The 171,691-nt window shown below is 64.9% G+C and carries 141 protein-coding genes, 3 pseudogenes and 1 other annotated feature (1 of these 145 running past the window's edge); of the genes and pseudogenes, 61 read left to right on the top strand and 83 right to left on the bottom strand.

What is annotated here, in order from left to right:
* The coding region (locus FFS23_RS02110) for a hypothetical protein (protein WP_249340483.1) at positions 1-201 on the top strand (201 nt) is incomplete at its 5' end.
* 296 nt (positions 202-497) lie between these two features.
* On the opposite strand, the gene FFS23_RS02105 is transcribed toward FFS23_RS02110, so the two are convergent.
* The 5 genes from FFS23_RS02105 to FFS23_RS02085 form a co-directional block, all read right to left on the bottom strand.
* A complete protein-coding gene (locus FFS23_RS02105; RefSeq protein WP_249340482.1) occupies positions 498-833 on the bottom strand; it encodes an HNH endonuclease family protein in 336 nt (111 codons plus the stop codon).
* Between the two features lie 105 nt (positions 834-938).
* Positions 939-1,592 (bottom strand): outer membrane protein, encoded by a 654-nt coding sequence (locus FFS23_RS02100; RefSeq protein WP_038663583.1) that lies wholly within the window; start codon positions 1,590-1,592, stop codon positions 939-941.
* A 256-nt stretch (positions 1,593-1,848) separates the two neighbouring features.
* Positions 1,849-2,079, bottom strand: a complete 231-nt coding sequence (locus FFS23_RS02095) for a hypothetical protein (protein ID WP_137897245.1) — start codon at positions 2,077-2,079, stop codon at positions 1,849-1,851.
* Between the two features lie 88 nt (positions 2,080-2,167).
* The gene (locus FFS23_RS02090; protein WP_038663589.1) at positions 2,168-2,515 is read right to left on the bottom strand and encodes a hypothetical protein; all 348 of its coding nucleotides are present in this window, start codon (positions 2,513-2,515) and stop codon (positions 2,168-2,170) included.
* Positions 2,516-2,575: 60 nt separating this feature from the next.
* Positions 2,576-3,856, bottom strand: coding sequence for a multidrug effflux MFS transporter (locus FFS23_RS02085; protein ID WP_137897244.1), 1,281 nt, complete (start codon positions 3,854-3,856; stop codon positions 2,576-2,578).
* A gap of 103 nt (positions 3,857-3,959) precedes the next feature.
* Here FFS23_RS02085 and FFS23_RS02080 point away from each other — a divergent pair, with 103 nt between their 5' ends.
* Positions 3,960-4,445 (top strand): hypothetical protein, encoded by a 486-nt coding sequence (locus FFS23_RS02080; protein ID WP_137897243.1) that lies wholly within the window; start codon positions 3,960-3,962, stop codon positions 4,443-4,445.
* Positions 4,446-4,680: 235 nt separating this feature from the next.
* Here FFS23_RS02080 and FFS23_RS02075 read toward each other — a convergent pair whose 3' ends face one another.
* Together FFS23_RS02075 and FFS23_RS02070 are read right to left on the bottom strand one after the other, a co-directional pair.
* A complete protein-coding gene (locus FFS23_RS02075; RefSeq protein ID WP_137897242.1) occupies positions 4,681-5,136 on the bottom strand; it encodes a peroxiredoxin in 456 nt (151 codons plus the stop codon).
* Positions 5,129-7,798 (bottom strand): bifunctional [glutamine synthetase] adenylyltransferase/[glutamine synthetase]-adenylyl-L-tyrosine phosphorylase, encoded by a 2,670-nt coding sequence (locus FFS23_RS02070; protein ID WP_137897241.1) that lies wholly within the window; start codon positions 7,796-7,798, stop codon positions 5,129-5,131. The genes FFS23_RS02075 and FFS23_RS02070 overlap by 8 nt, the downstream gene beginning before the upstream one ends.
* 62 nt (positions 7,799-7,860) lie before the next feature.
* Between FFS23_RS02070 and FFS23_RS19970 the strand changes: the two genes are divergently transcribed.
* Complete coding sequence (locus FFS23_RS19970) at positions 7,861-8,019, top strand: hypothetical protein (protein ID WP_171009311.1); 159 nt, start codon at positions 7,861-7,863, stop codon at positions 8,017-8,019.
* Here FFS23_RS19970 and FFS23_RS02065 read toward each other — a convergent pair.
* The 7 genes from FFS23_RS02065 to FFS23_RS02035 form a co-directional block, all read right to left on the bottom strand.
* Positions 8,009-9,253 carry a chymotrypsin family serine protease gene (locus tag FFS23_RS02065; protein WP_137897240.1) on the bottom strand — a complete coding sequence of 415 codons (1,245 nt, stop codon included), beginning with the start codon at positions 9,251-9,253 and terminating at the stop codon, positions 8,009-8,011. The genes FFS23_RS19970 and FFS23_RS02065 overlap by 11 nt on opposite strands.
* A gap of 75 nt (positions 9,254-9,328) precedes the next feature.
* Positions 9,329-11,308, bottom strand: coding sequence for a TonB-dependent receptor (locus FFS23_RS02060; protein WP_249340481.1), 1,980 nt, complete (start codon positions 11,306-11,308; stop codon positions 9,329-9,331).
* Between the two features lie 192 nt (positions 11,309-11,500).
* Positions 11,501-13,324 (bottom strand): glycoside hydrolase family 15 protein, encoded by a 1,824-nt coding sequence (locus FFS23_RS02055; protein ID WP_137897238.1) that lies wholly within the window; start codon positions 13,322-13,324, stop codon positions 11,501-11,503.
* Positions 13,317-14,117 (bottom strand): glucose 1-dehydrogenase, encoded by an 801-nt coding sequence (locus FFS23_RS02050; RefSeq protein WP_137897237.1) that lies wholly within the window; start codon positions 14,115-14,117, stop codon positions 13,317-13,319. The genes FFS23_RS02055 and FFS23_RS02050 overlap by 8 nt, the downstream gene beginning before the upstream one ends.
* A gap of 60 nt (positions 14,118-14,177) precedes the next feature.
* Entirely contained in the window at positions 14,178-16,340 is a 2,163-nt protein-coding gene (locus FFS23_RS02045; protein WP_137897260.1) for a WD40/YVTN/BNR-like repeat-containing protein, read from the bottom strand.
* A 113-nt stretch (positions 16,341-16,453) separates the two neighbouring features.
* Entirely contained in the window at positions 16,454-18,034 is a 1,581-nt protein-coding gene (locus FFS23_RS02040; protein ID WP_137897236.1) for a GH39 family glycosyl hydrolase, read from the bottom strand.
* Between the two features lie 67 nt (positions 18,035-18,101).
* Positions 18,102-21,212, bottom strand: coding sequence for a TonB-dependent receptor (locus FFS23_RS02035; RefSeq protein ID WP_171009325.1), 3,111 nt, complete (start codon positions 21,210-21,212; stop codon positions 18,102-18,104).
* A 239-nt stretch (positions 21,213-21,451) separates the two neighbouring features.
* Here FFS23_RS02035 and FFS23_RS02030 point away from each other — a divergent pair, with 239 nt between their 5' ends.
* Together FFS23_RS02030 and FFS23_RS02025 are read left to right on the top strand one after the other, a co-directional pair.
* On the top strand, positions 21,452-23,608 hold the full coding sequence (locus tag FFS23_RS02030; RefSeq protein WP_137897234.1) for a TonB-dependent siderophore receptor: 2,157 nt from the start codon (positions 21,452-21,454) through the stop codon (positions 23,606-23,608).
* Between the two features lie 77 nt (positions 23,609-23,685).
* Positions 23,686-23,892: a hypothetical protein gene (locus FFS23_RS02025; protein ID WP_137897233.1), complete on the top strand. Its 207-nt coding sequence runs from the start codon at positions 23,686-23,688 to the stop codon at positions 23,890-23,892.
* 17 nt (positions 23,893-23,909) lie between these two features.
* Here FFS23_RS02025 and nhaA read toward each other — a convergent pair whose 3' ends face one another.
* From nhaA to FFS23_RS02005, 3 genes are all read right to left on the bottom strand, one after another.
* Complete coding sequence (gene nhaA / locus FFS23_RS02020) at positions 23,910-25,073, bottom strand: Na+/H+ antiporter NhaA (protein WP_137897232.1); 1,164 nt, start codon at positions 25,071-25,073, stop codon at positions 23,910-23,912.
* Positions 25,074-25,627: 554 nt separating this feature from the next.
* Positions 25,628-27,301, bottom strand: a complete 1,674-nt coding sequence (locus FFS23_RS02010) for a GmrSD restriction endonuclease domain-containing protein (RefSeq protein WP_137897231.1) — start codon at positions 27,299-27,301, stop codon at positions 25,628-25,630.
* Positions 27,301-28,188 (bottom strand): hypothetical protein, encoded by an 888-nt coding sequence (locus FFS23_RS02005; RefSeq protein ID WP_137897230.1) that lies wholly within the window; start codon positions 28,186-28,188, stop codon positions 27,301-27,303. The genes FFS23_RS02010 and FFS23_RS02005 overlap by 1 nt, the downstream gene beginning before the upstream one ends.
* Before the next feature lie 315 nt (positions 28,189-28,503).
* Here FFS23_RS02005 and FFS23_RS02000 point away from each other — a divergent pair, with 315 nt between their 5' ends.
* The gene (locus tag FFS23_RS02000; RefSeq protein WP_212742894.1) at positions 28,504-29,043 is read left to right on the top strand and encodes a recombinase family protein; all 540 of its coding nucleotides are present in this window, start codon (positions 28,504-28,506) and stop codon (positions 29,041-29,043) included.
* Positions 29,044-29,502: 459 nt separating this feature from the next.
* On the opposite strand, the gene FFS23_RS01990 is transcribed toward FFS23_RS02000, so the two are convergent.
* Positions 29,503-30,153 (bottom strand): outer membrane protein, encoded by a 651-nt coding sequence (locus FFS23_RS01990; protein ID WP_137897228.1) that lies wholly within the window; start codon positions 30,151-30,153, stop codon positions 29,503-29,505.
* Between the two features lie 544 nt (positions 30,154-30,697).
* On the opposite strand from FFS23_RS01990, the gene FFS23_RS01985 reads away from it, so the two are divergent.
* On the top strand, positions 30,698-31,996 hold the full coding sequence (locus FFS23_RS01985; protein WP_137897227.1) for a PKD domain-containing protein: 1,299 nt from the start codon (positions 30,698-30,700) through the stop codon (positions 31,994-31,996).
* Between the two features lie 319 nt (positions 31,997-32,315).
* Here the strand turns inward: FFS23_RS01985 and FFS23_RS01980 are convergent, their stop codons facing one another.
* The gene (locus FFS23_RS01980) at positions 32,316-33,149 is read right to left on the bottom strand and encodes a hypothetical protein (protein WP_137897226.1); all 834 of its coding nucleotides are present in this window, start codon (positions 33,147-33,149) and stop codon (positions 32,316-32,318) included.
* Between the two features lie 1,229 nt (positions 33,150-34,378).
* Here FFS23_RS01980 and FFS23_RS01975 point away from each other — a divergent pair.
* The gene (locus FFS23_RS01975; protein ID WP_137897225.1) at positions 34,379-34,798 is read left to right on the top strand and encodes a hypothetical protein; all 420 of its coding nucleotides are present in this window, start codon (positions 34,379-34,381) and stop codon (positions 34,796-34,798) included.
* A 185-nt stretch (positions 34,799-34,983) separates the two neighbouring features.
* On the opposite strand, the gene FFS23_RS01970 is transcribed toward FFS23_RS01975, so the two are convergent.
* The 4 genes from FFS23_RS01970 to FFS23_RS01950 form a co-directional block, all read right to left on the bottom strand.
* Positions 34,984-36,759: a hypothetical protein gene (locus FFS23_RS01970; RefSeq protein ID WP_137897224.1), complete on the bottom strand. Its 1,776-nt coding sequence runs from the start codon at positions 36,757-36,759 to the stop codon at positions 34,984-34,986.
* Between the two features lie 462 nt (positions 36,760-37,221).
* Positions 37,222-38,250, bottom strand: coding sequence for an integrase (locus tag FFS23_RS01965; RefSeq protein ID WP_137897223.1), 1,029 nt, complete (start codon positions 38,248-38,250; stop codon positions 37,222-37,224).
* A gap of 654 nt (positions 38,251-38,904) precedes the next feature.
* Positions 38,905-39,663, bottom strand: a complete 759-nt coding sequence (locus tag FFS23_RS19965) for a hypothetical protein (RefSeq protein WP_171009324.1) — start codon at positions 39,661-39,663, stop codon at positions 38,905-38,907.
* 228 nt (positions 39,664-39,891) lie between these two features.
* A complete protein-coding gene (locus FFS23_RS01950; RefSeq protein WP_137897221.1) occupies positions 39,892-40,404 on the bottom strand; it encodes a helix-turn-helix domain-containing protein in 513 nt (170 codons plus the stop codon).
* A 270-nt stretch (positions 40,405-40,674) separates the two neighbouring features.
* Here FFS23_RS01950 and FFS23_RS01945 point away from each other — a divergent pair, with 270 nt between their 5' ends.
* The 5 genes from FFS23_RS01945 (at position 40,675) to FFS23_RS01925 (ending at position 46,283) form a co-directional block, all read left to right on the top strand.
* Positions 40,675-41,886 (top strand): hypothetical protein, encoded by a 1,212-nt coding sequence (locus FFS23_RS01945; protein ID WP_249340480.1) that lies wholly within the window; start codon positions 40,675-40,677, stop codon positions 41,884-41,886.
* Positions 41,887-42,006: 120 nt separating this feature from the next.
* A complete protein-coding gene (locus FFS23_RS01940; RefSeq protein ID WP_137897220.1) occupies positions 42,007-42,282 on the top strand; it encodes a CHC2 zinc finger domain-containing protein in 276 nt (91 codons plus the stop codon).
* 499 nt (positions 42,283-42,781) lie between these two features.
* A complete protein-coding gene (locus FFS23_RS01935; RefSeq protein WP_137897219.1) occupies positions 42,782-43,057 on the top strand; it encodes an HU family DNA-binding protein in 276 nt (91 codons plus the stop codon).
* Between the two features lie 603 nt (positions 43,058-43,660).
* Positions 43,661-45,334, top strand: a complete 1,674-nt coding sequence (locus FFS23_RS01930) for a hypothetical protein (RefSeq protein ID WP_137897218.1) — start codon at positions 43,661-43,663, stop codon at positions 45,332-45,334.
* Positions 45,335-45,695: 361 nt separating this feature from the next.
* Positions 45,696-46,283, top strand: coding sequence for a hypothetical protein (locus FFS23_RS01925; protein ID WP_137897217.1), 588 nt, complete (start codon positions 45,696-45,698; stop codon positions 46,281-46,283).
* Between the two features lie 22 nt (positions 46,284-46,305).
* Here the strand turns inward: FFS23_RS01925 and FFS23_RS01920 are convergent, their stop codons facing one another.
* Positions 46,306-46,860: a hypothetical protein gene (locus tag FFS23_RS01920; RefSeq protein WP_137897216.1), complete on the bottom strand. Its 555-nt coding sequence runs from the start codon at positions 46,858-46,860 to the stop codon at positions 46,306-46,308.
* Positions 46,861-46,901: 41 nt separating this feature from the next.
* On the opposite strand from FFS23_RS01920, the gene FFS23_RS01915 reads away from it, so the two are divergent.
* Together FFS23_RS01915 and FFS23_RS01910 are read left to right on the top strand one after the other, a co-directional pair.
* Complete coding sequence (locus tag FFS23_RS01915; protein WP_137897215.1) at positions 46,902-47,633, top strand: 3'-5' exonuclease family protein; 732 nt, start codon at positions 46,902-46,904, stop codon at positions 47,631-47,633.
* Positions 47,634-47,683: 50 nt separating this feature from the next.
* On the top strand, positions 47,684-48,088 hold the full coding sequence (locus FFS23_RS01910; RefSeq protein ID WP_137897214.1) for a hypothetical protein: 405 nt from the start codon (positions 47,684-47,686) through the stop codon (positions 48,086-48,088).
* A gap of 260 nt (positions 48,089-48,348) precedes the next feature.
* On the opposite strand, the gene kce is transcribed toward FFS23_RS01910, so the two are convergent.
* Genes kce through FFS23_RS01890 form a run of 4 tightly spaced genes read right to left on the bottom strand, consistent with a single transcriptional unit; the run spans position 48,349 to position 51,613 of the window.
* Complete coding sequence (gene kce / locus FFS23_RS01905; protein ID WP_137897213.1) at positions 48,349-49,284, bottom strand: 3,5-dioxohexanoate:acetyl-CoA acetone transferase; 936 nt, start codon at positions 49,282-49,284, stop codon at positions 48,349-48,351.
* 20 nt (positions 49,285-49,304) lie between these two features.
* Positions 49,305-50,057 carry an SDR family NAD(P)-dependent oxidoreductase gene (locus FFS23_RS01900; RefSeq protein WP_137897212.1) on the bottom strand — a complete coding sequence of 251 codons (753 nt, stop codon included), beginning with the start codon at positions 50,055-50,057 and terminating at the stop codon, positions 49,305-49,307.
* Complete coding sequence (locus tag FFS23_RS01895; protein WP_137897211.1) at positions 50,054-50,701, bottom strand: 3-hydroxyacyl-CoA dehydrogenase family protein; 648 nt, start codon at positions 50,699-50,701, stop codon at positions 50,054-50,056. Before FFS23_RS01895 ends, FFS23_RS01900 begins: the two co-directional genes overlap by 4 nt.
* An 18-nt stretch (positions 50,702-50,719) precedes the next feature.
* Positions 50,720-51,613: a 3-hydroxyacyl-CoA dehydrogenase family protein gene (locus FFS23_RS01890; RefSeq protein ID WP_137897210.1), complete on the bottom strand. Its 894-nt coding sequence runs from the start codon at positions 51,611-51,613 to the stop codon at positions 50,720-50,722.
* A 237-nt stretch (positions 51,614-51,850) separates the two neighbouring features.
* Between FFS23_RS01890 and FFS23_RS01885 the strand changes: the two genes are divergently transcribed.
* The 4 genes from FFS23_RS01885 to FFS23_RS01870 are packed head-to-tail and all read left to right on the top strand — an operon-like array spanning position 51,851 to position 55,833.
* A complete protein-coding gene (locus FFS23_RS01885; RefSeq protein WP_212742892.1) occupies positions 51,851-53,089 on the top strand; it encodes a CaiB/BaiF CoA transferase family protein in 1,239 nt (412 codons plus the stop codon).
* Positions 53,086-54,264, top strand: coding sequence for an acyl-CoA dehydrogenase family protein (locus FFS23_RS01880; protein ID WP_137897209.1), 1,179 nt, complete (start codon positions 53,086-53,088; stop codon positions 54,262-54,264). The genes FFS23_RS01885 and FFS23_RS01880 overlap by 4 nt, the downstream gene beginning before the upstream one ends.
* Positions 54,264-55,022, top strand: coding sequence for an enoyl-CoA hydratase/isomerase family protein (locus tag FFS23_RS01875; RefSeq protein WP_137897208.1), 759 nt, complete (start codon positions 54,264-54,266; stop codon positions 55,020-55,022). Before FFS23_RS01880 ends, FFS23_RS01875 begins: the two co-directional genes overlap by 1 nt.
* A gap of 31 nt (positions 55,023-55,053) precedes the next feature.
* Entirely contained in the window at positions 55,054-55,833 is a 780-nt protein-coding gene (locus FFS23_RS01870; RefSeq protein ID WP_137897207.1) for an enoyl-CoA hydratase-related protein, read from the top strand.
* A gap of 55 nt (positions 55,834-55,888) precedes the next feature.
* On the opposite strand, the gene FFS23_RS01865 is transcribed toward FFS23_RS01870, so the two are convergent.
* From FFS23_RS01865 to FFS23_RS01855, 3 genes are read right to left on the bottom strand one after another with little or no spacing between them, the layout of a single operon-like run.
* Entirely contained in the window at positions 55,889-56,173 is a 285-nt protein-coding gene (locus FFS23_RS01865) for a hypothetical protein (RefSeq protein WP_137897206.1), read from the bottom strand.
* 32 nt (positions 56,174-56,205) lie between these two features.
* A complete protein-coding gene (locus FFS23_RS01860) occupies positions 56,206-56,700 on the bottom strand; it encodes a flavin reductase family protein (protein ID WP_137897205.1) in 495 nt (164 codons plus the stop codon).
* Positions 56,697-57,983, bottom strand: coding sequence for a 3-hydroxyacyl-CoA dehydrogenase (locus tag FFS23_RS01855; protein WP_137897204.1), 1,287 nt, complete (start codon positions 57,981-57,983; stop codon positions 56,697-56,699). The genes FFS23_RS01860 and FFS23_RS01855 overlap by 4 nt, the downstream gene beginning before the upstream one ends.
* 194 nt (positions 57,984-58,177) lie before the next feature.
* Here FFS23_RS01855 and pcaF (FFS23_RS01850) point away from each other — a divergent pair, with 194 nt between their 5' ends.
* From pcaF (FFS23_RS01850) to ribB, 4 genes are all read left to right on the top strand, one after another.
* On the top strand, positions 58,178-59,380 hold the full coding sequence (gene pcaF / locus FFS23_RS01850; protein ID WP_137897203.1) for a 3-oxoadipyl-CoA thiolase: 1,203 nt from the start codon (positions 58,178-58,180) through the stop codon (positions 59,378-59,380).
* 75 nt (positions 59,381-59,455) lie between these two features.
* Positions 59,456-60,517: an LLM class flavin-dependent oxidoreductase gene (locus tag FFS23_RS01845; protein ID WP_137897202.1), complete on the top strand. Its 1,062-nt coding sequence runs from the start codon at positions 59,456-59,458 to the stop codon at positions 60,515-60,517.
* Positions 60,514-61,434: a VOC family protein gene (locus tag FFS23_RS01840; RefSeq protein ID WP_137897201.1), complete on the top strand. Its 921-nt coding sequence runs from the start codon at positions 60,514-60,516 to the stop codon at positions 61,432-61,434. The genes FFS23_RS01845 and FFS23_RS01840 overlap by 4 nt, the downstream gene beginning before the upstream one ends.
* A gap of 35 nt (positions 61,435-61,469) precedes the next feature.
* Positions 61,470-62,558: a 3,4-dihydroxy-2-butanone-4-phosphate synthase gene (gene ribB, locus FFS23_RS01835; protein WP_349303943.1), complete on the top strand. Its 1,089-nt coding sequence runs from the start codon at positions 61,470-61,472 to the stop codon at positions 62,556-62,558.
* Positions 62,559-62,574: 16 nt separating this feature from the next.
* Here the strand turns inward: ribB and FFS23_RS01830 are convergent, their stop codons facing one another.
* From FFS23_RS01830 to FFS23_RS01810, 5 genes are all read right to left on the bottom strand, one after another.
* Positions 62,575-62,955, bottom strand: a complete 381-nt coding sequence (locus FFS23_RS01830; RefSeq protein WP_137897199.1) for a Rieske (2Fe-2S) protein — start codon at positions 62,953-62,955, stop codon at positions 62,575-62,577.
* Positions 62,956-62,984: 29 nt separating this feature from the next.
* On the bottom strand, positions 62,985-64,451 hold the full coding sequence (locus tag FFS23_RS01825) for an aldehyde dehydrogenase family protein (RefSeq protein ID WP_249340478.1): 1,467 nt from the start codon (positions 64,449-64,451) through the stop codon (positions 62,985-62,987).
* Between the two features lie 12 nt (positions 64,452-64,463).
* Positions 64,464-65,480, bottom strand: coding sequence for a hydroxyquinol 1,2-dioxygenase (locus FFS23_RS01820; RefSeq protein WP_249340477.1), 1,017 nt, complete (start codon positions 65,478-65,480; stop codon positions 64,464-64,466).
* 25 nt (positions 65,481-65,505) lie between these two features.
* Complete coding sequence (locus FFS23_RS01815; RefSeq protein ID WP_137897196.1) at positions 65,506-66,018, bottom strand: cupin domain-containing protein; 513 nt, start codon at positions 66,016-66,018, stop codon at positions 65,506-65,508.
* A gap of 170 nt (positions 66,019-66,188) precedes the next feature.
* The gene (locus FFS23_RS01810; RefSeq protein WP_171009323.1) at positions 66,189-67,403 is read right to left on the bottom strand and encodes an MFS transporter; all 1,215 of its coding nucleotides are present in this window, start codon (positions 67,401-67,403) and stop codon (positions 66,189-66,191) included.
* A 212-nt stretch (positions 67,404-67,615) separates the two neighbouring features.
* Between FFS23_RS01810 and FFS23_RS01805 the strand changes: the two genes are divergently transcribed.
* The 5 genes from FFS23_RS01805 (at position 67,616) to FFS23_RS01785 (ending at position 71,767) form a co-directional block, all read left to right on the top strand.
* A complete protein-coding gene (locus FFS23_RS01805) occupies positions 67,616-68,332 on the top strand; it encodes a CoA transferase subunit A (RefSeq protein ID WP_137897194.1) in 717 nt (238 codons plus the stop codon).
* Positions 68,329-68,964, top strand: a complete 636-nt coding sequence (locus FFS23_RS01800) for a CoA transferase subunit B (protein ID WP_137897193.1) — start codon at positions 68,329-68,331, stop codon at positions 68,962-68,964. Before FFS23_RS01805 ends, FFS23_RS01800 begins: the two co-directional genes overlap by 4 nt.
* A 275-nt stretch (positions 68,965-69,239) precedes the next feature.
* Positions 69,240-70,517 carry an MFS transporter gene (locus tag FFS23_RS01795; RefSeq protein WP_137897192.1) on the top strand — a complete coding sequence of 426 codons (1,278 nt, stop codon included), beginning with the start codon at positions 69,240-69,242 and terminating at the stop codon, positions 70,515-70,517.
* Positions 70,514-71,392, top strand: coding sequence for an intradiol ring-cleavage dioxygenase (locus FFS23_RS01790; RefSeq protein WP_137897191.1), 879 nt, complete (start codon positions 70,514-70,516; stop codon positions 71,390-71,392). The genes FFS23_RS01795 and FFS23_RS01790 overlap by 4 nt, the downstream gene beginning before the upstream one ends.
* 153 nt (positions 71,393-71,545) lie before the next feature.
* Complete coding sequence (locus FFS23_RS01785; RefSeq protein ID WP_137897190.1) at positions 71,546-71,767, top strand: dodecin; 222 nt, start codon at positions 71,546-71,548, stop codon at positions 71,765-71,767.
* Between the two features lie 683 nt (positions 71,768-72,450).
* Here the strand turns inward: FFS23_RS01785 and FFS23_RS01780 are convergent.
* A pseudogene (locus tag FFS23_RS01780) lies at positions 72,451-73,604 on the bottom strand (DDE-type integrase/transposase/recombinase).
* Positions 73,212-73,328, bottom strand: a sequence feature (AL1L pseudoknot). (Overlaps the previous pseudogene by 117 nt.)
* 281 nt (positions 73,605-73,885) lie before the next feature.
* The gene (locus tag FFS23_RS01775) at positions 73,886-74,476 is read right to left on the bottom strand and encodes a hypothetical protein (RefSeq protein WP_137897189.1); all 591 of its coding nucleotides are present in this window, start codon (positions 74,474-74,476) and stop codon (positions 73,886-73,888) included.
* A gap of 340 nt (positions 74,477-74,816) precedes the next feature.
* Here FFS23_RS01775 and FFS23_RS01770 point away from each other — a divergent pair, with 340 nt between their 5' ends.
* Together FFS23_RS01770 and FFS23_RS20355 are read left to right on the top strand one after the other, a co-directional pair.
* Positions 74,817-77,075, top strand: coding sequence for a TonB-dependent receptor (locus FFS23_RS01770; protein ID WP_171009322.1), 2,259 nt, complete (start codon positions 74,817-74,819; stop codon positions 77,073-77,075).
* A 426-nt stretch (positions 77,076-77,501) separates the two neighbouring features.
* A pseudogene (locus tag FFS23_RS20355) lies at positions 77,502-77,721 on the top strand (IS3 family transposase); the annotation flags it as partial.
* Here FFS23_RS20355 and FFS23_RS01760 read toward each other — a convergent pair.
* The 3 genes from FFS23_RS01760 to FFS23_RS01750 are packed head-to-tail and all read right to left on the bottom strand — an operon-like array spanning position 77,716 to position 80,617.
* Positions 77,716-78,759 carry an endonuclease/exonuclease/phosphatase family protein gene (locus FFS23_RS01760; protein ID WP_137897186.1) on the bottom strand — a complete coding sequence of 348 codons (1,044 nt, stop codon included), beginning with the start codon at positions 78,757-78,759 and terminating at the stop codon, positions 77,716-77,718. The pseudogene FFS23_RS20355 and the gene FFS23_RS01760 overlap by 6 nt on opposite strands.
* A gap of 8 nt (positions 78,760-78,767) precedes the next feature.
* Positions 78,768-79,613, bottom strand: a complete 846-nt coding sequence (locus FFS23_RS01755) for an undecaprenyl-diphosphate phosphatase (RefSeq protein ID WP_137897185.1) — start codon at positions 79,611-79,613, stop codon at positions 78,768-78,770.
* Between the two features lie 38 nt (positions 79,614-79,651).
* Positions 79,652-80,617 carry a bile acid:sodium symporter family protein gene (locus FFS23_RS01750; RefSeq protein WP_137897184.1) on the bottom strand — a complete coding sequence of 322 codons (966 nt, stop codon included), beginning with the start codon at positions 80,615-80,617 and terminating at the stop codon, positions 79,652-79,654.
* A 71-nt stretch (positions 80,618-80,688) separates the two neighbouring features.
* Between FFS23_RS01750 and FFS23_RS01745 the strand changes: the two genes are divergently transcribed.
* The gene (locus FFS23_RS01745; RefSeq protein ID WP_137897183.1) at positions 80,689-81,549 is read left to right on the top strand and encodes a LysR substrate-binding domain-containing protein; all 861 of its coding nucleotides are present in this window, start codon (positions 80,689-80,691) and stop codon (positions 81,547-81,549) included.
* A 362-nt stretch (positions 81,550-81,911) separates the two neighbouring features.
* On the opposite strand, the gene FFS23_RS01740 is transcribed toward FFS23_RS01745, so the two are convergent.
* Genes FFS23_RS01740 through FFS23_RS01715 form a run of 6 tightly spaced genes read right to left on the bottom strand, consistent with a single transcriptional unit; the run spans position 81,912 to position 91,927 of the window.
* Positions 81,912-83,537 (bottom strand): family 43 glycosylhydrolase, encoded by a 1,626-nt coding sequence (locus tag FFS23_RS01740; protein ID WP_137897182.1) that lies wholly within the window; start codon positions 83,535-83,537, stop codon positions 81,912-81,914.
* An 18-nt stretch (positions 83,538-83,555) separates the two neighbouring features.
* A complete protein-coding gene (locus FFS23_RS01735) occupies positions 83,556-85,250 on the bottom strand; it encodes a GH35 family beta-galactosidase (RefSeq protein ID WP_212742891.1) in 1,695 nt (564 codons plus the stop codon).
* A complete protein-coding gene (locus FFS23_RS01730) occupies positions 85,247-86,263 on the bottom strand; it encodes a ThuA domain-containing protein (RefSeq protein ID WP_212742890.1) in 1,017 nt (338 codons plus the stop codon). The genes FFS23_RS01735 and FFS23_RS01730 overlap by 4 nt, the downstream gene beginning before the upstream one ends.
* A complete protein-coding gene (gene bglX / locus FFS23_RS01725; RefSeq protein ID WP_137897180.1) occupies positions 86,260-88,557 on the bottom strand; it encodes a beta-glucosidase BglX in 2,298 nt (765 codons plus the stop codon). The genes FFS23_RS01730 and bglX overlap by 4 nt, the downstream gene beginning before the upstream one ends.
* On the bottom strand, positions 88,554-89,636 hold the full coding sequence (locus FFS23_RS01720) for an amidohydrolase family protein (RefSeq protein ID WP_137897179.1): 1,083 nt from the start codon (positions 89,634-89,636) through the stop codon (positions 88,554-88,556). Before FFS23_RS01720 ends, bglX begins: the two co-directional genes overlap by 4 nt.
* 20 nt (positions 89,637-89,656) lie before the next feature.
* Positions 89,657-91,927, bottom strand: a complete 2,271-nt coding sequence (locus tag FFS23_RS01715; RefSeq protein ID WP_171009321.1) for a TonB-dependent receptor — start codon at positions 91,925-91,927, stop codon at positions 89,657-89,659.
* 254 nt (positions 91,928-92,181) lie between these two features.
* Between FFS23_RS01715 and FFS23_RS01710 the strand changes: the two genes are divergently transcribed.
* Positions 92,182-92,847, top strand: coding sequence for a TetR/AcrR family transcriptional regulator (locus tag FFS23_RS01710; RefSeq protein ID WP_249340485.1), 666 nt, complete (start codon positions 92,182-92,184; stop codon positions 92,845-92,847).
* Here FFS23_RS01710 and FFS23_RS01705 read toward each other — a convergent pair.
* The gene (locus tag FFS23_RS01705) at positions 92,844-94,085 is read right to left on the bottom strand and encodes an MFS transporter (RefSeq protein ID WP_137897176.1); all 1,242 of its coding nucleotides are present in this window, start codon (positions 94,083-94,085) and stop codon (positions 92,844-92,846) included. The two genes, FFS23_RS01710 and FFS23_RS01705, sit on opposite strands and share 4 nt — an antisense overlap.
* A 274-nt stretch (positions 94,086-94,359) precedes the next feature.
* On the opposite strand from FFS23_RS01705, the gene FFS23_RS01700 reads away from it, so the two are divergent.
* The 7 genes from FFS23_RS01700 to FFS23_RS01670 are packed head-to-tail and all read left to right on the top strand — an operon-like array spanning position 94,360 to position 102,292.
* The gene (locus tag FFS23_RS01700) at positions 94,360-95,472 is read left to right on the top strand and encodes an LLM class flavin-dependent oxidoreductase (RefSeq protein ID WP_249340475.1); all 1,113 of its coding nucleotides are present in this window, start codon (positions 94,360-94,362) and stop codon (positions 95,470-95,472) included.
* Positions 95,469-96,035: an NADPH-dependent FMN reductase gene (locus FFS23_RS01695; protein WP_249340473.1), complete on the top strand. Its 567-nt coding sequence runs from the start codon at positions 95,469-95,471 to the stop codon at positions 96,033-96,035. The genes FFS23_RS01700 and FFS23_RS01695 overlap by 4 nt, the downstream gene beginning before the upstream one ends.
* Positions 96,032-98,392, top strand: coding sequence for a glycoside hydrolase family 3 C-terminal domain-containing protein (locus FFS23_RS01690; protein WP_137897175.1), 2,361 nt, complete (start codon positions 96,032-96,034; stop codon positions 98,390-98,392). Before FFS23_RS01695 ends, FFS23_RS01690 begins: the two co-directional genes overlap by 4 nt.
* 36 nt (positions 98,393-98,428) lie before the next feature.
* Positions 98,429-99,331 carry a VOC family protein gene (locus FFS23_RS01685; RefSeq protein WP_137897174.1) on the top strand — a complete coding sequence of 301 codons (903 nt, stop codon included), beginning with the start codon at positions 98,429-98,431 and terminating at the stop codon, positions 99,329-99,331.
* A gap of 36 nt (positions 99,332-99,367) precedes the next feature.
* Entirely contained in the window at positions 99,368-100,525 is a 1,158-nt protein-coding gene (locus tag FFS23_RS01680) for an alpha/beta hydrolase family protein (protein ID WP_137897173.1), read from the top strand.
* Complete coding sequence (locus FFS23_RS01675; RefSeq protein WP_137897172.1) at positions 100,522-101,295, top strand: cyclase family protein; 774 nt, start codon at positions 100,522-100,524, stop codon at positions 101,293-101,295. The genes FFS23_RS01680 and FFS23_RS01675 overlap by 4 nt, the downstream gene beginning before the upstream one ends.
* Positions 101,296-101,299: 4 nt before the next feature.
* Positions 101,300-102,292, top strand: coding sequence for a fumarylacetoacetate hydrolase family protein (locus FFS23_RS01670; protein ID WP_137897171.1), 993 nt, complete (start codon positions 101,300-101,302; stop codon positions 102,290-102,292).
* A 271-nt stretch (positions 102,293-102,563) separates the two neighbouring features.
* Here the strand turns inward: FFS23_RS01670 and FFS23_RS01665 are convergent, their stop codons facing one another.
* The 7 genes from FFS23_RS01665 to FFS23_RS01635 all read right to left on the bottom strand — a co-directional run bounded on the left by FFS23_RS01665 (position 102,564) and on the right by FFS23_RS01635 (position 111,307).
* Positions 102,564-103,469: a PDR/VanB family oxidoreductase gene (locus FFS23_RS01665; RefSeq protein ID WP_137897170.1), complete on the bottom strand. Its 906-nt coding sequence runs from the start codon at positions 103,467-103,469 to the stop codon at positions 102,564-102,566.
* Positions 103,466-104,917 (bottom strand): MFS transporter, encoded by a 1,452-nt coding sequence (locus tag FFS23_RS01660; protein ID WP_137897169.1) that lies wholly within the window; start codon positions 104,915-104,917, stop codon positions 103,466-103,468. Before FFS23_RS01660 ends, FFS23_RS01665 begins: the two co-directional genes overlap by 4 nt.
* A complete protein-coding gene (locus FFS23_RS01655) occupies positions 104,914-105,237 on the bottom strand; it encodes a DUF4387 family protein (RefSeq protein ID WP_137897168.1) in 324 nt (107 codons plus the stop codon). Before FFS23_RS01655 ends, FFS23_RS01660 begins: the two co-directional genes overlap by 4 nt.
* A complete protein-coding gene (locus tag FFS23_RS01650) occupies positions 105,234-106,631 on the bottom strand; it encodes an acyclic terpene utilization AtuA family protein (protein ID WP_212742889.1) in 1,398 nt (465 codons plus the stop codon). The genes FFS23_RS01655 and FFS23_RS01650 overlap by 4 nt, the downstream gene beginning before the upstream one ends.
* Positions 106,628-108,910 (bottom strand): TonB-dependent receptor, encoded by a 2,283-nt coding sequence (locus tag FFS23_RS01645; protein WP_137897167.1) that lies wholly within the window; start codon positions 108,908-108,910, stop codon positions 106,628-106,630. The genes FFS23_RS01650 and FFS23_RS01645 overlap by 4 nt, the downstream gene beginning before the upstream one ends.
* A 58-nt stretch (positions 108,911-108,968) precedes the next feature.
* Positions 108,969-109,817: an alpha/beta fold hydrolase gene (locus FFS23_RS01640; protein WP_137897166.1), complete on the bottom strand. Its 849-nt coding sequence runs from the start codon at positions 109,815-109,817 to the stop codon at positions 108,969-108,971.
* 287 nt (positions 109,818-110,104) lie between these two features.
* Positions 110,105-111,307 (bottom strand): citrate/2-methylcitrate synthase, encoded by a 1,203-nt coding sequence (locus tag FFS23_RS01635; RefSeq protein WP_171009319.1) that lies wholly within the window; start codon positions 111,305-111,307, stop codon positions 110,105-110,107.
* Between the two features lie 219 nt (positions 111,308-111,526).
* On the opposite strand from FFS23_RS01635, the gene FFS23_RS01630 reads away from it, so the two are divergent.
* Positions 111,527-112,786: a hypothetical protein gene (locus FFS23_RS01630; RefSeq protein WP_137897164.1), complete on the top strand. Its 1,260-nt coding sequence runs from the start codon at positions 111,527-111,529 to the stop codon at positions 112,784-112,786.
* Here the strand turns inward: FFS23_RS01630 and FFS23_RS01625 are convergent.
* Positions 112,693-113,370, bottom strand: coding sequence for an undecaprenyl-diphosphate phosphatase (locus FFS23_RS01625; protein ID WP_137897163.1), 678 nt, complete (start codon positions 113,368-113,370; stop codon positions 112,693-112,695). The two genes, FFS23_RS01630 and FFS23_RS01625, sit on opposite strands and share 94 nt — an antisense overlap.
* 17 nt (positions 113,371-113,387) lie before the next feature.
* Entirely contained in the window at positions 113,388-114,326 is a 939-nt protein-coding gene (locus FFS23_RS01620) for a lysylphosphatidylglycerol synthase domain-containing protein (protein WP_137897162.1), read from the bottom strand.
* Positions 114,327-114,571: 245 nt separating this feature from the next.
* On the opposite strand from FFS23_RS01620, the gene FFS23_RS01615 reads away from it, so the two are divergent.
* Positions 114,572-114,754 carry a CsbD family protein gene (locus FFS23_RS01615; protein WP_137897161.1) on the top strand — a complete coding sequence of 61 codons (183 nt, stop codon included), beginning with the start codon at positions 114,572-114,574 and terminating at the stop codon, positions 114,752-114,754.
* A gap of 175 nt (positions 114,755-114,929) precedes the next feature.
* The gene (locus tag FFS23_RS01610; protein ID WP_137897160.1) at positions 114,930-115,949 is read left to right on the top strand and encodes a cation diffusion facilitator family transporter; all 1,020 of its coding nucleotides are present in this window, start codon (positions 114,930-114,932) and stop codon (positions 115,947-115,949) included.
* Between the two features lie 276 nt (positions 115,950-116,225).
* On the opposite strand, the gene FFS23_RS01605 is transcribed toward FFS23_RS01610, so the two are convergent.
* The 8 genes from FFS23_RS01605 to FFS23_RS01570 all read right to left on the bottom strand — a co-directional run bounded on the left by FFS23_RS01605 (position 116,226) and on the right by FFS23_RS01570 (position 127,814).
* A complete protein-coding gene (locus tag FFS23_RS01605) occupies positions 116,226-116,942 on the bottom strand; it encodes an IS6 family transposase (protein ID WP_137897159.1) in 717 nt (238 codons plus the stop codon).
* Positions 116,943-117,022: 80 nt separating this feature from the next.
* Entirely contained in the window at positions 117,023-117,709 is a 687-nt protein-coding gene (locus tag FFS23_RS01600) for an HAD-IA family hydrolase (protein ID WP_137897158.1), read from the bottom strand.
* A gap of 339 nt (positions 117,710-118,048) precedes the next feature.
* Entirely contained in the window at positions 118,049-120,769 is a 2,721-nt protein-coding gene (locus tag FFS23_RS01595; protein WP_137897157.1) for a TonB-dependent receptor, read from the bottom strand.
* A gap of 742 nt (positions 120,770-121,511) precedes the next feature.
* Positions 121,512-122,444 (bottom strand): N-acetylglucosamine kinase, encoded by a 933-nt coding sequence (locus FFS23_RS01590; RefSeq protein ID WP_137897156.1) that lies wholly within the window; start codon positions 122,442-122,444, stop codon positions 121,512-121,514.
* Positions 122,441-123,601, bottom strand: coding sequence for an SIS domain-containing protein (locus tag FFS23_RS01585; protein ID WP_249340472.1), 1,161 nt, complete (start codon positions 123,599-123,601; stop codon positions 122,441-122,443). Before FFS23_RS01585 ends, FFS23_RS01590 begins: the two co-directional genes overlap by 4 nt.
* A complete protein-coding gene (locus tag FFS23_RS01580) occupies positions 123,576-124,856 on the bottom strand; it encodes a D-tagatose-bisphosphate aldolase, class II, non-catalytic subunit (RefSeq protein WP_137897155.1) in 1,281 nt (426 codons plus the stop codon). Before FFS23_RS01580 ends, FFS23_RS01585 begins: the two co-directional genes overlap by 26 nt.
* 70 nt (positions 124,857-124,926) lie before the next feature.
* Positions 124,927-125,853 (bottom strand): DMT family transporter, encoded by a 927-nt coding sequence (locus tag FFS23_RS01575; RefSeq protein ID WP_137897154.1) that lies wholly within the window; start codon positions 125,851-125,853, stop codon positions 124,927-124,929.
* Positions 125,850-127,814, bottom strand: a complete 1,965-nt coding sequence (locus FFS23_RS01570; protein WP_249340471.1) for a glycoside hydrolase family 36 protein — start codon at positions 127,812-127,814, stop codon at positions 125,850-125,852. Before FFS23_RS01570 ends, FFS23_RS01575 begins: the two co-directional genes overlap by 4 nt.
* Positions 127,815-128,079: 265 nt before the next feature.
* Between FFS23_RS01570 and FFS23_RS01565 the strand changes: the two genes are divergently transcribed.
* Entirely contained in the window at positions 128,080-129,186 is a 1,107-nt protein-coding gene (locus FFS23_RS01565; protein WP_137897152.1) for an amidohydrolase family protein, read from the top strand.
* 14 nt (positions 129,187-129,200) lie between these two features.
* Here FFS23_RS01565 and agaR read toward each other — a convergent pair whose 3' ends face one another.
* Both agaR and FFS23_RS01555 read right to left on the bottom strand, forming a co-directional pair.
* Positions 129,201-129,974, bottom strand: a complete 774-nt coding sequence (agaR, locus tag FFS23_RS01560) for a transcriptional repressor AgaR (RefSeq protein ID WP_137897151.1) — start codon at positions 129,972-129,974, stop codon at positions 129,201-129,203.
* Between the two features lie 91 nt (positions 129,975-130,065).
* Positions 130,066-131,823 carry an NPCBM/NEW2 domain-containing protein gene (locus FFS23_RS01555; protein WP_171009317.1) on the bottom strand — a complete coding sequence of 586 codons (1,758 nt, stop codon included), beginning with the start codon at positions 131,821-131,823 and terminating at the stop codon, positions 130,066-130,068.
* Positions 131,824-132,217: 394 nt separating this feature from the next.
* Between FFS23_RS01555 and FFS23_RS01550 the strand changes: the two genes are divergently transcribed.
* On the top strand, positions 132,218-135,082 hold the full coding sequence (locus tag FFS23_RS01550; protein ID WP_171009316.1) for a TonB-dependent receptor: 2,865 nt from the start codon (positions 132,218-132,220) through the stop codon (positions 135,080-135,082).
* 292 nt (positions 135,083-135,374) lie between these two features.
* Here FFS23_RS01550 and FFS23_RS01545 read toward each other — a convergent pair whose 3' ends face one another.
* Complete coding sequence (locus FFS23_RS01545; protein WP_137897148.1) at positions 135,375-136,865, bottom strand: recombinase family protein; 1,491 nt, start codon at positions 136,863-136,865, stop codon at positions 135,375-135,377.
* 458 nt (positions 136,866-137,323) lie between these two features.
* Here FFS23_RS01545 and FFS23_RS20685 point away from each other — a divergent pair.
* Positions 137,324-137,422, top strand: a pseudogene (locus FFS23_RS20685) (TraR/DksA C4-type zinc finger protein); the annotation flags it as partial.
* Between the two features lie 171 nt (positions 137,423-137,593).
* Here the strand turns inward: FFS23_RS20685 and FFS23_RS01535 are convergent.
* Positions 137,594-138,055, bottom strand: a complete 462-nt coding sequence (locus FFS23_RS01535; protein WP_137897146.1) for a VOC family protein — start codon at positions 138,053-138,055, stop codon at positions 137,594-137,596.
* A gap of 221 nt (positions 138,056-138,276) precedes the next feature.
* On the opposite strand from FFS23_RS01535, the gene FFS23_RS01530 reads away from it, so the two are divergent.
* The 5 genes from FFS23_RS01530 to FFS23_RS01510 all read left to right on the top strand — a co-directional run bounded on the left by FFS23_RS01530 (position 138,277) and on the right by FFS23_RS01510 (position 142,504).
* Complete coding sequence (locus FFS23_RS01530) at positions 138,277-138,588, top strand: hypothetical protein (protein WP_137897145.1); 312 nt, start codon at positions 138,277-138,279, stop codon at positions 138,586-138,588.
* Between the two features lie 427 nt (positions 138,589-139,015).
* Entirely contained in the window at positions 139,016-139,987 is a 972-nt protein-coding gene (locus FFS23_RS01525; protein WP_137897144.1) for an FRG domain-containing protein, read from the top strand.
* Between the two features lie 4 nt (positions 139,988-139,991).
* Positions 139,992-140,243: a YaaC family protein gene (locus FFS23_RS01520; protein WP_137897143.1), complete on the top strand. Its 252-nt coding sequence runs from the start codon at positions 139,992-139,994 to the stop codon at positions 140,241-140,243.
* A gap of 26 nt (positions 140,244-140,269) precedes the next feature.
* The gene (locus FFS23_RS01515) at positions 140,270-141,631 is read left to right on the top strand and encodes a hypothetical protein (RefSeq protein WP_212742888.1); all 1,362 of its coding nucleotides are present in this window, start codon (positions 140,270-140,272) and stop codon (positions 141,629-141,631) included.
* A 72-nt stretch (positions 141,632-141,703) separates the two neighbouring features.
* The gene (locus tag FFS23_RS01510; RefSeq protein ID WP_137897142.1) at positions 141,704-142,504 is read left to right on the top strand and encodes a hypothetical protein; all 801 of its coding nucleotides are present in this window, start codon (positions 141,704-141,706) and stop codon (positions 142,502-142,504) included.
* Here the strand turns inward: FFS23_RS01510 and FFS23_RS01505 are convergent.
* Positions 142,497-143,213 (bottom strand): IS6 family transposase, encoded by a 717-nt coding sequence (locus FFS23_RS01505; protein WP_137897141.1) that lies wholly within the window; start codon positions 143,211-143,213, stop codon positions 142,497-142,499. The genes FFS23_RS01510 and FFS23_RS01505 overlap by 8 nt on opposite strands.
* Positions 143,214-143,490: 277 nt before the next feature.
* Between FFS23_RS01505 and FFS23_RS01500 the strand changes: the two genes are divergently transcribed.
* The 10 genes from FFS23_RS01500 to FFS23_RS01455 are packed head-to-tail and all read left to right on the top strand — an operon-like array spanning position 143,491 to position 158,112.
* Positions 143,491-145,251, top strand: a complete 1,761-nt coding sequence (locus FFS23_RS01500) for a CocE/NonD family hydrolase (RefSeq protein ID WP_137897140.1) — start codon at positions 143,491-143,493, stop codon at positions 145,249-145,251.
* 37 nt (positions 145,252-145,288) lie between these two features.
* Entirely contained in the window at positions 145,289-148,075 is a 2,787-nt protein-coding gene (locus FFS23_RS01495) for a TonB-dependent receptor domain-containing protein (RefSeq protein WP_137897139.1), read from the top strand.
* Between the two features lie 37 nt (positions 148,076-148,112).
* Complete coding sequence (locus FFS23_RS01490; protein WP_137897138.1) at positions 148,113-148,670, top strand: TRAP transporter small permease; 558 nt, start codon at positions 148,113-148,115, stop codon at positions 148,668-148,670.
* Positions 148,667-149,971 (top strand): TRAP transporter large permease, encoded by a 1,305-nt coding sequence (locus FFS23_RS01485; RefSeq protein WP_249340470.1) that lies wholly within the window; start codon positions 148,667-148,669, stop codon positions 149,969-149,971. The genes FFS23_RS01490 and FFS23_RS01485 overlap by 4 nt, the downstream gene beginning before the upstream one ends.
* Positions 149,968-151,038, top strand: coding sequence for a TRAP transporter substrate-binding protein DctP (gene dctP, locus FFS23_RS01480; RefSeq protein ID WP_137897137.1), 1,071 nt, complete (start codon positions 149,968-149,970; stop codon positions 151,036-151,038). The genes FFS23_RS01485 and dctP overlap by 4 nt, the downstream gene beginning before the upstream one ends.
* The gene (locus FFS23_RS01475; RefSeq protein ID WP_137897136.1) at positions 151,031-152,281 is read left to right on the top strand and encodes a CaiB/BaiF CoA transferase family protein; all 1,251 of its coding nucleotides are present in this window, start codon (positions 151,031-151,033) and stop codon (positions 152,279-152,281) included. Before dctP ends, FFS23_RS01475 begins: the two co-directional genes overlap by 8 nt.
* Positions 152,281-154,626, top strand: a complete 2,346-nt coding sequence (locus FFS23_RS01470) for a 2-hydroxyacyl-CoA dehydratase family protein (protein WP_137897135.1) — start codon at positions 152,281-152,283, stop codon at positions 154,624-154,626. The genes FFS23_RS01475 and FFS23_RS01470 overlap by 1 nt, the downstream gene beginning before the upstream one ends.
* Positions 154,623-155,810, top strand: a complete 1,188-nt coding sequence (locus FFS23_RS01465; protein WP_137897134.1) for a CaiB/BaiF CoA transferase family protein — start codon at positions 154,623-154,625, stop codon at positions 155,808-155,810. Before FFS23_RS01470 ends, FFS23_RS01465 begins: the two co-directional genes overlap by 4 nt.
* Entirely contained in the window at positions 155,807-156,994 is a 1,188-nt protein-coding gene (locus tag FFS23_RS01460; RefSeq protein WP_137897133.1) for a CaiB/BaiF CoA transferase family protein, read from the top strand. The genes FFS23_RS01465 and FFS23_RS01460 overlap by 4 nt, the downstream gene beginning before the upstream one ends.
* Positions 156,991-158,112, top strand: a complete 1,122-nt coding sequence (locus FFS23_RS01455; RefSeq protein WP_137897132.1) for a CapA family protein — start codon at positions 156,991-156,993, stop codon at positions 158,110-158,112. Before FFS23_RS01460 ends, FFS23_RS01455 begins: the two co-directional genes overlap by 4 nt.
* Here the strand turns inward: FFS23_RS01455 and FFS23_RS01450 are convergent.
* The 7 genes from FFS23_RS01450 to FFS23_RS01420 form a co-directional block, all read right to left on the bottom strand.
* The gene (locus FFS23_RS01450; RefSeq protein WP_137897131.1) at positions 158,061-159,134 is read right to left on the bottom strand and encodes an aromatic ring-hydroxylating dioxygenase subunit alpha; all 1,074 of its coding nucleotides are present in this window, start codon (positions 159,132-159,134) and stop codon (positions 158,061-158,063) included. The two genes, FFS23_RS01455 and FFS23_RS01450, sit on opposite strands and share 52 nt — an antisense overlap.
* A 65-nt stretch (positions 159,135-159,199) precedes the next feature.
* Positions 159,200-159,649 carry a MarR family winged helix-turn-helix transcriptional regulator gene (locus FFS23_RS01445; RefSeq protein ID WP_137897130.1) on the bottom strand — a complete coding sequence of 150 codons (450 nt, stop codon included), beginning with the start codon at positions 159,647-159,649 and terminating at the stop codon, positions 159,200-159,202.
* Positions 159,650-159,689: 40 nt separating this feature from the next.
* Positions 159,690-160,952: an MFS transporter gene (locus FFS23_RS01440; protein WP_137897250.1), complete on the bottom strand. Its 1,263-nt coding sequence runs from the start codon at positions 160,950-160,952 to the stop codon at positions 159,690-159,692.
* Positions 160,953-161,026: 74 nt separating this feature from the next.
* Positions 161,027-163,165: an acetate--CoA ligase family protein gene (locus FFS23_RS01435; protein ID WP_137897129.1), complete on the bottom strand. Its 2,139-nt coding sequence runs from the start codon at positions 163,163-163,165 to the stop codon at positions 161,027-161,029.
* An 11-nt stretch (positions 163,166-163,176) separates the two neighbouring features.
* The gene (locus FFS23_RS01430) at positions 163,177-164,016 is read right to left on the bottom strand and encodes a p-hydroxycinnamoyl CoA hydratase/lyase (RefSeq protein ID WP_137897128.1); all 840 of its coding nucleotides are present in this window, start codon (positions 164,014-164,016) and stop codon (positions 163,177-163,179) included.
* A 63-nt stretch (positions 164,017-164,079) separates the two neighbouring features.
* Complete coding sequence (locus FFS23_RS01425) at positions 164,080-165,501, bottom strand: aldehyde dehydrogenase (RefSeq protein ID WP_137897127.1); 1,422 nt, start codon at positions 165,499-165,501, stop codon at positions 164,080-164,082.
* A 72-nt stretch (positions 165,502-165,573) separates the two neighbouring features.
* Positions 165,574-166,044, bottom strand: a complete 471-nt coding sequence (locus FFS23_RS01420; protein ID WP_137897126.1) for a MarR family winged helix-turn-helix transcriptional regulator — start codon at positions 166,042-166,044, stop codon at positions 165,574-165,576.
* A gap of 125 nt (positions 166,045-166,169) precedes the next feature.
* Between FFS23_RS01420 and FFS23_RS01415 the strand changes: the two genes are divergently transcribed.
* A complete protein-coding gene (locus FFS23_RS01415; protein WP_137897125.1) occupies positions 166,170-166,637 on the top strand; it encodes a MarR family winged helix-turn-helix transcriptional regulator in 468 nt (155 codons plus the stop codon).
* Between the two features lie 38 nt (positions 166,638-166,675).
* Here the strand turns inward: FFS23_RS01415 and pcaF (FFS23_RS01410) are convergent, their stop codons facing one another.
* The 6 genes in view from pcaF (FFS23_RS01410) to FFS23_RS01385 are tightly spaced (at most 13 nt apart) and all read right to left on the bottom strand, a layout consistent with a single transcriptional unit that may run on beyond the window.
* Complete coding sequence (pcaF, locus tag FFS23_RS01410) at positions 166,676-167,878, bottom strand: 3-oxoadipyl-CoA thiolase (RefSeq protein WP_137897124.1); 1,203 nt, start codon at positions 167,876-167,878, stop codon at positions 166,676-166,678.
* Entirely contained in the window at positions 167,875-169,047 is a 1,173-nt protein-coding gene (pcaDC, locus tag FFS23_RS01405; RefSeq protein ID WP_249340469.1) for a bifunctional 3-oxoadipate enol-lactonase/4-carboxymuconolactone decarboxylase PcaDC, read from the bottom strand. Before pcaDC ends, pcaF (FFS23_RS01410) begins: the two co-directional genes overlap by 4 nt.
* Before the next feature lie 13 nt (positions 169,048-169,060).
* Positions 169,061-170,200, bottom strand: coding sequence for a lyase family protein (locus FFS23_RS01400; protein WP_249340468.1), 1,140 nt, complete (start codon positions 170,198-170,200; stop codon positions 169,061-169,063).
* Positions 170,197-170,889: a protocatechuate 3,4-dioxygenase subunit alpha gene (gene pcaG, locus FFS23_RS01395; protein ID WP_137897121.1), complete on the bottom strand. Its 693-nt coding sequence runs from the start codon at positions 170,887-170,889 to the stop codon at positions 170,197-170,199. Before pcaG ends, FFS23_RS01400 begins: the two co-directional genes overlap by 4 nt.
* Positions 170,882-171,595 carry a protocatechuate 3,4-dioxygenase subunit beta gene (gene pcaH / locus FFS23_RS01390; RefSeq protein ID WP_137897120.1) on the bottom strand — a complete coding sequence of 238 codons (714 nt, stop codon included), beginning with the start codon at positions 171,593-171,595 and terminating at the stop codon, positions 170,882-170,884. Before pcaH ends, pcaG begins: the two co-directional genes overlap by 8 nt.
* Positions 171,592-171,691, bottom strand: partial view of a 3-oxoacid CoA-transferase subunit B gene (locus FFS23_RS01385; protein WP_137897119.1) — the 3' portion only. The gene runs 548 nt beyond the window's last position; only the last 100 of its 648 coding nucleotides appear in the window; its start codon lies off the right edge, out of view; it ends in the stop codon at positions 171,592-171,594. Before FFS23_RS01385 ends, pcaH begins: the two co-directional genes overlap by 4 nt.

The following is a 171,691-nucleotide window of genomic DNA, read 5'->3' as shown; positions in this document are numbered from 1 at the left end:
CCCCGGATGCTCCCCACCCCGCGCATCTTCCGCAGCCGCTGGGCGGCGCTGCTCTGGGCCGGGGGGATCGTCTGGGCGGCGGTCGATTATGCCGGCTCGGCATCGGACAGCACCGACGGCAACGCCGCGATCACCGACGCGTCGGGAGACCTCGCCAATGCCGCCGACCTCGCCACCGTCGCCAACCTCATCGGCGAGTGAGTCGCGCGCGCCGCCGCGCCACAATAGGATCGCGATCTCCCGGCCTCCGTCCGTAACGCCGCCAAGCCGTTGAACGGACGCCGGTCCTCCCACCGCGCCGATCCGCGCTGTCCTACACGCATCGCCGCCGGCTAGGCTTCCGTCCTCGCCGCTCGTCAACGACGGGCGACGCGACGCTCTTTGCCATGGGTTCAGAAATCGAAACGATGGAAGGCGATCGTTTCCATTAAGGTGTCCATCTTGTCCACGTTCAGCGTCCAACCGCCTGACCGGACACGATATGCCGTCCAACAGCCTCAGCGGCTGCGGCGGGTCGGCGCGTGGAAGTCGGCGGGCTTGTCGGCCACCCAGGCGACGAAGCGCGCGATCCCCGGATGCGCGGCGAGCGCCACCGGATCGGCATAGGTCCGCGCCAGCTCGGCATTGGGGATCAGCGCATGGACGGTGCGGTGACAGATCGGATGGACCGCGGCGGTGACGCGCCCGCCTTCGGATTTGGGGACGAGGTGATGCCATTCCACCTTCACGCCCAGCGCCCGCCCGCAGATCGGGCAGGGCGGCGGCGGCGCCTCGCGCGCGGCCCGCGCCTCGGCCTCCGCCAGCCCCGCCCTGCGCTTCACCCGTCCGACCATGCTGCCGATATAGGCAGCGGCCGAGCGGCAACCACCGGCGCCACAACGAAAAAGGGCGGGCCTGCCGTAGCAGACCCGCCCCGTTCGAACCGTTCGTGTGAACGATTAGAAGTGTGCGACCACACCCGCCATCGGGCGGAAGCTGTGCGCGTCGTCGAAGGTCGAAACCTCCATACGCAGGCGCAGACCCGAATTGCCGGTCAGGCCGCCGAGGCCGATATCCTTCGGGCCGACTTCGGCGCCGATGCCATAGACGGTCGCGTGATAGTCGCGGTTCAGGTCGCCGGCGACGCCCGGAGCGAACTTGTCGAAGTTGTTCCAGCGGTAGCCGACCTTGCCGTAGAACAGGCCGCTGTCGCCGGCGCGGAAGCCGAAGCGGCCATAGGCGCCATACTGCCAGTCGATGTCACCCGACACGCCCTTGGCGACCGCACCCTCGGCGCCGACGAACACCGGGCCGAGCGGCACGTTGAAGCCGACGATGCCTTCGACCAGCGCGCCGTCGAGGTTGTAGCCCTTGGGCTGCGCGGGGATGCCGGCGACGGCCTGGCGGTCGAACTGCTCCCAGCCGCCCATCACGGCGACATACGGCTCGATGCCGAAAGCGCGCGTGCCGTCCGGAGCCTTGGGCGCGGTGTCGACCTGCGCGTCGGTGGCGACGGTGGTGTCGGTCGTGCCGGTGGTCGACATGTCCTGCGCGAAGGCGGGGACGGCGAAGGACGCTGCCGCAACGGCGGCCGCGAGGGCGAGCTTACGCATATGAATGTACCTTGTGTTGCCTCAACTCGGGCGACGACACCGCAGCGTCGTGCAACCCAGGTCCGTCCAAACTGCGATTTTGGACCTTTGTTGCACCGCGACGGCACTTTTGCCCGGAACGTCCGCCGCTGTGGCTTTAGCGCAACACTTCCTGTCACCCGGATGAACGAACCCACGGCAATCCGTGGGTCTGGGTCTGCGCGAGGTCGACGGGGGGCTCGCGCCGATCATATCGCCGGTGCGAAGGCGGGGGCGATCAGGGGGCGCGCGGGGCCAGCTTGCGCAGCGACGCGCTCGGCAGCGGCGACGGCCGTGCCGCGGTCCGCATGGCGCGATGGCCACTGCCGGCGGCGTAATTGGCGATGTCGGACTGCGCCCGCGATGCCGCCGCCTCGACGTTGACGGCGGTGTCCGTCGATTGGCTCGCCGGGCGCGAGCAGGCGGCCAGACTCATCGCCCCCAGCAGGGGCAGCAGCAGGATACGCATAACGGGTCCGATTACACAGGGGCAGCGCAAACGCCGCCCCGTCGGCATCGTTCCCCGGCACGGGCCGGGCGAACGATGCCGACCCGGATCAGGGGCGCAGCGCCACGGCGTCGGCGTCGTCCAGATCGTCGTCCTCGTCCGACGTCGTGCCGGCATCGAAATCGTCTTGGGCGTCGTCCTCGTCGATATCCGCCTCGTCCATGTCGACGGTCGGATCGCTCTCGCCGACCTCTTCCGAATCCATGTCGAGCTCGTCGATCGGCTCGTCTTCCTCGTCGTCGTCGCCGAGGTCGGGGTTGAGGTCGGTCAGCACCAGCCCGTCGCTGGGGCCGTTGCGCGTCGCCTCCAGGATCTCGGCGCGCTGGCTCTCGTCATAGCCCTCTTCGTCATAGCCGTCGTCGCCCGAGCCATGGCCCGTGACCTGATGTCCACCCATCGAAACCTCCTCGTGTTACCCGGTGCGAACGGCGGGGAGGCGGCGGCGGTTCCGCGGCCGTCAGGCGGCGCGGAACAACCGGCCGCGTTCGGTGACCGCCACGACGCCCAGCGCGACGACGCCGCAGATCAGGAAGCCGGCGGCGAGCGGCGCGGTGCTGCCGTCGAACGCCTGGCCGATTACCACGCCGATCACCGCGCCGAAGGTGACGCTGGTGAAGCCCTGGACGCTGGAGGCGGTGCCGGCGATCCCGCCCATATTCTCCATCGCCATCGACGAGAAATTGGAGGTGGCGAGCCCGAAACAGCCCATCGTCAGCGCCTGGAGGATGACGAAGCCGACCAAGGTCTCATAGCCGGCGAGCGCGACGGCGAGGTGGATCGCGCTCAGCACGACCAGCCCGATCACCGCGCTGTGGCTGATCAGCCGCGTGCCGAGCCGCATCACCAGCCGCGCGTTGGTCAGGTTGGCGCCCGCCATCAGCGCCGCGGTGACGGCGAACATCACCGCGAGCAGCTGCGGGTGCCTGAACGTGTCGAACATGATCTGCTGGACGGAATTGAGATAGCCGTACAGCGCGCCCATCAGCGAGGTCGAGGCGAGCGTATAGCCGAGCGACCAGCGATCGCTCAGCGTCTGCTTCCAGCCGCCGGCGACGCGCCGCACCGACAGCGGCTGCTGCGCATCGGCGTGGAGCGTCTCGGGCATGCGCACGAAGAACCACGTCCAGATCACCAGGCTCAGCCCGGCGACGACCCAGAAGATGCCGCGCCAATTGGCGAACAGCAGTACCGTCTGGCCAAAGGCGGGGGCGAGCACGGGGACGATCATGAACACCATGAAGGCGATCGACATCACCCGCGCCATCGGCCGGCCGTGGTAGCAGTCGCGGACCATCGCGACGGTGGCGACGCGGGTCGCGGCGACCATCGCCCCGCCGAACACGCGGGCGGCGAGCAGCAGCACGAAGCTCGCCGACACGGCGCAGGCGATGTTGGCGATGACATAGCCGCCGATCGCCCACAGCAGCACCGTCCGCCGCCCGAACCGGTCGGCGAGCGGCCCGTGCGCGAGTTGCGCGATGCCGAAGCCGAGCACGAAGGCGGTGACGATGAACTGGCGCTGGTTCTCGGTGGCAATGCCCAGCGACCGCCCGATCGCCGGCAGCGCGGGCAGCATCGAATCGATGCCGAGCGCGGCGAGCGACATCAGCGCCGCGACGAGGGCGACGAACTCGACGAAGCCGATCGGCGCGCCCGCCGGCTCGCCGGGGACATGAGGGGCAGGAGCAGGGGCAGCGCCGTCGAGCGCCGGCGCGGAAGTGGGGATGGAACGGGTCACGATGCCGCCTCCCCTACCCGCAAGCGGCGGCCATCGGAACCCTGCTTGATCGCCGCGACGCGACGCCCTACGTGTATTGTCCGATCAACACACGAGGGCTGCCATGACCCGCCTGCTGCTTTGTACCGCCCTGCTCGCGATGCCGCTCGCCGCCTGCGACCGTTCGGGCGAGGGCACGTCGGTGTCGATCAACGCCGACGGCGGCAACGTCCTCGGCGCGGTCGACGCCAAATCGGGTCAGGTCAAGATCGCCGTCCCCGGCTTCTCGGGCCAGATCAAGCTGCCCAGGATCCAGCTCGACGCCGACAATTTCGACCTCAACGGCGTCCACCTCTATCCCGGCTCGACGATCGACAAGCTCGACGTCGCCGGCAAGGACGAGGCGGGCAGCCTGCGCGTCCGCTTCACCAGCCCCGCCCCCGCCGATCAGGTCCGCGGCTGGTTCGAGGACCGGCTCGGCAAGGCCGGCTTCACGCTCAGGCAGAACGGCGCCGGCCTCACCGGCACCACCGACGACCGCCAGCCCTTCCGCCTCGACCTCGCCGACGACGCCGGCAAGGCGAAGGGCACGATCACGGTTGGAAGCTGACGCTTTATTCAATCCATCGCACGGGGATCGGGAGCGCTGAACAGGTCGAACCCTCTGTAAAAGCCACCCCACCGATAAATCGACGCAGTGCTCCTGCGAAAGCAGGAGCCCAGAGCCAAGCAAAACAACGCTCCATGGCGTTCGGGACTCCTGGGCTCCTGCTTTCGCAGGAGCACTCGGTGACTTTCGCAGAGGTCTCGGTGACGATCGTGTTCCGACAGCGTGCCGGCCCGACCTACGCCCCCCGCGCAGCCGCCAGTACCGCCGCGGAATGGCCCGGCACCTTCACCTTGCGCCACGCCTGCGCCAGCCGACCGTCGGCACCGAACAGGAAGGTCGCCCGCTCGATCCCCATATAGGTCTTGCCGTACATCTGCTTCTCGCCCCACACGCCGAACGCGTCGCAGGCGCTGCCGTCCTCGTCGCTCGCCAGACCGACGGTGAGGTCGTATTTGGCGATGAACTTGCCGTGCTTGGCGGGCGGGTCCTTGCTGATCCCGAGCACGCTCACGCCGGCCGCGTCGAAGTCCGCCGACAGCGCCGAAAAGTCCTGCGCCTCCCGCGTGCACCCCGACGTATCGTCCTTGGGATAGAAATAGATCACCGCCGGCAGCGGCAGTTCGGCCAGCCGGATCGGCGAGCCGTCAGGGGCAATCACCGTCACCGCTGGGATCGTCGCGCCGTCATCCATCTGCATCTCCTGTCGTACCCGTCCATGCGGCCGCGACCTCCTGCCGCGTCGCATCGAAGGCGGCAAGCACCGCCGCCCAATCCGCCAACCGCAGCGCCCGCGCGATCAGCTCGCGCGTCGCCGGCGGCGGCGTGGCGGCGTCGGGCGCCACGAGCCGCAGCACGACGAGCAGGCGGGTCAGCAAATCGTTCGCCGCCGCCAGCCCCGCCGGCAACAGCCCCGCGGCCACCAAAGCCTCGATCGCCGACCCGAGATGCGGGTCGAGCCCGGTGCGATGCCGCAGTTGCGTCAAATGGACGGTGAATTCCAGATCGACCAGCCCGCCCGGCAGCAGCTTGGCGTCGAGCGGCCCGGTCGGCGGCTTGTGCCGCGCCATCTCGGCGCGCATCGCCACCGCCTCGCCGGCAAGGTCGCGCGCCGGTCGCGCGCCAGCGAGCACCCCGGCGACCACGGCCGCCGCCGCCGCCCGCCCCGCCGCCGATCCGAACACCGGCCGCGCGCGGGTCAGCGCCATATGCTCCCAGGTCCACGCCTCCTCGCGCTGGTAGCGCGCGAACGAGTCGAGCGAAACCACCAGCGGCCCCTGCGTTCCCGACGGCCGCAGCCGCGTGTCGACCGGATAGAGCGGCCCGGCCGCGGTCGGCACCGACAGCGCCGCGGTCACCCGCTGTGCCAGCCGGTTGTAGTAGAGCGTCGCGCCGAGCGGCTTCGCGCCATCCGATTCCGCACTGAAATCGCCGGTGAACAGATAGACGAGGTCAAGGTCGCTGGCATGCGTCAGCGCGCCGCCACCGAGCCGGCCGAAGGCGAGGATCAGCAATTCGCTGCCCGGCACCCGGCCATGCGCCTGCTCAAATTCGGCGACGGTCGCCTCGGCGAGCACCGCGATCGCCGCCTCGGCGAGCCGCGCATAGCCCGTCGCCGCATCGAGCGGATCGGCCGCCCCCGCCACCACCTGCGATCCCAGCGCGAAGCGTTTCTCGCCGACGATACGCCGGACATGGTCGAGCAGCGCCTGATAGTCGCGCCCCTCGCCGCGCGTCATTTCGGCGGCGAGCGTCGCCACCTCGCCGAGCGGCTCGAACGCGCCGGGATCGATCAGCCAGTCGATCAGCTCGGGTCGCGTCGACAGCGCCTCGGCGAGCGGCGCGGCGTGGCTGAGGATCGTTGCGAGCAGGCTCGCCAGGCCGGGCCGCGCCTCGAGCAAGCGCAGGATGTTGATCGCGCTCGCCAGCCGTTCGAGCAACACGTCGAGCCGCAATAACGCCGCCGCCGGGTCGGGGGCGCCGGCGAGCGCGGGCATCAGCACCGGCAACACCGCTTCCAGCGCCGCGCGCGCCGCCGGGCTGCGCAGTGCCGGATAACGCCCGGCGCGCCAGCCGGCGATCCGCGCCGCCGCCGCCTCGCCATCGGGGAAGCCCGCCTCGTGCAGCCGCTCGGCGAGCGCCTGCGGGTCGTGCGGAAAGCCGGTCTCGCGCCCATCGTCGAGCGCGTCGTAGATGCGCCCCGCCTGCTCCACCGGGCCGCGCAGCAGCTCGATCAGCGCGCCGCCGTCGGCCAGTCCGTGCAACCGCGCCACCCGATCGAGCGCCTCGCCGGTCGGCAGCGTGTGCGTCTGGCGATCGTCGATCATCTGGACGCGATGCTCGATCGTCCGCAGCAAGCTATAGGAGCCGGTCAGCGCCGCAGCTTGGTCCGCGCCGATCCACCCCGCCTCGGCGAGCCGGGCGAGCGCGTCGCGCGTCGCCGGCGCGCGCAACGCCGGGTCGCGGCCACCGTGAATGAGCTGGTGGATCTGCGCGAAGAACTCCGCCTCGCGGATACCGCCGCGCCCGCGCTTGAGGTCGTAGCCGGGGCCGAACGCCTGCCCGCTCGCATAATGATCGCGGATGCGCCGCGACAGGTCGCGAATCTCGCCGATCGCGCCGAAATCGAGCCCGCGCCGCCAGACGAACGGCCGGATCGCGTCGAGAAAGTACCGGCCGAGTTCGAGATCGCCCGCCGCCGCGCGCGACCGGATGAACGCCGCCCGCTCCCAGGTCAGCGCCTGCGATTCGTAATAGCCGATCGCCCCGTCGACCGGCAGCGCGATCGGCGTCGCCTCGGGCGAGGGCCGCAGCCGCAGGTCGACGCGCAGCACATAGCCGTCGCCGTCGCGCGCCTGGAGCAATTCGACGACGCGCTTGGCGATCCGCACCGCCGCCTCTTCCGGCTCCTCGCGCGCCCGGTGCGGCAGCGTGCGCGGATCGAAGATCAGGATCGGATCGATGTCCGACGAATAATTGAGCTCGCGGCTGCCCTGCTTGCCGAGCGCGATCACCGCGAAGCCGCGCGGCTCGGCACCGGGGGTCCGCTCCTCGATCGCCGCGCGGATCGCGCGGTCAAGCGCGCGGTCGGCGAAGTCGCTCAGCGTGTGCGTCACCGCGGTGAGATCCATCACCCCGGCGAGGTCGCCGATCGCGACGGTCAGCGCCAGTGCCCGCCGGTCGAGCCGCAATTGCCGCGCGACCGCCATGTCGGGCGTCGCCGTCGTATAGTCCAGGTCGAACCGCCCCGCGGCGAGCCGTGCAGCCAGCGCCGGCTCGCGATCGAGCAACAGCGACAGGAAGGGCGCATGCGCGCGTGCGCGGTCGATTGCATCGGTGACGGCTGGCATCGGCATATCCTTTACGCGTGTCGCAACGTTTCCGTCGAACGATCGTTCTGACCGTCATGAACACCGCCATGCATACATCGCGAAAGGACCGCAGCGGCGACTACGTCGTCCGCCTTCCGCGGCCGGCGGACCCGCTCGGCCATGCGCTGCGCGGCGTGTTCGGCGAAACGCCGATGCCCGACGACATGCGCGCGTTGCTCGAACGCCTGGAGCGCGTCACCCACTGATCGCGGGCGGGACGCTCGGTCCGACCGTCAAAAGATGCCAGCCCGTCGGCAGATAGTCCGTCGACATATAGAAATAGAAGGCACAGCTGCCGTCAGGCCGATAGCTGCCGCCCTTGAGGATACCATAGGCGGTATCGCCGAGGAACACCGGGCTGCCGCTGTCGCCGCTCTTGCACACCGGCCCCGCCACCGTCGTCCAGGTCGGCAGGCAAGCGCCGCCGCACAGGTCGCCGGCGGGCGCGAAGTCGGTCAGCTCGACCTGCGAGCAGCTGTATCCGGTCCGCTCGCCGCGGTGGCAGACGATGTCGCCCGCGCGCATCCCCGCCCGCCCGCGCGCGCCGGTGACCGGCCGGCTGATCGTCTTGGCGGTATCGGCGAAGAACAGCGGCGCCAGCGGCACGGCGCTGCTGTTGATCTGCACGTCCTGATGCCCCCAGCCCCATTGCCCGACGAACGGCAGCGCTTGCTCGCGCCCGTCGGCATCGCGCCCGCTGAGCTCGTCCGGGCAATGCGCCGCGGTGGCGAGCCCGGTGCGCAAGCCATCGGTGACGACGAAACCGGCGGTGCACAGATAGCGATGCGTATCGCCCGGCACCTGGCCGACCACGCGCGCGCCGCCTTGGATGCCCCCCATGTCGAGCGCCGGCTGATCGACGACGCGCAGCCGCACCGGCACATGCGTCAGCGCCGCGAGCCGCTCGGCGAGCGGCGCCGCGCCCTCGCGCGCCACGTCGCGGCCCGAGACGACCGCGACCAGCTCGCCACTGCGCTGGTCGATGCCGAGCCCCGGCGGCGCGATCAGGCTGGCGCGGATCGTCGCCTGATAGGCGGTGATCGCCTGCACCAGCCCGGTATGGCTGACCGCCGCGCCGGTACGGAAGGTCACGCGCACCGGCGTGCCGTCGAGATCGACGATCTGTTCGGCGACGGGCGGGTCGCCGGTCAGCGTCACGACGATCCCGAAGCCGGGGCGATGCTCGACCGCGATTCCCGTCAACCGATCGGCGAACCGATCGGCGATCGCATCGGTGACCGGCACGCTCGCCTCCTGCAGGCGAAGGTGGCGGATCGCCTCCTCGACCGTCACGCCGAGCCGCTCGGCCACCGCCGCCGCATCCTGCGCCCGCGCCGCCTCGGGCGACTGCACCGCCGCGGCGGCGACGACCGGCGGCGGCGTGACGAGCACCTGCGCCGCCGCGGGAGCGCCCGCCCCCAGCATCCACGCCCACAGCAAGACCTGCCGATATCGCCCCACAGCATCCTTGTAAGGCGACAAACTGGCGCGTCGATGAACGAAGCGTCGATCCCGTCAGAAATTCAGCCGGGCGGTCCCGAGCACCGAACGCGGCGCTCCGGGTAGGTTGAGCAGCGCCGACGTACCATGGCCGGCGACGATATAGCGGGTGTTGGCGAGATTGTAGCCGTTGAACTGGAACCGCACCGGTCCCGCGACTGCCCACGCGACCGCGTCGAGCGTGACGTAATGCGGCAGCACCGTCGTATTGGCGGGGTCCGCCCAGCGATCGCCGACGTAATTGACGCCGCCGCCGAACCCGATGCGCTGTGCGAAGGTTTTGGTCAGGAACCCATTGGCGGCATGGCGCGGCGTGATGGTCGCGCCCTTGCCGGCAAGCTCGGGCCGGGACGAAGCAATGACCTGCGCGTCGAGATAGGCGTAACCGGCGATCGCTTGGAACCCCGACGGCAGCGAGAGCTGGCCCGACAGTTCGATCCCGCGCGTCCGCTGCGTACCCACCGAGACGAGTCTCGTCGGCACGAGCGGATCGGCGCCCTTGATGCCGGTACGGCGCAGAACGAACCCCGCCGCCTGGAGGTTCAGCCGCCCGCCGAGCAAGGAGTATTTGGCGCCGACCTCTTTGTTGGTGGTCTGTTCGGGCGCGATATTGGCATTGTTCGCGGCGAGGGCGAACGTCTCTGCCGACGGCTGGAAGCTGCGACTCCACGAGGCGTAATAGGATTGCATCGCATCGGGCTGGTAGACGAGGCCGGCGCGGGGGCTCCAGTTGCGGTCGGTCCGCGCCAGCCGGGCGACGCCCGGCAAACGCTGATAGGTCTTCTGGACGAACCAGTCGTGCCGCACGCCGACCAGCGCCTTGAAGCCATGGCCGAGGTTGGCGAAATCCTGCACGTACAGCCCGCGCGTGTTGAAGACGCTGACCGTGCTGGTGGTAATCGCCGTAAACCGGCCATTGTCCACCACCGGCAAGACCGGGCGGAACAAAGCCGTGACCGCGACCTTCGCCGAAGCGAAGGTGTCGGCGCCCTTCACTTGCCGTGCGATCTCGAACCCGTAGAGTAGGACGTGATCGATCCCGGCGAAACGGACGTGCTGGGTCAGTTCGGCCTGATTAAACCAGCCTTCCTCGTCGCGGTTGAGCCGCCCGTGCTGGAGCGTCACCGTCCGCGCAACCGCATCGACCGCCGAGGGCAAGGTGCTGTTGCGCAGGAGCGTATAGTCGTAATGGCGGAACCCGTCGCGGAAGCTGAGCGCGTCCGACAGGCGATGCGTCAGGATCGCGGTTTGCGAGTAGACGCGGCTCTCGGCGGTGTCGGCATCGGGAGCATTGGCGGCGCCATAATAGGTCGACGGCGCGACATCGACCGGCCGTCCGCCGATCGCGGGCACGCCGAGGTCCATCAACCTTTTGTCGCGTAGCGCATCGGCCTCGACATAGAGCGTCGTATCGCTGCCCGCACCGAGCAGCAGCGATGGCGCGACCGCGAAGCGGCGCAGGAACTGCTGGTCGCGAAAGCTGTCGTCGTCCTCGATCGCGCCGGTCAGGCGGAAACCGACCCCGGTGCTGGCGTCGAACCGGCCGACGTCCCATTCGCCGCGGCGGGTGGCGAACGATCCTACCGACAGCGTCGCTGCGGTGATGTTGGCATCCGGCCGCTTGAGTACGCGGTTGATCAGCCCGCCGGACGAGCCGCGGCCGTACAGCACCGCCGCCGGTCCCTTGACCACCTCGACCCGCTCGGTGTTCGACAGATCGCGGAAGTAGAGGGCGTCGTCGCGGAAGCCGTTGACGAACTGGTCGGCAATCGCTGTGAACCCGCGGATGTTGACCTGATCGCGCTGCCCGTCGCCTGCCGCGAAGCTGACTCCCGGCACGTTCTTGAGCGCATCCTGCAACGATAGCGCGCGTTGATCGAGCAGCACGGCCGCGGGCACCACGGCGATCGATTGCGGAATGTCGCGCAACGGCACCGGGATCTTGGCCAGCGCGGTGTCGGTGGGCGCATAGCCCTGCCTAACGCCATTGACCACGATATCCCGCTCGTCTTGCGTCGTTTGGGCGTGAACCGGGACGGCGGCGGCGCAAACGATCCCCACGGCAACGCCGATCCGCGAAACGGACGATGAAACAGACAACCACATTCCCCCTTCAGCATCTAATGCTAGTAGTTCGCATTAGATGCTGAAGGACATCTCGTAAAGTATGTCCGTTATGACCTTAGATTACGGCTGCCAGTTCGGCCGATAACCCGGATCGAGGCGGCGGTCGGTGAAATAGGCGGCGCTGATAAAGGCGAGGTGGGTGAGCGCCTGCGGGAAATTGCCGATCGGCTCGCCGCGCAGGTCGAGCTCTTCCGAGAACAGCCCGAGCGGGTTGGCATAGGCGATGCCCTTGGCGAGGATCATCTGCGCCTCGTCGAGCCGGCCGGCGCGCGCCAGGCATTCGGCATACCAGAAGGTGCAGGTGGTGAACGCGCCTTCCGTCCCCTCCAAGCCGTCGGCGTTGCGGTAGCGGTAGACGAGGCCGTCGTCGCGCAAATGCGTGCCGATCGCGTCGAGCGTCTTGAGCCACACCGGATCGGTCGAGGAGACGAACCGCACCAGCGGCATCATCAGCAACGCCGCGTCGAGTTCGGTGCCGCCGCGATCCTGAACGAAATAGCCATGGTCGGGATGGCGGAAATTGCTCCAGATATCCTCGACGATGGCGTCGCGCGCCTCGCTCCACGCGACCAGCGGCGCGGGCAGCGAGCGCTTCTTGGCGAGCCGGATCGCGCGGTCGAGCGCCACCCAGCACATCAGCCGCGAATGAAGGAAGTGGCGCGGTGCCGAGCGCATCTCCCAGATGCCGGCATCGGGCTGGTCCCAATTGGCGATGACATAGTCGATGACGCCGCGGACGTGCTGCCAGCCGGCGTGATCGATCGCCGCACCGTATTTGTTCGAGAGATAGACGCTGTCCATCAGCTCGCCGAAGATATCGAGCTGGCTCTGCGCGTGGGCGCCGTTGCCGATCCGCACCGGGCGACTGTCGGCATAGCCGGCGAGATGCGGCAGCTCCTCCTCGTCCGCCGCTTCCGACCCGTCGATCGCATACATGATGCGGATCGGATGCTGGCGGTCGGCGGCCATCACCCGCTCGCCTGCCCAGCGGCGGAAATGCTCGGCCTCGTCGATGAAGCCCAGTCGCATGAAGGCGTAGACGGTGAACGAGGCGTCGCGGATCCAGGTCGCGCGATAATCCCAGTTGCGTCCCGCCCCCACCGCCTCGGGCAGCGAGAAGGTCGCCGCCGCCGCGATCGAACCGTGGCGGTTCGACGTGAGCAGCTTGAGCGCCAGCGCCGAGCGCATCATCTCCTCGCGCCAGCGGCCGCGATAGCTCGTGCGCGACAGCCAGCCGCGCCAGGCGGCCGTCGTCGCGGCGATCTCGGCGGCGACGGTCGCATCGTCGGGACGCTCCAGAGCCTCCTCGCCGAACACGAACCACGCGCTCTCGCCCTCGCCGAGGGTGAAGTCGGCGTCCGCCATGCCGTCGCCGCAGGTCAGCGGCACCGAGGCATGCAGGCGCAGCGTCAGGTCCCGTCCGACGAAGCACACGCCGCCGTCCGCCGCCGCCACGTTCGGCACCTCGCGCGCATAATCGAACCGCGGCCGGCAGCGCGCCGCGAAGGCGACCGTGCCGCGCGTCACCGTGACGCGGCGGATCAGGCAGCGCGCGCGATGCTCGGGATGCACGCGCGCGTCCGGATGCGGCATCAGGTCGACGATCTCGACGCTGCCGCTCGTCGCCATCCAGCGCGTCGTCAGCACGTTGGTATCGGGTACGTAGATCTGGATCACCCGGGCGGCGTCGAGCGCCGGCCGGATCTCGAAGGCGCCGCCACGCTCGGCATCGAGCAGTTCGGCGAAGACGCTCGGGCTGTCGAGCGACGGCCAGCACAGATAGTCGATCGTCCCGTCCGCGGCGACCAGGGCCGCGGTCTCCATGTCGCCGATGATGCCGTGATCGCCGATGCGCCGGTGTGGCCCGACCCGCGCTTCATCCATTGTCGCGGAATTCGGGATAGAGCGACATGCCGCCATCGACGAACACGGTGGTGCCGGTGACGTAATCCGCCGCGTCCGAGGCGAGCCACACCGCGGCGCGCGCGACGTCCTCGGGCTCGCCGATCCGGCCATAGGGGATCAGCTTCAGCAATTTGGTCAGCGCCGCCTCCGTCTCCCACGCCTCCTTGTTGATCGGCGTGCGGATCGCGCCGGGCGCGATCGCATTGACGCGGATGCCATCGGCCGCGACCTCCTGCGCCAGCGTGCGCGTCAGCATCCGCACCCCGCCCTTCGCCGCGGCGTAATTGACGTGGCCGGCCCAGGGGATCAGCTCGTGCACCGAGCTCATCGCGATGATCGTGCCGGCGCTGCGCGCGGGCCTTCCGTCCCGCGGCTGGGCGCGGAAGCGCCGGACCGCCTCGCGTGCACAGAGGAACTGGCCGGTCAGGTTGATGTCGATGACGGTGTTCCAGTCGGCGAGCGTCAGGTCGGCGACCGGTGCGTCCTTCTGCACGCCCGAATTGGAGACGAGCACGTCGACCCGCCCGAACGCCGCCACCGCCGCGTCGAACAGGCGGGTGACGTCCGGCTCCTGCGATACGTCGGCCTGCACCGCGATCGCCTTGCCGCCGGCCCCGGTGATCCGCTGCGCCAGCGCCTCGGCGCTCTCCTCGTCGGAACGATAGTTGACGACGACCGCGGCGCCGGCGTCGGCGAGCCCCGCCGCGACGGCATGGCCGATCCCGGAGCTGGCGCCGGTAACGATGGCAGTATGACCTGCAAGGACGGACAAGGACGCATCTCCAATGACTTCACGTCGACCTGAACGGTCGAGCGCGTCAGGGGATGCGTGTCAGTCGATCGGGTCGCCGTAGAACAGCCCGCGTCCGTCGGTCCCGACATAGACGCGGCCGACACGGCGCGGATCGCCGGCGACGACGCGATAGCGCCCGCCCCAACGATGCGCCGCATCGTCGATCCGACGCCATGACGCACCGCGGTCGGTCGACCGCCAGATGCCGCGCACGTCATCACGGCTGCCGATCGCGAACACCGCATCCTTGCCGAGCCCGAACAGTTCGATCGCCAGCCCGCCACTCGCCGGAACGAACGACACGCCGGCGTCCTCGCTGCGGAACAGCGCGGTGCCGACCTGCAACCACAGCCGCCCCGCCGCGTCGGGCGCAGCGACGAGCGCGCTTTGCGATTCACGATTGCGCGCCTGCGCTGCGGTGAGGTCGCGCGGCAGGCCGCGCCCCGCCACCGGCGCGAAGCTCGCGCCGGCGTCGCGCGACACCAGCAACCGGCCACCCGTCGCGTCGACCGCGTAGAAGACCGCCGGATCGACCTTGTCGGACACCGCCCGCGTCCGCGGCGGCAGCCCGCGCACCGGCGACCACGTCCGGCCGCGATCGCGCGTCACCTGCGGCACGCGTGCGGCGACGACCATCGTTGCGCCGTCCGCGGAGACGGTGATCGGCGTCTCGCCGTTGAGATCGTCGCGCGCCGGCGGGTTGCCCTGCGGCGGCAGGCGGAGCGGCGTCCAGTGGCGGCCGCCATCCTCCGACCGGGCGAGGCTCGCGTCGCGGGGACGGTCGAGATACAGGCTGCCGCTGCGCACGATCACGGCCGGTGCCTTGCCGGCATAATCGAGCATGTTGGTGTTGGAGAGATACGGGTTGGCGAAGGTCGGCTGCGGCGAACGGTCGAGATCGTCGTGGACGAAGCCGGCGAGATCGCCGAACCCCGATACGACCGGCGCGCCGCCGGTCGGCGAGATCATCGTGATCACCGCGGTCTGTTCGATCCCGCGCACCCACGGCGCCCAATCCACCGTGCCGCGCGTCGGCAGGCGCTGCGCCGCATAGACGGTCGCGCCGGTGGTATAGGCGATATGGCCGGCATCGAACGGGTCGATCGCCAGGCCCGAGATCCAATGGCCGAAATCGGCGCCCTTGCCCTCGTGCAGCAGGAACGGCGTCGCCGACACGTCGCGGCGGCTGCGCGCGCCGACATCGTCCCAATGCAGACCGTCGTCGCGGCTCAGCCACAGCGAATCGCCGGCGCGATAGCGATCGATCGTCGACACCGCGACGGTGCCCGGCGCCGACCGCGCCACCGCGACGCCGAGAAACCCACCCTCGGCCCCTGCCGCACGCCACGCCGGCGGCGTGACGTCGCGGCCATGGCCTTGCGCGTCGTAGCGCCAGACCGCGCCGGTCTTGACGTCGCTCGGACCGATGCCGCTGGCGAAGCCGACCCACAGCACGCCGCGCGCATCGACCACGCCCTTGGCCGCCAACAGCGCCGGTCCCGCCACCGCGGTCCAATGCATGCCGCCATCGTCGGAACGATACAGCGCCGGCCCGCCCGGATCGGCGATCCCGGCCCAGATACGCTGCGACGCTCCCGCCTTGCCACTGGTCGGATCGATCGCGACGAAGGAGACGCCGCCGTGGCTGGTGCGGCGCTCGGGCCGGCCGAGCCCCTTGTGCGGAAAGCCCGCAACCGGCGTCCAGCTCTGCCCCGCATCGTGGCTCTGCCACAGGCCGTCGTGCCGTGATCCGAAGAACAGCCGGCGATGATCGTTGGGGTCGACCGCCAATCGCTCGCCGAGCCCCCGCCCCGGCTCGTTGCCGCCCATGGCGAACGGCACCGGCACCACCCGCCACGTCCGCCCGCGGTCGCCCGAGCGCAGGATCGCCGCGGGCGCGCCGGCGTTCATCCCCGCCGCCATATAGACGACGTCCGCGTCGACGGGATCGGCCGCGATGCTCTCGATCCCCATATAGCTGGAAACGGCATTGCCATCCTGCAGCGGCACCCAGCGCGCCGCCGCCGCGTCCCAGCGATAGCCGCCCCCCATGTCGGTGCGCAGATAGGTCAGGCCGCGCTCGACCAGGCTGAACACGATATTGGGCGCATAGCCCCCCGCCCCGACGGTGACGTTGGTCCAGCGATACGGCACCGCCTGTTGCGCGGGTGATACCGCGGGCGTGGCGAGCACCGCCAGCATCACGAGCAGCGTTCGCCAAGACCCCCGCCGTTTGCCCTGAGCCTGTCGAAGGGCCTGGGTCTCACCGTGCTTCGACACGCCCGGCACGAACGGAGCGGATTGGCGCAACCCGCTCAATTCCGCGACACCACCGGTTCCAGCGTCGCCAGCACCACGTCGTTGCTGCGCATCGGCAGCCGCAGCGTATAACCGCCGTCGCGACCGACCTGAACGACGCGCGCGATCTCCGGCCTGTCGGTGGTCAGCGCCTGCAATTCGGCGATCTGCGCCGGCGTCAGCGTCTTGGGCGAGCCCATCGCCAGATAGCGCGAATGCGCGTCGTTCTTCTGATAGCCGGTCCGGCGCACCGTCACCCGATAGCGCCCCGGCGCGAGATGCGTCAGCCGCAAGTCCGCCGCCGCCGCCGGCGTCGCGGGCAGCATTTTGGTGAAGAACGGGCGGTTGCTCAGCGTCTGCTTGGGCTGCTGCCAGTTCCACACCAGGACGTTGGTCCGCCCGCCCTCGCTCGTCGCCAGCGCCTGCGCGTCGGCGAGCGCGATCTCCGGCCCGCGCAGCGCGTGGAGATATTTGTACGCGAACCACGCCGGCTTGCGGATACCCTCGCGGTTCATCAGCCCGAAGCCGCCGTGGAACGGCGTCGGCGGCGGCCCGGCTTCCTCGAACAGGTCGCTATAGGTCCAGTAGCTCATCCCTTGCGCGATCCCGCGCGTGGCCAGCAATTTGTTCAGGATATAGGGCGCGCTGACATAGGAATCGTGCACCGGATCGCGCGGATTGTAGCTCGCGCTCCATTCGGTGAAGAACAGCGGCAGGCCGGGAAACTTCGACGCCGCGATCTCCGCGCGGACGCGGCGGACGTCGCCGACGATCGCATCGGGATTGGTCGACAGGCGATTGTCGTCTTCGCCGCGCTCGTCGAGGAAACCGCCGTCGACACCATAGGTATGCGTCGACACGAAATCGATCGGCACCTTGCGCGCCGCGGCATAGTCGAGCAGCTCGGGCACCCACGCCGCCCCCGCGGTCGCCGGGCCGCCGACGCGCAGGGCGGGGTCGATCGCCTTGATCGTCCGCGCGCTCGATTCGTAGAGGCTGAGATAGGCCGCCTTGTCGCCCTTCTCCCAGAAGCCGGCGAGATTGGGCTCGTTCCACACCTCGAAATACCAGCTGCGCACCTCCTCGGCGCCGTAACGCTGGCGCAGGTGGCGGACATAGGCGTCGATCAGCCTGGCCCAGCCCTCGGCCTGCGGATGCGAGGTATTGCCCTTCCAGTAGAAGATCGTCTGGTTCGAGGTCTTGAGCGCGTCCGGCGTGAAGCCCAGTTCGACGAACGGCGTGATCTTGCGCGCGAGCAAGGCGTCGTAGAGCTGGTCGATCTTCGTCCAGTCATAGACGACCTTGCCGTCGCGCACCTTCACCGTGCCCAGCGCATCGGTGAACACGTCGTGGAAACGCACGTAGCGGAAGCCCAGCTCGCGCACCGCGGTATCGAGCTGCGCGAGGCTGTCCGGCCGGATCAGCGTGCCAGCGAAGTCCGATCCCACCGACAGATCGAAGGCGCGATCGATCGGTGCGGCCGCACGCGCGACATCGACGTCGATCGCCCGCACCGGCTCGGACGCAGGCGCCGCGGACGCTGCCGCGGCCAGACAGAGCAGCGCACCGGCGCCGAAACGGAACGGGAGCGGAGTCATGGCGGTCCTTCGGTTCGGAAGATGGCAGACGCCCCGCCCGCCGGTTGGCGAGCGGGGCGCTGGGTCACTAGAAAGCGAGGCTGATCCCGGTCGAGATGCGGCGATCGCTCTGGAACCAGCTGCGGCCGTAGAGCTTGCCGCCCGGATAGCCGCCCATCAGCGTGCGCTGCGTCGCGCCGAGGATGTTGGTGAACTGGACACCGAAGGAGAAATTGTCGGTGACCTTGAACCGCGCCCCGCCGTCGACCGTGCCATAGGCATCGCCATAGACCGGCAGCGCGATCTGGATCGCCTGCCCGGTCGGTCCCGGCGTGGCGTAATAGGTGTAGGTCGGGTTGGTACCGTTGCTGTTGGTCGTCTGCAGGTAGCGCGAGCGCCACGAATAAGCGACGCGGAACGACACCGCCTGCTTCTCGTAGAGCAGCGTGACGTTGGCGTTGTGCTTCGACAGGCCGATCAGCGGCGCATCGTTGCGGGTGACGCCGTTGATGTCGCGATACAGATCGCCCGGGTTCTTGCTGTCGATGAACGTATAGTTCGCCTCGAAGCCGAGACCCGACAGCACGCCCGGCAGCATGTCGAGGAACGCACGCCCGCCGACCTCGACGCCCTTCACCGTCGCCGCCTTGGTGGCGTTGATGTAATCGGTCGCCGCCGCATTGACGTTCTCGCTGGTGCCGTCGGTGAAGACCACGGTCACCTGCCGCTGGGTCAGCGAATAGATCGGCAGATCGGTCAGTCGCTTGTAGAACGGCGCGAGGTGGAAGGCGGTGCCCGGCCGCGCATAATATTCGAGCGAAATGTCGAAGTTGTTCGACATCGTCGGCTTCAGCAACGGATTGCCCGTATCCGCGGTGAAGTTGGTGAAGAAGTTGGGCAGACTGCTGCCGCCGTTGACGTTGCCGGGATTGCTCGTCGTCGCGACGCCGATGCTGCCCGACGCACGCAGCGCGTTGAACGTCGGCAGATCCATGGTGATATTGTAACCGCCGCGGATCTTGATCTTCTCGTTCGGCGCATAGTCGACGTTGATCGACGGCAACCAGCGGGTGAACTCCGCCTTGCCGCCACGGGCAAGGAACGTCTGCCCCAGCGTCTGCGTCTGGCCGTTGCGGATGAAGGTATTGGCGTTCTGCTGGATGTAGCCGCTACCCTCGTTCTGGATATTGACGACGCGGACGCCGACGTTGCCCGAGATGCCGCCCTCAGGCCGGCCGAAGCGCGCCAGCGCATAGGCCGCCTTGGTGATCGTCTTGTTGTCGACCTGGTCGCCCGGCAGCACGAAACCGACCGGACGGATGCCCGACGCACCGCCGTAGCCGCTGCCGGCAGGGAGCGGACCCGCGACCGAGCAGTCGAACTGCGCGGCGGCGGGACAGAAGCCCGCCGGCGGCGATGCCACCAGCCCGGTGCGGTTGGCGACATAGCGCTTCGCCAGATCCTCGCTTGCGAACATCAGATTGCCCGGCAGCACCGTTTCGCCGCGGAAAAAGTCCTTGAACGCGTGATAGGTCGTGTCACCCGGTGCCGCATTGGCATAGGTCAGCTGCGGGTCGCCGTTCCAGCCGCGGCCCAGCGCGCTCCAATTGTAGCCGTTGCCGAGGTCGCGCTCGGTCCGCTCCGCCGCGCGCGCGCCGACCTTGATCGCCTTCAGGAAGCTGTCGTCGAACGAATATTCGGCGTCGAGATTGGCCGAGTCGAGCCGGCCCTTGTTGCGCTCGTTATGCGGCATCGACGCCGACCAGAAATAGCTTGCCGGATTGGCGAAGCCCGCCTGCGCGGCGGCGGTCGTGGTGATCTGCGGCAGGTCGCCGGTCAGGTCCATGCCGAAACCGGTGCCGAAGCTGACGTCGCGGAAGATGTCCAGCCGGTCGTAGATCTGACGTGAGTCAACGCGCTGCAACGCGCCCTTCAGCGACAGGTGGCTGTCGGTCGGGGCATAGTTGAACGCCAGCGAATAGTCGCGGGTGCGCGTGTTGCTGTCGACGAAGCCCTTGTTGCCAGAACTGGTGATGTTGCTGGCGCTGGGGAGGAACGTATTATTGTCGCGGTTGAATAGCGAGCTGGTCTTGGTCAGTACGCCGTTGCTGTCGAAGCTGCTGCTCGCGGGATCGACCGCCAGCGTCTGCGAGCTGACCTGCGCGCCGTAGTCGCTCGACTGGCTCTTGTAGCGCGACTGGAAGAAGGTGCCGCTGAACGTCAGATCGTCGGTCGGCGCCCACTGCACCGCGCCGTAGATGCCGTAGCGGCGATACTGGAACGCCTCGTCGCCGTAGGTGAAACCGCCGGGAACGTAATAGTCCTTGCCGCTGATGTTCGTCTTGAAATACGGCTCGGTGCGGATGAACTGCGACAGCGAGCTGAACTGGCTGTACGCCACGTCGGCGAGCACGCCGATCTTGCCGATCGGCGTGTCGAACGTCTTGGTCGCGAGCACCGAGGCGACCGGATCGGCCTTCTGCGCCATGTCGCCCATGCCGAGTTCGCCGGTCGCGGCCATGTGGAACTTGCCGTTGAAGTCGAACGGCATCTTGGTGCGCAGGTCGATCTGCCCGCCGGTGCCGCCCTCGATCAGATCGGCCGTGGACGCCTTGTAGACGTCGACCGCGGCCATCAGCTCGGGGGTGACGTCGCTCCACAGGATCGCGCGGCCGTTGTTGGCGCTGAAGATCTCGCGGCCGTTGAGGCGCGAGGCGACGCCGGTCAGGCCGCGCACCTGCACGCCCGAGCCTTGCACCGAGAAGTGATCGGGATCGCCGAGCGCCGCGAAGCGGACGATCGATACGCCGGAGACGCGCTGCAACACTTCCGTGATGCTATTGTCTGGCAATTTGCCGGCCTCGTCGGCGACCACCGAGTCGATGATCGTCTCGCTGCGGCGCTTGCGCTCGTCGGCGGCCTGGAGCGCGGCACGACGACCGGTGACGACGATCTCGTCGCCCGACGGCTGGTCCGCGGGCACCTGATCGGCGGTGGTCGCGGTGCTGGTGAGGTCGCCCGAGGTGGTCGCCGCCTGGCCCGTCGCCTGTGGGATCGCACTCGTATCCGCCTGCGCCAGCCCTTCGGCGAACGCCGGCGATGCGAGCGCAATCATGCCGAGCGCAAGGCTCGAGACACCCGCGCGCAGCGCAGCGTTGAAAGCCGGACGCTTGGCGTCCGTGGTCACGATCCTGGTCATCCCCATCCTCTCCGGCGCCCCACCCGGCGCAAAACTGAATCTCACGCCTTATGGTAGCGCTAGCATTTTCATTAGTGGATTTCGATCTTAGCGGCAATGTCAGACTTAGAACCGTCACGAAATGGGCCTGTTATGTGACTATGATGTAACACCTTTCACTCGCCCAACCCGGTTATTGCTATTCACTTGCAACAGCAGCGCTGGCCGCTAAGAGGCTGGCAACGATCAGGGAGTAGAGAATGACGGCGTTCATCGCGTTGATGGCGGCAAGCGTGGTAGCGGCACCGGTGAGCGATACGGGCGCTGCCGATCCGCAGCGCAGCAGCGACGACATCATCGTCACCGGCCAGCGCAGCGAAGGCAGCGACGATTACGGCGTCAAGGCCCAGCGTACCGCGACCCGCCTGCCGCTAAGCCAGCGCGAGACGCCGCAATCGGTCAGCGTCGTCACCCGCGCGCAGATCGAGGATTTCCAGCTCAACGACGTCAACGCGTTGCTCGCGACCGTCCCGGGCGTCAACGTCTTCGCCGGCGAGACCGACCGCGTCTATTATTCGGCGCGCGGCTTCGACATCCAGACCTTCCAGATCGACGGGATCGGCCAGCCCTTTTCGTTCGGCATCCAGACCGGGTCGATCGACACCGCGATGTACGACCGGGTCGAGGTGGTGCGCGGCGCGCCGGGGCTGCTGTCGCCGACCGGCAACCCTTCGGCGGTGATCAACTTCATCCGCAAGCGCCCGTATCATGAGCTCAAGGTCTCCGCGAGCGCGCAATATGGCTCGTTCGACAGCAAGCGGATCGACGGCGACGTCAGCGTACCCCTCACCGCCGACGGCAGCATCCGCGCGCGTGCGGTCGGCGCGCTGCTCGACACCGACAGCTATATCGACCGTTACAGCCTGCGCCGCTGGACCGGCTATGGCATCGTCGAGGCCGATCTCGGCGCCAACACCGTGATCAGCGCCGGTTACGGCCATCAGGACCATCAGAGCCGCGGCGCGATGTGGGGCGCGATCCCGCTCTATTACACCGATGGCTCGCGCATCGATTTCGCGCGCTCCGCCAATTATGCGCCACGCTGGTCGGGCTGGAACGTCATCGACCGCCAGATCTTCGGCGACCTCACCCACGATTTCGGCAACGGCTGGACCGGCAAGCTGTCGGTGCTGCGCAAGGCGACCAGCGAGAACGACACGCTCTTCTACGTCTATGGCAATCCGGTCCGCGGTGCGCCGGGCGGCATCGACCGGAGCAACCCCGCCGAGGTCAAGGGTATCCAGAGCTATCCCGGCGCCTTCAAGGGCGAGGCGCGCAACCTGACGCTCGACGCCTATATCGGTGGCCCGGTCTCAGTCGGCGGCCGGCAGCACGACGTCATGGTCGGGGTGATGCGCGGGGCCGAACGCTATCGGCAATATTCAAGCTATGATTACAGCCAGGTCGGCTTGTTCCTGCCGCTCGACACCTTCTTCGACGGCAATTTCCCGAAGACGACCTTCCCCACGCCCTACGACCTCAGCCTCGACCAGCATACGCAGCGCGAGACGGTCTATGGCCTCGTCCGCCTCAACCTCGCCGATCCGTTCAAGGTGATGCTCGGCGGCAATTACACGCATGCGACGAGCCATGGCGTATCCTATCTGGTGCCCACCAACTTCGATGACCGGCGCTTCCTGCCGTTCGTCGGCGCGACCTACGACCTGACGCCGACGATCAGCGCCTATGCGAGCTATGCGACGATCTTCAATCCGCAGACCGAGTTCGATGCGCAGAACCGGCTGCTCGCACCGATCACCGGCGACAATCTGGAGGCGGGGCTGAAGGGCGCGTGGTTCGGTGGCCGCTTTAACGCCAGCGCCGCGGTCTTCCAAGCGCGCCAGAACAACACTGCAGAGGCCGCCGGCTTCGACACCGCGCTCGGCCGCACCATCTACCGCGGCGTCGACGCCAAGTCGCAGGGCATCGAGGTCGAGGTCGGCGGTCAGCCCGCCGCGGGCGTGCAGGTGACCGGCGGCTTCACCGTGATGCGCGTGCGCGGCGAGAATGACGAACCGGTCCGCACCTTCGTGCCGCGCAACACCGGCCGCCTCAACCTGTCCTACACGCCGCAGGGTCTGAAGGCGCTCAAGCTCGGCGCGTCGGTGCAATATCAGGGGCGCTTCTATTTCGAGCCCGGCACGGTGTCGTCGACCACCGGCCAGCCGATCCGCATCACCCAAGGCAACGTCGCGACGGTCGATCTGTTCGGCCGCTACGCGCTCACCGAGAATGTCGCGATCAGCGCCAATCTGCAGAACGTCACCAACGCCAAATATCTCACCGCGCTGACCTTCGACCAGAGCCGCTACGCCGCACCGCGCGCGATCCTCGGCACGATCAGCCTACGCTATTGAGCGACGGGGCGCAGGCGGACGATGGCACCGCCTGCGCCCCCGGACGTTTTCCCCGGCAGAGCCAAAGGAGATGTCCATTGCCCGATGACAATCACGACAAGCCCGTCCTCTACATCCCCGACAGCCCCAATGTCGGCGCCGCCGATCCCGACGGCGACCCCAACGATCCCAAGCGCGCCGCCAAGGACCAGGCACGCGCCGACGATCTCGCCGCCAAGGTGGCGATCGGCGACGAACTGTCCGGCTATGAGAAGGTCGCCGGCCGCGGCATCGCCCGCGACTGACCGTCTGGCGCGGCGCCTCAGCGCCGCGCTACCCGCAGCACGGTATAGCCCGCGATCCCCGACAGCAGCGAACCGAGCAGCACGCCGAGCTTCGCCTCGGTCTGCAGCAGCGGCGCATCGGGAAAGGCAAGCAGCGTGATGAAGATACTCATCGTAAAGCCGATCCCGCACAGCAAGGCGACGCCGAAGAGCTGACGCCGCCCGGCATGCGCGGGCATGTCGGCGAGACCGAGCCGGATCGCCAGCATCGCGCAGCCGAACACGCCGGCGACCTTGCCGATCACCAGCCCGACCATCACCCCGAGCGTCACCGGCGCCGCCAGCGCCCCCGCGGGCAGGTCGAGCAGCGGCACCGCGGCATTGGCCAGCGCGAAAACCGGCACCACCAGAAACGCCACCGGCCGTTGCAGCGCATGTTCGAGCCGGTGCAGCGGGCTGGGATCATCCGCGCCGGACCGTCCCCGGGTGCGCCGCATCGGGATGGTCAGCGCCAGCACCACCCCCGCCAGCGTCGCATGCACGCCCGAGCGCAGCACGAACAGCCAGAGGATCACACCGATCGCCAGATAAACCGACAGCCGCTGCACCCCGCAGCGGTTGCAGCCGACCAGCAGCGCGACCGCCACCGCCGCGCCGGCGAGGTCGGGCCACGACAGGCCGGCGGTATAGAAGATCGCGATGATCAGCACCGCGCCGAGATCGTCGAGGATCGCCAGCGCCGCCAGGAACACGCGCAGCGACGCCGGCACGCGCGCGCCGAGCAGCGCGATGACGCCCAGGGCGAAGGCGATGTCGGTCGCCGCCGGGATCGCCCAGCCCGACGCGGTCGGTCCGCGATTGACCGCGAGGAACAGCAAGGCGGGCACGATCATCCCGCCTGCCGCGGCGACCCCGGGCAGCATGCGGCGCGGCCAAGTCGACAATTGCCCGTCGACCATCTCGCGCTTGATCTCCAGCCCGACGAGCAGGAAAAAGACGGTCATCACCCCGTCGTTGATCCAATGGCCGAGCGACAGCGGGCCGATGCCGGCATGCAGCAGCGCGGCATAGCCCGGCCCGAGCGGCGAATTGGCGATGGCCAGCGCGACGACCGCCGCCGCCATCAGCACCAGCCCGGCGGAGGATTGCGCGGCCAGGAAGGCCCGGATCGCGCTGGTCCGCGCACGGTTGCTGTGGGTCATGCGATCATCGTCCGGATACGGTCGGCAGGCCCGCCCGACGCGAAACCCTGCCCGCTTCTTGCCCGGCGCGCCGCCGGCACCAAGCCGAATGTGACGATGATAAGGTGGAAATTCCGATGCCGCGGCACCGGGAGGCCGAAGTGGCTCTATCCGATCCCTCTGGGGTGGAGGAATGCTGCCGGATAGAGCCAAATCAGGATGGTGGGCGTGGCAAGGATTGAACTTGCGACCCCTGCGATGTCAACACAGTGCCAACACCACATCTAACCCAAAAAGCCCAGAAAAGCGCCACTTAGTCGTTCTAGACGCAACCCTATCAGTTCAATCTGCATCACACAATGTGATTGCTTGTGTTGGATGTGTGTCGGCGCGTGCTGGTCTGCCATCTACCTATCCTGCACCTTTTTGGCCGCACATCACCGCAGTTTCATAGCAAAGCCGTTACGCACCCTGAAACGCTCAAGAGACGAGCTAACCCTGGCGCTCTAACTTGACGTGAAGACGGGCGGGGACCAGACCGCTATTAATCGCGCTTGGAATTTTGAACGCGCATCTTACTTTCCAACCGTTTTCACGTTCCAGCCCCTGTCTGCAGTAGTATCATAGACGATCACGTTCATACCCTCCATGCCTTTAGATCTCATAAACCCAAATAGCCAATTCGAGCGCGCAGCCCTGAACTCGTTCCAACTGGGCAAACCTCCGACAAATTCGATAGGAAGTTGGGGAAAGGTGTATCGCCCATAATCACCGCGACTTGCAAAATCTAAGGTCTCCTGAGCATCAAGCTGCCTAGTCAAACTAGCCAAACGCTTCGGAACAAGTATGGTGTTTAACACGCCTCTCACCTCAACGTCGGAACTCTCAACGAAAGAGGGCCGATCGCCCACTTCAATTTCCGCTTTTGAGTAGAGAAAGGAAGGCTCTAGATCGGCAACAGCATCATCGGGAAGCGGCACCCCAACCGAACCTTCCATCGCCACTATATAGGCGCAATTAGTCGTTGCCCAAAGTGCTTTCCTTGACTTTCTCGAAACTGATGAGAAATCAACTATCCGAAGATCGTCGTCGAGCTCGATTGCACGATCGGCCCCTCGTTGCAGGGCTCGAAAATGCGAAACAAGACGCGTGTTCGCAGCGGCTTCATATGCACCAGAAAAGCCTGCATGCCAAAACCAGTTAGTAAATAATTCAGGAGCATCTCTGAGCCGGCCCCGAGCTGCCAATGCTATAAACGGTGGCAGAAGGTTTAGATAGGGCATGTAATCTCTGCGGATAACCCCGCAGTGCGCTCGAAGAAATGTTACCACCTCGCTGGCAGCCAATGCAACTGCGTCCCATTCCTGCTGTATGTCGTACTTTGTCAGTTCTAAAACAGCTGCCTGCCGGAGATCATTGGATCGAAGCAGAGCAATAGCCTGCAATAATGGTAGTCCATCATCGCCGAAAAATGAATTTAGCTCTAATGACGATTCCCTAGCGCTGATCCACTTCTCTCTGAGGTTCCATGAGGCATCAAATGATTTTGCAACAAGCAAATCAAATGTGTTTAAGGTCAATCCTGTTTTATTTACTTTTTCAAAGATTCGAGCTATCGCGGAAGGCTCAACCTCACGATCTAATTTAACAACCGGAAACTCGTAGTCATGGATTGCACTTAACCGATATGTATAGAGGTTCGTAATCAACTCTTTTAGATTTTTTACTCTTAAGTCGTCCTGTACGGTAGCCAACAGCTCATCCCGCCAGGTAAAGAAGGTGGTGGGCGATTGAAGTGCGGAGATCGGTATAATTCGCTCTTTCAGTTGATGCTGAGTAGACGAGAAATGTCGATCCCACAACCGGCGGCGGATTGACAGAATACCTTCCTCGATATCCTGATCATCGGACAAGTCCCACCGAATTGCGTAAAGAGACTCCCCTACACCATACAGAGCTTGAAAGAGGGAGGTTAAGCGTTGCTGACCATCAAGAACGCCGTATAGAACCTTTTTTAAGGGCGGCGCGCCATCCATAGGGCGCATTGCAAACAGCTCACTTTGCCCTTCTAGAAGCAGAAGGCTCCCCGCGGGCCAGCCAGCAAATACGGTCGCTAGTAGCGATCGAACGTCTGTTTCGTTCCAATCAAAATCACGTTGGAACTCGGGTATGCCAATCCTTCCACCGCCAATACCGTCCACCAGCCGCCCAAGGTGGAACTGCTCAACCGAAGTATTTGAATACCGCATTATACAATCCTGTCGGCAAAGGTAATTGGTAATCCACCCAAACGAGATAATTGCTCACGATACCAGCTCGATGGATAAAAGCCACGATCACCTACATGCATATAAAAGTATTCGGTATCAGCACCAAGTCTTCCTGTAACCGATGATACGACCAGTACCGTTACGTCATCGCACGTAACCAGTGTATATAGCGGCCTATTGTCAAGCAGTCGTACTGCTATACTGCTGTTTTTGGCTAATTGTCCGCTGTCGCGTAGCGCCTTCCAAGTTCGTTCAATTCGTTCAGCTGCCTGCTTAACAGAGGCTGTATAAGCTGCGGTGTCGACGGCGAGAGATGCCGCAACATCAGCGGCGTAGCCTTGATTCACGTCGCAAACGAAAAAAGTAACATCAATTGGACGTGTTTTACCATTCTCGAATAGACTTATAATGTGAGCATCTATCCAGGGCAGCGGGTCGGTCAATAGAAAATACATTTCTGATTTTGAGCGGAAAACGCCACCCCAATCTACCGATCGTAGTTTTCCTGACTGCATTACTTGCTGGGCCGCCAAATTACGGCTCATACCAGATAATTTTAGCATTTCGCGATAAACGTTGCGTCTAAGCGCAATTTCAAATATCAACTGCAACAAAGCTGTTGACACAATTGTCGTCATCAGCGCGACGACGGTACTTTGTATCCATGGCGTCGCTATTTTACTGCTTAGCCCAGTACCAAGAAAACCTAAAACGGCAATAAAGAACGCTAAGAAGAGCGCTTTCCAGTTTGTCGACTCACCAACACTTCCAAGATCGTCTTCACTTGCCATACGCGCGCACGCCCCCCTCCCCGCCGGCTTCATCGGTGAAGCGTTGACGTATTCTAAGCCATAGGACGAACGCATGTCGACCCGGCGCCGCGTAGAAAACAGTTTATGTCGCGGCGGGGACATAAAGCCTTCCGTCCGATGCGGATGTATTGTGAGTGGTGCGCGAAATCGAGGCTGAGCGCTCGGTCGCGTCGCGTCCAAGCTGAGAGACCGCTTATTGATCGCCACCAGTACTTCTTTAACGTTTGCTCAAGCACAAAAGTCGGCCCATTTGGGTATACTCTCGCGGATCGTCAGCAAGAGACACTTTTCGCGTCTAAATAGGGTTGCGCCCGTTCAAAAGAGACGTATGACTCTAATGGTCTAAAGTCTATTGAGACGGAGTCGGTGATGCTGGTGGGCTACGGTCGTGTTTCAAGTTCTTCGCAGGATTTGGATATCCAGCACGACGCCCTTCGTGCCGCCGGTTGCGAAAAGCTTTTCATGGAAAAGGAAAGCGGCACCTCCACCGATAACCGCAAGGCCCTCTCCGATGCCCTCGAATTTATCCGCGAAGGCGATTGCTTCATCGTGACCCGGATTGACCGCCTTGCGAGGTCCGTAAGCGACTTGGAGACGATCGTCGCTAAGGTGAAGGCCAAGGGGGCATTCCTGAAAGCCGTAGACCAGCCTATCGATACGTCATCCCCCGCCGGAGTCGCTTTCCTTCAAATGCTCGGCGTCTTTGCGCAGTTCGAGACAGCAATCCGCAAGGAACGCCAGCTTGAAGGCATTGCCAAGGCGAAAAGCGAGGGGCGCTACAAGGGCCGTAAACCGACCGTCAGCGTCGAACAGGTGAAGGCCATGAAGGCAGAGGGAGTTCGGCCTGTTGATATTGCCAGCAAGCTCGGGATCGCCCGTGCTAGCGTTTACCGCGCCCTTGCTGCTTAAATCGCTATGACCTTTGGCAAGCCTTTTCGTGCCATCCCCATCAAAGAAGGAAGGTTATTTCGCCGCAAGCGTCGCTTCGCGTATTGGAGTTCCTGTAGTCGTGCTTAGTGCCGCCGCCGTTGCCGAGTTTGAGCGCGATCTGCTGATCGAGCCGACACAGGCGGGTCTTAGTCGCGCCAAGGCTGCTGGTAAGGCTCTCGGGCGTCCACAGACGCTGTCTAACGATCAACAGGACGCTGTACGGGTCGCTCGCGCCGCCGGGGTGTCCCTAGGTGTGCTAGCAAAGTTGTATGGCGTATCCCGTGCTGCGATCCAGCGGGTGAACAAACGCGCTATCTAAAAGGGCTGTTTGGTCTGGGTCGTGGTACCGGCGGTTTTCGGTGGCTGGCTCACTAAATCGCAACGCCAACGAAGTTAGCAACGGAGGCAGTCCGAAACTAATGGACCGCCTCCCGCTTCTTAAAACCGAATTCCCATACCATAAACAACCTGATGACGCTTGGGTTCGACGCTTGCCCGAACATCGTCGCTAATTACAGATTTGTCGCCATAGCCGGTATAGACGTACTCAAGGCGTCCGTATACGCGACCGCTCAATGTGCCTTCTATTCCACCGCCTACGTGGAAGCCATTAAAGTTACGACCCTCGTTTTCATCAGCGAGAAGTAGGTCGTTGTCTTTGTAATCGATCGTGGCGCGACCATTGGAATAGCCGCCCTTAGCATACAAGGCGAATTGTTCGCTGACAGGTACGCCTAAGCGCACACCGGCAGTCAGATTGCGGCCCGAACGGAGGCAAAGGCGGTCGTTGCCATAAAGCTCGCCACATTCCTTAGCCGTGGAGTCTTCAATGCCGACGTAGCCGCCGAGAAGCACGTTGTTTAGGGCATAGTCATAGCCGAGTTCGCCGCCATACACGACTCCGCTTTTGCTCGCGCTGCGGCTGATGCTATTTACACCGTCGGATACTGTAGCCTCAATACGCGGACTATCCCATCCGACCCTGGCTTCGATACGCGCGCCGGTGAATAGCGGGTTGATAGCTTGAGCCGAAGCTGACGATGCCATCAACGTGGCAATCGACACAGCCCCCAATACGACGAATTTCATTGATACCTCCCGAACCGGCAACGCTGCCGGCCGGCTCTCTTAAGCATGCAGACAGTTAACGATATTTTACTATAGACGTACCTAACGTCCTTAGAGCATCGACGTGCCATGTTTGAGTACGCTTTGTCACCGACCATCTGCGCCTATTTAATAAAAGTCCAAAGCGGCAAGCATGTTTGAAGCACCACAATATTAGGTCCCATGCGGTCCTTTATACTACTAGCACATCAAAGAACCCACAGGCCTCGCCAATCCCGTTGACACCCCATGAAATCCGTTTTCCTACGTTCTTTCAAAAGCTGGGGGTGATGATGCAGCGATGTGGTTCTCACAGCAATTGTCAAATTCTGACCTTTAAGCATGATATTCGACGTTGCCTCTAAGTGGTTGCAACGTAACATCAAATGGCGCTAACCCCCAAAATTCCTACGGGGGAGTATATAGGTTGAAATTGAACAGAGTTAGTTTGGCCGGCACTATAACATTGGCCGTCCTACTTGCAGGGTGCGGTGGCGACGGAAGTTCTGGCAGCGGGAGTGTGCCCGTGGTTGTCGCGCCGACGCCAACTCCGACACCGGCTGCTACTCCAACGCCGACGAACACGGTTCCGGTCGCTAATCCCGGCCCTAATCAAAACGTATTGACGAAAACTTCTGTCACGCTGGACGCTAGCAGTAGCGTCGATGCCAATGGTGATACGCTGACGTACAAGTGGGCGTTTAAGTCGCGACCTTCGGGTAGCACGGCGGCGCTATCATCTATAACGGATGCAAAGCCGACTTTCATGGCAGATATTGCCGGAATTTATGTGGTGACCCTGATCGTAAACGACGGCAAAGTCGACAGCCCGCCAGTTGATGTTACGATCACGGCTTCTGTTGCCAACGCGGCTCCCGTCGCTAACGCCGGCCCGGATCAGAATGTCAAAAACGGCTCCGTCGTAACTCTTGATGGTAGTGCAAGCAGCGACGCTAACGGCGACGCGCTTACCTATCAGTGGACCATGGACGCCCGTCCTACCGGCAGCACGGCGGCGTTGTCGTCTGCTACCATCGCAAAGCCGGCATTCATTCCAGATGTTGCCGGAAATTATGTCCTCTCGCTTATCGTTAGTGACGGCTCTTTAAAGAGCGTGGCGGATAGCGTGACGATTACGTCGAGCAGGACGAACGCGGCGCCTGTCGCTAATGCGGGGAAGGATCAGAACGTCCCCACACGCTCGACTGTTACGTTGGACGGTCGAGGTAGCAGCGACGCTGATGGCGATGCGTTAAAGTATGATTGGAATTTGACCTCGAAGCCCACTGGCAGCACGGCGTCTCTATCATCAAACGGCCAGCCAATTACTAACTTTACCGCTGATGTTGCGGGGACATATGTAGCCACGTTGGTAGTGAACGATGGAGCCGTTGATAGTTCCCCTACGACGGTGGCAATCAAAGCGGTAGCGCCGTCGTTAATGCTATACAGAGTAGACGAATTTACTGGGCAGCGAGAGCTTCTGACGTTGCCTTACACCACCTCTGCGACAATCCAGAAGTCGCAGACTTGCGTAGGATCGGGTTGCCCGGCGACAGTTACTATCGACAAATTCAGTTTTTCGGCTAGTGGTGGAAGCTTCACCATCCAAGATGTTACCGCGGTCAATCTGACCACCGGCTCCAATGTTGCCGCGTCCTTCGGGAACTTGACCAACGGCACAGTGGTGCAGAACGGGCAAGCGTTCAACTTTAGCCTTGAGTCGGGCTTTACGCGTGGTCAGAGCGTGAATCTGCGTTATGAGTTTACGATAAAGGAAACTGGCGATAAGTTCTCTTATACAGTAGAGCTTAGGACAAACTGATCTAGATCAATGTACAAGAATAAGGCGGGGTGTTTCCCCGCCTTATTTTTTGTCTAGCTAATGCTCATGCAATAGGTAGGCATATAGGAAGTGAATTAACAAGCCACCCTTGGACAAAATAGAACGGGTGAAAGCGCATACAAGAGTCGTATATGACGACGACGCTTCTTTTAGAAACTTTGCCTAGCCATCGTGCTGCTAATACTGCCGTCAAGCATTGTAGAGCGATCTATCGCCTGTTCTACCTTGCAGGAATGCGGAAGGTGGTAGGGGCGACAGGGGCAGCGAACTTTGGATTACACCAGAGTAATAATGCAATTCAAAACGGGGGCGGGATTTCCCTGACGAATCGCGCCACCGTGATTTTGTTGCTGGATAGCACGATACCGGCGCTCCACAAGCCGCCGGCAAACAAGCTGATGGCCTCTAGCTTAGTGCCATCGACGTTTCTTATATCCTTTTGTCTCAAAAGGTCGCTTGGCCAGCTTTCGCTGTAAGCGTTAATTGAACTAATACTCGTTATCGGGAATTGTGCGAGTGCGGTTCGCCCGTTAGTGATTTGAGTAGTTGATGCCTTGGGAAACTTACCACGGTCTGACGGACGCCTCGAAACATAAGCCCGATTTGATCGAGCGTACTCGTCATCAATGCTAAGCTTTGCACCGATGCCACGCTTTTGCTGTAGAGCGGCAAGAAGTCGGATCACCTTGAAGCTACGCCGTGCGGTATCAGCCTCTGCCTCAAAGAAGTCGTAGCTTTTTCCATCGCAGCGTGAAGCGGCGGCATCTTTGATAGCCCAACGATAAAGCTCTTTCGTATAAACCTCCGCGGCCCGCGCTGGTGGAAGAGTGCCGTTCATCCGTGTCACCGGTGATAACTTGACGGTTACCCTTGTCTTCTCACAAAAGTCCGCTTCATCAGAAGGTCGGGCTGCTGTATACAGCCGTATTTCACTTACGATAGGGCTTTCTGGCGGGGGCGGCGGCATTATTCCTATGGGGCCCACACTAGCTTCAACGATTGGCGGATGATTAGGCGCAAGCAGAGCATCACCCAACTCTGCCGGTGTCATAGTCTTAGCTTGCTCTAAGGTTATAGCCGGGCCGTTTTGGCGTACATCGACCGTCGCGATCATCAGCAGCAGCGTCAGCATCTAATTATCGCCCCTTTTGCCAGTGAAGGTAGCATTTAGGATTTACATCTTAGTTCTATGTGCAACATCTACAACCTCGAACTCTTCCGCACAATGCGTTGTCTATCGTGAGGTTCGGCTATCACGAAGTCCTAGAAACGCGCCGACCCTGTCATACCGGCCCATTCACATTTTTAAGCGCATTTTTCCGGCATCCTCACACTAGCTGTGCTTAGAAGGCAAATCGTCCGGTATCTGCCACCGCAGCCATTTACAGCCCCGTACAGCGCCAGTTGCTTATTAGGCTACCTACGTAGCGCTCGCATCCATTTCGGCGTCGGCTGGCGCATTTTCGGCGCCTTAAAGGCGACACTGCTAATCGTTCGGTTCTGCCCGATCATCGAGCAATCTCATTTGTGTTTTGGTTCGGTCAGCTTCATGACCCTGTGTCCAAGGCCGACCATGATGGTGTGCAGATGAGCGACACGGATGATTTGATCGCCCTTATCTATGGCGAGGGCTTTAAGACGGGAGCCAATCCCGATGGAACGCGTCTCGACTGCCCATTTTGCGATGATCGGTTGGAGCTTTGTAGGGCATGGCTTGCGGGCTTTAGCACCGGACGCATAACGCGGAAGGCGAATGGCTGACGTGTCTCGATACGGATGCGTAAACGGGAAGGTTGGAAAAGCGAAGGCATCCGCATGATCGCCATCGGATGCCTATCCTTAGTCATTCTGCCGCTTATTGGGCTTGCCGTAGGGGCTACGTCGGTGGGCCATACCTAGCGATCTGGTTTGCGGTAGCCGGACTCATGCTAGCTGTGCTGGTTTGCGCCGTTTCAGCATTGGCTTTGGCGAAGGCGGGGCGGCGTTAGGCTTCAAGCCCCGTATGAGCCCCGTAGAGCGCCATTAGACGTCAGCCCTAGCCCCCCATCCGCCGCCGCCGCCTTGGCGTCCGATGGTACATTTACGGTCTGTTGCGCGTCGAACGCGACCGGACAACGAAAAAGGTTCAGATACATGGCTGCGGGGGCCTTTGTCTCACCCCCTTTCTCATACACTTTATGCTACTACTTCTACCAAATGAAACGATCAACGATATTAAATAACTTAGTAATATCGTCACTATTAAATAACTTACTATTAATTACTCGATTGTGGGCGGGATGTAATCACACAAAAAGTGAAATTCAAGAATTGTCAGCTGCGGTAGCGCGTGCTTCAACACCCTCCTCAAATCGGAGCACCATGATGATCACAGCCAATAGTATCCCTACTACAAATCTTCTCGAACAATGCTTTCTCATAGTAATCGGTAGAATTGTTCACGTGGAAGGTAGCAATATTGAGGACTCACACCAATCAGGAAGGAACATGATTGATTCTGCGCAAGCGTCATCTCTTCGCCAAATTTATGGTGAAGATTATATAGATTTGGTTCAAATGCCTACTCGGATCGAATCAGCTATATCTGATCGCGGAATCACTGCGCAGCTGAAGGCTTCTATCGAGTGCCACAGCGTCGAGCATTTTGAAGCGGTAAAGGCGCGGATCGTCATGGGCTGGAACGCGCTGAACGGATTGGCAGGTGTACCATACGTGGGGCGCTGCGACTCTGCATCAGAAGCCAGCGCATTCATTAAGCCTGAATGGCGCGGCCTCCTCTGATTAGGGCCTTAGAAGCGCCGGGGCGGCTAAGACCGCCCCGGCGTCCTTGATGAGGAACAATCCGCCACTTGATCACAGGCGCCAACGCGTATTCGGCTTTGGCTCCGGTAAAAGCTAACCGCGGAGGGGAATGCTCCTGCATGCCGGATAGCGGTCAGAGAATGCAGGACACCGGACCTTGGTGTCTATGCTGCTAAGCTCGCTTCCGAACGTCGAAAGTAGTAGCCACGCCCAAAATAGATACCATGCGCTCTTAGTGCCCCTTCAAGCCGCGCGTCTCTATTAATTTTGCTTAAGTAGCTTGCTCCTGATCCACCACAAGCTGCCGTTACATCACCGAAGGAAAGCATGGTTCGCCCCTTCATCATATAGGTGATAACTTCTAGAGCCTTGTCCGCCTTTTTCATTCTCATCTTATTCGCTGGCATCCATCGCTCGATGCTGCAACCCGGAAAGGTACGACGGATAAGATCGCGGCGGTCGTCGCTATCGGGCATGATGAAGTAGGCGTTTGCTACCCCACACTCCCCGCCATCCCGAACGCGCACCCGGCACCTGCAAACCGCCTGATAGACGTTATGCATGAACTCGCTGTCCGCTTGTTCCTTCCGCTTCTCTTCATCTACAACGCCGGTAGCGTTTCCCGTCGCCACGATCGCCAACGCATCGTAAGCCCGATCGCCATAGTGGAGGGGGCCGACGATCACGACATTCTCGAAATCGCGATAGGCGTTCGTCCCGAGGTGGCGCCCCCATGTGATGACGGCTACCATTGAAGGATCGTCAATCATCCCGGCTAGATCGGGTGGCACCGTCGAACGCCCGTCATCATCCGGTGGTGCAAATTCCTTAGCCATGACGATGAGGAAGCGTTCGCTCGGTTTGGAGTTCACCGCCTCTGCAATGGCCTTGTAGATAGATCGCCGCTCATTGGGACTGCGCATCGCGCTTTTTCCGGCCCCACGGTCGTCCCAATGAATCGTCAAGTTGCTATAGCTCAACATCGCAGGATCGAGCTTGACCACGTCGATGCCGTAGGATGACCAATCGTCGTAGCGGTTCGAAAGGCGAGCAGACGCGTCGAGGACGAACAGCGGGCCAATATCGCTAGGCAGGGCTTTACCGATGCCGATGAGGCTTCCTTCCATTCCGGTAGCAGCGCCCATGTACGCCTTCGATCCCGCGAGCTTGGCTATCACTTCTAAAGTCCGCCGTGGAAGAGCCCCGATATTGGCCTTCGATTTTAGTAGCCGATCCGCCGTTTCTCTAAGATCATCAGGGACGGCAATAGAGCCGCCAACAGGAAGCGCGGTGGCGGCTACCGCCATATCGTAGAGTCGCGTCCGATCGCTGTCTTTCATTGACTTCAAAGCAGACGGAAGGGCCATCAAATCATCGACAGCGAACGAAGCAAATTCCGCTGCGGTCAGCGCCTCATCCCACACCCTTAACGCTCTTGGCATAGCTCTGTAGTAGAAGCAGGAGGCATCCGCATACTTGTCAACCTTAGCCAACTCACGACGTGCCTTGGTCTGTGTTACGAACAGGACTGGAACATGGTTTGCCTCATGGATGCCGGCGCCCCGTCCGGCGTAATCACTATTTGATGTATATACCGCGTAATCGTCTTTATCTAATCCGGAACCCGAAACGTAGGCATCAACTTCCTGTAGAGTAGCAAGGAAAATGATAACGCCCCCGCCCCGGAAGCTGCTTGATTTGTAGTCTCTTATCAGCTTCTGGGTGGTAACAGACTTACTGGTTCCACAATCACCGCTCATCACATAGACAGCAGGCTTTAAACGAAGCAACAAAGCCTCTTTCATTTTCGCTTCTAGTATCGAGTAGGATCGATCAATCTTCTCAGCTACAGTAAAAGAGGTTGAAATATGAGTAAGCTGCTTGTCTGGAGACAATCTATCAAGAGCTTCATCTGATAGATTGGTAACGTAGTTTTGCATTTTTTCCTTCAATAATCATATTAGTCCATAATATCTAAATATATGGAAATGGACTAATTCCGATATATACCCTTCCATTTGGGCTGGCGCAGCTAGTGAAAGCTACATTGGTCGATAGTCGACGTGACCTATGATACTGCTTCCGGTATACGGCGAAGCCGCAACCGTAGTCAGCCCTTGACGATCAGCGGCGAACGAGGCGTGGCATAGCCCCGCCCCGTTAACATTCCTACGGCTAGTTAGAGTACGTCTTATCGCCCACCACGCCCAAGTTAATTTAACTATAATCTATGTTTATGGATTATCTTAATGCCGGCGTTTAAACATTACTATTACCGCGTTTATTAACAATTTTTGTCCGCGCTACCCGGGCCTTGTCTCGTCAATAAACATTGATCTATTAGTTAGATCAGCTCTTTGCTCACATTATTTCGGATAGAACGCGAAACTTCACAGAGTATCTTAGCTAACGATATTCCTACCGCCGCCTACTTCCGCATCCCACGACCTACCCGTGAGCTTCTTAGCTAAATCTGCCGGTCTTAAATGGGTGTAACGCATCAGCATCCGTGGGTCCTTATGTCCACTGATGACCGCAAGCTCAGCTGCGGAAAGTCCCATTTCCGCAAATCGGCTAATCGCCTCATGCCGCAGGTCATGAAACCGAAGGTCGGGCATCCCAGCCCTTTCCCTTACCCTGTTCCATGATAGCCGAAGCGCCATGGCGCTCATCGGGAACACCCGCTCTTCGCTGCGGGATAGAGCCTGTAGGATCGCCACGGCTTTATCAGTAAGTGGTATCGTCCGGGCATTTCCGGTCTTCGTGTGCGGAACGTGTGCAGTACGGCTCTGCAAATCGATGTAGTGCCACCTTAGGTCTAGAAGCTCCCCACGGCGCAAAGCCGTTTCGATGGCAAGGTAGATAGCAGGGGCGACCAGCTTATTGCGGTTCGATGATACCGCCAGCCGCAACCGAGCAAGCTCATCCCGTTCTAACCGTCTGTCGCGAGCATTACGAACGGGAGAACGACGTACTTGATCCACGACATTTCGCGGAACGCAAAATCCCCAATCGCGGCGCGCTACCTCGACAATGTTACGTAATAGGCCAAGTTCTCGGGCTATGGTCCCCGGCTTGACGAAGGCCGCCCTGCCGTCTCTGTAAGCGGCGATAGCGACAGCAGACAGGTCCGCAAGGCTTAGCGATGCCATGGAATGCAAGCGCATCTTGCCAAGCCGAAGGCGCTCGCTTTCTTCACTTCTTTTACCGGGAGTGACCTCGACTATGTAACGGTCGATTAGGTCACCAAGCGTCGTACCACGTAACAAAGTTCGGCTGCACGGCTCGTCGCCCCGGTCAATGGCCGCCTCTCGATCCCGAGCCCACCGTTGCGCATCAGCCTTGGTGCGAAACGTCCGGTATTCGGGTTCAAATCCCTTACGACGAATCTGCGCGAACCAACCGGTCGTCCGCTTGCTAATTGAAGCCATGATATGCGCCCTTGTGTCCGTTTTGTGTACGGAGCGTCCAAGTAGCAGCTATAAAGAGCCGAAGTGGCTCTATCCGATCCCTCTGGGGTGGAGGAATGCTGCCGGATAGAGCCAAATCAGGATGGTGGGCGTGGCAAGGATTGAACTTGCGACCCCTGCGATGTCAACGAAGCGCGGTGAGCATAAAACGGCTGAAAACGGTCGATTCTGCGGCTCCAAGATCTGGAACATTCCGAAAACATCGATCCGTTTCGCCACCCTTTACCGCAGTTTTACCGCGGGGTAGACGCTTCGCCCGACGCGGTCGGACGGGTCTCGAGCGACCGCAACGACAACCTCGCAGTCGCGGCGGAACGCATCCTCCCCGGCCTCCACGATCGACGCGGGCGGCAGCGTCGGACCGGGCGACCCAATGCCCCGCAGAGGCGGCGGATGCTCGAGGAACCCCGCCTGCCTCCGGCGTGCCGCTGAGAGAGAACGCCGCGCCGCCGGCGGGGGACCGCGAAGTCGGCGCGCGATGTCGAGCCCCCGCCCGGCCCGCGTCGAAGACGTTGGGCCATCCGCCGGCGAGCCGATCCTCCCGTCAGGCGCCATCGCGCACCGGGGGAACGTCAGGGGGGATCGGCGGCGCGGTCGTCTGATCGCAAGCGGTCGTCAGCGCCATGGCATCTGGATCGGGAGCAGCCCCACCTCGAAGTCGAAGACCGTGTCGCCGCCGCGATGAGTCGCGGCCATCACCACGTAGCCCTGCCCACGTAGAAGCGGATGGTCGACAACATCATCCAGGGACCGTCCCGGACTCGCCGCGACGCAGGTATCCGGCAGCCGCCCGGCCACACTGATGCGCGCGTGATCGGATGCGGTCGAAAGTTCGAAGCCCTCCCCACGCAGGGTGACGTCGAGCGATCGGCCGGCGACCGTCACCTCCAGCCGGTCGTTCAGCTCCCCCGCCGATACGACCGCGCCCCCAAGGCGCATGGGTGGTGCCGGCATGTCCAACCGGAGGGCTGCAGTCGGCCGTCCCGCGCGGCCGAACAACCTGATCCTCGGCATGAGGCGGATCGGCGGCATCCCAGCGGCAGCGAGCCATCCGCGACACGGACGGATCGCCCATAACGCCGCGGAGACGTCCGATCGGGCCGACGCCAGCATCGATGGGGCGAGGACCGACGTCGAGACGATCGCGGCGTTGAGGTACTCCCGGAACGCGGCGAGCCGCATCTCGCCGACGAGCAGATCGACGGCGTGCATCTGCGCCCGGGCGACGCGTCCGGCTTCTTGAAAGGTTTCAAGCGTGGGTTCGAACGACGGCTTCGCCCCGCCGCCGCCTTCCGTCGGGACTCGGCGTTTCGCAGCCGGGGCTGCAAGCCCCTTAGTCTCTCCAATACCGTCTTGGCCTACCGCATCGCTCATGACGCCCCGGGACGAGGTGTGGGGAGATCGCGCCCTCGCGCGCGACAGCATGACGAACAGACGGCCCGCCCGCTTAGAGTTCGACATTCGTCCGGTGTCCTCGAAAGCGAATGTTGAGGTCGACGATCATCAACACTGTATATGCATATATGCATACACTTTCAATCCCGCGCGGCCTGCGCCCGATACACGCCGGGCGTCGAGCGCCGCATCAGGAGGCCACCGGCATCATTGGCCCATGCAGAAGCGCCGATAGTCGATGGCGCTCTCGAACCCCAGAGCGATGGCCAGCGCCTTCTCGCGGATCTCGTCGCCGATCGACGGACCGTCGTGCCCACCGGCCAACGCCCGGCTCGCGACGAGTTCGCGTTCGAAGCGGGAGAGCGTCGCCGCGCTGACGCCGACGGCGGCCGCGACCATGTCCAGCGACAGGCCTAGATCACGTCTCCGCTGACGCGTCCGCGCGCCATAGGTCGGTAGACCGATGGGGCTCCACTCCGGCCATGCCGGCACCAATTCGCCCGGTTCCAAGTTCAACGCGGCCTGCAGTCTGAAGACCGTGTCCGCCGTCGGCGCGCGGCGCCCCCGTTCCAGCCTCACGATCGTCTCGCGTCGCAACCCCGTCATGCGGGCAAGGCGCGCCTGCGACCAGCCCAGCTCAATGCGGCGAGCGGCCAGCAGGCCGCCGAAATCGCGGGGAACCGCGGAGGCAGGGAAATTCATGGAAGAGGAAAATGTCATGTGACTTCCTTGCAGAGCACGTCTCGCGCCCGCCTACAAGAGCGGCGTGAACGAGACACCCAGCACCACCTACGCCAGGGGCCATGGAACAGCGCGTCACGCATCCGGGAGGTGAGACATGTCCAGCCTTTCTGACCTCGACCGCAGGCTCTCGCGCAAGATCGAAGCCGGACGGGGCATCCAGCTCACGTCGGAGGAACTCGACCTCCTGGTCACCTGCGGGGCCTATCAGGTCTTTCGCGACGCGGTGGCCGCCCATCAGAGGGAACTATGCCAGCAACGAAGCGAAAGAAGCCGCTCTACGAGCGAGGAGGGTACAAGCTCGTCCGCCGGGACGGGCGGACGTCCCTCGAGATCATCTGGTACGACGGCGAACGAAAGCGCGAGCGAAGCGCTAGCGCGGGTACGGAGGACGTTGAACAGGGGCGCGAAGCGCTCGACCGCCTCTATCTAGAACGCACGAAGGGCGATGCGTTCTGCCCCACGTGCGGCCAACGCAGGATCGCGAGCGGCGTCTTCGTCACCGCCGCCATCGCCGACCATCTCATCATGTCAGCCGAGAAGCCGTCCATACAGGCGATGACGGCCCGCCTGAAGCACGTGCTGGAGTACGTCGTGGCGACCGATCAGTCGACGATCCTCTGCGACGCGGTCGACGAGACCTGGATCGCCAAGTTCCGCACCTGGTTCGGCAAGCGACCCATCGTGTCTCCGGGAGGAAAGGAGCGGGTTCGATCGCTGTCCACGATCGAGAACAGCGTGCTCCAGCTCGCCGCCGCGATCAACCAGTGCGGAGGAGCGAGCGCCCGGTTCCGCGCGCGGCAGCCGAAGGAGGTGAACCGGACGCCGCAGCACCGGTCGGACGTAGCCCAGCTCGCCGACATGTTCCGCCACTGCCTCCTCCCCGCCCCCGGCAAGCAGCCGCCGGACCGGGCTCGACGTGAACGGGCAGCCCTGCTGGGCTTCCTGCGCATCAGCGTGACCACCCTGGCCCGGCCGGACGCGGCGATGGAGGTGTCGACCGACCCCGAGCGCAAGCAATGGAACTCCAAGGCGCGGATCCTCAATCTCAACCCGGACCGACGCCGCCAGACCCGCAAGTACCGTGCGACCGTTCCCGTGGGGGAACGGATGGCGGGCATTCTTGACGGCACGACAGGATTCGTCGTCCCCGTGCAGAGCGTCCGGTCGGCGTGGGAGACGATGGCGGCGTCGATCGGCCTTCCAGCCGAGGGCGAAGCAGGCACCAAGCTCATCCGCCGGTCTATGGCCGACATCCTGCGCCGGCGGCTTCCGCAGGAGGCATGGGGCGAGATCGAGATCTTCCTCGGCCACGACCGCTTCGACGACGTGTCCGGTCTCTACGCCCCTTTCCGGCCCGACTATCTCCAAAGGGCGCTCGCCGTCATCAACGAGGTGGTCGCAGAGATCGATGCCCTCGTACCGGGCGCCTTCCCGCAGCCACGGTCGAGCACTTGCTGATGCTCGCCAACGACATTCCGGCTGCCGCTCCAGACGGTCTCTACTCAGCGGTCATCGAAACCCCCGAGGGCAGCGAACATCCGGCAGATACAGGTTGACGGCAGCCGCTCCCCGGCGAACATGGAAACCGTGTCGGATCTTGATGAACTAAGAGCGATAGCTCGTGCAAAGGTGCCATTGGCGGCGTTGATCGCCGAAACCGTCGATCTGCGTCCGGCGAAGGCCGATCTCCGCGGCGCCTGCCCCTTCCATCCCGACGTCGACCGCGGCCTCTACGTCAGCCCGACCGGACATTTCCATTGCTACGCATGCAGCATGGCAGGTGACGTCGTGGCTTGGACGATGAGGGTCCAAGGCGTCGACGAAGCCACCGCTATCAGTCTTCTGCTGCGTTGATAGCGACCGCTTCGACACGCGACATCAGGATTGATTCCGCAGAGTGGTGTACGGCGTTTCGGCACGTCCGTGACGGCCTGAGGATCCGTCAGCCGCCCGAGACCTCGACCCTGATCGCAGCTGCGCGGTAAGTGCGCCGCGCCGAGCGTTCTCAAACGTGGGCACCCGTTCGAGCGCTCCACGACGTCTTCGCTTCATAGTCGCCTTCGAGCACCGCCACCGTGACGGATTGCCCTTGCGGCCCGCTCCCGTCCGATAGCCGTGCAGCTTCCGCATCCAGGCCTCGTCGCTTCGGATGAAGATCACCTGCTGCCGCATCAAACCTACATGCTTTCTGGAAAGGACATCAGACGATGGATCGGCCAAGTCGCTTTGAAAGGCCGATGCGTCGCGGTGGGGCGCACGACGAACGGCGAGGCACAAGGGTCCTGAAGAAGCTGCGTCGCCACACCAATCCGAGGCGGCTACAGGAAGGGCTTCTAACCAGGAGAAGACACGCATGAACAACGCCGATCTCGCCGAAACGCTCGTCATTAAGCACAGCATGACCAAGTCGGACGCCCGCAAGGCGGTGGACGACATCATGGCGGCCATCGTCTCCGCCGCATCGAAGGGCGATGAGGTCTCGCTGGCTGGCTTCGGCAAGTTCAAGGTGAAGGACAGTCCCGCCCGGGACGGTCGCAATCCTTCGACGGGCGAGGCGATCAAGATCGCAGCCTCCAAGAAGCTAACGTTCACGCCCGCGAAGGCGGTCAAGGATGCACTCAACGCGTGAGGTGACGGGCCCGCCCTCTGATGGGCGGGCTCACATGGCGTAGGTACGCCAAAGCCGCCTGATCCATCGGCCCAGCTCGACTTGGATCCATGCGGAAGTCCTTGCCTTTCACCGGTGTGTTGCCGCTGATCCGCACGCGAGTCGAGCGGCATGCTGAAGCCGCGGTGCATCCCGAGCACGAGCCGGAGGCCGAGGTCGGCGGCATAAGCCGCGACGGCGCTCTAATATACTGTGTTCCACGAGGCTGACCGGACGGCGCTGCGCCAGCGGCGTGCCGAAGTCACGCCACCCGCCCTTCAATCCATTTCCCGCATGCGATCGGCGGAAGATCCTTGGATCGTTCCGTCGATCACGTCGGACGCCGTTTCGCCACCCGCCCCATCCATGACGCTACGCGGCCGCCGGACGGCATCACCTGCTTCCGGTGCGGAGCCGCCGTATCTGGATACGGTACGACTGCACGGATGCCGGCTTCAGCCGATCAGCGACAGGCGGATCCAGATGATCAACCATTGCAACGGATCGACACCGAGATCACGATGCGTGCGCCAGACGGCGAGTCGTTCCGCGTAGAGTCTCATCGGCTTCCTTGGGGGGAAGAACATGAAGATCGCAGCCCGACCGGCATTCTTGCTTGCCATGACTCTCATCTCCGCGCCCGCCGCCGGTCAATCCTTCGAGGATGCGAACGCAGCCCTGATCCAGGCGCGCGCGGCGCTCAGGGCGGCCGAGGCGGCGTCCCAGGAGGCAAAGGCCAGCGCGGCGGCAGCAGCGCGGGCCGCCGCAGATGCCGACAGGCAGCTGGGAGAGGCCAAGCGCCTCATGGCTGCGCTCACGACGGGTGTTCCAGTCGCGCCGCCGACGTCCGCCCCCCTGCCGCCGGAGGACGCACGGCTCGCGGCGAAATGCCCGGACTCGAGCGCCGGCATCACGACTGTCCAACACTTTAGAGCGGTCGCCGATTGCGAGAAGCGGGCGCTGGCGGGCACCTCGATAAACCCCTTCAAGGCGAAGGTGGGCACCGGATTCGGCACAAGCGTGGTCGCCGGATCCTCCGGCGCGTCGGGGACCTTCACGCTTGAGAGCGTCACGCCCTTCCGCAATGTGTTCGATGGCGTGCCGTTCCCCGGTTCCGCACGTGTGGAGCAACAGCGCGTCGCGCGACGGCGCTTCGCCGTCGGCATCAGGGCCGACGTCGGCAAGGAGGATCCGAAGTTCGCATCCGTGGCGACGTTCGGGGAACTCGACCGTCTGACCTCGAAGGTCGCGCTGTTCGGCCGGTTCGGCTGGGATTACTCCACTTCCGAGGAATTCCGGTTCAGAAAGGGAGCCAAATCTGACTTCGTGGAAAAGCGCGCCGAGGTTCTGGCGGCGACGCTCGCGGCGGATTGCACGAAAACCCCCGGCAGGAGCTGCACGGGCATTGACCTGCTACGCTGGCTCTTCGAAGCAAAGAAGGAGGATGGCGCCGAGAGGCAGTTCGCGCATCCCGACTTCGTCAAGCTCTACAACGACGTGTTCTGGGGTCCACCGCCTGTCGACCCACGCCCCCTGTACGGCTGGTCGATCAAAGGCGAGATCTCGCGTCCCACCTTCGACTACTACCCCTTCGCGCTGGCGAAGCTGCCGGTCCCCTTCAAGCCCGGCGCATACCGAACCGGCGTCGATCCCGCGCAGATTCCACCCGACTTCGCCAATCGGATCGTGAAGGACGAGGCGCGGATCGACTTCTCTCTCAGCGGCCGCGCCTTCTATCATCTCAGCAGGTTCCGGACGGGCAACGCCCTGTCGCGTCGCGCGCCCTCGATGTCCCGTTTTGTCGAACGAACCTCCGGAACGACCTTCGTCGGCTCCCTGAGCTACGTGCGGAAGGACGAGATCGAACGCCAGTTCGCCGGCGTCGAGTTATGCCCGCCATCAGTCGCGGGTCAGGCCTTCGCCAACGACTCGTGCAGGACCTTGAACGTCGCGGCCCCGGTCCGGAGGGACAGCTTCGTCGCGGGCGCCGAGATCCGACAGGGCGTGGATCCCTTCTGGATCGTCCCGCCGATGCTCCTTTCGGCACGATACACCCGCGACTTGGAAACGAAGGAGAACGGGCTCGCAGCCCCGATCTTCTTCGGAACCGACCTCACCGGCACCTTCACCAGCGGCGTGCGCATCGCCCACACCTGGGGTGGGCGCAGCGCCGACGGGAGCAACCGGAAAGCCGAGACGCAGGTCGGCATCGTACTCGGGCTTTCCATCGGATTGGACGGGACCACGGGGATGGATTGAACACAAGCTCCGGCATCGGCCCGTGGCGTGCGCTCATGCTCCTTTGACAATGTGATCATCCGCTTGCGATGATCCTCCAAGAACCTCGGATACCACCGGCCGGCCAGTCCTGCGCCGGCTTCCCCGGTTTCGTCGACCGAGCCCGCCGGACGGGAACGCACTCGGATGAGCTCCTCGAAGCAGGTGGCAAGCGCGCCGTCCACGGTGGCGGCTTTGAGACGATCGTAAGAGATGTCGGGTAGACGGCGGCGGCGCGACCACCGCCGTCCGCCGTGCGACCGCAGAAGATGCACGGGCGCGGACGTCCGCCGACCTTCAACAAGATGCACGAGCCGCAGCGACTACGAAGCAAGGGAACAGCATGTCACTTCCGACCCGTCTAACCACCTGCTTCCACGAGGCGGGACATGCCATCGTGCAGCTGGCGCACGGCTCGCATCCTTGGATCGACTCCATCGCCGTCGAGGGACTTCCCGACGGGATCCTCGGCCTGGTGGACACGCCGTCGATATGGCAGCCCTCGTGTCTCGAGCGAGCGGCCAGCCGCGACATTCACGAGGTTTGGACCAGAGGGGCCTGGCGGGACGTAATCAACTACCTCGCCGGTCCCATCGCCGAACTGCGCTGGCGCAAACACGGCCTGGCCGCCATCTGGTTCGCCGCGGACGAGATGGCACGGCGGTGCCTGACCACGTCGGAGGAATCGTTCACGGATTTCGGCCGCGTCAGGCACAGGCTCGAGTGGGCGATCCCGGGTGACGACCACGCCAACTTCGTGAAGGCCTGGCTCGAAACGGAAGAGGAGGTTCACCGCTGGTGGGGTCCGATCACGAAACTCGCCCGTCTTCTCGCCGAGCGCGGGCGCATCTCGGACGATGAGCTGTACCCCTTCTGGAACGGCCTGCGGGACCATCGGTCGGAACGACGGCGTCCAAGGGATCAGCAGTAGACTAGGGCCTCTCTCTAAGGACCTAAGCTGAGGTGGCGAAGAGTTGAGCGGCGGTCTCGATCTCGTCGGTGGCTAGTCCCTCCAAGGTTCGCATGGCGCGCTTGATCTCCACGATCAGGGCGAACGGATCGAGATGGACTTGGGGGCGGTGCGCCGCCGGCAATTTCGATAAACTCGCCTTCGCCCGCGGCATCAATCTGCTCGCCGGTATCGCCGTACGGTCCTTGGCCGCATCAGAGCGCAAGGCGCAGGGAGTTATTCCGATGAGCGGTGCGGATTTGTCACCCACCGCGGCGGCCGCCAGCGCAGTCACCACCACGCTCCACTCGCGAGTCAGGAGTTGCGCCGCCAGCGCCGATGACATGCCGACGTCGGAGAGCTGGAACGCCAGACAAATCTTCAGGGCCTCCGAAAATCCGTAGGCGCGTCGATGGCCCGTACCGACTTTGCCGCTGTCCGGAAAGCCGAGCGTCTGCAGATGCTTGATGCGCGAAATGGTCGCCTCGTCGGCAGTCGCCGGGATGTCGAAGACCACGCCCACCACGCGAGCCATCTCTCGAGCGTCGATCGGCCGCAATCATCTCTCCCTGGAACCTAAGTGTAAGAGGAAAACCGTATATGCCGACCCACGACTTCCCGGAAGGCTTCGGCCGCATGTGCGTGCTCGACATCGAAACCGCACCCGACCCGCTCGCGCTCGCCATCGCCGGTAAGCGCGGCGGCGCGACCGAGCATTCCGCCGCGCTGCACTACATCTCCGACGCAAGCGTTCTCACCGCCACCGAAGACGCCGACGGAAATTGGCGCAACTTCGAATTGCGCTCCTTCTCCTGCGACCGCCTCGACGAAGTGAACATCCTTCGATCGATCGACGGGATGCTCGCCTCCTTGTGGGCAGGCGGGGGCACACTGGTCACGTATAACGGCGCTGGGCATGACATCGTGATGCTTCAGCGTCGTGCGGCGCGACATCTGATGTTCGACCTCCCCGGCATCGCCGCGGCTCACGCTCAGCGCCAGTTCGACATCATGCTTATGATGAAGTCGCCCCGCGAGCAGCGTTGGTCGAAACTGCGCGAGGTCGCAGCTGGCCTCGGGATCCCGACTTCCCATCAGCATGCCAACCGAGGACTGGATCCCAAGACCGCGGGGATGAAGAAGTCGCAGACCGACGTGTCGATGACGTTTCTCCTGACGCTGTATGAGCTGTCGATGCGGCGTCAGGATGCCGGGGCGGTCATCCGCGGGTGGAGAGCCTTCGGAGAGTACATCGCTCGCATGGGACCCCATGGCGACCATCTGGCCCAGTTCAGACGCCACCCACTCGGAGGGTCGCTTGAGGCCGGCTGAAAACTGACAGTAGCAGATGCGACGCCTCCCACAGAAAGTTCGACCTGCGCATGTCGTCCGCCGACTATCAGCAGCCGTTCGGCGAAGCGTTGATGTACGCCAAGGGCGCCGACGCCTGCATGATGGAATATGCCCGCCTCTACCAGAAGGCGCTCGACGATTGGAGCAAGGGCATTCCGCTGACCGCGGAAGACGACTTCAAGCTTGCCGCGCTGCCGTCGCACGCGTCGCGCCAGGCGTCCAAGGCGGTCGAACTCTGCTTCTATGCCGGCGGTTCGTCGGGTGCGCTCGCGGGCGGCAGGCTCAACCGGTATTTCCGCGACATGGCGATGTTCCGTACCCATCCCATCGCGCAGTTCCACACCGCCGCGATCGGTTTCGCCCAGGCGTATCTCGGCCTGCCCGTGCCGATGCTGGAGGCCGTGGGCGGCAAGCGGACCGCCAAGCCTGCCTGACCGGATCGTCCCTCCCACTCCCGCAGTCGCCGGACCACGGCGGCTGCGGGGTATTTGCGTTCCGCGCGGATCGCGGGGCTCATCAGGCCGGATCGACATTCACGGTTCGATGCGCCGCGCTCAGGCGCCAAGGGCATTGCAAGAAGAGTTAGTTCGCGCAGAGGCGCGGAGGATGCAGAGGGGTTTTGCCTGCTTCGCCGGCAAGCTGCCCGTCTCCGGCGGAAACCAGACCCCTCCGCGCCCTTGCGCGAAAATCCGGGCTAGAAGGCGACGCGGTCGCCGCCCTTCAGACCCAGGATATCGCGCGCTTCCTGCGGGGTCGCGATCTCGAAGCCGAGTTCCTCCAGGATGCGACGCACCTTGCGGACCTGATCGGCGTTGCTCTTGGCGAGCTCGCCGCGCCCCAGGTACAGGCTGTCCTCCAGCCCGACGCGGACGTTGCCGCCGAGCAGCGCGGTGAGCGTCAGGATCGCCAGCTGGTGCTTGCCCGCCCCGAGCGACGAGAATTGATGATCGTCGCCGAACAGGTCCTGGGCGAGGCGGCGCATGTACATGACATGCTCGGGCAAGGCGGCAAGGCCCCCCAGCACGCCGAACACGCCCTGCACGAAGAAGGGCGGCGTCAGTAGGCCCTGGTCGACGAACCAGCGCAGCGTGTGGACATGGCCCATGTCATAGCATTCGAACTCGAAGCGCGTGCCCAGCCCGTGGCCGAGATCGCGGATCACGCGCTCGATCTGGGCGAAGGTGTTGCTCATCATGTTCGTGCGCGTGTTTTCCAGGAACGGCTTTTCCCAGTCGTGCTTGAACGTGCCGATCTTTTCGGCGGCGGGAAACAGGCCGAAGTTCATCGATCCCATGTTGAGCGAGCACAGCTCGGGTTCCGCCCAATAGGCCGCCTCCAGCCGCTCATCCATCGTCATGCCGATGCCGCCGCCGGTGGTGATGTTCACGACCGCGTCGCACTGCTGCTTGATCGCGGGCAGGAACTGCTGGAACACCGATGCCTTGGGCGTCGGCGCGCCGATGTCGGGATCGCGCGCGTGCAGATGCAGGATCGCCGCGCCGGCTTCGGCCGCGGCGACCGATTCCTCGATGATCTGGCGCGGCGTGATCGGCAGGTACGGCGACATGGTCGGCGTGTGGACCGAGCCGGTCACGGCGCAGGAGATGATGATCTTGTTGGATTTGGCCATGCGCCGGGTCCTTGCCTGGGTCAGCTGAGCGAATATGCGTCGTCGATCGGGATCGCGGTGCCGGTGACGCAGCGCGCGCCCTCGCCGTCGACCAGCATCAACAGCACCGCGTCGAGATCCTGGACCTGCGCGGCGCGCCGCCGCGGCAGGCTGGCGACGACCTTCTGCCCCGCCTCGCTGGCGAGGAAGTCGGCGTTGAGCTCCGTTTCGACATAGCCCGGGCAGATCGCGTTGACGCTGATGCCGAACCGCGCCCATTCCACCGCGAGGCAGCGCGTCATGTGGATGACCGCGGCCTTCGACATGCCATAGGCGCTGAGCTGCGGCATCGAGACCATGCCGGCGACCGAGGCAGTGTTGACGATGCGGCCTTCGATCTGCGCGGCGATCATGCGGCGCGCGACCGCCTGCGCGACGAAGAAGGCGCCGCGCACGTTGGTCGCGAAGATCGCGTCGAATTCGTCGACGCCGGTGTCGATCGCGCGGCGCACCGGCGCGATGCCGGCGTTGTTGACCAGCACGTTGATCGGCCCGGCGAGCGCCTCGGCCGCGCCCACCGCCGCGTCGATGCCGGCGGCATCGGCCACGTCGAGACGCAGCGGCAGAATCTGTCCCGGCCCCGCATGCGCGTCCGCCAGCGATTGCAGCGCCTCCAGCCGGCGCGCCGCCGCGATGACGGTCGCACCGCGCGACGCCAGCGTCTGCGCGAAATGCCGGCCGAGACCGGACGAGGCACCGGTCACCAGCACGGTATTGCCGGTCAGCCAGCTCATCGCCCGGCATCCTTGCGCTGACGGGCGACGATCGCCTGCCGCGCCGGCGCGAATTGCGCCAGACCATAGGCTTCGAACAGGGCCGACGAGACGTCGTAATGATCCGCCAGACCGCCCTGCTCGACCGCGGTCATCAGGCCCTGGCGATAGCCGAGGCCGCTGCGGACGCAGGATTCGATCGCATCGCGGGTGGCGAGCCCCGAATCCACCGCCGCATAGGCGAGGTTGAAGTGCGGACGGACCAGCCGGTCGACGATCCGCCCCATCCGGTCTGCGCAGACGCTGACCTGGAACCCGGCGCCCTCCAGCGCGGCGCGTGCCGTGTCGAGCGCGGCGGGGTCGGCCTGCTCTCCCCTGACCAGCTCGACCAGGTTCGTCGGCGCGGCGTCGCCCAGGCGAAAACGCGCGAAGCCGAAGACGTTCGCCGGCGCATCCGGGACGAGCATCGCGAGGCAGGTGCGCCCCACCTCGACCAGCACCGCGGCAAAGCACTGAATATCGTCGGGCAGCACCGGCGCGTCGCCGGCGAGGATGAGCACGCGGGCGCCGCCCCCATCCCCTGCCCCGTCGCCCGCTGCGACGGGCAGGCCATCGGGAAAGGAGCGGCTCGGCCCGCTGGCGCGATAGTCTAGCGAAGCGTTCATGCGATGATCGTCCCCGTCTCAGGCGCCGTAGAGCGCGCTGGTGTCATAGGCGTAGAAGCCGCGTCCCGACTTGCGGCCGAGCAGCCCCGCGGCGACCATGCGGCGCAGCAGCGGCGGCGCGGCGGCGCGCGGGTCGTTGGTCACCGCGTGCATCGCCTCGCTAAGGCGGACCTGGGTATCCAGGCCGATCATGTCGAGCAGCTCGCACGGCCCCATCGCGAAGCCCATCGCCGCCTTCACCGCGCGATCGATGTCGGCGGGTTCGGCGACGTCCGCCTCGATCAGGTGGATGACGTCGTTGTGATAGGGGATGCAGAAATAGTTGAGGATGAAGCCCGGCCGGTCGCGCGTCTCGATCGCCTGCTGGCCGGTGGCAGCGACGAACGCCAGCGTCCGCTGCCACGTCTCATCCGACGTCTGGATCGCGCGCGAACATTCGACCAGCTTCATGACCTGCGCGGGCAGGCAGTAATGCGCGCCCGCCACCCGCTCCGGCCGGCGCGACGCCGCGGCGAGTTCGGTGATCGACAGGGTCGAGGTGTTGCTGAGGAAGATGGTCTGCGCCCCGCACACGTCGTCGAGGCGCTGCCACAGCGACTGTTTCACGCCGAGGTCCTCGAACACCGCCTCGACCACGACGTCGCAATCGGCCAGATCGGCGAGATCGGTGCTGAAACGGATCGCGTCCAGCGCCTGCGCGCCCTGCGCCTCCGTGAGCCGCCCCTTGCGTACCGATCCGGCGAGGAAGTCGGCGATCTGCGCGCGGGCGCGGTCGAGCGCCGCGGCGTCGAGATCGAACAGCGTCGTGGCGATGCCGGCGCGCGCGATCGTGATCGCGATCCCCGTGCCCATCGTCCCCGCTCCGGCAACTGCGCAATGGCGAAACAGCAAACACCCCTCCTTCGCCCGCATCGTCGGGACCGTCGTCTGGTTTCCGCGAGTGCAGGTCGGGGCGGCGCACGGTCAATCGAGCGACCTGATCTGTCCGCCCAGTGGTCGTGCGGCATCGGATCGGAAGCCGTCGGATACACGGCGGGTACACGGCGAGTACACTGGGCGAGCACCGGCGCCGCGGCCGATTGAAGCGGTCACGACCGGCACCTACCCCCTCGCCACAGGCGGGCCCCGGGGCTTCGCGAACCGGGGAGCATGATGACACTTCCAGTCGACGATCTGCGTGCCCCACCGGGCGGAACGCCGGCAAGCCTGCTGGGGGGCGTGCGGGTGCTGGATCTGACCACCTCGATCGCGGGGCCGTATGCGACGCAATTGCTGGCCGATTTCGGTGCCGAGGTCATCAAGGTCGAACGACCCGGCGGCGGCGACGATACGCGTGCCTGGGGTCCGCCGTTCCTGCACGGCCATTCGCTCTGGTATCTCAGCGTCAACCGCAACAAGCAGAGCGTGACGCTCGACTATTCGACGCCGCAGGGCCTCGACGTGCTGCACCGGCTCGTCGCCGAATGCGACGTCGTGGTGGTGAACCTCGTGCCCCGGGTCCAGCGCAAGCTCGGCGTCGACTTTGCGTCGCTGCGCGCGGTGCGGCCCGATCTCGTCTTCTGTTCGATCACCGGCTTCGGCCTCGACGGCGCGCGCGCGGACAAGACGAGCTACGACCTGATCGCCGAGGGCTATAGCGGGATCATGGACGTCACCGGCGAGGCGGATTCGCCGCCGCAGAAGGTCGGCGCGCCCGCGGCCGACATGCTGTCCGGCATGGATGCGGCGATGGCGGTGATGGCGGCGCTGTTCGAACGCCGCGCCAGCGGACAGGGCCACCAGATCGACATCGCGATGGTCGAAAGCATGACGCGCTTCCTCAGCCCGCGGATCATGACCTATCTCGGCAGCGGCGAGGTGCCGCGCCGTACCGGCGGCAAGGACAGTGTCATCGCCGTCTACCAGTCGTTCGACACCGCCGACGAACCGCTGACGCTGGGCCTGGGCAACGACCGGATCTGGCAGCGCTTCTGGCAGGCGGTCGGCGATCCCGATTATGCCGCCGATCCGCGCTTCGCCAGCAATGCCGATCGCCACGCGCTGCGCCCCGAGATCGTCGCGCGCATCCAGACCGTGCTGCTCGACCGGCCGCGCGATGCCTGGCTGCAACTGTTCGAGGCGCACGGCATCCCCTGCGGCCCGATCAACCGCATCGATCAGGTCGCAGGGGATGCGGAACTCGCGCGGCGCGGCCTGTTCTTCGCGATGCCGATGGGCGACGTCGCCGTACCCCAGGTGGGGCTGGGCATCGGCATCGACGGCGCCCCCACGACCCCACGCCTGCCCCCGCCCGCGCTCGGCGCGGACACCGTCGCGATCCTGAGCGGGATCGCCGGCTATTCCGACGCCGAACTGGCGGCCTTGCGCGAAAGATCGATCATCCAATGACCACGGTTCTCGACCGCCTTGCGGCGTCCATCCCCCTCAACGACGACGAGCGCATGGTGCTCGACGCCGTGCGCGACATCGCGGCGGAGGTCATCGCGCCCGCCGCGGCGAAGGTCGACGAGGAAGGCCGCTTCCCGGACGAAGGCATGGCGGCGATCGACGCGCTGGGGCTGAATGCGATGTTCGTCCCCGAAGCCTATGGCGGCGCACCGCTCAGCTACACCGCCTATCTCGCCTGCCTCGAACAGATCAGCGGCGCCTGCGCCTCCACCGGCATCACCTGGGCGACCAATTTCCACGCGATGAAGCCGCTGATCGACTTCGGCACCGAGGAACAGAAGCAGCGCCTGCTGCCGCGCATCGCCAATGGCGGCCTCGCCTCGCTCGCGATCACCGAACCGGACGCGGGATCGGACGCGACCGGCATGCGCACGCGCTTCACCGAAGACGGTGACGACATCATCGTCGATGGCGGCAAGACCTTCATCACCAACGGCGACCGCGCCGATCTGTACCTGCTGTTCGGCAAATGGGCCGGGATCGAGGATCAGCGTCGCGCGATTTCCGTGCTGATCCTGGAAAAGGGCACGCCGGGCCTGCACGTGCTCGGCACCGAGAAGAAGATGGGGCATCGCGGGTCGAGCACCGCGACGCTCGCGTTCGAAGGCTGCCGCGTGTCGCGCGGCAATCTGATCGGCGAGCCCGGCGCCGGCCTGCCGATCCTGTTCGCCTCGCTCAACAAGTCGCGGCCCAGCATCGCGGCGCATTCGCTCGGCATCGCGCGCGCGGCGTTCGATCGCACCATCGACTATATCAACACCCGCAAACAGTCCGGCCGGCGCATCATCGACAATCAGGGCGTCCAGTTCCTGATCGCCGATCTGGCGACCGAGATCGCGATGACCGAAAGTTTCCTGTGGCGTGTCGCCGCCATGGTCGAGGGCGGCGAGCGCGACATCGCCACCGAATCCTCGATGATAAAGGCGCGCGCTTCCGACGTCGCGATGAAGGTGACCGACGCGGCGGTGCAGCTGCACGGCGGCTATGGCTATTGCCGCGAATATATCGTCGAGCGACTGATGCGTGACGCCAAGATCAACCAGATCTGGGAAGGCGCCAACCAGGTCCATGCCCAGCTGATCGGGCGATCGTTCGTCGCCCGGGGGGACCGCTGATGTTCCGTACCGAACAGGCGGGCGCGCGCCTGATCCTGACGCTGGACCGCGCGCCGGTGAACGCGATCAACGATGCCTGGCTCGCCGGTTTCCACGATCTGCTCGACGGTCTGGAGGCGCGCAGCGACGTCGCGCTCCTCCACATCCGGTCGGGCCACAAGGTCTTTTGCGCAGGCATGGATATCGCGCACATCGCCGACCTGTCGCAGCGGGCCGACGGCGCGGACGCGATGGTGCGCGACGTCGGCGAGTTCCAGCGCGCCTTCGCGCGGCTGGAGGCGCTGCCGCAGGTCGTGCTGGCGGAGATCGGCGGCGCGGCGCTGGGCGGCGGCCTCGAACTGGCGCTCGCCTGCGACCTGCGCGTCGCGGCGAACGAGGCGAAGCTGGGGCTGCCCGAGGCCAATCTGGGGCTGATCCCCGGCGCCGGCGGGACGCAGCGCCTGACCTGGCTGTGCGGCAAGGGCGTCGCGGCGCGGTTGATCCTGTCGGGCGAAGTGGTCAACGGCCAGACGGCGCTCGCGTTGGGACTGGTGCAATGGTCCGCGCCCCGCGACACGCTCGGCGAGGTCGCGACCGGGCTTGCCGAACGGATCGCCGGCCTGTCCGCCGGTTCGCTGCGCGAGGCCAAGCGCCTGATCGCCGCCGCGGCGGACGGCGCCCGCGACGGGTTCGCCGAGGAACTGGAGGCCGACCGGCGCCTGTTCGACGATCCCGGTACCCGCGCGCGCATCGCCCGCTTCCTGGCCGGTGGCCGCTGACCTTCCCCTCCCTTCTCTTCAGGAGAAAGCTGTGAGTTACTCCGAAATCCTCTACAAGGAAGAAGGCCCGATCGGCTGGCTTACGCTGAACCGTCCCCACGACGGCAATATGTTTACCGAGACGATGTGCCATGAGATCCGCGACTGCATCAACGCGATCCGTCGGGAAACGCGCACCCGCGTCATCATCCTGACCGGCGCTGGCGACAAATTCTTCTGCATCGGCGGCCGCAAGGACGGCATGGAGGACACCGCGCTTTATGCGGGCGTGCTGCCGACGCTGGAAATGTACGAAAGCATCGACCGGTTGCAGAAGCCGGTGATCGCGATGGTCAACGGCTTCGCGGTCGGCGGCGGCAACGTCCTGCAGGTCGTCTGCGACATGACGATCGCCAAGCAGAGCGCGACCTTCCGCCAGGTGGGGCCGATGGTCGGCAGTTTCGATGCCGGCTACGGCACTTGGTATCTTGAGGATCTGGTCGGCAAGAAGAAGGCCAAGGAAATCTGGATGCGCAATCCGAAGATGACCGCCGACGAAGCGCTGTCGCTCGGCCTCATCAACAAGGTCGTGCCCGATGACGAGCTGGAAAGCGCCACCCGTGCCTTCGCGCTCGAGGTCGCCGAACGCGGCGCCTACGCGCTGGCCGCGATCAAGGGCGCGTTCAACGCGCGGCACGGCGGCGTCAACGGGCTGTCGCGCGTGACGCACGACATGCTGCTGCCGCTGTACCTGAAGACCGGCGAGGCGAAGGAGCTGGCGCAGTCCTTCGGCGAGCGCCGCAAGCCCGACGCGGACAAATTCGGCCACTGATCCAGGACGCCCGCCGGCTCGCTCCCGTGAGCGGCCGGCGGGCCGGCCGATCTCTTTAAATTTCCACGAAGTGGCTGATTGAGGGCGGCACCTCGCACGCCCCCATCACTTCGGTCAGGAACGTGCCGAAACCCGGGATCTCTCCCAGCAACGCCTCTTCCGACTGCTGTTCGTGGAAGAAGACGTGCAGGAAGGACCGCCCGTCGGCGCTGACCGACACCGAATAGCTCGATCGCGGCCTCAGCCGGCTGCGCAGCTCGGGAAGGAAGGCCGCGATATTCGCGACGTTGCGCTCGGCGAAATCCTCTCGCACCCGATATTCCACGCGCGCTACCAACATGCCGTTCTCCCAGGTCCGTTTATGGGTCGCGGTTACGCCGCGATGTCGCGATAGGCGCCGCGCAGGAAGACGAGCGGCTGGTGCAGATCGCTGCCCGACATCGCCTCGACCGCGCCGACCACCAGATAATGGTCGCCGATCTCCTGCACGCGTTCGATCCGGCAATCGATCCAGGCGACCGCCTCGTCGATGATCGGCAGGCCCGACGGGCTTTGCCCGTGGGTCAGGTCGGCGAACTTGTCGTCGATCTTGCTCGCGAAATGCTTGCAGATGTCGATCTGGTGACCGGCGAGCACGTTAACGCAGAAGCGGCCCGACTGTTCGATCAGCGGCCAGCTGCGCGAGCCCTTGCCGGGGAAGAAGCCGACGAGCGGCGGATCGAGCGAGATCGAGGTGAACGACCCCACCACCAGCCCCAGCCGCACACCCTGGAGCGCGGAGGTGATGACCGATACGCCGGTGGGATAGCAGCCCAAAACGTCGCGAAAGGTCCGCGGATCGATGTCGCTCGAGATGATGTCGGTCATAACGCCTTCGCTTCAAGTTGCCGTTCCCCGGCCGCCGGGACCGTCCCGGTCAGCGTCATCAGGGCATCGGATGGGGTGCGGCCGATCGCGGCGAAACGCGCCGCCAGCGCGTCTGCCCCGATCTGCTGCGCATAATGCATCGGGCCGCCAGTGCGGCGTGGCCAGCCATAGCCGTGCAGCCAGACGACATCGATATCGGACGGACGCTGCGCGATGCCTTCGGCCACGATCCGCGCGCCTTCGTCGATCATCGGCAGCAGCATCCGGTCGAGGATCGCCGCGTCCGTCCACGCCTGCGCGGCGATCCCCCGATCCTGCGCATAGTCGTGGATGATCGCCAGCGCTTCGGGGGATGCCGAAGCCTGCCTGGCGTCGTCGTAATCGTAGAAGCCCTTGCCCGTCTTCTGCCCGCGTCGACCGGCCTCGCACAGTCGCTCGCGTACCGTCGCGCCGCGCGAGGTTTCGGGCGACCAGCCGAGGTCGAGCCCGGCGAGGTCCGACGTGCGGAACGGACCCATGCGGAACCCGAACGCCTCGACGATGCGGTCGACCCGGTCGGGCGTCACGCCTTCCAGGATGATCGCCTCGGCCTCATCTCGGCGGACGCGCAGCATCCGGTTGCCGATGAAGCCGAACGCATTGCCCGCGACGACCGGCTTCTTGCCCATCCGTCCCGCGAGATCGATCGCGGTGGCGATCACGTCGGCGCCCGTCGCGTCGGTCCGGACGATCTCGAGTAGCTTCATGATGTGCGCGGGCGAGAAGAAGTGCAGCCCGATCACGTCGGCCGGCCGACGCGTCGCCGCGGCAATCTGCGCGACGTCGAGATAGGAGGTGTTGGTCGCCAGGATCGCGCCGGGACGCGCGATGGCGTCGAGCCGGCCGAACACGTCGCGCTTCACCTCCATCGTCTCGAACGCGGCTTCGACGACGAGGTCGACCGGCGCCAGGTCGCCGATGTCGGTGGTCAGCGTCAGCGCGGCGAGCGCCGCCGATCCTGCCGCCTCGCTCATCCGTCCGCTCGCGACATTGCCGTCGATGATCTTGCGGATCGCATCCTGCGCCCGGTCGAGCGGCGCCTGCTCGCGCTCGACCAGAGTCACCGGCAGGCCCGCGGCCAGCAGCGCGACGGCGATGCCGGTGCCCATCGTGCCGGCACCGATCACGCCGGTGGTGCGGATCGGCCGCAGAACCGCGTCGGACAGGCCGGGCACGATGCGCGCGTCGGCCTCCGCCTGCTCGATATGGCGTGCCGTCGCCGGCGAAGGTCCATCCGCTGTCATGCCATCCACTGCCAAAATGCCGGCCCCGATCGTCCCGAGCCGTCCCGCATATATGCTCGGCGACGCCGCGGGGCGTCCAGATCAAGCCGGGTCACTGGACGGACAGCTTAAAATTGGTCGGCAGCAGGCAATGTTTTGCGGTAATGGCGGCGGCAACCGGTGGTTGTCAGCCGGGTATGGGGACAGGAACGCCGATGGCCGACGCCTTCATCTGTGACGCGGTACGCACGCCGATCGGCCGCTATGGCGGCAGCCTTTCGTCGGTCCGCGCGGACGATCTGGCGGCGATCCCGCTGCGCGCGCTGTTCGACCGCAACACCGGCGTCGACTGGCAGGCGGTGGACGACGTCATCCTCGGCTGCGCGAACCAGGCCGGCGAGGACAATCGCAACGTCGCGCGCATGGCGACGCTGCTCGCGGGGCTGCCGGAAGCGGTCAGCGGGACGACGGTGAACCGGCTGTGCGGTTCGGGGCTCGACGCGGTGGGGATCGCCGCGCGCGCGATCCGGGGCGGCGACGCCGATCTGATCCTCGCCGGCGGCGTCGAGAGCATGAGCCGCGCGCCCTTCGTGATGCCGAAGGCGGAAACGGGCTTTTCCCGCGCCGCCGAAATCCACGACACGACGATCGGCTGGCGCTTCGTCAACCCGCGGATGAAGGCGGCGTATGGCGTCGATTCGATGCCGCAGACGGCGGAGAACGTCGCCGACGACCACGGTATCAGCCGCGAGGATCAGGACGCTTTCGCCCTGCGCAGCCAGACCAAGGCCGCCGCGGCTCAGGCCAACGGCCGCCTCGCGCGCGAGATCGTCGCGGTGCCGGTGCCGCGCCGCAAGGGCGATCCCGTGATCGTCGATGCCGACGAACATCCGCGCGCGACGACGCTCGACGCGCTCAGCGCGTTGAAGCCGGTCGTCCGTCCCGACGGCACGGTAACCGCCGGCAACGCGAGCGGGGTCAACGACGGTGCCGCCGCGCTCGTCATCGCTTCCGAAGACGCGGTGCGCCGCCATGGCCTGACGCCGCGCGCCCGGATCGTCGGTGCGGCCGCGGCAGGCGTCGCGCCGCGCGTGATGGGGATCGGTCCGGTGCCGGCCACGCAGAAGCTGCTGGCCCGCACGGGCCTGTCGATCGACGATCTCGCCGTGATCGAACTGAACGAAGCCTTCGCCAGCCAGGGCCTCGCGGTGCTGCGCGGCCTCGGCATCCGCGACGACGATCCGCGCGTGAACCCCAACGGCGGCGCGATCGCGCTCGGCCACCCGCTCGGCATGAGCGGCGCCCGGCTCGCGCTGACGCTGACCGAGGAACTGGCGCTCACCGGCGGGCGCTACGGGCTGGCGACGATGTGCGTCGGCGTCGGCCAGGGCATCGCGATGGTGATCGAGCGGGTATAACCGCCCGCATCGCCTGGCGGACACTTTTGCCGACCGCCTTGGACGGCGCATGCCGCCGGGGTTAGCCCGGTCGGCATGAAGGCGCTCCGTTTATCGATCCTCGACCAAAGCCCGATCGCGGCCGGGTCCAACGCCACCACCGCGGTCGCGGAGACCGTGGCGCTGGCGCGGCTGGGCGAGGCGTTGGGCTATCACCGCTTCTGGGTCGCCGAGCACCACGCCTCCGCCACCTTCGCCGGCGCGGCGCCCGAGATCCTGATCGCGGCGCTGACCATGGCGACACGGACCATCCGGCTCGGCTCGGGTGGCGTGCTGCTGCCGCATTATTCGCCGTTCAAGGTGGCGGAGGCGTTCAGCGTCCTCGCCGCGCTGGCCCCCGGCCGCATCGACCTCGGCGTCGGGCGCGCCTCGGGCAGCGACGCGATCGCGTCGCGGGCGCTCCAGCGCGATCGGTCCAGCACCAGCGGGCGCAGCGACTTCCCCAGCCAGCTGGCCGAGCTTCTCGCCTATCTTGGGCCGGACGCGTTGCTGCCGGCGGAGCATCCCTTCGCCCGGCTGCGCGGCCTGATGCCGCATGGCGGCATCCCGCCCGAACTATGGCTGCTCGGCAGTTCGCCGGACAGCGCACGCCTCGCGGGCGAGGCTGGCCTGCCCTATGTCATCGCCGACTTCATCAACCCCAACGGCGCGCAGCTTGCGGCGCGCTACCGGGCGAGCTTCAAGCCGTCCGCATCGCTGCAATCGCCCTATGTCGTCGCGGCGACCGCGGCGATCTGCGCCGACGACAGCGCGACCGCATCGGACCTGCGCTACCCGATCGTCATGGTCATGGCGCTGATGTTCCGCGGCGAGATCATCCCCATCCCCTCGGTCGCCGAGGCCAAGGCATGGTCCGCGCGCCATCCCGCTGACGGGCACCCGGTCATGCGCATCACGCATGGCGACCGACAGCAGGTCCGCGACGGGCTGACGCAGGTGGCGGCGGACTATGGCGCGGACGAGCTGATGTTCGTCAACGTCCTGCCCGATTCCTCCTCGCGAGCACGCAGCTACGCGCTGATCGCGGACGCCTTCTCGCTGTCGTCCCCTTTGACGCCATCCCCTTCGCCCCGCTCGCCCCAAGGAGAGCTCGTATGAGCATCGCGCGCGCCATCGACATCGCCTACGTCCGCATGGCGGCACCCGACGTCGAACGACAGGTAGATTTCCTGCGCGACTTCGGGCTGATCGACCTGGGCGAGCACGGCGGCAAGCGCCTTTTGTGCGCCGAGGACAAGGCCCCCTTCTGCTATTCGCTGGTCGAGGGAGAGCCGGGCTTCCTCGGCTTCGGCCTGTGGGTCGCCGACGACGCCGCGCTTGCCGCCCTCGCCGCGCACGACGGCAGCGAGGTGCGGCCGCTCGATGCACCGGGCGGGGGCCACTATGTGCGCATGGTCGATCCCGACGGCTTCCAGATCGACGCCGTCGCCGACCAGTCGCTGCGCGACGCTGCGGTTCGCCCGCCGGTGGGATGGAACGAGAGCGGCGCCGCACACCGGATCGACCGGCTGCGGCGGATCGACCCGGGCCCGAGCCGCGTGCTCCGGCTTGGCCATCTCGCGATGGTCGTGTCCGATTTCATCCGGTCGGAGACGTGGTACAAGGACCGCTTCGGCTTCCTGACCACCGACGAATTCGAGCTGGAGCCCGGCACCTCGGCGGGCTCGTTCCTGCGCACCGATCGCGGGACCAAACCGTCGGATCACCATACGTTGGTGCTGTTCCAGTCAGGCACAGAGCCGCGGCTGCGCCATCTCGCCTTCGAGGTCGGCGACGTCGACGATCTGATGGCGGGCCGCGAACATCTCATCAAATGCGGCCACACACCGCATTGGGGCGTCGGCCGGCATCTGCTCGGCAGCCAGATCTTCGATTACTGGTTCGACCCCTATGGCCGTGAGCACGAACATTGGACCGACGGCGACCAGCTGAGCGCCAACACCCCGCCCAACCTCGTCGGCATGGACCAGGTGATGGGCGTGCAATGGGGCATGGAGCGCCCGACCCGCGTATGAGCCGCTTTCCAGAAGCCGGCATCGATACCCTGACGATGATCGCATCCGTCGAGGAGATCTTGAACGAGGCCCGCAACGGCCGCATGTTCATCCTGATCGACGACGAAGACCGGGAGAATGAGGGCGACCTGATCATCCCGGCGCAGATGGCGACGCCCGAGGCGGTCAACTTCATGGCGCTGCATGGCCGCGGGCTGATCTGCCTCGCCATGACCCGAGCTCGCGTCGATGCGCTGGGGCTGGAGCCGCAGTCGGTCAACAACCGCTGCGCCAACCAGACCGCGTTCACCGTCTCGATCGAGGCGCGCGAAGGCGTCACCACCGGCATTTCGGCCGCCGACCGGTCGCGCACGATCCTGACCGCGGTAGACGCGACGCGCGGCGCCCAGGAACTCGTCAGCCCGGGCCATGTCTTCCCCCTCGCAGCGCGCGACGGCGGCGTGCTCGTGCGCGCCGGCCATACCGAGGCGGCGGTCGATATCGCCCGCATGGCCGGCCTGACCCCCGCGGGCGTGATCTGCGAGATCATGAACGACGACGGCACGATGGCTCGCCTGCCCGATCTGATCGCCTTCGCCCAGCGCCACGGCCTGAAGATCGGCACCATCCGCGACCTGATCGGCTATCGGTTGCGCAACGACCATCTGGTCGAATGCGTCGACGACGTGCCATTCGTGTCCGACTATGGCGGCGCATGGCGGTTCCTCAGCTACCGCAACAAGATCACCGGCGAGTTCAGTTACGTGCTGACGAAGGGCGCGATCGTGCCGGGGCAGCCGCTGCTGGTGCGCGTCCACGTCGCGTCGCTGCTGTCGGACATGCTGGGCCAGGCCGGCCCCCGCAAGCGCATCCTCCAGCGCGCGATGGCGCAGATCGGCGCGGAGGGGTCGGGCGTGATCCTCATCATCCCGCCGCAGCTGGAGGGCGATGTCCACCAGATGCTCCAAGGCGTGTCGGAGGGTATGGACGAGCGGACCTATGGCATCGGCGCGCAGATCCTGGCCGACCTCAAAATCCACGACATGATCCTGCTGACCAACACGCCCGGCAAGAGCCTGGTTGGACTGGAGGCGTTCGGCCTGTCGATCGTCGCGGAGCGGGAGATCGATCCGCCGCCGGCCTGACGCGGGTCAGGTCAGGTCAGGCGATGTGGAGCATACCCTCTGCATCGACCGCGACCGGAATCGCAGTCAACGATTCCCCCTCGCACGCGCCGCTGACGCAGCGACCGTCCGCGATTGCGAACTGCGCGAAATGCTGCGCGCATTCGATATAGCCCTGCTTCAGGAAACCGTTTGGCACGTGGTTGAGCGGCAGGGAATAATGCGGGCAGACGTTTAGATACGCTCGCAGCTGCCCGTCGCGGCGCACGACGAACAGGCGAAAGGCATTGCGCCCCCGCCCGACGATGAACTCGCGCGCGCTGTCCTCAGCGATCTCGTCGGCCGGACCCAGCCGGTAGCCCGGCGCGGGGGCGTTCGGACGGAGCTTCCAGAAATCTGTCCTCGCATCGGTCGCCATGCTCGCCGCCCGTCTTGCGCTTGCCCGGCCTAGCGCCGGTAGAAGGGCGGGATCTGCGCGTCGACGTTGATCCACACCGACTTAGGCACGGTGTATTCGCGCATCGCCTCGAACCCCATCTCGCGGCCATACCCCGACTGGCCGACCCCGCCGAACGGCGAGGCGGGATGCACCCGCTTGTAGCAGTTGATCCAGACCATGCCGGCGTGGATCTTCTTGGCGAAGCGATGCGCGCGCCCGATGTCACGCGTCCACAGCCCCGCACCGAGGCCGTAGTCGGTCGAATTGGCGATCGCGAGCGCCTCCTCGTCGGTCTTGAAGGTCAGCACCGTTACGAACGGGCCGAACACCTCCTCCTGCGCCACGCGGTCGCCGGGCTTCGCCCGCACAATCGTAGGTTCGACGAAACAGCCCGTCTCGAAACCGTTCGGCCGACTGCCGCCGGCGATTACCTCGCCGCCCTCACCCTTCGCGACGTCGACGAACGACAGCACGCGCTCCTGATGTAGGCGCGAGGTGAGCGGCCCCATCTCAGTCTGGAGATCGAGCGGGTCGCCGAGCCGGATCGACTTGGCGAGCGCGACGAATTGTTCGAGGAACCCATCGGCGATATCCTCGTGCAGCATCAGCCGCGATCCGGCGATACACGCCTGCCCTTGGTTATGGAAGATTGCGAACGCCGATCCGTTCACCGCGGCGCGGATGTCAGCATCGGCGAAGACGATGTTCGGCCCCTTGCCGCCGAGTTCCAGCTGCACCTTCTTGAGGTTGCCCGCCGACGCCTTGACGATCGAGCGGCCGGTCGCGGTCGAGCCGGTAAAGGCGACCTTGCCGATCCCCGGATGCTCGGCGATCGCCGCGCCGACGGTATGGCCGTAGCCGGTCACGATGTTGACCACGCCGGCGGGGATGCCGACCTGCAACATCAGTTCGCCGATCCGCAGCGTCGACAGCGGCGTGATCTCCGACGGCTTGATGACGATCGTATTGCCCGCCGCCAGCGCCGGCCCCATCTTCCAGCTGGTGAACATCAGCGGGAAGTTCCAAGGCACGATCGCCCCGACGACGCCGATCGGCTCACGCTCGACATAGTTCAGGAAGCCGGCGTCGACCGGGATCACCGATCCTTCCAACTTGTCCGCCATGCCGCCGAAATAGCGGTAGCACAGCACGGTGCGCGGTACGTCGAGGCCCAGGCAGTCGCGGATCGGGTGCCCGGTGTCGAGCGCCTCCAACCGAGCGAGGTTGGCGGTGTCAGCCTCGATCGCATCGGCGAGCTTCAGCAGCAGGCGTCCGCGTTCGTGCGCCGGCAGCGCCGCCCAGGCCGGGAAGGCTGCCTGGGCGGCGGCGACCGCCAGATCGACGTCGGCCGCCGTGGCCTCCGCGATGTTCGCCAGCGTCTCGCCGTTGTACGGATTTTCAACGCGGATCGTACCCCCGTCGACGCCGTCGACCCATTCGCCGCCGATCAGCAGCTTCGTCTGAAATTGTGTCACGCGGTGCATTCTTCAGAAGTCGACCGCGACGACGGGCGCCGTGCCATCGGCAATCATCTGCGGGATCTTGCTGGAGCCGTTTTCCCATACGAGCAGCATCGACCGCTTGGTCGAATAGCCCTGGTGGCGGATATCGGCGGGCATGCAGCAGATGTCGCCGGCGCGCGCGAGCACGCGGGCGCGGGGCTTGCCCGATTCCTTGTCCTTCACCTCCCAGGTGATCTCGTCGGACAGCTGCAGGAACCATTCGCAGCGGTCGTTGCCATGCTCGACCGGCAGGATGAACTCCTCCGACGTCGGGCAGAACAGGCTCTCGCCCAGCACGGAACAGACGCTCGGGTTCCAGGTGACGTCGCTGCGCGACAGATAACCGAACAGATTGTAGGCGCTTACCTCATGCTCGAAGCCGGGCTCGGCCTCGACCAGTGGCTGGTCCTGCGGGACGTCGGCGAACTGACGGTTGACCGGGAAGCCCGACTCGTCGGTGCGCAGCGGCGTGTCGCCGGGCAGGCCGACCATGCGCTTGGCCGTCACGCGCTGGCGCGTGATCGCATCCTCGTTGTCACCTTTCTTGATGCCCCAGGGCGCGCCGGTTTCCATCGGCGCCGCGAAGGGATCGTAGCCGCTGTTCGTCCAGTCCGACAGGATGTCCTTGAACGATTCCATCAGCGCGGCCGAGGCGAAGCGCTCCTCGTAGTTGCGGCCCGCATCGACATAGGCGTCGTTGAAGCGGCCGGCGAACATGGTCACTTCGCCATAATGGTTGATCGTACCGAACACACCGTCGAAGTTGACGACGCCGTAGAAGAACCCCCACGCCACGTCGCGCATCATCGCGCGCAGGAAGATATCGATCGGCATGATGTGGGTGCCGCCGGGCCAGCTGATCCGGGCGAAATATTCGTCACGGTGGAATTCGAAGCCACCGGCCTTGAAGGCGCGATAGCCGGTCTGGTTGTTCACCGACAGGGCACTGACGTCGGTGCGCGCATCTGCGCTCGCCGGTGCCATCTGAAGAGCTTCTGACATCGCCATTTCAATTCCTCCTTGGAGCTCAGGCTGCTTCGGTCTGGCAGATGTCCGCCCACTTCTGAACGGTCACGGCGCCTTCGATCGACTGAAACAGGGTCACGGACGGCGCGTCGGCCTGGAAGCGATAGGCAGATCCCACCGGCAGCAGCGCCTGATGCCCGCGCCGCAGGACGATCCGACCCATCTTGCGGCCGGCGGGCATGTCGGTGCCGAGCAGGACCGCGCCTTCGCTGTCCGGATCGACGGTTGCGTCGGGATCGTCCAGCTTGACCAGGTGGACCTCGACCTCGCCGTCCATACACAGCACGAATTCGTCGTGCGCGCAGCCGAACCAGGGCGACGCACCCTCCGCCCGCGCGACTTCGATGACATATTCGAAGTTCTTGCCGACCGCGACGCGCTCGTACGGCGCGGAGGTGTCGGCGACTTCGAAGACGTTGGAAAAGACATAGTTCTTGGGATTGTCGTCGATGATCTCGACCCCGCCCTTGCGATAATCGCGCAAGCTACCGAATTGCGTTACGACGCCTTCCATCCCGAACTCCTATGATCCGGCGCGCTGCGCCATCCCGACCACGACCCCGACCCCGACGATGCCGAGGTGCAGGATGAGTCAATGTGCATTGGGTCATACAGCGCGCAGGCAGTGCGCGCAGAGGGTGCCTCGACCCCGTCCGGCAGGTGAACGCGCGGCCCGGCGCGACCTTATGGCATGGCCCGCTCCCGGTCCGCCCAGCGGATAGCGCCGAGCGCGATGGTGATCGCTGCGGCGAGGCCGACGCCGGCGCCGATCAGCGCGAAGGCCATCTTGGCGCTCCCCAGCACCGACATCGACCAGCCGAACGCGATCGCCGACACGAACTGCCCGACCGCGAACAGGCCCTGCCAGATGCCGATTCCCCGCGCCCGGTTGCCCTGGTGCAGGCCGCTTGCCGTCCAGCTGAGCATCGTCGGCAGGATGATGTTCGACCCGATCAGCCCGACGAAGATCGCGGCGACCGTCCCGGCCGGCGTCGTCGCCCAGGCGACGCCAAGCAACCCCGCCGCGGCGCCGCAGAACCCGCAGCTGAGTAGGAAGGCGGACGTGCGATGCGCGATGAAGCGGAACAGGATCGTGCCCACCGGCGCGCCGATACTGGCGAGCGCGGTAAGATTGCCGATCCGCTCCGGCGACACCGCGCCGACTTCGTTTAGCGCCAGCCCCTGCTGCAACTGCAACGCGAAGAAGCAGATGGAGGCGAAGAGGCTGATCGCACCGACGATGGTCATATGGCGCCACGGAAACCCCGTGGTCACGGCCGCATCGTCGTCGTTCCAGTCTGGCGTCGCGGCCGCGGTCCGCTCCCGCGCGATGAACAGCACGAGGAAGACCATCAGCAGCGGCAACGAATAGATCAGGAATGACAGCCGCCATCCGAACTGGCCGAGGTGACCCGACGCCGACAGCATCGGGATCGCGATCAGCGCGCCGCCGCCGATCTGGTATCCGAACCAGCGGTTGCGCGCGTTGCCGCTGAACGCATCCCCCAGCAACGTGGTCGCGAGCGTCAGCACCGCGGCCTCGACGATCCCGAGCAACACCCGGCTCGCCAGCACCGCATAGATCGAGCCGAGCACCATCGGGCAGAGCCCCATCACCGCATAGATCAGCATCGCCCCCACCAGCAGCCGCTTGCGCCCCAGCCGATCGCCCAGGATGCCCGCGACGGGCGAGAACAGCACGACCATCAGCGACGGCACGGTCAGGATCGTCTGGATCAGGAACGGCAGGTGCGGCGTCCCGGCATAGTCCTTCGCGATCTGGGGCAGGACGGGCACCAGCACGATCGCGCCCATGATCGCCAGGAACGACGGCAGGATCAGCACAATGCCTTCGATCGGGCCGGCATCGGCCCCCTGGCTTGCAGACGTGGCCGTCATGCCCCCGCGCTCTCCCGTGCCTTTATAGTGTCGTCTCGTGCTACAACCCCGCCGGCGATCCCGTACCCGGCTGCGTCGCGCGTCCGCCGGGTGTACACGGAGGGCCACCCCCGCGTCCGGTACACGCAATAGACATGCGCGTTGCGACGACGGACGCGCGCCGCCGACCGCGTTACCCCGCCGCCGAGCGAGACTGCGGGACAACATTCACGATGGCGTCGAAAATCTATCCCTCTCCGCAAGCAGCGCTGGACGGCGTCCTGCATGACGGGATGACGATCATGTCGGGCGGGTTCGGGCTGGTCGGCAACCCCGAAAGCCTGATCCCCGAAATCAAGCGCGTCGGAGTGAAGGATCTGACGATCATCTCGAACAATTGCGGCGCCGACGGCTTCGGCCTGTGGATGCTGCTCGACAACGGGCAGATCCGGAAGATGGTCTCGTCCTACGTCGGCGAGAACAAGCTGTTCGAACGGCTGTACCTATCCGGCGAGCTGGAGCTGGAACTCACGCCGCAGGGCACGCTGGCCGAGCGCATTCGCGCCGGCGGTGCCGGCATTCCCGCCTTCTACACCCGCACCGGCGTCGGCACTCTGGTCGCGGAGGGCAAGCCGGTCGAGGAATTCGACGGCGAATTGTACGTCCGCGAACGCTGGCTGCGCGCCGATCTGTCGATCATCAAGGCATGGCGCGCCGACAGCGAGGGCAATCTGATGTTCCGCAAGACGGCGCGCAATTTCAACGCGCCGATGGCCACCGCGGGCCGCGTTACCGTGGTCGAAGTCGACGAGATCGTCGGTGACGGCGTGCTGGACGGCGATGCCATCCATCTGCCCGGCATCTACGTCGACCGGGTCATCAAGAGCACGATCGCGGAGCGGAAGATCGAAAAGCTGACCACCCGCCCGCGTTTGGAGAATGCACGATGAGTTGGACCCGCAACGAGATGGCGAGCCGCGCCGCCCGCGAGCTCGAAGACGGCTTCTACGTCAACCTCGGCATCGGCATCCCGACGCTGGTCGCCAACCACATCCCGCCGGGCTTGAAGGTCACGCTGCAATCCGAAAACGGCATGCTCGGCATGGGTCCCTTCCCCTATCCCGACGAGGTCGACCCGGAGCTCATCAACGCCGGCAAGCAGACGATCACCCAGCTGCCGACGTCGAGCTATTTCGACAGCGGGCAGAGCTTCGCGATGATTCGCGGAGGCCATATCGACGCTGCCGTCCTCGGCGCGATGGAGGTATCGACCGACGGCGATATCGCCAACTGGATGATCCCCGGCAAGATGGTGAAGGGCATGGGCGGCGCGATGGACCTCGTTTCCGGGGTCAAGCGCGTGATCGTCGTGATGGACCATGCGAGCAAGGACGGGCAGCCGAAGATCCGCAAACACTGCTCGCTGCCCCTCACCGGCGTTCGCTGCGTCGACCTGATCATCACCGACAAGGCGGTCTTCGCCGTCGACCGCGTGCACGGCGGCCTGACACTGGTGGAATGCGCGCCGGGCGTGACGGTCGACGAACTCCGGGACCTGACCGAAGCCGAGTTCACAGCATGAACGATCGTTGCGGCCCATGGGCGAGGCTGTCCGCGTCCAGGGCTGTCCGCCTCGCGCGGACCGCCGCCGCAAGCACGCTCGCGGCACACCGGCGACCGCCCGATCGGTGTCCGCACTATTGGCCGATGATCTTCCTGACGGCGGCCTTGTGACGCGCAGGGGTGGCAGACCGACGGTCCGAGCCGCCGCGCGACGACGACGACGGACGCATCGAACTCGACGTTCACCACCATTGGCAACACCATCGGCCGCATCGGCCAGAACGGGATGGCATCATGGTCACGCATGCAGCGACGGCTCCTACGATCGGACCATCGGGCGACGTCCGATATGAATGGCGGGCGGTCGCGCTGCTAACGCTCGGTTTCGGCCTCGTCGGGCTCGATCGATGGATCATCGCCGCGCTCGCGCCCAGCATCGTGCGCGAACTCGGCGTCACGGCGCAGGCGATCAACTATCTCGTCGCCATACTCGGCGTGACCTGGGGGCTGGCCGCGCTGCTGCTGGGCGGGCTGTCGGATCGGTGGGGCCGGCGCAAGCTCCTCGTTCCCTCGCTCATCCTGTTTTCGCTGCTCTCCTGTTTCTCGGGCGTGGCGACGGGGATGGCGTCGCTCTTCCTGCTCCGCGCCGCGATGGGCGTGGCGGAAGGCATGTTCTGCCCGGCGAGCTTCGCCGCGGTGGCCGACGCCTCCAAGCCGACGCGGCGGGGCTTCAACCAAGGGCTGCAACAAAGCGCCTTCGCGCTGGTGGGCCTCGGCCTGGGACCGATCATCGCGACGCAATTGCTGGAGGTCATCGACTGGCGCTGGGTCTTTACCCTGGTCGCAGTGCCCGGTTTCGTCCTGGCGATCCTGATGTGGAAGGTGATCCGCGAACCGGCTTCTATCGCCGCCGCCCCGCAGGTTGACCGGGGCGAGGTCAGCGCGCGCTACGGGCTGCTCGATACGCTCCGCCATCGCAACGTGCCGGTCGCCATGGTCGCGCTGCTCTGTGCGATGTGCGGCATCTTCGTCCTCAGCGCAAACACGCCGCTGTATCTGATCGAATATCTGAAGCTGACGCCGATCCAGATGGGCTATGTCACGTCGGCAATCGGCTTCGGTGGCTTCGTCGGGCAATGGGGCCTGCCCGCCATGTCCGACTATATCGGCCGCCGGACCGCGGGCATCGCGGGCTTCCTGTTCGGCGCCGGATTCCTCGCCCTGTTCATGCGGGCGGGCGCCGAACCGACGCAATTGTTCCTGCTGCTGTTCGCCAGCACCGCGTGCAGCTTCGGCCTGCTGTCGCTGCTCAGCGGCCCGGTCGCGACCGAAGCCGCGCCGCCCGACCGCATCTCCACCGTCGCCGGCGTCATCATCGGCACCGGCGAGATTTTCGGCGGCGGCCTGGCGCTGGTGGTAACAGGCGTGCTGATCGGCCTGTACGGCATCCAGGCGATGCTGGTCTTCGCCCTGTGCGGCCTTGCTGCGGGGGTCGTCGTCATGCTCTTCCTCAAGGAAACCGCACCGCGCGTCGTCGCAGCGCGCAACGCCAGAACGGAAGATGCATCATGACCGGCGACGGCCTCTTCGACATCGCGCGCTCTGCCGAGGTCGTGAACGCTCGCATCGACGACAGCGTCTCGCCACGCCTCGCCGACGTGATGCGGGTCGTCACCCGCCATGCCCACGCCGCGATCAAGGAAGCCGCCATCACCCAGGACGAATGGATGGCGGCCATCGGGTTTCTGACGCAGACAGGGCACATGTCGAACGACTGGCGGCAGGAATTCGTCCTGCTGTCGGACGTCCTCGGCATCTCGATGCTCGTCGACGGGCTGAATCATCAGCGACCCGCGGGCGCGACCGAAAATACCGTGCTGGGGCCGTTCCATGTCGCCAACGCGCCGCGCCGGCAGCTTGGCGACAGTATCAGCGCCGATAACAAGGGCGAACCGACTTTGGTCATCGGCCGGGTGACCGACACCGCGGGGCGGCCGATCGCCGGGGCGACGCTCGACGTTTGGCAGGCGAACGACGACGGCTTCTATGACGTCCAGCAACCGGACGCGCAGCCGAAATGGAATCTACGCGGCGTCTTCGAAACCGACGCAGAAGGCCGCTACTGGTTCACGTCCGTCAAACCGCGCTTCTACCCGATTCCCGACGACGGCCCAGTCGGCACACTGCTGCGCGCGCTCGGCCGCCATCCCTTCCGCCCGGCGCATCTCCACTTCATCGTCGGCGCCCCCGGCTACGACGAGGCGGTCACGCACATCTTCGTTCCCGATTGCCCCTATCTCCACCAGGACCCGGTGTTCGGAGTGAAGCCCAGCCTGATCGCGGACTTTCAGCACACCGTAGATAAGGCCGAGCAGGGACAGTACGGTTTCTCAGGCCCGTTCTGGAAGGTGGAATGGAATTTCATCCTCGACGGCGCGCGCCCCTGATCAGCAATGGCGGTTAAGAGGTGACGTCATGCCATACTGTTTTGTAGACGGAATCGTTCAAGCGTGCACCCCGCGGACAGTTGCGACGTCACACCTCTTTCCTTGGCGGCGTCGGCCTAGCGTGACGTTTAATCGTCACTGTGGAGCCGCATCATGCCCGATCATGTCTATAAAATCGTCGAGATTGTCGGCAGTTCGGAGATCGGCGTTGACGACGCCATTCGTACGGCGGTGACCCGCGCAAGCCAGTCGCTACATAGTCTCGACTGGTTCGAAGTCGTCGAAACCCGCGGCCACATTCAAGATGGCCATGTCGTGCACTTTCAGGTGACGCTTAAACTCGGCTTCAAGCTTGAATTTCCAAAAAGCGCGTGATCGATGGTTCGCACCAATTTGTCCCGCCGCCGATCCTATTGTGTAAGCGGTTTTGTGTCGACGCTGATCGAGATCGCGGAGGCGGTGGATTAGGTGCCGGCAGATACGTCCCACAATCGACGATTTCGGCCTGCGATCGTCGCAGCCGACCCCGCGACGGACCGGGCCACGGACACGGACCGAGTGCCGTCGCGGCTCTCTGCACTTAGGATACATGGCCGGACACCGTGGGCCTGGAGGGTGATACCTGACGGCAGCTATCGCATCCAGTGGTATAGCGAGCCGAAATCGTGAAACGAGCCTACCATCGTCGATACTTGCGGATCATATACTACCAGGCCTTGCGTTTTTGGGCGCGCTTGCGAGCTTCCGTCCAAAAGCGCTCTATCTCGGCCGATTCGTTCGTCTGTCCGGGAGACCCGAGCGGATATGGGGTCCTGGTTGACGAAGCGAGGCGCGTACATCCGACGTCCGGTAGAGACTCTGACGTCGACGAGGACGGCACGAACACCAAAGCAGACCTCGGATCGGCGCAGGCGACAATACGTCGTAGCTCTCCCATTGTAATCGATCCCGTCAGCCAGATGAACGTAAGGGCAGAAGACAGCTGAATCGCGCCGGGTCTGTGGGAGCATTGGGTTGTGAGCCACGCTGCCAAATCGGTGTTGTCCGCGGTTGGATAATTACCGTTCGACTTTGGCACGCGGGATGTTGCCGATGGGCTCGAGTAGCCGACGACGGTTGAACCAATCGACCTCGAAGCTGCGCCACGGACCGCGTCGATGGATCACCTCGGCTTTGTCGACGCCATTGATCGTCTGACCAAAGCTTTGTCGAACTGTTGCCGACGCTGCGGACCGACGGCTCGAATCTAGCCTCAGCGAGGCGCTCGGCCTACTTGATAGACATATACTTTGACCCGCGGCCGTTATTATGGATGAGGCCACCCCGATGATCTGGCTGGGAATCACGAAGCGCCTGCTCAGAGGCATCGAGAGCCGAGCTGGCTTGCGCCGTTCTGCTGACCCGCCAACCAACGATGCGCCTAGCATAGCTATTTATGACAAAGGCGACGTAGACGAACACTGTTTACATGGCATTAGAGGTGAAGTCCGATACCCACAGCATGTTGGGTGCTGGCGCGTAGAACCTGCGATTGACGTAATCCAGCGGGCATGGTGCTACCTTGTCACCGACCGTGGTCCGCACGGGCTTGCCCCGGATCAACCCTGCCAAACTCGTCTCGCGCTTTCAGCCGCGGGACAGCACAGCAAGCGACCGGAAAGCCTTCGCGCATCATCTGGCTCAAGACCTTGCACACGCCGCAGACCGCAAAGTTCTCGACAAATATGCGTGCGATCTCCAGATTAAATGTGACATCCCGCTCTACTTGCACAGACAGGCCTGCCAGATCCTGCCGCTGCGACGCGCTCGTGATAGGTGGATGGGCGATCGGCAAAACGCGCCAGATCGGCTCGACCCGATAGGCATCGCGGTGATCGTCGACGAGGGCGATCACTGCCCCAAAGGGCGGTTGAGCTCCAACTGCGCACAATATGCGACGCCTTGCGTGAAATTTCGTCGCCTGCCGCGTCTCGGGACTTCGCCCTCCAGCGCCTTTATTTTGTTTGAAACTTCGGTCGGAACACCAGCACGCATGCTCCTATGTATCTGGAACTTCTTGAATCACTCACAACATTTGCCGAAAGCAGCCGATCCTTTCTGGAATGGAAGCAATAGCAGCCCATGGCGTCGGATGATCAGATCGGTGACCCGGCACCATCGGCACCGCTCGCTCACAGACATCCGGCGTAGAATTGTTCATCGTCTGGCTCATACTGGCTTCACCTTCTTAGGATCTGGAACCCTTGGCAAACCCAGCGCGGTTCAGAGTGCATAAGCCAGATTCGGCATTTTAAGAAAGAAGCAATCTCTGGGCGTTTTGATGAGGCTGCTATGTATATATTAGCAGAACGTGGCTCCCTTTAACTAAATGTCGACGTGATACATAAGGTAGAAAACCCCTAATTAACCACTGCTTAGTATTTGATTTTACCTGACATGATTTTCAAATTACCTGTAATTTTTTCAAATTTCTTGTTTCACACCTTCTGAATTCTATTGTTTTGAATTGACCAACGGCGCACGCATCAGCTCGGGCACCGGCACCGGTATCCGTTGGCTATCCCAATGCTCAGCGAATTTGCCGTCGCTGATGCGCCAGAGTTCGAAGTCGAAGGCCGGGTAAAAGCCGCCGATCTTCTGTGGGTCTGGGACATAGGTGCGGTGCACGGCAACCACGTAGTCGCAGGTGGCGATGATCTTGAACGCCATCTCGTTCTTCGGCTGGCCCGGCGGTGCCAGCAATTCGGGTCGCTGGCCGTTGCTCGTCAGAATTTCGTCGATCGCCTTGAAGGCCTCGCGATCCTTCAGACGATTGACCCTCCCGAAGCGCTTCACGCCTTCGTTATGCTGCACATAATCGGGCACCATCATAGCATAGGCGTCTTGCGGGCTACGCCCCGGCGCGAAAAAGGTGCGAACCAATTGCCGATTATGGTCGAGCCGCGCCGGCGTGCAGCGCTTGGGCCTTCCGTCCCCGAGACCATCGAACTGCACCGCGGCAGGGCTTGAACCATGACTTGCAATCGAGAAACCCGCCGCCGCAACGATGGCACCGGCAACGAAACCGACTAACAGACTTTTCACACGCCTCTCCATCTCAATTGTCTTTTTTCTACATCTCGGCCCGTACGAGGCACCCGTTCGGCGGCTGTTGCAACGGCTTTCCGACGCCAAACTGCATCGATCTTCTGCTCCACTCAACTATTTCATCAGTTTTAAAAATAAAGGCATGGGTAACACATCTCGCAGATAATTGTCAGTATCTATTTGTCCCACGTCATGAGATCGAAGCCGATCTCCCACATTACGTTCACCTGACGGACATTAATACAAATACCGTCACCCCTTGCCCTGCCCCGGGTCCACACGAACATCAACTCCGGAACATCGGGGAATAATGAAAACACGTCATAGGAGGGGACCGATGAAATCCCATTTGGCTACGCGCGCATCCAGGCTTGCCATGGCAGCCGCGCTCGGGCTGGCATGTAACATGCCTGCCGGCACCAGTTTTGCCCAAACCGCGCCCTCACCGGCACCCGCCGCCGAAGCTGCGTCCGACGCTACGATGACGCAGCCCGCAGACACCGTGGGCGACATCGTCGTCACCGCCGAGCGCCGCGTCGTGAATGTTCAGAAAGCTGGCGCGTCGATCAGCGTGCGCGGTGGCGAGGACATGCTGAAGGAAGGGAAGTTCGCGCTGAGCGCAATCCTGGAAGATGTTCCGGGCGTTACCGGTGGCGCGGCGCTTGCGGCGGGCGGTACGGCGGGCGGCGGCACCGACAACCCGGGATCCGGCCTGGTAATACGCGGCATCCCGTCGAATATCGGCGCGGGCGGCTCTACCACGTCCACGGCCTCCGCCGCGGCGATCTACATCGACGGCGTCTATAACGGGGTCGGCAGCAGCTACGATCTAGACCGGGTCGAAATCCTCCGCGGCCCCCAAGGTACGCTATATGGCCGCAGCGCCACCGCCGGCCTCGTTGCTATCCATACCCGCAACCCCGAACTGCAAGACGTCGGCGGCATGGCGACGGCCGAACTCGGCAACTACAATCTTCAGCATTACGTCGGCGCGCTGAACGTACCCATAGTCAGCGACGTGCTGAGCATACGCGCGGCGGGCAATTATTATGCGCGCGACGGGTATATCGATGAAAAGGCCGGCGCGATCCGCAGCATCGATGGCCGGATCAAGATCCTGTACGCGCCGACCGACAATCTGTCGGCTCTAATCGGCGCCGCGCTGAGCGACAGCAAGGATCATTCGGGCGGCAGGTTGATCGCCGTCAGTCCAACGCCGAACACCGTCGACTATGTGGATACGTCCAATGTCGCCTCAGTCGCAGCGAAATCGCGGCAGATCTGGGCCGAGTTCAAATGGAATGTCGGCTTTGGCGAACTGACCTACCTTCCGGCCTATCGCTCCTTCACCAACGACGGCACGTTGCTGGTCAACGGGGTGATCGGAATCCTGACCCAGCCGCTGAGCACCCGCAAAGACGACTTCGTCACGCACGAGCTGCGAATAGCGTCCAATCCCCAGTCGGAGTTGATCTGGCAGGCCGGGCTGTTCGTGTACAATAACGTGCTGGCCAGCACGAGCGCCGCGATGTTCGGCCCGGTCACCTTCTACCAGGACGACATCATCAAGAAGAAGACCTCGGCCTATGGGCTTTTCGCCGAAGCGACCTATCCGCTTTTGGACACGTCGCGGATTACTGCAGGCGTGCGATATGACGATACCAAGATCAGCGTGAACGAACTCTATCGCGCCGGCCAGGCGTTGGGGGGTGGAAGCTTCGAACTGGCCGGCGACGCCGGCAAGCGACACTTCACCAACATAACCTACAAGCTGCGCCTCGAGCACGATCTGACAAGCGCCAATTTCCTGTATGCGTCGGTCTCCACGGGCTTTTCGCCCGGCGACGTGACCGTCGCGCAGAAGTCCACCCCGCAAGGCACGATCCTGGAGCCGCTGGAGATCACGGCCGAAACGCTGACGTCCTTCGAGATCGGCAGCAAGAACCGGTTCCTGGACAACAAACTACAGGTCAACGGAGCCGCTTTCTACACGAAGTACGGCGCATATCAGTCCGCCGGCATCAATACCAATCCCAATGGCTTCCCGTCGGTGTTTTCGACGCTGTCGTCACCGCTGGTGTCCTATGGCGTGGAACTCGAAGTATTGCTCAAGCCGAGTGTCGCCGACCGGGTCAAGCTCAATCTGGGCTGGACGCATGCGCGGTTCGTGAACAAGCCCGCCGACTTCGCCTTCTGGGTTGCGAATGACGAGGTGTCGAGCACAAACAATCCGGGGTCGCAGGCGCCGATTCCGCTGCTCGTGTCGCTCGGCTACGATCACGTCTTCACCCTGCCCGGCGACTCGTCGCTGACATTCCATGGCGATGTGCGATATCTCTCGGGCCACAGCGGCTATTACAGCCAGCTCGACCTGCTCGCGGTGCCGAATATCGCAGACAATGTCCGCATCAAATCGGCAGTGCTCGGCAATATGAACCTCACCTGGGCGGCCACACGGAATATCTCGCTGACCGCCTATCTGCGCAACGTAACCGATCATCGATACATTACGAAGACGATCTATGGCTCAGGCGTCTATCAACCATCGATCAACGATCCACGCACCGTCGGCGGGCTACTGACCGTCAACTTCTAAGCCATCCGATCGGAATAACGTCACCGCGGCCTTACTTTGCTAGAAGCGGCGGAAAACTGGCAACCCCGGGCGTAGCGGCACCGTTTTAAATCGTCCGTGGTTAGAGGCCCAATAGAATTTATGTTAGGCTAGCCGAAAGATCGGTTTCTTGCTGGGGATGATTTAAAGGCGATCATTCTGCCTTCTTACCACAAGAACTCTTTGCGCTGGCCGTGACGTGGTCCCCGGGAATCAGGCCATTGGTAACTTAGAGCGGTTTCCGCCCCTTCTGCATCGTTGAGGATCCACACGGGCTGGGTTTTCTGATTCGGGCTCCGAGCCGGATCAGGAGGCCGCCACGGATGTCGCGAGTGCTGTCACAGGATCTTTGGGAGTGAACCGCCCGGGTTTGTCGGAGGCGCCAACTCCTGAGCAGGTGGAGCCTGTATGAGCAAGACGACGAACAAGTCTGCCCCGGATGCTCGCGCGCGCGATGCGGATGGTGTTGGATCACGAGCGCGACCATCCGTCGCGATGGGCGGCGGTGATTTTCATCGCGAAGATGATCGGCTCCGTGCCGCAGACACTGCATGAGTGGCTAAAAATGGCCGAGGTCGACACTGGCAAGCGTGCCGGCGTGCCGACCGCCCAAACACCGGCGCTAAAGAGGCGCGGGCCAGTCCAGTTGATAGGTGACGAGCAGGCCGTCATGATCGGATAGTCGCGGCTGGCCTACGGCGCCATCGAACATCGCTTCGATCCGGATCGGCGTTAGCACAAGGTTAGCGCTGGAGCGGTAAAGCTGGAGGTCCTCGGTATCTTCCCACGGTGCGTCGCCATCCCAGGACAGGCCAACGTGGCACGGCGATCCAGCCGCCGCGCAGAACCGGTGGACCATGGTATAGCGTCCCAGGGTTTGCTCAAGCCGAGCAAGTCGGTCAGGTGTCCCGGCCATGTTGAAGTCGCCACCGACGATCGCAGAAGTGTGTTCGGCGGCCTGGGTCGCTAGAAAGTCGGCTATGTCGACGAGCTGCAACGCCTGTGCCGTGCCATGCCGCGCCGGCGGTACACGCGATGCCGCCTGTGAGTTGAGATGGGTATTGAACAGGTCGAGCGGCGTCGGCACACCCGGCACCCTGATGCGGGCATGTTGTGCACCCTTATTACTGAGGCAGTCGAATCCGGCGCAGTGCTGCGTTCCGAATGGCTCAGACGAGGCCGCCACGATCGGATAGCGGCTGAAGATCGCCAGACCCGATCCGACGAGGTGTAATCCGATCTCGCCCTTCCCCCAGCGCTTCGGCCCCTTCACTCGGTCGTGGGATGACGACTGGCGGCCCTGCGTCCGGGTTGGGCCCCAGGCATGATAGGGATAGCCCGCGTTTGTCAGAGCCCTGACAGCAGCAGGGCTAAACATCTCCTGCACCAGAATGATGTCGGGCGCTTTGCCTTGGCTGTTCAGCGTCGCTAGAATTTTACCGATCTGTGCCAGCGAGGGTGCACGCCCGTGACGGGCGGGCCAGGCGAGTCCTTCGACGTTGAAACTCAACACGTCGATCGTGGTAAGCGCCCGCCCGCTGAGGCTATCGCGTTCGATGATCGGGCCCGGAGGCGGCGATGTGCTGTCGGCTAGGCGTACGGGTGGCAGCGACGTACAGGCGGCGCTCGCCAAGATCGCGAGCAACGGAACGACGTATCGAAACATGTCGTGCCTTATCGTGCGCCGATGACGCCGTTCGCCAGCATCAGCAGCACTGCCGACCCAGCCGCGACGCGGTACAGCACGAAGGGCAGGAAGCTCTGCGTCCGCAGCAGTTTTAGGAAACCGACGATCACCGCATAGCCGATCGCGAAGGCCAGGATCGTCGCCAGCAGCGTCGGTCCCGCCCCTATCGGATTGGGCTTGCCCCAGCTATCGGCCAACTCGAACAATCCCGACGCCAGCACTGCTGGGATCGCCAACAGGAAAGAGTAACGCGCCGCCGCATCGCGGGTATAGCCCAGCAGCAGCGCAGCCGTGATCGTGCCGCCCGAACGCGACACGCCCGGTATCAGCGCCAGCGCCTGCGCGAAGCCGAGCGTCAGGCCGTGTCGCCAACCCAGTTGGTCGAGTGTCCGTCGCCGCGCCCCGATCCGGTCGGCGACGCCCAGCAGGAGGCCAAACCCGATCAGCATCGCGGCGGTGATGTACAGGTTGCGCAGCTCCCCCTCGATCTGGTGCTTGAGCAACAGGCCTAGGATCGCGATCGGCAACGTGCCGATGATGATCAGCCAGCCGAGCCGCGCATCCGGAGACAGGACGGTGCGACGCTTCACCAGCGCCCCCAGCCATGCCATCGCGATCCGCCAGATGTCACGACGGAAATATAGCACGACAGCCGCCTCCGTCCCGATCTGGGTGATCGCGGTGAAGGCGGCGCCGGGATCGGTTCCCGATGGCAGCAGCGCGCCCGCGATCCGCAGATGGGCGCTGGAGGATACCGGCAGGAATTCGGTCAGGCCCTGCAATATCCCGAGGAGCGCGGCCTCGAGCCATTGCGATTGGGTGGTCGCTGTCATGCAAAATCCATATCTGAGGAAGCGTAGCCGGGCAGGCGCTATTGCGCGGCGTAGCGGCGGGCCATCATGGCGCAGACGACGAGCTGAGCCTGGTGGAAGATCATCAGCGGCAGCACGATCAGGCCGACGGTGCGGCCCGAGAACAGGATCGCCGCCATGGGAATGCCGCTCGCCATGCTCTTCTTCGATCCGCAGAACACGATCGCAATCTCGTCCTCGCGCGAGAAGGCGAGCCGGCGGCTGGTGAACATCATGATCCCAATTACGATCGCTAGGATAAGTAGGTCGAGCAGACAGACCCCGATCAGACCGCCAACCGACATGCGGTGCCACAGGCCCGCCACCACCCCTGCGCTGAACGCCGCGTAGACGACGATCAGCACCGAGCCACGGTCGACGACCGCCGTCAGGCGCGGGTGCCGCAACAGCCAGTCCCCGATCCAGGGGCGCAGCATTTGCCCGACGATGAAGGGCAGCAGGATCTGAAGCGCGATGTCCTTTAGCGCCTGGAGCGATAGACCGTTTCCGGCCCCCGGCAGCAATTGTGCGACCAGCAGCGGGGTCAGCAGCACGCCAAGCAGGTTGGAAAGCGAGGCGCTGCACAGAGCGGCCGGCACGTTGCCACGTGCGATCGAGGTGAAGGCGATCGAGGATTGGACCGTCGATGGCAACAGGCACAGGAAGAGCAGGCCCGTGGCGACCTCGCCCGGCAGCCAGGACCGCGCCGCGCCGGTGACCAGCAACCCGACCAGCGGAAACAGGGCGAACGTCCCGGCAAAGACCAGCGCCTGCAACCGCCAATTGGCCAGCCCCGACCAGATCGCCTGGGGCGACAGGCGTGCGCCGTACAGCACGAACAGCAAGGCAATCGCGATCACCGTGACATGGTCGACGATCGGCACCACCGCCCCGCGTGCCGGAAGCAGCGATGCGGCGATCACGGTCAGGATCAGCAGCACTAGAAACTGATCAAGACGTTGGAAAAGCGAGCGGAGGCGGACCATGTCTGCCTCCTAAACCCTTCACCGGTAATTGGTTAGTATGATATGCATGATATTGGACATGCAGGAACGTGATGGCCGATCAATTCATCCCCGGTGAACTTCTGCGGTCGTTCGCCACCGTTGCCGCGAGCGGAAGCTTCACCGGTGCGGCGCGTACGCTGGGGTTGCGGCAATCGACGGTCAGCCAGCATATCGCCCGTCTCGAAGCACGGATCGATCGGCGGTTGATCGACCGGGATACCCATCACCTGTCGCTGACCCCGGCGGGGGAGGCGCTGTTAACCCATGCGGCTAACATCCTCGACGCGCAGGACCGGCTCCAGCGGCATCTGTCCGCGACGCCTTTGCGCGGCCGGCTTCGGCTTGGCGCGTCGGAGGATTTCGTCTTCTCCGCCCTACCGGACGTGCTGGCAAATTTCGCCCGCCGTCACCCTGAGGTCGATCTGGAGCTTCACGCAGGGTTGAGCGAGACGCTGTACGACGCGTTCGATTCGGGGCGTCTCGACCTGTTGTTCGTCAAGCGCCGCCAGGGCGATCGGCGTGGGATCACCGCTTGGCGCGAGGCGATTGTCTGGGCAGGAGCAAGTAGCTTCCGGCCGAAGCGCGGATCGCCGGTGCCGCTTCTCCTATACCCTGCGCCCAGCGTCACCCGCGCGATTGCTATCGAAACACTGGAGACGGCGGGAATTGCGTGGCGAGTCGCCTTCACCAGTGCCAGCCTCAGCGGCCTCGTTGCAGCGGCACGTGCGGGTATCGGCCTGATGCCGCACTCGGCTCGGCTACTACCTACCGAACTGGCAAATGCACCCCGCACTGGCATCCTGCCTTCGATGCCCGAGATTGAATTTGTCGTTGTTGCCCCGAGCGGGTCCGAGCCTGCACGCGATGCACTCGTCGAGATGATGCTTCAGTGGGCCCGGCGATCGACCTGACTTCATCGATTAATCTTCGGCGACCTTGTGCCAGCGCCACGCCCTCGTCGCGCACTGCGCTCGGATCGACCAGCGCTTCTGACCGTGGGAACCGATGGTGGACCATGCCACCGAGCTCGGCACCAGACAGATCCGCCGGCATAACGCCTTCGGCAGGGTCGCCGCCCTATCGCCCGCCGCGACCCTAGACGAACGCGCTAAGCCGCAGGTGCAACGCGCCCTGCTCTACACGAACCTCTCTGTAGCGGAGATCGGCTATGTGCTGAGCTTCGCCGATCCGGCCTATTTCTCGCGCTGCTTTACCCAGCACAAGGATGCTCGCCGCACGCCTTTCGCAACGCGTGCGGCGAGCGCGCTGCCGACTACAGCCCCCGATAGCGGAAATTGCGGAATCGGACCGAACCCTTGCCTGTGGCGAACAGCGCGGGCCGGAGGCTCTCGCCTTCACCGGGCATCAGCGTGTTCGCATTATAGCCGGACGCCTCCATCCGCAGCCCGTGCCGTGTCCAGGTGGTGCCATCAAGACTGTAGTAGAAAGTGATGATATTCTCGCGGTTCTCAATCTTCAGGCGGACGCGACGTGTCGGTGGCAGCGGTTCGCGCCAGTAATGCAGCCGCCCGCCGGCATAGGTGATGAGCCGCTCGCCGTTGATCCCGACGCCCAGAAACAGCCGGTTGGACAGGAACAGCAGCACGCCCCCCATCGCATCGTCGACCAATTCGACATCAACTTCGACGCTGTAGGATCGGTCTCCCGCGATCGTCGTCAGCGGCGCGCTGTCCTCCGGTCCAGCGCCCGAACCACGCATCGTCAACGCGCCTCCTCCCACCGAAACGCGCGATGCCTCGCCTGCCTTGGGTGCGTGGAAGGCCCAGCGGGTACCGAAGGCAGCCTTTGCGAAATCGTCGGATCGGGCGATACCGTGCGGACCTGGCCGTCCGCCGCGTGGCTTGGCCAGGGGGCGCGACAGATCGCCGCCCATCGCTACCGGCCAGCCATCGGCACTCCAGCGGATCGGCTCCAGCAGTGTCTGCCGCCCGAGCGTGCGGAAGCCGTTCTCATAGCCATGGTAGACCATCCACCAATCGCCGCCTGGCCCCTCAACGAAGGTAGCGTGGCCGCGCGACCACCAGGCTTGGCGCACATCCGTGGTGCGTACGATTGGATTGCGTGGACAATTCTCCCACGGGCCGTTGATCGAGTGAGAGCGTGCGACGATCACCATATGGCCGGTCGGCGGACCACCCGTTCCGCCGACCGCGCTGACCATGTAAAAATAGTCGCCGCGCCGCGTGATCTTCGGTCCTTCGAGCGCATAGGCCTCGGTGATCCAGTCGTCGGGATATTTCCATCCGTCATAGACCTTCTCGACCTGTCCCGCCGTCGACAGGCCGTCGCGCGACAAACGCACCCGGTGCCCACCCGACAGGAACAGGTATCGCTCGCCATCCTCGCCCACTGCATGCCCCGGATCGATATAGCCGTGGATGCCGAGATCAATAGGCTTGCTCCAGCCGCCGTCCATCCGGTCGGAATGAATGACGTAGATGCTGTTGCCTTGCTTCAACTCGGTTGACCAGCCGGTCGGAACGAAGGGAATATAGAGGAAATAGCGCCCGTCATGCTTGACCAGATCGACCGCGAAAACTGAGCCGAGCGGCGAGGGCAGCGCCGAATGCAGCGGCCGCCAGTTCACCAGATCCTGCGAATGCCAGATCAGCAGGCCGGGATCGGCCTCGAAGCTGGAGAAGGTCATATAATAATTGGGGCCGTCCTTCAGGATCGTCGGGTCGGAATAGGCGCCCGCCATAATCGGGTTCAGATAGCGTCCATCGCCAAGATCGGCTTTGCGCTGTCCCTCGATCCCGCGCGCAGACGCCGGGCCTGGCGCTGCGTCGCACACGCGAGCAGCCATCGCGCCGGCCGGCAGGCCGCATGCCGCAGTGCCTGCTAGGGCCAACCGCATCGTATCGCGTCGCGAATGCATCGTCTGTTCTCCGTTCCGTCAGTGTGATGCGTTCAGCAGCGTCACCCGGACCATGCCGAGATCGTCGGAAGGCACGATCCGCAGCCGCTCGTCGCCGTTCAGCACGCGCCCGCTAATCCAGCGCCCATTGTCGTAATGTCCCTCCTCGACGCGCTCGAGTTCGGCGTTGCGGCCGTTCGCGACGAAGCTGACGCTCAGATCCTTGCCGACAATAAGGAACTCATTCTTTGCCAGTTGCATGATCATCCCCATCGGGCGGACGTCGGGCGGCTCCGAGGCGTTGTCGCCGATGTTCTGAGGCTTGCGTTCAGGTCGCTCCGTTGGAATGCTGATCCCCATGTCGAGCAACATTTTGCTTACTGTCTCGCGCTGGCCAGCGATCTTGATGTCATAGCCGCCCAAGTGTGCGGCGAAGGTCTCGCCGGGCACGAGGGCGAAGCCACTGATCGCTCCGCTAGCCTGCGCCTCGCCGATCATCGGGCCCAGGCCGCCAAGCAGGCGATAGGCTTGTGACATTTGGTTGCCGGGTATGCCGTCTTCAATTCCGAACGGCGAAAAGCCGACCGCACCGTAACGTCCTATCGCGAGGAAGAGATTGCCGACGATAAAACGCGCCTCGGGTACGAACAGCAGGTTGCCCGGCCGCGCATAGGCCTTAGCCCAGCCAGCGAAATCGTCGACATAGATGTCGGGCGACAGCCAATCGAGTGCTGGCGCACCCGCCCGCCAGACGTCGATTACACGTGGTACTGGACCGCCAGAGGGATAGGCGCCCGCGGGTTCGTCTAACTTCTGAGGGCCGATCCACGCATTGGCGTACATCGGCAGCGCGAGCTTCGCCTTGCCTGCGGCGGCGACCTGCCCGACAAAACGGCTGACGCCCCAAGCCATGAACAATTCCTCGGCCTCCCAGGTTTCGCCAAATACCTCCGCCCACGATCCCGCCCGGCGATGTCCCCTCTGCGCCCACAGCGCCTCTAGCGACGGCGCCAGCTTGCCTCGATTGCGTTGCAGATGCTGCATCAGCGCGGCCGGCACTGGCGCACGCCACGCCGCTTCGGCATCCGGCGACCGGTCGCGGCTATCGCCCAGCACCCCAGTCTCGTTCTCCACCTGTACCGCGATCACGGTGTGCTGCGGATCGACCTTGGCCAGATGCTGCATCAGCTCAGCAAAGGCGTGCGAGTCCGCCGCTGCCGTGTCGGGATCGAAAACGCTGAGCGGCGCCTCCCCCTTGGCAAAGGGCAGCGGCGACGGGCGCGTTACCACCCGCGCGTAACGATCGTGATCGGCGCGCAGCCAAGCGGGCGCATAGGTCGACTTGGCGTTTTTGAAGCTGCCGAACCACAGGAGCACGAGGCGCAGGTTGTGCTTTCGCGCCTCGGCGAGCTGGGAGTCGACCCGCGTGAAATCATATTTGCCTTGTACCGGCTCCAGCAGTTCCCAATAGACCGGCGTCACGACGGTGTTGAGGCTCAGCGCTTCCAGCCGGTCCCACACCGGCGCCATGTAGGCGGCACTCGACGCGGTGGAATTGTGGACCTCTCCGGCCAGGGCGGTCCAAGGCTCCCCGTCGACGATCAACTGCGTCGCTGCGCCCTCGTGGCGCACCTGCGGCATCGCGTCTTGCGCAGCGGCTGTCGCGGGGGTGCTCGCTGCCAGTGCCGCAGCAACGGTCAGCCGCAGGCCACTCGCTGCAATTACAGCGATCATGGGATTCCCGCCTTCTGTGAGGGGAGTTGCGTCGATTTCGGCGGCCTCGGATGTGGGCCGATGCCGCCGTCCGCCAGACGAAGCGCCCAGCGGATTGCGCCAATATACATGCCGGCGATATCGGGATCGGCGAAACTCTCGCGCGTATGGCCGAGGCTGGAGGCGAATACCCGCCCCCGACCATAGGTCTTCGCCCACGCGATCGGCAGATCGCGGTCGGGCGGCACCTGATCCTCAATCCCGGTGAAATCGAGCGTGGTCTCGTCGAGCCGCAGCAGGACGTCGACGTCTGCGCGCGACCAGTTGCGTACGACATAGAGTTCGTCCTGCTTAACGAACCGGCGTGGCAGTGCGGCGGTCGCAGGGAAGTCGCCGTCTTCGCGGATCAGCACGAACGGGCGCACCACATGGTCAAGCGTGTTGAATGGGTGTCCGGTCTGCTCGGCACCGATCATGTCGATGTAGTCACGCCACCCGCGGTTCGCGGCGATGCCGCCATGGATCACGACAATCCCCTTGCCCCGATCGTGCACGAAGGCGAGAAGCGCCGCCTTCTGTGCTGGCGCTAGCGGCCACTCCCCTTCTCCGCCCGCGATCACGACCGCGTCGAAGTCGCCAAGTCCCTTGGGTTGAAACCCCGCACGCATTGGTCCGCCGCCACCTGCATAAAGTAGCGTGAAGTCGGTTCGCAGTTCGGCGTCCCATGCCCCCGTCTCCTGCCCCCAGCGCAGGACCGCGGCCATCGCGGTGGAGATCGAATCATGGTGGAAACCCGCACCGCCGCCCAAGACCAGGATGTTCGGCCGCGACGTCGTGCGCTGGCCGGTAGGCAAATGCTCAAAATAATCTTCAAGGCTTTGCCCCGGTTGCGGCCCCGGTCCGGGGATCGCCGGCCGCCCCGGCCCCGCCCACTGCCCCTTGAACACCGGCGATGCCGGGGTCTGGCCGATGGCGGGGCTGCCCGGCACGAGCAGCGCAAGGGAGAGGGCGGCTGCCAACCGGCTGAGCGTCACGACGCCGCGTTCAGGGAAAAGCGAACTGGCTCGCCGGCCGCCGAGGACGGGGCGATCCATGCGAGGAACGCGCCGGGCTCCGCACGCCATTTCAGGTCGCTCCCGACGAACGTCAGCGCGTCGCGGCTCACCTCGAACGTCACTAGCTTCGCTTCGCCCGGCGCCAGCCGGATTTTGCGGACGTCCTTCAATTCGCGCACCGGCCGGGTCACGCTAGCGCTCACGTCGTGGAGGTAGAGCTGCACGGCCTCCTCCGCGTTGCGCCTGCCAGTATTGCGGACCATGGCGGACAGCGTGATCGATCCGTCCCACGCCATTTGCGCGGCGGAAGCGCGCGGCGCGTCATAGGCGATCGTTGAATAGGTCAGCCCGTGTCCGAACGGGTAGGCGGGACCGTCCGGCACATCGATATAGGCCGATTTGAAGAACAGTGGCTCACCGGCAACAGGCGGCCGGCCGGTCGACACATGATTGTAGAAGAGCGGTTGTTGCCCCGTCGTCCGGGGAAAGCTGACCGGCAGGCGGCCCGACGGCTCGACGACGCCCGTTAGCAAATCGGCTAGCGCCCGCCCGCCCTCCGACCCCAGGAACCATCCGACCAGAATGGCGTCCGACGCCTGGATCGCGGGGTCGAGTGCAAGAGCTCGGCCGGTCGACAGCACTACGATAACCGGCTTGCCGGTGGTTCGCAGCGCCTCGATCAGTGCCACCTGCGATGCGGGCACGGTGATCGATGTCCTTGAGCGTGCCTCACCCGACATGGACTGCGCCTCGCCGATCGCGGCGATCACCACGTCCGCAGTACGTGCCGCTCCGATCGCCGCATCGAGGCCGCCTGGGATCGAGGCATCAACGTCCGCGCCCTTGACGACCATCAGGCGGTCCTTGCCGATCGCCTCGCGCAATCCTTGCGCCAGGGTCACGCCTTCCCCAACCTTGGCCCAGGGGGCCCAGGCACCGTCCAACTGCGCGGGATCATCGCCGAGCGGCCCGACCAGAGCAACCTTCGCTCCGTCGCGCAGTGGCAGCACGCCGCCCTCGTTCTTCAATAGAACGGCGGATCGTTGCGCGGCGCGGCGCGCGACCGCCAACGCAGCGGGGGTGCGGATCCCCGCCCGCTCGCGTGCCGGATCGAGCGAGCGATAGGGATCGTCGAACAGACCAAGCGCCTCCTTGACCAGCAGGACGCGCCGTACCGCTTCATCAAGGCGCGCGGCCGTTACCGCGCCGGACGCGACCAGCGGCGGCAGTTCACGCTTGAACAGGCCGCCGCCCATGTTCATGTCCAGGCCCGCGTTGAAGGACAGCGCGGCCGCCTCGCGTTCGTTAGCTGCGACCCCATGCTGGACCAGTTCCTCTGCAGACCCGGCATCGGAAACGACGAAGCCGCGAAATCCCATGTTGCCGCGCAACAGGTCGGTCAGCAGATGGCGGTTTCCCGATGCAGGGACGCCATCGACATCATTGAACGCGGCCATGGTGGTCAGCGCACCCGCATCGAAGGCCGCCTGGAATGGCGGTAGATGCGTCTGGCGAAGTTCGCGCTCGGTCACGTCGGTGTTGTTATATTCCTTGCCACCCGAAACCGCCCCATAGCCGGCGAAATGCTTCGGACACGCCGCCACGCTGCGCGGCGAGGTGAGCGCCTTGCCCTGAAAGCCACGCACATAGGCTGCGGCGAATTGTGCTGCGAGCCAAGGGTCCTCGCCCGATCCTTCCGCGACGCGCCCCCAACGCTGGTCCCGCGCGACATCGACCATTGGCGCATAGGTCCAATGAACCCCGGCAGCGGTCATCTCCTCCGCTGCTGCCCGTGCCGTCTGCTCGGCCAGTTCCGGCTCGAAACTGGCGGCCATACCGAGCGGGATCGGGAAAATGGTGCGCAGCCCGTGCAGCACGTCGGCTCCAAACATGAGCGGGATGCGTAGACGCGATTGTAGGGCGGCATCCTGCAACTGCCGCCCCAGCGCCACGCCGGTTCCACCTAGCAGCGCGCCGACCCGGCCCGCTCTGATCTCAGTGAATTGGAACGCAGCACGATCGTGTGCCTCGGCCTGAGCGTTGATGTCGGGATTGATCGGGCGCGGCGTCGGCCGCACATCGTCAGGATAGAGGGTGAGCTGCCCGACTTTCTCTTCCACCGTCATCCGGGCGATCAGCGCCTCGACCCGTGCGCTGGTGGCGGTTGCGGCAGCACGGGCGAGACGTGGCATGGCCATCGCACCGACGAGGGCAGTCGTCAGGGACAGGGCGGCGCGCCGGTTGACGATAGATGACGAAGCGGAAGCGATCATGTCTGAGCACCCAGTTTGAACACTGTCACCGCATTGGTTTCGAACAGCGTCTTCTTCGCCGCTGGTGACAGCGGCATACGCTCCACTACCGCCACCGTCTCACCCTGCTTCTCGAACGGATAATCTGTCGCATAGAGTACGCGGTCTGCGCCCAGCACCTCCTGCGTCAGGCGGAGCGGCGCCCAGTCGTTCATGCCGCTGGTCGTCACCCAGATATTGGTCCGCAGATACTCGGACGGCAGACGCTTCATCGGCATCGGTGTGCCGCTTGCCGCCATCCTTCCACGTTGTTCCAGCCACCGATTGTCGAGACGCGACATCCAGAACGGCAGACCCTCACCCATGTGCCCGATGACGATCTTTAGACGGGGGAAGCGGTCAAACAACCCTGCTTGCATCAGCTTTAGCACGTGCGTGCCGACCTCGACACCGTAGGCCCAGGCAGCGCCCCCGGTTAGCGGTCCGGCGAGCACCTCGCGCATGCCGCCGGCAGGATCGCGCGGATGAATATAGATTGGAACGTCCAGCGCCTCCGCAGCTTCAAAGATCGGCCAGAAGGCAGGTGCATCAAGGTAGACGCCGCCAGTATGTGAGTTGATGATCCCGCCCTTCAACCCGAGCGACGTGACGCCACGTTCGAGCTCATGCGCGGCCGCGGCTGGGTCCTGAGGCGCGATCGCAGCCAGCGCAGCCAATCGGGTCGGATGACGACGGCATGCCGCTGCGACGTAGTCATTGGCTTCCCGTGCAAGGACACAAGCCTGATCAACCGGGAAGATCTGTACGCCGGGCGACGATAACAGCAGCAGCTGCATCGCAATGCCGTCGCGGTCCATCGTCGCAATCCGACCCGCACCAACATCGACCAGCTGTTCGGCAAGGTCGGCAACAGGTCCGTCACGGGTGATAAGCGGCACACCGGGGATGTGCATGTGCGCATTGGCGGAAAGCAGGCCCGGGCTAAGATAGCCCTCCTCACAGGCAATACGTCGGTAGGGTATGGCGGCAGCGGGCGATGCCGACGCGGCGGTGGCTAGTATGGCGGCGCCCCCCGCCATCATCTCCCGTCGTGTCGGCATCGCACCGTTCCTCTTTAAGATCAGAAATCCAGCGACGCTTGGAGGCCGACCTGGCGGACCGACTGGGGACTGTAGGCTGTCGCGAAAGCGTAGGCCGTCCCAGGTTGTGCCGCGAGCCCGGCGATCGACGAAGCAATACGGGCCCCGCCAATGTTCGAGACATAAGCGTTGAGGCTCCACTTGTCCTCGACCCGCACACCGATCCGGCCGCCAACGATGACATGCGAGCGATCGGTCGTCAGCGTCTCATCAAGCCGTTCATTTGTCAGGCGAGTGCGGCTCCGATACTGACCGTCAAGGGACACAAATCCGTTTAGATCGCCGGACAACTGCCTGCTGTACTCGCCAGACAACGTTGCGGAAAAGCGTGGCGCATAAGCGATCTGCTGACCCGTCAACGAGGTTCCGTCCAGCGCCAGGAAGCCGGTCGGATATTTCGCCACGTTGTAGATGGCGCTGCCGTTGATCGTGAAATTACGCCCGATGCGCCCGAAGATATCGCCCTCGATGCCCTTGGTAATCAACCGGTCGATATTGATCGGCTGAGGCGAGATGACCTGCGTAACCGGATCGCGATAAGCGGTCTGAGCCTGGAAATCGCGAACCTTCTGGTAGAAGCCGTCGACATTGACGGCCAATCGGCCGTTGAACAAGGAGGTCTTCAAGCCGAGCTCATAGGCCATTGGCTTTTCGGGCCGCACCAATGTGCCGAGCACGGGTACATCGTTGACCACGGTGATGGTAGCCAGCTGCGCGTTCTTGTAACCACGCGATGCCGTACCGTAGACCATGATGTTACGAACCGGCTCAAGCTGCGCACCTGCCCGCCACGAAAAGTCGTCATCGGTATATTTGAGGTTAGCTGTCAGCAGCGGCGTCGGCGCTGGCAGGACGTTACGCCGCGTGCCGTCTAGCGAGAGATTAGCATGGGTAAGGCGGCCACCTGCAAAAACCGTCAGCGGGCCAGCCTTGTAGCGAGCTTCGCCAAAGCCCGACAAATTCTCAGTCTTGTTGCGCGCCAGTTCCTCGACGCCAACGACCAAGCCGCCGGGGATGAAATCCAGGAAGGTGCTGCCCCCCTGCTGCGGACCGCTATTCAGGAACGTGTTGGCGTTGAGGTAGAAGCCGCCCAAGGTCAGCTGCAGCGGCCCCGAACCGCTAGTCGCGAGACGAACTTCCTGGGTGAATTGACTGTAATCCGTGGCGATGCCTGACTGCACGTTAAGCGTGGCTGGCGGCCGGGGCAGGCGATCGATGTCAGTAGTCGCATACAGATTTTGGAAGCGCCGTGACGTGATCGACGTCAGCGTTACGCCACCAAAGTCATAATCGAGCTGGCCGGACACGCCCCAGACCCGCTTCAACTGATAATCCCGACCCGAACCGCAATGCTCCAGGTTGCCCGGCTTTGCGGTGATGCCGCATACGTTCTGGAGCAGGGCACTTTCCGGACCCGACACGTTCGTCAACTCGAAAAACTGTCCGTCGGTGCCCTTCGAATAGTTGTAATCACCAATGATGTTGACCGTCAGACGGTCGAATTCGCCGCGGTAGCGCGCGCGCCAACCCAATTCAGTGAGCTCGTCAGCCTTCCCAGTGAAGGTGTTTTGCGTGATACCGTTAATACGCGAGCCGTAGACACTTGCACGCACAGCTGACGTTTCTGAGACAGGCACATTGACCGTGCCGCGCAGAACCTGCCGACCAAATTCCGACCCCGCAAAACCGTCGCCTGCCAGCTGGGCAGAAAAGTTACCGGAGACCCGCCTAGGATCCGGCGCATTCGTCGAAATGTTGATCACGCCCGCCGAGACGCTTTGCCCGAACAGTGTTCCTTGCGGTCCCCGCAGCACCTCGACACGGCTAATGTCGAAAAGATTGGAGATGTTCGTGTTTCCCTGGACCACGCCGTCGACGACGACGCCCACCGCACTTTCGGCGGAACGCGACAAAGCCGCCGTGCCGATTCCGCGGATGAAGGCCGAACTGCCGCCCGGCCCCCCGCCTGAAGCGTTGATCTGGAGCGACGCAGTGGACCGCGACAGCTCGCTGAGCTGCGATACCTGTTGCCGCTCAAGCTGATCTCCAGAGACAATCGCAACCGCGATTGGAACGTCCTGTACGCGCTCTGCACGACGTTGAGCAGTCACGATGATGTCCGAGGATTGCTCGTCGCTTGCTGGCACTGCGGTCGTAGGGACGGCCGTTGACTGCTCGGCGGTCGACTGCGCCAGGACTGAGGTCGACATAACCAGCGAGGAACCGGCCAGCAGAAGTGCGATAGTTTTCATAGATCCCCTCCAGAGGGCTTTGCCCAGTCGCCCGCCGTTGCAGGTCGACATTCGAATTAGAACGTGGGTTCTCTTCTGCGTTAAACGAAAAAGCGTGTCAATCGTCTTTTCACGCATTCGCTGAGCTAATGATAATCAAGCTAATTTGGCGGTCGCCGCGACGGTGCGAAATGGGACAGCCTTTACATCCCAAGTCACCCATCTATCACGGGAGCGTATTTATGGATTTCAGCAGGACCTGCCTTTTGACCGACGTGGCCCAGTCTCCAGAAGCTCCGGCGGGTATCGCACGACCGCCGCAGCAGGGACGGAGCAGGGCGTCGTTCGAGCGGATGATGACAGCCGCTGAGGCGTTATTGATCGAGCGTGGCAGTGATGGATTTGCGCTGAACGACGTCAGTCGCGTGGGAAAGGTTTCGATCGGCTCGATCTACAATCGCTTCTCGAGCAAAGACGAGCTGATCCAAGCGGTTCACGCCCGCGTTATGGATCGGCTTTGTGCTGATCAGACGCGGATTGTGATGCGCGCGCGTAGCCGCAGCCGTTCGCCAGTTTCTCTGATACGTGCGATCGTTGATGAGATGGGCGAGTTTCTCGCATCGCATGCACAGGTGATGCGTCCGATGATGTTGCGCGCTGCGTTCGATCTGGTGGTTCAGGATCGTGGCCGCATTGCCCACGACGAAATGGCCACGATGGTGGCGACGGAAGTGCTCGCTCACCGCGAAGCGATTGCGCATCCTGATCCCGATCACGCAGTCGAGGCGGTGATCCGTATCTCCTATGCCGCCTTTGCCCGCGAACTCGGCTTCGGCATGGCGGAAGCACCCCAGGGCGGCACCGATTGGAAGCGGTTGAAGGCCGATATGGGAGACATGGCGGCGCGCTTTCTGTTTAGCGCGCCGCCCGCTGACGACTAAGCCGCCTTGGGAACGCCCAATGGTTTAGGCAGGCGATGCGCCTGGGTCAGGATGACGACCGACATCACGACGCTGAGCGCACCCATGACGGTGAAGGCCATCAGGACGCCCCCCCCTGCCCCGCCGATGATGCCGACAATCGCTGGGCTGATGAACTGCGCGGCAAAGAAGGCCGAGGTCCAAAGTCCAAAGCCTCGTCCCCGATGCTGCGGCGGTAGTAGACGCGAAACCCAGAAGATAAGGCCAGCGACCGTCATTCCCGCGCCAAACTGCTGCACAAAGGCGAAGACAGTCATCATTGCAACGCTAGTCGATATGCCCATGCCGCCAGTGCCCAGCCCCAAAAACAACAGGAAGGTCGCGATCACCCGCTCGCCCGACCAACGTCGCGATATAAGGTTGAATACCAAGGCGCCGGGTAGCACCGCGAGGCCCGCCATGCCCATAATCGCGCCAATACGTCCCGCCGCTTCGACACCGATCGCTTGAAAGGCCAGACCGCCATTGACGGTGAAGACATAGTAGATGATCGACGAGAAGATCGTGACTGAGCAATAGGCCGCAGCCGTTCCCCAAGAGAAGGCGCGCGACTGCGAAGCCTCCGCCGAAGCGTTCCGTTGGTCCGCGTCTACCGCATGATGAGGCACACGTTCCGGCTCGAAAAAAAAGAGCAGCATGGCAAGGAAAATCGGGAACGCGAGCAGGTATATCAAAAATACATAGCTCCAGTTTGCCCCAGCAAGTGCTCCGGCTCCTGCGATAGAAGCGGCGCCTAGGAAGGGCCCAAGTATGCCCTGCATCGTTATCCAGGTCCGTCGAGCGCCCTCGTCATAGTAATCGGCGAATAGCGCGTTGACGATTACGAGGACAAAGGTTTCTGAAACCCCTACAAGCACGCGAGACAACAGCACTGCCCACAAGTCGCCGAACACAACCGGCGCTGCCCCTGCAAAGGCATAGAAGAAGGTCGCGAATAGGATTGGCAAACGCCGCCCATGGCGGTCGGCAACGAGCCCCGCCAAGGGCGAGAGCAGCGCGACCATCAGGCCGGGAGTCGTTACCAACAGAGGCACAATCAACCCGGCATTGGGAACGTCTCGAAAATGCGCGATCAGAGTCGGCACTGCAGGCGCGAGCGAGAGGATACTGAGAATCGGCAGAAAGCCTGCGAAAGCCAACGTCACACCCTGCGCCGCGCCGGCGCGTCGCACCCTCCTAGGGATGGAATCCTGGCGCATCGATCATCCTCCTTTATATTTTCGAACGTTTATTCTATTTTGCTCGTCTACAGGCGTCAATCGGGGTAATCCGCTGCACAAGGGAAATAACCCCTGCCTAGAGGGTACTTGCCCTTGATATGTCGCCGATTGATGACGGCAACTTCGGCAGCTCACTTCGAGGCGCCATGCGAAAAAACGCATCACCCTCTTTTTACAAATTGCATAAATAGAATTGCCGTTCTATAAACCGCAAAACAGCCAGCATCAAACCGGTGCGGCGCGCAAGGGGAGGATGACCATGCGCTTTTCCATATTCCTAAATGGTCGAGTGACGGCGCCCGAGCAGGACCGTCAGTTTATTCAGGACACTATCGACCACGCTGGTCGCGCCGAAGCGCTGGGCTTCGATGCGGTTTTTCTGCCCGATCATCATTTTACTGGCTACATGCCCGTGGCAAGCGACCCGATGATGTTCGCAGCCTACTTGGCAGCGCGCTTTCCCAAGCTCCATTACGGCTTTTCGGTCACGTCGATCCCCCTGCATAGCCCTGTGCGCTTCGTAGAGCGGGTAAACATCCTCGATCAGCTGACCGGCGGCAAGATCCTGGTCGGGGTCGGGTCGGGCACGACCCCCGAGGAGATGATCGGCTTTGGCGTAAACTACAAAGAAGCCTCCGCTGTTGCCGAGGCGAACCTTGCGATCGCGGAGCAGCTCTGGGCGAAGAAGCTGACAGATGCGCCGGTCGATTTCGAGAACGGCCCGCACAAGGGTACTGTCCTCCAACGTATCGCTCCCGCCGCATTGACCCCGCGCCATGCGCGGCTGATGCCCGTCGCGATGAAGGAAACCAGCGCTCGCCGTGCTGCCGAGAATGGCTGGCCCGCCTTCATCCCTGCTTTCACGCCCCCGAACATTGGTGGCACCGAGCCGCTAAAGCACGTCACGAAGTACTTCAATGCCTACCGCGACATGCTATTGGGAGCGGGTCATGATGACGCGACGGTAAAAGACGCGCTGTCCTGGACCACCCATTCCTATCAGTGCGTCCATATTGCCGAAACTGACGAACAGGCTCGCGAGGAACTGGAGCAGATCCTAATCGCCTACCAGTCCGCGCTCGATCGTGAGAAACTCTACGGCGACAAGGCGGAGACGAACGACGCCAATACCAAGACAGACAAGACGCCCCAGGCGCTGACTGACGACTGGATCGCGACTTGGTGCCTCTATGGTAGCGCAAAGACGGTGCGCGAGCATCTAGAGCCCTATGCCGAACTGGGCATTGGCAACATCCTGTGCGGCACCACCACTGGTCCGGTCACGCCGCAGCGATTGAAATGGGCGAACCGCACGCTCGACCTGCTCGCCAGCGAGGTCATGCCCGCCTTCGGATCGGCCCGGTGAGCGCCCCCCGCGTCGTTGGCATCGGCGGGACCACCCGCCCCGGCTCGTCGGGTGAGCGGCTGGTCCGCGCCGTGCTGTCCGCTTGCGAGGAACGCGGTGCGACGACGCGGATGTTCGGCGGCGCGGACCTTGCCGCCCTGCCCCACTTCGCACCCGAAAACCCGGAGCGGTCCGAAGCGCAGCTCGATTTCGTCGAGGCAGTGCGCGGCTGCGACGGGATCGTCATCGGCACCCCCGGCTATCACGGCGGCATTTCCGGCCTGGTTAAGAACGCGATCGACCTGCTCGAAGACCTGAACCACGACACGCGCGTCTATTTCGACCAGCGCGCAGTGGGCTTGATCGTGTCCGCGGCCGGGTGGCAGGCATGTGGCGTCACCCTCCAGGCGCTGCGCGGCATCGTCCATGCAATGCGGGGTTGGCCGACGCCGATCGGCATCGCGCTGAACAGCGTCGAGCAGAAGCCGTTCGACGCCGAAGGACGCCTGATCGACGAAGCCTTGCAACGGCAGGTCGCGCTCCAGGCCGAACAGATCCTGTTTCTGGCGAGCGCGGCGCGATGACCCGCGAGGACGCGATCGAGCTGACCGTGGGGCGCGACATGTGGACGACCGCCGCCATAAGCGACGTGCCTTCCGCGCGGCTTGCGGACGGGCCGATGGGCGTGGCCAGCGGCCGCGTCGACGAGCGCGACATCTCCGTCCTTAGCCCTGCACCGGTCGCACTCGCCGCCACCTGGGACACCGCGCTGGTCATGCGAGTCGGGTCGCTGATCGGCGGCGAGGCCAAGCGGCAGAAGGTCGACCTGATCCTCGCCCCCAATCTCAACCTGCAACGCACCCCGACCGGTGGACGCGCTTTCGAACTGTTCGGCGAGGACCCGCTACTCGCCGGAACGCTGGGCGTGGCGTGGATCGAAGGCGTGCAGAGCCGCCATGTCGGCGCGGTCGCCAAGCATCTGGTCTGCAACGACAGCGAAACCGCACGCGACCGGTTCAGCGCTGATATCGACGAGCAGGCCTTGCGCGAAATCTACCTGCTGCCCTTCGAGATGGCGGCGCGCGCCGGATGTGCCGGGCTGATGGCGGCCTATAATCGCGTCAACGGCACGCACTGCGCGGAGCACCCGCATTTGTTGACGGAGATCGTTCGCGACGATTGGGGCTATCGCGGCTTCACCATCAGCGACTGGTTCGGCACTGTCTCGACGGTGCCGGCGATGCGCGCCGGTCTCGATCTTGAAATGCCCGGCCCGGCGCGCTTCTATGGCGCGAAGCTGGCAGAGGCGATCGCATCCGGCGACATCCCTGCGGCCACCGTCGATACCGCCGCCCGGCGCGTCGCCGACACGGCGCGCCGTTTCGCCGGGGGCGATGCCGGTGCCGAACCCGGCGACCGCGACGCGATCCTGACCGAGGCGGCGGCCGCCAGCTTCGTGCTGCTCCGCAACCGCGGTGACCTGTTGCCCATCGCCCCCGGCAGCATCCGCACGCTCGCCGTGATCGGCCCCAATGCGCTCGCCCCCTGCCTTCAGGGCGGCACCTTTGCGAAGGTTTCGCCGCGCCCCGATGCGGTGACGCCGCTCGACGCGCTGCGCGCCGCTTATGGTGCCGAGGTGGTGCGATGCGCGCCCGGCTGCGACCCGTCACCGCGCCTGCCCGCAATGCCCGCCATGCCGGTCCGCGACCTGGGCGATGGCGCGACACGGGGGCTGACCGTTGATTATTTCGCGGGGTATGATTTCACCGTCCCGCCACTCGGCAGCGAAACGCGCGCCACCAATTCGCTCACCTGGTTCGGCGGGATGCCGGGCCTCGGCGCCTTCGACAAGGCGGGCGGCGTCCGCGCGAGCGGCCTCGTCACGCCGATCCAGACCGGCCTGCACCGCCTGCATATCGGCGGCACCGGATCGGTGCGGCTGCTGGTCGACGGCGCGGAGGTCTTCGCGGCCGACCGCCGCATCGCTCCCGCCGACATCATGGGCGTCCTCAAGGGCGGCGACAGCGAGATGATCGAGATCGCCCTGACGGCCGGGGTGCCGGTCCGCATCGACGCGGAACTGCGCTTCGAACCGGCCCGCGCGCAAGGGCTATGGTATGGGCTCGGCGCACCCGGCAACCCGGAGACCTTGCTCGTCGAGGCAGAGGCGCTGGCGCGTCAGGCCGATGCGGTGCTGCTGGTGCTTGGCGAGACCGCCGATTCCGGCGTCGAAAGCAAGGATCGCGATACCAACGCCCTTCCTGCCGACCAGCAGCGGCTCGCCGCCCGCGTCATTGCCGCCAACCCCCATGTGGTCGTAGCCGTCAATGTCGCCCATGCCTTCGACCCCGCGATCGCGGAAGGCGCGGACGGCTTGATGGTCGTCTGGTATCCAGGCGAAGCCTTCGGCCCGGCACTCGCAAACGTGCTTACGGGACGGCGCGAGCCGTCGGGCCGCCTGCCGCTGACGATCGCCGCCGATGATCGCGATTATCCGGTCTTCGATGCGATCCCCGATGCGGAGGGCCGCGTCCATTATGCTGAAGGCGTCGGGATCGGCCATCGCGGTTTCACCGCACGTAATATCCGCCCCGCCCACGCCTTTGGTAGCGGGCTTGGCTATGGCGGGGTCACGCTGGATGCGGTCCAAGGCACTCCTTCTCCGGATGGCGGCGCGCGATTGGATGTGACCTGCACCAATCCCGGCGAACGGGACACCAACGCGGTCGTGCAGGTCTATCGCGACGACGGCGCATTGGCCGGCTTCGCGAAGGCACCGGTGGGCGCAGGAACCACCGCCGTCATCGCGGTCACGATCGATCCGCTGGCGTTGCGGCGCTGGTGCGACGACGGCTGGCAACGTCCCCACGGTCGCCTGTCGCTTCACGTCGGGCTGTCGAGCACGGATTTGCCCCTCGCCACCGACCTTCATTTCGATTAGAACTATCCTTCTAAATATAATCCTAGGAGAGCATTGATGGCCCGCGTGTCTGAAATCCGCTTCGTCGGTTATGCCGTCCCCGACCTGGACGCCGAGCGTCGATTCTATGCCGAAACCTGGGGGCTAACCGAGGTGCCGTCCGACGACGGCATGGCCTATTTCGCCGCGCAGGGCACTGACGAGAAATATGTCGTGCGACTGCGCCAGGACTCGTTGCAGCGGATCGACCTGATCTGCTGGGCCGCCGAGACACGCACCCATGTCGACGCGCTGTTCGAGCAGGTGCAGGCGCACGGCGGCAAGATCATCGCACCCCCGCATGAGCTCGAAGGCCTGGGCGGCGGCTATGGCTTCCGTTTCTTCGATCCCAACGGCTTTCCTCTCCAGATTTCCGCCGAAGTCGAACGCGGCACCGCTCGCGAACTCACCCGCGGCGAGGCGATCCCTGTTAAGATCAGCCACGTCGTCATGCACTCGCCCGATCATAAGGCGCTGGTTGACTGGTATGCCAAGGCGCTGGGTTTCCGCATTTCCGATTGGCTGGGCGACTTCATGTGCTTCATGCGCTGCAACGCCTGGCACCACCGCCTCGCCTTCCTGCCCGGCCCGCCCGCGTTCAACCATGTCGCCTATGACGTCCTGACCATCGATGACATGATGAAGGGCGTCGCGCGGCTGAAGAAGCATGACGTCGACATCAAATGGGGCCCGGGCCGTCATACGGCGGGCAACAACACCTTCAGCTATTTCACCACGCCCAACGACAATGTGGTCGAATACACGTCGGAACTGGAGCAGGTCGACGACGAGCATCACGAGCACACCGTCCATGTGCCGTCGCCCGAGAAGATGGACCAGTGGGGCACCGGCGTCGGCGGTCCGCAAACCATGCCCAAGCCGGTGGCCGACGCCGGCCTGTGGCAGGTTCCCGTCGCCTGATCCTGCCCCGACACACGAACCCGGAAAGCCGATCCCATGGCGCTGTTTGAATATTTCCCCAACTACATCTGGAACCTGTCGGTCGCGATCGCGATGGAATCGGGGGCACAACTCGGTGAGATCATCGACATGTGCCAGCCGATCCGGGACGCCGCGGCGAACGGCGCCGATGCGGGCACGCCGCAATTCATGGCGCAATGGGCCGCGATGGGCGAGAAGCTGATCGCGCTTGCCGCCGAGGACGAGGACAAGGGCCGCGCCTTCTCCGCCTCCAACAAGCTGGAGCGGGCGAGCCTCTATCTCATCACGGCCGAGCGGATGCAGGGACATGGCGCTCCGGGTCGGCAGGCGACCTACGCCAGGGCGCTCGACGCGTTTAGCCGTTCGACCGCGCTGGGGAAGCTGAACCGCAAGCGGGTTGACGTGCCGCTCGCCGCGGGCACGATGCCCGCGCTCTACACGCGCGCACCGGGCGACGGGCGCAAGCCGGTGGTCGTGTTCTGCAACGGCCTCGATAGCTGCAAGGAACTGCTCTACTGGACCCGCCTGCCAGAGGAACTGGCGCGGCGGGGCATTTCCACCCTCTGCGTCGACCAACCCGGATCGGGCGAGGCGCTGCGGTTGCAGAACCTGCCGGTCGACCCGTACAGCGAGAGCTGGGCGAGTGCGGCCGTGGACTGGCTGGAACGGCAGGAGGATGTCGATCCCGAGCGGATCGGCATGACCGGCATTTCGCTCGGCGGCCATTTCGCACCGCGCGCGGTCGCCTATGAGCCGCGTTTCGCCAGCGGAGCGGTGTGGGGCGCGAACCATAACTGGCGCGAGGTGCAGGACAGGCGCATGGCGCGCGAGGGTGAGAACCCCGTTCCGCACTATTGGAAGCACGTCCGCTGGGCGTTCGGGGCCACCGATCAAAACGATTTCCTGGCAAAATCAGCGGCGATGAACCTGAACGGTCACATGGACCGTATCACCGTGCCGTTCCTCGTCACCCACGGCGCGAACGATCGCCAGATCAGTCCGAAATATGCCGACGATCTTTATGATCAGCTGGTCAACAGCCCGCGCCGCGAGAAGGTGATCTTCTCCGCACGCGAAGGCGGTGTCGAACATGTCGGAGCCGACAACATGGCCTATGGCCGCGACCTGATTTCCGACTGGTTCGCCGAAACGCTGGGAGGACATGCCGCATGAGGTTCCTCGATCTGTCGATCACCCTCGATCCCGAGGTTATCACCGACCCGCCCTTCATGCGCCCGACGATCGCCTATCAGACGCACGAACAGACCGTCGCGGAGGTTCAGGGCTTCTTCCCCGGCGTGACGGCGGAGCAATTCCCCGGCGGACAGGGCTTCGCCGCCTCGGAAACGCTGACGCTCAGCACGCACAACGGCACCCATCTCGACGCGCCGTGGCATTATCACCCGACGATGGACGGCGGCAAACCCGCCATCACCATCGACGAGGTACCGCTCGACTGGTGCTTCCGCCCGGGAGTGAAGCTCGATTTCCGAGACAAGCCCGATGGCCATGTCGTGACGGCGGCCGAGATGGCGGCGGAATTCGGCCGGATCGGCTATGATCTCCAGCCGCTCGATATCGTGCTGGTCAACACCGCTGCCGGCGCAGCCCTGGGTGGTCCCGACTTTCTCGGACGCGGATGCGGCATCGGCTATGAGGCGACGATGTGGCTCACCAGCCGCGGCGTCCGCGTTACCGGCACTGACGCATGGAGCTGGGACGCCCCCTTCGCGCTGACGGGCAAGAAGGTCGCCGAAACAGGCGATACCTCGCTAATCTGGGAGGGGCACAAGGCCGGACGTGACATCGGCTATTGCCATATGGAAAAGCTGACCAACCTCGACCAGCTGCCCAATCACGGCTTCACCGTTTCCTGCTTCCCGGCGAAGATCAAGCGCGGCTCGGCCGGCTGGACCCGCGCCGTCGCGATCCTGGAGGGTTGAAGCGGTGCGGCTCGCCACCCGCCGTGATGGTACGCGCGACGGCGCACTGGTCGTCGTTTCCACCGACGGTGAACGCCTGCTACCCGCCTCGCGAATCGCCACGACGCTGCAAGCCGCACTTGATGACTGGTCGCGCGCCGAACCGGCGTTGCGAGCGATCGCCGCACGGCTCGACGCCGGACAGGGGAATGGCTTCGCTGAAACCGACCTGATGGCCCCCCTGCCCCGCGCGTGGCAATGGCTCGACGGTTCCGCCTTTCCCACCCATGGCGCGTTGATGCAGCAGGCGTTCGGGCTGCCGCCGATCGAAACCGACAAGCCGCTGATGTATCAAGGTATGTCGCACCGTTTCCTGGGACCGACCGAGGACGTGCCGCTGCCGAGCGAGGCCGACGGCATCGATTTCGAGGGCGAGTTCGGCGTCATCACGGGCGATGTGCCCATGGGCTGTCCAGCGGACGAGGCGCTGGCCCATGTCCGACTGATCGTTCTCATCAACGATTGGTCGCTGCGCGGCATCGCGCCGGCTGAGATGAAGACCGGCTTCGGCTGGGTCCAGGCCAAGCCCGCCTGCTCGGTAGCCCCCTTTGCCGTGACGCCAGGTGCCTTGGGCGACGCCTGGCGGGGCGGCCGCGTCTGTCTGCCGCTGATCGTCGAGGTCAACGGAACATGGTTCGGCAGCCCGCGCGGTGACGAGATGGCTTTTGGTTTCCATGACTTGATCGCACATGCCGCACGATCGCGGGACCTGCCCGCCGGGACGCTGATCGGGTCGGGCACCGTATCCAACGTCGATCATGCCGCTCTGGGGTCAAGCTGTCTCTCGGAACGACGCGCGATCGAGATGATCGCTCATGGTGCGCCGCAGACGCCATTCCTGTCATTCGGCGACCGAGTGACGATGGGAGCCGGGGAAGCCAGTGTATTTGGCGTCATCGACCAGCGCGTGGTTCGCCCGGCTTCGCCTTTGAAGCAGCCGGTCCGGCTTCCTCAGTGAATGTCGGCGTGCGGATCGGGATCTGCCTTTCGTTCGGCCGGGTACGCCATCTTGAGATGACGGTTGCCGTTGCCGAGAAAACCGGCTGGCAGAAGACGCGAATGTGGAAAATGAGGCGGCGAAACACCTTTTCGGTTGGATAATCTCCTCGTCGTCGCCGGTCTCCAGAGCGAAGTCAGGCCGTCCCGTTCGCGAGACCGCTTCACGTCCTGCCGGTTAGGGGTGACAGGAGATCGAAGGTGCGAACGCATCCATCGTTCACCCATTCGGCTCACAGCGACAGCTTGAGGCGCTTCCCGGCACAGCGCGAAACGCAGACCATCATCGTGTCGCCGACAGCACGATCCTCCTTTGTGAGGACAGAGTCGCGGTGCAGAATAGAACCGTCGACGACGCCTACCTCACACGTTCCGCAGGTTCCCTCCTGGCAGGTGGACTGGACGAACACGCCTTGACGGCCGAGCACCGTCAGGATCGTTTCGTCGGCAGCGACCGGGAACACCTCGCCGGTCGATCGCAACTCGATCTCGAACGGCAGGTTCTCACGATCGTCGTACTGCACGGGTGCGAACCGTTCAGCGCGGAAACGTAGGCGATAAGCCTCGCATCCGGCCTCCACCGCCTGGATCAATCGTTCCGGTCCGCAGCAATAGACGGTCACGTCCCCGCCGATGCCGGCCAGCAGCGCATTCAGGTCGAAGCGACCGCGCTCGTCGGCGGGCCAGACGAGCGCATGATCGCCGTGGCGGAACACCAGTTCGTCGGCATAGGCCATGGTTTCGGTCGAACGGCCAAGATAGACAAGTTGATGCTCCCGCCCTTGCGCCTTGAGGGCCGCCATCATCGGGATCATCGGCGTAATCCCGATGCCGCCGGCGACAAGCAGCACGGGTTCGTCGTCCACAAGGGGGAAGTGGTTGCGCGGCGGCTTGACCCGGACCTCGGTGCCGATGGCCAGGTCGTGGTGTATGAACCGTGATCCGCCGCGCCCATCCCCTTTGAGCAACACTGCCAAGATCCAGCGGCCGGCCCTTGGCTCCCCAGTCAGCGAAAATTGGCGGACCAAGCTGTTCGGCAGCTCGATCTCGACATGCGCGCCCGGCGCCCATGCAGGAAGCGGTTCCCCGCTGCCTGCGAGCGTCACCTCGACCTGCTCCGGAAAATGGACGTTCGTCACGGTTCCTTTGAACCGGCGATCAACTCGAGGTTCCTGTCGTGCCGGGCGCGATCAATCGGGAACCGCCGGATCAGCAGCAGGACCACAATCATAAGGAGGAGGCTCACCAAAAGGTAGACGGCTCCGAGCCGCCATAGGGTATCCATAGGAACGCTACCCGGCGCCGCCTTGCTCGGGAAGGCGACCAGCCACAGCACGCCGCCGGAGATCAGCACGCCGAGTCCCGACACCGCCTTACTGAAGAAGGCGTCGGCCGAGAACAGCAGGCCTTCGGAGCGCTTGCCGGTCTTCACCTCCAGCTCCTCGACGACATCAGACAGCATCGAGTTCATGATCGACGCGCTCATTACATAGAGCACCCCTTGGATGACGATCTCCACAGCGAGGATCGTGAACAGGGCAGGACGGCCGTTGGCCGGAAGCAGGTTGAACAACCGAAGCAAGATTGGGAGCGCACCGGTGATCATGGCGAGCGTGTAAATTGTTATCAGGCCGCTACGCTTGTCCATCCGTTTGGCGATGGGCTGGAGGATTACCGCGCCGACTAGCGTCGCGACTGCGGTGAGCGATGCGAGGACAGCGAGCTGCCCCTGCGCCAAACCCCAAAAATACAGTCCGAAATAGAGGTCCAGCCCGGTACGCGCGCCGCTGACGACCGCTACCAGCATGCCCGCTCCCAGCATGACGCGGGCGGCAGGTTCTTTGAACAATCCAAGCACGTCACGAAAAAACCGCCCGCCCCCACCCCCGCTCCGTCCCGCGCTCGGCGCTGGTTTGCGGAGCCACGGGATGTATCGCTGAGTCGCCGCACTGGATAGGAGAATGGACACGACCATCGCCGTCGAGCCCGCAATAGCAAACGACAGGTAGCCGCTGCGATCGGTCACCCCGCCATGCTCCGGCGACAGGAAGATCTGGAAGGCCGCAATGGTGAACAGGGCGCCCGCAAACGTACGAAAGAAAATTCGCATGCTGACGATCAACGTGCGGCGATGATATTCTGCTACTAGTTCCGGCGCGAGCGCGATCGACGGCAGCTCGAAGAAAGTATCGAACAGCCGCAGCGCCATTAGGCACCCGAGCAGATAGAAGAATAGCCCATCACTGGACATCCATGCAGGCGGGTTCCAAAGCATCAAGAAGGACAGGCCGATTGGCAGGGCCGAAGCATACATGAACGGGTGACGCCGCCCGAGGCGCGAGCGCGTATTGTCGGAAATGTAGCCGGTGATCGGATCAACGATCGCATCAAATACGGTGATGATCGAAATGGCGAGCGCAACCGTGGTCGGCCGCAGGCCTAGCACCTGGTTGTAGTAGATCAGCAGGAAGCTGCTTAGCGCTCGCATCTTGATGCCGGTGGAACAAGCGCCAAGGCCATAGAACACCAAGGTCGGCCAGCCGACTGCGGGACGGGGGCCAAGCACTGGCGTGACAATCTCGGTCATCGGCCCTGTTCCGGATCGAGCGGCAAATCGAGTATTTCGACGAATTGCTGGCCACCATGCATGTCCCGCTCGAGAGCGCCGCCCTGCGCCTCGACGCGCGGGTAGCTGAACTTGATGACAAGCAGATTGGGGATCGCGAACCACTTTACCTGCGCCGGGTCTGCACGGAAGATTCGAGCCAGAGCGTCACGGGACAAGGTCTCAGTCGCCGCATGGCGGGCGAACAGCTTCGCATCTTTGAAAAATAGGTCCACCGTGATCCAGAACGGGCCTGCATTCTTCGACCGGACATAGCGGCACACATCGGACACCGTATTCATGCCAAAATCCGTCCATCCTTGAGGAAGCGCATCCGCACGAGTTCAAGCGGGTCATCGGGCGCGACCACATGATTCAGCCGGAACTCGTAGACCGGCCCGCGCTCGATCTCGGCCGGCGAGAATGGAAAGGCGTAACTCGGCATCTCTTGATCCATGCGCAAAGGCATGTGAAAAAAGATCGGGTTGCACGTCTTGGCAACTTGCGTTGCCACATCCTGCGTTGCTGCCGTCGCGACAAACATCAGCCCGACCTCGGGCGGAGGCGGTGCATCGGCCGGCGGCTGGCCGGACACCGCGCTCCAGCCATATGGCCTGAGCGAGATGGAAAAGGCATCCAGCGCCAGTCCCATCGTGTCGGCGACGCGCTGGCACATGAGGCCGTGCATGCGCTCGATCAGCGCATCGATCTCCGCAACGACCTTGGGATCGCGGATGCCGACGAACATGATCGTTTGGAAGGCGCCGGCTGACGCACCTTCAAGCTTCATGGTATAGGGCTGCCGCTCGAAAACCGAGCCTGTCACGCGAACTGTCCGGGCGTTCGTTGCCTCATAGCAGGCCGCCGTCACGTCCAGCACGCCGCCCGGCTCAGCCAGGCGGAAGGGATCGGCGTTCTCGTACAGCATGTGGGCTGATACAGTGTAAGGATCGCAGGTGTTTGTGGCGCTGAGCGGCTCCACTTCGAACACGTCGCTGCCGACGCGGACGATCACACCCCCATCCCGGCTGTTGCGCGTGCACAGCCCGCCGCATTCGGCGATCTTACCTGCGTGCCAAGCGGCACCCGCCCCCATCCCGCGCATCAGGGGAACGGCGGCGATGACCGCTGTGTCGGTCGTGCGACCGCCAAGCACGATGTTCGCGCCGGCCTCCAGTGCCGCGATATAAGGCTCCGACCCCATCAGAGCGACAATGTGATCGCAGTCGGCGAACGCCGGAGGCACGCCGTTCATCGGAGCGAGCGCTCCAACTTTGCCCTGCGATGCCTTTTGATCCAGCACGGCTGCGTCCTGCTCGGAGTAGAGCAATGCAATCTGCGGGGAAAGTCCGCGCTCTGCCGCGATCTCAGACGCGATCTGCGCGGTCCAATCCAGCGCCATGTCGCAACCAGAGGTACCGCACGAACCAATCAGCAGCGGCAGGCCGCTGTCGTGCTGCGCCTGCATGAGGATGGCGAGATCGGCCTTCACCGCGGCACGAGAGTATTTGGGCCGCCCCGTCGCGAGATAGGCGGGGCCGCTGTCGGTTGATCCCGCGTCACAGGCGATCACATGCCCTCCCATGGCGAGCCCGGCGCGGACATCCGCGTCCCTGACACCGGCACCAAGCGCACCGGTGGGCACGATCACGTTGATCGTCGGAGACGTGGCATAGCCTTTGGGAATGTCGGTCACCGGAACCGCGCGCTCAATGTGGCACCCACCTGCCGCGGCGGGCCGTATTGCACAAAAAGGTAGGCCGGGTTGGACGTCTCCCAGGTCCGATATTCGACGTCCGTCAGGTTTTTGACCCAGAGCCGCATCGTGAACCGGTCATCGGGGTGGTAGGCGATGCTGGCGTTCCACAGCGTGCGGGGGCGGCGATACTCGGTATAAAGATTGGCGGCGTTGTCGAAGATGTCGCTCTGGTAATCCATCGTCACCTCTCCGCGCAGCCAGCCCCATGGCCGCGCCGGCGTCTGCAAGCCGACGTCCGCAACCAATGCGTGCCGCGGCGTGCGGGTGGTGCGATTGCCAGCAGCATCGGTAAAGCTGGGTTGCCCCGCGGCATCGAACGAGGCGGTCTGGATGTACCTGGTATAGCGGGCGTCTAGGAAGGAATAGCGCACGGTGGTGTCAAACCAGGTCACCGGCCGAAGCACGAACTCGGTCTCCACGCCCTTGATGCGAGCGTCAGCATTGTCGATCGTGGCGCGCGAGCCCACCGGACCCTGGCTCAGGTCTGGCACAATCTTGATTGTTTGCAGATCAGTGTAGTTCATCAGGAACGCCGACACATTGAAGCGCAGCTTGCGATCGAGCCAGTCGGTCTTGAACCCTGCCTCGTAGTTGGTCGCGCGTTCGGGTGCCGTCGGCGTACGCGCGAGCAATGCGCTGGTCGGCTGTTCGGGAAAGGAGCCGGACTTGAAGCCGGTGGAAACCGAGCCGAACAGGAAGATGTTTTCGTTGAAGCGCATGTCAGCGCCCGCCCGATAGGTGAACACGCCTTTGTCGAAGACGCCCGGCGTTGCGCCGGTATCGAAATTTATCATAGGCGCCACGCGAGGACCGGTCAGGCGCTTGAGGTGATATTCCTTCTCCTCCTTCGTATAGCGCCCGCCACCGAACAGCCGCAGGCCGAACTCAAAGGCATATTGCGCCTCCCCGAATACGGCGTAGCTGTCGTTACGCGACCGCGCGACGAAGTTGTTGATCGTTGGCGGGTTCAGCTGCTGCTGGGTCTCGCGCTCACGATAGATGTCGTCATGATTGTAGTAGAGGCCAAGCACCCAGTTGAGCGGCCCCGTGCCAAGCGAGGACAAGCGTGATTCTGCCGAATAAGAGTCCGCTTGTTCAACGCCCACCAGTTGCAGGCCGTTCGTCGGCAGACGGTTGGCGAGATTAGTCGCGGCGTTTGTTCCGTCCAGGTCATTCAGAAATGCATAGTCGAGCGTCCGCCAGCCGAGCGTGGTGGTCCAGTTCGCGATGCCGAGCGCATCCGTGTTAAACTCAGCGCGCGCACCGCCGGTTTTGGAACGCGTGTACCCCTGCACATCCGGGTTGGTGGTGCGCGGCCGATTGTAATCGTCATAGCCGTAGGGACCGCCCGTGCGGAACGGCAGAAGGATTACGTTGTAGCGCGAATTATCGCCGAGGTTCTGGTCCGCGATGTCGCCGGACAGCAAGAGGAACGAGCGTGCGCCGACATCGAATTTTATTTGGCCGCGCGCGCTGAGCTTGTTGTCATTGTCCAGCGGTTGCCCGGTCGCCGTCTTCCGAAAGCCGTCATTGGTGATCGCCCCCAGCACGAACCGGGTCGAGATGCCTTCGGTTACCGGCAGGTTCAGCATCAGATTGCCATTGAGCTGGCCATACTGGGCCACGGTGATCTCACCACTTCCCTCGGCATCGTGCGTTGGCTTGTTGGTGATGAAGTTGATCGCACCGCCAACCACGTTTTTGCCCCACAAAGTGCCTTGCGGTCCCTTGAGCACCTCCACTCGCTCCATATCGTAGAAGTCGATGCCCAGCATCGGAGCGCGGGCCAGATAAACGCCGTCCAAGAACGCGACGGAGGAAGGGTCACCACCGGCACCCTGGTTGGTACTGCCCACGCCGCGAAAATAGGGGCGCGGCGCGGCGCTCGGAAACGCATCGAAGTTCACACCCGGCGTGGCGCGAGCCAGCGCGTCGAAGTTCGTGATCCCGCGGGCTGAGAGCTGCTCGCCGGTGAAGGTGGTCACTGTCACGGGCGTGCTCTGGAGCGACTCGGCGCGCCGACGTGCAGTCACTACGATGTCTCCGGCAGGTGCCGTGCTTTCCTGTGGAGCGGCAGTCGTCTGAGCCGCCTGAGCCGCCGCTAGAGATGTGGCGGTCGGGCCGCTGGTGCTGATCTGCGCCTTTGCCGGCGACGACAGAACCATGCTCAGCGCAGTTGAAGCACCCAGTGCGAAACGCTTGGTAGTGCTCGCCATTCCTATCCCCTTCCCTAATCTATCTGTTTGATTACGGCCGATGGTGGAGCCATTCGGCTCAAACGGTCCCGTCGGCTTCAACCACGTCTGCCGTTCCCTCGCGCGGCAATCGGCTCAGAAAGGCCGTGGCGTGCGGCACCATTTGCAGGCCCGCATGCGCGATACCCGGCACGACCTGCCGCTGGACCGGAAGGTCGTGATCAAGCCAGTTGCGGTGCAGCGTGGCGTTTCGCTCGATGCGGTTGCGGCCCAGCAGCGCCATGTCGGGAGCATGCTGCAACAAAGCGGGCGGATAAGTGAATTCCTGCGTGTCATCGCCGCCGACCAGCAGCATCGAGTGCACGTCCCGCATCGCGGTGACATCAATCTGCTGGGCGAAGCGCGCTTCCCAATCGCGCGTCCCCATCCAGTAATCGCGCGTGTCGTCCAGCAGCGTCACGCCGCCGGGCGCACCGACTATCACCGAGCGGAGGCGCTGCGGCTGAAGATAGTAGAAGCGATGCGCGAAGTGCGCGCCCCCGGAGAAGCCGAACAGATCGAAGCGCCCGAACGAATGCTCGAGCATTTCCTCCAACTCGGCCACCATGCCGAGCAGAAGATGATCGTATCGAAGTCCGTGCTCCAGCATGTACTTGTACCCGTCGGCATTGTCATCGCCCATCACGCCCACGGGGAAGAGCGGCGCCAGAAGGACATAGTCGCTAGCAGCGGCAAACGGCGCAAAGGTATCGCGATAGGCCATGCAAGCGCGTCCAGTGCCGTGCACCGCGACGAGCAGCCGGAAGCGCGTCGGGTCTTCGGTGAAGCCTTCGGGGATATGCAGGCAATAGGAGAACCGCGAATCCTGCTTGAAGGCAAATTGCGCCATCGGCCACAGGAGGCGCCGATGCTTGAAAGCATTATTCATCGAAAAGTTGCCCGCCCAAGATTGATCTTTGTCATCAACATTACTTGATGGTTACAATGCTGCAGCGACTTACGCAGCTGCGTCAATCTTGACGAAAATCATCTATATGATGCGATCCCTGTTGCTGTCCGAACAAGGAAGATCGGCCAACCGCGCCTATTGCCTGCCCGGCGGGCGGACAGCGCGGACAGAATGTCGTGTGGCGTCTTGCGGAAGCGCTAACAGGATTCGTGTGTCGAGACCCGGAAGGAGCACGCCGAACCAATAGGCAGCGGCACCGGCTGATCTCACGACGTGATCGGCAAGCTCCCGACATAGATCGAGGCCGGACGTCCGCTTTCCCGAGACAGGTACTGCTCCTTTGAATGTGCGATCCAACCTGCGCAGCGGCCTAGTACGATCAGAGAGTCTCGTGGATCGTGCTTCAGGCACCGGCTGATATATTGGCCAACCAGAGTACTGCTCGGATGGATATTTAACGCGTCACTGACGATCCTGATCGCCACCTGGAACTTGGCGAAAGTCTCCTGATGATCGTCTATCTGGCTGAGAGCATCCAGCAGGGCCATTGCCTTCGGGTCGCCTCCGGGAAAGACGCCACCACCAAAGCCTGGGATAGGCGCGCCTTCGCGCAAGCGTCTGACCACCGCCCTTTGCGGGTCCTGCTCTATGATCTCGTCGAGCAGCGTCGAAATGCCGCCTAGCCGCCCGAGTTGGGTCCGTCGTGCCCCTAGGAGCAGCAGACCCGTGAGCACCGAGCGATACGGGGACACGCCAACGCCCGCAACACCTCGGACGGCGCACGCGACCGGCTCGAAGCCGAGGTCCGCCGAGAGCACCAGCAGGCGGCGGACTAGATCGCGCCATACCGGAGAAAGGCCGTAGCGCTCCCCTATCTGGTCGTGAACCGGTTCATCGGAAGGCGCATACGTCCTGAGGATGATGGAGGTAACACAGCGCAGCACATCGACGCCGGACGCCATCATACCGGCTGCCGAGAGATCGAACGCGCGTGGATTGGCCGTTTCAATCATCGGAAGCATGGCGATCGCGCGCTCCGCAGCGGAAGCTTCCTCCATGATCTTGCCGATCTGCACAGCCACCTTCGGTAATTCGGGTGGTCGCTGATTGAATATATCTCGCGGCGCATCCCACAATAGGCAGGCTGCTTCCTCCAGAGTCGCTGTAGCCGACAGGGCCACAGCGTCCTGACCACGATAGTAGAGGCGACCGTCGGAAATGAGCGAAATTGAGGACTCACGGGGCGGCTCCGCCTCCTGCACGCGCGGGCGCCCTCGCGGGCGCTTGGCGAGCAGGATGTCCTCTTTCCAATACAGACGCTGCTTGGACCCGGCGACTGCGCAGGATCGAATACCGTGCCGGCTGACATAGGCATAGAGGGTAGCGCGCGTGACCCCCAAGGCTGCCGCCGCCTCCTCAGCCGACAGGTAGGTCGCGTTGGAAAGCTCAGCATTGACGATTTCGGTCAAGATAGACCCTTTGCAATCATGACAGCAGCTTGCTGAACATAATATAAACTGTCAATATGACAATGAAGTGATCCTGCGAATGCGCGTCTGCCGAGAGTTGACCCAGAACCGGCCGTTCAGCCAACATTCGGCTCTCGCCTAAAACGGACATCTGTTCATTAAGGAAAGCCGCCGCCTTCAAGCTCTGAATAAGCGGAAACGACGATGGCGGTTGCGGCTATGTCCCTCACCGCGCGAAACCATCCGGACACGGCGGCACATCCGGGACTTTCCCCGATAGTATTTCGAGGTGCAATGCATTTAGGCAGCGCTCATGCCGTTGCAGCTCCTTCCTCTTCCTCCGTCGGTTCGATCCGCAATGAGTGCAGCAATACCCGTCTCGGCGACCTGCCGTGGATCGCCGGCTATCCCGTGGCATTCGCCTGTGCGCATCATGTCGCTGCGGGTTGGGGCGGTCAGGGGTATTACTCGCTGCTCTATCCGGCAGCGGGTGTCAGACTCGCGTTGCTGTGGAGCCGTGGACCGAAACTGACGATGTCGCTCATCGCCATGGAAATGGTCGTACAGATGATCGCCGGCATCATCGTCCCAAGCCAGCCTGGCTGGCTTACGGCTTCGATCGGCGTCGCGCGACCTGCATTGATCTACGGGCTCGTAGTCTGGCTGGTGCGCCACCTTGCGGCCCGGTCAAGTTCCAGCCTTGGCGTTGCGCCTATGCCGCTGGGCCTGGCCGCCGTGACGGCTCCCGTCGCGGCAGCCATGGTCTCGCTGCCTTGGTCTTTGCTCAGTCCCGAGCTGACCGGTGTCGTCGGCCTGCGGCAGACACTGGCGTCGCTTACCAGTTTCGCTGTTGGCGACATGCTAGGCGTATTGCTGGTTGCTCCGCCGTTGCTCTGGGTCATCCAGGCTGCGCAGGACCGGACGCTGGTCCTGCATCCGGCCGCACGACACGTTGCTGCACTGGGGGAAGCTGCCGCGGTACTCGAAGCGGCCATCGTGGCCAGCCTTTCACTTGTCCGTATCGGCCTGGGTACTCCCGCGACCCCTGCACTGCTCGCCGTTGCGTGGATCGGCCTGCGGTTCGGGCGCACAGCCAGTTGGTGGGCGATCCTGATCGTGGCGGCCATCGTCCTGCCGTACACCGCCACCAACATGCCAGTCGCCGAACGGCTCGCGTTGCACATGAGCCTCGCCTCCATCGTAGTCGTCGGTTACCTCGCCGGCAGCTTCGCCGATGCACAGGCGCGTGCTCAGGCCGACCTGTCACGTCGCGACCGTCTGCTGTACCAGGCGGAACGACTCAAGACGTTGCGGGCGATGTCGGTCGCAGTGATTCATGAGATCAGTCAGCCGCTTTCCACATTGGCTATCGAGGCGAAGCACCTTCACGAAATCACCGTCTCTGCCGACCCGAAGATTGCGCAAACTTCAGCCCTCATCGACCGAAAGGCAGCAGGGATCGCCAGCAGGAACGAATAGCGCGCTGCCGCCTCGCGCGTATAGCCGAGCAGCAACGCTGCGCTGATCGTGCCCCCCGAGCGCGAGACACCCGGCACCAGCGCCAGCGCCTGCGCGAAGCCGAGCAGCAGGCCATGCCCCCACCCCAGCCGCTCCAGCGTCAGCCGCCGCGCACCGATCCGGTCGGCGACGCCGAGGATCAGCCCGAAGCCGATCAGCGCCGTCGCGGTGATATAGAGTTTGCGCAAATTGCCCTCGATCTGGTGCTTGAGCAGCGCCCCGAGGATGGCGATCGGCAAGGTGCCGAGGATGATGAGCCAACCAAGCCGCGCGTCGGGCGACAGCGTGGCCGGATGCTTCACCACTGCGGTCAGCCACACCAGTGTGATCCGCCAGATGTCGCGTCGGAAATACAGGAGCACCGCGGCTTCGATCCCGATTTGCGTGATCGCGGTGAACGCCGCGCCGGAATCGGTGCCCGACGGCAGCAGCGCGCCCGCGATCCGCAGATGCGCGCTCGAGGATACGGGCAGGAATTCAGTCAGCCCGTGCAACAGCCCAAGGAATGCGGCCTCGAGCCATTGTGCGGTAGTATAGGTGGTCATCGATACTCGCGAATTCTTCAGTCGCTGCGCAATCGACGCAACGCCACGACCTCATGGCCGGCGAACAGCAGGACCCCGATCGCGAGCGGGATCAGATAATAGACGAGCCGGAAGGTCAGCAGCGCGGCGACAAGCCCGGTACGGTCGATCTGCGGCAGCGCGGCCAGCATCACCACCTCGAACACGCCAAGACCACCGGGGGCGTGGACGAGTAGGCTGGAGATGATAGCAAGCAGATATCCGACCAGCACCGTAGGATAGAGCGCGGGATCGGGTGCGGGCAGCAGCACGAACAGCACGGCGGTTGCGGTCAGCAGGTCGAGCGTGCCGGTCGCGAATTGCGCCACGGCCATCCGCCAGGTCGGCAGTTGCACCACCCAGCGCCACAATCGCACCGACCGGCCGTTCAGAACGCCAAGCGCGATCATATAGCCGGCGAGCAGTGTGAGCGTCGCCAGCCCGGCAGCGGTCTGGAACGCAGGCGGCACGGCGCGGTCGCCAATCGCTGGCAGGTCGGGGAGGATGACGAATGCCAGCCCTAGCAGCAGAAAGGCGCCTAGCCAAAAGGTCACGCCCGCGACGATCATGATCTGCCCGACCTCGCCGAGCGTCACGCCGTGCCGATTATAGATGCGGTATCGTGCGGCGCCGCCGGTCAGCGCCGCAAAACCGAAGTTGTGGCTGAAGATATAGCTGGTGAACGCCGCCAGCGCGGTGACGGGATAGGGGACCTTTCGTCCGACCAGTCGCAGCGCGAGCACGTCGAAGCCGGTCAGAATGAAATAGCTGAGCGCCGTCAGGATCGCCGCGCCGGCAAGCGCCGCCTTGGGGATGGCGTGGACGGCGGTCACAACGTCGTTCCACGACATGCCCACGAGCAGATGGTGCAACGCGACGCCTGAGACTGCCAGGACAGCGACCGTTGCTAAGGCGACTAAGATGGTACGTAAGGACAAGTCGAGAACTCAGAATTCGATAGCGAAGAGCCGGCAGAGCTCTGTTCGGGCCTTGAAGCCGCGTGGCGTCGTGCGGCGTAGCTACACGTAATCGTGGGCGAAGTCTGCCCCGCCGTATAAGCCGCGCCCCGCGATCGCGCCAGGCCTTGTCCATCATGAAGGCGGCCGTGACGGAACGGCTTAACGCCCCTGCCGTTATCAGCTTGAACCCAAACGATTCCGGCGACGGAGCGAAGGAGATTATCATGGGCGAATTCACCGACAAGCTCGACGCAGCAGGCAACAAGATCGCGGGCAAGGCTAAGGAGCTTTACGGCGATGCCACCGACAACCAGCAGCTGGAAGCCGAAGGCAAGGCGCAGCAGCTCAAGGGCACCGGTCAAGACGTGAAAGGCAGCGTCAAAGGCGCTCTAAACGATAAAATCTGACCAACTTGATCGCATGAAAGGGTCGTTTCGCTCCGGCGAAGCGACCCTTTCTGTATGTGCGTCAACCCCGTCCTAGTCTAAGTGCGACACCGCTCAAAAGCGGATTGTCGAACGCCTTCGTCATCAACTCGTTGAAGCTATTAGCCAGATTGATTTTGAGAGCCGATAGGGGCGCATGTCCGCACACGCCTCCAAACGCACCCTCTATGCCGCCCTAGCAGCCAATGCCGGCATCGCGATCGCCAAATTCTGCGGGGCTGCCTACACCGGTTCCTCCGCAATGGCCTCGGAAGGCATTCACAGCCTTGTAGATACCGGCAATCAGATATTGCTGCTGTTTGGCATGAAGGACGCAAGCCGTCCCGCCGACGCATCCCACCCATTCGGCTATGGTCTTCGCCTGTATTTTTGGGGCTTCGTGGTTGCAATGGCGGTCTTTGCGCTTGGGTCGGGCGTCGCGATTTACGAAGGCGCGGAGAAGGTTGCGCATCCCGAACCGATCGAAAGCGCATGGGTCAACGTCCTCATCCTGATTGTCGCGATCCTGCTAGAAGGCTCGTCCTTAACCGTGGCACTGCGACAGGTCCGCAACGAGGCAAGGCGCCGCAAACGGGGCATGATGGAGACCATACGGCAGCACCGCGACCCAACCGTATTCGCCGTCATCTATGAAGAGACAGCTGCACTCGCCGGCTTGCTCGCCGCCTTGATCGGCATTGGGCTAGCGGTGACGCTCGACATACCCGCGCTTGATGGTTGGACCTCGATTGTCATCGGGGTGATTCTGGCGTTCACGGCGGTGAGCCTCGCCCGTCGCTGTTATGTGCTCATGACTGGTCAAGCAGCTGATCCAGCGATTGAGGAGCGGCTCCGCGAGATCTTGGCACGTGTGAGGCCGATCGAGGAGGTCAATGAGGTTCGCACCATGCACTTTGGGCCGTCAGAAGTTCTGGTGCTCGTGTCGGCCGACTTCGATGACGACACTCTTGCAGGCACTGTCGAACGCATCGTGTCGGACGTTGAGGATGGCATCCGCGAGGACTTTCCCGAGGTTCGGCGTGTCTACATCGAAGCCCAGTCTATCGATCGCCACCGCGAAGCTCTAGGCGACATTGGTGAGAAGGTGGATGCGCTGGAGCGCGAGGGTGACGAAGACGAGGGGTATCAACGCATGCTGCCGGCGGAGCACAGCTAGAGTGTTCAAGGCCTATTGGCAGAAGCAGGCGACCTACCCCCCCTGTGACGAGGAACCAGAAGCAGTCATTCGAACCGCCCTGCCCGCTTCCCAACTCCAGACATTCATTAATTTGCGTGTATACGCATTTCCCTCGCGATGAAATGAGGACACCGCCGCTTCGCTCCTCTGCGCGGAGCGTCGGCGTGCTCCGGGTCGTGAGGCCTCAGGCCGGTGCTGTCAGTCTAATGCGAACCGCTCTCCACACGATGCACTTAGGTCTTTGACGGTCGCAGCCTAGCTAGCGAGCACCTGCCACTCCGCCAGCGCGGCGGAGCGTCGATTCCGGTAGGTCTGTCGATCAACGAGGTGGCGCTCCAAGCTGAAGTGGTTGTGGGCGTTGGCGTGCATTGAGGCGAACGTTTGCAGCGTCTTCATCTGCCTGAACCTGAGCATCGCTCGCTCTCGTCGTCGAAACGGCAGGTGCGAATTCTCCGCCCGGTTGTTGACCCAGCGTCCCACCTCCTGCTTGTCGCGGTTGCCGAGCTCGTTCATCGCTGCGCCGTAGGAGCGCAGGCCATCGGTGGTGATCGCTTGTGGAGAGCCGTGGCGCTTGAGTGCCTTCTTCATGAAGGTGAGTGCTGCATCCTTGTCCCTGGTGCGAGTGACGTAGCTCTCGAGCACCTCGCCTTCATGATCCACCGCTCGCCACAGGTAGACCATCTCACCGTTGAGCTTCACGTACATTTCGTCGAGGTGCCAGCGCCAGTGGCGTAACCCCCGCATGCGGCTGATCCGCTGGCGGCGCACCTCGCCTGCGAACAGCGGACCGAACCTGTTCCACCACAGCCTCACTGTCTCATGGCAGATGTCGATCCCGCGCTCGAACAGGAGATCCTCGACGTTGCGTAGCGACAGCGGAAAGCGAACGTACATCAGCACCACCAGCCGGATCACCTCAGGCGATGAGTTGAAGTAGCGGAACGGCGAGGCTGGCTTGCGGGCACGAGGCATGACCAAGCCCCTACCCTGCTCGGCTTACCGGCCGGTGCATTTGGTTTGACGGAGCCGCCCATTTTCATGAAGTGGCCGCGCTATCTAAGCATGCCTCTTGTCAGCAGGAGCCCTTCGGCCTCTGCTACGACCGAAAGGCCCTTATAGTCGTGTATCGCCGGATGAGCGTTGCCGATTGGATCGTGATGGGTGAACGTAATTGCGAGGCTGGCCGCGCCCGCGGCGTCCGCAGAGCCGAGGCCCGCCAGGGTGTCTTCGAACACGAGGCAGTCCGAAGCCGCGACCCCCAGCCTTTCCGCGCCGAGGAGGAAACATGCAGGATCCGGTTTGCCGCGCTCCACGTCCTCCGAGGTGACCAGAACCGGCGGAATCTCGATGCCTGCTCGGCGAAGACGGGCCTCGGCAAGCGCGCGTGAAGCCGAGGTGACGATCGCCCAGCGCTCTTTCGGAACACTGGCCAGGAAAGCGAATATACCCGGTATCGCCTCCACGCCGTCGGTATCCTCGATTTCTCTTCGCGTGATCCAGGCCGCTTCCGCCACCGGATCAGCGACGCCGAGCGTCTTCATCGTCTCCACCGTCCGGACGCCGTGCATGATGGAGATGACGTGGGCCGGGTCGAAGCCGCGCATCAGCGACCAGCTCGTCCACGCCCGGTTTGCGGAGTCGATGCTGGTGATCAGCGTCCCGTCCATGTCGAACAGGAATGCGGCGAAGTGACGGCCGTCGTGGGGAACGGCGGCGAGAGCGGTCTTTGGAATATGCATAGCACGAGATCATACGGACAGCTTGGCGGCGTTCAAAGTCAGGAACATCGTCGAACAGGCGATTGACGCATCTATTGTACCGATCTGACGGATCACGCTCAGCGCGAACCACCATCTAAGAGAGCGCCGGCCATGATCCAATGGAGCGGGCTAGGGTGGGCTGGCCTAAGCGGCTCACATTGGGGTCGATCGGCGCATTGACGAGCAAGCCGTCCGCCTGGACTACTTGATCAAGGCTCACTGGTATAATTCGGTTCTGGCGACCGAGGGACTTCGGAATTGGTGAGCACATCCTGCGAGGGCTGGGGGTGCCGTCGCAGGATGTCCGTCCACCAAACGTCAGAATACCGCCCGTGCCGTCACGATGAAACGACGCTCTAGCTCGATGACGTTCGCCGGCGGGGTGGCTCCGGTCGAGGGGATACGGATGAACTCTTTTCGCTGCTTGTCGAGCACGTTCGTCACGTCGAAGTTGAGCTGCAGCCATTTCGTGACCGGCAGGCTGCTGGAGAAGTCGAGTTGCCCGAAGCTGCGGACGTAGCGTTCCGCCCCGAACTGGGCTCCCACCGGATCGGAGCGACGATAGGTGCTGCGCCATGAGTAGGCGAAGCGGGCATCGAAGCCAGACTTCTCGTAGTAGAGCACCGCGTTGTAAGCGTTCCGAGAGAGACCAGGCAGATCCTGACGGAGGGTCGTCCCATCGGGATTGTCGATCTTCGCTCGGTTTGCAGCCCGCGTATAATTCAGGACGGTACCGAAGCCGGACAGCGCCCCCGGAAGGAAGTAGAAAGGCGACTGGAGACCGACTTCGAGACCGCTGACCCACGCCGAGTTGCCGTTCGCAGGTTCCGTGAACGCGATCACCCCCGTCGTGGGGAGGCCGGTGAGCTGGTCTGGAAAGGTCGCAACCTCATTGACCGTCCGCTGGGTGATGAGATCCTTGATGTCTTTGTAGAAGTAGCCGACGTTCAGCAATGAGCCGGGGTGCCAATACCACTCGACACTAAGATCGGCTTGATCCGCCGTGTAGGGCCGCAAGTTGGGGTTGCCCCGGGTCCCCGTCTGCGGTCCCGAGTTGATGTATTGCGTCGGCGTCAGGGAGTCGAGGTCCGGGCGAGTCAGCGAGCGGCTCAACGCACCGTGCACCACGACGTTCTGGATCGGCTCCCACCGGGCGTTCGCGGCCGGAAGCCAGTTCGCCGACTTGCCGCTGTCGCTGCGGGCGAGGGGCGTCTCGCCGACGAGCTGAGTACCCTCCGTGCGGGTGCTGGTGTTGACGTAGCGGATGCCGACATCGAACGACACCGCGCCGATGACGAAGTTTGCTTGTGCGTAGCCTGCGAACGTCTCCTCACGTACGGCGAAGGACCGCAGATCGTTTCCAGTCAGATACGGAAAGAACTCGGGCGCGACGTAGGGATCGCCGACGTTCGGGTAGAAGTACTTCTTCGCAAGCGCGGGATCCACGGCGAGAATGCGGTCGGGCGTTTGCGAAGGCGAGCCCTTGACGCTGAAGGGCCGCGTGATCGCAACCCCGGCCAGCGAGGGCGAGTTCGCGGTGAGGAGCGGGGAGCCCTGATACAGCCCTGCGTTTTCGCCACGCCGGCTGGTCGTGCGGTCGGTGTAGCGTCCACCGAAGCGGATCGAAAACCGATCCTCGTCGTCGAAGGCATATTTGGCGTCGATCTTCGCCATCAGCTCGTCGGTGGTTTGACGGAAACGGTCAAAGATGAAGACGTTGAAGCCGAAGTCCTGCGGATTGGACAGGAAGTCGGTCGAACCCGACGTGAAGTTCGGCACGCTGCCGTTCACGTCGTAGCTGGCGGTAGTGTTGTTGATCGCGAACGAGAAGAGCTGGAGCTCCGTGCGCTCGTTCCGCTTGGCGAAGGCAATTGCGGGCGACACCGTCAGATGCTCGTTTGGTCGCAGATCGGCGCGTAGCGTGCCCTGCCAAACGCGCTGGTATTGCGGCCGGTAGCTTGTGCCGACGCGGTTCTGCACGCCGGCGAACGTACCCGATGTCACCACGCCGTCCTCCACCGTATAGTTGGTGGGAGCGGCGTTGTTCCCTTCGATCGGGACGTCCGGCCGGTCGTCGTGTCGTGCCCCGTCGATCTCGGCGTAGAGGAAGTCGGCGGTAAGATCGAAGCCGTCGCCCAGCTTAGCCTGGAAGGCGGCGGTACCGCCAATGTTCTTTCGCTGTTCGATGTAGCTGTAGTAGGCCGCGGTACGGGGCGTCGCCGCATCGAGAAGCGTCGACGGTGCCGTGGCGAGCGCGTTGGCGTTCGCGATCAGGCGGAACGGCACCCAAGGCCCGTAGGCGATCTCGTTGGTCCGGAAGTCGACCTTCGAATACGCCACCCCGAGAGCGATGCCGAAGCGATCGTCCCAGTTCTTGCTGATCAGGCCGAAAGTCCTGGGCATCACCTTGGACTTCTGGCCCACCTGCCCTCCGCCGACTGCGACGATCCGGAGACCGGGGCTATCAAAGGGCTTGATCGTCTCGATCTTCACCGTGCCGGCGAGTCCGCCCTCGACGCTGCTGGCCGAAGAGGATTTCTCGACGGCGACGCGCGAGAAGATCTCCGGTGCGAGAACGCCCAGATCAAGACCGTTGATGGCGAATCCGCCGTTGATCTCGGTGCGCGTGAAGCCGGTACCCAGACCGCGCAGATTGATCTGCCGTCCTTCTCCCAACTCCGAACGGTCGATGGTGACGCTCGGAATGCGCTGGAGAGATTCGGCCAGATTGTTGTCGGGGAACTTGCCGATGTCCTCTGCCGAAATGACGTCGACGACATTGACCGCCTTGCGCTTGACGTTGATCGATCGTTCGAGGCCTGCTCGGATACCAGTGACGACGATGTCCTGACCCGTGTCGTCGGTGGCGCCGATGGTCTGCTCAGGCGCTGGCGAGGCGGAAGCCGAGCCTTGGATCGTCGAGCCCTCCTGCGCCTTGGCGACAGCTGGCGTCACTATGGCCATGGCGGTTCCCAGCCAAAAAGCCTCTAGGCGGCATCGCCGCGCAAGCCGGTCCTTCGTATCCAGCAGATTCTTCATGCCTTCTCCCCTTCTGATGATCCCTGCGGGTCACGAAGCTGAGCGAAACATTCGGGAACGTAGCTAGTTTGGCAGGAACGCCTTGCTGCTCGTCGCCGTCACATCGCTGCCGGTTCAGACCGTTACCGATCGAGCCTGCCGTCTTCAGCCCCGCACCTAGCTGCCCTGCTCACCCGTCCGATTCATCGGATCGCGCGTTATGTTGCGTAGATAGATGCGGTAACAGTGTGAAGTCAAACCGAAACCAACCGAAACTATAAGAAAGAGTGAATTGGGTCGGCTCGTGTGTTCGGCGTGCCTTGATCGGAGGCGACCGGATACAGGCACCGGTGACCGCCCATGACCTGTCGTTCCATCCTGAAGTTCTAAGAACCAATGGGGACGATCAGCCGATTAAAATGCCGGGTTGTCCGTCCCGCGCTCTTGCGAGTTCCAACTCGCATCACGGTGCCGACCGCAGCGGATGGCGGTTCGAGATAGTCGAGGCTGATTAGTGCTACCGTGAGGCAGGTCGGACGTCTGGGCACCGTCTTGCGCGGCAGACGTCGCGGCGAATTCTGGGAACAGGTCACATGACCTTCATCGCCCTCTGTGTGATTTCAGCATCCTAGCGATGGCGACCGGCTCTGCTGCAGGATCTTTGGCCACGACGCCCACTCAGTTTGCTGGTCTTGAATGATCCCGCGGATGCACTTCCGCTTTGTGGCGCCGGACCCTTGCCGGAATCCCTACGCAACGAGCTTTACTCCGGTCGTGAACCTAGAAGGCGGGCATACAAGGCCGCGCCCAATCCTGGTTCATGACGCGGAGCGATGACGTCATATTGCGCGCGCGTCTCCAGACGGCGTAGCAACGCAGCTCGTACCGCGGGCTGCTTGGTCAGCACGCCGCCAGACCAGGACAGCGCGACCCGCTCGTGCTCGTCATAGTCGAGAGCGACACGAAGCGCCTCGGCGATCTCCGCCAGTTCCTGGCCCGCGCGTTCCAAGATCGCGGTCGCGGCGGTGTCTCCCGCCTCCGCTGCCTGCGCAACCAGCGGGGCGAGCGCGGCGATCTCGTCACGGGTCATTCCCGAGCCGCCCATGACGCGCGCGCAGATCGCAAGATCGCTGTCGAGGCGAAGGGAATCGATCAGTATCTGCCGCAACGGACCACTGGGAAGGCGGCCGTCGCTCATCTTGGTGAAGACCTGCAGTCCTTGGATCGAGATCCAGTACGCCGAGCCCTCGTCGCTGAACACCTCGCCCCAGCCGCCAGCGCGGGCGCGGCGACCGTGCCGCTCGCCATAACCGATCGCACCGGTGCCAGCGACGAGGTTGATCCCATCGGCACAGGCCAGCGATCCCGCCCACCCGCACACCATATCGTTGTCGCAGCGGTATCGATCGTGACCGAGCACGCGCGCGCAGCCGGCGTCGAGCAGCGGATCGATGCCGGCGTCCTCGCCGAACGCCGGCAGCCCCAGGAAGACGTAGTCAAACGCGGTAGGCGCAAGGTCCAGCGTCGCGCAGACCTCGCCGATGCCACGAGCGATGCGCGACAACGCCTCGTCGAGCCCGACCTGCAGATGATAGGTCGTGCCCGTCAGCGCCCGCGCGATCACGGCACCCTGCGCGTCGATGCAGACGAATTCCGTCTTCGTGCCGCCGCCATCGACGCCAAGGTAGACCGTCATGCGGGCTGCGTGTGGATGCGCACGCCCTGAACGACGCGGTTGACCGTGCCGCTCGCGTTGGGCTGGTCGGGCGTGCGTCCGAGGCGAAGCGAGCAGTGCAGGCCGAATAGCTGCGCCGGCACCACGTAGGGAAAAAGCAGGTCGGCATCCGCCATCAGCGTCCCGTTCAGCACCAGCAGTGCATCGTCGACCCCGTCGCGCGCCATGACTGGCAGCACCCGGCCGCAGCGACCGTCGGCCCGCAGCTCGGCGATGATGTCGAGATCATAGAGCCGGGTCAGGGGATCGTTCGAGACGAACACGACGACCAGAGTACGCTCGGTCACGATCGTCTTGGGGCCATGACGGAAGCCCAGCGACGAGTCGAACGCGGTCGGGATCGCCCCGTCCGTCAATTCGAGCAGCTTCAAGGCCGACTCGCGCGCCAGCCCCTGGAATGCGCCGCTGCCGAGGTAGACGACCCGGTCGAAATCGCATGCGGCGAGTTCCGTCGCTTCAGCGTCGGCATGCTCCAAAGTAGTCGCGACGGCTTCCGCGATCGCCTCGATCCGCGTAGCCATGGCGTCAATACCGGTGAAGATCGCAAGCGCCGCGTAGAGCATGGCGCTGAAGCTCGACGTCATTGCGAAGGCCCGATCGTGCGTCTCTTCGGGAAGGCGGACGACGTGGCCGATCGCGCCAGGACGCTTCGCTAGGGCGCCATCGTCGTTGCACGTGATGACCAGGTGGTGGACCGACGTCAGCCGCGCGTCGGCCAGCTCGACCGCGGCGACGCTCTCCGGGCTGTTGCCCGATCGCCCGAACGACACCATCAGCGTTGGCCGTCTCGCATCGAGATAGAAGTTCGGCGATCCGACAATGTCGGTGGTGGCCACCGCCTCGACCGGGCGGCCAAGCGTCGCGGTCAGCCAGGGCGCGAGGCATTCGCCGATGAAGGCGGAGGTACCCGCGCCGCACAGCATGATCCGCAGATCGGGCTGCGCAAGCAGGGGCGCGAGAAACGCGGCGATGCCGTCGCGTTCCGCTGCGAGCACCGCATGCGTCGCCCGCAGCGTGGCGGGCTGCTGGTGGATTTCGCGCCGGGTCCAGCTGTCGTCGTTTGCGACCTGCGGATCGACCGCGACTAGGGTCTCAGGCATCGGGATGGCAGGCTCCATGATAGGCGTCGAGCGTCGCGCCGATCTGCGCGACGATGAGGTCGACCGGGTCGAGGGTCGCAGTTCCGGCGCGAGCGGCGGCATAGGCGAGCGGCAGATGTTGGCTGAGCAGCGGCAGAGGCGGCACCTGCGCCCGGAGATTGGCGAACAATCGCTCCTGCGCCGCGACGATCGCAGGGTCCGGCCAGTAGTAGCGGATGCGGTCGCTGAGGCTGTACTGCAGCTGGAGGTCGAGCGCAGCTCCGTTCTCGTGATAATATTTGCGCCAGTTGGCGGGCTCGGCGTGCATCCGCGCGATCGCGACCGCACGCAGATCGCCGCGCCCTTCTTCGACCGTTTCGCTTTCGATTGCATCGAGCGCCCACAACGCTTCGCGCAGCGCGAAGGTGACGCCGGGACCGACCTTGAGGATGGCGAAGTGGTCGCGAACCAGCGCGCTCAGCGCCTCTGCGGTCTGATAGTCGGTGGAATGCGCCTCGAAGACCAGATGGTCGACCGGCACGATGGCGGCGCTGAGATCGGCAGCGGCGTCGGGGCGGTAGTCGACCACCTTCATGTGATCGAACTCGACGCCCGGCTGAACGACCGTCGCGATCACCCGGGCCCACGCTGCGTTCAACCCAAGCTCGCTGAACAGCGCACGATGCATATCGACCGTCGCGAGCGCCGCCTCAGGCGAGGTGATTTCGAGCGTGTCGAGGTCCTCCGCCGCGCCGCCAGGCACCGGCACCTCCGTGCCGATCACGTAGACCGGAGCGTCCGCCGGCTCGCCGACGAAGGCGTCCTCGGCAACGCGGCAGAGACGCGCGGCGCGTTCGGCGATCGTGCGTTCGGCAAGTGGCGTCGGGTCATCGGCGCAGGACATCGAGCAGTCCAGATGGATCTTGCCGAAGCCGGCGCGCACGTAGTCGGCGATCATCGTCTCCGCCTTCGCCATGGCCGCCTCGGCGGGAAGCGCGGTCCAGGCGTTGGGGCCGAGGTGATCGCCGCCCAGAGCGAGGCGGTCGAGCGGGAAGTCCAAACGTCTTGCGATCCCCTCGACGAAGGCGCGGAAGTCGGCGGGCACCATGCCAGTGTAGCCGCCGTCCTGATTCACCTGGTTCGAGGTTGCTTCGATGAGCACCACCGGCACGTCATGACGCAGCGCATGGGCAAACGTCGCCTCGATCACCAGCGGATGCGCCGAGCACACCGACGTGACGCCGACGCGTTCGCCGGCTTTGTGCCGGGCGATGATGTCTTCGATCAGCTTCACGATTATCTCCTTTCGTTCGAGATAGGGGAATCTTTTAGGAAAGGCAACGAAACGAATCGAAACAAAACTACTATGCTGCGGTAGTAGCTTCGCTATCGTCGTCACCAGCCGCGGCATCGGGTTCGAACGCAAGCATCAGCGAGGCGGCGAGAGCGAGACCGATGCCGATGAACTTGACCGGTCCCGGCATGACGCCGAGCGCGACCAGCGAGATGATCGCTGTGGCGAGCGGCGCCCCGGCATTGGTCAGCGGCGCCACGATGATCGCCTTGCCGTAGCGGAAAGCGAACACCAGTGTCAGCGCTCCGATGGCGTTGAGAACCTGGATGCCGGCGGCGAGCAGCGGACCATCGAGACCGAAGTTGATCGGACGGCTGAAGTCGGTCAGCACGAGTGCCGCGGGGATCAGCGCCAAGCCGGTCACGGTCATGTAGAAGAAGATGCTTTCCGCCGACATGACGCGGTTGGCGGACTTCATGAAATAGGCCTGCAGGCCCCAGCAGGTCATGACGGCGAACGCCATCCAGATCCAGCCGCCGCCCTGCGCATCGCCGCCCGGCGCAAAGTCGAACGTCGGCAGCGCGAGCAGCGCCAGCAGGATGCCGATCGCGCCGAGCCTGCCGGTCCGTTCACCCATGAACAGGAAGGACAAGATGATCGTGACCACCGGCGACAGCGAGATCACCGGAAAGATCAGATAGGCGGGGCCACGCGTGACCGCGTAGAACAGCACCATCTGCCCCCCCGCCCCCAGGCCACCCACGGCAAGACCATAAGCGATCGCCCGCGGATTGACGTCGAGCTTCCATCGCGCCTGCGCGAGGACGATCAGGGCGGGCGGGATCATCGTTAGCGCCCAAACGCAGTAGACGAGCGTCTCGGGGAAGCCGTGCTGCGGCGACAGGCCCGAGAATGCGCCCCACACGCCCCACAGCACGACTGTGGCGAGCGCGTTGAACAGCCAGGCTCGCCCGCTTGATGATGCGAGACCGCTCATGCGACGCCCCTCGTGGTGATGGGGGTGGCGGCGATCAGCAGGAAGTGCTCGAAGCGCGCCGGGACGGTGGCCACCGGTCCGTCGACCATCCCGAGCGAAGCGCCGGTGAAGCTGTCGGTCAGTCGGTGAGTGCCCGGGGGCAATCCGCGCAAGGTAACCTTCCCCGACCAGCTATCGGCGTAAAATGCATAGTGCATCCGGCCACTGGCACGGATCGCATGGCCCTCAGGCTTGTCGAAGCCGATGTCATAGAGCCCGCCGAGATACTCGCCCTTGGGCAGCATGTCGGCGCGGTACAGCGCGATCCATTTGCGCCAGAGGCGTTCACGCTCGGGAGTGAGCGCGATGCCGCCCGGCGGCAGGGGATCGGTGGTGTTGACCGGATCGTGCGGCCACGTGAACTTGGTCGAGACGATCGCGCCGATGCCGTAGTGGCTGGCAAAATCGTCGTGCCGGTCGCTGAGTTCGACGTGATCGCCCGCGAACGGCGCGGAGGGCCCCATCATCGCCTTGAACGTCTTGCCCTTGAGCCTGATCTGCCACGACGACGTCGGATCCGATGCGGGCGTGTGGTTCATCCCCGGCATGTTGTGGAAGGCGAAGGAGTCGCCGCAGGGACAGATCTCGACCACCGCCTCCGGGTTGATCGCCATTGCCTCGTCGTAGAGCGCCTTCCAGAAGCTCTGCAGCTTCTCGAAAGATTCCTCGGGCCGCGCGTGGTTGTGGGCGGGATTGTAGCAGGGCGCGACGCCGTTGAGATGCTGGCCGTCGAGCTTCAGCCCCTCGAAGCCCCAGTCGCCGATGATGCGGCGGATCTGACCCCGGAAGTAGTCGACCACCGGCGGATAAGCCGGGCACAGGGTGAACGCGTTCCAGAAGCTGACGTTCTGTGCGGCACCTGTGCGGTCCAGCAGCAGCATGTCGGCGTGGTCGCGGAGCAGGTCGGTGCCGGGATCCGCGGCGAGCGGGGCGAGCCAGAGCCGTGGCCGCATGCCCGCCGTCTTGATCTGACCGACAAACGCCTTCATGTCGGCGTCGCCGCGCGGGAACTTGGCGGGATTGAGCTTCCAGTCGCCTTCCGACGTCTGCCAGCCGTCGTCCATCACCGCCCAATCGAGCCCAATATCCTTGGCCTTACCCATCGCAGTCAGCACCTCGGGGATGGTGAAGTCGCGGCCGTAGCCCCAGGCGCACCAAACCGGCGCGTAGCTCGGCTCCGGTATCGCGGGGGCGGCGATTCCGCGCTCCGCCATCAGCCGGCGATAGGCGTCGAGCGGACGGAAGTGATCGCCGTCATGCACCATCAGGAGGATCGGCGGCAGCGCAAGCGACGCGCCGGGTGCGAGAGTCATCGGCTCGTCGCCCGCGATCGCGATCCGCGTTCCCGTCGGCTGCCCAGCGACCGGCAGCGACACCAGCCGCGGCACCGTGTCGATGTGGCCGACCGCAAGCCCGACGTCGCGCCGCCAAACAGCCGCGACTGGGGTGCCGCCGCCGTAGTCGGACGCGTTCATGCCCATGAAGTTTCGCTGGCCGAACCCTGGCGCCACGCGCTGCACCCAGTCGCGCCGATCGGGGTAGGAGGCGCCCGAGAAGCTCCAGGCTCCCTCCGGATGCGCGAGCAGATCGTGCGCCGCCGCCTGCCATCCAGCGATCGCGAGCGGCGTCTTACCAGTGTTGCGATAGGCGACGTCGAGCATCGCGAGGCCGGGATAGCGGTCGAGCATCGTCACCGCAATCCGCTTCTCGATGCCGCCCGCCGCGGTGCCGCGCAGCCGATGGAGTCTACCGCTGCCATGCGGTCCCGAGACGGCTTCGCTGCTCTGGTCGAGGAGAAGGAAGCGGTCGATCGGCTGCTGGCCGACCAGGCGGATCGCCTCGCCCGGTTCCATTGCGGTCAGCACGGTCCCGCCGCGCGACAGGCGTGAGTGCAGCCCGGCGTCGAATTCGATCGTCAGCACGCCGTCGCTGATTCGCGTGATCGGTCCAATCGGGCGCGAAACTCGCGCGACGGCAGGGCAGGCAGCGACGACGGCCGCTCCGCCCGCAAGCTGCGCGATCAGGCGACGCCGGGATATGGATGTGTTCGACACGCGCATGCCTCTCGTAGCAGCGGACGCCACTTGAAGCGGGCGGCCTTGAATTCGGATGTGCCTCATCGCTTCGGCTTGCGCAATTCAAAACGCAACATAGTATGATTTCGTTACGTTTCCTTTGGAGAATTAGATGCGCATCCGATCAGGTCTGCTTGCCGTCACCGCCGCCATGGCGCTCGTCGGCTCCGCACCGTCTCCCACGTCCTATACCGAGGCCGACTTTGCGCGCGTCGCCAAGCTCGACGCGCACGTCCACGCCAACCGAGACGCGCCCGACTTCGTACAGGTCGCCCGGCGCGACGGGTTCGAGCTCCTGTCGATCAACGTCGATTATCCCGATTTCCCGCCGCTCGCGCGGCAGGCGGAGATCGCCTACAAGGACCATGCCGCCAACCCTAAGCACTTCCACTTCGCGACGACCTTCTCGATGGACGGGTTCGGGACGCCGCAATGGACCGCCCAAGCCGAACGCGCGGTCGACGACGGCTTCGCGCACGGCGCGGTCGCGGTGAAGGTATGGAAGAATATCGGCATGATCGCCAAGGATGCGAACGGCAAGCGCGTCTTCCTCGATGATCCGCGGTTCGATCCCATCATGCGCAACATTCAGGCGCGGGGCGTGCCGCTGATCGCGCATCAGGGCGAGCCAAAGAACTGCTGGCTGCCGCTCGACCAGATGACGACCGACAACGACCGGACCTATTTCAGCGAACATCCCGAATACTACATGTTCAAGCATCCCGAGGAGCCGAGCTACGAGCGCCTGATGGCGGTGCGCGACCGCTTTGTCGCGCAGCATCCGAAGCTCGCCTTCGACGGTGCGCACATGGCGAGCCTAGAATGGAGCGTCGACGAACTCGCCGCCTTTCTCGACCGCTTTCCCAGTGCGGTGGTCGATCTCGCCGCCCGGATGAGCCAGGTGCAGGTCCAGTCGAACGCGAACCATGCGAAGGTGCGCGCCTTCTTCGTTAAGTATCAGGATCGGCTGATGTACGGCACCGACCTGACTGACAGCCCGCCCGATCCCGCGGCACGCGCGCAGAACCCGCCGACGACGGGCGACTTCGCCAAGGAGGCCGATGCGACGTGGCGTTCCGACTGGCGCTATCTCGCGACGCCGCTATCCCAGCCGATCGCAGCCATCAAGGCGGATGCGCCAGGTCTTGCGCTGCCGCGCGAGGTCATCGACAAGATCTACTACCGCAACGCACGGCGCTTCTTCCATCTGGGAGGCTAAGCGTCGCGAACCGCTTAGGCCTCGTGGACGCTGAACCCCAGCCGCTGCGAGGCGGAGCGGACGTCGTCGGGCACGTCGCTTCCGGTGACGAGATGGTGGATGCTGTCGACCGGTATGATCCGGTGGAGGCAGACGCGCCCGAACTTGGATACGTCGGTCACCGCGATGACGTCGCGCGCCGCCTCCACCATCTTGCGGTTCAGCATCGCTTCCGGCTCGTAGTGGGTGGTGATGCCGCATTCGATGTCGAAGCCGTCAACGCCTAGAAACAGCTTGTCGACACGCAGACTCTCCAGCGACGCTACCGTCTGGGCCCCGTAGAACGCGCGGTTTTTGCGGCGGAGCATCCCACCCAGCATGACGATGTTGAGCCGCTCCTTCGCCGCCAGCACCGACAGGATGTCGAGGTCGTTGGTCAGGACCGTGATGTCGTCGTCATCGGGTAGGAAGCGCGCGATCTGCAGCGTCGTCGTGCCGGAGTCGAGCACGATCGACTCGCCCGGCGACACCATCGCCGCCGCTGCCTTGCCGATCCGCGTCTTCTCGTCGGCGTGGATCGAGCGCTTGACCTCGACGGGCGGCTCGGCGGTCACGTTGACCGCGCCTGCGCTGATCCCACCGCCGTAGGACCGCTCCATCACGCCGCGCGTCGCGAGGAAGCGCAGGTCCTTGCGGATCGTCTGCATCGACACTCCGAACTTTTCGGCGAGCGGCGCGACCTGCACGCTGCCCCGCTCGCGCACCAGCGTGCTGATCCGCAATCGCCGTTCACTCGTGTCCCGGATCATTCCATCCCGTTCCCTACACTCTGCCGTCACCGCTACCAGCGCGGTCAGGCTACATCAATCGCGTTACGTTTCGGTAGGGATCACACGATCCTCAACGAACCATGCGCGCCGCGCTCCATGCCACCATTGGTGGGCGGCCGCCATTCGACGGCTGGCGCGTGACCAGCTCGACGACGGAAGCGAACCGGATGTCGGCCACGATCGACGCCGCCTTTCCGGGCGCCGCAGACACCTCCTGCACCAGGCGGCGGTCGGCATACACCTGGAAGCGTACGGGCCCCGTCCCGCCCAGCACCCGCGGCGTCGCCACGAGGCGTGAGAAGGCGCGATCGGCGTGCACTTCAAGGCGCGAGTTAGCGAACACGCCGATTCCACCGACCGGTTGTCCGCCTGCGATCAGCGGCGCTCCGTCCGGTGTCGCGCCGACGCGCGCGGGAAAGCGACCCATCGGCAGGGCATTGGCCCGCGACAGCCCATCGACCGCTACATGGATGCGCGCGGGCATGGCGTCCAGCGGAACGGCGCCGGGATCGGCCGGCGTACCGGTGACGCGCAGCAGCGCGGATCCATGCGCCGGCAGGGTCACTCGGATCAGGTCGCTCGCCGCTGCATCATCGCGCCGCGCCCAGACGTCGCGGACGCGCGCGTGGCTGCCGGGGGCGAAGCCGAGCTGTCGCCAGGAAACCCTCGCCTCGACCGGCACCGCGCCGCGGTTAAGGAACGCGACCGCCCGCGTGCCTGCCGCGGCCAGCGTTCGCACGACGACCATCGCATCGCCGTCGCGATAGCCGATCCCCTGGTTGCCCGCCGCATCCTGGTCGATCGCGATTACCTCCGGGTTGCTGACGATGGCGTGCAGCGCCGGGTCGGGATGCCGCAGATCGTAGCCGAGCAGCAGCGGCGCCGCCATGATCGTCCACATCGTGAAGTGCGACCTCGCCTCCGTGGGATGCGCCGCGTCGAAGTCCCCATGACCGATCTCGAGCATGTCGGGGTCATTCCAATGACCGGGTCCCGCATAGAGCGCGCCATCGACCACGCTGTCGATGTTCGCGAGCATGCTCTTCCAGTTCGACTCGATGTCCGGGCTCGTCCGGTAGAGATTGCCGCGCCGCGGGCCCCAGAGGACCGACAGCGCCTCGCCCCAAGCGCAGATCGACAGCGTTGCGGTTTCACCGCCCCAGCGACGCACCGCGTCGCCCAGCGCCGCATAAAGTCCTTCGATCGCCTTCGGGTCGGACGCGGGTATGTTGCCTCGTACGATCAGCGGCGGGAAGGCGTTATAAGCGCCCGAGGTCACCGGCGGATCGGCCGGCGTATAGTCGGCAACGCCGCAGGCATCGACCTTGATGTAGTCGAACCGCCAGTCGGCGAAGATCGTCCGCATATCAGTGACCGCGTAGCCGAAGCTGCCGACCTGACGCTCGGCGACTGAGCCGACCGGCAGGTTGGGAACGCCGGCGTCCCATCGCTGCATGCAGGTGTTGCGTCCGATGTCGGTGTAGATGCCCGCCTTGAGGCCGAGGGCGTGGAGGGCGTCGGTGAACGGCTTGAACGAGCCGGTGGCGCTTCCTTCGACGTGCGACGACGGAAAGGTATTGCTGCGGATCTGCAACCGTCCGTCGGCCAGTCGGCGCAACGCCCAGCCGTCGTCTATATTGACGAAGCGATAGCCGCGCGCCGCGAGGCCGCTGTCGACCATCGCCTTCGCCACCGCCCGCACCTTTGCCTCGTCGACGTCTGCGTGGAAGGCGTTCCACGGATTCCAACCCATCGGCGGGGTCTGTGCTGCGCCGCTCTGGACGACGGCGAACCTTCCGCTCGGCGCGAGAGGATCGTTCTGCGCCATCGCCGCCGCAGGAGAGGCGGCGGCCGCCAAAATCGCTGCCGCGCGCAGGGCACGGCCCCTGGCGGCGCCTTTTGAAGATGGTGCGGACATGGAGTTCTCCTGCAATGAATGATCCCCAGCGACTGGCGCTGCCAGAGAGATCCGGCTTGGCCATGTCGGCAGACGAAGCCGATCAGCATAACGAGGCATCCACGCTTCCACCGGATGGAAGGTGGTTAGCTGCCGACGAAACGGCGGAATGACCGTGTGGCCCCCCCCGCAAACCTGACCAACACGTCGTATGATGTTTCGTTTTTATTCGTTTGACAAGATTGTTACAGCAGTTCTAGCAATTCGCAACAAAGTGATCGCTTAGCGGCGACGTCCGCTGGAGGCTTCGATGAGAGGAATGATGATGACCGGTGCAACGCGGTGGCAATATGGCGCCCTAGCGGGTGTCAGCCTGCTGGCACTGCTCGCAGCCTCTCAAGCGGCAGCGCAGACCGCGGTCTCCCCGACCGAACAGCCCAATCCCGGCTCCGTGATCCAGTCGGGCCCCGGCCAGAGCGGAAACCCGCAGGAGGTCGCCGGCGACGATCCCGCCAACGACATCATCGTGCGCGGCGTCCGCGGCAGCCTGCTGCGGTCGGTCGAGACGAAGCGCGACGCTTCGACGATCGTCGACGCCATTTCCGCCGAAGAGCTGGGCAAGTTCCCCAATCGCAACGTTGCCGAGGCGCTGTCCAACATCCCCGGCGTGACGGTCGGTCGCGACGGCCGAGGCGAAGGCCGCAGCATCACCGTCCGCGGCCTCGGCGAGAGCTTCGCCCTGACGACGCTCAACGGCCGCATCCTGCCGACCGACGGCCCCGACCGTTCGTTCGCCTTCGACGTCCTGCCCTCCGAGGTGATTTCCGGCGCCGAGATCCAAAAGGCTGCGCAGGCCGCGCAGCTCGAAGGCAGCATCGGCGGCAACGTCGACCTGCGCACCGCCCGCCCCTTCGATCACAAGGGCTTCCACGCCGCCGGCTCGCTCGAGGGCCAGTACAACCAGTTCGCGGAGAAGGGCGGTGTCAAGGCGTCGGGCGTGGTCAGCACGACCTTCGCGAACGACTCGATGGGTGTGCTCGTCTCCGGCACGTACAACAAGTACAAGTTCCGCACCGACAACCTCGGCGAGTATTCGAGCACCGACACGTTCGACATCGCCACTGCGGCGAACGGCCAGCGCAGCATCGTCAACGTACCCAATGGCGGGGTCATCGTTCCCTACTTCTACAGCGTCGGCTATGTGCTCGGCGAGCGCGAGCGGTGGGGCGGTTCGGCTGCCTATCAGTGGAAGCCGAGCTCGAACTTCGAACTTCGCCTCGACGGCATCTACAGCAACTATACCGACAACCAAGAGAACCACCGAGTCTCCGTAGGCCTGACGCCGCTTGCCGACGACGGCAGCGTCCGCTGGGACCTCAACAACGTCCAAGTCGACCGCAACAAGGTGGTCACCAACTACACGGTTAATCCCGCTACCGTCGACGTCCTGGCGACGACTGAGCCGCGCCATTCGATCACCTATCAGTATGGCGGCCACATCGACTGGACGCCGTTGGAGAAGCTCAAGGTCTCCGCCGACGCCTCCTTCGGCAAGGCGACCAATAACACCGGCGGCGAGAACCGCTTCGTCGTCGCGGGCATTCCTGGGTCGCGCGCGGTGGTGGCCACGCGAAACGGCGGTCTGCCCGACCTGCAGATCACCATCCCCAACGCCGACGGTACGCTCACCAACCGCCCCCTCAGCGACGCGGGTAACGGCGATCTGCGCGCGCATTACATTGGCATTCAAGGCCAGAACATTGCGGATCGCAGCACGCAGGCGAAGCTTGACCTAGCCTACGAGGTCGACAACGGCGCGATGAAGTCGTTCACCTTCGGTGGCGCCTACCTCAACCGCAAGAAGACCGTCGACGTCATCGACAACCAGTACACCACCGCCGAGAATTTTGCCGGCTACCCCTTCTCGTTCGCCGCGATCGGCGCCAACGTCGTCCAGGAGGGGCAGGTGTCGAACATCCTGCCGAAGCTCTCGGGCAATTTCCCGCGCTCGATCCCGTCGTTCGACATCGACACCTATCTGGGGTCGCTAGCGAAGGCGGAGAACAATCCGAACGTGCTGAATCCGGCGACGGGCCAACCCTACCCGACCGGTTTTGCGGCGCAGCAGATCGTCCCCGACCTGCTCGCCTCCTATGCGATCCGCGAGCGCACCTGGGACGGCTATTTCCAGTTCAACCTCGAGGGTTCGCGCTGGCGCGGCGACTTCGGCCTGCGTTACGTTCACACCAGCGTGGACTCGCTGGGCTATGGTGCCTCGGTGCGTAGCTATCAGGTGATCGGCGTCGGCACCGCCAACGTCGTGTTCAACCCGATCGAACCGATCAACGGCGGCGGCGACTATTCGCGCCTCCTGCCGTCGGCGAACTTCGCGTACGATCTCGCGGACGGTCTTCGCGTCCGTCTCGCCGCATCGCAGGCTATCTCCCGTCCGACCTTCGGTCAGCTGTCGTCGGCGAAGGACTATTCCGCGGCGCAGTCGAACACCCCGGTCGTCACCGACGCCGGCAATCCCAACCTCAAGCCGGTGTCGGCGGATCAGGCCGACATCTCCCTCGAATACTATCCAAACAACCGCCTCGCGCTGACGGTAGCCGCCTTCTACAAGCACCTTACCAACTTCGTCACCACGCAGGCAGTTGCCTTCAACCTCGTGCCGACGAACCAGGTCGCGGGCGCGCCTTCGAGCTTCCCGTTCACTGAGCTGACCTATGTCAACGGCGACAGCGCCAAGGTCTACGGCATCGAGGTTGGCGGCCAGTACTTTCTACGCAACGGATTCGGCCTGCAGGCTAATGCCACCTATAACAAGTCCCGCGCGGAGCGCGCCGGGCGGCCGACGGTCAACCTTGAGGATGCGGTGCCGTTCTCGGCAAACGCCAAGCTGTTCTACGAGGCGCATGGCGTCAACGCTTCGGTTTCGTACCAGTACCAGTCGCGGTTCGTGTCGTCGCAGTACAGCTACATCGACAGCCTGGCGATAAAGCAGTCGCCGTATCATGAACTCGCAGCGAGCGTATCCTACGACGTCCTGCCGCAGGTCACCGTCTATGCGCAGGGCTCGAATTTGCTCGACTCGGCCACCAAGCGTTTCTCGACCTACAGCAACGTCCCGGCCTTCTACGAATATACCGGTCGGGCGTTCTTCTTCGGCATACGCGCACGCATGTGAGCTGGCAGACAATTAGTCCGTCCGAGCCGACGCTCATGGTATATCATGAGCGTCGACAACGGACCAGTGCGAAGCTGTAGTTTGATGAAGCCATTTGCGATAACAAATACCTCAGCGTGACTGACAACAAGGCCCCGTATTAGATTTTGCTGGCACGCCGCGTCGGCTATCGGAACAGCGCGCTCCGCGCAAAGCCTGCTGGCGTGAAATGTGAGCTATGGCCAACAAACCGGATCAGCCCCCCCCCACCTTCAGGCCGACAAACGTTGTCACCGGTATAGGATGAAGGTGCCTACCATGACAGGACTATGTCGCAGTCGGTATGGATTTGCCCTAGGCAGTTACGTGTGTCGATAACGGCTACGGAAAAAGTCTTTTTGAGCCACCTGTTGAGGTCACGCCTTTCGTCTGGCGACGAGATGCTTTCATCAATCGTAGCTAGAATTTTGCTCTTCTGAGCCCTATCCAAGGTAAGCTTTGATACACCATAGTCTAAGAGATCATTTAGCCAATCTTCTGCCTTCGCCAATGCTAGACAAAGATTGGAGCTGGCACCTCCACCGTCGGTGATAGCGCTGGCCTGCACTGCTTCCTGCGCCTCATAAAGGTCCAAGATAGCAGCGTGTATAGCCTTTTTCTCGTGATGATAAACAGCTTTTGGCTCGACCGTACGCAGCCAAACGCGCAACGCTTCAAGGAATCTATCTTCAAGCAGGCTGTAATCAGCCTCTGGAGAGGTGCATTGATACTTTACTAACGCTGCCTGGCACCGGAGCACTGGCCTACCATTTTTGCCGAACGCTTGGTAGCGAACCACGGCACCGCATTCCGCGCAGCGCATTAGGTCGGCTAGGATGCTATTGCGAGCAACACTGCCACCTCGTCGACGCCTACGCAAAATCTCTTGAACCGCTAGAAACCTGTCTGGTTTTATCACTTGCGGGAAATATCCGGCAATCAACCTCGCTGGGCGTGCGTACCGAGCATGCGTATCGTCATTCGCCATAAAAAGCGGAAGCACACCGGTCACGCGAGGGTTTCGCAACAGGGTGGACACGGTAGGACCACTCCACTGGTGATCGCCCCGCCATCTGCGTACCCCGCTATCATTAAGCGCTCTCGCAATCTCAGATGCGGATTGTCCTTTCAACGCTGCCGCAAATATCTGCTTCAGTAACGCTGCCCTGCCTTCATTCGTAGCGATCTTCTTTGTAGCAGCGTCCACTACAAGCCAGTCAGGGACATGGCTGGTGATGAGGCCCCACTTAGGCGCCTCGCGCTTCCTTTTCCACGCCTCACGAGCACGCACCGACTTCATTGCGCTTTCTTCATTGGCTCGGGCGAAGACGATCAATGCATATAGAAGGGAAATAGGATCTTTTGCCAACGTTTCCGCCGAATAAATGCGACGGTCCACCAATGATACGACATTGATTCCAGCCAGTATCAATTGGGATAACAGACTTTGCGCCATAAGTATGTGAGCACGACTTAGCCTATCAAGGCACTCGATTAGCAAAAAGCTACCACTTGGCACATGCTGGCTATGCACCGCTTGTAGAAATTTTGCGAGCGCCCCGGTCTCAGCATTTTTACCGCGAAAGCCAGATACGCCAAGATCTCGTATTGTGAGGCTTTCGTCGAGGTGCAGATCATGCGCTTTAGCATACTCCGCAGCCATTAAATGCTGGCGGGTAATGCTGTCGCCCGACCACTGCGCCGGACTACTGAAGCGCTGATACGAATAGGCAATGGGACGCGCTGCGGTGGTTGGGTCTCCCATACGATCCTTCGATGCTGCAAAGGCAATGCCGGATTATACCGTTCTCCGAAGCTCTTGCACTTTGTCCGGTTTGGACTATCCAGCATTTGTGAGACAGGATGATGATGCCCGGCTTGCTGTACGCAGAGCCGAAAGTGAACGACAGAAGCTGCGACGGCGAGACGAAGCCTTCAGTCCGTTCCCCTTGGATCACGGTGCATGGAACATTCTCCTCTTCGCGTTCGTGGCGCAGGGTAGCCGCTTTTCCGTCGGGGATGCTTGCGCTCATAGCGGCCTGCCCAGGACTACCGCTCTGCGGCGTATCAGTGAGCTCGAGGCCGCAGGTTTGATGAGTCGGCAGACAAACGAATTCGACCGGCGCGTTGACTGGCTGGCCCTCACACCCTTGGCGTCAGATCTGCTGACAATGTATTTTGGAACCGATTAAATAAATATTTCAACTTTCGCTACGCCTTGATCCTGGTGTGCGTACCTGTGTGATGCGCCAAAGCGGCTGTGGTCGGCGTCTAGCTACAACAATTAATCGGCGGGGTAGCAAGGACAGCCAGTTGCGGTGACTGACTTTTGCGCAGTCGCTGCGCCTTTTCTAATCAGACCCAATTCCGGTCACTTAGAGCCGCCTGGCGCTCGCCAAACTTTGGACGCTTGTTCGTCTCGGGTTTGAGCCTTCTAAGGATGCCGCGCAAACGTCCGGCTAGACTGATTGGCAGGGAAGCAGCCGCCGGCCGTCAACGGGCTGACGGCTGCATGAGCTCTATTGTGACATGATCGGGACCTGAAACGTAGGCCACCAAGGTACCCTTCCGTGGGCCACCCGCGATCGGCAGCGGACTACCCTTTGCTTTCCATCCTGCCGCCTCAACGCGGGCAATGGCGGCGTGAATATCCTTCACGGTCAGAGCAAGGTGGGCGGCTCCGATCGATCCCGCGCTGTCGGGTACCCTCCCGTTCTGAGAGCCGTTCGAGTATTGCAGCAATTCAACCACGTAGCCGTCGGGTGCCTTGACGATCGCCGTCTTTACGCTTGAATCGACGACACCAGTCACCTGGTGCAGGAAGTCGCCGCCCATCTCCGATTGACGCTCCAGCGTGAAACCGAGCGCTCCCGTCCAGAACCGGATGGCTGCGTCCAAAGACGAAACAGCGAACCCTGTGTGGTCGACGTTAAAGACGTTTGCGGCATCGCTCATGGCCGAATGTGTGCGGCCTACGCAGGATGTCCGCAAGTGGGCGCTGTGCTGCCCCCTCCCCTTCGTGGCTAGGGCCCAGAATCGGTCATCCGTAGCTCCCTGCCCGCCCTCCGGAGTTCGGACGTTGAAACATTGCGGTGATCGAGGCCTGTGGGCGGTCCTAAAAGCCTGCCGATTAGAGCTCTCGCATGTGGCCCTCGGGCAGTCACCAATGAGGTCTGTTGGTTGTCAGCCGTTTAGTCGCTCGACGTACGACGGCCGCTCGCTTCAGTCACGCCTATGTCCGGCAACTCGGCGAATCTTTGAGCTACGTCAAAGTCGCCTACCGATTAAGAGGAGCTTTGCTGACGGAGAAGGCGGTTCAGATCACGCTTGTACTGTTGGCACGTTGTCGTGAGATGACCGCTCCGCTCCTCCGCAAGGCACCTCGTCGCGAGGGGCTGACGTACTCGGTACTGCGCACTTTCAAGGTACTGGCGCATATCGTATTGCTGGGGATTATCGAGATACGTATTCTTGCCGCTGGCAGCTGAACTCAGACCGGAGGTGAGCAAAACGGCAACAATTGCCTTTAGATTCATGTCTGCGCTCCTACTGATCTTCGCTTCCCAACTCGCAAAAGCAAGAAAGGCTAAATCTCAGTTTGGAGGCTGACACGCCCCGGGACCTGGCGCAAGCTGTGGCGGCACCAAACACCGGCTACGGCTATCAAATGTCTGGCATTAGGCGAACGCATCCTGCCCTACAGCTTCCGGCAAGCTGGACCCAATAGGCGACATTCGAAGCCGCTTCACCGCTCCCTGAAACCGGTCGTTCGTTCAGGCGCTGCTGAACGGCGGAAATTGGGCCGGGAGCGGACCGGCGGCTTTCGCGAGAGGAACAGGCTTGAGCGGCCGATTACTTGACGCGGCGGCGACCAATGCAGTTGGCGAAGTTCAGTGCTGGCGCTAGGCTTCTGCCATGGTATCGGATCCTATCTCGAGCCTCTCGCGCTTTCTGGAATGGCTTGAGACCAACCCGACCCCGCCGGGCAAGGTGGCGGTATTCCGCGGCTTGGCTGACACGGAATTCGACCTGCGGCCTTCTGTGTTCCGAACGACCGGGAAAACCGGCGACGTTCGTGCGCGACGCGAGCATTTGCTCCTGCGCGAGCTAATTGCCGCCCATCCCGCAGAATTTGCCAGCGATGAGTCAGCGCTCGACACCCTGGCGCGAATGCAACACTATTCACTTCCTACGCGTCTGCTCGACGTGACGTGGAACCCGCTGGCGGCGCTGTGGTTCGCGACCGAGACTTACCAAAAGCAGATCGAGACTGGTGGGACGACCAAGACAGGCAGGCCGGAGACAAAGACCGTGAAGGTGCCGGGGCAGGTGGTTCGACTACTGCTCGATGAGGGAACAGTCCGCTACTTCGACAGCGACAGAATAAGCCTCGTTACGAACCTGGCGCGCTGTACTTACGAGCAGAAGGAAGAGCTGCGAGGACTCGTCCCCCGGCACCTCGCGAGCGCGGCGGACAAGAAGAAGTTCAACGAGAAGCAAACTGTACGGCGGCTGCTCCACTTCGTCAGGTCGGAGAAGCCAGCGTTTGAGGCCGAGATTGAGCCGGACCAGCTGGGCGGCGTGTACCTGGTCAAACCAAAGCTAAACAACCGACGCATCCTCGCCCAAGAGGGCGCCTTCCTCGCCTTCGGCCTAATCTCCGAAATTCCGAAAACGGGCTTAGCCGACATTGAGGTCGATACCCTCGAGGTGTCGCCTGGGCGGAAGCCAGCGATCCGAACGCAGCTCGCCGGGCTATCGATCAACGAGCGCACGCTCTTCCCGGACATCGAGCGAGCCGCTCGCTACCTTACGGACGAGCTTGGAACCACAGGGCTGCTAGCTCGCGCCACGGCACCAGCCGCGCCAACGAAGTCACGGCCGTGACGGAATGAGGGGCCACCACGATTCCACTGCAAAATATTGGGAAGCGCTTTCGACTTTCGAAAGCCGGGACTACGTCGACAGCTGGTTTAAAGGCCGCCACGGTCGCCATCTGAACGCTCGCGCCGCCTACGCGATCACCGCCTGCTTCATCCAGGGCCGCGAGTACTTCGACGCCGCAGCGACCGCCGCCACAAGTGTGAGGCCCCTGCTGCTCTACTACGGCGTCCTCGAGATAAACGAACTTCCCCTATCTTAAAGGCCGAAGAAACAGAGACGCATCAAGTGCCTGACCCCCTTTCCAACGAACTCATGTGGATTGCCCAGCGCCACGGCCACGACTGGCGGGACCAGGACCTGCTCGCCGGAGCGGACTGGCTCGAGAGCCTGGTGCCTCCCGCCGATTGGGCGAGGCGCGCGGCGGCGACCGAGGCGATGTTCCAGGCTGCGAAGGCCAAATGGGCCAAAGGACGCCGCGTCCCGCTGTTCGATCCCGCCGACACAGTGGCTTGGTATCTTCATCAGGCCCGGCGCTACGGCGATCCCGACCTGCGGTCCGACTTCTTCATGCCCGAGGGATACAGGATCGCGCCGCTGTTCCGCCGCATCGGGCAGTTGATCCCCGAGTTCGAACGGATCGGCGGCGCGGAGGACCGGGCAGCCCGGATGATGACCGAGAACCTGTCGCAGCCTGACGACGGCATCTACGAGCTGCTCGTCGCGGGCGCATATGCCAGACGCGGATGGGACCGCGTAGCGTTCGTCCCCGAGACTCCCGGCCTCGCCAAGACGCACGACCTGAACGTCGACCGCCCCCGCTCGCGTTGGGCCATCGAGTGCAAGCGCGCCGGCCGCTCCGACTACGGTCGCGACGAGCGCCTGGCGGGTCAGCGCATCGCCGAGCGCGCGCACGCGATGTCGCGCGCGGCAGGTCGCCCCCTCGTGGTCCTCGCGCGCTACAGGGATGAGCTCCACTTGTTGGGCGACGACTATTTGGTCGAGAAGGTCGACGCGTTCCTGGCCGGCGACCGGCCTTTCGAGTGGAACGACGCCGGCGGCGATGGCGTCGTGCTCGACGTTATGTGGGGGCCGCTGCACGCCATCCTCCAGCACGACGACATCTATTTCGGGTCGAGCCGTATGGTGGAGCTGCTGCTCGGCACCTACAACCCGGCTGCCGACTTCACGATGGATGGCGACTGGGAGCCGGGCGAAGGGCGTCCGCTACACGCGACCTGGGTCGATCACGTCAGTCTGGTGAACTGGCTCAGCACGTCGGACGAGGCAGCCCGTCGGAAATCAATGCATTTCCGCGGCCTGGTGTCGCGCGCGGCCGCGCAGCTCCCCGGCGACCGTCCGGGCGCCATCCACGTCGGATACGAGGAGGTGGGCGGCAACACCGCCGATGCTCGGCGTCTGCAGCTCAATACCCGGGAGATGCGGAGCTTCGATCCAGGCGCCACCAGTCTAAGGATGGTCTACTCCAACTACTTCATGAACGAGCTGGTCACGTCGCGCATGGAAAGCGCGGCGGTGAGCGAGACGCTCGCCTGGAACCCGATAGGCGGCGCTCGCGGCAAGGGCCCCCTGCCCGCGCACATGCTCTTCATGGACGAGGACGGGACGCCGGGCTCGCATCTGCGCTGAGGGGTCCGGTTGCCATGCCGCCCAACGGTCGCCACCTTCCACACTCCGCCGGCATATTTTTCGGGCTAAGCCATGGACGCTGACGACGACTTCGATCCCGCTGACGAACACGACGATGGTCCGCGCTATGCGGACGTCGCAACGCTCGAAGGGTGGGCGATCCCGACCGCGCTGCAGGGGCTGACGCTGTTCCGCGATCCCTTCCTGTCGATGCAGGCGCAGAACCTGGCGATCGTCGACCACTTCCTGAACGGGCTCGAACAGCACGTCATGCGGCGCCTGTTCCAGGAGGACCGGACACCGATCGACGACGCCATGTTCCTCAACGCCCAGTCGCAGATGTGGATCTTCGCGGCGTATGAGGTGATGCGGACGTGGCGCCAGCGGGCCAAGGAAATGGTGAAGTGGCACGACAACGGCGGCCTGCAGATGAAGCTCGGGTCGCTTGAGGCGGACAAGGGCTTCATCCACGATGGCAACGTGCGCCTGGCGGCGATGGTGCGTGAGGTCATCGCCGATCCCTCGATAGTCCAGTCGTTGCGCGACGACCTGAAGCGCACGCACAACCTGTTCGCCCGCATGGAGTATCTGCGCATCTCGCTCGCCAAGCACGAGGTGCCCGGGAAGGCCAAGTCGCTGGCGATCTCGCCGGGTTACGGCCGCATAAACCAGTGGTGCGGCGCGCTCGATTACGAGCTGGGCGATGGCAAGTACGTCATGGGTTACGTCAACCGGCGCGACATCGCCGACGACATCCGGGCCATACCCGATCTCGAAGTGCCGACTGACGAAGACTTGGCGTGGAGCTGTCAGTTTAATGCGGACGCGTCTCGGCAGGTTGAGGATGGTCTTTTGAGAGCGAGGTTCAGCTGACAAGCGCCTGCCACTCCGCCAGTGCAGCGGAGCGTCGCTCTCGATAGGTTTGTCGGTCGATGAGGTGTCGTTCCAAGCTGAAGTGGTTGTGGACGTTGGCATGCACTGAGGCGAATTTTTGCAGCGTCTTCATCTGCCGGAACCTCAACATAGCTCGGTCTCGTCGTCGGAACGCCAGGTGGCTGTTCTCAACCCGGTTGTTGGCCCAGCGACCCACCTCCTGCCGATCACGGCAGCCAAGCTCGTTCATTGCCGCACCGTAGCTACGCAGACCGTCGGTGGTAATCTTAGTTGGCGAACCATGCCGCTTCAGAGCCTTCCTCATGAAGGTCAGCGCTGCCGCCTTGTCACGGGACTTGGTGACGAAGCTTTCCAGCACCTCGCCTTCATGATCGACCGCTCTCCACAGGTAGACCATTTCGCCGTTCAGCTTCACGTACATCTCGTCCAGATGCCAACGCCAATGGCGAAAGCCGCGCATCCGGCTTACCCGCTGTTGGCGGATATCGCTGGCGAACATCGGCCCGAACCTGTTCCACCAGAGGCGCACTGTCTCGTGGCAGACGTCGATCCCGCGCTCGAACAGCAGGTCCTCTACGTTCCGCAGCGACAGCGGAAAGCGCACGTACATCAGCACCACCAACCGGATCACTTCAGGTGACGAGTTGAAGTAGCGAAACGGGCTGGCTGGCTTGCGCGGGCGGGGCATGCCGCCACTTACCCTCTTCAGATTACCAGCGGGTGCATTTGCTTTGACGGAACCCATGGGCGCCTAGGCCTGGTACCGCGTTAGCTAACCGGTAGAGGTTGTGTTGACGCTGATAAAATCGATCATGCCACAGTGACCCGCGCTTGCCCTGCAGGGGTCAGGCATGTGGTTAGCTGCGCGAAATAAGGTTTTACAACATAACAGTTGTGGACCTCCACGAAATGTGGTCTTTCTTGTTCCACGGCGCTCGCAGAAGCTGCCGGGATAGGAGAGGACGATGGCGGTTTTACGCTATGCGCTGCCATGTGCGGCAGTGATCGGGATCGTCGGGCTGGCGACGCTCGCAGGGGCGCAGACCGATGTGATCGCGACGGTGCTCGACGATCCGTCGGTGCTCCGTTCGTCCTTCTACCTGCCGGTACGCGACGGCACCCGCCTGGCGGTTAACGTCTATCGCCCCGCCGACGGCGGCACGGCCCGCAACGGGCGCTTCCCGGTTGTCTTCGCCTTCACCCCCTATCGCGCCCGCTACCGCAAGGACGGCGCTATCGTCGACCTGATCGACTCGACCACCTTCGGGCTGCGCAGCCTCGTTCACGCCGGATATGTCGTCGCTACCGCCGATGTGCGCGGCAAGGGCGCCTCGTTCGGCGCGCGCCGCGGCTTCCTCGACCAGACCGAGGCGCATGACGGCTATGACATCGTCCAGTGGCTAGCGACCCGGCCTTATTCCACCGGTAAAGTCGGTATAACCGGCTGTTCATATCTTGGCGGCAGCGCGATGCTCGTCGCGGGTGCCTTACCGCCGGCGTTGAAGGCGGTGTTCGCCGCGGCGACCGACATCGACAAATATGCCTTCGTCCGCAACGGCGGCATCACCGCCCAATTCAACACCCGCCCCGACGAGACACTCGACGTCGATCTGGCAAGCGTGCCGGTCGATGCAGATAGCGACGGCACATTGCTCCGCACCGCGGTCGCCGGCCATGCCCTCAACACGCCGATGGCGCCGCTCTGGGCGGGAATGCCGTATCGTGATAGCGTCTCGCCGCTCACCGGCAACCGCTATTGGGAAGAGGTCGGCCCCTACACCCATCTCAAGGCGCTGCGCAGCCCGCAGCTCGCCTGGTATCTGTGGGGAAATTGGAACGACGAGCCGACCGAGCAGATCATCCAGGCCGCCGCCAATCTCGACGCCAAGCTGATCGTCGGGCCGGGCAGCCATTGCGAGCCACCCAAGGTGATCGACATCGTCGGCGAACAGAAGCGCTTCTTCGATCGCTATCTGAAAGACGTCGACAACGGCATCGATCGTGAGCCGCGCTATAGCTGGTGGCAGGAACGGCAGGGCAGCGGCACGCTCGTCCATCGCGCTCGCCTGCCCGGCAGCGGCATCCGCCGCACCGCATTCTATCTCGACGCCACGCCTAATGATGCGCCCGCCGCGGTGGATTCGGGCAGCCTCGGCTTACGCGCGAGCGCCGCGAAACCGCGCCCGTTCCGCGTCGACTATGACGTTGCCACAAAAGATTACTTTCAGTTCTGGCCGAGCCCGCTCGACGGCAAGGGTCTGACCTTCACCAGCCGTCCGCTCGCCGCCGATGCGGCGATCGAGGGCTTTCCGGTTCTCACCGTCCGGGCTGCGATCGACCGACCGGACGGCAACGTCTTTGGCTACCTCGAGTCGGTCGACCCGGCGGGCAAGGTGACGATGCTCGCCTTCGGCCGGGTGGCGATGAGCCACCGAAAAACCAGTGTCGCCCCCTACAACCACCTCGACCTGCCCTATCATTCCGGGCTCGAGGCCGATGTCGCACCGGCGACGCCGGGCCGGGCGGAAACGCTCGCCTTCGCGCTATCGCCGCGCGCCTATACGATCCCAACCGGGCACCGGCTGCGCGTGACTATCACCGGTGCCGACCCGCGCCAGCGCAATCTGCCCGCCATCCGCGACGCGCTGGCGCGGACGGTGACGCTCACCACCGGCGCCGCCTCGCACATTGACATCCCCTTCACCGCGCCGGTCCGCTTTCGCTGACGTTCCCGGCTGCCCGACTTCAACAAGGATACGGATCATGCATCGCATCACGTCGCGTCGTCGCCTTGCCCTCGTTTCCGGCGTGGCGCTCGCCGCGCTCGGCTGGAGCAATCTTGCCGCCGCGCAGGACACACCGCCGCCACCCAACGGTAGCGCCGCACCGGCCGACGGCCCGATCGCCTCGCAGCAAGGCCGCACCGGTACCCCCGCCTCGGTTCAGTCTGACGCCGCCGCCGCTGGGCCGGTGACGATCGGCGCGGAGGACGTCCCCGCCGCCGACATCGTAGTGACTGGCAGCCGCATCCGCGGCGCCGCGCCGGTCGGATCGAGCGTCATCGCGATCGACCGCCGCGCGATCGAGGCATCGGGCGCGGTCACCACAGACCGGCTGATCAAGGAGATTCCGCAGGTCTTCGATCTCGGCACATCGGAGAATTCGCGCGGCCAGTCGGGCGGCAACAGCAACATCACCTTCGGCAACGCGATCAACATCCGTGGCATCGGCCCGTATGCGACACTGACGATCCTCGACGGCCATCGCGTCGTCAACAACAGCCGATCGGTCGATCCGTCGATCATCCCCTCGCTCGGGCTCGAACGCGTCGAGGTGGTCGCCGACGGCGCTTCCGCGGTCTACGGCTCCGACGCGATCGCCGGCGTCGTCAATCTCATCCCGCGCCGCACCCTCAACGGTATCGAGACGATTGCGCGAGTGGGCGCGGCCCGCAATTTCCATGAGAGCCAGTTTGGTATCGCCGCGGGCAAGACCGGCGACTGGGGCCAGGTGATGGTCGCCTACGAACATGTTTTCCGCAGCAATCTGTCGGGTGACGATCGCAACTTCTTCACCAGTGACCAGCGCCGCTACGGTGGCCGGGACTTCCGCGTAAACCAATGCAATCCCGGCACGCTCACCGTCGGCGGGCGGAATTACGCAATCCCACAGGGCGGCGTGACGCCGGCGACCTCGGGACAGTTGGTGCCCGGTACCGCTAATCTCTGTGAAGGCTTCACTGGCCAAGATCTTTTCCCGGAGACGCGCTACGACAGCGCCAACGCCACCTTCACCGTCCACCTCACCAACTGGCTCGACGCGTTCGGCGACGGTTATTATTCGAAACGCCAGTTCAAGCGGTTCGGCGGCTATACCGGCGCGACGGTGAGCGTGCCGGGGACCAACGCCTTCTTCACCCGCCCGCCTGGCACCACCGGCGCCGAGACGGTGCAGATCCGCCTCGACGATCTGCCCAACAACCTGTCGTTCGGCTCAACCGAGAGCTGGCAGACCGCCGGTGGCCTGCGCGCCAAGTTCGGCGGCTGGGAGGTGCAGGGGCAAGTTATCTACGGCCGCAACGACGACGTGTCGAACACCCCCAACGGCATCAACACGCCCGCGCTCAACGCCGCGCTCGCCAGCTCGAACCCGGCGACCGCCTTCGATCCCTATGGCCTCGGCCGCACCTCGGCGGCGGTGCTCGCCGCGATCAACGATCAGGTCTTCAACGCGCCGACGCTCAACCGCTTCACCGGCGTCGAGGCAACGGTCAACGGTACGTTGTTCGATCTGCCCGGCGGCGGCGTCAAGCTCGCCGCGGGCTATGAACGGCAGGAGCTGGAGGTCTCGCTCGGCATCCAGCGCGGCGCGCCCACCAGCCCGCTCGCCTTCCGCGACTATGACCGGCAGGTCGATTCCGGCTATGCCGAACTGTACGTGCCGATCTTCGGTTCGGCCAACGCGCTGCCCGGCCTGCGCCGGCTCGAACTCACTGCCGCGGTCCGTTACGACAAATATAGCGATGTCGGCAGCACCACCAATCCCAAGTTCGGCGCCAACTGGTCGCCGCTACGCGGGCTGGTAATCCGCGGCAGCTATGGCACGTCGTTCCGCGCGCCGCTCTTCTCACAGATTTACGGCAACAGCTCGAACATCTTTGTCCAGCCCTATGCCGATCCGGCGCTTGGCGGCGCAATCGTCCAGGGGGCGGCGCTCTCGGGCGGCAATACCGCGCTGCGTCCGGAAGAGGCGACCACCTGGTCGGCTGGCCTCGACTGGGATCCGCTGCCCGGCGGACGTCTCAGCCTGACCTATTTCGACGTCAACTACACCGGCCAGGTCGACAGCTACCTCGGCGATCTCGCCATCCTCAGCCGTGAGGCGCAATTCGCCGGCACCGGCGTCATCCTGCGCGGCGCCGCCGCCGCGGCGCGCGTGCAGGAGCTGCTCGCGCAGGGCATCACGATCGCGCGCGGCGTGCTGCCCGCCAATCCGACCCTATTCATCGACGGCCGAACCCAGAACCTCGGCCGATCGAAGACCAGCGGCATCGACGCGGTCGCAAGCTATACGTTCGACACCAACAACGCGGGCCGCTTCACGCTCAACGCCAACGCCACCTATCTGACCCGCTATCGCAGCGCGATCACCCCAGCGGGCGACCTGATCGATCGCCGCAACACCGTGTTCAACCCGCTCAAGTTCAAAGGTCGCGGCAGTCTTTACTGGGCCTATGAAGGCGCCAACACGCGGCTTACCGTCAATCATGTCGGCGGCTACGACAACAACACATTACCTAATAACGGCGTGCAGAAGGTGGCGAGCTATACCACTGTCGACCTCGGCGTGACCTTCGACGTCGGCAATACGGCGAGCCGCAGCCTCTTCGCCGGCGGCTTCAGCGTCTCGTTCGATGCGCTCAACCTGTTCGACCGCAAGCCGCCGTTCCTCGATTTCGCGCCGACGATCAACGGCAGCGGCGGCTATGACGCCACCGCCGCCAATCCCGTCGGGCGCGAGATCGCGGTGACGCTGCGCAAGCGCTTCTGACGATGACCCGGGCTGCCCGATCCCTGCGGAGACTGACGTGACCAATCACCCAAGCCCCGCAGACCGCGCCCCCGCCGCGCCTGAGCCGCGCGTGCCGCTCGTCACCGCGGACCTCGAGCCCGCACCGGAGGCGACGCGGGGCACGTCACGGCTGGCCCGGGCGATGCTCGCGATCGGGTCGGCGGGGCTGCTCGGTGCGATGGCAACCGACGCGCTCGCCGTCGCCGGCCGCCACGCCGGCATCCGGCTGTTCGGCGCCATTGAGATCGTCCAGGCCTGTATCGTGCTGGTCGCGACCAGCGCGATCCTGCTCACTACGATCGTCGATGGTCACGCCCGGGTGCACATCCTGCTAGAACGGCTGCAGGCCGCCGCATCGACCCGGCTGCTGCGCGGCGCCGATGCGGTCAGCGCGTTAATCTTCCTGTGGATCGCGCTTGGTTCGGCTTGGCTGCTCGCCGATCTGTGGTCGGCGTTCGAGCTGACGGAGATCCTCCATATCCCGCTACGCTGGCTGCGCGCCGCCTGGATTGCCGGTGCGATCGCCACCGCGCTGATCTTTGCCGGCCGGGCGCTGCGTGGAGCCCGGTCGTGATCGCGCCCGAATGGATCGGCGGCGGCGGCATTCTCGTGCTGCTCGCACTGCTCGCGCTCGGCATTCCGATCGGCGTCGGGCTGGCGCTGGTCGGCGGCATCGGGCTGACGCTGCTGCTGTCGCCAGAGGCGGCGCTGATCAAGGTCGGTGTCGTCACCTTCGACACGATCTCGCGCTACGAACTTGGCGTGCTGCCGTTGTTCGTGCTGATGGCGCATCTCTGTTTCGCCGCCGGCGCCAGCCGAGACTTCTTCGACGCGGCGGCGCGCTTCATCGGTCATCGCCGCGGGGGGCTGGCGATGGCGTCGATCGGCGGTTGCGCCGGCTTCGGCGCGATCAGCGGGTCGAGCCTTGCCACGGTGGCAACGATCACCTCGGTCGCGCTGCCCGAGATGCGCAAGGCGAATTACGCCCCCTCCTTCGCCACCGGCGCACTGGCCGCCGGCGGGACGCTGGGCTCGCTGGTGCCGCCGTCGGGCGCGCTGATCGTGTTCGGCATCATCGCCGAACAGTCGATCGGCAAGCTGTTCGCCGCCGCGATCGTGCCAGGCATCACCCAGGCGCTGTTCTACATCGCGACGATCGCCCTGCTCTGCCGCCTCCGCCCGGACCTCGGGCCGCCGGCAGCGCGGGCGCCGTGGCGCGAGCGCTGGCCGGCGCTGCGCAAGATCGGTGACGTCGGGCTGCTGATCGTATTCGTCATCGGCGGCCTTTTCGTCGGCTGGTTTACCCCGACCGAGGCCGCCTCGGTCGGCTCGGTCGCCGCGCTGGCCTTGTGCTGGAAGCGCGGCCGGCTGACCCGCGTGGCGGTGAGCGGCGCGCTGGAGGCGACGCTGCGCACCACCGGCATGATCTATATCGTCGTGATCGGCGCGCTGCTGTTCGCGACCTTCATCAGCGTCACCGGCATCGCCGCGATGCTGTCCAACCTCGTCGCCGGGCTCGACGCCGGGCCGACGATCGCGATCATCGCCATGGCGCTGGTGCTGCTGCTGCTCGGCTCGTTCCTCGACGGCCTCGCGCTGATGCTACTCACCACGCCCATCTTCCTGCCGATCGTCCACCAGCTCGGGCTGAGCCCGATCTGGTTCGGCATCTTCCTGGTGCGGACGATGGAGATCGGCTTCGTCCACCCGCCGCTCGGGCTCAACGTCTATGTCATCCAGGGGATCGCCGGCGACATTCCGCTCGGCACGATCTTCCGCGGCATCGTCCCCTTCCTACTCGCCGACTTCCTGCATCTCGCGCTGCTGATCGCGGTGCCGGCGGTGGTGCTGTGGCTGCCCGGAGCGCTCGCATGATCCGACAACTCGCCGCCCTCGCCGCGCTGTGGCTGCTCGCAGCCTGTGGTGCGGCGCCCGCCCCGCTGGCCGGCGTGACGACGCTGACCTATGCCAGCCCCTATCCGCCCGGCCATCCGTTCAGCCGCGCCGACATCCGCTGGATGCGCCATGTCGAACAGGCCTCGGCCGGGCGGCTGCGCATCCAACCGTTCTGGGCCGGCGCGCTGCTGTCGAGCGACCAGAGTATGGAGGAGATCCGCCACGGTGTCGCCGACATCGGCCTGATCACGCCGATCTACACTCGCGGCGGCGCGCATACCCAGCGCGCGCAGGCCGGCTTCTACGGCGGCGTCGCGTCGATGCCCGAACAGATTGCCGTGTATCAGTGCCTTGCCGCGAATTTCCCAGCGCTCGACGCCGAGCTGCACGGCCTGCGCGTGCTCGCCGTTCAGCCCGGCAACTTTCCCGGCATTCTCACCCGCGACCGGCCGATCCGCCGCCTCGCCGACCTGCGCGGCCTGCGCCTGCGCGCGCCGGCGGAGAATCTTGAGGTGCTGCGCGCGCTCGGGGCCGATCCGGTCGATATGCCGATGGCGGACGTTTATTCGGCGCTCGCCAAGGGGGTGATCGACGGTGTGGTCGCGCCCGCCGATACGCTCAAGAGCCTCCATTTCGCCGAGGTCGCGCGCTTCTTCACCACGCTCAAGGTGAGCCGCGGCTCCTATCCAGCACGGGCGATCGGCCTGCGCCGCTGGCGGACGCTGCCGCCCGATCTGCAGCGCCTGCTCGCCGACAGTGAGCGCGTGTGGGAAGCGGCGCTGATCGACGAGATCAACACCGCCGAACGCGCCGGCATCGCCTTCGGCAAAAGCCATGGCGTCGCCTTCCTGCCGATCGACCCCGCCGACCAGCACCGGTTCGACACGCTCTACAACGCCAATGCCGCGCGGATCGCACGCGACCTCGGCCACTACGGCCGCGACGGCACGCCGCTGTTCACCGCCGCGCAGCGTCTGATCGCGGCGCACCGCTCCGGCGCGCCTACCGCCTGCCCTTCCTCCGACCCGCAAGGTGCCCATGACTGATACCTCCATTCCGCCGCGCCCGCTGGAGGGCCTGCGTGTCATCGACCTCACCCGCGCCCTCGCCGGACCCTATGCGACGCTGCTGCTCGCTGGCCTCGGTGCCGAGGTGATCAAGATTGAGGATCCGCGTGGCGGCGACCTCGCGAGGGAGAACAGCCCTTATGTCGGCCGCAACGGCGTCACCGTCGAGCGCGCGCACGACGACGATGTGTCGATCTCGCATCTGTCGCGGGCGCGCGGCAAGAAGGGGGTTTCGCTCAACTTTAAGGCGCCCGGCGCGCAGGCGGTGTTCGCCGACCTATGCCGCACCGCCGACATCGTTGTCGAGAATTTCACCGCTGGCACCGCCGACCGGCTCGGCATCGGCTATGCCGTCGCGCGCGAGGCCAATCCGGGCATTATCTATTGTTCGCTATCCGGCTTCGGCGCCGACGCGCCGGAGGGCGGCAAAGCGATGGACGTGATCATCCAGGCGCTGTCGGGGGCGATGTACACCAGCGGCGCCCCCGATACGCCGCCAGTGCGGATGGGCATTCCGATCGCCGACATGCTCGCGCCGGTGTTCGCGGTGATCGGCATTCTCGCCGCGCTCGAACAGCGGCACCGCAGCGGCGTCGGCCAGCATGTCGACGTCTCGATGCTCGGCGCGCTGACCTCGTTCGTCGCGATCGAGAACTGGTCGGCCCTCGCCGCCGCGGGGATGCCGGCACGGACCGGGCTTACCGTCCAGCGGCTGTCGCCGTTCGGCGTTTTCGAATGCGCCGACGGCTATGTCGCGATCGTCGCGGTGCACGAGAAGCTGGCGCAGGGGCTGTTCCGTGCGATGCGCCAGCCCGAACTCGCCGCCGACCCGCGCTTCGCCAGCCGTGATTCGCGCGTCGCCAACGCGCCGGTGCTGGAGGCGGCGATCACCGCTTGGTCGCGCACGCTTTCGGTGAACGAGGCGGTGGCGCGGCTCGAGGTCGAAGGCGTGCCAGTCGCGCCGGTGCGTCACCCGGAAGAGGCGCTGAGCGATCCGCGCGTGTTGGGACGCGGCGAGACGATGCCGATCGCACACCCCCGCTATCCGCATCAGTCGGAGCTGCGTACCGCGGGTATCCCGATCCGCTTTTCGGCGGCGAGCACCGGGTTCGACGCGACGCTGCCGATCGGCATCGGCGATCACAACCGCGACGTCTTCCGCGACTTGCTCGGCTATGACGAGGAGCGGTTGCGCGCGCTCGGCGATGCGGGCGTGATCTGATGGACGCCCCCGCCGCGCTCGCCGCCATCGCCGCCGCTTATGCCGATCCCGATACGGTCGCGGATCGCCTCGCCGCGGAGGGCGCATGTGTCATCCGCACGATCGGCAGCGACGCACCCTTCACCTGGTTGCGCGCAGCGGGCTTCGCGCCCGTCCGCCTCGCGCCGTCGCGCGGCGAGGCGACTCCGATCGCGGATGCGGTGATGGGTGCGGCGAGCGGGCGGCGGCGAGCGCATCGGCTGGTCGAGCGGCTGCTCGCCACCGACCGCCGTGACGCGCCGGTGCTGATCACCCGCGCCGATGCCGAACAGGCGCAGATCTTCGCCGCGCTGCGCGAGCGCCGCCGCCTCGGCGAAACTGCGCCGGCGCAGTTTCACCTGCTCGACCTGCTCCACCACGATCGTCCCGCCTCGCACCGCTACAATGCGGCGCGGCTTGCGCAGCTCGACGCATGGCTGATCGCCTTGGGCGGACGCGCGCCCGACGATGCCGCGTTGGCGCAGGCTGCTGCGGAGGACGAGGCGGTGTGCGCGCGCATCGGCGCGCTGGCGGAGACGCAGTTGCGCGGCAGCGATCGACTGCGAATCATCGGCGCGAGCACGATCCTGCCCCCCGCCGAACTCGCCCGCCACCTCGACGCGCTCGATCCCCTACCCAGGATCGCCGTCGGCCGGCGCGTCTTCGTCACCGGCAGCGCACCCGAGACGGACGCGGCCTATCGCGAGCTGGAGGCGGACGGCGATACGATCGTCGGCGACGATCACGACTGGGGCGATCGCCGCCTGCTCGCCGCCCTGCCTGCCACCCGTGCCGCCGCTGCCGCGCCCGCCTTCGCGCCACTCGCCGCGCGCCGCCCTGCTGCCGACGCCGCAGCGATCGTCGCGCGCGCCGTCGCCTGCGGGGCGACCGCGATCGTCCACCTGACGATCGACGCCGACGAGGCCGCCGCCTGGGCCGCGCCGGCGATCGCCCGCGCGCTGCCCGACGGCATGACGCTGACGCGGCGGACGCTCGACGGACCACCCGCCGCCGACCCTGCCCCGGCGCGGCCGGCCGCCGCGCCGCCGCCGCGCAGCCGCAAGTCGCTGGCCGCGCTCGCCGGCTTCGGTGCCTATCAGCGCGACTGGTTCGCCGATCTGCGCGCCCAGGTCGCCGCGGGCGCGCCCTTCGCGATGGTCAATGCCAATGCGCCGCAAGAAATCCTGCGCGCGCTCGACGTACCGTTCGTCGTCAACCAATGGTGGGCGTCGATCGTCGCCGCCAAGCAGCAGACGCAACGCTATCGCACTTTGCTCCGCGACGCCGGCTATCCGACTGACGTCGAGGCGTATAGCGCGCAGGGCCTCGCCGCGGCGATGGACGACGAGGGGGTATGGGGTGGCCTGCCGCATCCCGATTCGCTTCACGCGGTCGGATCGAGCGATGCGACGATCGGCATCTTCGACGCCTGGGCCGAGTGGACCGGTGCCCGCGCCTTCCTCTATGAACGGACCGTCGATCCGCGGCTCGACATCGAGACGCGCTGGTGGGAGGTGCTGCCCGACCGCTGGGACGAGGCACTCGAGGCCGAGCGGATCGACCTGCTGGTCAGCGAGCTGCGCGATGTCGTCGCGGCGCTGGAGGCGGCGACCGGCCGCGTCTTCGACGAGGCACGGTTCGTCGCGGTGCTCGACCTCGTCAACGAGCAGGAGGATTATTACCGCCGCACTCGCGACCTCGTCGCGCGCAGCGTTCCCGCACCGATCAGCATCGTCGATTCGATGCCGGCAACGATGGTGCCGCAATGGCACCGCGGCACCGTCTGGGCACGCGACGCCGCCCGCGCCTTCTACGAGGAAGTCGCCGCCCGCGTCGCTGCCGGGGCGGCGGCCGTGCCGAACGAGCGCGTCCGGCTGATGTGGGTCGGTCGCGGCCTGTGGAGCGAGACGGCGTTCTACCAGCGCTGGGAGGAGAGCCATGGCGCGGTGTTCGTCTGGTCGATGTATCTCGCGCTCGCCGCGGACGGCTATATCCGCCGCTTTGATCGCGGCCGCGATCCGATGCGCTCGCTCGCGGCACGTTTCCTGACGATGGGCGACGAGTTGCGCATGCCGAGCTGGGCCGGGCCGTGGCACGTCCATGAGGCGCAGTCGCATCAGGTCGACGGCGCGGTGGCGCTCGCCGATGCCGATCCGTTCGTGCTGCGCGCGCTCGCCGCCGCGGGGATACCGGTGCTCGAACTCGGCATCGACAATTTCGCGATGGATGCGGACACCGCCGATGCGCTCGATCGACGGATCGCCGCCTTCATCGAAGGTCCGGCGACGCGCCGCGCCGAGGCGCGGCGCAGCGGGGCGCCGGCATGACCGCGCCGCTCGCCGGGCTGCGCCTGCTCGACTTCTCACGCTTTCTGCCCGGCGCCTATCCCGGCTGGATCGCCGGCGACATGGGCGCCGACGTGATCCGCGTCGAGAACCCACGCGAGCTCGCCAAACATGCGCGGATGTTCGGCCACGACGACGAACCCGAGGCGGCACGGCTACGCCGCGCCCGCCCGTCCTATTGGCGCAACCGGCGCTCGATCGTGATCGATCCCGGCCATCCCGCCGCGCAGCCGGTGCTGCACGCGCTCGTCGCCCGTGCCGATATCCTGGTCGAGGATTACCGGCCCGGCGTGATGGCGGCGATGGGGCTCGGCTATGACACGCTCGCGGCGATCAACCCGCGGCTGATCTACTGCTCGGTGTCCTTCGCCGGACAGACCGGTCCGCTGCACGGCCGCGCCGGACACGATCCTGCCGCGCTCGCGCTTGCCGGGGCGCTGTCCCGCCTCAACGGCACCGCGACGCCGACCCTGCCCGGCGTGCAGGTCGCCGACGTGCTCGCCGGATCGCATGCGACGATCGCGATGCTCGTCGCGCTGCAGCAGCGCGCGCAGACCGGCACGGGCACGCAAGTCGATATCGCGATGACCGATGCGGCGATGCCGCTGATCGCGGTCGCGCTCGGCCGCGCCGCACCCGATACCCTCCCCGCCGTCGACGGCCGCTGGCATCCCAAGGGCGGCGTCTGGCGCTGCGCCGACGACCTGTGGCTGTGCACCACCGACATGGAGCCGCGCTACTGGCAGCGTTTCTGCGACGCTGTCGGCCGCCCCGACTATGCCGCGCGGCAGTTCGACGGCGACGCGCATCCGGGGATGCACGACGACCTCGCCGCGCTGTTCCGCACCCGCCCGCGCGACGCCTGGCTCGACCTGCTCGCCGCCGCGGACACGCAGGCGATGCCGCTGCTCACCCCCGCCGAGGCGTTGCGCCACCCGCATGCGGCGGCGCGCGGCATGCACGTCACGCTGCCGGTCGGTGACGGAGCGGTCGAGCAGATCGGCACGCCGTTCCACATCGCCGGCATCGACGCGCCGGTGCATCGCCCCGCCGGCCTGCCCGGTGCGGAGCAGACCGACATCCTCGCCGAACTCGGCCTCGACGCCGCGGCGCAACGGGCGCTCGCCGACGCCGGCGTCTTCACCGGCGACAGGAGCATGCCATGATCGACGCCCTCGACGGCCTGCGCGTCGTCGATCTCAGCCACGCGATCGCCGGGCCGACCTGCACCAACATGCTGGTCGAACTGGGCGCGGACGTCGTCAAGGTCGAGCCGCCCGTGACCGGCGACGGCTTACGCCACTATACCGAACATGGCGGCGAGCCGATGGTGAGCATCCCGTTCGCGGCGATGAACGCGGGCAAGCGCTCGCTCGCGCTCGACCTCAAGACCGCGGCGGGCCGTGAGGTGCTGTGGCGGCTGATCGAGCGCGCCGACGTCCTCGTCGAGAATTTCCGCCCCGGCGTGCTCGACCGGCTCGGCTTCGGCTTCGACGCGCTGCACGCCCGCTGCCCGCGGCTGCTGCTCGTCTCGATCACCGGCTTCGGCCAGACCGGGCCGCTCGCCAATCGCGGCGCCTATGACCATATCGCACAGGCGATGTCGGGGATCGCACTGCTCAACGCCGATGCCAAGGGTCCCAAGAAGATCGGCCTGCCGATCGTCGACGGCTTCACCGGCTATCTCGCCACGATCGGCTTGCTCGCAGCGCTGCGACGGCGCGACCGCACCGGCATCGGCGAGCATGTCGACGTGGCGATGCTCGACGCGGCGCTGAAGCTGGTCAACACCAGCGTCTCGGTCCATTCCTATACCAGGCGGACGCCGGGTGGCACCGGCAACCGCGGCTTCCGCCTCGTCGCCACCGCCGATTTCTACCCGACAGCGGAAGGGTGGATCGCGCTCGGCGCCAACAACCAGCAGCAGGTCGAGACGCTGTTCGCGGTGCTCGGTTATCCGGACATGGCAACCGATCCGCGCTTTGCGACGCATGACGCGCGTGTCGCGCATTATGACGCGCTGCGCGACTGGCTGACCGCTACGCTCGCCGGCTGGCGGGCGGAGGCGCTGGAGGCGCGGCTCGCCGCAGCACGCGTGCCGGTGGCGATGCTGCGCGAGGTCGGCGAGATCGCGCAGCATCCGCATCTTGCCGAGCGCGGCACGTTGCATCCGGTGGTGCTGCCCGGCTGGGACCGGCCGCTGGCAGTGGTCGGCGCCGGTTTCGCCACGGCGGATCACCCGCCGGCGACCGTGCCGGTGCTCGGCAGCCACAGCGACGCGGTGCTCGGCGAAATCGGCCTCGACGCCGCACAGATCAGCGAGTTGCGCCGCGACGGGGTGGTGGCATGAGCCGCTTCGACCTGATGATGCTCGGCGACATCATCCTCGACGTGCCCGACCCCGATCACTGGATCGGCGGCGTCGCCGCGGTGACGCGCGCGGCCGATCTCGCCATCGGCCATCTCGAGGTGCCGCACACCCATCGCGGCGAGGAGCTGTCCGGCGACGTTCCCGCGCCGGGAGCGGACCCGGCGCACCTCGCCGCGATCGCGCGGGCGAACGTGCGGCTGCTGTCAATGGCGGGCAACCATATCGCCGATTGCGGTGCGGTCGGCATCGCCGATACCGTCGCCGAGCTCGACCGGCTCGGTATCGCCCATGCCGGCGCGGACCGCGATCGCGCGACCGCCGAGGCCCCGGCGATCGTCGTCCGCGACGGCCGCCGGATCGCCTTGCTCAGCTACAATTGCGTCGGTCCGGAGATCGCCTGGGCGGACGAGGACCGCGCCGGATGCGCCTATGTCCGCGTCGCCGCGGCGGACGGCGGCCCGGCGCGTCCGCAGGCCGAGCTGACCGATGCCGATCCCGCCTCGGTTGCACGGATGCAGGCGGCGATCGCCGCGGTTCGTCGCGACGCCGACATCGTGATCGTCGCGCTGCACAAGGGCATCACCCACCGCCCCGCCGCGCTCGCCCCCTACGAACGCCCGCTCGCCCGCGCCGCGATCGATGCGGGCGCGGATGCGGTCGTCGGCCATCACGCGCATATCGCCCGCGGCATCGAGTTCCACCGCGGCCGGCCGATCTTCCACGGCCTCGGCAACGGCGTGGTCGTCACGCATGCGCTCAGCCCGGCGCAGGATCATCCCGCGCGCGCCGCATGGGCGGAGCGGCGCAAGCGGATGTTCGGCTTCGAGCCCGACCCCGCCTATCCGCTCGCGCCCTTCCATCCCGAAGCGGTCAACGGCCTGATCGCGCGGCTGCGGATAGGCGATGACGGCCGGATCGAGGCCGGCTTCCGCCCGATGTGGAGCGCCCCGCCCGGCCGCCCGGAGCCGGCAACCGGGCAGCGGGCGGAGGCCGTCGCCCGCTATATCGACGCGATCGGCGTCGCCGCCGGCCTCCCCCCGCTGATTTATACGTGGGCGGGCGACTGGGTAGTGCTGAGCGAGGGCGGCAGCGGCTGAGCCTCCCCCTGCTGCGCGCGGATCAGCCGCGCCAGCATCTGGCGCGAGCGCACGCCGCCGGCATCGATCGAGAAGCCGCGCAGCTTCATCCCCGGATTGCGCTCGATCGAGCGCTGCTGCGCCTCAAGCACCTCGACGTCCTCGGCGAACACCCGGCCCTGCTGCGCCTTGAACCGTTCGGTAAAGCCCTGATCGCGGATGTCGAAATTGCGCGCCATGCCCCAGAAATAATGGGTGGTCGTCTCGCTCTCCGGGGTCAGCGCATCGATCACCATGCCGCGCACGCCCTGATCGTGATCCGCGATCGTCGCCCCCGCCCCGACCGGCGCGACGCCGACATCGATCAGGATCGACGAGGGCGCGATGAAGCGGCAGATCTGCCAGCGATCGACCGGCCCGTCCTGCTTCAACGCATCGCGCCAGAAGGGCGGCGCATGGACCCGGGGCATCCAGCGGGTGACGAACACCTCCTCGCCGCGCACCTCGGTCTCGATCGCCGCCTCCATCAGCTCGGGCTGACCGATCGATCCCTGATGCGTGTAGGTTTCGTGCGTCAGGTCCATCAGATTGTCGATCACCAGCCGGTAATCGCAGGCGATCGGATAATAGCCGCCGTCGAACGTCCAGTCGGGGTGCGAGCAGGGCCAGAAATCGGGCACGAGGGATTCGTCGGCGCGCGCCGGGTCGCCGATCCACACCCAAATGAGGCGATGCCGCTCGACCACCGGATAGCGGCGCACGCACAGCGCCTGATTGGGCCGTTCGCTCTTGATCGGCATCTCAAGCACTGCGCCGTCGGGATCGAACAGCATGCCGTGATAGCGGCAGCGGAGATTGTCGCCTTCTTTGAGACCCATCGACAGCGGCAGCATGCGGTGCGGGCAGGCATCGTGCAGCGCGGCGATCGACCGGTCGAACTTGCGGTACATCACCACCGGCTCACCACAGATCGTCCGGGCCATCGGCTGACGGTCGACCTCATGGTCCCAGGCGGCGACATACCAGCGGTCTTGCAGAAACATCACGCTCTCCATTGTGCGCTTCTCTGGCGGAAGCACGACGATGGTCTGCCGACATAGTTGCGATGTCAACTATTCTGATCGAGTCGATCGACGTTGGCGTATAATTTGCCGAGCAAGGCGATCAGCTGGTCGCGTTCCGCCCCGTCGAGCCCGGCGAGCAGCGCGCGTTCGCGGTCGAGCGCAATGCGGATGATGGCATCGTGCATCGCCTCCCCCGCCGGGGTGAGCGACAGCGCGCGACTGCGCGCGTCGGCGCGGTCGGGTACGGCCCGGACGAGGCCGAGCGCCTGCAGCCGCCCGGTCGCCCGACTGGCGGCCGCCTTGTCGATACCGCTCGCCTCGCAGATCGCGCCGGCGCTGGCGGTGCCGCGCACCTTGAGGTTGGCGAGCAGCCGCCATTCGTTCACGCCGACGCCGAACTTCGCCAGGTAGATACGTGAGGCACCGCGCGACAGCTTGTTGCCGATCGACGACAGGAAGAAGGGGACGTAGCGGTCGAGATCGAGCTGGGGCATCGTACCGGCATGCCGGCTCGGCCCCGCGCCGACAAGCGCCCTACGCGACCGCGCGCCGGCGCAGCGCCAGCAAGGCGAGCGCGGCGATCGCCGATCCCCCCGCCATACATTCGGCGACCAGCGCGAGATTGCCGCCGGCGGCGAACAGCAGCCCGGCGACGATCGGGCCGAGCGCCGCACCGGCGCGCCCGACACCGATGACGAAGCCGGTGCCGCTGCCGCGCGCCGCGACCGGAAAGGAGTCCGCGACCAGCGCATAGAGGCCGACCACCGCGGCGTTGGTGAATATGCCGACCAGGGCGGCCGCCTGCTTGAGCGTATCGAGATCACCCGCCGCGCGGCCGAAGACGACGACGCTCGCCACCGCGCCGACCAGCGCCGCCAGCACCAGCGGCCGCACCGGCCAGCGCTTCGACAGCAGGCCGAGCAGCACCGCGCCGCTCAGCCCGCCGACGTTCGCCCAGACCAGCACGCCGCCCGCCACCGCCGCCGGATGCCCGAGATCGACGACGATCTTGGGGATCCACTTGAGCGTGAAGTAGAAGGTCATGATGTGCGCGAGATAGGCGAGCGTCAGCAGCAAAGTGGTGGCGGCCAGGCCGGGCGCGAACAGCATACGCCAGCCGCTGCGCGCCGTCTCACCCGTCATCACGGGCAGCGCGGCCAGCGGCGGAGCGCCGCGTCGGGCAAGCAAGACGTTGACCCGCGCTAGCGCCTCACGCGGTTGCCGCTCGATCAGATAGCCGATCGTCTCGGGCAGCAGCCACCACGCCAGCGGCAGGAAGGCGGCGCTGACGATCGCGCCGAACACGAAGACATCGCGCCAGCCGCCGCCCGCCAGCAGCGCCGAGACGATCGTTCCGCCGACGATCGCCCCGAGTGGATAGCCCGCCGCCATGATCGTCACCGCGAGCGAACGGCTGCGCGCATTGGCCTGTTCGGCAACCATCGCATTGGTGGTGGCGAGCATGCCGCCGATGCCGAGGCCGGTGACGAGTCGGACCAGCGACAGCGCGACGATCCCGCCGGCGAGCGGCGCCAGCGCCATCCCCGCCGCCATGATCGCAAGACAGGCGAGGATCACCGGCCGCCGGCCGATCCGGTCGGCGACCCGGCCGAGCAGCACCGATCCCGCCGCCATGCCGAACAGCTCCATCGACAACACGACGCCGAGCGCGGCGCGGTCGACCCGCCATTCGGCGGCGATGCCGGGCGCGGCGAAGCTGATCGCCAGCACGTCGAACCCGTCGAGTGCGTTGAGCAGCACGCACAGCGCGATCGCGACGAGCTGTCGCCAGTGCATCGCTCCGGTCTCGATCGTATGGCGGGGATCGATCCCGCTGCCCGTCGCCGTCGCCGTCACCCGTCTACCCCCTGTCAGCTGGACTCCACCCCGATCAACGCGTCGAGCGCCACCAGACTGGTGCTGGCGCCGATCGGGTGGAGGATCACCGGATTGAGATCGACCTCGCGGATGCGCGGATTGGCGACCATCACGTCGGCGAGGCGCAGTACCAGATCGGCCAGCGCCGCGACGTCGAGCGCGGGCGCGCCGCGCCAGCCGTCGAGCAACGCCGCGGCCTGCAATTGGCACAATCCGGCGACGACCTGGGCGTGGCTCATCGTCGGCGCGAACAGTTGCACATCCTTGAGCACCTCCGCCTGCACCCCGCCGAAGCCGGCGAGGATGACGGGACCCCAGTCGGCATCGTTGCGCGCTCCGACGATCATCTCCGTGCCGCGCGCGCCCATCGCCTCGACAAGGATGCCGTCGAGCGCGACGCCGGGCAGGTAGCGTCCGACATCGGCGACCATCCGGTCCCAGCCGGCGGCGACCGCCGCGCTGTCGGCGAGGTTGAGGATGACGCCGCCGGCATCGCTCTTGTGGCTCAGCGCCGCCGATTGCGCCTTGAGCACCACCGGATAGCCGAGCGCCTCCGCCGCCGCGCAGGCGGCGTCGCGGCTCGTCGCGAGGCGCGAGGGCGGAAAGGGGAAGCCGCAGGGGGCGAGCAGCGCCTTGGCGGCATGTTCGGGGACGACGACGCCCGCCCCGGGCAGCGCGAGCGCAACCGCCGCCGCCGGCACGCGCGCCGTCGGAGCGGAGGCATCGACCAGCCGGGCGATCGCCCGCAACGCGCGCTCGCTCGACGGGAAGCACGGCACGCCGCGCGCCCGCAGCGCGGTGATGGCATCCTCTCCGATCGGGGCGCCCTCGTCGAGCCCGGCATAGATCACCGGCTTGTCGGCGCCGTCGCCGAGCGCGGCGAGGATCGGCGGCAGCTTGATCGCCATCGTCACCGGATCGGTCTGGATCAGCCCGATCAGGATCGTGCCGACGCGATCGTCGGCGAACAGCGCGGCGAGCGTGCGGGTATAGAGATCGGGATCGACCAGCCCCTGTGCGGTCAGGTCGAGCGGATTGCTCACCCCGACGAATTCGGGCAGCGCCGCGCGCAACGCCGGCGCCGTGTCGTCGCCGAGCGCGGCGAGCGGCAGGTCGAGCGCTTCGGCGAGGTCGAGCATCAGCGCCTTGAACGCGCCCGATTCGCCCAGCACCGCGGTGCCGCCCGTCGGCAGCCGCGGGCAGCGCAGCGCGATTTCGGCGACGTCGCTCAGTTCCTCCAGCGTCTCGGCGAGAACGACGCCCGCCTGGCGGACGAGCAGCCGCATCACTGCGTGGTCGCCCGCCATCGCACCGGTGTGCGTGGCCGCGCTCTCACGCGCGGCGCTCGACGTGCCGGGGTGGAGCAGCACGATCGTCTTGCCCGCCGCCTGCGCGGCACGCGCCGCGGCAAGAAAGCGTTGCGGCTGGCGGAATTGTTCGACGATCATCGCGATCACGCGCGTGCCGGGCTCGCCGACCAGATAATCGACATAATCCTCGACGCCGCTCGCCGCCTCGTTGCCCGTGGACACCGAGAAGGTCAGGCCGAGCCCGCGGGCGGCGAAGACGGTGCCGAGCACCGCCGCCATCGCGCCCGATTGCGAGACGATGCCGATCCCCACTCGCCCCGGCGCGGGCGGCGTCGCCACCGTTTCGACGAAGGTCAGCGGCACGCCGTCGAGATGGTTGACCATGCCGAGGCAATTCGGCCCCTCGACCACCATCCCGGCGGCGCGGGCGATGCGGCCGATCTCCGCCTGTTCGGCGAGCCCCGCCGCGCCGCCCTCGGCAAAGCCGGCGGAGAAGATCACCGCCGCGCCGACACCGCGCGCCGCCAGCTCGCGCACCGCGTCGAGCACGCCGGCCCGCGGGATCGCCAGCACCGCAACGTCGACGCCGTCCGGCAACGCCGCGATCGACGGCAGGCAGCGCCGCCCGCCGATCTCCTCCCGCCGCGGGTTGATGAGATGGACCGCCCCGTCGAAGCGATGACGATCGAGGTTGGCGAGCACCGCCGCGCCGAGTGCGCCCGGCTTGTCCGAAGCGCCGACGATCGCCACCGATCGCGGGCGCAACAGCCGGGCGATCGACGGCGACGGAGTGGTGGACGGTGCCGGGGCATCGATCGACATCGTCTCGCTCCTCAGCCGCGCGTCTTGGACTTATCATAGGCGCCCAGGCCGGGTTTGTAGCTCTTGTCGTCGATAAATTGCCGGATGCCCTCCTTTCGCCCTTCGTTGTCGTAGCTGTTCGCCGCCTCCTGTGCGCGGATCAGATAATCCTCCGCCTCGTCATAGGTCATCACGCCAACGCGGCGCACCGCGTCTTTGGTCGCCTTGAGCGCGACCGGGTTCTTCTGCCTGAGCACCTGCGCCACCTCGGTGACGCGCGCCTTGAGATCAGCAAGCGGCAGCGACTCGTTGACCAGGCCCCATTCCGCCGCGGTGCGCCCGTCGACATTCTCGCCCATCATCGCGTGATACATGGCGCGGCGGAACGACAGCAGCTCGACCGCGACCTTGGTGGCGCCGCCGCCGGGCAGGATGCCCCAGTTGATCTCGCTGAGCCCGAACTGCGCCTCGTCGGCGGCAAAGGCGAGGTCGCAGGCGAATAGCGGGCCGTAGCCGCCGCCGAAACACCAGCCGTTGACCATCGCGATCGTCGGCTTCTGATACCAGCGCAGCCGGCGCCACCAGCCGTAGCTCTCGCGCTGCGCCGCGCGCGTCCCGGCAAGGCCCAGCGCCTCGGTGTCGCGGAAATATTCCTTGAGGTCCATGCCAGCCGACCAGGCGGTGCCCTCGCCGGTCAGCACCAGCACGGCGACGTCGTCGCGGAACTCCAGATCGTCGAGCACCCGCATCATCTGCCGGTTGAGCTTGGGGCTCATGCAGTTGCGCTTCTCGGGTCGGTTGAAGCTGACCCAGGCGACGCCGTCCTCGACGGTGACGGCGACGGTTTCCTCTTCGGTACGTTCGATGCTCATGACACAGGTCTCCAAGCGCCGCGGATCGCGTCGCGGGGTTTTCGGGAACAGGGTATTGTAGGATCAGATCGGGAAGTGGCCGGGCTGCGTCTCGATCGTAACCCAGCGCAATTCGGTGAAGGAGTCGATGCCGGCGCGGCCGCCGAAGCGACCGTAGCCCGAACCCTTGGTACCGCCGAACGGCATCTGCGCCTCGTCGTGTACGGTCGGGCCGTTGACGTGGCAGATACCGGACTTGATCGCCCGCGCGACCCGCAGGCCGCGCGCGGTGTCGCGGGTGAAAACCGCCGCCGACAAACCGTATTCGCTGTCGTTGGCGAGGCGGATCGCCTCCGCCTCGTCGGCGGCGCGGATGATGCCGACGACCGGGCCGAAGCTCTCGTCACGGAACAGGCGCATCGCCGGCGTGACGTGATCGATGACATGCGCCGGCATCAGCACGCCGTCCGCGTCGCCGCCGACCAGCTGCCGCGCACCGCCCGCCAGCGCGTCGTCGATCAGCGCGCGCACGCCGTCGACCGTCTTGCGATCGACCACCGCGCCCAGCGGCGCCTGCCCGGCGCGCGGATCGCCGACCGGCATCGTCTTGACCTTGGCGGCAAACTTCTCGGCGAACGCATCGGCGACGGCATCGACGACGATGATCCGCTCGGTCGACATGCAGATCTGGCCCTGGTTCATGAACGCGCCGAACGCCGCCGCCTTGACCGCCTCGTCGAGGTCGGCGTCCTCAAGCACCAGCAGCGGCGCCTTGCCGCCGAGTTCGAGCAGCACCGGCTTGAGCTGTTCGGCACAGCGTTTGGCGATGATCCGGCCGACATGCGTCGATCCGGTGAAATTGATCCGCCGCACTGCGGGATGGTCGATCATCGCACCGACCACCTCGCCCGCATCCGCCGGCGCGTTGCTGACGATCTGGACGACGCCGTCAGGCAGCGCCTCGGCAAGCGCCTCGACGATCAGTTGATGCGTGCGCGGGCATTGCTCCGACGCCTTGAGCACCACCGTATTGCCGCAGGCGAGCGGCACCGCCAGCGCACGCACGCCGAGGATGATTGGCGCGTTCCACGGCGCGATGCCGAGCACCACGCCGGCGGGCTCGCGCAGCGCCATCGCAATGCAGCCGGGCTTGTCGGAGGGGATGACCTCGCCGCCGATCTGCGTGGTCAGCGCCGCCGCCTCGCGGATCATGCCGGCGGCGAGCATCAGGTTGAACCGCGCCCAGCCCTCGGTCGCGCCGATCTCGCCCATCATCGCCGCGACGAAGGCATCGGCGCGCGCCTCGAGCGCCGCCGCGGCGCGGTTTAGCGCGGCGCGACGCGCGGTCGGGCCGGTCTGGCTCCAGCTTTCGAAGGCCGCGGCGGCGGCGGCGCAGGCGGCGACGGCATCGGCGGGGGATTGCGCGGGCGCGCTGGTCGCGACCTCGCCGGTCACCGGATTGTGGCGCGTGAAAGTGGGCCGTTCCAAGGTCGCTGCCGTCGACATGTCCGCTCCTGCATCTTATTTGTTATGGAGCATACCTAAACCGGCGACCGGGGCAAGCGGCATTTTACACGATCAGTCGCGCGTCCGCTCGATCCGCGTCAGCAGCGCGATCAGCATCTGCCGTTCGTCTGCGGTAAGGTCGCGCAGCAGCAGGTCCTCATGCTCACGGATCCGCTCCAGCGCGGTCTCGATCTGCACCGCGCCCGCCGGCGTCAGCTGCAGTTCGAAGGCGCGGCGGTCGTCGCGCGCGACCCGCCGCTCGATCAGCCCGCGGTCGACCAGATCGTTGACCAGGCTGACCATATTGGGACGCTGGATGCCGAGCACCTTGCCCGCCGCACCCTGGTTGATGCCGGGATTGTCGCGGATCGTCGATAGGATGCCGAACAGCACCTGCCGGATGCCGAGATCGCCGAGCGCCTCGGCGAAATCGGCGGCGAACAGCGACGAGGTGCGGCGGAGGTGATAGCCGACCAGCGTATCGAGAACGTTCAGCCTGACTTCGTCCGCCTCGGTCGCATGATCCGTTGTGCCTGTTTCCATTGGCGAAGCTGATAGGATCATGGCCGCCGCCTGACAACGTCGCCGCGGGGGCGCCGAAGGGTGCGGATGCACCGGTGCACGGTTCCGGCTTGTCTCGAAGGGATCAGCGCTTACAGCCGGGGGCTATGCCCGTTCCTGCGCTTGAAGAGCCGCTGTCGCTCGGCCGCCTCGGCAATTTCATCGGCTTCCGGCTTCGCCGCATCCAAAATTACCTCTCCGGCGCATTCACGGCGGAGAGCGTCGCGCTCGGATTGCGGCCCGGCGAATTCTCGGCGCTGGCGGTGATCGCCGCCAATCCCGGCCTGTCGCAGGGCACGCTGGCGCGCGAGGTCGGGCTCGACAAATCGGCCGCGGTGGCAGTGATCGACGATCTCGAACGCCTCCACCTCGCCGAGCGCCGCCGGCTGACCGCCGACCGCCGGCGCCACGCGCTCTACGTCACCGCCGAGGGCGAGGCGGCGCTCGACCGGCTGTTCGCGCGGCTCGAAACCGTCGAGCGCGACGTGCTCAACGCGCTCGGCCCCGACGACCTTCAGGTGCTCAGCGGCCTGCTCGATCGCATCTATCACTCCTGCTTCCGGCAGGGGAATTAGACGGCACGGACGAAGACGGCGGACCGCCCGTCGCGGCGTCAGACCCGCTCGAAGAGCAGCGCGATGCCCTGGCCGACGCCGACGCACATGCAGGCGAGGCCGTAGCGGCCGCCATCACGCTGCAATTGCTCGACCGCGGTCATCGTGATCCGCGCGCCCGACATGCCAAGGGGATGGCCAAGCGCGATCGCGCCGCCGTTCGGGTTGACGCGCGGATCGGCAGGATCGACGCCAAGATCGCGCAGCACCGCGATCGCCTGCGCCGCGAACGCCTCATTGAGCTCGATCACGTCGATCTGATCGAGCGTCACGCCGCCCCGGCGCAGCACCTTGCGCACCGACTCGACCGGCCCGATCCCCATCACCCGCGGCGCCACGCCCGACGCGGCCATTGCGATCACCCGCGCGCGCGGCACGAGGCCGTGCGCCTGCGCCGCCGCCGCCGAGGCGACTAGCAGCGCCGCCGCACCGTCATTGAGGCCGGAGGCGTTACCCGCGGTGACGGTGCCGTCGGCATGGACGACCGGCTTGAGCTTCGCCAGCGCCTCGGCGCTGGTTGCGCGCGGATGCTCGTCGACCGCGAAGGCGACCGGATCGCCCTTGCGCTGCGCCACCATCACCGGGACGATCTCCGCGGCGAAGCGGCCGTTCGCCTGCGCCGCCGCAGCCTTGGTCTGGCTGGCGAGCGCAAAGGCATCCTGATCCTCGCGGCTCACCTGCCAGTCGGTGGCGACGTTCTCGGCGGTCTCCGGCATCGAATCGACGCCATAGGCGTGGCGCATCGCGGGGTTGACGAAGCGCCAGCCGAGCGTCGTGTCCTCGATCTTCTGCGCACGATCGAACGGTGTCGCCGCCTTGCCGAGCACATAGGGCGCACGCGTCATCTGCTCGACGCCGCCGGCGACAATCAGCGCGGCATCGTCGCTGCGGATCGCCTGCGCAGCGATGCCGATCGCGTTGAGCCCCGATCCGCACAGGCGGTTGACGGTGGCGCCGGGCACCTCCGGCGGCAGCCCGGCGAGCAGCGCCGCCATCCGCGCAACGTTGCGATTGTCCTCGCCCGCCTGATTGGCGCAGCCGAGGATACAATCGTCCACCGCCGCCCAGTCGACCCCGGCGTTGCGTTTGATCAGCGCCTTGATCGGCAGCGCGGCGAGATCGTCGGCGCGGATGGTCGAAAGCCCGCCGTTGAGGCGCCCGACCGGCGTGCGGATGGCGTCGCAAATAAAGGCGTCAGTCACGAATGGGCCCCTTCCAGTTCGGCGATGATGCGGCCCGCTTCGGCGAAGGCGGTGTTGGCGGCGGGTACGCCGGCGTAGATGGCGGTCTGCATCAGCACCTCCTTCAGCGCATCGCGGGTGAAGCCGCCGCCTGACAGGCCGGCGCGGACGTGCAGACCGAATTCCTCCCAGCGGCCGAGGCTCGCGGTGATCGCCACCACCAGCAGCCGGCGCGTCGCCTCGTCGAGACCGGGGCGTCCCCAGATTTCGCCCCAGGCGATTCGCGTGATCATCGCCTGGAAATCGGCGGTGAAGTCGGTGCGCTTGGCAAGCGAGGCATCGACCCAGGCGTCGCCGAGCACGCGGCGGCGATTGATCAGCCCGGCCTCGAACAGCGTCGCCGCCGCCGCATCCTTGGCCGCGTCGCGGGTCAGGAAGGCGATCAGAGCGCCCGCCAGCGCCTGCGGCGCCTCGACCGGTGCGAGGTGGCCGACGGCGAGGTTCACTGTTTCGCTGTGCGGGATCGCTGCGGCAATGCGCTCCCCATGGCCGGCGAAGGGCGTCGAGCGGTCGCTGTCGCCCGCCACCACCAGTACCGGCAGCGTCAGGCCGGGCAGCCGGTCGATCACCGCCATGTCGCGGATCGCCGCGCCCGCGCCGGCATAGCCCGCGTCCGCCATCGCGAGCAGCCCGCGGCGCAGCGACGCCGCCTCCACCGGATGCGTCGCGACAAAGTCGGTCGATAGAAAGCGATCCATCGCCAGGTCGGCGATCGCCGCGGTGCCGTCGCGTCGCACAATGGCGATGCGATCGTCCCAAGCCGCCGCGTCCATTGTCGCCGAGGTGCAGATCAGCGCCAGCTCCGTGACCCGCTCGGCATGGTCGAGCGCGAGCTGCATTGCGATCATCCCGCCGAGCGAAACGCCGGCGACCACGGCGTGATCGATCCCGGCGTCCTCCATCACTGCAATCACATCCGCGGCGAGCATCGGCAGGTCATAGTCGCCGTCCGGCGCGTCGGAGGCGCCATGACCACGCGTATCGATCCGCAGCAAGCGAAACCGGGCGGCGAGCGCGGGGACGCAGCCGTCCCACAAGGTCATGTCGGTTCCGATCGAATTGAGCAGCACCAGCGGCGGCGCGGCATCGTCGCCGTCGAGCCGCCAGTAGAGCCGCACCCCGTCCCGCATCGCAAACGGCATATCAGTCCTTCCCCATGTCGAGCAGCGCCTCGACCAGCGTCACGCTGTCGCCGATGTCGCCCCCTTGCCCCGCCGCAGCAAGGTTGCGCGCGATCGCCTCACCGTCGATCTCCAGCCCCTCGGCGACGCCCGCCATCGCCTCCGCCGCACCGGAGGCGAGCAGGAACAGGTCGACCAGCATGGGCCCTTCCGCCTGCCAGCCGCCGAGGCCGCGCTCCTCCTCCGCCGGCAGCGCGGCGAGGATGCCCGCGACCAGCCCGGGCGCTCGCGTCGTGGCGGACAGCGCGATCTGGCAGCCGGTCGGGTTGCGCTTGTGCGCCATCGCGGACGATCCGCCGCGCCCGGCGACCGCAGGTTCGCGCGCCTCACCGATGCCGTTCTGCGCGAGCAGTGCGACGTCGCGCGCCATCTTGCCCAGCGCACCGATCAGGATGCCGACCGCCGCGGCGATGCCCGCCAGCCCCTCGCGCCGCGCATGCCACGGCGGCGCCTCGGCCAGCCCGAGCGTCGCTGCAAGCCGGGCGGCGACCGCATCCGCCTGCCCCGCCTGATCGGGCCGGTTGCCCGCCGCGCCACCCCATTGCAATGCCGCCTTCGCCGCGACCTCGCGCGACACCCGCGCCGCCGCCGCGGCGATCCCGGCATGCCATTGCGCCAGCCGCAGCCCGAAGCCGATCGGCTGCGCGTCCTGCAGCAAGGTCCGCCCGATCGCCGGCGTCGTGGCATGAGCGCGGGCGAGCGGCGCCAGCGCCGTGGTGACGCGCGCAACATCGGCGAGCAGCAGCGTGCCGGCGCGGCGCACCTGCATCATCAGCGCACTGTCCGCGACGTCCTGGCTGGTCGCGCCGCGGTGGAGCGCCGCCGCCGCCTCGCCGTCGACCTGCGCCCGCAACGTCGCGACGAGCGGGATCGCCAGCGTTCCTGCCAGCGCCGCCCGTTGGGCGAGCGTCGCAGGGTCGATGTGCAGCGTCGACACCGCCGCCGCGATCTCGGCCGCAGCCTCCGCGGGGATCACCCCCGCCGCCGCCTGCGCCGCCGCCAATGCGCTCTCGAACGCCAGCGTCGCGGCGATCGTCGCGTCATCGTCAAACGTCGCGATCATCGCCGGCGTGGCAACCGGGCGGGTGCGGAGCAGGCTCACAGGTCGAAGAACACCGTCTCGTCGGCGCCGGCAAGACGCAGGTCGAGCCACCATTTGCCCTCGCCGGTCCGCTGCGCGATAAGCGTGCCACGCCGTTCGACGGGAACGCAGGCGAGCACCGGGTCCTCGTCATTGCCTGCCGCGCCCTCGAAATAGAGCCGCGTTGCCAGCCGCTTGATCAGCCCGCGCCCGAACACCGACACAGCGATATGCGGCGCCTGCAAGCTGTCGCCCGGCCCCGGCACCCGCCCCGGCAGGATGGTGCGGAACCGGTACCCCCCCTCGGCATCGACCGCGGCGCGGCCGAAGCCGATGAAATGCGGATCGATCGGCACGTCGCCACGATCGTCGTCCAGCGCATGGTAACGGCCGGCAGCATTGGCCTGCCAGATCTCGAGCATCGCATCGACCACCGGTGCGCCTTCGGCATCGAGCACGCGGCCGGCAATCTCGATCACTTCGCCTTGCGGCGTACCGGTCGGCGACGACAGGTTGAGAAGCCAATGCTCCTCGGCGAATAGGTCGGGCCGTGCGCCCATCTCGGACTGGCCGACGAGGTCGGCGCCGCCTTTCCACGGCAGACCGTAATGGAAGAATGGACCCACCGTCTGGCTCGGCGTCTGGCCGAACAGCGCCGGGTTGCGATTGTCCTGCCGCGGCGCGGGCTCGCGCGTTTCGAGGTCAGTCATGATGATCCTCCTCGAACGGCGTCTGCGCGCGCCCCTTCAGCACGATGTCGAACATATAGCCGAGCGCCCAATTGGGCACGGTCGTCGCGATATCGAAGCGGCTGACGAGCCGCTGGCGATAGGGCATCGGCACCGCGTTAGCGATCGGATCGATTTCGATCAAAGGATCGTCGGGGAAATAAAGCTGCGTCACCAGTCGCGTCGCGAACGCCGGGCCGAGCAGCGACAGATGGATGTGCGCCGGCCGCCACGCATTGGTGTGGTTGCCCCACGGATAGGCTCCCGGCCGCACCGTCACAAAGCGATAGCGACCCTCCGCATCGGTGACGACCCGGCCAGCGCCGGTGAAATGGGGATCGAGCGGCGCATCCCACTGATCGCGTGCATGAACGTAGCGACCGGCAGCATTGGCCTGCCAGATTTCTATCGCGGTGTCCGGCACCGGTCGCCCCTCTTCGTCGAGCACCCGGCCCGACACGACGATCCGCTGGCCGATCGGCGTACCGCGATGCTGCGTGGTCAGGTCGGCGAGCGCCGGTCCCATCAGCCGTTCCCAGCTGCCGCCCGGCCCAGTCGTTTCGGTCAGCGTCTGCGGCGCACGGACCGGCGGCAGCGCGGGCGCGCGCAGCACGGTGGAGCGATAGTCGGGGAACAGCAACGGCGGCGCGCCCGCATCGTCGCGCGCATAGGGGCGGACGTCGGTCATGCCGCCAATCCTTCCGCCACCACGACCGGCGCCGCCGTCCGCGCGAGCACCTCGTCCACCGTCACGCCGGGCGCAAGTTCGATCAGCCGCAGCCCC

Source organism: Sphingomonas sp. 2SG (assembly GCF_005503285.1).
Taxonomy (GTDB): Bacteria; Pseudomonadota; Alphaproteobacteria; order Sphingomonadales; family Sphingomonadaceae; genus Sphingomonas; species Sphingomonas taxi.
Note: the sequence above shows the minus strand (reverse complement) of the source record. Positions and strands in the feature narration are given on the sequence as shown.

Excerpts from the sequence above, each read along its gene's own strand:
- FFS23_RS01420 (WP_137897126.1), bottom strand. The coding sequence starts at position 166,044 with ATGGAAACAGGCACAACGGATCATGCGACCGAGGCGGACGAAGTCAGG.
- FFS23_RS01890 (WP_137897210.1), bottom strand. The coding sequence starts at position 51,613 with ATGCGGGCGAAGGAGGGGTGTTTGCTGTTTCGCCATTGCGCAGTTGCC.
- pcaH (WP_137897120.1), bottom strand. The coding sequence starts at position 171,595 with ATGACCGACGTCCGCCCCTATGCGCGCGACGATGCGGGCGCGCCGCCG.
- FFS23_RS01910 (WP_137897214.1), top strand. The coding sequence starts at position 47,684 with ATGTCGTCCGCCGACTATCAGCAGCCGTTCGGCGAAGCGTTGATGTAC.
- pcaF (WP_137897203.1), top strand. The coding sequence starts at position 58,178 with ATGGCCGACGCCTTCATCTGTGACGCGGTACGCACGCCGATCGGCCGC.
- FFS23_RS01510 (WP_137897142.1), top strand. The coding sequence starts at position 141,704 with ATGGACGCTGACGACGACTTCGATCCCGCTGACGAACACGACGATGGT.
- FFS23_RS02090 (WP_038663589.1), bottom strand. The coding sequence starts at position 2,515 with ATGGGTGGACATCAGGTCACGGGCCATGGCTCGGGCGACGACGGCTAT.
- FFS23_RS01675 (WP_137897172.1), top strand. The coding sequence starts at position 100,522 with ATGAGGTTCCTCGATCTGTCGATCACCCTCGATCCCGAGGTTATCACC.
- FFS23_RS01770 (WP_171009322.1), top strand. The coding sequence starts at position 74,817 with ATGAAATCCCATTTGGCTACGCGCGCATCCAGGCTTGCCATGGCAGCC.
- FFS23_RS01810 (WP_171009323.1), bottom strand. The coding sequence starts at position 67,403 with ATGACGGCCACGTCTGCAAGCCAGGGGGCCGATGCCGGCCCGATCGAA.
- FFS23_RS02000 (WP_212742894.1), top strand. The coding sequence starts at position 28,504 with ATGCTGGTGGGCTACGGTCGTGTTTCAAGTTCTTCGCAGGATTTGGAT.
- FFS23_RS02040 (WP_137897236.1), bottom strand. The coding sequence starts at position 18,034 with ATGACTCCGCTCCCGTTCCGTTTCGGCGCCGGTGCGCTGCTCTGTCTG.
- bglX (WP_137897180.1), bottom strand. The coding sequence starts at position 88,557 with ATGATCGCTTCCGCTTCGTCATCTATCGTCAACCGGCGCGCCGCCCTG.
- FFS23_RS01980 (WP_137897226.1), bottom strand. The coding sequence starts at position 33,149 with ATGCTGACGCTGCTGCTGATGATCGCGACGGTCGATGTACGCCAAAAC.
- FFS23_RS01630 (WP_137897164.1), top strand. The coding sequence starts at position 111,527 with ATGTCCCTCACCGCGCGAAACCATCCGGACACGGCGGCACATCCGGGA.
- FFS23_RS01930 (WP_137897218.1), top strand. The coding sequence starts at position 43,661 with ATGAAGATCGCAGCCCGACCGGCATTCTTGCTTGCCATGACTCTCATC.
- FFS23_RS02005 (WP_137897230.1), bottom strand. The coding sequence starts at position 28,188 with ATGCGTTCGTCCTATGGCTTAGAATACGTCAACGCTTCACCGATGAAG.
- FFS23_RS01645 (WP_137897167.1), bottom strand. The coding sequence starts at position 108,910 with ATGGCGAGCACTACCAAGCGTTTCGCACTGGGTGCTTCAACTGCGCTG.
- FFS23_RS01820 (WP_249340477.1), bottom strand. The coding sequence starts at position 65,480 with ATGTCAGAAGCTCTTCAGATGGCACCGGCGAGCGCAGATGCGCGCACC.
- FFS23_RS01655 (WP_137897168.1), bottom strand. The coding sequence starts at position 105,237 with ATGAATACGGTGTCCGATGTGTGCCGCTATGTCCGGTCGAAGAATGCA.
- FFS23_RS02045 (WP_137897260.1), bottom strand. The coding sequence starts at position 16,340 with ATGCTGGCGGTGCTCGCCACGCCCGCGGTATCACCCGCGCAACAGGCG.
- FFS23_RS01860 (WP_137897205.1), bottom strand. The coding sequence starts at position 56,700 with ATGACCGACATCATCTCGAGCGACATCGATCCGCGGACCTTTCGCGAC.
- FFS23_RS01595 (WP_137897157.1), bottom strand. The coding sequence starts at position 120,769 with ATGAAGAATCTGCTGGATACGAAGGACCGGCTTGCGCGGCGATGCCGC.
- FFS23_RS02080 (WP_137897243.1), top strand. The coding sequence starts at position 3,960 with ATGACCCGCCTGCTGCTTTGTACCGCCCTGCTCGCGATGCCGCTCGCC.
- FFS23_RS01720 (WP_137897179.1), bottom strand. The coding sequence starts at position 89,636 with ATGCCGACACGACGGGAGATGATGGCGGGGGGCGCCGCCATACTAGCC.
- FFS23_RS01585 (WP_249340472.1), bottom strand. The coding sequence starts at position 123,601 with ATGGAGCCTGCCATCCCGATGCCTGAGACCCTAGTCGCGGTCGATCCG.
- FFS23_RS01885 (WP_212742892.1), top strand. The coding sequence starts at position 51,851 with ATGATGACACTTCCAGTCGACGATCTGCGTGCCCCACCGGGCGGAACG.
- agaR (WP_137897151.1), bottom strand. The coding sequence starts at position 129,974 with ATGATCCGGGACACGAGTGAACGGCGATTGCGGATCAGCACGCTGGTG.
- FFS23_RS01465 (WP_137897134.1), top strand. The coding sequence starts at position 154,623 with ATGACCGCGCCGCTCGCCGGGCTGCGCCTGCTCGACTTCTCACGCTTT.
- FFS23_RS01625 (WP_137897163.1), bottom strand. The coding sequence starts at position 113,370 with ATGACCACCTATACTACCGCACAATGGCTCGAGGCCGCATTCCTTGGG.
- FFS23_RS01470 (WP_137897135.1), top strand. The coding sequence starts at position 152,281 with ATGGACGCCCCCGCCGCGCTCGCCGCCATCGCCGCCGCTTATGCCGAT.
- FFS23_RS01475 (WP_137897136.1), top strand. The coding sequence starts at position 151,031 with ATGACTGATACCTCCATTCCGCCGCGCCCGCTGGAGGGCCTGCGTGTC.
- FFS23_RS19970 (WP_171009311.1), top strand. The coding sequence starts at position 7,861 with ATGCATACATCGCGAAAGGACCGCAGCGGCGACTACGTCGTCCGCCTT.
- FFS23_RS01755 (WP_137897185.1), bottom strand. The coding sequence starts at position 79,613 with ATGACAGCGACCACCCAATCGCAATGGCTCGAGGCCGCGCTCCTCGGG.
- FFS23_RS01715 (WP_171009321.1), bottom strand. The coding sequence starts at position 91,927 with ATGAAAACTATCGCACTTCTGCTGGCCGGTTCCTCGCTGGTTATGTCG.
- nhaA (WP_137897232.1), bottom strand. The coding sequence starts at position 25,073 with ATGACCCACAGCAACCGTGCGCGGACCAGCGCGATCCGGGCCTTCCTG.
- FFS23_RS01590 (WP_137897156.1), bottom strand. The coding sequence starts at position 122,444 with ATGACGGTCTACCTTGGCGTCGATGGCGGCGGCACGAAGACGGAATTC.
- kce (WP_137897213.1), bottom strand. The coding sequence starts at position 49,284 with ATGGCCAAATCCAACAAGATCATCATCTCCTGCGCCGTGACCGGCTCG.
- FFS23_RS01915 (WP_137897215.1), top strand. The coding sequence starts at position 46,902 with ATGCCGACCCACGACTTCCCGGAAGGCTTCGGCCGCATGTGCGTGCTC.
- FFS23_RS02095 (WP_137897245.1), bottom strand. The coding sequence starts at position 2,079 with ATGCGTATCCTGCTGCTGCCCCTGCTGGGGGCGATGAGTCTGGCCGCC.
- FFS23_RS01575 (WP_137897154.1), bottom strand. The coding sequence starts at position 125,853 with ATGAGCGGTCTCGCATCATCAAGCGGGCGAGCCTGGCTGTTCAACGCG.
- FFS23_RS01880 (WP_137897209.1), top strand. The coding sequence starts at position 53,086 with ATGACCACGGTTCTCGACCGCCTTGCGGCGTCCATCCCCCTCAACGAC.
- FFS23_RS01830 (WP_137897199.1), bottom strand. The coding sequence starts at position 62,955 with ATGGCGACCGATGCGAGGACAGATTTCTGGAAGCTCCGTCCGAACGCC.
- FFS23_RS02075 (WP_137897242.1), bottom strand. The coding sequence starts at position 5,136 with ATGGATGACGGCGCGACGATCCCAGCGGTGACGGTGATTGCCCCTGAC.
- FFS23_RS02035 (WP_171009325.1), bottom strand. The coding sequence starts at position 21,212 with ATGACCAGGATCGTGACCACGGACGCCAAGCGTCCGGCTTTCAACGCT.
- FFS23_RS01500 (WP_137897140.1), top strand. The coding sequence starts at position 143,491 with ATGGCGGTTTTACGCTATGCGCTGCCATGTGCGGCAGTGATCGGGATC.
- ribB (WP_349303943.1), top strand. The coding sequence starts at position 61,470 with ATGATCGCATCCGTCGAGGAGATCTTGAACGAGGCCCGCAACGGCCGC.
- FFS23_RS01800 (WP_137897193.1), top strand. The coding sequence starts at position 68,329 with ATGAGTTGGACCCGCAACGAGATGGCGAGCCGCGCCGCCCGCGAGCTC.
- FFS23_RS01790 (WP_137897191.1), top strand. The coding sequence starts at position 70,514 with ATGACCGGCGACGGCCTCTTCGACATCGCGCGCTCTGCCGAGGTCGTG.
- FFS23_RS01760 (WP_137897186.1), bottom strand. The coding sequence starts at position 78,759 with ATGTTTCGATACGTCGTTCCGTTGCTCGCGATCTTGGCGAGCGCCGCC.
- FFS23_RS01610 (WP_137897160.1), top strand. The coding sequence starts at position 114,930 with ATGTCCGCACACGCCTCCAAACGCACCCTCTATGCCGCCCTAGCAGCC.
- FFS23_RS01640 (WP_137897166.1), bottom strand. The coding sequence starts at position 109,817 with ATGAATAATGCTTTCAAGCATCGGCGCCTCCTGTGGCCGATGGCGCAA.
- FFS23_RS01440 (WP_137897250.1), bottom strand. The coding sequence starts at position 160,952 with ATGCACTGGCGACAGCTCGTCGCGATCGCGCTGTGCGTGCTGCTCAAC.
- FFS23_RS01805 (WP_137897194.1), top strand. The coding sequence starts at position 67,616 with ATGGCGTCGAAAATCTATCCCTCTCCGCAAGCAGCGCTGGACGGCGTC.
- FFS23_RS01435 (WP_137897129.1), bottom strand. The coding sequence starts at position 163,165 with ATGTCGATCGATGCCCCGGCACCGTCCACCACTCCGTCGCCGTCGATC.
- FFS23_RS01815 (WP_137897196.1), bottom strand. The coding sequence starts at position 66,018 with ATGGAAGGCGTCGTAACGCAATTCGGTAGCTTGCGCGATTATCGCAAG.
- FFS23_RS01705 (WP_137897176.1), bottom strand. The coding sequence starts at position 94,085 with ATGCGCCAGGATTCCATCCCTAGGAGGGTGCGACGCGCCGGCGCGGCG.
- FFS23_RS01855 (WP_137897204.1), bottom strand. The coding sequence starts at position 57,983 with ATGACAGCGGATGGACCTTCGCCGGCGACGGCACGCCATATCGAGCAG.
- FFS23_RS01460 (WP_137897133.1), top strand. The coding sequence starts at position 155,807 with ATGATCGACGCCCTCGACGGCCTGCGCGTCGTCGATCTCAGCCACGCG.
- FFS23_RS19965 (WP_171009324.1), bottom strand. The coding sequence starts at position 39,663 with ATGAGCGATGCGGTAGGCCAAGACGGTATTGGAGAGACTAAGGGGCTT.
- FFS23_RS01555 (WP_171009317.1), bottom strand. The coding sequence starts at position 131,823 with ATGGCGCAGAACGATCCTCTCGCGCCGAGCGGAAGGTTCGCCGTCGTC.
- FFS23_RS01700 (WP_249340475.1), top strand. The coding sequence starts at position 94,360 with ATGACCATGCGCTTTTCCATATTCCTAAATGGTCGAGTGACGGCGCCC.
- FFS23_RS01430 (WP_137897128.1), bottom strand. The coding sequence starts at position 164,016 with ATGAGCATCGAACGTACCGAAGAGGAAACCGTCGCCGTCACCGTCGAG.
- FFS23_RS02055 (WP_137897238.1), bottom strand. The coding sequence starts at position 13,324 with ATGGATGAAGCGCGGGTCGGGCCACACCGGCGCATCGGCGATCACGGC.
- FFS23_RS01690 (WP_137897175.1), top strand. The coding sequence starts at position 96,032 with ATGACCCGCGAGGACGCGATCGAGCTGACCGTGGGGCGCGACATGTGG.
- FFS23_RS01450 (WP_137897131.1), bottom strand. The coding sequence starts at position 159,134 with ATGTTTCTGCAAGACCGCTGGTATGTCGCCGCCTGGGACCATGAGGTC.
- FFS23_RS01740 (WP_137897182.1), bottom strand. The coding sequence starts at position 83,537 with ATGCATTCGCGACGCGATACGATGCGGTTGGCCCTAGCAGGCACTGCG.
- FFS23_RS01875 (WP_137897208.1), top strand. The coding sequence starts at position 54,264 with ATGTTCCGTACCGAACAGGCGGGCGCGCGCCTGATCCTGACGCTGGAC.
- FFS23_RS01925 (WP_137897217.1), top strand. The coding sequence starts at position 45,696 with ATGTCACTTCCGACCCGTCTAACCACCTGCTTCCACGAGGCGGGACAT.
- dctP (WP_137897137.1), top strand. The coding sequence starts at position 149,968 with ATGATCCGACAACTCGCCGCCCTCGCCGCGCTGTGGCTGCTCGCAGCC.
- FFS23_RS01535 (WP_137897146.1), bottom strand. The coding sequence starts at position 138,055 with ATGAGCGATGCCGCAAACGTCTTTAACGTCGACCACACAGGGTTCGCT.
- FFS23_RS02030 (WP_137897234.1), top strand. The coding sequence starts at position 21,452 with ATGACGGCGTTCATCGCGTTGATGGCGGCAAGCGTGGTAGCGGCACCG.
- FFS23_RS02100 (WP_038663583.1), bottom strand. The coding sequence starts at position 1,592 with ATGCGTAAGCTCGCCCTCGCGGCCGCCGTTGCGGCAGCGTCCTTCGCC.
- FFS23_RS01940 (WP_137897220.1), top strand. The coding sequence starts at position 42,007 with ATGGAAACCGTGTCGGATCTTGATGAACTAAGAGCGATAGCTCGTGCA.
- FFS23_RS01745 (WP_137897183.1), top strand. The coding sequence starts at position 80,689 with ATGGCCGATCAATTCATCCCCGGTGAACTTCTGCGGTCGTTCGCCACC.
- FFS23_RS01965 (WP_137897223.1), bottom strand. The coding sequence starts at position 38,250 with ATGGCTTCAATTAGCAAGCGGACGACCGGTTGGTTCGCGCAGATTCGT.
- FFS23_RS01520 (WP_137897143.1), top strand. The coding sequence starts at position 139,992 with ATGAGGGGCCACCACGATTCCACTGCAAAATATTGGGAAGCGCTTTCG.
- FFS23_RS01615 (WP_137897161.1), top strand. The coding sequence starts at position 114,572 with ATGGGCGAATTCACCGACAAGCTCGACGCAGCAGGCAACAAGATCGCG.
- FFS23_RS01600 (WP_137897158.1), bottom strand. The coding sequence starts at position 117,709 with ATGCATATTCCAAAGACCGCTCTCGCCGCCGTTCCCCACGACGGCCGT.
- FFS23_RS01550 (WP_171009316.1), top strand. The coding sequence starts at position 132,218 with ATGACCGGTGCAACGCGGTGGCAATATGGCGCCCTAGCGGGTGTCAGC.
- pcaDC (WP_249340469.1), bottom strand. The coding sequence starts at position 169,047 with ATGCGGGACGGGGTGCGGCTCTACTGGCGGCTCGACGGCGACGATGCC.
- FFS23_RS02105 (WP_249340482.1), bottom strand. The coding sequence starts at position 833 with ATGGTCGGACGGGTGAAGCGCAGGGCGGGGCTGGCGGAGGCCGAGGCG.
- FFS23_RS01415 (WP_137897125.1), top strand. The coding sequence starts at position 166,170 with ATGCCCGTTCCTGCGCTTGAAGAGCCGCTGTCGCTCGGCCGCCTCGGC.
- FFS23_RS01505 (WP_137897141.1), bottom strand. The coding sequence starts at position 143,213 with ATGCCCCGCCCGCGCAAGCCAGCCAGCCCGTTTCGCTACTTCAACTCG.
- FFS23_RS01865 (WP_137897206.1), bottom strand. The coding sequence starts at position 56,173 with ATGTTGGTAGCGCGCGTGGAATATCGGGTGCGAGAGGATTTCGCCGAG.
- FFS23_RS01970 (WP_137897224.1), bottom strand. The coding sequence starts at position 36,759 with ATGCAAAACTACGTTACCAATCTATCAGATGAAGCTCTTGATAGATTG.
- FFS23_RS01950 (WP_137897221.1), bottom strand. The coding sequence starts at position 40,404 with ATGACATTTTCCTCTTCCATGAATTTCCCTGCCTCCGCGGTTCCCCGC.
- FFS23_RS01845 (WP_137897202.1), top strand. The coding sequence starts at position 59,456 with ATGAAGGCGCTCCGTTTATCGATCCTCGACCAAAGCCCGATCGCGGCC.
- FFS23_RS01565 (WP_137897152.1), top strand. The coding sequence starts at position 128,080 with ATGCGCATCCGATCAGGTCTGCTTGCCGTCACCGCCGCCATGGCGCTC.
- FFS23_RS01685 (WP_137897174.1), top strand. The coding sequence starts at position 98,429 with ATGGCCCGCGTGTCTGAAATCCGCTTCGTCGGTTATGCCGTCCCCGAC.
- FFS23_RS01425 (WP_137897127.1), bottom strand. The coding sequence starts at position 165,501 with ATGTCGACGGCAGCGACCTTGGAACGGCCCACTTTCACGCGCCACAAT.
- FFS23_RS01785 (WP_137897190.1), top strand. The coding sequence starts at position 71,546 with ATGCCCGATCATGTCTATAAAATCGTCGAGATTGTCGGCAGTTCGGAG.
- FFS23_RS01900 (WP_137897212.1), bottom strand. The coding sequence starts at position 50,057 with ATGAGCTGGCTGACCGGCAATACCGTGCTGGTGACCGGTGCCTCGTCC.
- FFS23_RS01895 (WP_137897211.1), bottom strand. The coding sequence starts at position 50,701 with ATGAACGCTTCGCTAGACTATCGCGCCAGCGGGCCGAGCCGCTCCTTT.
- FFS23_RS01990 (WP_137897228.1), bottom strand. The coding sequence starts at position 30,153 with ATGAAATTCGTCGTATTGGGGGCTGTGTCGATTGCCACGTTGATGGCA.
- FFS23_RS01545 (WP_137897148.1), bottom strand. The coding sequence starts at position 136,865 with ATGGGAGACCCAACCACCGCAGCGCGTCCCATTGCCTATTCGTATCAG.
- FFS23_RS01975 (WP_137897225.1), top strand. The coding sequence starts at position 34,379 with ATGATGATCACAGCCAATAGTATCCCTACTACAAATCTTCTCGAACAA.
- FFS23_RS01750 (WP_137897184.1), bottom strand. The coding sequence starts at position 80,617 with ATGGTCCGCCTCCGCTCGCTTTTCCAACGTCTTGATCAGTTTCTAGTG.
- FFS23_RS01455 (WP_137897132.1), top strand. The coding sequence starts at position 156,991 with ATGAGCCGCTTCGACCTGATGATGCTCGGCGACATCATCCTCGACGTG.
- FFS23_RS01660 (WP_137897169.1), bottom strand. The coding sequence starts at position 104,917 with ATGACCGAGATTGTCACGCCAGTGCTTGGCCCCCGTCCCGCAGTCGGC.
- FFS23_RS01935 (WP_137897219.1), top strand. The coding sequence starts at position 42,782 with ATGAACAACGCCGATCTCGCCGAAACGCTCGTCATTAAGCACAGCATG.
- FFS23_RS01680 (WP_137897173.1), top strand. The coding sequence starts at position 99,368 with ATGGCGCTGTTTGAATATTTCCCCAACTACATCTGGAACCTGTCGGTC.
- FFS23_RS01495 (WP_137897139.1), top strand. The coding sequence starts at position 145,289 with ATGCATCGCATCACGTCGCGTCGTCGCCTTGCCCTCGTTTCCGGCGTG.
- FFS23_RS01945 (WP_249340480.1), top strand. The coding sequence starts at position 40,675 with ATGCCAGCAACGAAGCGAAAGAAGCCGCTCTACGAGCGAGGAGGGTAC.
- FFS23_RS01525 (WP_137897144.1), top strand. The coding sequence starts at position 139,016 with ATGGTATCGGATCCTATCTCGAGCCTCTCGCGCTTTCTGGAATGGCTT.
- FFS23_RS01735 (WP_212742891.1), bottom strand. The coding sequence starts at position 85,250 with ATGATCGCTGTAATTGCAGCGAGTGGCCTGCGGCTGACCGTTGCTGCG.
- FFS23_RS01445 (WP_137897130.1), bottom strand. The coding sequence starts at position 159,649 with ATGCCCCAGCTCGATCTCGACCGCTACGTCCCCTTCTTCCTGTCGTCG.
- FFS23_RS01605 (WP_137897159.1), bottom strand. The coding sequence starts at position 116,942 with ATGCCTCGTGCCCGCAAGCCAGCCTCGCCGTTCCGCTACTTCAACTCA.
- FFS23_RS02070 (WP_137897241.1), bottom strand. The coding sequence starts at position 7,798 with ATGCCGATGCCAGCCGTCACCGATGCAATCGACCGCGCACGCGCGCAT.
- pcaG (WP_137897121.1), bottom strand. The coding sequence starts at position 170,889 with ATGACTGACCTCGAAACGCGCGAGCCCGCGCCGCGGCAGGACAATCGC.
- FFS23_RS02010 (WP_137897231.1), bottom strand. The coding sequence starts at position 27,301 with ATGCGGTATTCAAATACTTCGGTTGAGCAGTTCCACCTTGGGCGGCTG.
- FFS23_RS01840 (WP_137897201.1), top strand. The coding sequence starts at position 60,514 with ATGAGCATCGCGCGCGCCATCGACATCGCCTACGTCCGCATGGCGGCA.
- FFS23_RS01795 (WP_137897192.1), top strand. The coding sequence starts at position 69,240 with ATGGTCACGCATGCAGCGACGGCTCCTACGATCGGACCATCGGGCGAC.